At 69.0% G+C, this 191,311-nt stretch carries 162 protein-coding genes, 5 pseudogenes and 1 riboswitch; of the genes and pseudogenes, 95 read left to right on the forward strand and 72 right to left on the reverse strand.

Translation table 11 applies throughout. The annotated features are described in order from the left end of the window. From AC3EO7_RS18495 to AC3EO7_RS18520, 6 genes are all read left to right on the forward strand, one after another. Window positions 1–941 (forward strand): sodium:solute symporter family transporter (locus AC3EO7_RS18495; RefSeq protein WP_435591891.1); only part of this gene is annotated, 941 nt, incomplete at its 5' end. 158 nt (window positions 942–1,099) lie between these two features. Continuing rightward, a complete protein-coding gene (locus AC3EO7_RS18500; RefSeq protein WP_435591892.1) occupies window positions 1,100–1,456 on the forward strand; it encodes a DUF485 domain-containing protein in 357 nt (118 codons plus the stop codon). Beyond that, window positions 1,453–3,087 (forward strand): solute symporter family protein, encoded by a 1,635-nt coding sequence (locus AC3EO7_RS18505; protein WP_435591893.1) that lies wholly within the window; start codon window positions 1,453–1,455, stop codon window positions 3,085–3,087. Before AC3EO7_RS18500 ends, AC3EO7_RS18505 begins: the two co-directional genes overlap by 4 nt. A gap of 136 nt (window positions 3,088–3,223) precedes the next feature. Then, window positions 3,224–5,167 (forward strand): acetate--CoA ligase, encoded by a 1,944-nt coding sequence (acs, locus tag AC3EO7_RS18510; protein ID WP_435591894.1) that lies wholly within the window; start codon window positions 3,224–3,226, stop codon window positions 5,165–5,167. Between the two features lie 151 nt (window positions 5,168–5,318). Continuing rightward, complete coding sequence (locus AC3EO7_RS18515) at window positions 5,319–6,206, forward strand: alpha/beta fold hydrolase (RefSeq protein ID WP_431972202.1); 888 nt, start codon at window positions 5,319–5,321, stop codon at window positions 6,204–6,206. A gap of 211 nt (window positions 6,207–6,417) precedes the next feature. Next, on the forward strand, window positions 6,418–6,852 hold the full coding sequence (locus AC3EO7_RS18520) for a Rieske (2Fe-2S) protein (RefSeq protein ID WP_431972201.1): 435 nt from the start codon (window positions 6,418–6,420) through the stop codon (window positions 6,850–6,852). Window positions 6,853–6,854: 2 nt separating this feature from the next. Here the strand turns inward: AC3EO7_RS18520 and AC3EO7_RS18525 are convergent, their stop codons facing one another. The 3 genes from AC3EO7_RS18525 to AC3EO7_RS18535 form a co-directional block, all read right to left on the reverse strand. Then, the gene (locus tag AC3EO7_RS18525; RefSeq protein ID WP_431972200.1) at window positions 6,855–7,322 is read right to left on the reverse strand and encodes a VOC family protein; all 468 of its coding nucleotides are present in this window, start codon (window positions 7,320–7,322) and stop codon (window positions 6,855–6,857) included. 91 nt (window positions 7,323–7,413) lie between these two features. After that, entirely contained in the window at window positions 7,414–8,130 is a 717-nt protein-coding gene (locus AC3EO7_RS18530; RefSeq protein ID WP_431972199.1) for a hypothetical protein, read from the reverse strand. Continuing rightward, window positions 8,127–9,068, reverse strand: a complete 942-nt coding sequence (locus tag AC3EO7_RS18535; RefSeq protein WP_431972234.1) for a hypothetical protein — start codon at window positions 9,066–9,068, stop codon at window positions 8,127–8,129. The genes AC3EO7_RS18530 and AC3EO7_RS18535 overlap by 4 nt, the downstream gene beginning before the upstream one ends. A gap of 124 nt (window positions 9,069–9,192) precedes the next feature. Between AC3EO7_RS18535 and lspA the strand changes: the two genes are divergently transcribed. Genes lspA through AC3EO7_RS18550 form a run of 3 tightly spaced genes read left to right on the forward strand, consistent with a single transcriptional unit; the run spans window position 9,193 to window position 11,673 of the window. Next, on the forward strand, window positions 9,193–9,867 hold the full coding sequence (gene lspA / locus AC3EO7_RS18540; RefSeq protein ID WP_431972198.1) for a signal peptidase II: 675 nt from the start codon (window positions 9,193–9,195) through the stop codon (window positions 9,865–9,867). Then, on the forward strand, window positions 9,864–10,790 hold the full coding sequence (locus AC3EO7_RS18545; protein ID WP_431972197.1) for an RluA family pseudouridine synthase: 927 nt from the start codon (window positions 9,864–9,866) through the stop codon (window positions 10,788–10,790). The genes lspA and AC3EO7_RS18545 overlap by 4 nt, the downstream gene beginning before the upstream one ends. After that, the gene (locus AC3EO7_RS18550; protein ID WP_435591895.1) at window positions 10,783–11,673 is read left to right on the forward strand and encodes a hypothetical protein; all 891 of its coding nucleotides are present in this window, start codon (window positions 10,783–10,785) and stop codon (window positions 11,671–11,673) included. Before AC3EO7_RS18545 ends, AC3EO7_RS18550 begins: the two co-directional genes overlap by 8 nt. 65 nt (window positions 11,674–11,738) lie before the next feature. On the opposite strand, the gene AC3EO7_RS18555 is transcribed toward AC3EO7_RS18550, so the two are convergent. Together AC3EO7_RS18555 and AC3EO7_RS18560 are read right to left on the reverse strand one after the other, a co-directional pair. Then, window positions 11,739–12,557: a PhzF family phenazine biosynthesis protein gene (locus AC3EO7_RS18555; protein ID WP_431972194.1), complete on the reverse strand. Its 819-nt coding sequence runs from the start codon at window positions 12,555–12,557 to the stop codon at window positions 11,739–11,741. Window positions 12,558–12,635: 78 nt separating this feature from the next. Further along, the gene (locus AC3EO7_RS18560; protein ID WP_435591896.1) at window positions 12,636–15,059 is read right to left on the reverse strand and encodes a cation-translocating P-type ATPase; all 2,424 of its coding nucleotides are present in this window, start codon (window positions 15,057–15,059) and stop codon (window positions 12,636–12,638) included. Window positions 15,060–15,184: 125 nt separating this feature from the next. On the opposite strand from AC3EO7_RS18560, the gene rarD reads away from it, so the two are divergent. Together rarD and AC3EO7_RS18570 are read left to right on the forward strand one after the other, a co-directional pair. Then, the gene (gene rarD, locus AC3EO7_RS18565; protein WP_435591897.1) at window positions 15,185–16,105 is read left to right on the forward strand and encodes an EamA family transporter RarD; all 921 of its coding nucleotides are present in this window, start codon (window positions 15,185–15,187) and stop codon (window positions 16,103–16,105) included. A 205-nt stretch (window positions 16,106–16,310) separates the two neighbouring features. Then, the gene (locus AC3EO7_RS18570; RefSeq protein WP_435591898.1) at window positions 16,311–17,237 is read left to right on the forward strand and encodes an ADP-ribosylglycohydrolase family protein; all 927 of its coding nucleotides are present in this window, start codon (window positions 16,311–16,313) and stop codon (window positions 17,235–17,237) included. 50 nt (window positions 17,238–17,287) lie between these two features. Here AC3EO7_RS18570 and AC3EO7_RS18575 read toward each other — a convergent pair whose 3' ends face one another. The 3 genes from AC3EO7_RS18575 to AC3EO7_RS18585 all read right to left on the reverse strand — a co-directional run bounded on the left by AC3EO7_RS18575 (window position 17,288) and on the right by AC3EO7_RS18585 (window position 22,639). Continuing rightward, window positions 17,288–20,554 carry an arabinosyltransferase domain-containing protein gene (locus AC3EO7_RS18575; protein ID WP_435591899.1) on the reverse strand — a complete coding sequence of 1,089 codons (3,267 nt, stop codon included), beginning with the start codon at window positions 20,552–20,554 and terminating at the stop codon, window positions 17,288–17,290. Window positions 20,555–20,730: 176 nt separating this feature from the next. Next, window positions 20,731–21,228 carry a WKL family lipoprotein gene (locus AC3EO7_RS18580; protein ID WP_431972189.1) on the reverse strand — a complete coding sequence of 166 codons (498 nt, stop codon included), beginning with the start codon at window positions 21,226–21,228 and terminating at the stop codon, window positions 20,731–20,733. Between the two features lie 94 nt (window positions 21,229–21,322). Continuing rightward, window positions 21,323–22,639, reverse strand: coding sequence for a DNA polymerase IV (locus tag AC3EO7_RS18585; RefSeq protein ID WP_431972233.1), 1,317 nt, complete (start codon window positions 22,637–22,639; stop codon window positions 21,323–21,325). Window positions 22,640–22,943: 304 nt separating this feature from the next. On the opposite strand from AC3EO7_RS18585, the gene AC3EO7_RS18590 reads away from it, so the two are divergent. Then, window positions 22,944–23,831 (forward strand): UTP--glucose-1-phosphate uridylyltransferase, encoded by an 888-nt coding sequence (locus tag AC3EO7_RS18590; protein WP_357453579.1) that lies wholly within the window; start codon window positions 22,944–22,946, stop codon window positions 23,829–23,831. Between the two features lie 21 nt (window positions 23,832–23,852). On the opposite strand, the gene AC3EO7_RS18595 is transcribed toward AC3EO7_RS18590, so the two are convergent. The 23 genes from AC3EO7_RS18595 to AC3EO7_RS18705 all read right to left on the reverse strand — a co-directional run bounded on the left by AC3EO7_RS18595 (window position 23,853) and on the right by AC3EO7_RS18705 (window position 51,464). Further along, on the reverse strand, window positions 23,853–24,374 hold the full coding sequence (locus AC3EO7_RS18595) for an NlpC/P60 family protein (protein WP_431972188.1): 522 nt from the start codon (window positions 24,372–24,374) through the stop codon (window positions 23,853–23,855). Window positions 24,375–24,853: 479 nt separating this feature from the next. Beyond that, on the reverse strand, window positions 24,854–28,015 hold the full coding sequence (gene ileS, locus AC3EO7_RS18600) for an isoleucine--tRNA ligase (RefSeq protein WP_435591900.1): 3,162 nt from the start codon (window positions 28,013–28,015) through the stop codon (window positions 24,854–24,856). A 312-nt stretch (window positions 28,016–28,327) separates the two neighbouring features. Further along, on the reverse strand, window positions 28,328–28,528 hold the full coding sequence (locus AC3EO7_RS18605; RefSeq protein WP_068067639.1) for a hypothetical protein: 201 nt from the start codon (window positions 28,526–28,528) through the stop codon (window positions 28,328–28,330). Between the two features lie 167 nt (window positions 28,529–28,695). Beyond that, window positions 28,696–29,547 (reverse strand): DivIVA-like cell division protein Wag31, encoded by an 852-nt coding sequence (wag31, locus tag AC3EO7_RS18610; RefSeq protein WP_431972186.1) that lies wholly within the window; start codon window positions 29,545–29,547, stop codon window positions 28,696–28,698. A gap of 66 nt (window positions 29,548–29,613) precedes the next feature. After that, entirely contained in the window at window positions 29,614–29,916 is a 303-nt protein-coding gene (locus AC3EO7_RS18615; RefSeq protein WP_067785731.1) for a YggT family protein, read from the reverse strand. Between the two features lie 89 nt (window positions 29,917–30,005). After that, window positions 30,006–30,788 carry a cell division protein SepF gene (locus AC3EO7_RS18620; protein WP_435591901.1) on the reverse strand — a complete coding sequence of 261 codons (783 nt, stop codon included), beginning with the start codon at window positions 30,786–30,788 and terminating at the stop codon, window positions 30,006–30,008. Window positions 30,789–30,975: 187 nt separating this feature from the next. Continuing rightward, window positions 30,976–31,725, reverse strand: a complete 750-nt coding sequence (locus tag AC3EO7_RS18625) for a YggS family pyridoxal phosphate-dependent enzyme (protein WP_435591902.1) — start codon at window positions 31,723–31,725, stop codon at window positions 30,976–30,978. A gap of 43 nt (window positions 31,726–31,768) precedes the next feature. Continuing rightward, window positions 31,769–32,497 carry a peptidoglycan editing factor PgeF gene (pgeF, locus tag AC3EO7_RS18630; RefSeq protein ID WP_435591903.1) on the reverse strand — a complete coding sequence of 243 codons (729 nt, stop codon included), beginning with the start codon at window positions 32,495–32,497 and terminating at the stop codon, window positions 31,769–31,771. A 207-nt stretch (window positions 32,498–32,704) separates the two neighbouring features. After that, window positions 32,705–33,952 carry a cell division protein FtsZ gene (ftsZ, locus tag AC3EO7_RS18635; protein ID WP_435591904.1) on the reverse strand — a complete coding sequence of 416 codons (1,248 nt, stop codon included), beginning with the start codon at window positions 33,950–33,952 and terminating at the stop codon, window positions 32,705–32,707. A 366-nt stretch (window positions 33,953–34,318) separates the two neighbouring features. Further along, a complete protein-coding gene (locus AC3EO7_RS18640; RefSeq protein WP_431972182.1) occupies window positions 34,319–35,065 on the reverse strand; it encodes a cell division protein FtsQ/DivIB in 747 nt (248 codons plus the stop codon). A gap of 6 nt (window positions 35,066–35,071) precedes the next feature. Next, window positions 35,072–36,559 carry a UDP-N-acetylmuramate--L-alanine ligase gene (gene murC, locus AC3EO7_RS18645; RefSeq protein WP_431972181.1) on the reverse strand — a complete coding sequence of 496 codons (1,488 nt, stop codon included), beginning with the start codon at window positions 36,557–36,559 and terminating at the stop codon, window positions 35,072–35,074. Further along, complete coding sequence (gene murG, locus AC3EO7_RS18650) at window positions 36,556–37,719, reverse strand: undecaprenyldiphospho-muramoylpentapeptide beta-N-acetylglucosaminyltransferase (RefSeq protein ID WP_431972180.1); 1,164 nt, start codon at window positions 37,717–37,719, stop codon at window positions 36,556–36,558. The genes murC and murG overlap by 4 nt, the downstream gene beginning before the upstream one ends. Before the next feature lie 44 nt (window positions 37,720–37,763). Next, on the reverse strand, window positions 37,764–39,272 hold the full coding sequence (ftsW, locus tag AC3EO7_RS18655) for a putative lipid II flippase FtsW (RefSeq protein ID WP_431972179.1): 1,509 nt from the start codon (window positions 39,270–39,272) through the stop codon (window positions 37,764–37,766). Beyond that, window positions 39,269–40,711 (reverse strand): UDP-N-acetylmuramoyl-L-alanine--D-glutamate ligase, encoded by a 1,443-nt coding sequence (murD, locus tag AC3EO7_RS18660; protein ID WP_431972178.1) that lies wholly within the window; start codon window positions 40,709–40,711, stop codon window positions 39,269–39,271. The genes ftsW and murD overlap by 4 nt, the downstream gene beginning before the upstream one ends. Window positions 40,712–40,760: 49 nt before the next feature. Continuing rightward, entirely contained in the window at window positions 40,761–41,837 is a 1,077-nt protein-coding gene (gene mraY / locus AC3EO7_RS18665; RefSeq protein ID WP_357453617.1) for a phospho-N-acetylmuramoyl-pentapeptide-transferase, read from the reverse strand. 236 nt (window positions 41,838–42,073) lie between these two features. Continuing rightward, window positions 42,074–43,666, reverse strand: a complete 1,593-nt coding sequence (locus AC3EO7_RS18670; RefSeq protein ID WP_435591905.1) for a UDP-N-acetylmuramoyl-tripeptide--D-alanyl-D-alanine ligase — start codon at window positions 43,664–43,666, stop codon at window positions 42,074–42,076. 76 nt (window positions 43,667–43,742) lie between these two features. After that, the gene (locus AC3EO7_RS18675; RefSeq protein WP_431972176.1) at window positions 43,743–45,317 is read right to left on the reverse strand and encodes a UDP-N-acetylmuramoyl-L-alanyl-D-glutamate--2,6-diaminopimelate ligase; all 1,575 of its coding nucleotides are present in this window, start codon (window positions 45,315–45,317) and stop codon (window positions 43,743–43,745) included. 142 nt (window positions 45,318–45,459) lie between these two features. Next, the gene (locus AC3EO7_RS18680) at window positions 45,460–47,346 is read right to left on the reverse strand and encodes a peptidoglycan D,D-transpeptidase FtsI family protein (RefSeq protein WP_435591906.1); all 1,887 of its coding nucleotides are present in this window, start codon (window positions 47,344–47,346) and stop codon (window positions 45,460–45,462) included. Then, window positions 47,343–48,275: a cell division protein FtsL gene (gene ftsL / locus AC3EO7_RS18685; RefSeq protein WP_435591907.1), complete on the reverse strand. Its 933-nt coding sequence runs from the start codon at window positions 48,273–48,275 to the stop codon at window positions 47,343–47,345. Before ftsL ends, AC3EO7_RS18680 begins: the two co-directional genes overlap by 4 nt. A 151-nt stretch (window positions 48,276–48,426) precedes the next feature. Continuing rightward, a complete protein-coding gene (gene rsmH / locus AC3EO7_RS18690; RefSeq protein WP_431963526.1) occupies window positions 48,427–49,401 on the reverse strand; it encodes a 16S rRNA (cytosine(1402)-N(4))-methyltransferase RsmH in 975 nt (324 codons plus the stop codon). Window positions 49,402–49,635: 234 nt separating this feature from the next. Further along, entirely contained in the window at window positions 49,636–50,067 is a 432-nt protein-coding gene (mraZ, locus tag AC3EO7_RS18695; protein ID WP_067785767.1) for a division/cell wall cluster transcriptional repressor MraZ, read from the reverse strand. Window positions 50,068–50,474: 407 nt separating this feature from the next. Beyond that, the gene (locus AC3EO7_RS18700) at window positions 50,475–50,900 is read right to left on the reverse strand and encodes a DUF3040 domain-containing protein (RefSeq protein ID WP_431963523.1); all 426 of its coding nucleotides are present in this window, start codon (window positions 50,898–50,900) and stop codon (window positions 50,475–50,477) included. A 126-nt stretch (window positions 50,901–51,026) separates the two neighbouring features. Beyond that, window positions 51,027–51,464: an SAV_6107 family HEPN domain-containing protein gene (locus tag AC3EO7_RS18705; RefSeq protein WP_431963521.1), complete on the reverse strand. Its 438-nt coding sequence runs from the start codon at window positions 51,462–51,464 to the stop codon at window positions 51,027–51,029. A 139-nt stretch (window positions 51,465–51,603) separates the two neighbouring features. On the opposite strand from AC3EO7_RS18705, the gene AC3EO7_RS18710 reads away from it, so the two are divergent. The 3 genes from AC3EO7_RS18710 to AC3EO7_RS18720 all read left to right on the forward strand — a co-directional run bounded on the left by AC3EO7_RS18710 (window position 51,604) and on the right by AC3EO7_RS18720 (window position 54,714). After that, window positions 51,604–52,221: a GNAT family N-acetyltransferase gene (locus tag AC3EO7_RS18710; protein WP_431963519.1), complete on the forward strand. Its 618-nt coding sequence runs from the start codon at window positions 51,604–51,606 to the stop codon at window positions 52,219–52,221. Window positions 52,222–52,279: 58 nt separating this feature from the next. After that, window positions 52,280–53,848 carry a phytoene desaturase family protein gene (locus tag AC3EO7_RS18715; protein ID WP_435591908.1) on the forward strand — a complete coding sequence of 523 codons (1,569 nt, stop codon included), beginning with the start codon at window positions 52,280–52,282 and terminating at the stop codon, window positions 53,846–53,848. A 68-nt stretch (window positions 53,849–53,916) separates the two neighbouring features. Next, entirely contained in the window at window positions 53,917–54,714 is a 798-nt protein-coding gene (locus AC3EO7_RS18720) for a carotenoid biosynthesis protein (protein ID WP_435591909.1), read from the forward strand. A 65-nt stretch (window positions 54,715–54,779) separates the two neighbouring features. On the opposite strand, the gene AC3EO7_RS18725 is transcribed toward AC3EO7_RS18720, so the two are convergent. After that, a complete protein-coding gene (locus AC3EO7_RS18725; protein ID WP_435591910.1) occupies window positions 54,780–55,373 on the reverse strand; it encodes a TetR/AcrR family transcriptional regulator in 594 nt (197 codons plus the stop codon). A 248-nt stretch (window positions 55,374–55,621) separates the two neighbouring features. Here AC3EO7_RS18725 and AC3EO7_RS18730 point away from each other — a divergent pair, with 248 nt between their 5' ends. Both AC3EO7_RS18730 and AC3EO7_RS18735 read left to right on the forward strand, forming a co-directional pair. Further along, window positions 55,622–56,371 (forward strand): LppM family (lipo)protein, encoded by a 750-nt coding sequence (locus AC3EO7_RS18730; protein ID WP_431963612.1) that lies wholly within the window; start codon window positions 55,622–55,624, stop codon window positions 56,369–56,371. Window positions 56,372–56,436: 65 nt separating this feature from the next. Continuing rightward, window positions 56,437–57,498, forward strand: a complete 1,062-nt coding sequence (locus tag AC3EO7_RS18735; RefSeq protein ID WP_435591971.1) for a glycosyltransferase family 2 protein — start codon at window positions 56,437–56,439, stop codon at window positions 57,496–57,498. Window positions 57,499–57,563: 65 nt separating this feature from the next. Here AC3EO7_RS18735 and AC3EO7_RS18740 read toward each other — a convergent pair whose 3' ends face one another. After that, entirely contained in the window at window positions 57,564–58,301 is a 738-nt protein-coding gene (locus AC3EO7_RS18740) for a hypothetical protein (RefSeq protein WP_431963511.1), read from the reverse strand. A gap of 317 nt (window positions 58,302–58,618) precedes the next feature. Continuing rightward, window positions 58,619–58,712, forward strand: a riboswitch (SAM riboswitch). Between the two features lie 513 nt (window positions 58,713–59,225). On the opposite strand from AC3EO7_RS18740, the gene AC3EO7_RS18745 reads away from it, so the two are divergent. The 13 genes from AC3EO7_RS18745 to AC3EO7_RS18805 all read left to right on the forward strand — a co-directional run bounded on the left by AC3EO7_RS18745 (window position 59,226) and on the right by AC3EO7_RS18805 (window position 73,574). Further along, window positions 59,226–60,230 (forward strand): amino acid ABC transporter permease, encoded by a 1,005-nt coding sequence (locus AC3EO7_RS18745; RefSeq protein WP_435591972.1) that lies wholly within the window; start codon window positions 59,226–59,228, stop codon window positions 60,228–60,230. Further along, on the forward strand, window positions 60,227–61,000 hold the full coding sequence (locus tag AC3EO7_RS18750; protein WP_435591911.1) for an amino acid ABC transporter ATP-binding protein: 774 nt from the start codon (window positions 60,227–60,229) through the stop codon (window positions 60,998–61,000). Before AC3EO7_RS18745 ends, AC3EO7_RS18750 begins: the two co-directional genes overlap by 4 nt. 83 nt (window positions 61,001–61,083) lie before the next feature. Then, the gene (locus AC3EO7_RS18755) at window positions 61,084–62,043 is read left to right on the forward strand and encodes an ABC transporter substrate-binding protein (RefSeq protein ID WP_435591912.1); all 960 of its coding nucleotides are present in this window, start codon (window positions 61,084–61,086) and stop codon (window positions 62,041–62,043) included. 4 nt (window positions 62,044–62,047) lie between these two features. Continuing rightward, entirely contained in the window at window positions 62,048–62,566 is a 519-nt protein-coding gene (locus AC3EO7_RS18760) for a GNAT family N-acetyltransferase (RefSeq protein WP_435591913.1), read from the forward strand. Continuing rightward, window positions 62,563–63,642 carry an LLM class flavin-dependent oxidoreductase gene (locus AC3EO7_RS18765; RefSeq protein WP_435591914.1) on the forward strand — a complete coding sequence of 360 codons (1,080 nt, stop codon included), beginning with the start codon at window positions 62,563–62,565 and terminating at the stop codon, window positions 63,640–63,642. Before AC3EO7_RS18760 ends, AC3EO7_RS18765 begins: the two co-directional genes overlap by 4 nt. Beyond that, entirely contained in the window at window positions 63,639–65,258 is a 1,620-nt protein-coding gene (locus AC3EO7_RS18770; protein ID WP_435591915.1) for an ABC transporter substrate-binding protein, read from the forward strand. The genes AC3EO7_RS18765 and AC3EO7_RS18770 overlap by 4 nt, the downstream gene beginning before the upstream one ends. A gap of 1 nt (window position 65,259) precedes the next feature. Continuing rightward, window positions 65,260–66,261 (forward strand): ABC transporter permease, encoded by a 1,002-nt coding sequence (locus AC3EO7_RS18775; protein WP_431963498.1) that lies wholly within the window; start codon window positions 65,260–65,262, stop codon window positions 66,259–66,261. Between the two features lie 26 nt (window positions 66,262–66,287). Continuing rightward, on the forward strand, window positions 66,288–67,166 hold the full coding sequence (locus tag AC3EO7_RS18780; RefSeq protein WP_431963496.1) for an ABC transporter permease: 879 nt from the start codon (window positions 66,288–66,290) through the stop codon (window positions 67,164–67,166). A gap of 293 nt (window positions 67,167–67,459) precedes the next feature. Continuing rightward, window positions 67,460–69,052 (forward strand): dipeptide ABC transporter ATP-binding protein, encoded by a 1,593-nt coding sequence (locus AC3EO7_RS18785; RefSeq protein WP_435591973.1) that lies wholly within the window; start codon window positions 67,460–67,462, stop codon window positions 69,050–69,052. A gap of 28 nt (window positions 69,053–69,080) precedes the next feature. Then, the gene (locus AC3EO7_RS18790) at window positions 69,081–70,250 is read left to right on the forward strand and encodes an LLM class flavin-dependent oxidoreductase (protein ID WP_435591916.1); all 1,170 of its coding nucleotides are present in this window, start codon (window positions 69,081–69,083) and stop codon (window positions 70,248–70,250) included. Beyond that, window positions 70,247–71,620 carry an NtaA/DmoA family FMN-dependent monooxygenase gene (locus tag AC3EO7_RS18795; protein WP_431963492.1) on the forward strand — a complete coding sequence of 458 codons (1,374 nt, stop codon included), beginning with the start codon at window positions 70,247–70,249 and terminating at the stop codon, window positions 71,618–71,620. Before AC3EO7_RS18790 ends, AC3EO7_RS18795 begins: the two co-directional genes overlap by 4 nt. After that, complete coding sequence (locus tag AC3EO7_RS18800) at window positions 71,617–72,426, forward strand: DUF1684 domain-containing protein (protein ID WP_435591917.1); 810 nt, start codon at window positions 71,617–71,619, stop codon at window positions 72,424–72,426. Before AC3EO7_RS18795 ends, AC3EO7_RS18800 begins: the two co-directional genes overlap by 4 nt. Then, on the forward strand, window positions 72,423–73,574 hold the full coding sequence (locus AC3EO7_RS18805) for an LLM class flavin-dependent oxidoreductase (protein ID WP_431963488.1): 1,152 nt from the start codon (window positions 72,423–72,425) through the stop codon (window positions 73,572–73,574). The genes AC3EO7_RS18800 and AC3EO7_RS18805 overlap by 4 nt, the downstream gene beginning before the upstream one ends. Window positions 73,575–74,064: 490 nt before the next feature. On the opposite strand, the gene AC3EO7_RS18810 is transcribed toward AC3EO7_RS18805, so the two are convergent. Next, window positions 74,065–75,066, reverse strand: a complete 1,002-nt coding sequence (locus AC3EO7_RS18810; protein WP_431963486.1) for a methylenetetrahydrofolate reductase — start codon at window positions 75,064–75,066, stop codon at window positions 74,065–74,067. A 365-nt stretch (window positions 75,067–75,431) separates the two neighbouring features. Between AC3EO7_RS18810 and AC3EO7_RS18815 the strand changes: the two genes are divergently transcribed. From AC3EO7_RS18815 to AC3EO7_RS18835, 5 genes are all read left to right on the forward strand, one after another. Continuing rightward, window positions 75,432–76,586: a polyprenyl synthetase family protein gene (locus tag AC3EO7_RS18815; RefSeq protein ID WP_431963604.1), complete on the forward strand. Its 1,155-nt coding sequence runs from the start codon at window positions 75,432–75,434 to the stop codon at window positions 76,584–76,586. Then, a complete protein-coding gene (locus tag AC3EO7_RS18820; RefSeq protein ID WP_431963485.1) occupies window positions 76,583–76,789 on the forward strand; it encodes a hypothetical protein in 207 nt (68 codons plus the stop codon). Before AC3EO7_RS18815 ends, AC3EO7_RS18820 begins: the two co-directional genes overlap by 4 nt. Window positions 76,790–77,013: 224 nt before the next feature. Then, window positions 77,014–78,597 carry a phytoene desaturase family protein gene (gene crtI, locus AC3EO7_RS18825; RefSeq protein ID WP_435591918.1) on the forward strand — a complete coding sequence of 528 codons (1,584 nt, stop codon included), beginning with the start codon at window positions 77,014–77,016 and terminating at the stop codon, window positions 78,595–78,597. Between the two features lie 219 nt (window positions 78,598–78,816). Then, window positions 78,817–80,433, forward strand: a complete 1,617-nt coding sequence (locus AC3EO7_RS18830; protein WP_431963602.1) for an alpha-(1->6)-mannopyranosyltransferase A — start codon at window positions 78,817–78,819, stop codon at window positions 80,431–80,433. Next, the gene (locus AC3EO7_RS18835; protein WP_435591919.1) at window positions 80,430–81,527 is read left to right on the forward strand and encodes a phytoene/squalene synthase family protein; all 1,098 of its coding nucleotides are present in this window, start codon (window positions 80,430–80,432) and stop codon (window positions 81,525–81,527) included. Before AC3EO7_RS18830 ends, AC3EO7_RS18835 begins: the two co-directional genes overlap by 4 nt. An 89-nt stretch (window positions 81,528–81,616) precedes the next feature. Here the strand turns inward: AC3EO7_RS18835 and AC3EO7_RS18840 are convergent, their stop codons facing one another. Further along, window positions 81,617–81,985 (reverse strand): Rv2175c family DNA-binding protein, encoded by a 369-nt coding sequence (locus AC3EO7_RS18840; RefSeq protein WP_068063623.1) that lies wholly within the window; start codon window positions 81,983–81,985, stop codon window positions 81,617–81,619. Between the two features lie 166 nt (window positions 81,986–82,151). Between AC3EO7_RS18840 and pknB the strand changes: the two genes are divergently transcribed. Further along, window positions 82,152–84,146, forward strand: coding sequence for a Stk1 family PASTA domain-containing Ser/Thr kinase (gene pknB / locus AC3EO7_RS18845; protein WP_435591920.1), 1,995 nt, complete (start codon window positions 82,152–82,154; stop codon window positions 84,144–84,146). Between the two features lie 7 nt (window positions 84,147–84,153). Here pknB and AC3EO7_RS18850 read toward each other — a convergent pair whose 3' ends face one another. Together AC3EO7_RS18850 and AC3EO7_RS18855 are read right to left on the reverse strand one after the other, a co-directional pair. Continuing rightward, window positions 84,154–84,852: an enoyl-CoA hydratase/isomerase family protein gene (locus tag AC3EO7_RS18850; RefSeq protein WP_435591921.1), complete on the reverse strand. Its 699-nt coding sequence runs from the start codon at window positions 84,850–84,852 to the stop codon at window positions 84,154–84,156. A 30-nt stretch (window positions 84,853–84,882) separates the two neighbouring features. Then, entirely contained in the window at window positions 84,883–85,716 is an 834-nt protein-coding gene (locus tag AC3EO7_RS18855) for an SDR family oxidoreductase (RefSeq protein ID WP_435591922.1), read from the reverse strand. 159 nt (window positions 85,717–85,875) lie between these two features. Here AC3EO7_RS18855 and AC3EO7_RS18860 point away from each other — a divergent pair, with 159 nt between their 5' ends. Further along, window positions 85,876–86,352 (forward strand): MarR family winged helix-turn-helix transcriptional regulator, encoded by a 477-nt coding sequence (locus AC3EO7_RS18860; RefSeq protein ID WP_431963472.1) that lies wholly within the window; start codon window positions 85,876–85,878, stop codon window positions 86,350–86,352. Window positions 86,353–86,936: 584 nt separating this feature from the next. Here the strand turns inward: AC3EO7_RS18860 and AC3EO7_RS18865 are convergent. After that, window positions 86,937–88,325: a class II 3-deoxy-7-phosphoheptulonate synthase gene (locus AC3EO7_RS18865; RefSeq protein WP_431963470.1), complete on the reverse strand. Its 1,389-nt coding sequence runs from the start codon at window positions 88,323–88,325 to the stop codon at window positions 86,937–86,939. A gap of 182 nt (window positions 88,326–88,507) precedes the next feature. On the opposite strand from AC3EO7_RS18865, the gene AC3EO7_RS18870 reads away from it, so the two are divergent. Next, the gene (locus AC3EO7_RS18870) at window positions 88,508–88,996 is read left to right on the forward strand and encodes a polyadenylate-specific 3'-exoribonuclease AS (protein ID WP_431963600.1); all 489 of its coding nucleotides are present in this window, start codon (window positions 88,508–88,510) and stop codon (window positions 88,994–88,996) included. 176 nt (window positions 88,997–89,172) lie between these two features. Here AC3EO7_RS18870 and qcrB read toward each other — a convergent pair whose 3' ends face one another. The 4 genes from qcrB to ctaE form a co-directional block, all read right to left on the reverse strand. Continuing rightward, the gene (gene qcrB / locus AC3EO7_RS18875) at window positions 89,173–90,795 is read right to left on the reverse strand and encodes a cytochrome bc1 complex cytochrome b subunit (protein WP_435591923.1); all 1,623 of its coding nucleotides are present in this window, start codon (window positions 90,793–90,795) and stop codon (window positions 89,173–89,175) included. Continuing rightward, entirely contained in the window at window positions 90,792–91,979 is a 1,188-nt protein-coding gene (gene qcrA, locus AC3EO7_RS18880) for a cytochrome bc1 complex Rieske iron-sulfur subunit (protein WP_431963466.1), read from the reverse strand. The genes qcrB and qcrA overlap by 4 nt, the downstream gene beginning before the upstream one ends. A gap of 72 nt (window positions 91,980–92,051) precedes the next feature. Then, window positions 92,052–92,915 (reverse strand): cytochrome bc1 complex diheme cytochrome c subunit, encoded by an 864-nt coding sequence (gene qcrC / locus AC3EO7_RS18885; protein WP_431963464.1) that lies wholly within the window; start codon window positions 92,913–92,915, stop codon window positions 92,052–92,054. A 61-nt stretch (window positions 92,916–92,976) separates the two neighbouring features. After that, complete coding sequence (gene ctaE, locus AC3EO7_RS18890) at window positions 92,977–93,588, reverse strand: aa3-type cytochrome oxidase subunit III (RefSeq protein WP_431963462.1); 612 nt, start codon at window positions 93,586–93,588, stop codon at window positions 92,977–92,979. 216 nt (window positions 93,589–93,804) lie between these two features. On the opposite strand from ctaE, the gene AC3EO7_RS18895 reads away from it, so the two are divergent. The 3 genes from AC3EO7_RS18895 to AC3EO7_RS18905 all read left to right on the forward strand — a co-directional run bounded on the left by AC3EO7_RS18895 (window position 93,805) and on the right by AC3EO7_RS18905 (window position 95,962). After that, the gene (locus AC3EO7_RS18895; protein WP_431963460.1) at window positions 93,805–94,215 is read left to right on the forward strand and encodes a hypothetical protein; all 411 of its coding nucleotides are present in this window, start codon (window positions 93,805–93,807) and stop codon (window positions 94,213–94,215) included. Window positions 94,216–94,392: 177 nt separating this feature from the next. Beyond that, window positions 94,393–95,454 carry an anthranilate phosphoribosyltransferase gene (trpD, locus tag AC3EO7_RS18900; RefSeq protein ID WP_431963458.1) on the forward strand — a complete coding sequence of 354 codons (1,062 nt, stop codon included), beginning with the start codon at window positions 94,393–94,395 and terminating at the stop codon, window positions 95,452–95,454. Between the two features lie 229 nt (window positions 95,455–95,683). Beyond that, complete coding sequence (locus AC3EO7_RS18905) at window positions 95,684–95,962, forward strand: hypothetical protein (protein WP_431963456.1); 279 nt, start codon at window positions 95,684–95,686, stop codon at window positions 95,960–95,962. 4 nt (window positions 95,963–95,966) lie between these two features. On the opposite strand, the gene AC3EO7_RS18910 is transcribed toward AC3EO7_RS18905, so the two are convergent. Together AC3EO7_RS18910 and AC3EO7_RS18915 are read right to left on the reverse strand one after the other, a co-directional pair. Next, a complete protein-coding gene (locus AC3EO7_RS18910) occupies window positions 95,967–96,242 on the reverse strand; it encodes an Lrp/AsnC family transcriptional regulator (protein ID WP_431963455.1) in 276 nt (91 codons plus the stop codon). A 4-nt stretch (window positions 96,243–96,246) separates the two neighbouring features. Continuing rightward, window positions 96,247–98,049, reverse strand: coding sequence for a DEDD exonuclease domain-containing protein (locus AC3EO7_RS18915; RefSeq protein ID WP_435591924.1), 1,803 nt, complete (start codon window positions 98,047–98,049; stop codon window positions 96,247–96,249). 594 nt (window positions 98,050–98,643) lie between these two features. Here AC3EO7_RS18915 and AC3EO7_RS18920 point away from each other — a divergent pair. From AC3EO7_RS18920 to AC3EO7_RS18995, 16 genes are all read left to right on the forward strand, one after another. Beyond that, window positions 98,644–99,222, forward strand: coding sequence for a C40 family peptidase (locus AC3EO7_RS18920; RefSeq protein ID WP_435591925.1), 579 nt, complete (start codon window positions 98,644–98,646; stop codon window positions 99,220–99,222). Between the two features lie 258 nt (window positions 99,223–99,480). Further along, a complete protein-coding gene (locus AC3EO7_RS18925) occupies window positions 99,481–100,506 on the forward strand; it encodes an NlpC/P60 family protein (RefSeq protein ID WP_435591926.1) in 1,026 nt (341 codons plus the stop codon). A gap of 117 nt (window positions 100,507–100,623) precedes the next feature. Then, the gene (locus tag AC3EO7_RS18930) at window positions 100,624–101,514 is read left to right on the forward strand and encodes a hypothetical protein (RefSeq protein WP_431963448.1); all 891 of its coding nucleotides are present in this window, start codon (window positions 100,624–100,626) and stop codon (window positions 101,512–101,514) included. Between the two features lie 63 nt (window positions 101,515–101,577). Beyond that, window positions 101,578–102,705 (forward strand): glycosyltransferase family 4 protein, encoded by a 1,128-nt coding sequence (locus AC3EO7_RS18935; RefSeq protein WP_431963446.1) that lies wholly within the window; start codon window positions 101,578–101,580, stop codon window positions 102,703–102,705. Window positions 102,706–102,734: 29 nt separating this feature from the next. Beyond that, a complete protein-coding gene (locus tag AC3EO7_RS18940; protein WP_431963444.1) occupies window positions 102,735–103,130 on the forward strand; it encodes a polyketide cyclase / dehydrase and lipid transport in 396 nt (131 codons plus the stop codon). A 63-nt stretch (window positions 103,131–103,193) separates the two neighbouring features. Further along, on the forward strand, window positions 103,194–103,631 hold the full coding sequence (locus AC3EO7_RS18945) for an SRPBCC family protein (RefSeq protein WP_431963442.1): 438 nt from the start codon (window positions 103,194–103,196) through the stop codon (window positions 103,629–103,631). Between the two features lie 44 nt (window positions 103,632–103,675). After that, window positions 103,676–104,953 (forward strand): ArsA family ATPase, encoded by a 1,278-nt coding sequence (locus tag AC3EO7_RS18950; protein ID WP_435591974.1) that lies wholly within the window; start codon window positions 103,676–103,678, stop codon window positions 104,951–104,953. Between the two features lies 1 nt (window position 104,954). Continuing rightward, complete coding sequence (locus AC3EO7_RS18955; RefSeq protein ID WP_488186277.1) at window positions 104,955–105,851, forward strand: hypothetical protein; 897 nt, start codon at window positions 104,955–104,957, stop codon at window positions 105,849–105,851. Further along, a complete protein-coding gene (locus tag AC3EO7_RS18960) occupies window positions 105,848–106,861 on the forward strand; it encodes an ROK family protein (protein WP_431963438.1) in 1,014 nt (337 codons plus the stop codon). The genes AC3EO7_RS18955 and AC3EO7_RS18960 overlap by 4 nt, the downstream gene beginning before the upstream one ends. A 182-nt stretch (window positions 106,862–107,043) precedes the next feature. Then, window positions 107,044–107,766: a lysophospholipid acyltransferase family protein gene (locus AC3EO7_RS18965; protein ID WP_431963436.1), complete on the forward strand. Its 723-nt coding sequence runs from the start codon at window positions 107,044–107,046 to the stop codon at window positions 107,764–107,766. A 75-nt stretch (window positions 107,767–107,841) separates the two neighbouring features. Further along, entirely contained in the window at window positions 107,842–108,495 is a 654-nt protein-coding gene (locus tag AC3EO7_RS18970) for a phosphoribosylanthranilate isomerase (RefSeq protein WP_435591928.1), read from the forward strand. A 121-nt stretch (window positions 108,496–108,616) separates the two neighbouring features. Continuing rightward, window positions 108,617–109,381 carry a sporulation protein gene (locus AC3EO7_RS18975; protein ID WP_435591929.1) on the forward strand — a complete coding sequence of 255 codons (765 nt, stop codon included), beginning with the start codon at window positions 108,617–108,619 and terminating at the stop codon, window positions 109,379–109,381. 85 nt (window positions 109,382–109,466) lie between these two features. Next, window positions 109,467–111,047 carry an ABC1 kinase family protein gene (locus AC3EO7_RS18980; RefSeq protein ID WP_431963430.1) on the forward strand — a complete coding sequence of 527 codons (1,581 nt, stop codon included), beginning with the start codon at window positions 109,467–109,469 and terminating at the stop codon, window positions 111,045–111,047. A gap of 346 nt (window positions 111,048–111,393) precedes the next feature. Continuing rightward, window positions 111,394–112,959: an alkaline phosphatase D family protein gene (locus tag AC3EO7_RS18985; RefSeq protein WP_435591930.1), complete on the forward strand. Its 1,566-nt coding sequence runs from the start codon at window positions 111,394–111,396 to the stop codon at window positions 112,957–112,959. A gap of 184 nt (window positions 112,960–113,143) precedes the next feature. After that, entirely contained in the window at window positions 113,144–114,421 is a 1,278-nt protein-coding gene (locus tag AC3EO7_RS18990) for an FAD-binding oxidoreductase (protein WP_431963426.1), read from the forward strand. A 121-nt stretch (window positions 114,422–114,542) separates the two neighbouring features. Beyond that, window positions 114,543–115,373, forward strand: coding sequence for an SDR family NAD(P)-dependent oxidoreductase (locus tag AC3EO7_RS18995; protein WP_431963424.1), 831 nt, complete (start codon window positions 114,543–114,545; stop codon window positions 115,371–115,373). A gap of 60 nt (window positions 115,374–115,433) precedes the next feature. Here AC3EO7_RS18995 and AC3EO7_RS19000 read toward each other — a convergent pair whose 3' ends face one another. Beyond that, complete coding sequence (locus AC3EO7_RS19000) at window positions 115,434–115,850, reverse strand: cytochrome c oxidase subunit 4 (RefSeq protein WP_431963422.1); 417 nt, start codon at window positions 115,848–115,850, stop codon at window positions 115,434–115,436. A gap of 13 nt (window positions 115,851–115,863) precedes the next feature. Further along, window positions 115,864–116,916, reverse strand: a complete 1,053-nt coding sequence (ctaC, locus tag AC3EO7_RS19005) for an aa3-type cytochrome oxidase subunit II (protein ID WP_435591975.1) — start codon at window positions 116,914–116,916, stop codon at window positions 115,864–115,866. A gap of 437 nt (window positions 116,917–117,353) precedes the next feature. Between ctaC and asnB the strand changes: the two genes are divergently transcribed. Next, window positions 117,354–119,297: an asparagine synthase (glutamine-hydrolyzing) gene (asnB, locus tag AC3EO7_RS19010; protein WP_431963420.1), complete on the forward strand. Its 1,944-nt coding sequence runs from the start codon at window positions 117,354–117,356 to the stop codon at window positions 119,295–119,297. 143 nt (window positions 119,298–119,440) lie between these two features. Further along, a complete protein-coding gene (locus AC3EO7_RS19015; RefSeq protein ID WP_431963418.1) occupies window positions 119,441–119,860 on the forward strand; it encodes a CBS domain-containing protein in 420 nt (139 codons plus the stop codon). Window positions 119,861–119,974: 114 nt separating this feature from the next. On the opposite strand, the gene AC3EO7_RS19020 is transcribed toward AC3EO7_RS19015, so the two are convergent. Further along, window positions 119,975–120,943, reverse strand: coding sequence for a carbohydrate kinase family protein (locus AC3EO7_RS19020; RefSeq protein WP_435591931.1), 969 nt, complete (start codon window positions 120,941–120,943; stop codon window positions 119,975–119,977). 806 nt (window positions 120,944–121,749) lie between these two features. Beyond that, window positions 121,750–122,100, reverse strand: a complete 351-nt coding sequence (locus AC3EO7_RS19025) for a HesB/IscA family protein (RefSeq protein WP_067785873.1) — start codon at window positions 122,098–122,100, stop codon at window positions 121,750–121,752. Between the two features lie 189 nt (window positions 122,101–122,289). Here AC3EO7_RS19025 and AC3EO7_RS19030 point away from each other — a divergent pair, with 189 nt between their 5' ends. Next, the gene (locus AC3EO7_RS19030) at window positions 122,290–122,961 is read left to right on the forward strand and encodes a DUF3043 domain-containing protein (RefSeq protein ID WP_431963414.1); all 672 of its coding nucleotides are present in this window, start codon (window positions 122,290–122,292) and stop codon (window positions 122,959–122,961) included. An 85-nt stretch (window positions 122,962–123,046) separates the two neighbouring features. On the opposite strand, the gene AC3EO7_RS19035 is transcribed toward AC3EO7_RS19030, so the two are convergent. Further along, a complete protein-coding gene (locus tag AC3EO7_RS19035; RefSeq protein WP_431963412.1) occupies window positions 123,047–123,202 on the reverse strand; it encodes a hypothetical protein in 156 nt (51 codons plus the stop codon). Between the two features lie 86 nt (window positions 123,203–123,288). On the opposite strand from AC3EO7_RS19035, the gene AC3EO7_RS19040 reads away from it, so the two are divergent. The 5 genes from AC3EO7_RS19040 to AC3EO7_RS19060 all read left to right on the forward strand — a co-directional run bounded on the left by AC3EO7_RS19040 (window position 123,289) and on the right by AC3EO7_RS19060 (window position 128,058). After that, window positions 123,289–124,263, forward strand: coding sequence for a helix-turn-helix domain-containing protein (locus AC3EO7_RS19040; RefSeq protein ID WP_431963410.1), 975 nt, complete (start codon window positions 123,289–123,291; stop codon window positions 124,261–124,263). Between the two features lie 65 nt (window positions 124,264–124,328). After that, on the forward strand, window positions 124,329–124,880 hold the full coding sequence (gene cobU, locus AC3EO7_RS19045) for a bifunctional adenosylcobinamide kinase/adenosylcobinamide-phosphate guanylyltransferase (RefSeq protein WP_435591932.1): 552 nt from the start codon (window positions 124,329–124,331) through the stop codon (window positions 124,878–124,880). Between the two features lie 223 nt (window positions 124,881–125,103). After that, window positions 125,104–126,180 carry a nicotinate-nucleotide--dimethylbenzimidazole phosphoribosyltransferase gene (cobT, locus tag AC3EO7_RS19050; protein WP_435591933.1) on the forward strand — a complete coding sequence of 359 codons (1,077 nt, stop codon included), beginning with the start codon at window positions 125,104–125,106 and terminating at the stop codon, window positions 126,178–126,180. After that, a complete protein-coding gene (locus AC3EO7_RS19055; protein ID WP_431963404.1) occupies window positions 126,177–126,935 on the forward strand; it encodes an adenosylcobinamide-GDP ribazoletransferase in 759 nt (252 codons plus the stop codon). The genes cobT and AC3EO7_RS19055 overlap by 4 nt, the downstream gene beginning before the upstream one ends. Window positions 126,936–127,344: 409 nt before the next feature. Further along, window positions 127,345–128,058 (forward strand): MBL fold metallo-hydrolase, encoded by a 714-nt coding sequence (locus AC3EO7_RS19060; protein WP_431963402.1) that lies wholly within the window; start codon window positions 127,345–127,347, stop codon window positions 128,056–128,058. Window positions 128,059–128,240: 182 nt separating this feature from the next. Here AC3EO7_RS19060 and AC3EO7_RS19065 read toward each other — a convergent pair whose 3' ends face one another. The 4 genes from AC3EO7_RS19065 to AC3EO7_RS19080 form a co-directional block, all read right to left on the reverse strand. After that, window positions 128,241–129,539: an outer membrane protein assembly factor BamB family protein gene (locus AC3EO7_RS19065; protein WP_435591934.1), complete on the reverse strand. Its 1,299-nt coding sequence runs from the start codon at window positions 129,537–129,539 to the stop codon at window positions 128,241–128,243. A gap of 145 nt (window positions 129,540–129,684) precedes the next feature. Then, window positions 129,685–130,785 (reverse strand): branched-chain amino acid aminotransferase, encoded by a 1,101-nt coding sequence (locus AC3EO7_RS19070; RefSeq protein ID WP_431963398.1) that lies wholly within the window; start codon window positions 130,783–130,785, stop codon window positions 129,685–129,687. A 145-nt stretch (window positions 130,786–130,930) separates the two neighbouring features. Then, window positions 130,931–132,031, reverse strand: coding sequence for a glycine cleavage system aminomethyltransferase GcvT (gcvT, locus tag AC3EO7_RS19075; protein WP_435591935.1), 1,101 nt, complete (start codon window positions 132,029–132,031; stop codon window positions 130,931–130,933). A gap of 739 nt (window positions 132,032–132,770) precedes the next feature. Beyond that, window positions 132,771–133,382 (reverse strand): GNAT family N-acetyltransferase, encoded by a 612-nt coding sequence (locus AC3EO7_RS19080; RefSeq protein ID WP_435591936.1) that lies wholly within the window; start codon window positions 133,380–133,382, stop codon window positions 132,771–132,773. Window positions 133,383–133,471: 89 nt separating this feature from the next. Here AC3EO7_RS19080 and AC3EO7_RS19085 point away from each other — a divergent pair, with 89 nt between their 5' ends. Both AC3EO7_RS19085 and AC3EO7_RS19090 read left to right on the forward strand, forming a co-directional pair. Further along, window positions 133,472–134,278 (forward strand): TetR/AcrR family transcriptional regulator, encoded by an 807-nt coding sequence (locus tag AC3EO7_RS19085; protein WP_435591937.1) that lies wholly within the window; start codon window positions 133,472–133,474, stop codon window positions 134,276–134,278. Window positions 134,279–134,287: 9 nt separating this feature from the next. Continuing rightward, window positions 134,288–135,799, forward strand: a complete 1,512-nt coding sequence (locus AC3EO7_RS19090) for a leucyl aminopeptidase (protein WP_435591938.1) — start codon at window positions 134,288–134,290, stop codon at window positions 135,797–135,799. Between the two features lie 358 nt (window positions 135,800–136,157). Here the strand turns inward: AC3EO7_RS19090 and AC3EO7_RS19095 are convergent, their stop codons facing one another. Both AC3EO7_RS19095 and AC3EO7_RS19100 read right to left on the reverse strand, forming a co-directional pair. Continuing rightward, window positions 136,158–136,742, reverse strand: a complete 585-nt coding sequence (locus AC3EO7_RS19095) for a hypothetical protein (protein WP_435591939.1) — start codon at window positions 136,740–136,742, stop codon at window positions 136,158–136,160. 1,099 nt (window positions 136,743–137,841) lie between these two features. Beyond that, a complete protein-coding gene (locus AC3EO7_RS19100; RefSeq protein ID WP_435591940.1) occupies window positions 137,842–138,204 on the reverse strand; it encodes an oxidoreductase in 363 nt (120 codons plus the stop codon). A 258-nt stretch (window positions 138,205–138,462) separates the two neighbouring features. Here AC3EO7_RS19100 and sucB point away from each other — a divergent pair, with 258 nt between their 5' ends. The 6 genes and pseudogenes from sucB to lipA all read left to right on the forward strand — a co-directional run bounded on the left by sucB (window position 138,463) and on the right by lipA (window position 144,853). Then, window positions 138,463–140,235: a 2-oxoglutarate dehydrogenase, E2 component, dihydrolipoamide succinyltransferase gene (gene sucB / locus AC3EO7_RS19105; RefSeq protein ID WP_435591941.1), complete on the forward strand. Its 1,773-nt coding sequence runs from the start codon at window positions 138,463–138,465 to the stop codon at window positions 140,233–140,235. A 21-nt stretch (window positions 140,236–140,256) separates the two neighbouring features. Then, window positions 140,257–141,165: a TIGR01777 family oxidoreductase gene (locus tag AC3EO7_RS19110; RefSeq protein WP_431963377.1), complete on the forward strand. Its 909-nt coding sequence runs from the start codon at window positions 140,257–140,259 to the stop codon at window positions 141,163–141,165. Window positions 141,166–141,435: 270 nt separating this feature from the next. Continuing rightward, on the forward strand, window positions 141,436–142,029 hold the full coding sequence (locus AC3EO7_RS19115) for a DUF4291 domain-containing protein (protein WP_435591942.1): 594 nt from the start codon (window positions 141,436–141,438) through the stop codon (window positions 142,027–142,029). 306 nt (window positions 142,030–142,335) lie between these two features. Beyond that, window positions 142,336–142,857: a GNAT family N-acetyltransferase gene (locus AC3EO7_RS19120; RefSeq protein ID WP_431963594.1), complete on the forward strand. Its 522-nt coding sequence runs from the start codon at window positions 142,336–142,338 to the stop codon at window positions 142,855–142,857. Between the two features lie 116 nt (window positions 142,858–142,973). Next, window positions 142,974–143,729 (forward strand): annotated as a pseudogene (gene lipB, locus AC3EO7_RS19125) (lipoyl(octanoyl) transferase LipB); the annotation flags it as partial. Between the two features lie 83 nt (window positions 143,730–143,812). Further along, window positions 143,813–144,853: a lipoyl synthase gene (gene lipA, locus AC3EO7_RS19130; protein ID WP_435591943.1), complete on the forward strand. Its 1,041-nt coding sequence runs from the start codon at window positions 143,813–143,815 to the stop codon at window positions 144,851–144,853. A 533-nt stretch (window positions 144,854–145,386) separates the two neighbouring features. Here lipA and AC3EO7_RS19135 read toward each other — a convergent pair. Then, window positions 145,387–148,179: an ATP-binding protein gene (locus tag AC3EO7_RS19135; RefSeq protein ID WP_435591944.1), complete on the reverse strand. Its 2,793-nt coding sequence runs from the start codon at window positions 148,177–148,179 to the stop codon at window positions 145,387–145,389. A gap of 322 nt (window positions 148,180–148,501) precedes the next feature. Here AC3EO7_RS19135 and AC3EO7_RS19140 point away from each other — a divergent pair, with 322 nt between their 5' ends. The 7 genes and pseudogenes from AC3EO7_RS19140 (at window position 148,502) to AC3EO7_RS19170 (ending at window position 155,111) form a co-directional block, all read left to right on the forward strand. Then, window positions 148,502–148,858 carry a VOC family protein gene (locus AC3EO7_RS19140; protein WP_431963369.1) on the forward strand — a complete coding sequence of 119 codons (357 nt, stop codon included), beginning with the start codon at window positions 148,502–148,504 and terminating at the stop codon, window positions 148,856–148,858. Between the two features lie 92 nt (window positions 148,859–148,950). Beyond that, window positions 148,951–149,556 (forward strand): glyoxalase, encoded by a 606-nt coding sequence (locus tag AC3EO7_RS19145; RefSeq protein ID WP_435591945.1) that lies wholly within the window; start codon window positions 148,951–148,953, stop codon window positions 149,554–149,556. An 83-nt stretch (window positions 149,557–149,639) separates the two neighbouring features. Further along, on the forward strand, window positions 149,640–150,089 hold the full coding sequence (locus AC3EO7_RS19150) for an iron chaperone (RefSeq protein ID WP_435591946.1): 450 nt from the start codon (window positions 149,640–149,642) through the stop codon (window positions 150,087–150,089). 136 nt (window positions 150,090–150,225) lie between these two features. Further along, a pseudogene (locus tag AC3EO7_RS19155) lies at window positions 150,226–150,516 on the forward strand (UvrD-helicase domain-containing protein); the annotation flags it as partial. 32 nt (window positions 150,517–150,548) lie between these two features. Then, window positions 150,549–150,866, forward strand: a pseudogene (locus AC3EO7_RS19160) (radical SAM protein); the annotation flags it as partial. A 370-nt stretch (window positions 150,867–151,236) separates the two neighbouring features. After that, the gene (locus tag AC3EO7_RS19165) at window positions 151,237–154,719 is read left to right on the forward strand and encodes a WXG100-like domain-containing protein (RefSeq protein WP_435591947.1); all 3,483 of its coding nucleotides are present in this window, start codon (window positions 151,237–151,239) and stop codon (window positions 154,717–154,719) included. 14 nt (window positions 154,720–154,733) lie between these two features. Continuing rightward, the gene (locus AC3EO7_RS19170) at window positions 154,734–155,111 is read left to right on the forward strand and encodes a hypothetical protein (RefSeq protein WP_431963616.1); all 378 of its coding nucleotides are present in this window, start codon (window positions 154,734–154,736) and stop codon (window positions 155,109–155,111) included. Between the two features lie 250 nt (window positions 155,112–155,361). Here AC3EO7_RS19170 and AC3EO7_RS19175 read toward each other — a convergent pair. Beyond that, window positions 155,362–155,967: pseudogene (locus AC3EO7_RS19175) on the reverse strand (IS630 family transposase); the annotation flags it as partial. Continuing rightward, window positions 155,952–156,440 (reverse strand): annotated as a pseudogene (locus AC3EO7_RS19180) (helix-turn-helix domain-containing protein); the annotation flags it as partial. The pseudogenes AC3EO7_RS19180 and AC3EO7_RS19175, both read right to left, overlap by 16 nt. On the opposite strand from AC3EO7_RS19180, the gene AC3EO7_RS19185 reads away from it, so the two are divergent. The 4 genes from AC3EO7_RS19185 to AC3EO7_RS19200 are packed head-to-tail and all read left to right on the forward strand — an operon-like array spanning window position 156,362 to window position 164,477. After that, window positions 156,362–157,576 (forward strand): TIGR02679 family protein, encoded by a 1,215-nt coding sequence (locus AC3EO7_RS19185; RefSeq protein ID WP_435591948.1) that lies wholly within the window; start codon window positions 156,362–156,364, stop codon window positions 157,574–157,576. The pseudogene AC3EO7_RS19180 and the gene AC3EO7_RS19185 sit on opposite strands and share 79 nt — an antisense overlap. 55 nt (window positions 157,577–157,631) lie before the next feature. Beyond that, entirely contained in the window at window positions 157,632–159,158 is a 1,527-nt protein-coding gene (locus tag AC3EO7_RS19190) for a TIGR02677 family protein (RefSeq protein WP_435591949.1), read from the forward strand. Between the two features lie 37 nt (window positions 159,159–159,195). Next, complete coding sequence (locus tag AC3EO7_RS19195) at window positions 159,196–160,449, forward strand: TIGR02678 family protein (protein WP_435591950.1); 1,254 nt, start codon at window positions 159,196–159,198, stop codon at window positions 160,447–160,449. Beyond that, a complete protein-coding gene (locus AC3EO7_RS19200) occupies window positions 160,446–164,477 on the forward strand; it encodes a TIGR02680 family protein (protein WP_435591951.1) in 4,032 nt (1,343 codons plus the stop codon). Before AC3EO7_RS19195 ends, AC3EO7_RS19200 begins: the two co-directional genes overlap by 4 nt. 313 nt (window positions 164,478–164,790) lie before the next feature. Here AC3EO7_RS19200 and AC3EO7_RS19205 read toward each other — a convergent pair whose 3' ends face one another. From AC3EO7_RS19205 to AC3EO7_RS19220, 4 genes are all read right to left on the reverse strand, one after another. Beyond that, on the reverse strand, window positions 164,791–165,759 hold the full coding sequence (locus tag AC3EO7_RS19205; protein WP_435591952.1) for a hypothetical protein: 969 nt from the start codon (window positions 165,757–165,759) through the stop codon (window positions 164,791–164,793). 17 nt (window positions 165,760–165,776) lie between these two features. Next, window positions 165,777–166,877, reverse strand: a complete 1,101-nt coding sequence (locus AC3EO7_RS19210) for a hypothetical protein (RefSeq protein WP_435591953.1) — start codon at window positions 166,875–166,877, stop codon at window positions 165,777–165,779. A gap of 228 nt (window positions 166,878–167,105) precedes the next feature. Further along, window positions 167,106–167,234, reverse strand: a complete 129-nt coding sequence (locus AC3EO7_RS19215) for a hypothetical protein (RefSeq protein ID WP_435591954.1) — start codon at window positions 167,232–167,234, stop codon at window positions 167,106–167,108. 11 nt (window positions 167,235–167,245) lie between these two features. After that, window positions 167,246–167,653 (reverse strand): hypothetical protein, encoded by a 408-nt coding sequence (locus AC3EO7_RS19220; RefSeq protein ID WP_431963353.1) that lies wholly within the window; start codon window positions 167,651–167,653, stop codon window positions 167,246–167,248. A 330-nt stretch (window positions 167,654–167,983) separates the two neighbouring features. On the opposite strand from AC3EO7_RS19220, the gene AC3EO7_RS19225 reads away from it, so the two are divergent. The 7 genes from AC3EO7_RS19225 (at window position 167,984) to AC3EO7_RS19255 (ending at window position 174,561) form a co-directional block, all read left to right on the forward strand. Beyond that, window positions 167,984–168,232 carry a hypothetical protein gene (locus tag AC3EO7_RS19225; protein WP_431963351.1) on the forward strand — a complete coding sequence of 83 codons (249 nt, stop codon included), beginning with the start codon at window positions 167,984–167,986 and terminating at the stop codon, window positions 168,230–168,232. 193 nt (window positions 168,233–168,425) lie between these two features. Further along, the gene (locus tag AC3EO7_RS19230; RefSeq protein WP_431963349.1) at window positions 168,426–169,223 is read left to right on the forward strand and encodes a hypothetical protein; all 798 of its coding nucleotides are present in this window, start codon (window positions 168,426–168,428) and stop codon (window positions 169,221–169,223) included. Continuing rightward, complete coding sequence (locus tag AC3EO7_RS19235; protein ID WP_435591955.1) at window positions 169,220–170,305, forward strand: hypothetical protein; 1,086 nt, start codon at window positions 169,220–169,222, stop codon at window positions 170,303–170,305. Before AC3EO7_RS19230 ends, AC3EO7_RS19235 begins: the two co-directional genes overlap by 4 nt. Before the next feature lie 162 nt (window positions 170,306–170,467). Continuing rightward, on the forward strand, window positions 170,468–171,952 hold the full coding sequence (locus tag AC3EO7_RS19240) for a hypothetical protein (protein ID WP_435591956.1): 1,485 nt from the start codon (window positions 170,468–170,470) through the stop codon (window positions 171,950–171,952). After that, on the forward strand, window positions 171,952–173,250 hold the full coding sequence (locus AC3EO7_RS19245; RefSeq protein ID WP_435591957.1) for an AAA domain-containing protein: 1,299 nt from the start codon (window positions 171,952–171,954) through the stop codon (window positions 173,248–173,250). The genes AC3EO7_RS19240 and AC3EO7_RS19245 overlap by 1 nt, the downstream gene beginning before the upstream one ends. Before the next feature lie 295 nt (window positions 173,251–173,545). Next, a complete protein-coding gene (locus AC3EO7_RS19250; RefSeq protein WP_435591958.1) occupies window positions 173,546–173,944 on the forward strand; it encodes a hypothetical protein in 399 nt (132 codons plus the stop codon). Continuing rightward, window positions 173,941–174,561, forward strand: coding sequence for a DUF3558 domain-containing protein (locus AC3EO7_RS19255; RefSeq protein WP_435591959.1), 621 nt, complete (start codon window positions 173,941–173,943; stop codon window positions 174,559–174,561). Before AC3EO7_RS19250 ends, AC3EO7_RS19255 begins: the two co-directional genes overlap by 4 nt. An 8-nt stretch (window positions 174,562–174,569) precedes the next feature. Here the strand turns inward: AC3EO7_RS19255 and AC3EO7_RS19260 are convergent, their stop codons facing one another. The 5 genes from AC3EO7_RS19260 to AC3EO7_RS19280 all read right to left on the reverse strand — a co-directional run bounded on the left by AC3EO7_RS19260 (window position 174,570) and on the right by AC3EO7_RS19280 (window position 180,523). Next, window positions 174,570–175,271: a hypothetical protein gene (locus AC3EO7_RS19260; protein ID WP_435591960.1), complete on the reverse strand. Its 702-nt coding sequence runs from the start codon at window positions 175,269–175,271 to the stop codon at window positions 174,570–174,572. After that, complete coding sequence (locus AC3EO7_RS19265; protein WP_435591961.1) at window positions 175,268–177,595, reverse strand: TPR repeat domain-containing protein; 2,328 nt, start codon at window positions 177,593–177,595, stop codon at window positions 175,268–175,270. Before AC3EO7_RS19265 ends, AC3EO7_RS19260 begins: the two co-directional genes overlap by 4 nt. Beyond that, a complete protein-coding gene (locus tag AC3EO7_RS19270; protein ID WP_431963333.1) occupies window positions 177,595–177,903 on the reverse strand; it encodes a hypothetical protein in 309 nt (102 codons plus the stop codon). The genes AC3EO7_RS19265 and AC3EO7_RS19270 overlap by 1 nt, the downstream gene beginning before the upstream one ends. A gap of 101 nt (window positions 177,904–178,004) precedes the next feature. Continuing rightward, window positions 178,005–178,763 (reverse strand): ESX secretion-associated protein EspG, encoded by a 759-nt coding sequence (locus tag AC3EO7_RS19275; RefSeq protein ID WP_431963331.1) that lies wholly within the window; start codon window positions 178,761–178,763, stop codon window positions 178,005–178,007. Next, complete coding sequence (locus tag AC3EO7_RS19280; RefSeq protein WP_431963329.1) at window positions 178,760–180,523, reverse strand: hypothetical protein; 1,764 nt, start codon at window positions 180,521–180,523, stop codon at window positions 178,760–178,762. The genes AC3EO7_RS19275 and AC3EO7_RS19280 overlap by 4 nt, the downstream gene beginning before the upstream one ends. A gap of 169 nt (window positions 180,524–180,692) precedes the next feature. Here AC3EO7_RS19280 and AC3EO7_RS19285 point away from each other — a divergent pair, with 169 nt between their 5' ends. Continuing rightward, window positions 180,693–181,013 carry a hypothetical protein gene (locus tag AC3EO7_RS19285; RefSeq protein ID WP_435591964.1) on the forward strand — a complete coding sequence of 107 codons (321 nt, stop codon included), beginning with the start codon at window positions 180,693–180,695 and terminating at the stop codon, window positions 181,011–181,013. 315 nt (window positions 181,014–181,328) lie between these two features. On the opposite strand, the gene AC3EO7_RS19290 is transcribed toward AC3EO7_RS19285, so the two are convergent. Further along, window positions 181,329–182,873, reverse strand: coding sequence for a nuclease-related domain-containing protein (locus AC3EO7_RS19290; RefSeq protein ID WP_435591965.1), 1,545 nt, complete (start codon window positions 182,871–182,873; stop codon window positions 181,329–181,331). A gap of 237 nt (window positions 182,874–183,110) precedes the next feature. On the opposite strand from AC3EO7_RS19290, the gene AC3EO7_RS19295 reads away from it, so the two are divergent. The 3 genes from AC3EO7_RS19295 to AC3EO7_RS19305 all read left to right on the forward strand — a co-directional run bounded on the left by AC3EO7_RS19295 (window position 183,111) and on the right by AC3EO7_RS19305 (window position 185,342). Beyond that, window positions 183,111–183,560 carry a hypothetical protein gene (locus tag AC3EO7_RS19295; protein ID WP_435591966.1) on the forward strand — a complete coding sequence of 150 codons (450 nt, stop codon included), beginning with the start codon at window positions 183,111–183,113 and terminating at the stop codon, window positions 183,558–183,560. 346 nt (window positions 183,561–183,906) lie between these two features. Further along, window positions 183,907–184,482 (forward strand): TetR/AcrR family transcriptional regulator, encoded by a 576-nt coding sequence (locus tag AC3EO7_RS19300; protein ID WP_435591967.1) that lies wholly within the window; start codon window positions 183,907–183,909, stop codon window positions 184,480–184,482. A gap of 71 nt (window positions 184,483–184,553) precedes the next feature. Beyond that, complete coding sequence (locus AC3EO7_RS19305; RefSeq protein WP_435591968.1) at window positions 184,554–185,342, forward strand: oxidoreductase; 789 nt, start codon at window positions 184,554–184,556, stop codon at window positions 185,340–185,342. Between the two features lie 60 nt (window positions 185,343–185,402). Here AC3EO7_RS19305 and AC3EO7_RS19310 read toward each other — a convergent pair whose 3' ends face one another. The 4 genes from AC3EO7_RS19310 to AC3EO7_RS19325 all read right to left on the reverse strand — a co-directional run bounded on the left by AC3EO7_RS19310 (window position 185,403) and on the right by AC3EO7_RS19325 (window position 191,205). After that, window positions 185,403–185,744 (reverse strand): hypothetical protein, encoded by a 342-nt coding sequence (locus AC3EO7_RS19310; RefSeq protein ID WP_431963317.1) that lies wholly within the window; start codon window positions 185,742–185,744, stop codon window positions 185,403–185,405. Next, window positions 185,668–185,910, reverse strand: coding sequence for a hypothetical protein (locus tag AC3EO7_RS19315; RefSeq protein ID WP_431963614.1), 243 nt, complete (start codon window positions 185,908–185,910; stop codon window positions 185,668–185,670). Before AC3EO7_RS19315 ends, AC3EO7_RS19310 begins: the two co-directional genes overlap by 77 nt. 144 nt (window positions 185,911–186,054) lie before the next feature. Further along, complete coding sequence (locus AC3EO7_RS19320) at window positions 186,055–189,504, reverse strand: phosphotransferase (protein WP_435591969.1); 3,450 nt, start codon at window positions 189,502–189,504, stop codon at window positions 186,055–186,057. A gap of 378 nt (window positions 189,505–189,882) precedes the next feature. Continuing rightward, window positions 189,883–191,205 carry an MFS transporter gene (locus tag AC3EO7_RS19325; RefSeq protein WP_435591970.1) on the reverse strand — a complete coding sequence of 441 codons (1,323 nt, stop codon included), beginning with the start codon at window positions 191,203–191,205 and terminating at the stop codon, window positions 189,883–189,885. Window positions 191,206–191,311 lie beyond the last annotated feature (106 nt).

The raw sequence follows: 191,311 nt of genomic DNA on the forward strand, positions 1-191,311 counted from the left end.
TGGTGTTCGAATCCGTTTCCGCGGTCTCGGTGGTGGCGGGCGCCCCCGCCGACGGCGTCAGCTGGTTGTCACCGGGCGGCGGGTTCGGCGGCTCGCACCCGACCTACCAGGTGTATTCGCTGATCATCGCCACCTTCCTCGGCACGATGGGACTGCCGCACGTGCTGGTGCGGTTCTACACCAATCCCGACGGCCGGGCCGCGCGGGCGACCGCGCTCGCCGTCATCGGCTTGGTCGGCATGTTCTACCTGTTCCCGATCCTGCTCGGGGTGTTCGCCCGGCTCTACGTGCCGCAGTTGCTGATCACCGGAACGTCCGACGCCGCGGTGCTGCTGCTGCCCGGCTCGGTGCTCGGCGGGTTACCCGGCAAACTGCTGGCGGCGCTGGTCGCGGCGGGCGCGATCGCCGCGTTCCTGTCCACGTCCTCCGGGTTGCTGGTCAGCATCGCCGGCGTGCTCAGCACGGACATGCTGCGCGGCCGGATCAGGGACTTCCGTATGGCGGCGCTGGCGGCGGGCGTCGTCCCGCTGGCGCTTTCGCTCACCGTGGCCTCGCTGGACCTCTCGCGTACCGTCGCGCTGGCGTTCTCGGTGGCCGCCTCGACGCTGTGCCCGCTGCTGGTGCTCGGCATCTGGTGGCGCGGGCTCACCGCGAAGGGCGCGGGGGCGGGTTTGATCGTCGGCGGCCTCGTCGCGGGCGGGGCGACGGCGGTGTCCGTGCTCGGCGGGGCGTCCGAGGCGGTCGCCGACGGCTGGCTCGCGGCGATCCTCGGTTACCCGGCGGCGATCAGCGTGCCGCTCGCCTTCCTCACGATGGTGCTGGTGAGCACCGTGACGCGCGGTCAGGGCCCGCGCGCGGTGCGGCGGATCTTCGTGCGCATGCACGCCCCCGAACGGCTCGGCATGGGCGCCGATCGCGAGCGCGTGCTGCGCGCAGGCTGACGAGATCGCCGCCGGACCGCGACCGTTCGTCGCGCGGAGCCGACCGCTCACCGCACAGATCCCCACCTTCACAGAGTGACCTGCACCACAACGCATATCGGCGCTTCGATCGGTCTACCTTCACCGCAGTAATCCACGTCACAAGCTAGGACGCTCCGATGACCCGTACCGACCTCGACGGCACCAAGCCACCGCGCACGCCGAGCGCAGAGGACTTCGCGGCCGTACAGGCCAGCCCGCAATTCCAGGAGCTGCGAAACCGTCTGCGCCGTTTCGTGTTCCCCATGACGGCACTGTTCCTGACCTGGTACCTCGGCTACGTGCTGCTCGGCGCGTACGCGCACGACTTCATGGCGACCGAGGTCGTCGGCAACGTCAACGTCGGGCTGCTGCTCGGCCTCGGCCAATTCCTGTCCACCTTCGTGATCACCGCGTGCTACGTCCGCTTCGCCAACAAGGAACTCGATCCGCGCGCCGCGGCCATCCGCAACTACCTGGAGGGCGAGCGGGCATGACCACGCAATTCCTCGCGGCCGGAACGGTCGGCAATCCCGTCGCGAACATCGCCATCTTCGGCCTGTTCGTCGCCGTCACGATGGTGGTGGTGATCAGGGCCAGCCGCAACAACGCCAGCGCCGCGGACTACTTCACCGGCGGCCGCGGCTTCTCCGGCCCGCAGAACGGCATCGCCATCGCGGGCGACTACCTCTCGGCGGCCAGCTTTCTCGGCATCGCGGGCGCCATCGCGGTGTACGGCTACGACGGCTTCCTCTACTCCATCGGCTTCCTGGTGGCCTGGCTGGTCGCGCTGCTGATGGTCGCCGAAATGCTCAGGAACACCGGCAAATTCACCATGGCCGACGTGCTGAGCTTCCGGCTGCGGGAACGCCCCGTGCGCACCGCCGCGGCGCTGTCCACGCTCACCGTCTCGCTGTTCTACCTGCTGGCGCAGATGGCGGGCGCGGGCGGCCTGGTCGCGCTGCTGCTCGACATCGAGGACCGGGCCGGGCAGTCGGTGGTGATCGCGGTGGTCGGCGTGCTGATGATCGTCTACGTGCTGGTCGGCGGCATGAAGGGCACCACGTGGGTGCAGATCATCAAGGCGGTGCTGCTCATCACCGGCGCCGCGCTGATGACGGTGATGGTGCTGGCCAAGTTCGGGTTCAACTTCTCCGACATTCTCGGCTCGGCGCAGCAGATGGTCTCCGACTCCACCAACAAGGCCGTCGCCTCGCGTGACGTGCTCGCCCCCGGCGCGCAGTACGGCGCGACCGAGACCTCGAAGCTGAACTTCGTCTCCCTCGGCCTGGCGCTGGTGCTCGGCACCGCGGGTCTGCCGCACGTGCTGATGCGCTTCTACACCGTGCCGACCGCCAAAGAAGCTCGCCGCTCGGTGGTCTGGGCGATCGCCCTGATCGGCGCGTTCTACCTGTTCACGCTGGTGCTCGGCTACGGAGCGGCCGCCATCGTCGGCCCGGATCGCATCCTCGCCTCGGCGGGCGGCCAGAATTCGGCGGCGCCGCTGCTGGCCTTCGAACTCGGCGGTGTGCTGCTGCTCGGCATCATCTCCGCGGTCGCGTTCGCCACCATCCTCGCGGTGGTCGCCGGCCTCACCATCACCGCGGCGGCCTCGTTCGCGCACGACATCTACGGCAGCGTGCTGAAGCACGGCAACGCGGACGAGGCGGCGCAGGTGCGGGTTTCGCGGATCACCGCGGTGGTGATCGGCGCGCTCGCCATCGGCCTCGGCATCCTGGCCAACGGGCAGAACATCGCGTTCCTGGTCGCGCTGGCCTTCGCGGTCGCGGCGGCGGCGAACCTGCCGACCATCGTGTACTCGCTGTTCTGGCGGCGCTTCAACACCACCGGCGCGCTGTGGAGCATGTACGGCGGCCTGATCTCCACCATCGTGCTCATCGTGTTCTCGCCCGCGGTGTCGGGCAGCAAGAGCGCGATGCTCCCCGGCTCGGACTTCGACCTGTTCCCGCTGTCGAATCCCGGAATCGTCTCCATCCCCTTGGCTTTCGCGCTCGGCGTGATCGGCACCTTCGTCGGCGGCCGCACACCCGAGAACCCGGCCAAGGCCGCCGAGATGGAGGTTCGCTCGCTCACCGGAGTGGGCGCGGAGAAGGCGGTCGTGCACTGACCTTCCCGGTCCCGGCGCGCGCCGGGGCCACCGCAGGACTCGCCGCAACGGCGCGGCGCCCGTCGGGTCCCGGCACACGCCGGGGCCCGACCCCTGTTCCCGTTGCCGCTGAGGCTCTTTCGATTGGAGATGTGACTTGACCAGCGCCACGACCGGACCCGACACCACGGTCCCCGTGACCTACCCGCCCAGCTCGGAATTCGCCGCCGCCGCGAATGCCGATGCGGCGCTCTACGATCGGGCCGCCGCCGACCGGCTCGCCTTCTGGGCCGAGCAGGCCGAGCGGCTGCACTGGCACCAGAAGTGGAACCAGGTGCTGGACTGGAGCGACGCGCCCGTCGCCAAGTGGTTCGTCGAGGGCAAGCTCAACGTCACCTACAACTGCGTGGACCGCCACGTCCTCGACGGGCACGGCGACCAGGTCGCCATCCACTGGGAAGGCGAACCCGGCGACTCGCGCGACATCACCTACGCCGAACTGCTCGCGGACGTCTGCCGCGCGGCCAACTATCTCACCGAACTCGGTCTGCGCGCGGGTGACCGGGTGGCGATCTACATGCCGATGGTGCCCGAGGCCATCGTCTCCATGCTCGCCTGCGCGCGGCTCGGACTCACCCACTCGGTGGTGTTCGCGGGCTTCTCCCCCACCGCCTTGCGCCAGCGCGTGGACGACGCGGAGGCGCGATTGGTGATCACGACCGACGGTCAGTGGCGGCGCGGCGCCGCTGCCCCGCTCAAGGCCGCCGTCGATGAGGCGCTCGGCGACGGAAATTCCAGCGCGGAGCACGTTCTTGTGGTGCGGCGAACGGGAATCGACACGCCGTGGACCGAAGGTCGTGACCTGTGGTGGCACGAGACCGTCGAGGCCGCTTCCCCCGAGCACGAGGCGCAGCCCTTCGACGCCGAGCACCCCCTGTTCATCCTCTACACCTCCGGCACCACCGGAAAACCCAAAGGCATCCTGCACACCTCCGGCGGCTACCTCACCCAAGCCTCCTACACCCACCACAACGTCTTCGACCACAAACCCGGACAAGACGTCTACTGGTGCACCGCCGACATCGGCTGGGTCACCGGCCACAGCTACATCGTCTACGGACCCCTGTCCAACCGCACCACCCAGGTCGTCTACGAAGGCACCCCCAACTCGCCCACCGAACACCGGCACTTCGAGATCATCGAAAAGTGCGGCGTCACCATCTATTACACCGCGCCCACACTCGTGCGTACCTTCATGAAATGGGGCCGGGAGATCCCGGACGCGCACGATCTGTCGTCGCTGCGGCTGCTCGGCAGCGTCGGCGAGCCGATCAATCCCGAGGCGTGGCGGTGGTATCGCGAGGTCATCGGCGGCAACCGGACGCCCCTCGTGGACACCTGGTGGCAGACCGAGACCGGCGCGATCATGATCTCCCCGCTGCCCGGCGTGACGGCGGCCACACCGGGCGCCGCCATGGCACCGCTGCCCGGCGTCTCGGCGGCAGTCGTCGACGACGACGGCGCCGTCCTCGAACACGGCGTCTCCGGGCTGCTGGTGCTCGACCAGCCGTGGCCGTCGATGCTGCGCGGCATCTGGGGCGATATGGAACGCTTCCGCGAAACCTATTGGGCGCGTTTCGCCGCCGACGGGTGGTACTTCGCCGGTGACGGCGCGAAGGTAGACGAGGACGGAGCGCTCTGGGTGCTCGGCCGGGTCGACGACGTCATGAACGTCTCCGGCCACCGCATCTCCACCGCCGAAGTCGAATCCGCCCTCGTCGGACACTCCGGCGTCGCCGAAGCCGCCGTCGTCGGCGCCAGCGACACCACCACCGGCCAAGGCATCGTCGCCTTCGTCATCCTCACCGCCGAAACCGAGGACACAGGCGAAGCCCTCATCGATGAACTGAAGGCCGAAGTCGCCCGCGAAATCAGCCCCATCGCCAAACCACGCGAAATCCACGTCGTCCCCGAACTCCCCAAAACCCGCAGCGGCAAAATCATGCGCCGCCTGCTCCGCGACGTCGCCGAAGGCCGCGAACTCGGCGACACCTCCACCCTCGTCGACCCCAAGGTCTTCGAGGCCATCGCGCGCGGCTGAACCCGGCGCTGGGCGGCGTACCCGATCACATGAGGGGGTTCGGGTCCGCCGCCCGCCGAATTCGGGTTCGGCGCTGCCCCGACGCTTTTGCGGTATGCACATACCAAATACATGGTATTTTGATATCATCAAAGCGGACGAAGGGGAGGTCATGGGCAAGGTCGGAGGGTTCAGGAACGACGAGGCGCGCGAGAACTACCTGCGCGCGTACGACGCGATAGAGGCGCTGTGGCCCCTCCCCGCGACGCAGGTCGATATCCCGACGTCGTTCGGGCCAACGCACGTGCGCCGGTCCGGTTCCGGGGCAGGGACGCCGATCGTGCTGTTGCACCAGTTCGGCGGCAACGGATTGGTGTGGCACAGCGTCGTCGAGGATCTCGCCGGAGACCGCGTCGTGTACGCACCGGACACGATCGGGACCGCGGGACGCAGCGTGCAGACCGCGCCGTTGACAGGCGAGGCCGACTTCGCGGCCTGGTTCGAGGAGGTGCTGAACGGGCTCGGCCTCGATCGCGTCCATCTGGTCGGTTATTCGCACGGCGCGTGGCATGCCGTGCTGGCCGCGTTGCACGCCTCCGGGCGGCTGGCCAGCTCGACGCTCATCGAGCCGGGCGGTGTATTCACCAAACCGAAGCTGGGCGTGCTGGTGAAGATGATCTGGTTCGGGATGCGCGGCAAGTCCGACGAGAACATGCGCAAGACGATGGCGTGGCTGTCGCCGGGCGCTGTCGTCGGCGACCTCGAATTCGCCTGCGGCAAAGCCGCATTACACGGCTACCGCATGCGCATCGGCTGGGCGCGGGTGCTGAAGGACGCCGAGTTGCGATCCCTCACCGTGCCCACGCTGGTGATCTTCGGTGGCGACACGCTGGTCGCCGACACCGAACTGGCCGCCGAGCGCATCGCGGCCAACGTCCCGCGTGGCACGACCGAGATCTATCCCGGAACGGCGCACGGCATCCTGTACCAGATCCCCGGCCGGATCAGCCAGCGCATCAGGACCTTCGTGCAGCAGCACGACCGATCGGAGGTCCGATAGCGCCGCGCCCCGCACCGTTCGCGCCCCAGCGATTGAACCATCTGCCCGGTCGATGACGTGATCAGTGCGCAACGATGTCGGGCGGCTCGAAGCCCGGCATCGCTGCGACACCACCGAATTCGCCGCCGTCGACCGGAAGCGCGCAGCCCGCGGGGACTTGCCCGCATCCGCTTCGTCGGCCGACTGCGGCATCGTCCGAACGGAGCGCCACATGGCCAACGACGACCCGACACTAGACCGCCGCACCGTGATGGCGGGCGCCGGAGCACTGGCCGCGGCCGCCACCGCACTCGCGGCGTGCGGCGCCCGAGGCGAGAACGAATCCGCGGCGGCGCCCGCTCCCACGCCCGCCGCGCAATCCGGCGGGACGACCGTTCTCGCCAAGACCGCCGACGTGCCGGTGGGCGGCGGCGTGATCGCCGGGGACACGGTGGTCACCCAGCCGAGCGCGGGCGTCTTCGTCGGCCTGGACAGCACCTGCACGCACGCGGGCTGCCGGATCGCCGAGGTCGCGGGCGGCACCGTCAACTGCCGCTGCCACGGCAGCAAGTTCGGTCTCGACGGTTCCGTCGTCGCCGGGCCTGCCCAACGCCCGCTCACATCCAGAACGGTTCGCGTGGAGGGTGATTCGGTCGTCGCCGGATGATCTCAGGCGTCGCCGAACATCTCCGCCATCCGCCGGTCCATCTCCTCAGGCGAGATGTCCTCCACGTGGGTGGCCACCGTCCAGCGGTGTCCCCACGGGTCTTCGAACGCACCGCTGCGGTCGCCGTAGAACTGGGTGGTCATCGGGGTGAGTTCCTTGGCTCCGCCCGCGAGTGCGGCCGTGAAGGCCGCGTCGGCGTCCTCGACGTAGACGTAGATGTTGACGGGCGTGCCGCCGACCGTCTTGGGATCGAGGAAGTCCATGTCCGGCGCCGGATCGCCGAGCATGATGACCGAATCGCCGAGCGTCAGCTCGCAGTGCGCGATCTTGCCGTCGGGGCGCGGCATGCGCATCCGCTCCGTGGCGCCGAACACCTGCTTGTAGAAATCGATCGCGGCCGCGGCGCCGTCGATCGCCAGGCCGGGCGACACCGCCGGATATCCGTCTGGGATAGGTTTCACATCGGACATGGGAGACCTCCGGTCGAGGCTTTTCGTCGGACAGGGCGAGCCTATTCCCGCAAAGCCCCCGAAATCGCCCGATCGGCCGAAAGATCTTGGGTCACGGCCCGGCGACGCCGCGCAGCCTGGCCACCTGATCCGCCGTCAGATCGGTCAGCGCGGCGGGCTCGACGGATTCCGGCGCGGTAATGGTGACCTGTGCCAATACCGGACCGACCTGAACGATCGAGACGAGCGAGACCAAGGTGAACCCCGCACTGGCGGTGCGCAGTTGGAACGCCGTCGAGGCGTCGCCGACGGGTGGTTGATCCAGCGCGCCGAGCCGGTATTCGATCGCCGTTCCGTCCGCGTCGTTGCCGGAATATTCGGTGCATTCGCGCAATGTCTGCTGCACCGCGGAAAAGGCCGTCGGCAATTTCTCCGGCGAATAACTCGCGGCATCGATATCGATGCTGGAGAAGTTCGGACCGTTGTAGGCGACGGTATTCCACGTCAACGGTTCGGTGCCTTGCTCGGCCAGCGGCAGCAGCACGCGCGCGCACTGGGCGGGCCGCGTCTCGGCGGTCGGTCCGGCCTGCTCCGGCTGCCCCGGGCCGCGGGTGTCGAACACCGGCGTCATGCCGGGCAGATCGGCGGGACCGAGCAGGCGCCTGGCCAGCTCCTCCGGATCGGTTGTCGGCGAACCGGTCACCGGCGCGGCGGCCACGGCGGGACCGAGCGGTGCCAACGCGGGAAGGGACGGCTGCTCCTCTTCCGCATCGCAGCCCGCGACGACGGCCACGCTCGCCACCGCCGACAGCAGCAGCGCGCGTCTCACTCCGCCCACGAGACCTGCGTCGTGATGGTCTGCTGCAACATGCTCGCGCTGCGCGGATCCCGGTAGGCCTGATGCCCGCCGACGGTGATGGACCCGGCCACCGGCAACGGCAGACCGAGGTCGACAGTGATGGTCCCGGTGCCTTGCATCACATAGTCCTCGATGTCGAGGGTGCCCGCGTTGTTCGGTAGCGACCATTGCGCGGATTTCGGGGTCTGCGTCACGTTCAGCTGGATGGTGAGCCGGTCGCCGTCGCGCTCGGTCAGCGTCGCGGTGGTGACCTGGTCGAGCGTCACGCCGCCGGTTACCTCCTGGTGCACGGTCCACACCGCGCCCTCGCCGATCGGTTCGTCGGGGAACATGATCGAGCGGTACACGGCCTGGTAGAACGCTTGCTCCAGCGCGGCCCGAGCGGCGTTGGAGGTGTCCGGCGACGGCGCGAGCCGCAGCGCGGTGATGGCGCCGTCGTCGCTGAAGTCGAGGCCCGCGTGCGAGCCGTCGGCGGCGGTGAGTGCCTTGCTCAGCAGCGGGTCGGGGGTGGACACCGCGCCGATGACGAGGTCGACTCCCTCGGCGCTGGTCTCGGCGGTCATCGGAATGGTCAGCGCGGGCGTCGAGAAGTCGCGCTTGGGCTGGTCGTTGATCTGCTGTTCGATGCGGTGATCGGTGCGCAGGGTCACCCGCTGATCGGTACCGACGACGAAATGCGGCCGCAGCACTTCGCGCGGCTCGGCGCCGGGCTCGAGGAGCGTGGCGGCCGAGGCCGTGATGGGCACGGTCACTTCCTTGCCGATGCCGAGCGGCTCGGTGCCCTCGCCGGCAGCGGGCGCCTCGGCGTCGTCGCTGCACCCGACACCGAAGGCGGAAAGCCCCACCGCGAGCACGACGAGCAACACGCTCGAGCGCGCGAACCGGGGCAGGTGAGAAGAAGACAACACCGTCACGAGCAACAGGGTACGACCGCTTCCTGAGTGTCAGCTGGGACATTCGCCTCGCGTGCCGCCGGGCGCGTTTCGAACACGCCGCGAGGAGGCGCGGCGCGGCGCGCCAGGCGCTCGAGAGATGATGATCGGCGTGAGTGACGACCGGCCGCCCGAGGACAACACCGCCGACCCGGCGCAGCAGACGACCCAGCCGCTACGGCTGCGGACCCTGCTGATCATCGCCGCAGTGCTGTTCTGCCTCGACCTGCTCACCAAGACGATCGCGGTCGCCACCCTCGAGCCGGGCGATCCGGTGTACCTGGTCGGCGACTTCGCCCGCTTCACCCTGGTGCGCAATCCGGGCGCGGCCTTCTCCATGGCCACCGGCATGACCTGGCTGCTGACGCTGGTCGCGGCGGCCGTGGTGATCGGCGTCATCCGCATCGGCCGCACGCTGCGCTCGCTGTGGTGGGCGATCGGCCTCGGCATGGTGCTCGGCGGCGCGCTCGGCAACCTGATCGACCGGCTGTTCCGCGCGCCGGGACCGTTGCAGGGGCACGTCGTCGACTTCGTCGCGATCGGCTGGTGGCCGGTGTTCAACGTGGCGGACTCGGCGATCGTCTGCGGCGCGATCCTGCTCGTGGTGCTGACGGTCTTCGGCTTCGAGCCCGACGGCACCCGGACCGGGCGCGGCGCGGCGGACGAGGAGCGGGCCGCGACGGCGCAGGCCGATCCGCCCGCCGGGACCGAACCGAAGAACGACAAGCCGAAGAAGGACACGCCGGGCGGCGCCGAAGAGGAGAACGCGGCATGAGAGAGACCAGGACCATGCCCGTACCCGACGGGCTCGACGGCATGCGGGTCGACGCGGGCCTGTCGCGACTGCTCGGACTCTCGCGCACCGCGGTGGCGGCGCTCACCGCCGAGGGCTCGGTGCAACTGGACGGCATTCCCGCGGGCAAGTCCGACCGGCTGGTCGGTGGCGCGTGGCTGGAGGTCGAATTCCCCGAGCCCAAGCGCGAACTCACCATCGAGGCCGAGCCGGTGGAGGGCATGAAGATCCTCTACGCCGACGACGACATCGTCGCGGTGGACAAGCCGGTCGGCGTCGCCGCGCACACCGGCGTCGGCTGGACCGGCCCGACCGTGGTCGGCGGACTGGCCGCCGCGGGGTACCGGATCTCGACCTCCGGCGCGCACGAACGCCAGGGCATCGTGCACCGGCTCGACGTCGGAACGTCCGGGGTGATGGTGGTCGCCCAGTCCGAGCACGCGTACACCGTGCTCAAGCGGGCCTTCAAGCAGCGCACCGTCGACAAGCGCTATCACGCGCTGGTGCAGGGACATCCGGATCCGAGCAGCGGCACCATCGACGCCCCGATCGGCCGCGCCCGCGGCAACGACTGGAAGTTCGCGGTCACCGCCGACGGACGGCCCAGTGTCACCCACTACGACACCGTCGAGGCGTTCCAGGCCGCCAGTCTGCTAGACATCCACCTGGAAACCGGCCGCACCCACCAGATTCGCGTGCACTTCTCGGCGATCCGGCATCCCTGCTGCGGTGACCTCACCTACGGCGCCGACCCGCGCCTCGCCGAACGCCTCGGCCTGGCGCGGCAGTGGCTGCACGCCCGCTCCCTCGGCTTCGCCCATCCCGCCGATGGACGCTGGGTGGAGATCACCAGCGAGTACCCGGACGATCTGAAGAACGCGCTGGACGTCCTGCGCAATGCCTGATCGGCCCGAGTCCGGTGCGGAACGTCGCGAGGGCGACGCCGCCGACGACGGACCCGAGAACTTCGCTGCCGGGGAACACCCAGAGCGAGACACGGCCCGCGGCGGCGATGCCGACGACGGGCGACCGGAAAACCCCGGCCCGGAGAAGCATCCGGGACGCGCGGCACCAGGTCACGCGCACGACGACGTGGAGGACGGCGGACGCGGCCGGCGAGCGCGGATCGCCCGCGCGGTGCTGGCTGGTGTGCTGGCGGCCGGTGTCCTCGCATTCCTGGCCGTGCTCGGCGCACTGAACCCGCCGCGCGAACTCGGGGTCGGCACCGATCGGCTCGGTCCGGATCACGCCGAGCCCGTCGCCGAGTACCTTGTCCGAGCCCGTGATTCGCTCTCCGGCGCCGACGCGGATCAGCACTGGGCGCTGGTGTCGTTCACCGAACCGGTGACTCCCCAGTCGATTCCCGCGCACAGCGGCGGGCTGCGCATCGGGCAGGTGCTGCACCGCGTTCCGATTCCCGGCGTGCAGACGCCGCTCGTCGCGGTGCCGGTGCCCGCGGGCGACGCGGTGGCGGTGGCCTCGGCCGACGCGGCCGCGTGGCAGATACAGGACCAGCTGGAGTCCACCGTCACGAGCGACGAGCGCTACACCCGGATCATGACGGTCGCCATGTCCCGCCTGCGGGAGGGCTGCGCCTGCACCGTCGGCCTGGTCGTCCGCGGCACCCTGCCGGAACTCCGCAACCTGGCCTCGGTCGACGGCATCCGCGCGGTCGAAGCCTTACCCGCCGACGCCGTGGCGGGCCACTTCGCGGTGAGCCCGCTGCTGCCGGAGCACACCGAGACCGTTGCCCCCGGGGCGGACGACGCCCCTGTCCCCGGCAACTGACCGGCAGTCGTCAGCCCGCGCATGGCCGGAGCGAAGGCGGAGGTACGCCCCCGCGGCACGTCCGGTCAGTCGGGCAGGGTCACCACGCCGTCGAGATAGCGGCGGCAGCGCCCGAGCAGCAGGACACGATCGTCGACCAGCGCGCAGCGCAGGGAGCCGCCGCGGCGCGACAGCTGACGGGCCAGCAGCTCGGTGCGACCCAGCTCGGCGGCCCACAGCGGAACCAATTGGGCGTGCGCCGATCCGGTGACCGGGTCCTCCGGCACGCCGATGCCGGGGGCGAAAACCCGTGAGACGAAATCGACTTCCGCGCCGCGGGCCGTGAGGACGGCCGCCCTGGGCAGCGGCGGAAAGGCGCTCAGCAGCGGACGGGCGCGGCGGACTTCGTCTTCGGAAGCCACCACGACGACCTCGTCGGTGCCGGAGAAGGCGCGCACCGGCGCCACCCCGAGCGCCGCCACCAGCGCCGGGTCCGGCTCGACCTCGACGGAGGCCACCGTCGGCAGGTCGAGCACGTACTCGTCGTCGTCGGTGCGATCCACGTGCAGCCAACCGCTCCTGGTGAAGAAGCTCACCCGGTCGGCGCCGGGATGCATGTCCTCGAGGACCTGGGCCGCGGCGGCGAGGGTGGCGTGCCCGCACAGGTCGACCTCCGCCGCGGGGGTGAACCAGCGCAGGTGGAATGCCGGATGATCCCCGGGCGGCCCGACCGCCTCCGGGGGTAATTGCGAGGTGTAGAAGGCGGTTTCGGCGAGGTTGTTCTCCTCGGCCAGGTTTTGCAGCAGCTCGTCCGGCAACCACGACGTCAGCGGCATCACGGCCGCCGGATTACCCGAGAACGGTGCGTCGGCGAACGCGTCGATCTGGTGCAGCAGTACCTCCATAATCGGAGAAGGTACTCCAACCCCGAATGATCGCTTCGCACAAGGCATCTCGGATCACCGCCGGGCAGGTGACGCGGGTCACGCGCTGCCGCCGGGCGAAGCGGGGATGAGCCTGCGCTGCTCGCCGTGCAGTGCGGCGCTGATCCACCAGATCGCCTCGACCAGCACGATGCCGACCGCGCCGCAGACGAACGCCGCCGTGGTCAGCGCCTCGTTGGACGGGTCGAGCTTGAAGAACTCACGGGTGAACGGCACGGTGAACAGCACGACGTAGGCCGCCATGGACGCCACGATCAACACCACCTTCCACCACACGTACGGCCGGGCCACGATGGCCAGCACCCACATCGCGATCATGATCAGAGTGATGAGCGCGGTAGTGCCCGCCTGCTCCTTCTGCGTCTCGGTGGCATCCGGCCCCGCGTAGGCGATCAGGTACGCCACGAAGGTCGCGACGCCGATCACCACGCCGGACGGAATCGCCAGACGCATGACGCGCGAGACGAATCCGGTGCGGGCGCGTTCGTTGTTGGGGGCCAGCGACAGGATGAACGCCGGAATGCCGATGGTGAACCAGGCGGCGATGGTGACGTGGCGTGGCAGGAACGGATAGCCGATCGGCTCGTAGTCGAAGATCTGCGAACCGATACCGGCCACGCCGACCAGGAACGCCAGCAGCACCGAGTACACGGTCTTGGTGAGGAACAGATTCGAGACGCGCTCGATGTTGCCGATCACCCGGCGGCCCTCGCCGACGACGTACGGCAGCGTCGCGAATTTGTTGTCCAGCAAGACGATCTGCGCCACCGCCCTGGTCGCCGGGCTGCCCGCGCCCATGGCCACGCCGATATCGGAATCCTTCAGCGCCAGCACGTCGTTCACGCCGTCGCCGGTCATCGCGACGGTGTGCCCGCGCGACTGGAGCGCGCCGACCATGGCGCGCTTCTGATCCGGACGGACCCGGCCGAAGGTGGTCTCGTGCTCGAGCACGTCGGCGAGTTGCTCAGGGTCCTCGGGCAATAGGCGCGCGTCGACGGCGTGCTCGCCGCCGGGCAGGTCGAGCGAGGAGGCCACCGCGCCCACCGAGACGGCGTTGTCGCCGGAGATCACCTTGATCGAAACGTCCTGGTCGGCAAAGTAATCGAGCGTCGCCCGCGCGTCGGGGCGGATCTTCTGCTCCAGCACCACCAGCGCGGCGGGCCGCACTGTTCCCGGCGCGTCGGGCGCGTCCACCGGGCGGTCGCTCTGCGCGAGCAGCAGGACGCGCAGGCCGGAGGAGCCGAGTTCTTCGGCCATGCGCGCATCCTCGGACTCCGGGTCGAGCAGCACGTCCGGCGCGCCGAGCAGCCAGTCGCCGTGCTCGCCGTAGGAGAAGCCGCTCCACTTCTTGGCCGAGGAGAACGGCGCGACCGCGGTGTGCTGCCACTCGGGCCGGTCCGTCAGCTCTTCGGCGATGGCCTGCACGCTGGCATTGGGGCGCGGGTCGTCGCCCGCCATCGCCGCCAGTGCCCGGCGGACCGCGCCGTCGTCGAAGCCGTCCAGGATCTTGATGTCCGACAGCCGCATACCGTTCTCGGTCAGGGTGCCCGTCTTGTCCGCGCACACCACGTCGACGCGGGCCAGGCCCTCGATCGCGGGCAACTCCTGGACCAGGCACTGGCGGCGGCCGAGCCGCACCACACCCACCGCGAACGCGATGGAGGTCATCAGCACCAGCCCCTCGGGCACCATCGGCACCAGCGCGGCCACCATGCCCGTCACCGCGGGCCGCCAGCTCTCGCCGCTGGAGAACAGCTGGTTGTAGATGCTGAGCAGACCGGCGGGGATCAGCAGGTAGGTGATGAATTTCAGGATCTTGTCGATGCCGCTGCGCAGCTCGGAGTGCACCAGGGTGAATTTGCTGGCCTCCTCGGCCAGCTTCGCGGCGTAGGCGTCGCGGCCCACCTTGGTGGCCCGGTACGCACCGGAGCCGGACACCACGTAACTACCCGACATCACCTCCGCGCCGACGGCCTTGTCGATCGGGTCGGCCTCGCCGGTGAGCAGCGACTCGTCGATCTCCAGCAGGGCGGACTCCTCGACGACGCCGTCCACCACGATCTGGTCGCCCGGACCGAGCTCGATGAGGTCGTCGAGCACCACGTCCTTCGGCGCCACCTCCTGCGCGACGCCGTCGCGGCGCACCGTCGGCCTGGCCTGGCTGACGATGGCCAGCTGGTCCAGCGTCCGTTTGGCCCGGATCTCCTGGATGATGCCGACCGCGCTGTTGGCCACGATCAGCAGACCGAACATGCCGTCGATGATCGAACCGGTCGAAAGCACCAGGACGAACAGCACACCGAGGATCGCGTTGATCCTGGTGAAGACATTGGCGCGAACGATCTCGCGGACCGAGCGGCTGGCCCGGTCCGGCACGTCGTTGGTGAGCCCGTCGCGGCGACGTTGCTCGACCTCCGCCGCGGTGAGTCCGGTCGCGCCCGATGCCTGAACGGTTATCGACATGACCGCCAGCCTAATAGGGCGCTGCTGGGCGCAGTCCGTCCGCAAACCGCGGATGGCCGAAGCGAAGACGGAGGTTCGCCGGGCATTCATCCCATGAACAGCGGCCGCCCATTAGCCTGGCACGGGTGCGGCGAAACAGATCCATCCCCGGTGTTGCCTTCGGCACCAGTGCCTATCTGATCTGGGGGTTGTTTCCCGCGTTCTTCGGTCTGCTCGCCTTCGCCAGTGCGGTGGAGGTGCTCGCGCAGCGGATCCTGTGGACGCTGGCGGTGGTGCTCCTCGTGCTGGTGGTTACCGGACGCTTGCGCGAGATGGCCGGCATCGGCGCGCGGACCTGGCGGTTGGCCGCGCTGGCCTCGGTGGCGATCTCGATCAACTGGGGCGTCTACGTCTACGGCGTCACCTCGGGGCACGTGGTGGAGTGCGCGCTCGGGTACTTCGTCAACCCGCTGGTGACCGTCGGATTCGGCGTGGTCATCTTCCGCGAGCGTCTGCGGCCCGCGCAGTGGGCGGCGCTGGGGCTCGGCGCGGCCGCGGTCGCGGTGCTCACCGTCGACTACGGCAGGCCGCCGGTGATCGCGCTCGCGCTGGCCTGCTCGTTCGCGCTGTACGGACTGGTGAAGAAGGTCATCCCGCTCGACGCGCTGCGCGGCATCGCCGCCGAGGGCATCGTCGCCGCGCCGTTCGCGCTCGCCTTCGTCGTGGTGCTGCTCGCCACCGGTCGCAGCGCGTTCACCTCCGGCGCGGCACACGCCGGGCTGCTGATGTCGACCGGACCGGTCACGATGGTGCCGCTGCTGCTGTTCGCCGTTGCGGCGCAGCGGGTTCCGCTGTCCACCATGGGTCTGCTGCAATACCTCACCCCCGCGCTCCAGATGGCGTGGGGTGTCGCCGTGGTGCACGAGCCGATGCCCGCGTCCCGCTGGGCCGGCTTCGGGCTCATCTGGGCGGCGCTGGCGATCTTCACCACCGACGCCCTGCTGCGCGCCAGGCACGGTCGGCGCACCCGGACTCCGATCACGCCCAGTGACGTCTCCGCCCCCTGAGCACGTCTGCACCGCTGGGTCTTTCGTCGCGAATCGGCGTACGTCGCGACGGCTCCAGCTCCGTGTTCATAGGTCGACCCCGCCGGAGCGTTTTCGTCGCATCGGCACAGTGAACAGTGCCGACTGTTGTCCGGATCGACAGGGGGCCGAGGCGGGGCGCTCCGGTACATTGACCGCGATCGACGCTGGACCGGAGGGTTTCACGATGCTGGACGACGGGCGACTCGACAGGGCGGCCGGTGTGCTGCTCGGTACCGCGGCGGGCGACGCGCTCGGCGCCGGATACGAATTCACCCGGCCGGGTCCCGAGCGGGAGATCGATATGATCGGCGGCGGGGCGTTCGACTGGGCGCCCGGCGAATGGACCGACGACACCTCGATGGCGCTGGCGATCGCACAGGCAGCCGACGACGGCCCCGGACTCGAACTCGACGCGGTGGCAGCCGGATTCGTGCGGTGGTTCGACTCCGACCCTCCGGATATCGGCGTGCAGACCAACCGGGTGCTCGCCGCGCGACCGGCCTCGGCGCGAGCCATGCAGCAGCAGGCCATGTCCTTGGACGGGCTGACCGGCGGCAACGGTTCGCTGATGCGCACGGCCCCGGTCGCATTGGTCTATCTGGACGACGCCGCGGAATGCGTGCGGATGGCGGGCGCGATCGGCCTGCTCACCCACCACGACCAGCAAGCCGTCGAGGCGTGCAAGATCTGGACCTACGCCATCCGGCACGCGGTGCTGACCGGGAACTTCGACGGCGTGCGGGAGTACATCGCGAGCACCGACAGCGCCGACTACTGGAATCGCCTGCTCGATCAGGCCGAAACCGGTGCGCCCGCCCACTTCCCGAACAACGGCTGGGTCGTGCACGCGCTACAGACCGCATGGTGGGCCATCACGACCGCCGACGCCTCCGGCCCCCAGCATCTTCCGCTCGCACTGGAACTCTGCGTCCGCGCGGGCGGCGACACCGATACCACCGCCGCCATCGCGGGCGGCCTGCTCGGCGCCCGCTGGGGCGCCTCCGCCGTCCCCGCCCGCTGGCGTTCCATACTGCACGGCTACCCCGGCCTCACCGGCGACGACTTGGTCGCCCTGGCCGCGCGCATCGTCCGAGCGAACGCCACCGCTTGAGCGACAGGCCCGGCCGCGCGGGGCATCCGTGCGGCCGGGCCGAAGCCGAATCAGTACGCGGTGTTGATCGGGCCTGGGCTCCACAGCCCGGAGTGGTCACGCCGGGTGATCGCGGGCTCGGCGGGAACGGCGCTGCCATCGATGCGCGTGAACGCCTGGAGATCACCCCAGTCGCGGTCCCAGTCCTCGTTCAGGTAGGTGGCCAATGTCCTGGCGCGCAACAGCATTCCGGTCCAGCCGAGCGGCCCGCCGCCGTCGTGGCTCTGCCACAGATTGGTGACGGCGGCGCCGGGACGGTCCGGCAGGATGCGGTAGCCGGGGATCTCCGCGATGCCGTCCCGGTGATCGAACGGGCGCTGGTTCGGGAATTGCAGGCTGACCATCCAGTCCACCAGGGCGGGCGTAGCGCCCACCACCTCGTTCAGCGTCCTGGTCTGCGGCACCCGCGGCGGCGTCACGGCCAGCCACTGCTTCGGGTTGCGGTCACGATCGACCGCGACCACTCGGATCACGTCGGCCTGCGCGGGAATCTCGGCGAACGGCACCCGCAGGTTGCGCCACGACGGCGCCGGACCGATGTCGATCGGCACGACCCGGCCCATCGGCTGCGCGGTGGACGCGGAATCCGTCGCGCCGTACTCGATCTGCACCGACTGACCGGGCGTCACGACACCGTCGGCGTCCACCGACCAGATCCGGCCCGCGGCGCTGAGCGCGATGATCCCGGCCCGGTCGCGCGGGTCGGGCAGCCGGTACCAGCCGGTGGTCAGCTCGGCGGGGCCCGCGTCGCCGGAGCGGTAGCTGCCCAGCACCGGCACCCGGGCCGGGTCGAGACCGAACGGCAGTGCGGCGGTGGCGGTTCCGGCCTCGTCCTCCGAGGAGGACTTGGCGCTCAGCGCGTCGGCGATGCTGCCGGTCGAGTTGCTGCCATCGTCGTCCGGTCGCAAGTCCTCGGCCACACCGGCGGGCGTGAAGCCCTTCGCGTCCGCCGAGAACGTGCTGTGCGCGTCCCCGGTGAGCGGCGCGAGCATGCCCTCGTTCGGATCGGTCTCGACCAGGACGTGACCGGCCAGTCCGTACGGCTTGCCCGTCACCGCTTCGATGTTCGAGCGCGCCAGCGAGAACGACTCGCCCTGCGCCACCGCGGCCTTGGCGAAGGACCCGATGTCCCACACCACCAGCAGCGCCAGCGCGATGGTCAACGGCGGCAGCAGCGACACCCGCCACCCGAAGCGCGAAACACGATGCGGAGTACCGGGTTTCGGCGCGCGTACATGCCACCAGGCGGCGACCGCCAACAGCGCGAAGGCGACGAACCGGAACACTTGGTTCAGCATCACCCCGGCGATCGTCGGCGCCTTGTCCCACCAGGGCATGCCCCAGGCGGAGACGTACCACCACCCGTTGGGCCCGGAGAACACCAGCGCCAACAGGAACGCGATCACCGCGGCGAACAGCGCGCGATTGCGCGGCGACCGCAGCACCGTGGGGCCGACCGCCATCGCGGTCAGCACCGCGACGCACCCCGCGACGCCGGCGTACACACCGAAGTGGTGGGTCCACTTGGTCGGCGTGACCATGATCATCAGCAGCGCGCCGATCGTGGTGCCGAGGATGCGCCGGGACGGACCCGTGGCGGTCAGCGGGATGCGGCCGCCCTTGCGCAGCAGCACGGTCACGCACACCAGGATGCCGACCAGCATCGCGAAGATGCCGATCCGGCGGCCGACCGAGCCGTCGATCTCACCCTGGAACAGGTACTGGTAGCGCAGGTACTCCTGGAACCACGGCACATCGGGGCCGATGGCGTGGTGCACCCGCTGCATCTCGAAGGCGGCGGTGAGCGGCTGGTCGGCGAACGCGATCGCCAGCACGACCACACCGGCCGCGCCGAGCGGGGCCAGCAGCGTCGCGTAGCCGAGCAGGCGCTGCCGCACGCTCCGCGGCGCGCCCACCTTGTCCATCACGATGTGGGCCACCGGGCGCAGGCCGGACAGCAGCGCGGCGACGCAGATGAGGCCGGACGGACCCGCCGTCACGGTGAACGCCGCGATCAGAATCGCCAGCGCGGCGGGCAGCAGCCGCCGGGTGGCGATCGCCCGTTCCACCGAACACCAGGTGAGCAGCAGTCCCAGCGCGACAGGAGGTTCGGGTCGCAGGCCGTTGTCGTACGGCAGCCACACCGCGAGGAAGCCGAGCGCGCCGGTCCACAGCGCGACCTTGTTGTGTCGCACCGCGACCCCGAGCCGCGGCACCACCTCGCGGCTGAGCAGCAGCCACAGCAGCACGCCCGCCGCCAACGCGGGCAGCCGCACCCACGGGCTGGCGGTCGTCACCTCGGCCATGATCCGGATCAGGTCGTAATACGGTGTGCCGATGGGGTTTTCGGGCACCCCGAAATAGGCGAAGTAGTTGGCCATGTACCCCGCCGTGCCGGACGCGCGCGCCATGCCGAACTGATAACCGTCGTCGGAGGTGGTGGCGCCGATGAAATGCCAGAGCGCCAGCACGCCGAGCACCACGCCGTCCAGCACTGAGAACGTCCACCAGCGTTGCGGCAACAGACGCCGGGTGCGCCTACCGTCCTCGCGGTCGATCCGGTAGAGGGCGACGAGGCCGACGAGGGTGGCCAGCACCGCGAGCCAGATGGCGGCCCGCTTGACGGGGGTCGGGCTGGAGGAGAAGCGGGTGTCCAGCTCCGCCGTGACCGTCGCGCCGTCGGCGGCGGCCAGGTCGCTGTAGATGCCGACCAGCTGCGGGCGGTAGTCACCGTCGAGCGTGGCGGGGAAGCCGGGCGCCTCGAATCCGACCATCGTCGCCGTGGCCTTCGCGGTGTCGGCGTGCACGGTTAGCTCGCAGCCCGGCGGCAGCTGGTCGACCGGCGTGCTGAGCAGCGCCTGGTTGCGCAGGATGACGTCGAGCCGGGCGGGCGCATCGGCGGTGGGCGTGGTCACCCGGGCGAGAAAGCCGTAGCGCTCACGATCCGGAGCGCCGTTGGGCGCGGTGGCGGCGAGGGTGCCGCCCTTGACGGCGAGCTGGCCGATGGCCGCGCACGGCAGGGTCGCGTCGAAGGTCAACGGCGCGTAGGCCACCAGCGGCGCCTCCACGCTGCGCGCCGAGCCCGCCTGCGGCCACGAGAGTGTCGCCGCGTCCACCCGAACCGGGAGCAGGGGCACCGCAACCGCGCACAGGGCGCCGATCAACGCCGCGATCAACGCGACGGGTCGCGCCCATCGTCCATTCGTATTCCGTTGTGCCGTCCCGGGTCTGGAATCCTCGACGGACGGCTGCCCCGCCCACACCATCGTGTCAGCCACGACGCCAGATAGTAACGATCGAATCTGAGAACGAAACCCATTGCCCGGGCGGCGGTACCGGAATCACCTCGAAAAACACCGCCGACCTGGGGATTCTCGCCTGCGGAACGGCACGCCGGGCCGGGAGGCACCTGGTGGTCGCGGCCCGGATCCGGCCCGGGCCGCGACGGCGCGCATCAGGCGCAGGCGGGCGACTGCTGGCCCAGCGCGGTCAGCATCTGGCAGGCCCACGCCTTCTGGACCTTCCACTTGCCGTTCTCGGCGACGAACGGCACGTCCGCGATGTTCTCCTGGTTGTTCAGCACGATCGTGGCTTTGGCGTTGATGGTGTCGCCGAAGGCGGTCACCTCGGTCACCGTGACGCTGGCGCCGGTCTGCTTGTACGCCTCGGCCAGCCGGCTCGGCAGCTCGGGGTCGGCCTCGGCGCCCTGAATCATCTCCAGCTTCTCCGAGTTCGGCACCGCCGGGTCGAGCGCCTTCTGCAGCTGTGCGTTCAGCTCCGCCACGGTCGGGACCGCGGGCTGGTCCGCCGCGGCGGTGGCCTTGGCGCTGGTCGTCGTCTTGGTCGTCTTGGCGGGTTCGTTCGAGTCGTCGCCACCGCAGGCGGTCATGCCCAGGCTGGCGACGATGGCGAGGCCAGCGATCGCGATGCGTCCAGTCGTACGAAGCTTCAACTGCTCGTCCTTTGCGTTCGAGGAGGGTCCGTGTCGTCACCGCGGCAGCGTCCACCGAGCGCCGGCGGCACTGCCCGAGGCATCAGGCTACCGGTCAGTGCAGACTGCCGAGCGGATCAGCCCGGGACAGACTGATGTCGTCGGCGCTGAAGGTACGCGCCGGGCCCGGCCCTGTCGAGCTGGTCTCGAACCGCACGGTGACCACGCCGTGGCCCGCCCCTTGCACCCATCCGTGCCCGTAATCCGGGTGTGAGACATCCATTCCCGGATACCAGAGGCGCGCCGACGGGCTCGGGTCGGCGGCGGTCGCAGCGGGTGCGACAGGCTCGCTCGATTCCCACTCGGTTTCGAGCGTGTCGTCGGCCGGACTCCGATCCAGCTCGGGGAACAGCGACTCCTGACGCACCGTCGACAGCCCGCCGAAGCCCACCCCCACCAAGCGGATCGGGCCGAGTTCTTCCGGATCGATCGCGGACCGCTGAGCGGCCGTGGTGAGCGTGGCCAGGTCGGTCGTCGCGTAGGGCAGGGTGAACGAGCGGGTCACCACGCTCATATCCGACTTCTTGAGTTTGAGCACCACGGTGCGCGCGGCCCTGCCGTCCTTGCCGAGCCTGGCGTGCGCGGCCGCCGCCATGGTCTCGATCGCGGGCCGCAGCTGGGCCAGGGTGACGATGTCGGTCTCGTAGGTGTTCTCGGCGCTGATCTGCTTGGCCTCGGCGCGCTCGGCGACCGGCCGGTCATCGATGCCACGGGCCAGCCGGTGCAGCGCGGCCCCGACGCTGCCGCCGAGCAGCGAGACGGCCTCCGATTCGGGCAGCGCGGCGAAAGCGCCGACGGTCTCGATGCCGACCGAGCGCAGCCTGCCCTCGGCCACCGGCCCGATCCCCCACAGCTTGCGGACCGGAAGAGCGGCGAGCAGGCTCTGCTGTTCGCCCGGCGAGACGACACGGATGCCGTCGGGTTTGGCCAGGCCGGAGGCGATCTTGGCGAGCTGTTTGCCGCTGCCCGCGCCGACCGAGGCGACCAAGCCGGTGCGTTCGCGCACCAGCGCGCGCAGCTCGGCGCAGAATTCGTAGACCTGATCGGCGTCGGCACCGGCCAGTTCCTCCGGTTCGCCGAACGCCTCGTCGAAGGAGAGCGTCTCCAGCACCGGGATGCGGCTGCGCAGCGCCTCGAACACCCGCCCGCTGACCACCGCGTAGACCGCGCCGCGCGGCGGCACCACCACGGCCGTCACCCCGACCAGGCGTTTGGCCTGGTGCATCGGCATCGCCGAGCGCGCGCCGAAGACCCTGGCCTCGTAACTCGCGCCCGCGACCACGCCGCGCCCGCCGGTGCCGCCGACGAGCACCGGACGGCCGCGCAGGGTCGGACGGGTCAACTGCTCGACCGAGGCGAAGAACGCGTCCATATCAATGTGCAGCACCCAGCGCCGGGAGGTGCGGCCGATCGCCGCCTGCTCCGTTGCTCGATCGGTTCGCACGACCAGGAATCTACGGCACCCCTCCGACAGGTCCGCCGCGGCGGCAACCGTGCGGTGGCTCCCGGATTGCTGTCGATCTGCTGTGTGACCGCACCGCTGGGCAGGCCGGGCGATCGAACCGCTTCAGCGGCCGTGACCAGGGCCGATACCTAGCGCACCAGCTATTTCCGACACGATGCCGAAGAGCGGGGATGGCGCGTTGCCCGCCGGTTCGTATGTGATGATCGGACACATGAAGATCCGCAAGGCAGTCATCCCGGCGGCCGGTATCGGCTCCCGGTTGCTCCCGCTGACCAAGGCCATCCCGAAGGAGATGCTGCCGGTCGGCGACAAGCCGGTCATCGAGCACACAGTCCGTGAGCTGGTCGCCTCGGGCATCACCGACATCACCATCGTCGTCAGCGGCGGAAAGTCGTTGATCCAGGACCACTTCCGGCCCAACCCCGCGCTTGTCGCGCAGTTGCGCGCAGACGGAAAGACCGCCTACGCCGACGCCGTCGCCGAGGTCGGGGAGCTGTCCCGCCTCGGCCACATCACCTACCTCGATCAGCACGGCCCCTACGGCAACGGCACCCCGGTCCTCAACGCCGCCCGCAACGCGGGTGACGAGCCGATGCTCGTGCTCTGGCCCGACGACGTGTTCGTCGCCGAGGTGCCGCGCGCCCAGCAGCTCATCGACGCCTACGAGGCCACCGCCGCGCCGGTGCTCGCGCTGATGCCGATGAACCCGGCCGAGTCCAAGCGCTACGGCGTCCCGGTCGTCGCCGACGACCAGGGCAACGGCCTGCTGCGCATCACTGGGCTCATGGAGAAGCCCAAACCCGAGGACGCGCCGTCGGCCTACGCCGCCATCGGCGGCTACGTCGTGACCCCGGGGATCATCGACGAACTGCGCCGCCAGACCGCGGCCTGGTACGAGCACCGCACCGGCGAGGTCTACCTGACCGACGCCATCAACGTGCACGCGTCGGACAATCCGGTGTTCGGCCAGGTGATCCGCGGCCGCTGGTACGACACCGGCAACCCGGGCGACTACCTGGTCGCGCAGTTCGCCTCGGCGTTGGCGCATCCGGAGTACGGTCCGCTGCTTCGCGGGCTGGCCACCGACCATCTCGCCTGACCCGCACCGGTTTTCACGCCGTCAGAAGCGCCGGACGGCGTAGATCGCGAACTGCCGGATCGGCGAGAGGCCGACCGGCACCCCGCGTCCGTAGGCGTTGAAGACGTTCCCGAATCCGGCGTAGATGCCGACGTGCGAGCCGTCCTTGTTCAGCACGACGACGTCGCCCGGCGCCATCTGACTGACCGGCACCGGAGCGCCTGCGGTCGCCTGCTGCCAGGTCGTCCTCGGCATGTTCACGCCGACCATCCGGAACGCCCACTGCACAAGCCCGGAGCAGTCCCAGCTGTTCGGACCGGTGCCGCCCCATTCGTAGGGCTTGCCGGTCTGGGTCATGGCGATGGCGAGCGCGGCGAGGCCGCGCGGACTCGGCACGCCGAGCGCCACCGAGCCACTGGCGCTGCCCGTTCCCGAGCCGGACGCCGAACCCGAACTCCCCACGAAGTTGCGGTCGTCGGACCAGGCAGGCCCGGCGAGCAGCAAGGTGGCGAAGGTAGCGACGACGAACCCGACGACTGTCCGGCATAACGGTTTTCTGTTCATGAACGCACCCCTCCTGTCGGTCCGGCAAACAGGCCGCATCGAGCGGCCCTGCTAAGCCGCGGCGCCGGCCTCGTCATCGGGGGTGGAGCCGCAGACCACCGCGCATGCCCGGCCACGCAACGGGGCCGACCAGCGCGCATCAGGTAGAACATGCCTCACGGAAAATTACTGCTGCACCAATGCTCAATCAGCGCACCAACAGCAACAGGCCTCGATTCTGCCCCGCCGTCCTCGAAGCAGGACAGGTTTCCAGCAAATTCTCAGCGTGTGATCTATGTCACTCTTGCGGAATACCGGCAGCATGCGTCGGACGATCGCGAAACAGAGGACACCGAGAAAGTCGAGGCACCGGGCCCCGCGCGGAAAATGCAGGCCACCCGGCATCGAAAATCGAGGACCGAAAGGGGCGCCGCGAATATCGGCGTCGATAAGGGGAGCAGGCGTCGGGGCGGGCGGTGCCGCCCACCCCGACGATGTGCTCAGGCCTTCGTCACCGTGGCTCTCACGCCGCCGACGAGCTCGGCGGCGTCGGCGCTCGCGGCGCCGAAATCGAGTGCGGTGGCGAGGATCTCGCCCGCGATCAGATCGCGGTGGGTCTGCGCCCACGCCAGCCGCTCGATGGGGACATCGAGGACCACGGTGATCCGATCGGAGACGTCCAAGCCCAGCGACTTGCGGGTCTCCTGGAGGTCGCGGATCAGGTCGCGAGCCCAGCCCTCGGCCTCCAGCTCCTCGGTGACCACCGAGTTCAGCACCACCAGACCCGCGTTACCCGGCAGCGCCGCGGTGGACTCGGGCTCGGCGGCGACCAGCCGCTGCGTGTATTCCTCAGGGAGCAAGGCGATTCCGGCGGCGCTGACGACACCGTCGGCGCCCTCGGACCACTCCCCCGCCTTGACCGCCTTGATCACCGTCTGCACGTCCTTGCCGAGGCGCGGGCCCGCGGCACGGGCGTTCACGGCCAGCTCGAAGCGCCCGTGCACGGCGACGTCGGTGGTCAGATCGACCTTCTTGACGTTGACCTCGTCGGCGATGATGTCGGCGTACGGACGCAGCCGCTCGGCATCGCCCGCCGCGATGGTGACCTCGGCCAGCGGCAGCCGCACCCGCAGGTTCTTGGCCTTGCGCAGGCTCAGCACCGTCGAGCAGACCATGCGCACCTCGTCCATGGCGGCGACCAGCTCCGGATCCTCCGGCAGCTCGCCCTCCTTCGGCCAGTCGGCCAGGTGAACCGAGCGGTCGCCGGTGAGCCCGCGCCAGATCACCTCGGCGATCAGCGGCAGCAGCGGCGCCGCCAGCCTGGTGACCACCTCGAGCACGGTGTGCAGGGTGTCCACCGCGTCGCGTTCCTCCGACCAGAAGCGCGAACGCGACCGGCGCACATACCAATTCGTCAACGCGTCGGCGAACGAACGCAACTCCTCGCAAGCGCCCGCGATGTCGTAGACCTCCAGCGCCTCGGTCATCACGTCGCGGGTTTGCGCCAGCTTCGCCAGGATGTAGCGGTCGAGCACGTTCGACGAATCGGTGCGCCACTCGCCGGGCTTCGAGGCGTACAGCTGCAGGAAGGTCCACGCGTTCCACAGCGGACGCAGCGCGTGGCTGACGCCCTCCCTGATGCCGCGCTCGGTGACGATGAGATTGCCGCCGCGCAGGATCGGCGAGCTCATCAGGAACCAGCGCATCGCGTCGGAGCCGTCCCGGTGGAACACCTCGTTCACGTCCGGGTAGTTGCCCTTCGACTTGCTCATCTTCAGCCCGTCGTCACCGAGCACGATGCCGTGCGCGGCAACGGTTTTGAAGGCCGGGCTGTCGAACAGCGCGGTCGACAGGACGTGCAGGGTGTAGAACCAGCCGCGGGTCTGCCCGTTGTACTCGACGATGAAGTCGCCGGGGAAGTGCCCTTCGGTCGCTCCGCCGGCTCCGCTCCTGTGACCGTCGAACCAGTCCTTGTTCTCGAACGGGTAATGCACCTGCGCGTACGGCATCGAGCCGGACTCGAACCAGCAGTCCAGCACCTCCGGCACCCGGCGCATGGTCGACCTTCCGGTCGGATCGTCCGGATTCGGCCTGGTCAGCTCGTCGATCATCGGCCGGTGCAGATCGGTCGGGCGCACGCCGAAGTCGCGCTCCAGCTCGTCCAGCGAGCCGTAGATGTCGACGCGCGGGTAGGCGGGATCGTCGGACACCCACACCGGGATCGGGCTGCCCCAGTAGCGGTTGCGGCTGATGTTCCAGTCGCGCGCGCCCTCCAGCCACTTGCCGAACTGGCCGTCGCGGATGTGCTCGGGCACCCAGGTGATCTGCTTGTTCAGCTCCACCATCCGGTCGCGGAACTTGGTCACGGCGACGAACCAGGACGGCACCGCCATGTAGATCAGCGGCTGCCCGGAGCGCCAGCTGTGCGGGTAGGAGTGCTCGATCGTCTCGTGCCGCAACAGCTTTCCCGCGGCCTTGAGGTCTTTGATGATCACCGGGTTGGCGTCGAAGACCATCAGGCCCTCGTACGGCGGCACCATCGAGGTGAACTTGCCGCCCGGATCCAGCGGCTGCACGATCTCGATGCCGTTGGCCGCGGCGACCTCCATGTCCTCCTCACCGAAGGCGGGGGCCAGGTGCACGATGCCGGTACCGGAATCGGTGGTCACGTAGTCGGCGTTGAGCACCCGGTGCGCGTTCGGGTGGCCGACGAAGAAGTCGAACGGCGGCGCGTAGGACAGACCGGCCAGCGCAGCGCCGTCGAACTCGCCGAGCACGGTCGGCTCCTCGCCGAACTCCCGGGCGTAGTGCGAAACCCGCTCGGCGGCAAGCAGATAGCGTTTGCCGTCGGCGGCGCTCAGGTGCACGTAACGCACGTTGGGGTGCACGGCGATGGCCAGGTTGGACGGTAGGGTCCACGGCGTGGTGGTCCAGATGAGGGCGTTGGCGCCGTCGAGGTCGCGCAGCGGGTGATCGGCGGGCACGCGCAGCGCCATGTCGACGGTGACGGCCGGGTCCTGGCGCATCTTGTAGGCGTCGTCCAGGCGGGTCTCCTGGTTCGACAGCGGCGTCTGCTCGTACCAGCTGTAGGGCAGCACCCGGAAGCCCTGGTAGATCAGGCCCTTGTCGTAGAGCGACTTGAACGCCCACATCACCGACTCCATGAAGTCGAGATCGAGGGTCTTGTAGTCGTTGTCGAAGTCGACCCAGCGGGCCTGGCGGGTGACGTAGTCGCGCCATTCCCCGGTGTAGCGGAGCACCGAGGATTTGCAGGCGGCATTGAATTCCGCCAACCCCATGGCGTCGATCTGTGATTTGTCCGTGATACCGAGCTGCTTTTCCGCTTCGATTTCCGCGGGCAGTCCGTGACAGTCCCATCCGAAACGACGATCGACACGATTGCCGCGCATCGTCTGGAAACGTGGGATCAAATCCTTCACATAGCCGGTCAGCAAATGACCATAATGCGGCAGACCGTTGGCAAAGGGCGGACCGTCGTAGAAGACGAACTCGGCTGCACCGGAGCGGTTCTCGATGCTGGCGCGGAAGGTGTCGTCGGCCGCCCATGCGTCGAGCACGCGTTCTTCCAGCTCGGGGAAGCTCGCCCCGGAGCCTGCGCCCAGATCCACGCGGGGGTATGCGCTCTTGCTGTCGTCCGCCATCGCGGATGCGTCTCCTCGTGCCACCGCGCCGCAGGCGCGTATCAGTGGTTGGCACGGGGACGACCTCGGCGCCCGGTGCGCCGAAACCGCGGTACCACCCCGTTTGTCCTGGCCAGCCCCATCGGGACCGCCGGACCGCTCGTTGCGAGCTGTGACGGGCTCACCCGTTCGGTTCTACTGAGCGCCGCGCGCTCCCTCCGCGGGGAGGCGGGGCGACGCCGTTCTTCCGAAGGCTCCCCGGTGATGGCCGGATCGGCGCCGTTCTGTCTCGATTCTAACCAGTCCGGGCAAACGATATTCCCGCGCCCGGCCTCAGCGTTTGGCGTGCCGCCCTGGCGGCGGCGGTGCGTCGTTGTCGGGCCTGCGCATGGAAAGAGCGCTCACCAGCAGCAACACCGCGCCGATGACGCACACGACGATGCATCCCCACGCCCACAGCACCGACCCGGTGGTCAGCGCGGTGACGAGCAGGGCAAAGCCGATCGCGGCGAGAACGAGCGTCAGGACGAGCATGATGACCCCCTCGGCGTCCCTCAGCCTTCGGCCCGGCCACGCGCGGACTGTCGCTCGACTCCGTCCGGCTCGGTCCGTCAGGCATGCCAGGCGATTCGACTGTACCTCTGGCTACTCGAACAACGACTTCGGCGACCGGCCGCGGCCGGGGGCCGCGCAGGGCGGAATTACTTGCCGCCCTTGGCGAACGACGCGGGCGCGAGGTTGTTCGCGGTGTTCACGTCGGCGAAGGCCTCGCCGCCGTCCACCGGGACCGCCGAGCCGCGGTTCTCGAGCTCCTCGAGCTGCGACTCCAGGTACGACTTCAGCCGCACGCGGTACTCGCGCTCGAAGGTCTTGAGCTGCTCGATCCGGCTCTCCAGCACGCTGCGCTGCTGGGTGATGGTCGCCATGATCTCGGTGTGCTTGCGCTCGGCGTCGGCCTGCAGCGCGTCGGCCTTCTCCTTGGCCTGGCGCAGCTGGCTGTCCGAGCGGGTCTGCGCGTCCGACAGCATCGCGTCGGACTTCTGGCGCGCGTCCGTGATCATCGCCTCGGAACGGGTCCTGGCATCGCCGACCAGTCGCTCGGAGTTCGCCCGCGCGTTGGAGAGCAGGTTCTCCGCCTCGGTCTTCGCGTCGCTGGTCAGCCGGTCCGCCATCTCCTGGGCGAGGCTGAGCACCTTCGCTGCCTGCAGGTTCGCGTCGGCGCCGGGGGCGTCCTTCGGTGCGGGCGCGGGCGCGGGCATCGGCGCGGGCGGGGGTGCAGGCACCGGGGGTTTGATCGGTTCCGGCGGGGGAGCCTGCTGTACCGGGGCCTTGACGGTCGCGGGGGCGGCCTGCCGGTTCTTCTTGGCGTCGGCCAGTTCCGCATCGAGTTCGCCGACCCGCTGGCGCAGATCCGCGTTCTCCTCGATCAGACGCGAGAGCTCTTGCTCCACGAGATCCAGGAAGGCATCTACTTCATCCTCGTTGTAGCCGCGCTTCCCGATCGGCGGTTTGCTGAACGCGACGTTGTGCACATCAGCTGGGGTCAGCGGCATGGAAGGATCCCTTCACGCGTCTTTTGGAGATCTAGCAGATCTAGCAAGGTATCTTGGCCCATTCTGTCATACCGGAGCTACCGGTTGACCGAGCCTGCTCACGATCGACATCAGGATGAAGACGATGAATAGCAGGACCATAATCGACAGGTCCAGGCGAATTCCCCCCAGAGACACCGGTGGTATCAACCGCCTCAGCAGTTTCACCGGAGGGTCGGTGATCGTGAAGATCACCTCCAGGATGACGACAACGACACCGGTCGGTCGCCAGTCACGGGCGAAGCTACGAACGAACTCGACGATCACCCGGCTGATCAGCAACAGCCAGAAGATGAACAGTACGAAGTACAGCACCGCGAACAAGGCCACGACTTCACTCTGCCCGAAAATCGGCGTTGCGCAAAATGACCACACCGCCCCGCGCGCGACAAGACCGACGAACCCCCCGGATCAGACCGCTATTTCTGGTTGTAGAAGCCGGTTTCGGCGATCCTGCGTCGTTCCTCGGCCGATACGTCGACATCCGCCGGTGAGAGCAGGAACACTTTGGTCGCGACCTTGTCGAACGAACCACGCAGGGCGAAGGCTAGGCCGGCCGCGAAGTCGACCAGACGCTTGGCATCGGCATTGCTCAGATCGACCAGGTCCATGATCACCGGATTGCCCTCACGGAAGCGCTCGCCGATGATGCGGGCCTCGCTGTAATCGCGCGGACGCAGCGTCGTGATCTTGGACAAGGGACCTCCGTCCTCGAAGATCCCTGGCCGGCGAGCGGACGCGGGCTCGGGGCGCACGCGCTCCTCCAGCCGCCGCTCCTCGGCGTCGGGATCGACGGCGAGCGCACCCCTGGTGGCTCCCCGCAACATGCCTGCGCCGCCGCCCGTACGGAACCGGCCCGTCGACGGGGCCGCATCGATACGGGTAGGCCGCCGCGACGACTCGTAGCGATCGTCGCCGTAGGGCTCGTCGGCGTACTCGTCGCGGCGCGCCGCCGGGTAGCCTGCCTGGTACGGCGACTTGTAGGCGGGCTCGGGGTAGTCCACGTCCTCGTCGAAACGGTCTGCGCCGTAACGATCTTCGGCATACCGATCGGCGCCGTAGCCCGGCCGGTCGGCATAGGAACGCGCCCGTGCGCCACCGCGCTCGTTCCCGCGCGGGGCGCGATCGTCGACGTAGTCGTCTTCGTAATCCTCGAGCGGAACCATGCCGAAGTACGCCTTGAACTTGTGCAGCGTGCTCATGATTGCACCCCGCTACCGCGCGGCACCGTCATGACCACGATGGTGGCTACGTCGAGTCCTCGCTCGCTGCGCTCGCTCATTCTGGTCGACCTTCCTTCGGCCCCGGTGGCGGCCGGGTGTTGAAGTCTTGCTCAGCCCTCTTCTGTCCCAATCTTATGTGTCAAATGTGACTGATGAGGTTTCTTTGCTAGCCCGAGGTTATCGGTCGAGTGCCCATCAGGGCGGTACCGACACGCACAACGGTCGAACCGTGTTCGATCGCTGATTCCAGATCACCCGACATTCCTGCAGAAAGCTCGGTTGCGCCGGGGTGTCTGGCGAGTAGCAGCGTGTGCAAAGTCGCAAGCCGTGCGAATGCGCTATCAGGGTCGGCATCGAGTGGCGGAATCGCCATCAAACCCCCGAGCTGCAGTCCTTCGGCGGCCGCGACCTGGTCCGCGAGCCGATCGAGATCGTCGCGGGCGACGCCGCCCCGTTCCGGGTCCTCGTCCAGGCTCACTTGGAGCAGCACGCGCACCGGTTCGGCGCGCTCACCAGCATCCAGCGCGGCCAGCGCGCCCTTGTCAAGAGCCGTTGCCAGCCGTTCGCTGTCCACCGAGTGCACGGTGTGCGCCCAGCGCGCGACCACCCTGGCCTTGTTGCGCTGCAGGCGACCGATCATGTGCCACCGGATGTCTTGACGTTCGTCCAGTTCCGCCACCTTCGCGGTGGCCTCCTGCTCGCGCGACTCGCCGAATTCCCGGCAGCCGAGGCCGTACAGGATCGCCACATCCGCGGCGGGAAAGAACTTCGTCACCGGCAGCAGCCGCACCGAGCCCGGCTCCCGGCCCGCCGCCAGGCAGGCGGCGTCGATCCGCCCGCGCAGCATGTCCAGATTGCCCGAAAGCTCCGCGATGCGCGCGTCGACTTGTGCCACAACGGTTTCCGAGTCGGTCATCGGCCACACCCCGAACCGGGCGACGCGCCCGAACCCGGCCGCGTCATTTCGGACCCTCGATCCAGATCACTCCCGCCATGCGTCCGGTCGGCGCGCCGCGGCGATGACTGAACAGCGTCTTGTCCTCGATGGTGCAGCGCGGGTCTTCCGCGATCGCCGCGACACCCGCCTCGGTGAGCTGCCTGCGAATGCCTGCGCGCAGATCCAGTCCCGGAGTGCCACGGACGGTGGTGGTCGCACTGCCGGGGAGGTGCTTGTCGACGTCGGCACGCATGGCGGCGGGGACCTCGTACTGCCTGCCCGAGGCGGCCGGACCGAGGAACGCACCGACGCGGTCGAGCCTGGCTCCGGCCGACACCATCGCGTCGAGCACGCGCGGAACGATGCCGATGCGCGCGCCGATCCGGCCCGCGTGCACGGCGGCGATGACGCCCGCCTCGTCGTCGGAGAGCAGGATCGGGACGCAGTCCGCGGTGAGCACGACGAGCGCCAGATTCGGCACGGTGGTGACGAGAGCGTCGGTGGCGGGCACCGGCTCGGTGCGCGGCCCGTCGACGATCTCGACGGCGCGCCCGTGGATCTGCTCCATCCACACCAGCCGGTCGGGGGTGAGGCCGATGCCCTCGGCGAGGCGGTCGCGGTTGCGGCGCACGGCCACCGGATCGTCGCCCACGTGGTCGCCGAGGTTGAACGAGTCGTAGGGCGGCGCGGAGAAGCCGCCCGCCCTGGTCGTCGTGACCCGTCGGACGGTGAGTGTGTGGGCAGCAGTCATGTCCCCGAGCCTAGTAGGCGAGCCGGGGCTCCGAAGGCCGCCGCCGCGGCTCGGACAACGAACCGCGAGCCGCACGTTCGGTGAATCATCCTGGAAGGTCGGCTGATTCGCGCCCGGGAGGACTCGCGGCACGGCACGCCGTGCGGCGAACCTCACCTCGGGCGACGGGGCTCGGCCCTCGTCCCGGCGCGATCCGGGACGATCGGGTCAGCGGCGCATGAAGGACGGCACGTCGACGTCGTCATCGTCGTCGCCGCCACCGTCCGGCGGCTGGATGTGCGAACGGCTGTTGTGCGAGACGGTCGGCTCGGCGAGGCGGGCGCGCTCGCTTTCCCGGTAGCTCGGCACGGCGCCGCGGGTCACGCTCGCGGAGGAGCCCGCCGTGGTGGACTCGGTGCTGCGCGTCGACCCGGTGATCTCGCTCGGCCTGCTCTGACTGAGTTCGCCCGCTCGCCCCGAGCCGATGGCGCCGCGCGTGGTCGCGGGGTCGAAGGTGCGCCGGGCGGGGCCGCCGCCGTCGAACCCGGCCGCGATGACGGTGACGCGCACTTCGTCACCGAGCGAATCGTCGATGACGGTACCGAAGATGATGTTGGCCTCGATGTGCGCGGCCTCCTGCACCAGCGAGGCGGCCTCGTTGATCTCGAACAGACCGAGGTCGGACCCGCCCGCGATGGAGAGCAGCACGCCGTGCGCGCCGTCCATCGACGCCTCGAGCAGCGGCGAGTTGATCGCCGCCTCGGCCGCCTTCACCGACCGGCCCTCGCCGCGCGCCGAGCCGATGCCCATGAGCGCGCTGCCCGCGCCGGACATGACGCTCTTGACGTCGGCGAAGTCGACGTTGATCAGGCCGGGGGTGGTGATCAGATCGGTGATGCCCTGGACACCGTTGAGCAGCACCTCGTCGGCGGAGCGGAAGGCGTCCATCAGGCTGACCGCCGCGTCGCCGAGCTGCAGCAGCCGGTCGTTCGGGATGACGATGAGGGTGTCGCAGGACTCGCGCAGCAGATTGATGCCCACCTCGGCCTGGTTGCCGCGGCGCTTGCCCTCGAACGAGAACGGCCGGGTGACCACGCCGATGGTCAGCGCGCCGAGCTTGCGCGCGATGCTCGCCACGACCGGCGCGCCGCCGGTGCCGGTGCCGCCGCCCTCGCCCGCCGTCACGAAGACCATGTCGGCGCCCTTGAGCACCTCTTCGATCTCGTCCTTGTGATCCTCGGCGGCCTTGCGGCCGACCTCGGGGTCAGCGCCCGCGCCGAGACCGCGGGTGAGCTCACGGCCGACGTCGAGCTTGACGTCGGCATCGCTCATCAGCAGCGCCTGCGCGTCGGTGTTGACCGCGATGAACTCGACTCCCTTGAGTCCCTGTTCGATCATCCGGTTGACGGCATTCACGCCGCCGCCGCCGATACCGACGACCTTGATCACCGCAAGGTAGTTGTGCGGGGGCGTCATGGGCTCTCGCCTTCCTTCGATCTAAAGCCTGTCATTTTCGGATTCAGGACATTTCGCTATGGGACACCCTCGGTCGTTTTGCCCGGGACCGTTTCACTCCACGATCCGCGGCCGGGCAAACCCTAAACCTCAACCACAGGGTTAGCGTTATGTCAAGTATCCGACTGGTGCGGAACGCTATTCGCAGCCGCCGCGATACGGGCGCAGGCGCGCCGACACGAGTAACAGAATCTTGTGTGATCCCTCTCGTTCGCCACTCCACACACCGTATGGTTGGACGGTTGCCCCCCGAGCCCCATCCCGGCGGCGGCCCTGCGCCTTCTGGCAGAGCGCCCCCGAAAATTCGCTGGGCACAATGGGTGTCGATCACTTTACCGTGACCAGATTCGGACTCGAAACGTCGAACACCGTTCCCTCCCGCGTCAACAGCGGCAACACCACGGCCGCCTTGCGTTCGGCATCGTTCGCACTGCCCCAGAGTACCGTGCGTCCGTCGTGCAGATTCAACGAGATATCCGAAATCGACCGTGCGACAACCTCGTCCACCTGGATATTGAGGGCGGGCGGCAACACGGTCAGCACCGCGACCGCGGCGCGGGTGACCGGATCGGCGCCGCCGGGCTGTTCGGTGATCAACTCGGCCACCCCGATGGGCGCGGCTTCGATGGCGAATTCGACGCTTTCGGCGTCCACCAGATGCGCGCCTTCCGGACTCTCGAAGTACAGCACCGGCGTCCGCTCCACCACGGTCACCCGGACGGTGGACGGATACACCCGCTGTACCCGCGCGGAGCGCACTTTCGGAATACTCGCCACCCGTCGTGCCATGGCGTCGGTATCGATGCGCAGCATCGAGCGGCCCGAGGGAATTTCGAGGCGCTCGCGCACCTGCTCTTCCTGCACCGCGGACAGACCATCGATATCGACGGTGCGCACCGAGAGCACAGGCGTGAACCAGAAGATCAACAGCGCGGCGGTGAACACGCACCCGCCGAGCAACCCCCACAGCCGCACCCGGCGCAGCCGGGCCGGACCGCCGGGCCGCCGCAGCAGATCGAGTCGATCGATCCAGCCCGCGGCCCGGCGCTCGCGCCGCTCACCCCCCGGCCGCATCGCGGCTCACCGCCCGTACTGGGGACGTGCTCGTAGCCCGTCGAGAATCTGGCTGCCGAGCATGGTGACGTCGCCCGCCCCCATGGTGATCACCACGTCGCCGGGCCGCGCGAGCCCGGCCACCTGACGGCCGACCCGCGACATATCCGGTTGGTAATGCACGGGTTTGGTGACGGACTGGGCCACCAGCGCGCCGTTCACGCCGGGCAGCGGCTTCTCGCGCGCGCCGTACACGTCGAGCACGACGACCTCGTCGGCCAGGCTCAGCGCCACGCCGAAGTCCTCCGCGAAGGTCGCGGTGCGGCTGTACAGGTGCGGCTGGAAGACCACGATCACCCGGCCCTGACGCGAGCGCGCTCCGTCGCGCGCCTCCTGCTGGACCAGTTCGGCCGCGGCGCCGAGCACCGCGCGCACCTCGGTGGGATGGTGCGCGTAGTCGTCGAAGACCCGCACGCCGTTCTCCCGGCCGACGAACTGGAACCGCCGGTGCACACCGCCGAAACCTTCCAGCCCCTGGACGATCTCGTCGACGTCGGCGCCCGCGGCCCGCGCGGCGAGCAGCGCGGCCAGCGCGTTGAGCGCCATATGCCTGCCCGGCACCGAGAGCCGCAGGGTGCGCGGCGCGGATTCGTCGGACAGCTGGAATTGAGCGAGCCCGCCCACGTCGCGCGGCTCCCAGCTGTGCAGCCGCACGCCGACCGGGACCAGCGCGTCGGCGAGTTCGCCGGAGCCGTAGCCGAGTACCCGGACGCCCTTGTCCGCCAAGCGGGGACCGACCCGCTCGGCCAGCGCTCGCGAGCCGGGATCGTCCAGGCACACCACCAGCAGTCCGCCCGCGCCGAGCCGGTCGGCGAAGTCGTCGAACACCTGCACGTAGGCGGCGTCGGAGCCGAAGAAGTCGAGGTGATCGGATTCGATGTTGGTGACCACCGCGACGTCGGGGTCGTATTGGAGCAGCGAGCCGTCGCTCTCGTCGGCCTCGGCCACGAAGGTGTCGCCGGTGCCGTGGTGGGCATTGGTGCCCGCCTCGTTCAGCTCACCGCCGACCGCGAAGGACGGATCGAGGCCGCAGTGCTGCAGCGAGACGATCAGCATCGAGGTCGTCGAGGTCTTGCCGTGGGTGCCCGACACGAGCAGGGTGCGGTGCCCCCGCATCAGCGAGGCCAGCACGGCGGGGCGGAGCAGCACCGGGATGTCGCGCCGATTCGCTTCCACCAGTTCGGGATTGGTCTTCGGGATGGCCGCGTAGGTGGTCACCACCGCGGTCGGGCCGCCGGGCAGCAGATCGAGCGCGCCCGCGTCGTGGCCGATGCGGACCTGCGCGCCGCGAGCCCGCAGCGCGAGCACGCCGCGGCTCTCCTTGGCGTCCGAACCCGACACCGCGCCGCCGCGGGAGAGCAGGATGCGGGCGATACCGGACATTCCGGCCCCGCCGATGCCGACCATGTGCACCCGCTCCAGTTCGGGCGGGAGCGCCGAACGCTCGTCGGTCATCGGCCGCGCCCCAATTCCACCACGATCCGCGCCACTTCGTCGGCGGCGTCGCGGTGACCGGCGCCAGACGCGGCGCGGCCCATCTCGGTCAGCCCTGCGGGGTCCATGAGCAGCGGTATCACCTCGTCGATCACGTACTTCGGGGACAGGTCGGCGTCGGGGACAATTCTGCCACCGCCCTGGGCTACCACGGGGCGGGCATTGAATTCCTGTTCGCCATTGCCGTGCGGCAGCGGCACGTAGAAGGCGGGCAGGCCGACGGCGGAGACTTCGGCGACCGTCATCGCGCCCGACCGGCACACCACCGCGTCGGCGGCGGCGTAGGCCAGATCCATCCTGGACAGATACGGCACCGCCACGTAGCGGGCCGCGCCGTCGCTCTCCGCGACCTCCACGGTGTTCTTCGGGCCGTGCGCGTGCAGCACCGAGATGCCCGCCGCCGCCAGCTGCGGCGCGGCGGCCGACACCGCCTCGTTCAGGCTGCGCGCGCCCTGCGAGCCGCCGAACACCAGCAGCACGGGTCCCTCGGCGGGCAGCCCGAAGTGCGCGCGGGCTTCGGCGCGCAGCGCGGCGCGGTCCAGCGTGGTGATGGCCGCGCGCACCGGAATGCCGACGACCTCCGCGTGCGGCAACCCGGAATCCGGCACCGCGGCGAGCACGCGCGCGGCGCGGCGGGCGCCCACCTTGTTCGCGATGCCTGCCTTGGCGTTGGCCTCGTGCACGACGACCGGCACCGCGCGCCTGCGCCGCAGCAACCCACGGCCCGCGGCCAAGTAGGCAGGCAACGCGACGTAGCCGCCGAAGCCGATGATCACGTCGGCCTGCACCGCGTCGACGACGGCCCGAGTCCTGGCCACCGCCGCGCGCACCCGGCCGGGCAGCCGCAGCAGATCCGCGGTCGGCTTGCGCGGCAACGGAACCGGCGGGATCAGCTCGAGCGGGTAACCGCGCTCGGGCACCAACCTGGTCTCCAGACCGCGTTCGGTGCCCAGCGCTGTCACCCGGATCGAATCGTCGAGGCGGCGCAGCGCATCGGCGACGGCCAGGGCCGGCTCGACGTGTCCTGCCGTGCCACCGCCCGCGACGATCACCGAGAGTCCGGATCCCTTCGCGGACCGCTGGGCTGGATTCGCAGCACGCTCGGGTCCCTCCGTGGTCACGCTGGGCTGTCTGCTCCGGGCCTGTTGCTCGCGCCGCGGTGCACTCACTTGGATCTTCCCCGTTCTCTGGCGTGTGGCATCGGATAGTTCGGCTCCCAGGCCCTGGTGGCACGCAGCGAACTGGTGCCCCTGCTCTCCGGCGAGCGGCGCCGAGCCGGTGCGCCGGATTGCCCGCGCCGCGGCTGCGCCTGGCGCGAGCGGTCGGATTGCCTGGGTCGTTCGGTTCGGGTCCGCTGCGCCGCGGCTTTGGCGGCGCTGCGCGCCCTGGCGGCCTCCGCCTTGGCGGGCGAGTAGACCTCGGGTTTGGGTAGTCGCAGCAGGCGGCTGAACCGCCCGTCCTGCCCGGCCTGCAACGCCGACACCGCCTCCGGCTCGTGCCGGGCGGCGTTGGCGATGACGCCGAACATCAACAGCGTGATGGCCAGCGAGGAGCCACCCGCCGAGACCAGCGGCAGCTGCAGACCGGTCACCGGGAGCAGGCCGACCACGTACCCGACGTTGATCAGCGCCTGCGCGGTGATCCAGGTGGTCGCCGTCGCGGTCAGCAGCCGCAGGAACGGGTCCACCGAACGGCTGGCGATGCGCAGGCCGGTGTAGACGAACAGCGCGAAAAGCCCGAGCACCAGCGCGCAACCGAGGAACCCGAGTTCCTCGCCGATGATGGCGAAGATGAAGTCGTTGTGCGAGTTCGGCAGATAGCTCCACTTGGCTCGGCTCTGCCCGAGCCCGCGGCCCCAGATGCCGCCGTCGGCCAGCGAGTACTGCGCCTGGCGCGCCTGGTAGCCGATGCCCTGCGGGTCCTCGCCGGGATTGAAGAAGGCGCGCATGCGATCCGAGCGGTAGCCCGCGGAGAGCGCGAGCACCCCCGCGGCGACGACGCCGGACACCGCGATGGTGACGAACAGCCGCACCGGCAGCCCGCCGAACCACAGCAGCGCGGCCAGCACGATGCCGAGCGCGATGGTGGTGGACAGGTTGGGCTCTAGCACCACGAGCAGACACACCAGCATGCCCGCCGGAACCAGCGGCACCAGAAGGTCTTTCAGCGTGGCCTTCTCCGAGCGGCGCGAGGCCAGCAGGTGCGCGCCCCACACCACGAACGTCACCTTGACGATCTCGGAGGGCTGCACCGACACCGGACCGAGGTCGAACCAGCGCCGCGAGCCCTGGACCTCGCTGCCGATGCCGGGAATGAGCACCAGCACCAGCGCGAGCACCGACGTCGCGAACATCGGGAACGACCACTGCCGCAGCCTGCGTATCGGAATGCGCAGCGCGAGATAGAACAGCACGCAGCCGAGCGCGGCGAACATGGCCTGCTGGACGAACAGCGAGTACGCCGAACCGCGCTCGGCATAGGCCTCGACGCTGGAGGCCGAGAGCACCATCACCAGCCCCAGCACGGTGAGCAGCGTCGCGATGGTGACGATCAGATGGAACGACGCGAGCGGGCGCGCCAGCCAGGCCACGAACCGGGCCGCGGGCGCCTGCGCGCCACGCGAGCCCTTCGGCTCGGTCTTGGCACCGCGCAGCCGCCGCGTCGTCTCCGTCATAGCTGCCGCCCGATGTCACCGTCTTCCAGCGTGTGCACCGCGGTGGCGAAACTGCGTCCGCGGTGGGTGTAGTCGGCGAACATGTCGAGGGATGCGGCCGCGGGAGCCAGCAGCACGGTGTCTCCCGCGCGGGCGAATCCGGCGGCGACGCGCACGGCCTGCGCCATGACCGCGTCGGCCTTGTCGGATCTGGACGGGTCGTCAGCCATCACAGCATCGTCCCCCGCGCGCACCTCGACGACGGGGACCTCGGGCGCGTGTCGCGCCAACGCGGCCGCGATCACCGGCGCGTCGGACCCGATCAGCACCGCCGCGACGAGCCGGTCGGCGACCTCCTCGACCAGGTCCTCCACACCCGCGCCCTTGAGCTGGCCGCCCGCGATCCAGATGACCTGCGAGTGCGCCAGGATCGAGGAGCGCGCGGCGTGCGGATTGGTGGCCTTGGAGTCGTCGACGAATTCGACGCCTGCCAGCTCGCGCACGAAGGCCGCCCGGTGCGGGCCGACCTTGTGGTCCTGCAGTCCCTCCTTGACGAACTGCGGCGCCACATCGATGGCCCTGGTCAGCGCGGCCGCGGCGAGCGCGTCGGCGATACCGGCGGGCCCCTGCGGGCTGATGTCGCCGACCTCGGCCAGGATCGCCGCCTTGGTGAACGCGCGGTCGAGCAGTTTGCCGTCCACCACGCCGAGCTCGCCGTCGGCGGGCACGCCGATGCGGAAGCCGACGGTGCGGCGGGCCTTGGAGCGACGGGCGAGCGAGGCAGCCACCGGATCGTCCAGACCGACCACGCCGACCCGGCCGACCAGCGCCCGAGCCTTGGCGGCCGCGTAGGCGTCGAGGCCGCCGTGCCAATCCAGGTGATCCTCGGCGACATTCAGCACCACACCCGCCTCCGGCCGGACCGAGGGCGCCCAATGCAGCTGGAACGAGGACAGTTCCACGGCGAGCACCTGCGGGCCGGGATTGCGGCGCAGCGCGTCCAGGATCGGGGTGCCGATATTGCCGCAGGCGACGCTGGCGATGCCCGCGGCGCGCAGGATCGAGTGGGTCATCTGGGTGGTGGTGGTCTTGCCGTTGGTGCCGGTCACCACCAGCCACTTGCGCACCGGGCCGTAGATCCTGGCCTGGTCGACCCACCAGGCGAATTCGACGTCGCCCCACACCGGGATGCCCTCGGTGACCGCGGAGACCAGCACCGGCGAGTCCGGCCGCCAGCCCGGGCTGGTGATGACCAGCGCGAAGCGGCTCAGGTCGGCGGATTCCAGATCCACGCAGGTGGCCACTTCCAGGCCGAGTTCGGCGGCCTCGGCGAGCGCCTTGGCACCCGCGTCGGTGACCACCGGATGCGCGCCGATATCGCGCAGCGGTTCCACCAGCGAGCGACCGGAGACGCCCCAGCCCGCGACGAGCACGTCACGGCCACGCAGGAATTCGAGCATGGGCCCCGGAGATCGAAGGGCCCGCGGAGAATGTTCGACCATCGCTAGTTCACCCGACCGCGGAGAGGTATTCGCTGTAGAACAGACCGAGGCCGACTGCCGAGGCCATGGCGGCCAAGAGCCAGAACCGAATGATCACAGTCGTCTCGGCCCATTTGCTGAGCTCGAAGTGGTGATGGAACGGCGCCATCTTGAACAATCGATTGCGGGTGGTGCGGAAGACCGCCACCTGCAACACCACGGACACGCCCTCGGCCACGAACAGGGCGCCCATCACGATCATGAGCAACTCGGTCCTGGTGGTGATGGAGATGCCTGCGAGCAGACCGCCGAGCGCCAGCGATCCGGTGTCGCCCATGAAGATCTTGGCGGGCGCGGCGTTCCACCACAGGAAGCCGATGCACGCCGCGGCGCCTGCCGCGCAGACCAGCGCCAGGTCCAGCGGGTCGCGCACGTTGTAGCAACCGGTCTCGGGCTTGGTCGCGCACGCGTGGTAGTACTGCCAGAACGTGATGATCACGTAGCCGCCGAGCACCAGGCTCATCGATCCCGCGGCCAGTCCGTCCAGGCCGTCGGTGAGGTTCACGACGTTGGACCACGCCACGACCACGAAGCAGACGAACGCCAGAAAGATGATCACCCCGGCCGACACCGTGTTGATGTCGCGCACATAGGACAGGTGGCGGCTGGCGGGCGTCAGGCCGTTCTCGCCGCGGAACTGGAGCGCGAGCACACCGAAGATCACCGCCGAGGTGAGCTGCCCGATGTACTTGCCCGCGGCGGTGAGGCCGAGATTGCGCTGCTTGCGCAGCTTGATGAAGTCGTCGGTGAAGCCGACCGCGCCCAGCGCCGTGGCCAATCCGAGGACGAGCATGCCCGACGCGGTCGGCCCCTCGGCGTCGTAGCCGATGCCGATCAGGTGCGAGCCGAGGTAACCGGCCCACATACCGATCAGGATGGCGACCCCGCCCATGGTCGGCGTGCCGCGCTTGGCTTGGTGGCTGGCCGGGCCGTCGACCCGGATCTCCTGACCGAAGCCCTGCTTGGCGAAGAACTGGATCAGCAGCGGAGTCAACAGAATCGACACCGCGAGGGCGATCGCCGCCGCGAACAGAATCTGCCTCACGCCAGCACCTCGCTGACGCTCGCCGCCGCCGTTCGGCCGATGGCCGCTGTGCCCATGGCTCGCTCGCTCCGCTCGCTCACGCCAGCACCTCGCTGACGCTCGCCGCCGCCGTTCGGCCGATGGCCGCTGTGCCCATGGCTCGCTCGCTCCGCTCGCTCACGCCAGCACCTCGCTGACGCTCGGCACCGTCGTACGGCCGATGGCCGTTGTCCCCATGGCTCGCTCGCTCCGCTCGCTCACTGCCCTGCCTCCGCGCTGCCGTCGCGCCCCGCGGCACGTTCCGCGCCGGTCAAGTGTTCGGCGACCGCCCAGAGGCCGACCGACTTCGACGCCTTGACCAGCACCACATCGCCCGCCTCGACCTCGTCGTCGAGCAGCGCGATGGCCGCGCCGATATCGGGCACGAGGACCGACTCCTCGCCCCATGAGCCTTCCATCACCGCTCCCTGGTGCATCGCGCGGGAGGGCCTTCCGGTGCCGACGACGATGAGGCGATCCACGTCGAGGCGCACCGCGAGCCTGCCGATGCCGTCGTGCTCGAGCACGGATTCCTCGCCGAGCTCGGCCATTTCGCCCAGCACGGCCCAGCTGCGCCGCGGCGTCTCGCCGGCGCGCGACATCGTCACCAGCGCCTTGAGCGCGGCGCGCACCGAGTCGGGGTTGGCGTTGTAGGAGTCGTTGACGACGGTGACGCCGTCGGCGGTGGTGCGCACGTCCATCCGGCGCTCCGAGACCCGCTGGGCGCCCGAGAGCGCCTGCGCGATCGTGGCCAGATCGGCGCCGCAGGCCAGTGCGACCGCGGCGGCGGAGAGCGCGTTGCCCACGTGGTGCTCGCCGTGCACGGCCAGCTGGATCGGCGTGCTGCCCGCCGGGGTGTGCAGCGTGAAGTGGGCGCGCGCCTCGGCGTCGAGGCGCACGTCGGTGGCCCTGATGTCGGCATTGCCCGCCTGGCCGACCAGCACCACCTTGGCGCGCGTGCGTGCGGCCATCGCCGCCACCTGCGGGTCGTCGGCGTTGAGCACGGCGAGACCGGTCGCGGGCAGCGCCTCGACGAGTTCGCCCTTGGTCTGCGCGATGGCCTCGCGGCTGCCGAACTCGCCGAGATGTGCCGTGCCGACATTGAGCACGACGCCGATGCTCGGCGGCGCCACCGCGGCGAGCGCCGCGATGTGGCCGGGCCCGCGCGCGGAGAGCTCCAGCACCAGGAAGCGCGTCTTCTCGTCGGCGCGCAGCGCGGTCCATGGATGACCGAGTTCGTTGTTGAACGATCCGGGCGGCGCGACGACCGGGCCGAGCGGCTCGAGCACCGCGGCCAGCAGATCCTTGGTCGAGGTCTTGCCGGAGGACCCGGTGACCCCGACGACAGTCAGGCCACCGGCCGCGGTGTCCGATTGGCGGCGCTCGCGGGCCCCTCCGTGGTCACGCTCCGCTACCGCCTCCGGGGCCGTCGCTCCCGCCGCGGTGAGCCGTTCGACGCTGGCGCGGGCCAGTGCGGCCAACGCGGCCAGCACCGCGGCGCCGGAGCCGTCCGAATCATGGATCAGCGCAACGGAAGTCGCGGGCACCGTGCCCGGGCTCGGGGTCACCACGATGGCGGGCACACCGACCGGGCGCGCGGCGAGCACCGCCGCCGCGCCCGCGGCCACCGCGGCCGCCGCGTATTCGTGTCCGTCGGCCCGCTCGCCCGGCAGGGCGAGGAACAGATCACCGGAACCGATTCGGCGCGAATCGAATTCCACCGAACCGGTCACTCGCACCTCCGGGTCGGGGACGTCGTGCAGCGTGCCGCCGACGACGTCCGCGATCTCCCGCAGTGTCATCTCGATCATGAAACCGTCAAGTCCTCCGCGTCCGTCCCGTACGGACTTCGCTGTGCTCGCTGAACATGCTGTGCCGCCTGAAAGTTCATGCCCGCGCCTCCGCGGCCACCTTGCGCGACAAGGCGTCCGCCACGACATCGCGGTCGTCGAATGGATGTTTCACGCCCTGGATCTCCTGGCCCGCTTCGTGGCCCTTGCCCGCGATCAGCACCGCGTCGCCGGGCCTGGCCCAGTCCACCGCGGCGGCGATGGCCGCGGCGCGGTCGCCTATCTCGCGGACCTCGCCGCGCTCGTCGGCGGGCACGGCCAGCGCGCCCCCGGCGATCGCCGCCCGGATCTCGGCGGGCGCCTCGGAGCGCGGGTTGTCGTCGGTGATGATCAGCAGGTCCGCTCCCCTGGCCGCGACCTCGCCCATCAACGGTCGCTTGCCCGCGTCGCGGTCGCCGCCCGCACCGACCACCACGGCCAACCGACCGGGCGCGACCGGATTGTCGGCGGCCAGGTGGACGCGCAGCGTGGCGATCACCGATTCCAGCGCGGCCGGCTTGTGGGCGTAGTCCACCACCGCGAGGAAGTCCTGACCGCGCTCGACGCGCTGCATCCGGCCCGGCACGTCGACGGAGCCCAGCGCGGGCGCGGCCACGGCGGGATCGACGCCCGCCGCGGCGCACACGGCCACCGCGAGCAGCGCGTTGGCGACGTTGTAGCGGCCGGGAAGACGCAGCCGCACATCGACATTCGCGTCCGGCCCGGCGGCGGTGAACCGCTGCTCGCCGCCGTGCGCGGCGACCGCGCCCGCCACGTGCCAGTCCGCGGGCCCGGTGGTCGCGACGGTGGTCGGCGCGGCCAAGCTCGCGGCGAGGCGGCGGCCCCAGTCGTCGTCGACGCAGATCACCGAGGTACGGGCGGAGACGGCCGACGCCGGGTCGAAAAGCCTGCGCTTGGCGCCGAAGTAGTCCTCGAAATCGGCGTGGAAGTCGAGGTGATCCTGAGACAGGTTGGTGAACGCGCCCACCGCGAAGCGCACGCCGTCGACCCGGCCGAGCGCCAGCGCGTGGCTGGACACCTCCATCACCACCGCGTCCACGCCCTGCTCGACCATGAGCGCGAACATCGCGTGCAGCTGCGGCGCCTCGGGGGTGGTCAGCGCGCTCGGCACCCGGCGGCCGCCGATCCTGGTCTCGATGGTGCCGATCAGCGCCGTCGACAGGCCGCCCGCGGCCAGCCCGGCCTCCACCAGATACGAGGTCGTGGTCTTGCCCGAGGTGCCGGTGATGCCGACGATGCGCAGCCGCTCCGACGGGTTGCCGTACAGCGCCGCGGAGAGCTCGCCGAGCACCTCGCGCGGCCGCTCGCGCACCAGTACCGGCACGCCGAGCTCCCCGGCCAGCCGCGCGCCCTCGGCGTCGGTGAACACGGCCACCGCGCCGCGGGCGACGGCATCGCCTGCGAAGCGCGCGCCGTGCGACTGCGAGCCGGGCAGCGCGGCGAACAGATCGCCGGGACGCACCGCGTTCGAACGTTGCTCGATCCCGGTGACCACCAGATCGCCGGGCACCGTCGCCGACGGGCGGGCGCCGGTCAGCTCCAGCACGGTGGTCAGCGGTGTCGACGGCGGGTCGACCGGCCGCAACACGGGCTGGCTGGACTGCGCGGGCACCTCGCTCCTCTCGGACAGGGCATGTGTGGACAGCACGGACTATGGTGACGAGTCAGGTTACCGACGCGGACTCATCGGCGAACAACGCGCCTCGGTGTTGCCGCGCCGGAGCGCGGAAATACGACGATTCGACAAGCCGGAATCACACACCAGCCTGCAGGACGAACTTCTGCGCCGGTGCGGTCGTCGGCGGTATTCGATCACGCTGCAGCGCCCACGACGCGATGTTGTGGAACAGCGGCGCGGCCGACTGGCCGCCGGTGCCGTCGGAGCTGCGCACCGGGTTGTCGAGCATCATGCCGATCACGTACCGCGGGTTGTCGGCGGGCGCCATGCCCGCGAAGGTGATCCAGTAGCTGTCGCTGGAGTAGCACTTGCAGTCCGGATCGATCTTCTGCGCGGTGCCCGTCTTGCCTGCGATCCGGTAGCCCTCGATCGCGGCGGGCCAGCCGGTGCCGTTCTGTTCGGCGTTCATCGGATCGCGCTGCACCACCGCCTGGAACATGTGGCGCAACGTCTGCGCGGTCTGCGGGCTCACCACCCGGATGCCGTCCGGCTGCGGCTCCTCGGTGCGGGTGCCGTCCGGTGCGATCTTGGCCTTCACGATGCGCGGCGGGACACGCAGGCCATCGTTGGCGATGGCCTGGTACATTCCCGTCATCTGCAAGGTGGACATCGAAAGACCCTGTCCGATGGGCAGATTGGCGAAAGTGCCGCCGGACCACTGGTCGCGCGACGGCACCTGCCCCGCGGACTCGCCCGGCAGTCCGACACCGGTGCGCTGGCCGAGACCGAAGCGGTGCAGCATGTCCGCGTAGCGGTCCTCGCCGACGCGCTGGGCGAGCATCAGGGTGCCGACGTTGGACGACTTCGCGAAGATGCCGGTGGTCGTGTAGGGCGCGACATCGTGGTTCCACGCGTCGCCGACCGTGACGCCCGCCATCCGGATCGAGCCGGGCACCTGGTGCACCTCGTCGGGAGTGGTGAGCCCGTATTCGATGGCCGCGGCCGCGGTGACGATCTTGTTCACCGAGCCGGGTTCGAACGGGTCGCTCACCGACGGGTTGCTGGTCTTGGCCGAGCCCCAGTTCTGCGGGCCCAGCGTCGGATTGAAGGTGCTGTCGTTGGCCATGGCGAGCACTTGGCCTGTCCTGGCGTCCAGCACCACGGCCGAGGCGCCCTGCGCGCCGGACTGCTGCCTGGCCTGCTGCACCTGCTGCTGCACGTAATACTGCAGGTCGGAGTCGAGGGTGAGTTCCACGCCGTTGCCGTTCACGGCGGGCTGCTTGTCGCGCCAGCTGCCGGGAATGACGGCGCCGTCCGAACCGCGGTCGTAGGTGTGCGAGCCGTCGGTACCCGCGAGCACCGAGTCCAGCGAGGATTCCAGGCCGATCAGGCCGTGCCCGTCCCATCCGGTCGCGCCGATCATATTGGCTGCCAGCGATCCGCCCGGGTATTCGCGCACGTCCTGGCGCTCGGCGCCGACCTCGGGGAACTCCACGGTGATCTCGGCGGCGATCCGCGAGTCCACATTGCGCGCCAGATAGACGAAGGTCTCTTCGCTGCGCAGCTTGGCGAGCAGTTCCGCCTCGGTGGGCGCCTTGTTGCCGAGCTTGTCGTGGATCTTCTTCGCGATCGCCCGCAGCCGCTCGTCCGGATCGGGCGCCTTGGTGCTCTCGGCGCGGGCGGCCTCGAGAGTCTTGCGCACCTGGACGGGTTGGAAGTGCAGCGATTTGGCGGACACCGTGAAGGCCAGCGATTTGCCGTTGCGGTCGGTGATCGGGCCGCGGGTGGCCTCGTCGGTCAGCCGGACGATGCGCTGGCTGGCCGCCTGCGCGGACAGGCCCGGCGCCGAAATGCTCTGGATCCACAGCAATTGGAGCGCGACGACGGCCAGCGCGACCAGCATGACGATCCGGCCGACCCCCAGCCGCAACCGCACCGGGCGCTCGGCGGCCGTGCGCGATCTCGCGGTCCCTGATGCCACCGGCCCGCGCCGCTTGCGCTGCGCGGGCCTGGTCTGGGTCATCGGATGCCTCCCTGCTGATCGCGCGGCTCGGGTGGCGGCGGCGCCACCTGCTCCCCGGGTGGCGCGGTCTGCTGGTCGGCGGGAATTTGCGCCACCGGCTGCGGTGCGGCGGGGTTCTGTGCTGCTTCGGGTCCCGGTGCCTGCCCAGCTGGTCCTTGCGCTTGTGCCGCGGAATCAGTTGCCTCCACCGGATTCTGGGCGGCGGGTCGCGGCGTCTCGGCGGGCGACGGGACCGGGGAAGGCGGCGCGGCGGGCATCGGGCTCGCCTGCGTGCTGTTGGCCTGCGTTCCATTGGACTGAGCGCCATTTGCCGGAGCGCCATTGGCCTGCTCGGCGGCAGACCTGCCCGCAGGCGGCGTGATCGAGACCGGCACGACGTGCTCGCCCTGCGCCTGCGCGTGCCCTGGCCGCGTGGTCGAGGGCTTGGGCGGCACGTTCAACGGCGGCGCAGGCGCGCCCCGCGCGGGAGCCTCCGTGCCGATCACCGTCACCGTGCCGTCCGGCTCGATCACCAGCCGGGCCGGGTCCTTCGCCGGGATCATGCCCAGTTCGCGGGCGCGCGCCGCGAGTTCGGGCGCCGAATCGGCGGCCTCGACCTCGCGCTGCAGCCCGGCGCGCTCCTCGGAGAGCTTCCTGTTGAGCTCCCTGGCGTCGCTGAGCTGGTAACTGTCCTCGGCCGCCCGGGTGGTGAGCAGCAGGGTGAGCGCGAGACCGCAGCCGAGCATCGCGATGATCGCCGCGACGAACGGGATCCGCGCGGCCATCACCGACCTGCGAGTCGGCAACAGCGCGGTGTCGGTCCGCTGTTCGGCGCGCGTCTTGCGCTTCGCGTAAGCGCGCTGCGCCGCACCGGATTTCACCCGGTCGGCAGCTTGCACCCGACGAGCGACCCGACCTGGCGACTCGACCGTACGCGTTCGGATACTCATGGTGTCGTCGCCTCCTCTGTTCCGCAAGAACACCCCCACCCCGTCGACGTCGTGCGATCCGCGACGATCGGGCCGCGCGCGGCGGCTCCGGTCGTGGACCGACGTCCGATGAGCACGACGGCAGCCGAGCTGCTGCTCGATGTCGTCACACTCATCCCTTCTCCTGAATCCGTTCGGCCGCCCGCATGCGCACCGGCGCGGCCCGCGGGTTCTCTTCCACTTCCCGCTCGGTCGCCTTCTCGGCGCCGCGGGTGAGCATCCGGAATTCCGGTCCCATGCCCGGCAGTTCGACCGGTAGGTCCACCGGGGTGCGAGAGGCGATCCGCGGCGCCAGCTCCTGCTTGACGACCCGGTCCTCCAGCGACTGGTAGGACATGATCACGATCCGGCCGCCCAGCCGCAGCGCGTCGAACGCGGCGGGCAGCGCGGCGCGCAGCGAGTCGAGCTCGCCGTTGACCTCCACCCGCAGCGCCTGGAAGGTGCGCTTGGCGGGATGCCCGCCGGTCCGCCTGGTGGCGGCCGGGATGGTGGCGTAGAGCAGTTCGACGAGCTCGGCGCTCGTGGTGAACGGCCGCTGCTGACGACGGCGCACCACCTCCGAGGCGATCTTGCCCGCGAAGCGCTCCTCCCCGTAGGTCTTCAGCACCCTGGCGAGCTCGCCGTGGCTGTAGGTGTTGAGCACGTCGGCGGCGGTGATCCCGGTCGTCGGATCCATCCGCATGTCCAGCGGGGCGTCGACGGAGTAGGCGAAGCCGCGCTCGGCCTCGTCCAGCTGCATCGACGAAACGCCGAGATCCATCAGGATGCCGCTCACCGAACCCACCGGATCCAGCCCCGCCTGTGTCAGCGCGTCGGCGATGCCGTCATAGGTGGTGTGCACCAACGTGATTCGGTCGGCGAAGGGACGCAGCCGCTCTCCGGCCAAGCGGAGCGCGTTCGTGTCCCTGTCGAGCCCGACCAGTCGCAGCTCCGGATAGGTGCGCAGGAAATGCTCGGCGTGGCCGCCGAGACCGAGAGTGGCGTCGACGTAGACGGCGCCCGGCTCGGTGAGCGCCGGGCCGAGCAGTTCGTCGGCGCGGCCGAGCAGAACCGGAACATGCCGGGGGCCGTGCTGTTCACGGTTCACCCTCGACCTCCCGGATTCTCGCGTCGTCGCTTGCACCGGACGGGCGATCGCCTCGGTGGCCGAACGTTCGACCATCGCACACGGGTCGCCTTGTTCCACAGTGCTTTTGGTAAAAGAAGCTGCTGTCGAAGACGAATGCCCCGTGGTCTCTGACCGAACTACGGCACCTGGCGTCGGGGAAGTACGCCAGGGTCCGCGTCCGGGCAGAGGCCGCGTGGCACTCGTCCGCTCGGGCTAGAAGATTCCGCCCAGCGACTCGTCTCTCGCTTGCGCGTAATCCTCCTCGTGCTCGGCGAGGTAGGACTCCCACGCCTGCTTGTCCCATATCTCGAGGAAGTCGACCGAGCCGATCACCACGCAATCCCGGTCCAGGTTCGCGTAGCGCCGATGATCGGCCGACAACGTGATGCGGCCCTGTGCGTCCGGACGCTGTTCATCGGTTCCGGCCGCGAGTGCCCTGACGAATGCGCGGGCCTGCGGATTGCTGCGAGACGCGGCCGCGGCTCGCCGAGCGAGCGCGGTGAACTCTTCCTTGGGGTACACGGCAAGGCTGTGGTCCTGACCCTTCGTGACCATCAACCCTCCCGCCAGATCGTCTCGAAACTTCGCAGGCAACGTGAGTCGCCCTTTGTCATCCAGCCGAGGTGTGTAGGTACCGAGAAACAACTCGATACCTCCCTACCGGATCACCTCTCTGGATGGCCTCTCCTGTAGTGCGCGCTCCACATTACCCCACTTTCCCCCACTTTCAATCGAAAGTGGAGGTGATCTCGCTCCCCGCCGAGACGATTTCGCAGGTCATCCCAGCTATCACCGGGTGGGGAACTTTTTGCGTGTTCTGCCGACACGCGGGCATCGGCGCGTCGAGGCCCGAAAACATCCAGCAAACCGCCCTGGTAGCCAAGGCCCTCGAGGTGGAAGGGGGTGGTTCTGGGGGAAGGTGGGGAACGCCGTGGGGAGACGTGGGGACCGACCCATCGGGGTGAAAGCCCCGGAAACGCGAGCAGGCGACGCCGGACCAGTAAGTGGTGCGGCGTCGCCTGCCGTGATGAAGATTTCGGGTTACAGCCGAGCTACTCCTGCTCGAACCGTCTCCGGAAGCGATCCTCCATGCGTTCGGAGAAACCACCGGACTTGCGCTGACGCCCAGGTCCGCTCGATCCGCCACCGCCCGGCCCGCTGGTGGACGCCTCGCCGGAACGCGCGCCACGGGCGGCGCTCTTGGAGGTGCCGATCAGCAGAAGCACGCCGGCGCCGAACATGACGATGAATCCGATCAGGCTGATGATCGGAAAGCCACCAGGCTTCACCGGAGCGGCGATACCGGCGACCAGTAGAAACAGACCGAGGACGAACAAGGCCGCGGCCTGGAGTCTGCGACGACTCGAGGTCGAGCGAAGGCGTCCGCCGCGGACGGACGAGGCGAACTTCGGATCCTCAGCATAGAGCGCGCTCTCGATCTGTTCGAGCATGCGCTGCTCGTGCTCGGAGAGTGGCACGGTACCTCCCCCGGCACTAGGACGTGGCTTGTCGCCTCCGGGTAGGCGACAGATAGCCGACCTTGGCGGCTATCTGTCACCAATGATACGAGTTCGATCAGGGCCGTACCACCTTCTCGGTGATAACTAAGCGGTCATGCCTCCGCTCCATCCCGGCGCGGGCCGCAACCGCGCGGCCGAATTGACCAGATCTTCCACGTCGTGCAGGAATGCTCCCACCCGCGAAGAGAACTCGTCGGCCTGCTGCTCGTCGACTTCGCGGTCCAATCCGGCCTCCAGCGCGGCGCGCAATTCGGAGCGGGCGCTGAAGTAGTCGGCCCACATGACGAACTCGGGCGCGGCGCGCTGCAGCAGCACCCAGGCGTTGCGCGAGCGGGCGCGCGGCGCCGCGTCGGCGCCGGTGAACGCGAGCACCGCGCCCGCGCCGCGCAGCGCCGCCAGATACGCGGTGCGAAAGCGCTCCCTCGGGTCGGTCTCCCCCGCCGCCTGCAGCAGCAGTCCGTCGGCCTTCTTCAGCAGTTTCCCCGCCTTGCCGGGCTGCCCCGGCTGCTCGATCCGACTCATCGGCACGTCCCTCCGCACTCGTACACCCACCGGTCCCGTGCACCGCGCGGACCGAACAGGTATTCGAACGTTTGAATTGAGCTTGAATATAAAGACGCCCACCGACAACTTTCCGCGTCCGCGCGGTCCGACGAGAGCCATGACAGCCGTCAAGCCACACCACTCCCCCGCACCCGCACCCGTCGTCGTCGACCTCTCGGTCGCGGACCTGCGCTACCGGCTGCACGACGCGCTAGCGGTCTATGTCGCCGCGATGGACTATCCGCGCGGCACCGAGAATCACCGCGCTCCGATGTGGACCGAGCACACCACCCGTGCGGGCTGGCAGGCGGTCGCGGCGCTGCTGCCCGACGAGGACGGCCGCGTCGACCTGCGCACCTCGCCCATCGTCGCCATCGCCTACGGCTATCACGGCGCGCCGCACCAGTGGTGGCACCAACAGGTGCACAGCGGGATGCGCCGCTCCGGCTGGCCGGAACACTCTACGCGCGAACTGCTTTCGGACTACTTCGAGCTGACCGAGCTGCACGTGCACCCGAGCGCGCAAGGTCGGGGCATCGGCGCGATCCTGCTGCGCAGGCTGCTCCAGAACCGGACGGAGAGCGCGGTGCTGCTCTCCACACCCGAGGTGGCGGGTGAGGGGAACCGCGCGTGGCGGCTCTATCGCCGCGAGGGATTCGCCGACGTCATCCGGCATTTCGTGTTCGCGGGCGACAACCGGCCGTTCGCGATCCTCGGCAGGCGGCTGCCGCTGTGAGCGGACACGACCTCGGCGCGGCGAGCGCGACGCATGCGGACGGCGGCGGAGCGCGACCGTGCACGTCGTAGTCGTCGGTTCCGGGCACAATGCGCTGGTGGCGGCCTGCTACCTGGCGCGCGACGGACACCGGGTCGAGGTGCTGGAACGGGACGAGGTGCTCGGCGGCGCGGTGTCGACGGTCGAGCGGTTCCCCGGACACCTGGTGGACCGAGGCTCCTCGGCGCACATCATGATCCGGCACACGGGGATCGTCGAAGAGCTCGAGCTGGAGCGTTTCGGACTCCGTTATATCGATTGCGATCCCTGGGGCTTCACCCCCGCCGATGCCGAAGGTCGCGCGCCGCTCGTGTTCCATCGCGATCTCGACGCGACCTGCGCGTCCATCGCCGAGGCGTGCGGTACGGCCGACGCCGAGGCGTACCGGCGGTTCGTGGCGGTGTGGGGTCCGCGCAGCGCACGGGTGATGCGCGCGTTCGGCGGCGCGCCGGGGCCCGGGCATCTGCTGCGCTCGTTCTGGGGATTGGATGCCGCGGACGGCGGCAGCGCGCTGTCCAGGGAGTTCCTCCAGTCCGGGGACGCATTGCTCGACGCCTGGTTTCGCGACGAACGGCTCAAAGCGTCGCTGGCCTGGTTCGGCGCGCAGTCCGGTCCGCCGATGTCGGAACCGGGAACGGCCCCGATGGTCGGCTTCGCGGCGCTGATGCACACGCTGCCGCCGGGGCGGGCGGTCGGCGGCAGCGGCGCGTTGAGCGCGGCGCTGGTCGCGCGGCTGCGCGCCGACGGCGGGACGGTGACCGCCGGTGACGCGGTCACCTCGATCGCGCGCGCCGGCGAGGGCTGGCTGGTGCGCACCGCGTCCGGGCGCGGTCTGCGCGCCGACGCGGTGATCGCGGGCGCGCACGTGCTCACCACGCTCGACCTGCTGCGCGCGGGCGGCTTCGACGGCGCCGCACTGGACGACTGGCAGCGGCGCATCCGGGTCGGGCCCGGCATCGGCATGGTGGTGCGGGTCGCGACGAGCGCGTTGCCCGGCTACCACGGGGCCTCGGCGAAGGAATCCGCGCGCGGCCTGCAATTCCTGGTCTCCGACCGCGCCCAGCTGCGGCGCGCGCACGGCGCCGCGCTGGCAGGCGACCTGCCGCCGCGGCCGGTGGTACTGGCGATGAGTTTCAGCGCGCTCGATCCGAGCATCGCCCCGCCCGGCGAGCACCAGCTGTCGCTGTGGGCGCAGTGGCATCCCTATCGGCTGGCCGACGGCAGCGACTGGGCGGAGCACGCCGAGCGCGAGGGCGACCGGATCATCGCCGAAGTCGAGTCCTACGCACCGGGTTTCGCGTCCAGTGTGCGTCAGCGGTTCGTGCAGACGCCGGTCGACCTGGAGCGGGAGATGGGGCTGCGCGGCGGCAATGTCATGCACGTCGAGATGTCGCTGGACCAGATGATGCTGTGGCGGCCGCTGCCCGAGCTCTCGGGTCAGCGGGTGCCCGGTGCGCCCGGCCTGTATCTGACGGGCGCGTCCACCCATCCCGGCGGCGGCGTCGCCGGCGCGAGCGGGCGCACCGCGGCACGGCTCGCCCTCCGCGACGCCAGGCGCAGGCGATTCCCCTTCCCGCGCAGACGATGACGGCCTCCGGGATGCGGACGCGGGAACACCGAACGCGCGCGCGGCGGGCGTGGTCGCGGGTGCGGTCGGTGCGCCACCCCGCGCCGGTGCTGCTCGCGGTCTTGCTCGTGCTCGCCCAGATCGGTTATCCGCTCACCGACGGCGCGGCGCGGGACCGGATCACCCTGGTGATCGTGCTGCTCTCCGCGGGCACGGCGCTCGCGCACGCCGCCGCCACCCGCGGCACCCGTTACGCGATGGGCTTTCTGGTGATCGTCTCCGGCGTCGGCCTGCTCGCGGAGATGCTCGGCGTGGCGACCGGTATCCCGTTCGGCTGCTACGAGTACGCCGAGGACCGGATCGGGCCCGCCCTCGCGGGCGTGCCCCTGCTGGTGCCGTTGGCCTGGACCGGCGGGATGTATCCGGTGTGGATCGTGGCGGGCATCGTGACCAGGCGGACCTCGGTGCGGGTCGCACTGACCACGATCGGCGCCGTGGGCTGGGACCTGTACCTCGATCCGCAGATGGTCGCCGACGGCCAATGGACCTGGTGCGACACCGATTCCGGGCTGCCAGGCCTGGCCGACATCCCGCTCACCAACTACCTCGGCTGGTGCTGCGTCGGCCTGCTGATGGCGCTGCTGCTCGCGGTCTGGGATCGCGCCGCTCCTGCGCCGACCCGGGCGCGTTCCGCCGCCTCCCTGGCCGTTCCCGTCGCGGTGTTCCTCTGGACCTGGCTCGGTTCCCTCGTCGCCCACGCGGTCTTCCTCGATCTGCCGTCCTCGGCCTGGTACGGCGCCCTCGGGATGAGTCCCCTGGGGGTGCCGCTGCTGATCCACCTGGCCCGGCATCGGTCCCGGCACGAGCAATTAGGCCCGCACGAGTAACAACCTGCACGAGCAATGAGCCGGCGCCGTTCGGGATTCGTGGGCGCGGCGACGGCCGGAGCAGGTCAGGCGAGCGCGGCGAGCAGGCGGCGGGTGCGCGCGGTCATCGCCTCCGCGGTCTCGCCAGGGTTCCGCAACCACCAGCCGACCAGCGCCGTCACGGTTCCCATCCACACGGCCGCGAACGCGGACAGATCGTCGGGATCGGTGATCCCGCGACCGGCCAGGAAGGCGGCGACCCCGCGATTGGCCTGCTCGGCGATGCGGCGCCGGGCGGCGCGGGCCGCGTCGGCGGCGGGCCCCTCGTCCGGGTGCGATCGGTCGAAGACGACGTGCCAATCGTGCGGGCGCGGCTCGAGCGCACCGAAGATGCCCGCCAGCGTGCGTTCGGCCAGCTCCAGCGTGGCGGGGCCGTCGATCGCGGCATCGATCGCGTCGCCGAGCGTCGTCGCCGCCCGTCGCACGCACGCCACGTACAGGCCGTCCTTCGTGTCGAAGTAGGCGTACACCAGCGGCTTGGAGACTCCCGCCTTGGCGGCCACCACCGCGGGCGACAGACCCGCGTAGCCGACCCGGCTGATCTCGGCGGCCGCGACGTCGAGGATCTGCGCCTCACGCTCGGCGCGTGGCACTCCCTTGGTTCCAGCGGATCCCGCCACGACCGTTCCCACCTTCCCCGAGCGCTGTCGACGCCCACTCGCAGAGCAAAATTTACCAAACAGTCAATTGTTCGAGCTCGGCTCGGCGGCGAGCGGCCGGATACGGAGCGAGCACGTATGACCGGGCGGGGCGCGCTGCGGCGCCGCGCCGGAAGGTGCGGCGTGCCGTCGTGTCGCGGCTGCCGCGTGGCGATTCGGGCGTTCGGCCTGGCACGATGTGAGCCGTGCAACCGAGTCCCGCCATCCCGATGCCCGATGTCCCGGATCGACCGACCCGGCGCGCGCCACGCACCCGGGTGCGGGTAGCCGCGGCCGTGCTGCTCGCGGCGCTGTTGGCTCCGGCGCTGGCCGGGTGCCTGCGGGTGCAGGCATCGATGGGCGTGTCGTCCAACGATCGGGTGTCCGGGCGGATCGTGGCCGCCGTGGTGCCCGCGGGGCCCGACGACAAGGGACCGCAGCTCAAAGCGCCCGAGACGCTGGCGGCGAAGATCCGCGTCGAGCCTTACAGCCAGGACGGGTACGTGGGCAGCAAGGTCTTCTTCGAGGACCTCTCCTTCGGCGAGGTGCAGCAGCTCGGCATGCTGTCCGAGCAGACGCAGGGCATGTTCCAGCTGCAATTCCAGCGCAGCGGCGACCTGGTCAGCCTGAACGGGCGCGTCGACCTGAAATCCGTTCCGCCGCACGGCTCCGACGTGCAGTTCACCGTCGCCTTCCCGGCCAGGGTGGCCAAGACCAACGGCAACCGCGAAGGCGATTCCACCGTCTCGTGGAAGCTGCCGCCGGGCGATGTGTCCACGGTGCGCGCCGAGGTGAGCTATGCCGACCCGAACACCCGCTCCTTCGCGGGCTGGGCGGGCATCGTCGGCGGCATCACCCTCGCGGTCGCGGCGATCGTCGCCGCCATGGCGTACATGGACCGCAACCCGGCCGCGCCCGAGGTGCCCGAGCACCAGTTCTCCTGGCGGCGTTGGTGGCAGTCGGTCAAGCAGTTGCGCTGAGCGGACGGGTGGGTGCGGCCGTCGCGCTCGCGGGATGCGGAATCGCGGCGGTCAATCGGTTCTCGATGCCGCGCCTGGACGCCGAAGCCGCAGCGGCCGAACCGGTCACCGTCTGCGTGCCCGCTCGTGACGAGGCGCAGCGGCTGCCCGCGCTGATCGCCGACCTGCGCGCCCAGACCGGGGTGCCGGACCTGCGGGTGCTGATCCTCGACGACGGCTCCACCGACGACACGGCGGCCGTCGCCAGCGCAGCGATCGCGGGCGATCCCCGATTCGAGGTGATCCGCTCGGAATCCGATCCGCCGCCGGGCTGGACCGGCAAGGCCGCGGCGTGCGCCCGCCTCGCCGAACTCGCCGACGCGCCGATCCTGGTCTTCCTCGACGCCGATGTGCGGCTGGCCCCGCGAGCCGTCGCGGCGGCGGCGCGCGCGGTCCGCGATCGGCGCGCGGCCTTGATCTCCCCGTGGCCCGCCCAGCGGGCCGAGACCGTCGCCGAGGCGCTCGTGCAGCCGCTGCTCTGCTGGTCCTGGGCGTCGACGCTGCCGATCGTGCTGGGCAACCGCGGCCACCGCCCCTCGACGGCCGTCGCCTGCGGCCAGTTCCTCGCCTTCGACACCGACGCCTACCGCGCCGTCGGCGGTCACGCCGCGGTAGCGGGCAGCCCCACCGAGGATCTCGACATCGCCCGCGCCCTGCGCCGCGCGGGTCGCACCACCCATCTCGTCGCCGCGGGACCGCTCGCGCGCACCCGCATGTATCGCGGCGCGGACGAGGTCGAGGCGGGCTACACACGCTGGCTCTGGTCCGCCTACGGCGGTTCCGGCTCGGCCGCCGCGGCCGTGGGAACGGTACTGGCCCTTGGCTATTGGTTTCCCCCGCTGGCTGCACTTCTCGGCAGCGGAGCGACGCGCCGGGCCGGAGCGCTCGGCTACGCCGCCGCCGTCACCGGCCGCCTGCTGGCCCGCTCGCTCGAATCCGGTGGCCCCCTCCGTCTTTCCGACGTATGCGCGGCGGCGGCGCACCCCTTCTCCATCGCCGCGTACCAGCGCCTCGTCCTGCGATCGCATCGCGCCCGACGCCGGGGCGCGCTGCGCTGGAAGGGCCGCGCGCTGGTCGACGCGGGCTGAACACACGACACCGGCCCGGTCCGAGGACCGAGCCGGTGTCCGGTGAACAGGTGTGCCGCCAGGCTTTACGGCACCGAGGTGATGCCGACCGTCGGCAGGAAGAAGCAGGTGCGATCGCCGTTGTCGACGCTGCCGAAGACCGCGGCGAGGACGGTGCCCTTGCCGGTGTCGACGGGGACCGCGCGGATACCGCCGACGGGAAGGGCGGCGAAGAAGAAGTCCTGGATGGCGCGTTCGGTCTGCGCGCGCAGCTCGACGGGGACCGCGGCGGGGACCATGGTGCGGAAGATGTCGGCGAGCGGGCCCATCTGGGTGATGCCGCTGCGTCCGTTGCTCACGTTCAGCCAGGCCACCTGCATGCCCGCGGTGTTGCGGCTCTCCGCGCCGAGGCCGTAGGGCACGAAGGTGAACATGGTCTGACCGGACTTCACCGCCGTGAGATCCAGGCCGGGAATGGAGACGGTGGTCTTGGGCCAGGGGCCCGGCATCGCACCGGCAACGGCGGGCACCATACCGAAAGTGCTGCCGTTGCCGCAGAAGGCGGCGGCGGTCGGATACAGGAACGGCTCCATGCCGAAGCCGCGCAGCGCCTCGACGGTGGACTGATAGGCGCCGAGCAGATCGCCGGGCGCGGCTGCCTGCTGTTTGCCGGGCAGTTCGGCCGAGGCCGCAGGGGCGGCGGGCGCGGGGGCGGGCGCCGCCACGGCGGGGGCGCAAACGCCGAAGGCCAGCGCGACCGAGCCGGTCGCGGCGGCGGTGAGAGTGGTGAAGCGGCGCAACAAAGTCACAGCGGTGCTCCTCATCGTCGGCACGGTGAGGACACCGTACTCCGGCAAACTCGCTCAGCAGCCGTTTCACGAATTGGCAAGCTTTCGGCGCGTCGGCTTGCGCTGGGGTGTCGGCTTGCGCTGGAGCGTTGGCTTGCGCTGGAGGCGTCGCGACGACAAGCGCTTCGCGGTATCCGGTGCGGGAACCGCCGACCGCGCAAATGATCACACTCCGCGATGCGCGGCGAAAGGGCTGTGCTCACCCTGATTTCTAACCTTGTCCGGCTCCGGCCCTGATCCGCATGATGATTCGGCTCGACCCCTGCTGCACCCGGAGCGGACCGGGGTCCGCAACACCATCCAGAGCGACTGAGAGACCTGGCTCGCCGACGTCGCAGCAACCCCCCGGCCACCGGGTGCGGGTGCTTCCGCCAGGAACGATGGAGGACCGAATGATCTGCCCCCGCAGTGGCGCCCGCCGGACGCGACACCCCGACACGACCTGCCGTCCCACCCCAGCCAGCTGTTCGCGCTGACGCGCCAGACCTTGCACCCGTCGCTGGCCGGGTGACGACCCGACCAGCGCCAGGCGCGGTCGTCTGAGATCTTCCGAAGGGCCCGAACATGAGTGCGTCTCTCGCACCCGACGCCGCCGCGGCGTCCGACGCCGAACCACCCGGCTCCACACCCGGGGACGCCACCGCACAGCGCAGCGTCACGGCACAGCCAGACGTCATCGCACAGCGCGACGCGACCGCACAGCCAAACGTCACCGCACAGCGCGACGCCACCGCGAAACTCGATGACGCACAGCTCGACGCCACAGCACAGCTCGACGCCACCGCACAGCCAGACGTCACCGCACAGCTCGACGCGACAGCACAGCACGACGCCACCGCGAAACTCGATGCCACACAACTCGACGACGCAGAGCTCACCGACGCACAGCTCGCCGACGCGGTGGCCGACGCCGCCACGGCGACACCCGACACCGCGGCGTCGACCGGTGACCGCGTCGCGCAACTCAGCGCCGATTCCGACCGCGCACAGACCGCTCCCACAGTCGCGCGCACCCGCCATCCGTGGCGCTGGGTGGTCAGCGCGGTCGCTCTGGTCCTGCTCGCCCAGTTCGTGCACGGCTTGGTCACCAACCCCGGCTGGGACTGGCCGACGTTCGCGAAATACTTCACCGCGCAGTCGGTTCTGACCGCACTGCGGGTGACCCTGGAACTGACCCTGTGGGGCACCGCGCTCGGCTTCCTGATCGGCACCCTGCTCGCGGTGGCGCGGCTGTCGAACAATCCGGTGCTGCAGGTGATCGCGTGGGTCTACATCTGGGCATTCCGCTCGATCCCGATGATCGTGCAGCTGCTGTTCTGGTTCAACATCGCCTACCTGTATCAGACTCTCTCGCTGGGCATCCCGTTCGGACCGTCGTTCCTCACCTTCGAAGTCAACGGCGTGATCAGCGGATTCACCGCCGCCGTGATCGGTCTCGCGCTGCACCAGGCCGCGTACTCGGCCGAGATCATCCGCGCCGGGCTCATCTCGGTCGATCCCGGCCAGCTGGAAGCGGCGGCGGCGCTGGGCATTCCGCGCCTGCGACAGTTCCGCACCATCGTGGCGCCGCAGGCGATGCGCTCGATCCTGCCGAACGCGACCAACGAGGTGATCAGCCTGTTCAAGGGCACCTCGATCGTCTCGGTGATGGCGATCGCGGAGCTGTTCTACCAGGTCCAGGTGATCTACGGCCGCAACGGCCGGGTGGTGCCGCTGCTCATGGTCGCCACGGTCTGGTACATCGTGCTGACCACGATTCTCACGGTGGCGCAGTACTACATCGAGCGCCACTACGCCAAGGGCGCGCAGCGCACCCCGCCGCCGACGCCATGGCAGAAGCTGCGTCAGCGAGTCCGCGAGATCGCCGAGTCCGGTTCCGCCGCGCCGCGGGGAGCGACCCGATGACCGCGCTGGAGACGCCCGCCGTGCAGGTCAACGGCGTGCGGAAGTCGTTCGGGCGCACCGAGATCCTGCACGGCATCGACCTGACGGTGCGCGCGGGCGAGGTGGTGGCCGTGATCGGGCCGTCCGGATCGGGCAAGTCGACCCTGCTGCGGGTGCTCAACCACCTGGAGCCGGTCGACGCGGGCACCGTGCACATCGACGGCGAGCTGATCGGTTACCGCCTGCGGCGCAACGTCTTGCATCCGCTCTCGGACCGCGACGTCCGCAAGCAGCGTTCCCGCATCGGTTTCGTCTTCCAGCAGTTCAACCTCTTTCCGCATCTCACGGTGCTGGAGAACGTCACCCTCGCGCCGCTCACCGCCCAGCGCAGGGACCGCGCCGAGGTCGAGCGCGAGGCGGAGGCGCTGCTGGAGCGGGTCGGCATCGACGAACTGGCCGACGCCTATCCGCGCAGGCTGTCCGGCGGGCAGCAGCAGCGGGTGGCGATCGCCAGGGCGCTGGCCGTGCGGCCCAGGGTGATCCTGTTCGACGAGCCGACCTCGGCGCTGGACCCCGAGCTGGTCGGCGAGGTGCTCGACGTGATCCGCGATCTGGCCGACGACGGCACCGCGCTGGTGATCGTCACGCACGAGATCGGTTTCGCCCGTGAGGTCGCCGACACGGTCGTGTTCCTCGACGCGGGCGTGATCGTCGAACAGGGCCCGCCCGGCGAGGTCCTGGACAACCCCCGGCATCCGCGCACCCGCGCTTTTCTTTCCCGAGTCCGTTGAGCGTCTTCGCGCTCGGTCCGGCCGGCGCTCCCGCGCCGGGTCCGCCGAGCGCCCCGACGCTCCCAGTCACGAACAGGTTCCCGATGAAGCTCTCCGCCCTGGTCGGCGCACTCGCCGCGGCCGCACTGCTGGTCACCGCGTGCGGCACCGACCCCGACGAAGACCTGCAGGTCTCCTCCGACGGCACGGTCGCGTTCGACCTGTCGCCCGAGCAGTCCGGGCGCATCCGCGCGGACAAGGTCGACGCCATCGCCGCCGAGGTCCCGCAGGCCATCCGCGACCGCGGCACCCTCGTGGTGACCGGCGCGTCCGGCACCGCGCCGCCGCTGCGCTTCTACGCCACCGACGACAGGACGGTGGTCGGCTCCGAGGTCGACTTCGCCTCGCTGGTCGCCGACATCCTCGGATTGAAACTGGTGGCCGGCGTGGCCGACTGGTCGCAGAACTTCGTGCGCGTCGATTCGGGCGAGGTGGACGCGTTCATCTCGAACGTGACCGTCACCGAGGAGCGTAAGGAGAAGTACGACTTCGCCACCTACCGCCACGACAACGTCGCGCTGGAAGTGCCCGCGAAAAGCGATCTGCGATACCAGGACCGCAAGAGCCTGGCGGGCAAGCGAATCGGCGTCGGCACCGGAACCAACCAGGAACAGCTGGTGGTGAAGTGGAACGAGCAGAACCGCGCCGAGGGACTGCCCGCGATCGAGATCGCCTACTACGACAAGACCAGCGATTACTACCTGGCGCTCGCCTCGCAGCGGCTCGACGGCTATCTCGGCCCGAATCCGACGGCGATCTACCACGTGAGCACGGCGAACCAGACCAAGATCGTGGCGACCTTCTCCGGCGCGGGCGAGGCGCTGCAGGGCGAGATCGGGGTACTGACCAAGAAGAACAACGGGCTGATCGGCGCGGTGCAGAAGGCGCTGCGGCACGCCATCGAGTCCGGGCTCTATCAGCGGGTCATCGACCGCTGGGGACTCCAGACCGAGGCCGTCACCGAATCGCGGATCAATCCGCCCGGCCTGCCGAAGCAGCGGTGATCCGATGCCGTACGGAGTATCGACGATCCGCAGGGCGCACTGGATCGCCCAGGACGACCCGCTGGCCGCGCCGCTGCTCGCCGAGCTGGCGCTCGAGTACAGCAGCCGCTACGGCCGCACCCCGGGTGAGGTGCACTCCGATCTGCGCGGGTATCCGGCCGCGCACTTCGCGCCGCCCGAGGGCGGGCTGCTCGTGGTGACCCAGGACGGAGAACCGGTGGCGGGCGGCGCTTTCCAGCAGCTGGACGCGACCACCGCTGAGCTCAAACGGATCTGGACCGCCCGCGAGCACCGCAGGCAGGGTCTCGGCCGGTTCGTGCTGGAGCGGTTGGAGACCGAGATCGCCGACCGCGGTTACCGGCGTATCCACCTGACCACCGGACCGCGCCAGCCGGAGGCGGTCGGCCTGTACCTGGCGGCCGGGTACACCGCGCTCTACGATCCCGCGCTGCCCGCGGAAGAGGTCGGGCCGCACTCGTTCGAGAAGTTCCTCGACCTCGGCGCATGGGAGGCGACGGCATGAAGTTCCTGTTGTTCACGCTGGTGACGCGGGTGCCGGATCCGCGGACGGGCGTGGTGCCGGAGACCAGGGAGCGCTTGCGGTCTGTGGTCGAACAGGCCAGGCTCGCCGAGGATCTCGGGTACGACGGTTTCGCCGTCGGCGAGCGTCACGAGGATCCGTTCCTGTCCGCGGCGCCGCCGGTGCTCCTGTCCCACATCGCGGCCGTGACCTCGCGCATCACGCTGTTCACCGCGGTGACGACGCTGAGCCTGCTGGATCCGGTGCGCGCCTTCGAGGACTACTCGACGCTGGACAACCTGGCGGCCGGACGCCTCGAACTGATCATCGGCAAGGGCAACGGCGCGGCGCAGGCACAGTTGTTCCACGTCACCACCGACGATCAGTGGGAGCGCAATCGCGAAGGCTACGAGCTGTTTCGGCAGCTGTGGGCCAGCGACAGCGTCACCTGGTCGGGACAATTCCGTCCGCCGCTGGAGCGCGCCAAGGCGCTGCCGCGCCCGCTGCAGCCCCGCATCCGGATCTGGCACGGCAGCGCGACCAGCCGCGATTCGGTGGAACTCGCCGCGCGCCACGGTGACCCGCTGTTCTCGGCCAATGTCACCAACCCCATCGAGCCCTACGCCGAACTGGTCCGCCACTACCGCGAGCGGTGGGAGCACTACGGACACGACCCGGCCGACGCCCTGGTCGGGGCGGGCACCGCGGGCTTCCACGTGGCGCGCACCTCGCAGGAGGCGCTGACCACCTACCGTCCGATCTTCGAGGCACGGCTGGCGCTGAGCCGAAAGCTCGGTCTACCCATCGTGTTCGAGACCCTCGATGATTTCGTCGACCGCAGCTCCGCGCTGATCGGCAGCCCGGAACAGGTCATCGACAAGGTCGGCCGCCAATACGAGCGATTCGGTCACGAGGTGATCCACCTGTCCGCCGAGCGCGACGGGCGCACCGTGGCCGAGCACCGCGACAGCCTCGAACTCTTCCAATCCGAGGTGGCGCCAGAGCTGCGCCGCCGAATTCCCAGCAGGCCGTTGGCCGCAAACACCGCAAGTAGCGAACTCATTGGAGTGACACCGTGATCCGAACCCGCCATCGAATTTTCGCGCTGGTCGGCGCGCTCGCCGCGACGAGCGCCCTGGCCGCCTGCGGCAGCGATTCGAGCGCGCCGGGGGGCGACGCGGGTCCGCCGCGCCCGGGCGGCACCCTGCGCTACGGGCTGTCCCAGGCGCCGACCTGCTCGGATCCGGCGCAGGCAGGCACCAACCAGACCATCTACGTCGCGCGGCAGATCGTCGATTCGCTCACCGACCAGGATCCGCAGACCGGTGAGCTGAAGCCCTGGCTGGCGCGCAGCTGGGAGATCAGCCCGGACGCGAAGGTGTTCACCTTCCACCTCGCCGACGGCGTCACCTTCAGCGACGGCACCCCGCTCACCGCGGAATCGGTGCGCAACACCTTCGATTCGGTGCTGCGGCTGGGCGGGGCGAAGGCGCCGCTCGGCGCCAGCTACCTCACCAACTACGTGAGCACCACCGCCGTGGACCGGCTCACCGCGCGCGTGGAGTTCAGCCAGCCCAATGCCCAGTTCCTCCAGGCTTCGTCGACTGTGCAGCTCGGTATTCTCGCCGACGCGACGACGGCCAAGTCGGCCGAGCAGCGCTGCCTGGGCGACAACATCGGCAGCGGGCCGTTCACCTACGCGGGCTGGCGCCAGGATCAGTCGGCGACGCTGGCCAAGCGCGCCGGATACGGCTGGGGCTCCGCGGTGTTCGCGCACCAGGGCGAGGCCTACCTGGACCGCATCGAATTCACGGTGGTACCGGAATCCGGCGTGCGCACCGGCAGTCTCGTCTCCGGTCAGCTCGACGCGATCAGCGACGCGCTGCCGCAGGACGTGCCGCAGCTGGAGGCCGCGGGCGCGCGTCTGCTCAGCACGGCCAATCCCGGTGTGCCGTTCGGCCTCCAGCCCAACGTGACCCGCGGTCCGCTGCGTGACCCCGCGGTGCGCCAGGCGCTGCTGCCCGCCATCGACCGCAAGCAACTGGTCGACACTGTGCTCGGCCCGCAGTTCAAGCCGGCCAGCGGCCCGCTGGCCAGCGCCACGCCGGGCTACCAGGACTTCTCGGCGCGGGTGAGCTACGACCCTGCCACAGCGAAGAGCATCCTGGACCAGGCGGGCTGGACGCCGGGCGGCGACGGCATCCGCGCGAAGAACGGTGAGCGACTGTCGTTCTCGGTGCTGTTCAGCCAGGCGTTCGCGGGCAACCAGGCCATCCTCGAGCTGGTGCAGCAGCAGCTGCGGCAGGTCGGCGTGGAACTGAAGCTGGACCTGGTGTCCGGACCGGAGAACACCGCGCGGCAGAACGCCAAGGATTTCGACGCCACCTACTACAACTCCACCCGTGCCGACGGCGACATCCTGCGCACGGCGTTCAGTGTGGACGGCCGCAACTTCAATGCTCGCGAACGCATTCCCGCACTGGACGACGCCCTCCGCAACCAGCTCAGCACGGCCGACCCCGCCGCGCGCACCGCGCTCATCCGCACCGCGCAGGAGCAGGTGCTCGAGGCGGGGCTGTGGATCCCGACCATCGAGCTCTCCCAGGCGATCGGCGCCGCCGGGCACACCAGGGACCTGAAGTTCGAGGCCTCGGCCCGGCTGCAGTTCTTCGACACCTGGCTGAGCGGACACTGAGATGGCCCGCTATCTGGCGCTGCGCGTCCTGCAGGCGATCTGGGTGCTCTGGGCGGCGTTCAGCATCTCGTTCGTGGTGCTCTACCTGCTGCCCGCCGACCCGGTCTCCATCGCGGCCGACGGCGGCGGCGCGGGAACGCCGATCGACAAGGCCGCGATCGCGGAGCTGCAGGCCCGCTACGGGCTGGATCGTCCGCTGTGGGACCAGTATTGGACCGCGCTCGGCAATGCGGTCCGCGGCGATCTCGGACTCTCCATCGCGACCGGGCAGCCGGTGACCGAGGCGATCGGTGACGCCGTGCCCTCGACCCTCGGATTGGCCTCGCTCGCCCTGCTCTTCGCCACCGTGGGCGGGGTGGCGGTGGCCTTCGCCGCGACTTACACGCGCAGGCCCTGGCTGCGCAACCTGCTCGCCGCGGTGCCACCGCTCGGCGTCTCGGTGCCGACGTTCTGGACGGGACTGCTGCTGCTCCAGCTGTTCTCGTTCCGATGGCACCTGGCGCCCGCGTTCGGCGGACAGGGACTGCGTGGCACGGTGCTTCCCGCGCTGACCCTGGCCATCCCGATCGGCGCGGTGATCGCGCAGGTGCTCGCTGCCGGGCTGGAGTCCACATGGCGGCAGCCGTTCACCGAAGTCGCGCTGGCCAAAGGCGCTTCGCGCTGGTGGGTGCAGCGCAGGCATGTGGCCCGGCTGGCCAGCGTGCCCGCGTTCACCATCGCGGGGGTGCTGGTGGGCAACCTGCTGGCCGGTTCGGTCGTCGTGGAGACGGTGTTCGCGCGCACCGGCGTCGGCAGGCTCACGCAGATCTCGGTGCTGGCCCAGGACATTCCGGTGGTCCAGGGCATCGTGCTGCTGACCTCGCTGGTGTTCGTGGCCGTGAATCTGGCTGTGGACCTGCTGTATCCGCTTCTCGATCCGCGGATCGCGGTGCGCGGCGGTCGTTCCGGCGGCGACGCGACGGAGGCCGAGGACATCGCGGAGGAGGTGCTCGTCCGTGTGTGACGAAAACGCCGCGGATCGAGAGAGGAATGCCCGTGGTTGACGTGGTCGACAAGACCCGCCGGATCGCGCTGCCCGGCTTGGGCCGACCGGCGCCGAGCCTGCGGGCGCTCCCGCGCAACGCCGGGCTGATCCTCTCGGCGGCGGTGACGCTGCTGGCGCTCGGGTGGGCGCTGGCGCCGTCGCTGTTCGCCGGCGGTGACCCGCTCACCGGCGTCCCCGCCGAGAAGTTCCAGCCGCCGAGCGCCCAGCACTGGTTCGGCACGGACAACCTCGGGCGCGATCTGTACACGCGGATGGTGCACGGCGCCGGGCTCTCGCTCACCGCCACGCTGTCCGCCGTCGCACTGGCCTTGGTGGCCGGGGCGCTGCTCGGGCTGCTGGCTGGAGCAATCGGCGGTGTCGTCGACGCGATCGCGATGCGCGTAGTGGACGTGCTGCTCTCCATTCCGGCGCTGCTGCTGTCGCTGGCGCTGGTCACCGCGCTCGGGTTCGGAACCCGCAATGTCGCCATCGCCGTCGGTGTTTCGCTGATCGCCAACTTCGCGCGGGTGATGCGCTCGGAGGTGCTTCGGCTGCGGCGTGCGGTCTACGTCGAGGCGGCGCACGCTTCCGGGGTGCGCTGGTACACGGTGCTCGCCCGGCACGTCCTGCCCAACTCCTACCAACCCGTGCTCGCGCTGGCCGCGGTCGAGTTCGGCATGGCGGTGCTCTCGGTCTCGGCGCTCAGCTTCCTCGGCTACGGCACCAAACCGCCCACCCCCGAATGGGGCTCGCTCATCTCCGAGGGCCGCAACTACCTCGCCACCGCTTGGTGGCTCACCACCCTCCCCGGGCTGGTGATCATCGCCGTCGTGCTGGCCGCACAGCGCCTCGGCCGCGCCGCAGGAAGGACCGATCAGCCGTGAGCAACCCGACCACCGCCCACGCCGACCGGCAGCCCGCCGAAGACAGCGCCGCCGCGCCACCCGACGCATCGCGCTCGGAACCCCGCTCCGCGCAGCCAGGCGACGCCGAAACCCGATCGCAGGGCGAGGGGTCACCGCCTGGCGGCAGCGAGATCTCGGATGCGAGTCGCGCTACGCGAGTCGCCCGACACGAGCCGACCGAACGACCGGCGGACGGCTCGACCCCGTCGAGCACCGAGAACGACACCGCGCGTCCGGCTCGGCGCGAGGACGAGCGCACCGCGGAAGGTGCACTGCTGCACGTGGATCGACTGCGCGTCGACTACCGCTCTTCCGCGGGGCCGGTCACCGCGCTGGCAGGCGCCTCGCTGCGCGTCGCTCGCGGCGAGGTGGTGGCACTGGTCGGCGAGTCCGGTTCCGGGAAGTCGACGCTGGCGCACGCCGTGATCGGGTTGCTCGGCGCGACCGCGGAGATCGGCTCGGGGACCATCACTTTCGACGGCGAACGGGTCGACTCCGGCTCGGAACGAGCGCTGCGCAAGTTGCGCGGGGCGCGGATCGGGTTCGTACCGCAGGACCCGGGGCTCTCGCTGAATCCCGTGCGCCGAGTGGGCGATCAGGTGGCCGAGGCGCTGCTCGTGCATCGGCGCGTCGATCGCCGCAGTGCGCAAGTGCGAGTGCTGGAGCTGCTCACCGAGGTCGGATTGGACCGCCCGGAGGTGCGGGCGGAGCAGTACCCGCACGAACTGTCGGGTGGGCAGCGCCAGCGGGTGCTGATCGCCATCGCCTTGGCCTGTGGTCCGGAGCTGATCATCGCCGACGAGCCGACCAGCGCGCTGGACGCCACCGTGGCGCGGCGGGTGCTCGACCGGCTCGCCGAGCGCACCACGGCGCGCGGCACAGCGGTGTTGCTCATCACCCACGACCTGGCGATGGCCGCCGAACGCGCCGACCGGCTGGTGGTGCTCAACGGCGGCGAGGTCGTCGAGTCCGGGCCGACGGCGGAGATCCTCACCGCGCCGCGGCATCCGTACACCAAACGGCTGCTGAGCTCCGCGCCGAGCCTGGCCCCCGGCCCGCCGCGACCGGAACGGCCGCGCAACGGGGAACCGCTGCTCGTGCTGCGTGAGGTGCGCAAGCGCTTCCACGCCCGCTCCGGCGACGCCATCACGGCGGTCGACGGCGTCGGCTTCGAGCTGGGCCGCGGTGAAACCCTCTCCCTGGTAGGCGAATCCGGCTCCGGCAAGTCGACCACCGCGCGGATCGCGCTGCGGCTCACCGACGCCGACCACGGCAGCGTCGTCTTCGACGGCGAGAATCTCACCGCAGCCCGTCGCGGCAGGCTGCGGACGCTGCGGCGCCGGTTCCAGGTGGTGTACCAGAACCCGTACTCCTCACTGGATCCGCGCTGGCGCGTCGGCGCGATCATCGAGGAACCGTTGCGCGCGTATGGGATCGGCGACCGCGTCGGCCGCCGCGATCGGGTGCGGGAACTGCTCGGCCAGGTCGCGCTGCCGGAGCGTTTCGCCGAACGCCGGCCCGCGGAACTGTCCGGCGGCCAGCGCCAGCGGGTGGCCATCGCGCGTGCGCTGGCACTGCACCCCGACCTGTTGGTACTGGACGAGCCGGTCTCCGCGCTGGACGCCTCGGTGCAGGCGCAGATCCTCGAACTGCTCGACCGCCTGCAATCCGAACTCGACCTGAGCTACCTGTTCATCTCGCACGACCTGGCCGTGGTGCGGCGGATCAGCGACCACGTGGCCGTCATGCGCCGCGGCCGCATCGTCGAAACCGGCCGTACCGCGGAGATCTTCGAGAATCCGCGCCACGACTACACCAGGGAATTGCTCTCCGCGATCCCCTCCCCAGCACGAGGAGCCGCCTGATGGATTTCGCAACGGAAAGGACCGCATGATGCCGGATTCGGATTTCTTCCTCGCGGTGGAACTCACCGGGACCGGCGCGCACCCGGCGTCGTGGCGACGCCAGGACTCGCGCGCCGAGGACCTGTTCACCGCCGATTACTGGGTCGACGCGATCACCGCCGCCGAAAAGGCCGGAGCCGACGCCGTTTTCCTGCCTGATTCCTTCGGATTGCCGCCCGGCGGCGCCGAGATCGCCAAGGGCAGGCTCGACGCGGTGGCGATCGCGGCCCGCGCCGCGGCCGCCACGCGGCGCATCGGCCTGCTGCCGCAGGCGCCGGTCACCCATACCGAGCCGTTCCACCTGTCCAAGGCGATCGCCAGCCTCGACTTCGCCACCCTCGGGCGCGCGGGCTGGGAGGTCACCGTGTCCGAGGGCGCCGAGCAGGCGAAGGCGTTCGGCCGCAAGGGCGCTCAGGACACGGCGGCGCTGTGGCACGAGGCGGACGAAGCCGTCGAGGTGGTCACGCGGCTGTGGGATTCCTGGGAGGACGACGCGGAGATCCGCGACCTGCCGACCGGGCGTTTCATCGACAGGGACAAGCTGCACTACATCGACTACGCGGGCGACAACTTCTCGGTGAAGGGGCCGTCGATCACGCCGCGCTCACCGCAGGGGCAGCCGATCGTCGCGGTCCGCGCCGACGAAGGGCCGAGCATCCAGGTCGCGGTGCGCCGCGCCGACCTGATTCGCATCGCCCCACCGGATCTCGACGCCGCGCACGCCAGGCGCGCCGCGCTGCGCAGCGCACTGCTCGGCGCGGAGCGCGACCCGGACGCCGCGCGCGTGCTCCTCGACATCGACGTCCACCTCGCCGATACCGCCGAGCGCGCGCACGAGGAACTGGCCGAGCTGGACCGCTGGTCGGCGTCCGCGACGGCGGCGGTGTCCGGTGCGCTCGCCGCGCCGCAGGTCGGTACCAGGGCCGCCGGCGCGGCGCTGCGACACGTCGGCACCGGCGACTCGCTGACCGAATTGCTCGCCGCCGTGGCCGAATCGGGCGCTGCCGACGGCGTGGTGCTGCGGCCGCTCGCGGTGCACGCCACCCTGAGCAGGCTGCCCACCGTGCCGCCCGCACCCGCCACCACCTTGCGCGAGCGGCTGGATCTGCCGCGCCCGGTGAGCCGCTACGCCACGATTCAGGAAGGGACACCGTCATGAGTTCCGCCAAGCCGCGCAAGACCGTGCATCTGGCCGCGCACTTCCCCGGGGTGAACAACACCACGGTCTGGAGCGATCCGGCGTCCAAGAGCCAGATCGACTTCGAATCCTTCGTCCACCTGGCCCGCACCGCCGAACGCGGCCTGTTCGACTTCTTCTTCCTCGCCGAGGGCCTGCGGCTGCGCGAACACCTCGGGCGCATCCACGATCTGGACGTGGTCGGCAGGCCCGACACCTTCACGGTACTCAACGCGCTGGCCGGAGTCACCGAGAAGCTGGGGCTGGCAGGCACCATCAATTCCACCTACAACGAACCGTTCGAGCTGGCCAAGCAGTTCGCGTCGCTGGATCACCTGTCGGGCGGGCGCGCGGCGTGGAACGTCGTCACCTCCTCCGACGCGTTCACCGGCGAGAACTTCCGCCGCGGCGGATATCTGGAGCACGCGGATCGTTACCGCCGCGCGGCCGAGACGGTCGAGGTGGCGCGCGCCCTGTGGGACAGCTGGCCCGCCGACACGCTGGTCGTCGATCGCGAGGCGGGCGTCTTCGCCAGAGAGATTCCCGAAACCCGCCACCGCGGTGCGCAATTCGACATCGCCGCGCGCTTCGTGCTGCCGCCGAGCCCGCAGGGTCACCCGGTGTTGTTGCAGGCGGGCGATTCCGACGACGGCCGCGAATTCGGCGCCGCCACCGCCGACGCCATCTTCACCGGGCACGGCACGCTGGAGGCGGGACAGGCGTTCTACACCGACATGAAGGGCCGCCTCGCCAAATACGGTCGCGCGCACGACGAGCTGAAGATCCTGCCCGCCGCCACCTTCGTGCTCGGCGACACCGCCACCGAGGCCGAGGACCGGGCCAGGCACATCCGCCGCCAGCAGGTGGGCCCGCAGACCGCCATCGCGTTCCTCGAACAGGTCTGGGGCCGTGACCTTTCCGGCTACGACCCGGACGGCCCGCTGCCCGAGGTCGACCCCTCCGGCGACGTGAACATCACCAGGGGCCGGGTGCGCCACGCGAAGGATCCGCGTGCGGTCGCCGAGGCATGGCGCGCCAAGGCCGAGGCCGAGAAGCTGAGCATCCGCGAACTGATCATCGAGGTCACCGCGCGCCAGCAGTTCGTCGGCACGCCCGCCGAAGTGGCCGAACGCATCGACGAATACGTGCAGACCGACGCCGCCGACGGTTTCATCCTCGTCCCCCACCTCACACCGGCCGGACTCGACGAGTTCGTCGACCGCGTCGTCCCGGAACTCCAGGAGCGCGGCAGCTTCCGCACCGAGTACACCGGCGACACCCTGCGCGACCATCTCGGCCTGCGCCACCCCCACCACCGCACATCCGTCCACGAAGGAGCCAGAGCGTCATGACCGCAACCACCGCAACCAGTTTCGACACCGAGTGGGCCGCCTGGCACGCCGCGCGAGAGGACCAGCTGCGCGACCGGCTCGGCTTTCTCAGCCTGACCGGACTGCACTGGCTCACCGACCAGCCCGAGCGCCTGCCCGACGTACCCGGCACCTGGTGGGTCACCGACAACAAGGTGTTCATCACCGCGCAACCGGCCGACCGCCTGACGTTCGACGGCACCGACATCGCGGGCGTGCAGATCCTCACCCCGGTCGAAGGCGCGCCGGGTCTCGAGGTCCGCCACGAGCAGCGCCTGCTCGAGGTGATCCGGCGTACCGGACGTTACGCCGTGCGGATTCACGATCCCGCCGCCCCGACCCTGGCCGCGTTCACGGGCATCCCCGCCTACGAGCCGGATTCGCGCTGGATCGTACCCGGCCGCTTCGAACCGTTCGCCGAGCCGCGGACCGTCGTCACCGCGGCGGTGGTCGACGGGCTCGAGCACCACCGCACCGCCGCGGGCACCCTCGAATTCACCCTCGGCGCTGTCACCGAACGCGTCGTCGCGTTCCAGGCCGGAGACGGGCTGCGCATCCTGTTCACCGATGCCACCAGCGGCGTCACCACGTATCCCGCGGCCAGGTCGCTGAGCGTCGCCGCGCCGGACGCCGACGGCTCGGTGCTGCTCGACTTCAACCGGGCGGCCAATCTGCCCTGCGCCTTCACCGATTTCGCGACCTGCCCGGTGGCGCCGGAGCAGAACCGGCTGCGGGTGGCCATCGAGGCGGGCGAGCAGGATCCCCGGCTCGCGAGGAGGCAGGCGTGACGGTCCCGCTCTCCATCCTCGACCTGTCCCCCATCAGCGCCGGGTCCACCGCGCAGCAGGCGCTGCGCAACACCGTCGACCTGGCCCAGCACGCCGAACAGTGGGGCTATCACCGGTATTGGCTGGCCGAACACCATTTCGTCGCGGTGGCCAGTTCCAGCTCGATCACCCTGATCGGACTGGTCGCGGCCAACACCTCCCGGATTCGGGTGGGTTCGGCGGCGGTGCAGGTGGGCCACCACACCTCGGCCTCGATCGTGGAGGCGTTCGGCACCATCGACGCGCTGTACCCGGGCAGGCTGGACCTCGGGCTCGGGCGTTCCGGCCACCGGCGGGCCCAATTCGGCGCGGAGCCAGAGCATCCCAAGGGCGGGAGGCCGGTGGTCGACACCGCGACCGGACGCACCGAGATCCGCGACGGCGTGGTGGTCCCGCCGCCCTTCGATGCGGGCCGCTTCATCGACCGGTCCCGTTTCGTGGCCTCGCTGCGCGCACTGCAACAGCCTGGCGCGCAGGCGCCGGATTTCGCCGACCAGATCGCCGAGGTGCGGGCCCTGCTCGCGGGCACCTACGTCAGCGAGGACGGCATTCCGCTGCACGCGGTCCCCGGTGAGAACGCGCAGGTGCAGCTGTGGCTGTTCGGCAGCTCCGGCGGCGAGAGCGCCGAGCTGGCGGGCAGGCTCGGACTGCCGTTCGCGGCGGCCTATCACGTGGCGCCCGGCTCCGCGCTCGACGCCGTCGCCGCCTACCGCGCGGCGTTCCGCCCTTCCCAGTACCTGTCCGAGCCGTACGTGGTGGTGTCGGCCGACGTGGTGGTCGGCGCCGACGACGCGAAGGCCAGAGAGCTCGCCTCGGGCTACGGGCACTGGGTGTACAGCATCCGCAGCGGCGCGGGCGCGGCCGAGTTCCTCGCGCCGGACGCCGCGGGCCCGCTGACCCCCGATCAGCGGCGGCTGGTGGACGACCGGCTGGCCACCCAGTTCGTCGGGTCGCCGAGCACGGTGGTGGAACGGCTCGCCGCCTTGCAGCAGGTCACGGGCGCGAACGAGTTGCTGATCACCAGCGTCGCCCACGAGCACGCCGACCGGCTCGAATCCCATCGGCTGCTGGCCGAGGCGTGGGGGCTGCGAGCGGCCCGCGCCGCCTGATGTGCGAATGCCCCGCCGGTCGTCGACCGGCGGGGCATCGGCGTGCGGTCGTCGAGCGATCAGAGGCGCGCGCTCGCCACGCTGTCATCGACGTGGTGCCATCGAGCGCACCCCGGCGCCGCGGCCTCGCAGCGCACCGGCGTTGTGCCTCGAGCGCGCTCGACACGCTGTCGTCGACGCTGTGCCTCGAGCGCACCCGGCGCTGTGCCATCGAGCACATCCGGGGCTGCGGCCCATCGAGCACACCGGCACTGAGCCTCGAGCACGCTCGACACGCTGTCGTCGACGCTGTGCCTCGAGCGCACCCGGCGCTGTGCCATCGAGCACATCCGGGGCTGCGACTCATCGAGCACACCGGCACTGAGCCTCGGGCACGCTCGACACGCTGCGCCATCGCTCGCATCCGGCGCGGTGGCCATCAAGCGCACCAGCGCTGTGCGTCGAGCGCACCCGGTGCGGTGCGCCATCGAGCGCACCGGCGCGGTGTCGTCTAGGCGCTGACGGGCGCCGCGGTGACGCCGTAGCCGAGGTTGGTCAGCACCTCGCTGGTCGCCTTGGCGAAATTCAGGGTGATGAAGTGCAGGCAGGGCGCGCCCTCGTCGATCAGCCGCTGCGCCATCTCCGTGGCGATCTCGATGCCCACCTCGCGCACCGCGGCGCGGTCCTCCTCGGGGCCGTCGCCCGCGGCCTTGCGCAGCCGCGCCAGCACCGCGTCGGGCAGCGGACGGCCGCACAGTTCCTCGGCCCGCGCCACGGTGCGCAGCGAGGTGATCGGCATCAGCTCCGGGATGATCGGCTTGGCGGCCTCGATCGGATCCAAGGCCGCGACCCGGTCGCGCAGGCGCAGGTAGTGCTCGACCTCGAAGAACATCTGGGTGATCGAATATTCCGCCCCGGCACGCAGTTTCGCGGCCAGGAAGGCGGTGTCGGAGTCCAGGTCCGGGGAGCGGTGATGACCCTGTGGGAAGGAGGCGACACCGACGTGGAAATCGCCGAGATCGCGGACGATGCGGACCAGTTCCTCGGCGTACTCCACACCCTCCGGGTGCTTGTGCCACTCGCCGAGCGGGTCGCCGGGCGGGTCGCCGCGCAGCACCAGGATGTTGCGGATGCCGGAGTCGGCGTACGCGCCGACCAGCGAGCGCAGCTCGGCCACGCTGTGCCCGACGGCGGTCAGGTGCGCCACCGGCAGCAGGGTGGTCTCCTGCGCCAGCTGACCGGTCACCCGCACGGTGCGGTCCTTGGTGGAACCGCCCGCCCCGTAGGTCATCGACACGAACGCCGGATGCATGCGCTCGAACTCGCGCACGGCGCGCCAGAGCCTGGCCTCGCCCGCGGCATCGCGCGGCGGGTTGAACTCGACGGAGAACGGTACGTTCCGGCCCGAATGGACCTGCAAGCTCTGCACAACCGAAGGCGTTCCCGAGACGATCGGTGGCGTCGGGGACGGGCGCCCTGGGGTCGAACGTCCCCGCACGGAATCGAAAGTCACCGGTTCAGTGTAGTGGGACGGCCGTCCTGACATGCGCGCTCACTCCGGCTCCGGCGGATATCCGCTGCCGTCGCGGCCGTGCGCGGGGCCCGTCGGCGGGCTTCGTCCGGTCGCACTCGTTCCGCGTAACTCCGGCCGCGCGCCGGGCGCGAGACGTCCTATGTCCGACCACCCCATCAGTGGTTGTTTCGAGGCGGAGGTTGGTCGCCGACAGGATGGGATGGCCGCGTATTCTCTGATACGGCACCACTATCGCTGCGGCCGGACCGGACGTGCGCCGCGATCGCGCCGACCCGGGCGGCGGTGACACACGCTCGCTCACAGACCACTCGTCGCGCTCGACCGGCGCGACCACACCCGTGACCCTGGAGGTTCCTCTGTCCGCCGGACCCGGTACTCCGACACGAACCCCGGCAACGCCCGCCGACGCGCAGCGGACGCCGATCCCCGGTACGCCCGATTTCGTCGCGGCGGTGCAGGACCGCCTCACCGACTTCTTCGCCACCCGGCGGCCCCTCGTGGAGCCGCTCGGCCCGGTCTTCGTCGACGCCGCCGACGCCCTGGAGCTGTTCGTGCTCCGTGGCGGCAAGCGCACCAGGCCCGCGTTCGCCTGGACCGGCTGGCTCGGGGCGGGCGGCGACCCGGACAGCGACGAAGCGGGCGCGGTGCTCGCCGCCTGCTCCGCGCTCGAACTGGTGCAGGCGTGCGCGCTCATCCACGACGACATCATCGATTCCTCCCGCACCCGCCGCGGCTTCGCCACCGTGCACGTCGATTTCGAGCAGCGCCATCGCGAGCGCGACTGGTCGGGCGACGCCGCCCACTTCGGCGCCAGCGTCGCGATCCTGATCGGTGATCTCGCCCTGGCCTGGGCCGACGACCTGGTGCACGCCGCGGGGCTCGCCCCGGCCGCGCTGGCGCGATTCGCGCCGGTCTGGGCGCAGATGCGCACCGAGGTGCTCGGCGGTCAGCTGCTCGACATCAACGGCGAGGCGGTCGGCGACGAGTCGGTGGACGCCGCGCTGCGCATCAACCGCTACAAGACGGCCGCCTACACTGTGGAGCGCCCGCTGCACCTCGGCGCCGCTATCGCCGCCGCCGACCGCGATCTGATCGCGGCCTACCGCACCTTCGGCACCGACATCGGGATCGCTTTCCAGCTGCGCGACGACCTGCTCGGCGTGTTCGGCGATCCCGAGGTCACCGGCAAACCCTCCGGCGACGACCTGCGCGAGGGCAAACGCACCGTGCTGCTCGCCGAGGCGCTGCGCCGCGCCGACGCCACCGACCCGTCCGCCGCGCACCTGCTGCGCACCAGCATCGGCACCGATCTCGGCGCCGAGGATGTCACGCGCCTGCGCGCCGTGCTCACCGAGCTCGGCGCCGTCGACGAAGTGGAACGCCGCATCGCCGACCTCACCGACCGCGGCCTAGCCGCCATAGATTCCAGCTCGGCCACCCCCGCCGCCAAAGAGCAACTGCGCGGTATGGCACTGGCCGCAACCAGGAGGACCGCATGAAAGCCGTTGTGGGACCAGCCGATCGCGTGATCGCCGTCGGCGCAGGCCCGGCCCCGCGCAGCACGGGCAAGCGCCGAGGGAAGTCCCCGGCCGCGCTGACCGAACGTCGGCTGATCCTGGGCGCCGCCCTGCCCACCCGGCGCGGCGTCCGTGTCCCGCGCGCGTGTTCGGCGCCGCGGGACCCTCGGTCGGCCGAGGACTGAGTCCCCCGTCTTTCGAGCGTCGGCCGACGAGTCGACCGGCGCCGCACGCCGCGTAGCGATCCACCTACCGACCGGCAGGCATGGGATTGCGGCGGAATACCGCACAGGCAGGGACCGGCCCCCGCGGTGTGAAAACGGCCGCGTCGTCCGGTGATCGACGCGGCGCCGGCCGACGCAGAGTTTCACGGGTAGCCCGCCGTGCCCGGCGGTCGAGGAGAAGTCGAATGAAAACCGTTGCGGGACCGACCGATCGGGTGGTCGTCGTGGGCGCGGGCCTGTCCGGTCTTGCCGCCGCGCTGTATCTCACCGGCGCGGGACGGTCGGTCACGCTGCTGGAGCGGGCCGATCATCCGGGCGGGCGGGTCGGCCGGTATCGCGGGCCGGACTACGAGATCGACAACGGCGCCACGGTGCTCACGCTGCCGGAACTGATCACCGACGCGCTGGCCGCCGTCGGCCGGACACCCGAATCCGGCCCGGCCCCGCTGCGCATCCACCGGCTCGCGCCGAGCTACCACGCGCGCTTCGCCGACGACTCCACCATCCGGGTGTTCGCCGACCCGGACGCCATGGCCGACGAGGTCGCCCGCACCTGCGGCCCCGGCGAGGCGAACCGCTACCGACGGCTCCGCGACTGGCTGGCGCGCGTCTACCGCGCCGAGTTCACCGAGTTCATGGACACCAACTTCGACTCGCCGCTGGACATGGTGCGGTCGCCGCGCAAACGCGCCGCGCTGGCGGAGCTGGTTCGGCTCGGCGGGTTCGGCAGACTCGGACCGCGCGTCGGCCGGATCCTGACCGACACGCGGCTGGCGAGGCTGTTCACCTTCCAAGCGCTCTACGCGGGCATGGCTCCCTCCGACGCGCTGGCCGTCTACGGCGCGATCCCGCACATGGACACCTCCCTGGGCGTCTATTTCCCCGAGGGCGGCATGCGCGCCATCGCCGCCACCATGGCCGAGGCGTTCACCGCCGCGGGCGGGGTGCTGCGGCTGAACACCGAGGTCACCGGGATCGAGTACGAGGGAAGGCGGGCCCGCCGGGTGCGCACCGCCGACGGACGCGCACTGGACTGCGACGCGGTGATACTCACCGCCGACTTCGGCTCGATGGAACGCTTCGGCGTCCGGCCGAGGCGCGGGCTGCGGGCCGCGCCGTCGGCGGTGGTCGCGCACGGCACCATCCCGGCCGAGATCGCCGCGACCTGGCCGGTGCAGGCGCACCACACCATCGACTTCGGCGCGGCATGGGACACCACCTTCGACGAGATCGCCGCCGCACCGCGCCGCGGCGGCCGGCTCACCGCGCGCGGACGGCTGATGCGCGACCCCTCACTGCTGCTGACCCGCCCCGCGCTGACCGATCCCGGGCTCTACATCGATCGGCCCGACGGACGCCACGAGCCGTTCTCGCTGCTCGCTCCGTGCCCCAACCTGACGAGCGCTCCCCTCGACTGGGACCGGCTGGCCCGCCCCTACCTGCGCGAGCTGCTCGCGGTGCTGGAGGCGCGCGGCTACCGGGGGATCGCCGAGCACTTCACTGTCGATCACCTGGACACCCCGCGCACCTGGCAGGCACAGGGCATGATCGCGGGCACGCCGTTCTCCGTCGCGCATCTCTTCCGGCAGACCGGACCTTTTCGACCACGCAATTTCCCGAAGTTCAGCGACAACGTGGTTATCGCCGGTTGCGGCACCACGCCGGGCGTCGGCGTGCCGACGGCGCTGCTCTCGGGGAAACTGGCGGCAAACCGAATTACCGGCGCCACGGGCGTTACTCGGGATGAACCGCACGTACCAGCGGGATAGTGTTCTCGGCGAACCATTAAACTGATCGCCGACCTATTCGCTCGCGGTTGCGGCCGCCGACCTTGCCGGGGGGACCGACACCACATGCATCCCCCCGATACGAGCGCCGCAGCCGCGCAGGCGACCGACACCGCGCCCCGCCTATCCGGTCACGCCGGCGCCTCGAGCAGCCCGCGATCCCCCGGCGACGGCGCCGAAGGACCCGGCTTCTTGGATCGGATGCAGACCTACGCCGACTTCGCGCGCAGCCCCGAGGGTCACGCCGCGCTGCTCGGCTTCTTCGGTGCGATGATGATCACCTTCGGCGGGTTCGGCGCGGGCAGCGTGCGCCAGCGCGATCCGCTGCTCGAGGCGATGAACCTGTCCTGGCTGCGGTTCGGGCACGGCTACGCGCTCTCGACCATGCTCATCTGGATCGGCGTGCTGCTGATGATCACCGCGTGGGTTCGCCTCGGCCGCACCACACTCGGGCTGGGCAACCGGGCGGGCGCCGGGGTGACGCTCAACGAGCTGCGCGCGATCGTCGGAATCTGGATCTTCCCTTTGCTCTTCGCGGTGCCGATGTTCAGCCGCGACGCCTACTCCTATCTGGCCCAGGGCGCGCTGCTGCGCGACGGCTTCGACCCCTACCTGGTCGGTCCCGTCGCGAATCCCGGTGTGCTGCTGGACAATGTGAGCCCGGTCTGGACCACCACCACCGCGCCGTACGGCCCCGTGTTCCTGCTGCTCGGCCGCGCCATCACCGCGATCACCGGTGACAACGTGGTCGCGGGCACCATCGCGCTGCGCCTGGTGATGCTGCCCGGCCTCGCGCTGATGATGTGGGCGGTCCCGTACCTGACCAAGCACCTGGGTGGCAAACCGACGGTCGCGCTGTGGCTCGCGGTGCTCAACCCGTTGGTGCTCATCCACCTCATCGGCGGCGTGCACAACGAGATGCTGATGGTCGGCCTGATGTGCGCGGGCATCGCGCTGGTGCTGGAGCGCCACCACGTGGCGGGCATCGTGGTCGTCGCCATCGGCGTGGCGATCAAGGCCACTGCGGGCATCGCGCTGCCGTTCCTGGTGTGGATCTGGATGTTGCACGAGCGGGAACGCCGCGCCGCCGAACGCGCGGCCGCGGACCCGAACGCGCCGGCGGATCCGAGCTCCACTCCCGCGAACGGCGCCCCGGACGCCGCGAAAGCCGGACCGGATATGCCGCACCCGGCCATGACGTTCGCCAAGATCGCCGGGCTCGGACTGAGCGTGTTCGCGGTGGTCTTCGTCGCGGCCTCGGCCATCGCCGGCGTCGGCATCGGCTGGCTGACCGCGCTGTCGGGCTCGAAGAAGATCATCAACTGGCTCTCGCTGCCGACCATCATGGCGCACGCCACCACCTGGATCACCCCGCTGCGCATGGAATCGGTGCTCACCGTCACCCGCGCGCTGTGCGCCTTGGCACTGGTGGCGGTGCTGGTGTGGACCTGGTGGCGGTTCCGGCACAGCGAGCGGGAGGCGGTGTTCGGGATCCTCATCGCGTTCGTCGGCATCGTGATCCTCTCCCCCGCCGCGCTGCCCTGGTACTACTCGTGGCCGCTGGCGCTGGCCGCCGCGTTCGCGCTGTCGACCACGACGCTCATGGTGCTCGTCGGCCTGTGTACCTGGCTGATGCTGGTGTTCCAGCCGGACGGCTCGATCGGCCTGTACAACTTCTGGCACGTGGCGGCCGCGACCTTCGCCGCCGTCGTCGCCGCGCTCTCGTTGCGCACGGTGGACCCGCTGCGACTGCGCTCGACGCCACCGCAACAGGTAACCCCGGGCGCCGAGGTCGCGGCCACCGCTTCGCGTCCATGAACGCCGCGAGACCCGACGGCGACGACCCGGACCTAGCGCGGGTCCACACAACGGGCGCAGCCGGACGCAGTCCGTCGACAGACCCGCGCACGACCGGAGCGGAGGCGCAGGTACACCTCGAGTCCGCCTATCGCGCGTGCCGGGCGATCGCCGCGGAGCACGGGCGCACGTATTTCCTGGCGACCAGGCTGTTGTCGACGCCCCGAAGACCGGCGGTGCACGCGCTCTACGCGTTCGCGCGGATGGTGGACGACATCGTCGACCACGCGGACCCGAGCCTCGGGCGCACAGGGCTCCCCGACTCGGCGTCGCCGGAGTCGCTGCTGACCCTCGAACACAGCCCCGCCAACGAACTCGACCTGATCGAGAAACAGCTACGCACGGCTTTCGAACAGGGCGGATTCGCGCCGTGGGACGCACCCGGCGCACCGGTTCCCCTGCTTCGCGCCCAGGTGCTCTCCGCGCTCGCCGACACCGTCGACCGCTACGCGATCGATCCGGAACACTTCTGGACCTTCCTGGACTCCATGCGCATGGACGTCCCCGGCACGCCCCAATTCCGCGACCGCTACGCCACGATGGCCGAGCTGCGCGAATACATGCGCGGATCGGCCGCGGCCATCGGACTGCAACTGCTTCCCGTGCTCGGCACCGTCGGGCCGCGGGCCGAAGCCGAACCCGCGGCCGCCGCGCTGGGGGAGGCCTTCCAGCTCACCAACTTCCTGCGCGATGTCGCCGAGGATCTGGACCGCGGGCGCGTGTATCTGCCCGCCGACCACCTGGCGGCCTTCGGCGTGGACGCGGACCTCCTCGCCGACTGCCGCCGCACCGGCCACACCGACCCGCGGGTCCGCCGGGCCCTCGCCCACCTGATCGCGATCAACCGCGACGTCTACCGAACCGCCGATCCCGGCATCGAGCTGCTGCACCCCAGGGTCCGCCCCGCCATCCGCGCGGCCAGCGCCCTCTACGCCGAAATCCTCGACCGCATAGAGCAATCCGGCTACGCGATCTTCCAAAACCGGGCTACGGTGCCACGGGGCCGACGCCTGCTGGTCGCCACTACCCAGCTCCTCGCAGGCACCCGCCCCTGAACCCCGCCGAGTCGCACAGCCTCGCACACCTGCCACACGCCTCGCACAGGTAACAAGGGGCTAGGAGGCGTGCGGACGGTCTGCGAGATTCAGAACGGGTCGGCGGCGGCGCGGCGCAGCACCTCGCGAGCGAGGGGGCCGTGCAGGGCGTCGATCGGTTTGCCGGGCAGGCTGGCGTCGTCGGTGAAGATCCATTCCAGGATCTCCTCGTCGGTGTACTTGGCGTCCTTCATGACGGTGATCAGTCCGGGCAGGTGCTTGGTCACCGCGCCGGTGTCGTCGAAGAAGACCTCGGGAACGCTCGCCACTCCATTGCGGCGCACGGCGAGGAGTTGGTGGTCGCGCAGCATCTGATGCACCCGCGTCACCACGATCCCGAGCCGGTCGGCGACCTCGGGCAGCGGCAGCATGGCCACGGACTCCGGAAGGACATCCTCGCTGCAGGGAAATGCACTCACCCGCACAACGGTAGACGGTGTGGCGCCGCGCGTCGTGTGACACCCGGGCGACAGACCGGTTCGGCCGCCTGGCACGGTTACCATCGTGGGGGCCGCACGGGGCGGTCTGTCGCTGTTCGCGCACTAGCGAGGGGTGCACAGTTTTGTGAAAGCCGGAGGACATCACTTGATCGGGCAGATGCTGGAGGGGCGCTACCGGATTGACGCGCCGATCGCTCGGGGCGGGATGTCGATGGTCTTCCGCGGTGAGGACACCCGCCTGGACCGCCCGGTCGCGATCAAGGTGATGGACCCGAAGTTCGCCGCCGATCCGCAGTTCCTCTCCCGGTTCGAGTTCGAGGCCCGCGCCGTCGCCAAGCTCAAGCACCCCGCGCTGGTCGCCGTGTACGACCAGGGCGTGGACGGCGACCACCCGTTCCTGATCATGGAGCTGGTCGAGGGCGGCACGCTGCGCGAGTTGCTGCGCGAACGCGGGCCGATGCCCCCGCACGCCGTGCGGGCGGTGGCCGAACCGGTGCTCGCCGCCATCGGGGTGGCGCACTCCGCGGGCCTGGTGCACCGCGACGTCAAGCCGGAGAACGTGCTCATCTCCGATTCCGGCGAGGTGAAGATCGCCGACTTCGGCCTGGTGCGCGCGGTGGCGGCCGCGACGACCACCTCGGCGAGCGTCATCCTCGGCACCGCGGCCTATCTCTCCCCCGAGCAGGTGACCAGCGGCACCGCCGACTCACGCAGCGACGTGTACGCGTTCGGCGTGCTGATCTTCGAAATGCTCACCGGCCGTGTCCCTTTCATCGGCGACACCTCGCTGTCGGTGGCGTACCAGCGCATCGAGAACGACGTGCCGAGCCCGAGTCAGTTCATCTCGGGCGTGCCGCCGGAGTTCGACGAGCTGGTCGCGCGCGCGACCAACAGGGAGCCCGCGCACCGTTTCGCCGACGCCAACGAGATGGCCGCGGAGCTGCGTTCGATCGCCGCCGGGCTGAGCCTGCCGCCCTACCGGGTGCCCGCGCCGCGGGAATCGGCCGAGCATCTGAGCGCCGGGTTCCGCGCCGACCCCGGAGGCAGGGCGGCGACCCCGCGGCCGGGACCCGCACCGGATCAGCACACGCCACAGCCGACGCAGCACACCAAGGTGGTGACCGCGCAGCGACCCCGGGTGCCGGACTACGGCCCCTCCGGGGACTACGGCCGGCCCGGGGAGTACGGACCGCCTACCGACCACGATCCGCGAACGACCAACCTGCATCAGCCGCCGTTCCAGCCTTACGACGCCGACCGCCGCAGATCGCGCAGGACGACCCTGGTGTGGATCGCGATCGTCGCCGTCCTCACCCTGATCGTCGGCGTCGGCGGCTGGTGGTTGGGCGTCGGGCGGTACGAGGCGGTGCCCCCGATCGCCGGGCTGAGCAGCGAGCAGGCGACCGCGACATTGCGCGACGCGGGCTTCGAGACCGAGATCAGACAGAAGGCCTCGGACACCATCCCGGTGGGCGGCGTGGTCGGCAGCGACCCGTCGGCGGGCTCCAAGGTGACCAAAGGCTCGACGGTGTCGGTGCTCGTCTCCAGCGGCAAGCCCCGGGTGCCCGACATCAAGCCCGGCGACGACGTGCGCAAGGTGAATCAGCTCATCAAGGACGCCGGACTCCAGCCGATCGACGCGGGCGAGGTCGGCAGCCAGGCGCCGAAGGGCTCGCTCGCGAAGGTCGAGCCCGCGCCGGGGACCGTGCTGCCGATGGGCGGACAGGTCAAGGTCTTCCGCAGCAACGGCGCGCAGCCGGTGAAGGTCCCCGACGTGCGCGGCAAGACGACCGAGGAGGCCGTGCAGGCGCTCACCGCCGCGGGCATCAAGGTCCGCGAGACGCGCACCGAGTACGACAAGGCCTTCGAGGCCGACCAGGTGATCGGCACCGACCCGGCGGCGGGCAGCACGGTGAACTCCGGTGAGGGCGTAGTGCTGATCGTCTCCAACGCCGTCAAACTGCCCTTCCTGGTCGGTGACAGCGTCGGCGAGGCCCGCCAGAAGCTGGAGAGGCTCGGCCTGCGCGTCCAGGTCCAGCAGCTGACCCCGTCGGACGGTTCCGTGGTCATCGGCCAGAGCCCCGGCGCGGCGGCGAAGGTCCAGCCGGGCAGCACGGTCACCCTCACCGCGCTGCCCTGACCGGCGCTCAGAGCGTCAGCGTGACCTTGCCGAGCCCCGCGACGACATCGCGGTACATCCACCGCTTCATCGCCCCGAGCTTCGGACCCGCGGTACCGGCCAGCGCGCCCGCTCTGGCCAGCGCGACCGGCAACAGCCGCTCGTGCTCCTCGAGCACGTCGACGATGCCCGCGGCCAGCGCATCGTGCCCGCCGTAGCGGCGTCCGGTCAGCATCGCCTCGTGCGCGGCGGGTCCGGGGAGCCGGGCCGTCAGCAGGTCGGCCATGCCGCCGGGGATGACGAGGCCGTCATCGGACTGCGTCAACGGCAGGGTGATCTCGGGCAGGCAGAAATAGCCGCGGTCGCCGCGCATGACCCGCCCGTCGTGGGCCATGGCGAGGATCGCGCCCGCGCCGAACGCGTGCCCCTGGATCGCCGCGATGGTCGGCGCCGGGAACGTCAGCACCCGTTCGAACACCCGCTGTCCGGCGAGGAGATAGTCGTCGACGCCCGGTCGCAGGAACCGCTCCGGCTCGAAACCGTTCGAGAAGAACTTGCCGGAGCCGGTGGTGACCAGCGCCTTCGGCCCGTCGGCCGCCTGCACTTCGTCCAGGCAGGCGTGGACGGCGTCCATCCACTCGGGGGTGAAGCGGTTCTCGGTGTCGAGCTGATCCGGCTCGCCGAGATCGAGCACGAAAACGGCGTCTTCGCGACGTAGGTGCGGCATGAATACTCCCTGGGTGCGGTCTGTTTCGGATCAGGCGGGCGGGTCGACGAAGATGTCGTAGCCGATCTCGCCCTCGGGGCCGTAGCCGGACAGATCGGTGATGCCGTGCGCGGCAAGGACTTCCACGTCCAGGTAGGTGTTGCCGGTGGTGGTCGCGGCCGGGCTCTCCAGGATCAGCACGGCGGCGTCGGCGACGATCTCCGGGGTGCGCGCGGTGGCGGCGACCTCCTCACCGCCGAGCAGATTGCGCACCGCGGCGGTGGCGATGAGCGTCTCCGGCCACAGGCAGTTCGCGGCGATGCCCGACTCGCGGTGTTCGGCGGCGACGCCGAGGGTCAGCAGGGTCATGCCGTACTTGGCCAGCATGTAGGGCGGATGCATGCCGAGCCACTTCGGATCCAGGTTCAGCGGCGGCGACAGCGACAGCACGTGCGGGTTCTCCGACTTGCGCAGGTGCGGCAGCGCGGTGCGGGTGAGCAGGAACGTGCCGCGCAGCTGGATCTGCTGCATCAGGTCGAACTTCTTCGCGGGCAGCGTCTCGGTGCCCTGGAGATCGATGGCGCTGGCGTTGTTGACCACGATGTCGATGCCGCCGAAGCGCTCGACGGCCTGATCGACGGCAGACTGCACCGACTCCTCGTCGCGCACGTCGCCGACCACCGCGAGGGCCGATCCGCCCGCCGCCTCGATCTCGGCGGCCGCCGTGTGCACGGTGCCCTCCAGCTTCGGGTGCGGGACATCGGTCTTGGCGAGCAGGACGACGTTGGCGCCGCGGCGGGCGGCCGCGAGGGCGATGGCCAGGCCGATGCCCCGGCTACCGCCGGACATCAACAGAGTGCGGCCGGACAGTGTCTGTGTGGTCACGAGGGAGCCTCCCGGTTACGAAGCCGCAGCATTCCCGGCCGAACCAAGAAGTGCCACATATAATTGGCTTCACAAATCGTTTGCACTACTACTGTTTTATAGACGCAACGGTTTGTCAAGCGAGCGGGCCCCTGGGCATGATGTGACGGGAGGTGAACGATGTCCGACAACGCACCGCTGGTTCCGGGGACCATCGGCAACCACACCGTGTGCCTGATACAGAAGATGGGACAGGTCGCCTTCCGACTGGCCGAGGAACGCCTGCTCGGCATCGGCCTGCGGGTGCGGCACTACAGCGTGCTCCAGGCACTCGCCGACCGCGGCGGCATGGCGCAGGCCGAACTCGGCGGCTACCTGCGCATCGACGCGGCGACCATGGTCTCGACGCTCGACGACCTGGAACGGCACGGCTACGCCGAGCGGCAACGCGATCCCGGCGACCGCAGGCGCTACCTGGTCATCCTCACCGACAAGGGCAGCGAGACGCTCGCCGACATCGTGGCCATCCTGCGCGAGGTGCACGAGGAGATGTTCGCCGACCTGTCCCCGGAACGACGCGACGTGCTCGCGGAGATTCTCGGCGAGCTCAACGACTCGGCGGCGTTGCGCACGCGCTTCGACGCGACCCGCGGCTGAGAGTTCCCGCGCGTCAGCGCGATCGGGTGGGGACGTGCCGAAACGAGCCCACACACAACGAGATCCGCACCGGCAGGATTCCGGTGCGGATCTCGGCGTTCTCGGATTCGATGCCCATGCGCCGCGAGTTCGGGCTCACCGCAGCGGTACCGCGCGCTGCGGTTCGAGCTCGACGCGGCAGCTTCGAGCCCACCACAGCGCCCTTCGAAGGCAGCAACGGGCGCGATTCCAGCGCACCGGCTTTCGATGACAGCGCAGGCCGTCGGGCCCAGCACAGGGGCTTCGACGGCAACGCGGCGGGGCTCGAACCCCGCGCAGCGAGCCTTTCGATGGCGACGCCCGCAAGCTCGAACCCGCGCAGTAACGCCCTTCGACGGCAGCGCAGCGGGATCGAGCCCAGCGCAGCGACCTTCGAACTTCAGCGCAGCGGGATCGACCACCGCGCAGCGGCTTTCACACCGCGCAGCAGCTTTCACACCGCGCAGCAGCTTTCACACCGCGCAGCGGCTTTCCGCCCAGCGCAGCGTCTTTCAGGACCTCAGCGCAGCGTCTTTCAAGACCTCAGCGCAGCGGCTTTCAAGACCTCAGCGCAGCATTTCGGCGACCAGGAACGCCAGCTCCAGCGACTGCTGGGTGTTCAGGCGCGGGTCGCAGGCGGTCTCGTAGCGGCCGGACAGGTCCAGATCGGAGATGTCCTGCGCTCCGCCGAGGCATTCGGTGACGTCCTCACCGGTCAGCTCGATGTGCAGGCCGCCGGGGTGGGTGCCCAGCGCGCGGTGCACCTCGAAGAAGCCCTGCACCTCGTCGACGATGCGGTCGAAGTGGCGGGTCTTGAAACCGGTGGAGGCCTCGTGCGTGTTGCCGTGCATGGGGTCGCACTGCCAGATCACCTGGTGCCCGGTCGCCTGCACCTTCTCGATGATGGGCGGCAGCACGTCGCGCACCTTGTTGTTGCCCATCCGGGAGACGATGGTGAGCCTGCCCGGCTCGTTGTTGGGATCGAGCCGCTCGACGTACTCCACGGCCTGGTCCGGGGTGGTGGTCGGGCCGATCTTGAGGCCGATCGGGTTGGCGAGCAGCTCCGCGAGCGCGATGTGCGCGCCGTCGAGCTGACGGGTGCGCTCCCCGATCCAGAGGAAGTGCGCCGACAGGTCGTACAGCACCGGTTCACCCGACACCGGGTGCTCGCTCAAGCGCAGCATCGCGCGCTCGTAGTCGAGCACCAGCGCCTCGTGGCTGGCGTAGATGCGGGCCGACTGCAGGCTGGGGTCGGTCACCCGGCAGGCGGTCATGAACGCGAGGCCGCGGTCGATCTCCTCGGCCAGCGCCTCGTAGCGCGCGCCCGCCGGGGACTGCGCGACGAAGTCGCGGTTCCAGTCGTGCACCTTGTGCAGGTCGGCCATGCCCGCGCTGGTCAGCGCGCGGACCAGGTTCATCGCGGCGCTGGCGTTGGCGTAGGCGCGCACCAGCCGCGACGGGTCGTGCTCGCGCTGGCCCGCGTCGGCGACCAGCGAGTTCACCATGTCACCGCGGTAGGACCTCAGGCCGAGCGAGTCGACGTCGGAGGAGCGCGGCTTCGCGTACTGGCCCGCGATGCGCGCGACCTTCACCACCGGAAGGCTCGCACCGTAGGTCAGCACGACGGCCATCTGCAACAACGTGCGGATGTTGCCGCGGATATGCGGTTCGGTGTTGTCGGCGAAGGTCTCCGCGCAATCACCGCCCTGCATCAAGAACGCCTCGCCGCGCGCCACCTCGGCGAGCTGTCCGCGCAGCTCCTCCACTTCGGCGGGCACGCAGATCGGCGGCACGCTCTCCAGCACGGTGCGCATCATCGCCGCCTGCTCGGGATCCCACGACGGCTGCTGCAACGCCGGGCGGGCCAACGCTTCGTCCAGCCTGCGGCGCAGCTCGGCGGGCAGCGGCGGCAGTTCCGGCAGGCGATCGATGGGTACGTCGACGGTCCAGTTCACGAGTTCAGGATACGGACCGGGCAATCGTGCAGACAGGCGGAGGTGGGGTGGAGTGTGCATCCCGAAGGTGTGAGCGATCCCCACTCGGAGTAACCCCTCGCGTCCGCCGCCCACATCGCCGCATAGGGTGACATCGACCGGCACATGCCACTACCCGCCCGACCGAGGAGAGGTCGATCTCGCTGAGATACTTCTACGATTGCGAGTTCATCGAGGACGGGGTCGTCATCGACCTGGTGTCCATCGGCGTCGTCTGCGAGGACGGCCGCGAATACTACGCGGTGTCCACCGAATTCGACCCCGAGCGCGCGGGTCCGTGGGTACGCAAGTACGTGCTGCCGCAGCTGCCTCCACCCAGCTCCCCGCGGTGGCGCAGCCGCGAGCAGATCCGCGACGATCTCTACAAGTTCCTGATCCCGCGCGCCTCCGTGCAGCCCGAACTGTGGGCCTGGGTCGGCGCGTACGACCACGTGGCGCTGTGCCAGCTGTGGGGTTCGATGGTCGATCTGCCCACCGCGCTCCCCCGCTACACCAACGAACTGCGCCAGCACTGGGAGGCGCACGGCCGTCCCGCGCTGCCGCCGGTACCGCCGGACGCCCACGACGCGCTCGCCGACGCCCGCCACAACTACGCCAAGTTCGAGGCCATCGAGGCGGCCCGCAGGCGCTGAGCTGCGGCACCGAGCTGCGACCCATGGCAAAGGCCCCGAGTCCACCGGACTCGGGGCCTTTGCGTTCGAAGCCGCCAGGGGTTTCTCGTCGAGCCGACAAGAACCGCTAGGCGGGCATGAACAAAGGCGAAGGCCCCGAGTCGAACTCGACTCGGGGCCTTCGCGCCGACCGTGGGTCAGTGGCTGTGATTGCCGTTGCCGTTGGCCTTGTCCTGTGCCTTCTGCAGGACCGCGAGCTGCCTGTGCTCTTCGGCGTGGTCGAGCTCGAAGTTCTTCTCCGACTCCTCGCGAGGGTCGGGTCGCAGGAAGCTACCGGTGCCCGGCTTGCCCGCCGAACCCAGCTTGTTCATCTTCTTCGGCACCGGGGCGCCCTGGTACTCGAGCGGGATCGGGTGACCGTGGCCGTCGACCGGGCCGAGCGGCTGGTGCACCTCGATGTACTCACCGTGCGGCAGGCGCTTGATCACACCCGTCTCGATGCCGTGCTCCAGCACCGCCCGGTCGCTGCGCTGCAGGCCGATGCAGAACCGGTAGGCGACGAAGTAGGCCACCGGCGGGGCGACGAGCAGGCCGATACGACCGATCCAGGTGGTGGCGTTCAGCGAGATGTCGAACTTCAGCGCGATGATGTCGTTGACGCAGGACAGCGTCAGCACCACGTAGAAGGCGATCGCCATGGCGCCGATCGCGGTGCGCACCGGCACATCGCGCGGACGCTGCAACAGGTTGTGGTGCGCATCGTCGCCGGTGAGACGCTTCTCGATCCACGGGTAGGCGATCAGCAGCGTGAACACCAGACCCATGATCAGCGCCACCCAGAACACGGCCGGAACCGTGTAGCGGCCCAGATACAGCTCCCACGGCGGCATCAGGCGCGCCATACCGTCGGTCCACATCATGTAGAAGTCCGGCTGCGAGCCCGCCGAGACCTGGGACGGGTTGTAGGGGCCGAGGTTCCAGATCGGGTTGATCTGGAGCACGCCGCCCATGATGCCGACGATGCCCAGGGTGAAGGCGAAGAACGCGCCCTGATCCGCGGCGAACACCGGCACGATGCGCGCGCCCACCACGTTGTTCTCCGTACGGCCGGGGCCGGGGAACTGGGTGTGCTTCTGGTACCAGACCAGCGCGACGTGCGCCGCGATCAGAGCCAGGATGATGCCCGGGAAGAGCAGCACGTGCGCGATGTACAGACGCGGGATGATGATGTCGCCGGGGAAGTCGCCGCCGAACATCAGCCAGTGCATCCAGGTGCCGATCACCGGGATCGAGATGGTGATACCGGAGAACGCGGCCCGCAGACCGGTGCCGGAGAGCAGGTCGTCGGGCAGCGAGTAGCCGAAGAAGCCCTCGAACATCGCCAGGATCAGCAGCAACGATCCGATCACCCAGTTCGCCTCACGCGGCTTGCGGAACGCGCCGGTGAAGAAGATACGGAACAGGTGCACGATGATCGACGCCGCGAACAACAGCGCCGCCCAGTGATGGATCTGCCGCACGAACAGACCGCCGCGCACCTCGAAGGAGATGTTCAGCGCGGTCTCGTACGCCCGGGACATCGTGACGCCACGCAGCGGCTGGTAGGCGCCGTCGTAGACCACGTGCGACATCGACGGGTCGAAGTACAAGGTCAGGTACACACCCGACAGCAACAGGATGATGAAGCTGTAGAGCGCGATCTCACCGAGCAGGAACGACCAATGGGTCGGGAAGACCTTGTTGATCGACCGCTTCATGAACGCCGCGGCGCGATACCGCTCGTCCATTTCGTTGGCTTGGGCTGCGACTGAAGGGCTCATGAACGACGCTCCCAGTAGGCCGGTCCGAGCGGCTCGATGAAGTCGCCGTTGGCGACGAGGAAGCCTTCGGAGTTGACGGTGATCGGCAGCTGCGGCAGTGCGCGAGCGGCAGGACCGAAGATCGGCTTACCCCATTCGGTCGCCGAGAACTGCGACTGGTGGCAGGGGCACAGGATCCGGTTGGTCTGCTGCTCGAACAGCGAGGTCGGGCAGCCGAGGTGGGTGCAGATCTTCGAGTAGGCGAAGTAGTCGCCGAAGTTGAAGCTCTCCTGGCCCTTGCGCTTGATGGCCTTCTCGGCGTCCTCGGTGCGCAGACGGATCAGCATGACCGCGTTGCGGATGCCACGCAGCGACTGCAGCATCTCGTGCTCGTCACCGCGCCACTTCTCCTTCCACGGGAACACCGTCTCCATGGCGCCCGCGTCCAGGTCCTCCGGACGCACCAGCACGACGTCATCCGGACGGCCGGTGTCGCGGCGCAGGTAGATGGTCTCGCCCGCGAAGTCCGGCGTCCAGCCGGAGACCCACAGCGGCGACTTGTCGCCCTTGGCCCACGGGTTCTTGATCATGCCGCCGACGAAGAGGAACAGCGAGCCGAGGCCGAGGATGCCGACGCCGGCGCCCGCGGTGCGGGTGAGCATCTTGCGACGACCGAGGGTGGAGGTGTCGAGCGCGTCCGACAGCTCGGCCACCAGGGTGCGCCGTTCCACCTCGGGCGAGCGACCGTCGTGGCGGTCCTGGATGGAGATCTCGGCCGGGATGAACTTCTTGCGGATCAGCACCACGGCGACGCCGATGACCAGCACCGAGATACCGAAGGTCAGGCCGACCAGCGGCGTGAACAGCGAATAGGCGTCGTGGCCTTCCTCGTTCGCGCCCTTGAACTGCCAGGGCCAGAACAGGAAGACACCGATCAGCGCGGCCGCGGCGAGACCGGAGATGGCGAACCAGAAGGTCACCTCGCGCTCGGCGCGCTTCTCGGCCCTGGTCCCCGGAATCGGGAAGCGCTCGCGCCGGTAGGCGACGTCGACGCCGTCGCGCTCGGTGCCGAGCTTGACCAGCTCGTCGCGCGACATCGCGTCCAGTTCATCTTCGGTCGGGTCGGCCGGGGGGTTCACCGGCCCCTTCGACAGCTCGGGCCCCTCATCCGGGCGACTCACGTCGTCACGCTCCTGTTCACTCATGACTGTGTCCTTTCGGCCATGTCCGGACGCCCTCCGTGGCCACGCAAGCTACCGCCTCCGGGCGCTGACCGGTCATGACCGGGATCCGATCCACATAGCCGCACCAACGGTGAGCACGATGCCGACCACCCAGATCGCCAGACCCTCGGTCGCGGGGCCGAAGCCGCCGAGGCCGTAGCCACCCGGGGTCTTCTCTTCGGTGGCGTTCTTGATGTAGGCGATGATGTCGCGCTTCTCTTCCGGCGTGAGCTGGCGGTCGGAGAACTTGGGCATGTTCTCCGGGCCGGTCAGCATGGCCGCGTAGATCTGCTGCTCGCTGGCGGGCTCCAGCGGCGGCGCGTACTTGCCGGAGGACAGCGCGCCGCCCTTGCCGGTGAAGTTGTGGCAGGACGCGCAGTTCATGCGGAACAGCTCCGAGCCGCGGGCGATGTCGTCGCCGCGCAGCGACTCCTGGGCGATCTCGCCGTTGGCGTCGCGCACCACGGTCGGGCCACCGCCGTTGGCGGCGACGTACGCGCCGAGCGCGTCGATCTGCTGGGCGTCGAACTTCGCGGGCTTGCGGGTGGCCTGGGCCTGGTTGGCGGCCAGCGGCATGCGCCCGGAGGACACCTGGAAGTAGACGGCGGCCTCGCCGACGCCGATCAGGCTGGGGCCGCGGTCCGGCACGCCCTGGAGGTTCGCGCCGTGGCAGGTGATGCAGGACGTTTCGTAGAGCTGCTTGCCCTCACGGATCAGTGCGGACTCATCCTGGTGGGCGGTCGCCACCTGGGGCTCGGGCGTGAGAGCCGTCGCGAGGAAGCCGGCTCCGACCAGACCCACCAGGAGCGCGAGACCGCCCGCGATGCGCCTGCGAAGGCGACGCTGCTTGCGGGTCTTGCTGGCCTCGCCGTTCCCGGGGCTGGCGGGCTCTGGCGCTGACGGGGGAGATGAACTCATCTGTGTCCCTTTGGAGTAGACGGAACCGACTTGTGCAAAAGATTCGGGGCTGACCCGCTGGCTATCGGACGAAGTAGATCGTGGCGAACAGCCCGATCCACACGATGTCGACGAAGTGCCAGTAGTACGAGACGACGATCGCGGCGGTGGCCTGCGCGGGGGTGAACTTACTGATCTTGGTGCGGACCAGCAGGAACACGAAGGCGATCAGGCCGCCGATGACGTGCAGACCGTGGAAGCCGGTGGTGATGTAGAACACCGAGCCGTAGGCGCTGCTCGAGATCGAGGTGCCCTCGTGGACCAGGTGGTAGTACTCGTAGCCCTGGCCGCCGACGAAGAACGCGCCCATCAGGAACGTGAGGACGTACCAGCGACGCAGGCCGAACACGTCGCCCTTCTCCGCGGCGAACACGCCCATCTGGCAGGTGAACGACGACGCGACCAGCACGGCCGTGACCGGCACGGCGAGCTTCATGTTCAGCTCGGTCGGTTCCGGCGGCCAGTTGCCGTGGGCCTGGGCTCGCGCGACGAAGTACATGGCGAAGAGGCCGGCGAAGAACATCAGCTCGCTCGACAGCCAGATGATGGTACCGACGCTGACCATGTTGGGCCGGTTCAGCGAGTGCACACGCTGGGTAATGGCCGATCCTGGGGTCCCTACTGCGGTCGTCACGGGGCTAAGTATGACTCGTCGTAGTACGACAGCAGTAGCCGGGTACGAAACTTGGCCGTCTGTGTCGGAAAACGCACGGACGGACCGGGTCCCGACGGCATCGGCGCCGCTGTGCCCGACCTCGCGGGGACGCCGCCGCACCGGACGCGCCGACCTGCGCGGAGGCGGCCATGATGACAGGCGAGAGTAAGTAGAAGCTGAGACGAGGAGGCGGATGTGGCACCGCGAATCTGGCGACGGCTGTTCGGGCGCGGCGCCCCGGCGCCGCTGGACCCGGCGCGTGCCGATCTGGTGGTGGTCGCGGCCGGTTTCGAGGACGCCGAGTCCTGCTCGGCGGTGCTGGAGAGGGCCGAGGGACTGATCGAGGACGCGCCCGCGGTGCTGCGCCATCACCTGCGGATTCCGGCGGCTCAGGTCCAGCGGGTGTGCGAGATCGCGGCGCAGGACGGGTACGCGCCCGCGCCGCCCACCGCCATGGCATCGGGCGAACTGGAGGCGCTGATCCTCCAGCGCGTGCAGCTGGTCGACGCGCTGCACTGCGCGCAGGAGAAGTCGCGGATGGCCGGGCTGGCCCAGCGCCACGACGGAGTCGCCGACGGCTGGGACGTCCTGCAACCGGGCTCGTAGGGGGCTTCCACCCACGCTGCGGCCGTACGCGGGCTGGACTTCGTCCGGCCGCGCCGACCAGCCGTACCTCCGCCTACGCTCCGGTCATGCGCGGCTATAGACGGGCTTCGCGCGACCGCGCCCACTAGGCTGCTTCACACAGAACTGGTGGAGGACCAGTGTGACGGGAGAGATGGAATGAGCGTGCGCAGCTGGCCCCAGGTGCTCGGAACCCTCGCCGACGGTGGCGACCTGGCCGCGGACGACACGGCGTGGGTCATCAACGAGATCTTCACCGACAACGCGACGCAGGCGCAGATCGCGGCCTTCGGCGTCGCGATGAAGATCAAGGGACCGACGCCGGCCGAGCTCTCCGGCATGGCGTCCGGCATGCTCTCGCACGCCCGCCTCGTGCACATCGACGGCGACGCGGTCGACATCGTCGGCACCGGCGGCGACCGGTCCGGCTCGGTGAACATCTCCACCATGTCCTCGGTCGTGGTGGCCGCGTCGGGCGTTCCTGTGGTCAAGCACGGCAATCGGGCGGCCTCGTCCAAGAGCGGCGGCGCCGACGTGCTGGAGGCGCTCGGCGTGCGGCTCACCCTCGGCCCCGAGTCGGTGGCGCAGTGCGTCCGCGAGGTCGGGATCGGATTCTGCTTCGCGCCGCTGTTCCACCCGGCCCTGCGCTTCGCCGGCCCGGCGCGCAAGGAAATCGGCATCCCGACCGTCTTCAACGTGCTCGGCCCGCTGACCAACCCCGCGCAGCCACGGGCCGGGCTGGTGGGTTGCGCCTTCCCCGAACTGCTTCCGGTGATCGCGGGCGTGTTCGCCGAGCGCGGGGCCAGCGCCCTCGTGGTGCGCGGCAACGACGGTCTCGACGAGATCACCACCTCCGATACCACCGACGCCTGGGTGGTATCGGGCGGCCGTCAGCGCCGGATCACCATCGATCCGACCCGCCTCGGCATCCCGCGCGTCGAGCTGGACGCGCTGCGCGGTGGTGACGCGGAGGTCAACGCCGGTGTCGCGCGGTCGGTGTTCGCGGGCGCGGCGGGTCCGGTGCGCGACGCGGTGCTGGTGAACTCGGCCGCCGCGATCGTCGCCTACGACCTGTCGCGCGGGGTCGGCGATCCCGAGGCCGACGTGCACGACGCGCTGGCCGCGGGCATCGAGCGCGCGGCGGCGGCGATCGACGGTGGTCAGGCGGCGGCGCTGCTGGACAGCTGGGCCAAGCTTTCGCACACGCTCGGCGATCGGTGAACTTTCGGCGAACGATTGATCGAGCGTCGCCGAATCGCTTCCACACAGGTAACGGATCATTAGACTGGCTCGGCGCGGGATGGATCGGCCGCAGCGATTCGCCCGCCGCAACTGGTCAGCATGTCGCGATTCCCGGCGGCCGCTCGACCGCCGCCGCTGCGCGGCATTCATCCGGCGCGGCACCCTGACACGGGTCGGCGCGCCATTTCCGACACGTGAGGAGCTCACCATGAAGCACGCACTATTCGGAATCGTTGCCGCCTGCACACTGCTCGCCGCGCCGCTCGCGCACGCGGCGGAGGGCGACTTGGTCGTGAACGGGACGGCGATCCAGAACCCGACGGGTTGCGTCCAGATCACCGCGGGCACCGACGAGGTCTCGGTGCAGAACAACACCGACGCCACCGTCATGGTGCACACCGAAGTGGACTGCCAGGGCGAGGTGACGGCCGTGGTCGCGCAGGGCGAATCGGTCACGATCAACGGCGCGTCCATCGCGGTCTCCTGACCGGTCACTCCCCCAGCGAGAAACCGGCTTCCACGTCGGCGCGCGAGTAGGACTTGAACGCGATGTGGGTGGTGGTGCGCAGCACGCCGGGCGTCTTGTCGATCCGGTGCGTCACCACCTCGGCGACCTGCTCGTGATCGCGCACCCGCACGATCGCGATCAGGTCGACATCGCCCGCGCACGAGTACACCTCGGTAACGCCTTCGGTATCGGCGACCGCCTGCGCGGTCTCCGGGATACGGGCATTGTCGGCGTGGATCAGCACGATCGCGTTAATCATGCCGTCAGCCTAGGCGGTCGGCGTAGTCCGCCTCGGCCGATCGGGTCCGCGCTGCCGCGTCGGCCACCTCGGCCCAGCCGAGCCACCGGCCTGCGCCGTGGCGCGGCTCCCGATAGCCCTCCGTGCTGCGCACGATTCGCACGCCCGGCCGCGCCAGCCAGCGGGCGATCAGCCCCGCTTCCTCCGGTGAAGCGCCCCGCAGCGGCGGTGCGTCGACGAGATCGGGGCAGCCGCCGTCGGCGAGGGACGGTGCGTCGGCGATCCCGTCCGGGACGACCGTCTCCGCCGCCGCGACGATCTGTTCCACGATCACCATCGGCGGCGTGCCGCGGCGCGCCACCCCGGATCCCGCGAGGCGGCCGTACCGGATGACGGCGAACTCCCACCCGCCCGCGCCGTCCGGATGCGCGGCGATCAGTTCGGCGATGCGAGCGACGGCCGCGAGCCGCTGGGTGCGTCGCACCGCCCTGATCACCGTGACGGTGCGGTCACGCAATCGCGCGGCGGCCTCGAAATGCTCGGCGCGGGAGTGGCTTTCGATGCGGTCGAGCATGGCGCGCAGGGTGGCGTCGGAATCGCCGTGAAACAGTGCGCGCACCGCGGCGGGAGCCGAGGCGTATTCCTTTGTATCTATAGGGATTCCGGAGGGGGTGGCCGCGGGGCAGCCGCCGACCACCGCGGGCGGGCAGTCGTGGCGGGCGCCGCGCGGCAATCGCGCCGTACAGGTGCGGAGTCCGGCGTGCTCGGCGACGGTGGCCGCGACATCGGCGGCATCCAGTCGAGAGGTGAATGGCCCCAACGCATCCCGAGTCGGTGTGCGGACGATGGCGAAGCGCGGGAACGGCTCGTCGGTCAATGTGAGCCACCATCCGCGCTTGGGGAATTTCGAGCGCCGGTTGTAGGGCGGGGCGTGCGCGACGAGCAACCGCAGTTCGCGCACCCCGGCCTCCAGCGCGTGCGCGCACACCACGTGGTCGACGCGGGTGGCCAGCGCGACCATCTCCTTCATCCGGCCCCTGGTCTCCGAGCCGGTGAAGTAATTGCGCACGCGGCGGCGCAGATTCACCGCTGTGCCGATATAGAGGACCTCGTCGGTGGGGCCGCGGAAGAGGTAGACGCCGGGGGCGGCGGGCAGGTCGGTGGCCAGCACCCGTTTGGCGCGCTGCCCGGAACTCACGCCGGGCAGGTAGTCCATCAGCTCGGTGAGACTGTGCACGCCTTGGTTTCCCACTCTGGCGATGAGCGCGTGCAGCACGTCGACGGTGGCGCGCGCGTCGTCGAGGGCGCGGTGCGTCGGCTGGGTGCTCGCGCCGAACAGCCGGGCCAGCGACGCGAGCCGCACCGAGGGCGCCTCGTCCCTGCCGAGCACCCGCCGGGCCAGTTTCACCGTGCACAGCACCGGCGCCTTGGGCCACTCGGTTTCGCAGCGCGCCGCGGCGGCCCGCAGGAAGGCCATGTCGAAGCGGGCGTTGTGGGCGACGAGCACCGCACCCGCGGCGAACTCGAGGAACCCGGGCAGCACGGACTCGATGCGCGGGGCCGCGTAGACCATGGCGGTGGTGATCCCGGTGACGTGCACGACCGCGGGCGGTATCGCCCTGCCGGGGTTCACCAGCGTCGCGAACTCGCCGAGCACCTCGCCGCCGCGCACCTTGACCGCGCCGATCTCGGTGATGGCGTCGCCGTCCGCGCTGGTGCCGGTGGTCTCCAGGTCGACGACCACGAAGGTGGTGTCGTAGAGCGGCGTATCGAGTTCGTCGAAGGCCAGCTGCTTGGCGGCGGCCTGGCGCGGCGCGGGGTCGGGCACGGCGAGCAGCGTAGGGGCCCGGTACGACAACCTCCGGGGCACGCGAAACCGTGCGCCATTCGTCCGATTTGTCGCGCGAGGTTTTCGTTGCGATACCCCCGAAATGATCTAGAACACCCAAAAGCGATCCAGATCACATTTCCGCCGCGAATGAATCAGCGCCCGGGCGTGTCCGGTACAGCCGACCTGCCGTGCCAGGCATGCTGCCCCGCTGCCGGACGCACTCTGGTCGCGCGTCCGGTTCGAGGACGCGTCAAGCACCGGCTCGGGTATCTCCACCTGCGCAAATGCCGGTTATGCAGACCTGACATGGACCACATCGCCACCTGGGACAGTTGGGGGTAACGAGGCGGACGCCGACGGGTAACCGGCCGCCGTTATCGTTTCGTGATTGCTGTGAGATACCTCGCAGATATGCGTGGCGAAAATTGTTGAGCGTCGCCATTTCGGATGCCTTGGGCTTTACAAAACACCGTGATGTGTTCGTAATCTTTTCGAGACCTCACGGAGTCCGCCGCACCGAACGGAGCGGCAGCACGCAGTCCGCTGCACCACCGGGTGTGGCGTCGTGGGGCAGATTGGAAGTACCGCATCATGGCGACCAACACCGTCAAGCGACAGGCGCAGCGTGCCGTTGCCGCCGGAGCCGTCGGCGCTGCCACCATCGGCGCCTTCCTCCTTCCCGCCGCCCCCGCGTCGGCTCAGCCGGTGACCATCCCCGGCGTGGGAACGTTCGAGGTTCCGAACGAGATCCCGATCCCGGCCGACGTCCCCGGCGTGCAGCTCGGCACCGTGCCCGGCGCTCCGCTGCCGTTCGTCGCGCCGCAGAAGACCCTCGGCGAGGTCGCGCTCGACGCCGCCATGAGCAAGCTCGGCGCCCCGTACGTGTACGGCGCCGCGGGCCCGAACTCCTTCGACTGCTCCGGCCTCGTGCAGTGGTCCTACCGCCAGGCGGGCATGGAGCTGCCCCGCACCAGCGGCGCCCAGCTGGGCGCAGGCACCGCGGTCTCGATCGACAACCTACAGCTCGGCGACCTGGTGTCGTTCTACGGCGGCGGCCACTCGGGCCTGTACGCGGGCGACGGCAACGTCATACACGCCTCCACCTCCGGCAGCCCGGTGATGATCGCCTCGATGTCATCGATGCCGGTCGCGGGCGCGCGCCGCTTCTGATCGGCCGAATCGAGCCGGGTCGCCGCGCGCGGCCCGGCTCGATTCTTCTCACCGGCCGTGATCAGTTCGTTCTCCACTGGACACCGACAGCCGCCGTTTCGTAACCTAAATGAGACCTACCGGGTTGCAGAGTCGCCTAACCCGTCTCCGTGAGCCGCGTGGGCGACTGCGTCGCTTTCGATTTCACGAGTCGGCATTACGAGAGAACGGGGCACGCCAGTGACAGCTGGTCACCGAAGACTTCGCGCGCATCGTCTGGTGAGCGGGGTGCTGGCGGCCGGAGTACTGGCCGCGGCCCTCCACGCGAGCGGTCCCGCGGGCGCCGACCCCGCGGCGCTGCCGACCACCGCGACCGAAGCGGTGCAGCGGATGGTCGACCTCTCCCGGCAGACCGAGCAGCTGAATCAGCAGTCGCTGACCGTCCAGGCCGAACTCGACGCCAAGCTCGCCGTGCAGCAGGAGGCCGACGCGAAGCTGGCCGCGACCACCGAGGTCGCCGACGCCGCGCGCGCCGAGGTGCGGAAATTCCAGCCGGTCATCGACCGCACGGCGATCGCCGCCTATCAGGGCGCGCGCACCAACCGCATATACGCCGTGCTGGTCAGCGATTCCCCGCAGAAGCTGCTCGATCAGATGTCCACGCTGGACGTGCTCAGCGCGCAGACCACCGATCAGCTGCGCCAGTTCAAGAAGGCCACCGACGCGGCCGAGTCCGCCGAGTCCGCCGCCCGCGCCGCCGCCGACACGGCTCGTAGCGCCGCCCAGAAGGCCGACCAAGCGCGCGCCGATCTGGAACGCAAGCGCAGTGAGCTGGGCGGCGCGGTCGCCCAAGTGGTCGAGGCGTGGGGCGCGCTGTCGAGCAAGGACAAGTCCGCGCTGGCCGGGTCGCCGTTCCCGCCCGGCTTCGATCGCGACACGCTGCTGCAGGGCCTGGTGCCCGGCAGCGGAACCAGCGCGATGGCCGCCGGACTCACCCGCGTCGGCGATCCGTACGTCTGGGGCGCGACCGGACCGAGCCAGTTCGACTGCTCGGGCCTGGTGCAGTGGGCGTTCAAACAGGTCGGCAAGAACGTGCCGCGCACCAGTTCGGCGCAGGCGTCCTACGGCACACCCGTGGACAAGGACGATCTGCAACCCGGTGACGTGGTGTTCTTCTATTCCGACATCTCCCACGTCGGCATCTACGCGGGCAACGGACTCATGTTGCACGCCTCCACTTTCGGCGTGCCGGTGGCCGTAGCGCCCATGGGGTCGACGCCTTATCACTCCGCTAGGCGATACTGATCCGCTATGGAGGGTTGGCGACGGGCACGCGGCTGGTGCATGGCCAAAGGGCGGTGTCAGTTCGTACTCACCGTCGGAATGGTCACCCTGTTGACAGGCTTGTGCTGCGCATTGGTCATGGCGCCCAAGTGGGCGCTGCCGAAAATCCTCGCCGCCCAAGACACCTCGACCGAGAGCCTGGGCCAAATGCCCGGCGACGACCCGCGACTGGCCGCCGTGCGCCGCACCATCGAACCGTTCGGCCCGATCGAGTCGATCCGCGCCCCCGGCGGTGACGGCGCGGAATCCCTCGTGGTCGGCCATCCCGGCCACCGCGCCGAACTCGAGGTGCTCGCGCGCGAACTGCCCGCCGCCACGGCCGCGATCACCGAGCTGTGGGGTCCGAACTGGGCGCAGTCGGCGCTCGTCGTGGTCGCGGCGAATCCGTCGGAGTTCGCCGCGCTGGTGCGGGCGGGCGGCGAGATGCCCACCGAGGTCGCCGCGGCCTCGGTGGCCGATCCGTTCGTGCGCGGCAGCAAGCCGACCGGTCAGCGGGTGGTCTTCAGCCCCGACGCGGGCCGTCGCCTCTCGCCCGCCGGATTGCGCACGCTGCTGCGCCACGAACTGACCCATATCGCGGCGCGCGCCGAGACCGCCGACGGCGCCCCGCAGTGGATGCTGGAGGGCTTCGCCGAGTACGCCGCGCACCGCGGCCAGGGTCATCCGTTCGCCGACATCGCGCCGACCGTGCACGCGGCGCTGAACGACGGAGCGCTCCCCGACGACCTGCCGCCGGACACCGCGTTCGCGGGCGGCAGTGCCGTCGCGGCCTACGAGCAGGCGTGGTCGGCCTGCGCTTTCGTAGCCGAGAAGTACGACGAATCCCGACTCGTCGAGCTCTATCGACGCCTCGCCGCGCAACGGCAGGACGCCGCGAGCGAGGATCGCGTCCTGCGCGAGGTGCTCGGCATCGGGCGCGCCGATTTCGTCGCGGACTGGCGCAGCTGGCTCTCGGCCAAGGCCGTGTGATCCGTCCCCACGGAGCCCGACCGGAGCGGCGCCGCGCCGATCCCACCAAGTAGGTTGTCCCCCATGGCCCGAACTCTGCTGGTTACCAATGATTTCCCGCCGCGGCCGGGCGGTATCCAGTCGTATCTCCAGGCGCTCGCCGGACAGCTACCGCCCGACGATCTGGTGGTCTACGCGCCGCGCTGGCGCGGTGACTCGCACCTGAAGTTCGATGCCAAGCAGAAGTTCCAGGTGGTTCGCCATCCCACCACCCTGATGCTGCCGACGCCGCTGGTCCTGCGCCGGGCCGCGCGGCTGCTGCGCGACGAGAAGTGCGACACCGTCTGGTTCGGCGCGGCGGCGCCGCTGGCCCTGCTCTCGCCGCGGCTGCGCAGAGCGGGCGCCGGGCGCATTCTGGCCAGCACGCACGGGCACGAGGTCGGCTGGTCGATGCTGCCCGGCGCGCGACAGGCGCTGAGCGCGATCGGCACGCACACCGACGTCGTCACCTACGTCAGCAAGTACACCCGCGGCCGGTTCGCCTCGGCCTTCGGCGCGGACGCGGCGCTGGAATACCTGCCGCCCGGCGTCGACACCGACATGTTCCGTCCCGACCCCGAGGCGCGCGCCGAGCTACGCAGGCGCTACGAGCTCGGCGACCGCCCGACCATCCTGTGCCTGTCCCGGCTGGTTCCACGTAAGGGCCAGGACGTGCTGATCGCGGCGATGCGCGAGATCCGCGACCGGGTCGACGGCGCGGTGCTGGTGATCGCAGGCGGCGGGCCCTACGAGGACAAGCTGCGCGGTCTCGCCGCCGCGCTCGGTGTCACCGACAGCGTGGTCTTCACCGGCCGGGTGCCCTCGGCCGAGCTCGCCGCGCACCACACCATCGCCGACGTGTTCGCCATGCCGTGCCGCACCCGCGGCGCCGGTCTCGACGTCGAGGGCCTCGGCATCGTGTACCTGGAAGCCTCGGCCAGCGGCGTTCCCGTGGTCGCGGGCCGTTCCGGCGGCGCGCCGGAAACCGTGCTGGAGGGCAAGACCGGCCGGGTGGTGGACGGACGCAAGGTCACCGAGGTCGCCGACGCGCTGGTGGACATCCTCGCCGACCGTGACGCCGCCGCGGCCATGGGCGCCGCGGGCCGCGCCTGGGTGGAGGAGAACTGGCGCTGGGACGCCCTCGGCGCGCGCCTGCGCCACCTCCTCCGCTGAGGGAACCCCGATCAACTACGCTCAGCGGTGTGAGCAGTATTCAGGTCGCGGACCAGACGTTCGTCGCCGCCTCGGGCGCGGCGGTCGCGCAGGTGCTCGAGGGTACCGACAAATGGCGCCAGTGGTGGCCCGACCTCACCCTCGACGTGCGGGAGGACCGCGGCGACAAGGGAATTCGCTGGTCGGTGTCCGGCGCGCTGACGGGGACCATGGAGGTGTGGCTGGAGCCCGCGCTCGACGGGGTCATCCTGCATTACTTCCTGCACTGCGAGCCGCGGGGCGCCGAAGGGATGTCACCGCGCGAGTTGTCGGCCGCCAACCGGGCACGCCGGGTCGCGGGCAAGAACATGTCGTTCGAGATCAAGGCGCGGCTCGAGGCGGGCCGTCCGGCCGGGGTGACGCCCGCCGCGACGACGGCAGGCTGAGCACCGAGGCGGCGCCGCCGCGCCCGCGCGGCCATTCGACACCGAAAGGAATCGTTGACCACCATGGCCGACCGGACCCAGAGGTCGATCCTCATCGAGGCCCCCTCGCAGCGAGTGATGTCCGTCATCGCCGATCTGGAGTCCTACCCGGAGTGGGTCTCGGCGGCGAAGTCCGTCGAGGTGCTGGAGAAGGGCCCCGACGGCCGGGCTCGCACGGCCCGCTTCGTGCTCGACGCGGGCGTCGTCAAGGACACCTACGTGCTGACCTACACCTGGCGCGCCGACGACAAGGCGGTCAGCTGGAAGCTGATCAGCGGTGAGCTGCAGAAGGCGCAGGACGGCACCTACGAACTCATCGAGCAGCCCGACGGCAGCACGCAGGTGATCTACGAGCTCACCGTGGATCTCAACATCCCGATGATCGGCATGTTCAAGCGCAAGGCCGAGAAGGTCATCACCGATACCGCACTGAAGGAACTGAAGAAGCGGGTCGAAGGCTGACCGGGCAGCAGAAGCCCGGCCGGCGCGAGCCGACCAGGCTCGAGCTGTACGTCGGCAAGGGCGGCGTCGGCAAGACCACGCTGGCCTGCGCGACCGCTATGTCCTATGCCCGCGCCGGGCACACCGTCCTGCTGGCCTCCCTCGACCAGGCGCATTCGCTCGGCGACGCGCTCGGTTTCCGTTTCCCGCACGATCCGGGGACGGTGACCGGAATCGCCAGGGTGCTGCCGGGACTCGACGTCATCGAGGTGGATTCGCTGGCGCTGCTGGAGGATCGGTTCCGTGAGGTGACGCGAATGCTGTCCGTGGGCGGCGCGCACACCCACGACCACGGCATCGACCTGGCCGCGCTCGACCCCGCCGAGCTGACCGGCCTGCCCGGCGTGCAGGAACTGCTGATGCTGGTGGAGATCGCGCAGTTCGCCGACGAGAACGACTGGAATGTCATCGTCGTGGACTGCCCGCCCTCGGCGGACATGCTGCGCATCGTCACCGCCCCCGACACCCTGCTCGGTTATCTGGAACGGATCTGGCCTCCGCACGCGCGAGCGATGAGCACCATCGGCACCGATCTGCGGCGGGCGGTGCTCGCGGCGACGGTGGATCGGATCGTCGGCGCCGTCGGCGAGGTGCGCGATCTGCTCGCCGACCACCGCCGCACCGGCACGCGGCTGGTCACCGTCGCCGAACGGGTCGCGCTCGCGGAGTCCGAGCGGGTGCGCTCGGCCGCCGCGCTGCTGGGGCTGCGGCTGGACGCGGTGATCGTCAACAAGGTGCTGCCGCCGATGCCGGAACCGTCCGGTCCGCCCGAGGCCGTCCATCCCGCCGTGCACTGGTATCACAACCGGCGCGCGGAGCAGTTCGACGTGATCGAGGGGCTTCGAAAGGCCATGCGCGACATCCCGGTGCTGATCGCCCAGCACACGGGCACGGAGCCGGTGGGTCTCGGTTCGCTCCAAGCGCTTTCCTACGCGGTCGATTCCGGCGCGTCAGACGCGGGAACGGCATTTATGCTGGGCGACAATCCAGCGGAGGTTCACGCACGTTCCGGTGAACCGGTGGTTCGATTGGAATCGGGCACGGGTCTGCATTCGGTGTACGCGATGCGGATGCACCTGCCCGTCGTCGATCCGGCGACGTTGCGACTGGGACGAGTGGAGGACGATTTGATCGTGGGTGCGGACGGGGTGCGGCGCCGGGTGCGCTTGGCGCCGGTGTTGCGGCGGTGTGCGGTCGACGACGCCGAACTCGACAGCGGCTACCTGGTCGTGCGTTTCCGCCCGGATCCGGACGTATGGCCGCTGACGCCAGAGGGTCGCTGAGATGGAGCACGGGATGTCGGCCTCGCCCGGCGACGGGATCGGCGAATTCGCCGAGGAACTGAAGCTGCTCGCGGAGGCGGTGCTCGAACGCGTCGAACCGGTGCTGCGGCGCAGCGCGGCGCAGGGTCAGCCGGACTGGCCTGCGTGCAGCTGGTGCCCGGTGTGCGCGGCCGCCGCGCTGGTGCGCGGCGAGCACCACGACGTGGTCGCGGCGATCGCGGATCACGGCACCGCGATCGTCACGGTGCTGCGCGAGGCGCTGGCCGGGGTGCCGGTCGATCCGCTGCTGCCCACCGACGATCTGGAAACCGATGTGCGGCACCGGCATCCGGGGTCCGGTGGCGCGCAGCATCGGACCGCCGATGCGGCGAGGTCGCGTGACGGACACGGCGGCTCGCGCACGGCCGACCGGCACGATGCCGGGGCTGGGCCGGGTGGTCGTGGTGCGTCCCGCTCCGATGACCGGCACGGCAATCCGGCCCGTTCGACCGATCGGCACACCGCCGCTCGCTCGGGTGTCCGGAGCCAGGACGAGGACCACGCCGGTCACCAGCGCGGAGACGGCTCCCGCTCCGACCACAGGTCGCGGCGCACCGACGCCGGACGCCCGGCCGATGAGCGCACCGGCGCCGCGCCCTCAGCCGACAAGCGCGCCGACGCCACACGCCCAGCCAACCAGCGCACCGGCTCTGCGCGCTCGAACGACCAGCGCACCGGCTCTGCACGCCCGGCCGACCAGCGCACCGACGCCGCACGCCCGGCCGACCAGTACACCGGCACCGCACGCCCGGAGGATCAGCACACCGCGGCGTCCGACGCGCCGGAGCAGCCCAGGCACTCCCGCTTCATGGGCAAGCGGCCCGGGTACGTCGGTATCCCCGTGACGATCAAGGCATGACACACCCGGTGGCAGATGCGCTCCCGCTGACCGTCGGTATCGACGTCGGCGGCACCAACATTCGCGCCTCGGTGGTGGACGGCGACGGCGAGGTGCTCGACACCGTGCAGTCGCCGACACCGCACAGCGAGCGCGCCCTGGAGGACGCCCTCGACCGTGCCGTGCGGGAACTGCGCCGCCGCCACCCGATCGGCGCCGTCGGTCTCGCCGTCGCGGGCTTCATCAGCGGCGACCGGTCCACCGTGCGGTTCGCCCCGCACCTGCCGTGGAAAGACGCGCCCGTCGCGGCGCGGCTCACCGAGCGTCTCGACCTCCCGGTGATCCTCGAGCACGACGCCAACGCCGCCGTGTGGGCCGAGTACCGGTTCGGCGCGGCGGCGGGCGGGCACAACGTGGTGCTCGTCGCGATCGGCACCGGCGTCGGCGCGGCGCTGCTCATCGAGGGCACGCTCTACCGGGGCACGCACGGCGTCGCACCGGAACTCGGCCATCTGCAAGTGGTCCCGCACGGCCGGGTCTGCCCGTGCGGCAAACACGGCTGCTGGGAAAGGTATTGCAGCGGAACCGCGCTCGCCGAGACCGCGATCGAGCTGCTGGCCACCGACCCCGGCCGCTCGACGGTGCTGGCCAGAGAGGTGTCCCGCGATCCCGGTTCGCTCACCGGCAGGCGGGTGGCGGGCGCCGCCCAGGACGGCGACCCCGTCGCGCTCGCCGCGATGGCCGACTTCGCGCGCTGGCTCGGGCTCGGGCTGGCGTTCGTCAGCGACATCTTCGACCCCGATCTCGTCGTCATCGCGGGCGGCGTGAGCAGTTCGGCTCCGCTGTTCCTCGACGACGCGCGCGAGGAGTACGCCCGCGCCGTCACGGGCGCAGGACACCGGCCGCTGGCCCGCATCCGCACCACCCAGCTCGGTGAGGCGGCGGGCATGATCGGCGCCGCCGAACTGGCGCGCGCCGTGCTCGCGGAGCCGGGGCGGCGCTCGTCGCGGGTCGCGCGCAGCGGGCGCTGACGCGTCCGCGCGCACGGGCACATCCGTTCGAATAAGGCCGTCGCGGAGGGGCCTTCGGGACCTGCGACGATCCGATTGTGGTGAGATACACCGCTGCAATTGGATGTGATCTAGAACCAGCGGTAAAGTCGGCAACTGACGCAGGTTGCCCGCTACTATCCCGGTCCCGGGGGAAGGACGTCATGTTCTACTGGCTGCTGAAGTTCGTGCTGCTGGGACCGTTCATTCATCTCTACAATCGGCCCACGGTCGAAGGCGTGGAGAACATCCCGGCGGACGGGCCGGCCATCATGGCGGGTAATCACCTCTCCTTCGCCGACTGGCTGTTCGCCCCGCTGACCAGCCCGCGGCGCATCAACTACCTGGCCAAGGCCGAATACTTCAACACCCCCGGTCTCAAGGGGCGTCTGCAGAAGTTCTTCTTCAGCGGCACCGGCCAGTACCCGATCGACCGCAGCGGCGCCGACGCCGCCGAGGACGCGCTGAACGCCGCGCGCAAGCTGCTCGACGAGAACCGCCTGGTCGGCCTCTACCCCGAGGGCACCCGCTCCCCCGACGGCCGCCTCTACAAGGGCAAGACCGGCCTGGCCCGCCTCGCGCTCGAGACCGGCGTGCCCGTCATCCCCGTCGCGGTCATCGGCACCAACGAGGTCTCCCCGCCCGGCCCCTTCAAGTGGCGCCGCCGCAAGGTCACCATCAAGTTCGGCGCGCCGATCGACTTCTCCCGCTACGAGGGCATGGGCGGCAACCGCTTCGTCGAACGCGCCGTCACCGACGAGGTCATGTACGAGCTCATGCGACTGGGCGGCCAGGAATACGTCGACGTCTACGCCCACAGCCTCAAGGGCGTCCCCTCCGGCTCGAAGCCCGACGCCGCCCGCATCCCCGACACCGCGGCCAGCTGATTCTTCCCAGAACGGCCCCGGGACCACCAAAGGTCCCGGGGCCGTTCTCGTTTCCGCGACGGTATCGTTGCCCCGGTGCCGGTGCGTGCGAAGCTGTGCGGAATCAGGTCCGAGAGCGATCTGCGGATCGCGATCGCGGCGGGCGCCGACGCGGTCGGATTCATCGCGGGCGTCACCCACGTCAGCGAGGACGCGCTCGACGCCGACCGGGCCGCCTGGCTCGCCGGGCAGACGCCGCCGTTCGTCACCAGGGTTCTGGTCACCCATCTCGAGAGCGCCGCGGCAATCCTCGAGCTCGCCGAACGCGTCGGCGTGGACGCCGTTCAGATCCACGGCCTAGTGACCGCCGAGACCGTTCGGCAGGTCCGCTCGGCCTCGGTCCACCGGATCATCCGGGCCGTGCACGTCACCGGTCCCGAGGCCGTGGACGCCGCCCGCGCGGCCGCGGCGGATTGCGATGCGGTCCTGCTCGATTCACGCACCGACGACCGCCTGGGCGGCACCGGCCGCACCCACGACTGGTCCGTGAGCGCCGCCATCGTCGACGACCTGCGCCTGCTCGGCCGCCCCGTCATCCTCGCGGGCGGCCTGAACGCGGCCAATGTCGCCGACGCCATCCGCACGGTCCGCCCCTTCGCCGTCGACGTCAACAGCGGAGTCGAACACCCCTCCGGCGACAAATCCCCCGAAGCCTGCGCCGAGTTCGTCACCACCGCCCACCGCGCCTGACCCGCACAGGGTCGCAGCGGCGTCGGGCCCTGCGAGACCTCCTACGAGACCGCCGATGACGTTGGTCACACGGTAAGCGAACGCCAAGGTGTCGACAGGGCTGGGCGGGGAGACTGCGGGCATGTTCAAGAAGTTGTTGGCGGCGGCGGGGGTCGGCGGGGCCGAGGTCGAGACCGAGTTGTTCACTCCGGGGGTGCAGCCCGGCGGGACGGTCGAGGGCGTCGTGCGGCTGCGCGGCGGGAAGGTCGGGCAGGACATCGCGCACATCGCGGTGGAATTCGTGACCAGGGCCGAGCAGGAGTACGAGGACCACGAAGCCGTGCGCGACATCGCGTTCGGGCGCACCGGGGTGCACGGTCCGCTGCACCTGCCGCCCGGCGCCGTGCTGGATTTTCGCTTCGCGGCGCGCGCGCCGATGGAAACGCCGATCACGTTCTACAACGACAGGCACCTGCCGGGCACGGTGGTCTCGCTGCGCACGATCGTCGAGATCCACGGCGCGGTCGACGCCGCCGACACCGACCCGATCGGGGTCGGCGCGCTGCCCGCCCAGCACGTGCTGCTGGAGGCTGTGGAGCGCTTGGGTTTTCACTTGCGCAGCGCCGACGTGGAGGCGGGCCGGGTGCACAACACGCCCCAGACGTTGCCGTTCTATCAGGAGATCGAGTTCGCGGGCTCACCGCACTACCCGCGGCTGAACCAGCTGGAGGTCACCTTCGTCGCCACCGAGACTGGCATGAGCGTGGTGCTGGAGGCGGACAAGCGCGGCGGCTGGATCTCCGAGGGCCGCGACGTCTTCGACGCGCTGTGGGTCGACTACCAGCGCCTCGGCGGCGTCGACTGGGCGGGCGAACTGCATCATCGCCTGGCGCGGCTCGCGCACTGAGCCCGCGTTGGTAGCCTTGTCACGCACAACGTCGACGCGGGACCACGGGTAGGGGTGGTCTGCTCGGCGTGCGAGTGAGGTGAGCATGGTCCGCCGCGACACCGGTGGTCGAATTCTGAAGCTGCCCAGGCGTGTCGACGCCGAGCCCGCCGGCGATCCGCCGACGGGCCGGCTCGCCCGCACCACGAAGCTGGCCGGACTACCGGTGGCGTTCGCGGGCAGGCGGGTCGCGGGCGCGGGCAAACGCATGCTCGGCCGTCCCGCGGACGAGGTGAACCGCGAGATCCAAGCCCGGACCGCCCAGCACCTGTTCGACGTGCTCGGCGAGCTCAAGGGCTGCGTGGCCAAGCTCGGGCAGCTGATGTCGCTGTACGAGCTCGCGCTGCCCGCGGATTTCGCCACGCCGTACCGCGACGCGCTCAACCAGTTGCAGGATTCGGCGCCCGCCATGCTGCCCCCGATGGTGCATTCGGCGCTGGCTGCCCAGCTCGGCCCGCACTGGCGGACGTTGTTTCTGGAGTTCGAGGACCGGCACGCGGCGGCGGCCTCCGTCGGCCAGGTGCACCGCGCGGTATGGCGCGACGGCCGCCGGGTGGCCGTGAAGGTCATGTATCCCGGCGCGCGCGAGGCTGTGCTCAGCGATTTGCAGGCGCTGCGCCAGATCGCTCCCCTGTTCACCGCGCTGCTGCCCGGCGCGGATTCCCGCGCGGTGATCGAGGCGCTGTGTGCCTACATCGGCGAGGAACTCGACTACGAGATCGAGGCCGCGCATCAGCGCAGCTTCGCCGCCGCCTACGCCGACGACCCCGATTTCGTGGTGCCCGGAGTGGTGGCGCAGCAGGGCGACGTGCTGATCACCGAATGGCTGGACGGCGTCTCGCTGTCGCGGATGCTCGTGCAGGGCGCGCCGTTCGATCGCGACCGGATCGGGTTGCTCGTCCTGCGCTTCCTGCTGTCCGGCCCGACGAAAGCCGGTTTGCTGTACGGCGATCCGCATCCGGGCAATTTCCGCATCATGCCCGACGGCAGGCTCGGGATCGTCGATTTCGGCGCGTGCGCGCCGTTCCCGCCCGGCTACCTCGACGCGCTGACCGATATCGCCCAGGCGATCCTGACCGACGACCCGACCGATCTGGAGGCGGCGATCCGTCGGCGCGGCTACGTCGGGCCCGATCGCGCGCTGGACAGTCACACGGTGCTCGAGCAGCTGGCGCCGATGCGTGATGCCATGCTCGACCCGACCTTCCGCCTGACCACCGAGTGGTTGCGCAAACGCGTCTCGGCGACAGTGGATCTGAGCCTGTCCAACGTGATCCGGCAGCTGACCATGCCCGCCGAGCACACCCCGATGCTGCGGACGTTCCTTGCGGGTGTGAGCGTGATGTCGCAGCTCCAGCCGGAACTGCCGCTGCGCACCGAATGCACCCGCTGGTTCCCCGACGTGATCGCCGCGCTCGGACTCGACGACGCGGGTTCGCCATGGCCGCCGGACAATCCGACCGAACCGCTGCGCCGCCTGAACCCCGCCCAACCGAGCGCCCGGCTCACACTCGCGCCGAAGGCCGCCGACTCCCTGGCGCGCGACCACGCAACCGAACCCAATGCGCAACGGGCCATCACCAGCGATGCGCCGACGACGAACCGACCGGCCGAACCCGGCCACTGAACCCCACCACGTAGCCGAGCGCACGACCCGGATACCAGCACGAGCCCAATCGACCGCAAAGCCGAGACGCGCAGCCGAATCCGGCACGTGACGGCCGCGCGGCAGCCCGGTCCTGAAGCGACCGTCGGCCGCGCGGGCCGGTTGCGGCCATCGGCGCGCTCGCAAGTCGTGCGCCCAGGTTCGGCGGCGGAGGTTCCACGTGCGGCTCCAGAGCTGGATCGCCATCCCGGTGAGCGCATCGCCGCGAGGACCGTCTCACCGGGATGCCGCGGGCGGTCCGGTCAATTGGTCGGACCGACAGCGGCCGTTCACGCGGCGTTGACGTGACTGAGTGAGGGTGGCGACCATGGCACACAGCGGTCCGGCACTCGGTGTCTCCCGGCGCACCCTGCTGCGCACGTCCGCGCTCGGTCTGGTGGCCGGGCCCGCGCTTGCCGCCTGCGGCGGCGCCGACGACGGACCCGTCCTGGTCCGGCAGCGGCCGAACCTGACGCACGGCGTCGCGGTCGGCGACCCGCGCTCCGACGGCGCGCTGATCTGGGCTCGCTCGGACCGGCCCGCGACGCTGATCGTGGAGACCGCCGCCACCGAATCCTTCACCGACGCACGCCGTTTCACCGGTCCGCTGCTCACGCCCGACGCGGACGGCACGGGACGGGTCCGCGTCGCCGGACTGCCCTCGGGCTCGCTGGTGCACTACCGCGTCACCCTCGAAGCCGAGGACGGCGCCACCTCCGAGCCGCTGACCGGCGTGTTCCGCACCGCGCCGACCGGTCCGACCGACATCAAGCTCCAGTGGTCGGGCGACGTCGCGGGGCAGGGTTACGGGATCAACCCCGATCTGGGCGGGATGCGGATCTTCTCGACCATGGCCGCCCGCGACCCGCACCTATTCCTGCACTCCGGCGACGTCGTCTACGCCGACGGCCCGCTCCAGGAGTCGGTCGCCCTGCCTGACGGCCGGATCTGGCGCAACACCGTCACCGAGGCCAAGAGCGCGGTCGCCCAGACGCTCGACCAGTTCCGCGGCCAGTACGCCTACAACCTGTCCGACCGGAACTATCGCGGGTTCAATGCCGTGGTGGCGCAACTGGTTCAGTGGGACGACCACGAGACGGTCAACAACTGGTACCCCGGCGGCACCGTCGCCGCGGACAAGGGCTACACCGAGCGCAGCATGGACACCCTCGCCACTCGCGCATGGCAGGCGTTCCACGAGTGGATGCCCCTCGACCCGAAGGAGGCCGTCGACGGCAGGCTGTGCCGCAAGGTCTCGTACGGCCCGCTGCTGGACGTGTTCGTCCTCGACATGCGCACCTACAAGGACGCCAACGGCGCCAACACCGCGCCCGAGGGCAGGATCTTCGGTGCGGCACAGACGAAATGGCTGATCGACGGCCTGCGCGAGTCACGGGCCACCTGGAAGATCGTCGCCAACGACCTGCCGCTCGGCGTGGTGGTCCCGGACGGCAAGACCGCCTTCGAGGGTCCGGCCAACGGCGCGCCCGGTGCGCCCTCGGGCCGCGAATCCGAGATCGCGCAGGTGCTTTCGGCGATCAAAGCGAACCGGGTCACCGGCGTGCTGTGGCTGACCGCCGACGTGCACTACACCGCGGCGCACCGCTACTCCCCCGAGCGCGCGGCGTTCACCGATTTCGACGAGTTCTGGGAGTTCGTCTCCGGACCGCTCAACGCAGGCGCCTTCGGCCCCAACCAGCTCGACCCCACGTTCGGTCCCGAGGCGGTCTTCGTGCACGCGCCGCCCGCGCCGAACACCTCGCCGCTGGACGGCGCCTATCAGCATTTCGGCGAGGTCCGCATCGATGGCCGCACCGCGGAACTCACGGTGGATCTGTGCGACGCGACGGGCGCGGTGTTGTTCAGTCAGCGCCTGCCCGCGCCGGGCCGTTGAGCGGGAATCGAGAGCCGGTGCGCGGCGTGCTCGCCGAGGCGGCCCGCCGCGCGTCCACGCCCCTGGTCACGGGGGCGGGCGACATCGGCATCGTCGCAGGTCACAAGGGGTTGTCCGGGTGCGGGTAAAGAGCCTCCGACTTCGGGTACGCACCGAGCGCCAGACTGTGGTTAGCTACCGTGCCATGAGCACGCCGCAGACTGTCTCCGCCGAAGAATATCTACCCCGTGACACCGCGGATGTCGTTCGCACCGTGCGGAATTCACGGGGTCGCGCGGAGCGCCTCACGGTCCGCGGCGGCGAGCCGATCGAAGACAGCCTGACACTGCCCGATCAGCGCACCGTGGTCTCGCTGCGCCGGATGAACTCGGTGCTCGACATCAACCTCGGCCGTCGCACCGTCCGCGTGCAGGCAGGCGCCAAGCTCTCCGACATCGATCGCCGCCTCGGCGCGCACGGACTCGGCCTGCCCGTCGTCGGCGACCACCGTGACATCACCGCCGGCGGCTTCGCCTCGGTCGGCGGCGTGAGCAGCGCCTCGCACCGGTACGGCCTGTTCATCGATCAGATCGTGGATCTGGAATACGTCGACCCGGACGGGCGCATCGGCACCTGCGGGCGCAACCACCACACGGAGCGGTTCCACCGCATCCTCGGCGCGGGCGGGCGCGCGGGCATCATCACCGCGCTCACCCTGGACGCCGTCGACATCGACAAGGACCACACCTGGCTCACCACCGACGCCGACCGGTTCCTCGATTTCGACTCCTTCGTCGAGCACGCGCACACGGAGATCGCGAACCCCGGTAACGCGGCGTTGCAGGTCGGCCGCTGGGTCGACACCGCGCCGCTGAAGGTGGCGCGACCGGTCGGCACCGGCCACGTGCAGCTCGGCACCGTGCGATTCGGTCAGTGGTCCAGCCTCTACCCCACCACGCCGACCCGTTCGCTGCGGGCCCGCCGCGAGGTCGGCACCCGCACCCGGAAGTCGTTGGGCGCCATCGCCTCGCACGCGGGCGGCAAGGCGGGCATGCCGGTGCGCAACGCCGCGGCGGGCGCGCTGATGTTCGCTCCCAAGGTGCTCACGCTGCGCGACGCGGAATACCTCGCCGACACGGTGATCAGCTCCTCGGAGCGTGGACCCGCCTACCGCGTGGGCATTTTCGCGCCGCTGTCGACCTACGCCTCGGTGTTCTACCGGCTACACGACCTGTTCTCCGGACACCGGGAGCGCACCGGCTGCTTCACCGTCATCTCCGCGATGACCTACGGCGTGCGCTCCAGCTACCTGCGTGACGAGGCCGCCGCGCGCAGCCTGCCCGCCGAGGACCACGGCCTGATCACCTTCACCTGCCGGTTGCGTCCGTCCGCGCTGCCCTCGGAGCTGCTGCGCGACATCGTCGCCGGAATCGATGAGATCTGCGCGTCCGAACACGCCATGCGCTACGAGTCGGCCGATTAAACTGTGTCGCGCCGCGGTCACTGGGTGATAGCTGTCACCCGGCGGCCGTGGCCGATTCGGCACTGTCGGCGGGGTGTCGATGGGTCAGTTCAGCATGTCATCCGATGCGAAGGCTGTATCGATGCTCGAATTCCGCCCTGCCCCGGCCCGTTTCGTCGAACGCAAGCTGCGCGCACCGCGCGCCGACCTGCCCGACGCCCAATCCCTCGCTGACCAACGGATTCTCGTCACCGACGCCTGCTCCGACGTCGGCCGCGCCACCGCCGCGCTGCTCGCGGAGCACGGCGCCGAGTTGCTCCTGGTCGCCCGGCGCGGTGATCAGCTCATCGCCGCCTGCGAGGCGATCGTCGCCGCGGGAGGCCGGGCGCACTGGTTCCGCTGCGATCTGTCCGCGCTCGGCGACGTCGACCAGCTGGTCACCTGGGTGCTCGCGGAGTTCGGCGCCGTCGACGTCCTGATCAACAACGCGGGCCGCCCGGTACGCCGCCCCGTCGCGCAATCGCTCGACCGTTTCCGCGACTACCAGCGCATGATGGCCGCCAACTACTTCGGGCCGCTGCGACTGACCCTCGGACTGCTCCCGGCGATGATCCGCTCCGGCTCCGGCCACGTCGTGAATGTCGGCCCCGCGCACCACAACACCGCCGCGGCCGCCCGTTTCGCCTCCTACGCGAGCTCTCAGGCGGCGTGGACCACCTTCGCCGAGTGCGCCGAGGCCGAGCTGGGACCGAGCGGCGTCCACGTCACCGCGATCGACTATCCGGCACTGCACACCGACGACCCGGACTTCGCCGACGAATACGAGCGAGATCCGGCCGAGGCCGCCCGCGCCGTGGCAGCCGCCCTCACCGACCGAGACGACGCGCACCCGCGGTTCGCCCGCAGGCTGCGCGAACTGGCGGGCGCCGCGCCGCGCTCCACCACGCGCCTGCGCCACGCGTTCGGATTCTGACGCACCCCGGAAACGGCGAAGCGCCCCACCGGTTTCCGGCGGGGCGCTTCGTGTGTGGTCTCAGTGCTTCTCGGGGCCGAGGTGGTACTCGAACACCAGGCCCGCCGCCGCGGCGAGCACGCACAGCACGCCGACGCCGATCAGCCACGGCTCGAAGAAGGCCAGGCCCAGCGCGGTGACCGAACCAGCGGCCGCCAGGGTGATGGGCCAGAAGCTACCCGGCGAGAAGAAGCCGAGGTCACCGGTGCCGTCCACGATCTCGGCGTCCTCGAAGTCCTCCGGACGCAGGTCGAGACGACGAGCGACGAACCGGAAGTAGGTACCGATGATCAGCGACAGGCCCGCGGTCAGCACGATCGCGGTGGTGCCCGCCCACTCGACGCCGGTGCGCGACTGGGCGGTGAAGAACCCGTACACGATGCCGACGATGATGAAGAACACCGTCAGCAGTTCGAAAATGCGCGCTTCGATCTTCATGTCAGATCAGTCCTCACTTGGTCTCGGGCGCGGCCGCGCTCTTGACCGTGCGGTCGGTGTTGAACGGCCGGGTGGAGGTGGCGACGGGGGACTCACCGATCGCCTCGAGTGCCTCGGCGTTGGTCTTGCCCGCCCGACGCGCGTCGAGGTACTGGGTGAACTTCTCCGGCGAGACGGCGCGGACCTCGAAGTTCATCATCGAGTGGAAGGTACCGCACATCTCGGCACAGCGGCCGACGAACGCGCCTTCCTTCTCGATCTTGGTGATCTGGAAGACGTTGTCCGAGTGGTTTTCCTTCGGGTTCGGCATCACGTCGCGCTTGAACAGGAACTCCGGCACCCAGAAGGCGTGGATCACGTCGGCGGCGGCGAGCTGGAACTCGATGACCTTGCCGGTCGGCAGCACCAGGACCGGGATCTCGTTGCTGGATCCGACGGTCTCGACCGTGTCGTAGTGCAGGTAGGAGAGGATGTCGTTCTCCGGCTTGCCGTGCACCGGGCCAGGCTGCGGGTGACCGTCCTTGGTCCGCTCCTCGTACTCCTCCAGCTGGGCCTGCGCGGCCTCCTCGCGGGCGGAGTCGATGCCGCTGAACTGGTAGCCGTTCTTGAAGTCGACCTCGCGGTAGCCGAACTTCCAGTTCCACTGGAAGGCGGTCACGTCGACCGTCACGTCCGGGTTGTCCACCTTCTCGTGGACGTAGTTCTGCACCACCACGGTGAAGTAGAACAGCACCGCGATGATGACGAACGGGATCGCCGTGTAGGTCAGCTCCAGCGGCACGTTGTAACCGGTCTGCCGCGGGAATTCCGGGGAGTCCTTCTTCTTGCGGTGGAACGCGACGGTCCAGAAGGTCAGACCCCAGACCAGCACACCCATCACCAGCGCGGCGATGACCGACCAGGTCCACAGCTCCCGCATCCGGGTGGCCTGCGGCGTGATACCCGAGGGCCAGCCGAACCGCAGCCAAACATTGTCGATCGAGCAGCCCGAGACGAGCACCGCGGTGATCCCCAAGGACACCGCCAGCCCGGCCCGCCGAAGGACGCGGCCCTGCCGACCCTTCACGGGTCGTGCCCCGATCTCTTCGCTCGCCTTGTGCGCCACGCTCACGCCTTCCTGGTCGCCACACATTCCGACAGTGCGCCGCCGGGCCGCGATCCGCCCTGACGACACTTTTCAAGCTCATGTCAGGCCGTCCCGGCGGGCATCCGACTCCGCGCACGCGCCGCCTGAGAATGGCCTGAGTACTACGCAGCGTAGACCAAACCGGCGTCCTCATTGACGTCGGGTCGCATTCGACACTCCACAGGCGCGGGAGCGGGGGCGGCCACCGGCGCATCCGCGCAGGACAGGACGCGCGCGGCGCGCGGATCCCCCGCGTGCGGCATACTCGGACACAACATTTCGGCCGGCGGTGTGCGTGGCGCGCGCCGCAGCACCCCCAGCCATCCGGACGCCCGCCAGCCGGCGTCCCCCACCGGAGAAACGAGGTTGCCGACACCGTGTGCGGACTGCTCGGATTCCTGACATCTGACGCGGCGACATCCGACGTGGTCGACCAGGTCTACAACGCGCTGCACTGTATGCGCCACCGCGGCCCCGACGAGCGCGGCACCTGGCACGACGACCACCTGGTTCTGGGCTTCAACCGCCTCTCGATCATCGATATCGAGCACTCGCACCAGCCGCTGCGCTGGGGTCCCGCCGACAACCCCGAGCGCTACGCGCTGACCTTCAACGGCGAGATCTACAACTACATCGAGCTGCGCGAGGAACTGGCGGCGGCGCACGGCGCCGAGTTCCCGGACGGGAAGATGTTCGCCACCGAGGGCGACAGCGAGGCCATCGTGGCGGCCTTCCACTACTGGGGCGCCGAGGCGGTCCAGCGGCTGCGCGGCATGTTCGCCTTCGCGATCTGGGACACCGAGACCAGCGAGCTGTTCCTGGCCCGCGATCCGTTCGGCATCAAGCCGCTGTTCCTGGCCACCGGCCCCGGCGGCACCGCCTTCGGCAGCGAGAAGAAGAGCCTGCTCGACCTGCTGCCCGCGCTGCGGTCCTCCGACGAGCTGGACCCGCGCGCGCTGGAGCACTACACGGTGCTGCAATACGTGCCGGAGCCCGAGACGCTGCACAAGGGCATTCGGCGGCTGGAGTCGGGCACCTACGCGACGGTCCGCGCCGGCGAAGAGCCGAAGCTCACCCGCTACTTCCGGCCGGGCTTCCGGGTGCGCCCGTTCACGCCGGGTTCGGAATCCGCCCGCTACCGCGAGATCGCGGCGGCGCTCGAGGACTCGGTCGCCAAACACATGCGCGCCGACGTCACCGTCGGGTCGTTCCTGTCGGGCGGCATCGACTCCACCGCGGTCGCGGCGCTCGCCATGCGGCACAACCCGAAGCTCATCACCTTCACCACCGGCTTCGAGCGCGAGGGCTACTCCGAGGTCGACGTGGCCGCCGAGAGCGCCGAGGCGATCGGCGCCCGCCACATCGTCAAGGTGGTCTCGCCCGCGGAATTCGCCGCCGCCATCCCCGAGATCGTCTGGTACCTGGACGACCCGGTGGCCGACCCGGCGCTGGTTCCGCTGTACTTCGTGGCCAAGGAGGCGCGCAAGCACGTCAAGGTCGTCCTCTCCGGCGAGGGCGCCGACGAGCTGTTCGGCGGATACACCATCTACCGGGAACCGTTGTCGCTCGAGCCTTTCGAGTACCTGCCGAAGGGGCTGCGCAAGCTGGCGGGCAAGCTCTCCGACCGCATTCCGGACGGCACCCGCGGGAAGAGCCTGCTGCACCGCGGCTCGCTCACGCTGGAGGAGCGCTACTACGGCAACGCCCGCAGCTTCAACGACGCCCAGCTGCGCGCCGTGCTGCGCGAGTTCCGCCCGGAGTGGACCCATCAGGACGTCACCGCCCCGATCTACGCCCAGTCCCGCGGCTGGGACCCGGTGGCCCGCATGCAGCACCTGGACCTGTTCACCTGGCTGCGCGGCGACATCCTGGTCAAGGCCGACAAGATGACAATGGCCAACTCGCTCGAGCTGCGGGTGCCGTTCCTGGACTCCGAGGTGCTGAAGGTCGCCGAGCAGCTGCCCTTCGAGCAGAAGATCACCAAGGAGACCACCAAGTACGCGCTGCGCCAGGCACTGGAGGGCATCGTGCCCCCGCACGTGCTGCACCGCGCCAAGCTCGGCTTCCCGGTCCCGCTGCGGCACTGGCTGCGCGGCACCGAGCTCTACGACTGGGCGCAGGTGCAGATCGCCGACTCGCAGACCGACCACCTGCTGGACAAGGCCGCCATCAAGACCATGCTCGACGACCATCGCGCCGGTCGGTCCGACCACAGCAGGCGGCTGTGGACGCTACTGGTCTTCATGGTCTGGCACGGCATCTTCGTCGAGGATCGGATCAAGCCGGAGATCCAGGAGCCGGTCTACCCGGTCTCGTTGTAAAGACCCGAATACGACTCGCCACCCCCGGCCGATCGGCCGGGGGTGGCGAGTCGTATTCGGTCGATCGATGCGGCGCTATCGGGCCTGAGCAGCGCGACAATGGGTGACGACCGATCCAGCTGATCAGCGAGGAGGTACGGGTCGTGACCATCGCGAAGGACGTCATGCGGCGAGGGGGTCAGTGGATCTCCGCGGAACAAACCGTGCAGAACGCGGCGTGGATGATGGCGGCACACGGCGTCGACGTCCTCGTCGTCGGCGACGACGAGAACGACCGCCTGTCCGGAGTCCTCACCTACCGCGCCATCGCGTTGAAGTGCGTGGCGGCGGGTCTGCCGCCGGATCGCACCACCGTGGGCGCCTTGTTCTCGGGCACGCCACGCTGGGTGGACTCGCGCGCCGACCTGCGCGAGGTCCTCGACGAGATGAACAGCCATCACCTGCGCCACATTCCGGTCGTCGAGGACCGCAGGCTGGTCGGGACGATCAGCGAGAACGACCTGGTCGATCACCTCGACTCCGCGCAGCTGGGCGAGTTCGTCCGCGCCCACGCCGCGGCCTGACGAGCCCGCGCGCGTCCTGTGCGGGCCGATCGAGGTTCCGCGCGCTTCGCCGACGCCATGGAGCCTCCGGTCAGATGGACCGAGGGCTCCGGTGACTACCGCGTCGCAACCGGCTCAGAGCAGCGGCTTGATCTCGGCCGCGGCCTCCGCGCCGTAGGCCTCGGTGAGGCGCTCGAGCGCCTCGTCCTTGTGGAGCGCCCACTCCTGGGTGCCCATGGTCTCCAGCACCAGCACCGCGACGAGCGATCCGAGCTGGGCGGAGCGCTCCAGGCTCAGTCCGGCGGTGTGGCCGGTCAGGAAGCCCGCGCGGAAGGCGTCGCCGACACCGGTCGGCTCGACCTTGGTGCGCTCGGGGACCACGCCGACGTGGACCTCGGTGCCGTCCTTGTCGACGATCTGCACGCCGTCGGCGCTCAGGGTGGTGACCCGGATGCCGACCCGCTTGGCGATCTCGTCTTCGCTCAGGCCGGTCTTCTGCAGTAGGAGCGCCCACTCGTACTTGTTGGTGAAAAGGTATGCGGCGCCGTCGATCAGGCGCACCGCCTGGTCGCCGTCCAGACGGGCGAGCTGCTGGGAGGGGTCGGCGGCGAACGGGATGCCGAGCTCGCGGCATTCCTCGGTGTGGCGCAGCATCGCCTCGGGGTCGTTGGCGCCGACGAGCACCAGATCCAGCTGCCTGGTCTCGGCCAGTTCGGCGACGGAGATGTCGCGGGCCTCGCTCATCGCGCCGGGGTAGAAGGACGCGATCTGGGCCATGTCGTCGTCGGTGGTGCAGACGAAGCGTGCGGTGTGCGCGCGATCGGAGACGTGGACCGTGGAGCAATCGACGCCGTGCCGCTCCAGCCAGGCGCGGTAGTCGGCGAAATCGGCGCCGACCGCGCCGACCAGCAGCGGCGTGCGATTCAGCACGCCCATGGCGTAGGCGATATTGCCCGCCACACCGCCGCGGCGGATCTGGAGATCGTCGACGAGGAAGCTCAGCGAAACATGATCGAGTTGATCGGCCAGGAGCACATCGGCGAACCGTCCAGGGAAACGCATGAGGTGGTCGGTCGCGATGGACGCGGACACGGCGATAGACACGAGGCTGGGCCCCTTCAACGGTAGGCGGCAGGCGGTGAGGGGAGATCGAAATCCCCGTTCCCACCGTAGCCGATCCACCGGGTGCTCCAGAGGCATCGACGCAATCGGCGCAGACCATCGACGGTCCGCGGTTGGACACAGCGGAGACGAAGAGGAGCCTTGTCAGCGCAGCTTGACATAGACCGTCGACAGACTTCACACGACCAAAGGACGCAGCGAAGGCGGCGGTCCGCCTGGTCGGCTCAGCCGAATACGGTCTGTCGACGGTCCGTGCGACCGGCGCAGGTACGCGAAGTCTGCGTGGCCGGGAGCAGGTCCATCGACGGATCGCGCACGTCCAGCCGAGGCGCCAGATATGTCCAGTCAGCCAGTCGCAGCGGGCCGACAATCGGTGTACGGCCGCGGAGGCGTAAATACGCCCGGTGGGCGCGGCCGTCCGTCGACAGCCGCGCATGGCCGGAGCGGAGCCGCAGGCCCGTATGTGCCAACGCAGCCGGACGGCAGGCTGCTAACCAGACCACGCACGGCGGAAGCACAGGTACGCCTGATCGGGTTCAGCCGAATGCGGTCCGTCGACAGTCCGTGCGGGCGACGGTGCGGTCCGTGCGGCCGGGATGCCGTCCGTCAACAGATCGCGCACGGCCGGAGCCGAGGCGCGAGGTCATCCAGACAGCGCAGCCGCAGCTAGCCGACACTCCGTGTACGGCCGCAGAGGCGCAGATACACCCGGTCGGCGCGGCCCGACACAGTCGTCGACAGCCGCGCACGGCCCCTCAGCGGAGGTGGAGGTTACGCCTTGTGGCGGGTCAGTTGAAGGAGTCGCCGCAGGCGCACGAACCCGTGGCGTTCGGGTTGTCGATGGTGAAACCCTGCTTCTCGATGGTGTCGACGAAGTCGATCGAGGCGCCCTGGACGTAGGGAGCGCTCATCCGGTCGACGGCCAGGGTGACGCCGCCGAAGTCGACGGTCAGGTCACCGTCGAGCGAGCGGTCGTCGAAGAAGAGCTGGTAGCGCAGGCCCGCACAACCACCGGGCTGCACCGCGATGCGCAGCGCCAGGTCGTCGCGGCCCTCCTGATCCAGCAGCGCCTTGGCCTTCGAGGCGGCGGCATCGGTCAGAGTCACACCGTGGGTGGTCGTCTCGTTCGGCACAGTCATGAACTCTCCTAAGGACAGCTGTGGTCAACCCGTGAACAGCGCACGGCTCGTGGAGTCAACACCACTCAGCGGGCTGCTATTCCCCATCTTGCCACTCGGCCCCTCGCGCGTTGACACAACCTCGGTGTTGCGCAGCCCTCCTTACGACCGCATTTCCGGCTGGCTGGCGCATCGAATAGCCTGGTTGCTGTGAAATTGTTCCGTCGCGGCGAGTCCAGCACCACCGACGCGACCGCCGACACCACGGCGGACGCGAACGGCGGCTCGACCGCCATCACCACCAAGACGACTCCCCCGGTCACCCCGGGCAAGGGCCGTCCCACCCCGAAACGTCGTGACGCGGAAGGCAAACGGCGCGGACCGGTCGCGCCCGCACCGCTGACCGCGAAGGAAGCGCGGGCGCGCCGCAAGGCCACCCGCGGCACCAAGGAGGAGCGCAAGGCCGCCAGTGCCGAGCGCAAGCTCGCCGTCCAGGATCGCAGGGCCCGGATGCTGGCGGGTGAGGACAAGTACCTCCTGCCGCGCGATCAGGGCCCGGTCCGCGCCTACGTGCGCGATCTCGTCGACGCCAGGCGCAACCTGGTCGGCCTGTTCATGCCGATGGCGCTGGTGCTGATCATGTCCATGTTCGCCGCACCCGGCCTGCAGACCATCGTGACGTTGGCCATGCTGGTGATGATGCTGTTCATGATCATCGAGGGCGTCATCCTCGGCCGGATCGTGAACAACCGGGTCCGTGAGCGGTTCCCCGACACCACCGACACCGGCTTCCGGCTCGGCTGGTACGCCTTCGTCCGCGCCTCGCAGATCCGCAAGATGCGGGCGCCGAAGCCGCGGGTCAGCGCAGGCGACGCGGTGTAGAAGTTCATCGGTCGCGAGCAGCGATCGATCCGAGAGTCCGAGTTCGGCCGTTCGTGGCACTTGCCACGGACGGCCGTTTCGCGTTTCAGCGGTGGTGCGAGAAGCGCATGGCGTTCAACTCGGCCCGCAGGCGCTGCGCGTCCCGGTCGGTCACGTGGGTGGATCCGGCGAGTCCGCGACCGCGAGCGAAGAAGAGGGATACGGCGACGATGACTGTCGCGAGGAGAAGGAGAGTCAGCATGGCAGAAATTTTGCGCTGACTTATTTTCCGCCGAAAGTGGCAGCGAAGACATTGTTCGCAAAAATCCGGCCAGGTACCCTCGGGGCATGCTGTCGAAGGTCGCCGTCGTGCTGTTCGAAAAGCTCGCCATGTTCGAGTTCGGCGTAGTCTGCGAGGTTTTCGGGCTCGACCGCACCGCCGATGGCCTGCCCGGCTTCGACTTCAAGGTCTGCGGGGCGGAACCGGGCAAGCCGCTACGTGCCACCACGCCCGGCGTGACGATCACCCCCGAGTTCGGACTGGAAGAACTCCTCGAGGCCGACCTGGTGGCGGTCCCCGCCGCCCCGGCCACCGCACTCTCGGATGGGCTGGACCCGCGGATCGTCGACGCCGTGCGCGGCGCTTCGGACGCCGGGGCGATCGTGCTCACCGTCTGCTCCGGCGCGTTCGTCGCGGGCGCGGCGGGCCTGCTCGACGGACGCAAATGCACCACGCACTGGCGCTACGTCGATCAGCTCGCCGAGCGCTACCCGTCCGCCACCGTCGACCCCGACGTGCTCTTCGTCGACGAGGGCAACCTCATCACCAGCGCGGGCACCGCCGCGGGCATCGACGCCTGCCTGCACCTGGTGCGCAGGGAGATCGGCAGCGCCGCGGCCAACGGCATCGCCCGCCGCATGGTCGTGCCGCCGCAGCGCGACGGCGGGCAACGGCAGTTCATCGAACGCCCGGTCCCCGCCTGCACCTCCGACAGCCTCTCGACGACCCTCCAGTGGATGGGCGAGAACCTCGACCTGCCGCACACCATCGACGAGCTGGCCGCGCGCTCGACGATGTCCACGCGCACCTTCGCCCGCCGCTTTGCCGCGGAGACCGGAACGACCCCGGTGAAATGGCTCACCAACCAGCGCGTCCTCTACGCCAAGCACCTGCTCGAAGAGACCGAACAGGGCCTCGAACAGATCGCCGCCCGCGCGGGCTTCGGCTCCGGCGCGCTGCTGCGCCACCACTTCCAGCGCCTGGTCGGCATCTCCCCTACCGAATACCGCCGACGCTTCGGTGCCGCCTCACCGACAGGCTGAGGAGCCCACCGGCCGGGGCTTCGGGCGAGAGACCGAGCAACACGGTTGGTTGGTAGCGTGCTGGCGTGTCGCAGGATTCCGGAACCGCGCGTCCGCCGCGGACGCTTGTGCTCGGCGGGGCTCGCTCGGGGAAGTCGGCGTTCGCGGAGAACCTCGCCGCGGCGACGGGGGAGGTTCGGTACGTGGCGACCTCGGTCCCCGATCCGGACGACCACGACTTCGCCGAACGCATCGCCCGGCATCGGGAGCGCCGCCCCGCCGACTGGAGCGTGGTCGAAAGTGCCGACGCCGCAGCGGTTCTCGCCGATCCCGCACCCGAGGCCGCGACCTTGGTCGATGACATCGGCACCTGGCTGACCGCGCGTATCGACGCGCTCGACGCCTGGGATTCTCCGCGCGGCACCGTCGCCCCCGACACCGAAGCCCTGGTCTCCGCCGTCGCGGCATATCCGCACCGGCTGATCATCGTCAGCCCGGAGGTCGGCATGGGCGTCATCCCCGCGACCCGCTCTGGCCGCCTGTTCCGCGACGAGATCGGCGCCCTCAACCAGCGCCTCGCGCAGGCCTGCGACGAAGCGTTCCTCGTCGTCGCGGGTCTTCCCGTTCGGCTCAAGTAGCGGTACGCCCCGGAGAGGAATGGCGGCGAGCGCGTGTCGAACCGCCATGTCACTCCCGTCGAATCCATCCGACTCCGCCCGATAGGGAAACAGCGGTGGCGCGGGTCACGGCGGAGGCGGACGCCGAGGATCCGGGTGGGTGCGATACGGGCGACGCGTTCCGGGCAAGATTGGGCGTCGGAAGCACGTGCGGCGGACGCCGCCCGACCGGAGAGGCTCGACAGTGACACACGGATTCGGACCGGTTGCGCCCCCCGACCCGCGGATCCGCGCGGCCGCCGAACAGCGGCAGACGCAGCTGACCAAACCCGCTGGGGCGCTGGGCCGCCTGGAAACGCTGGGCAACTGGGTGGCCGCCTGCCAGGGTGTGTGTCCGCCGAAGCAGTTCGAGCGCGCCAGGGTCGTCGTCTTCGCCGGTGATCACGGCGTCGCGCGCTACGGTGTGTCGGCGTACCCGAGCGAGGTCACCGCGCAGATGGTCGCCAACTTCCTCGGCGGCGGCGCGGCGGTGAACGCGCTGGCCGCGGTCGCGGGCGCGAGCGTGCGGGTCGCCGACATCTCCGTCGACGCCGAGACCGATCCCGTCGTGAGCAAGCACAAGGTGCGCCGGTCGAGCGGTTCCATCGACCGCGAGGACGCGCTGAGCGAAGCCGAGGTGCAGGCCGCCCTCGCCGCGGGCCGCGCCATCGCCGACGAAGAGATCGACGGCGGCGCCGACCTGCTCGTCGCGGGCGATATGGGCATCGGCAACACCACGCCCGCCACCGTGCTCATCGCCACGCTCACCGACACCGAGCCGGTCGTCGCGGTCGGGCGCGGCACCGGCGTGGACGACGCGGGCTGGTCTCGCAAGGTCGCGGCCATTCGCGACGCCATGCGCAGGGCCCGGCCGGTCGTCAAGGATCCGGTGGATCTGCTGCGCGTCGCCGCGGGCGCCGACATCGCCGCCATGACAGGGTTTCTCGCGCAGGCCGCGACCCGGCGCACGCCGGTGATCCTGGACGGCGTGGTGGTCACCGCGGCCGCGCTGGTCGCCGAGGATCTGGCCGCGGGCGCGAGCGCCTGGTGGCTGGCCGGACACCGCTCCACCGAACCCTCGCACAATCTGGCACTGAAGCAGCTGCGCCTGGAACCACTCGTCGATATGGGCATGCGTCTCGGCGAAGGCTCCGGCGCGCTCACCGCCCTGCCCATCCTGCGCGCCGCCGTCGCCGCGCTCGCCGAGATGGCCACCTTCGGTGAGGCGGGCGTCAGCACCGCCGACGACGCGGCCCCGGCCGCCCCGAACCTGACCAAATGACACCGGGCGCCGGGATCCGGCTGGCCGTCTCCTGGCTGACCGTGCTTCCGGTGCGCGGCCCGGACGAGGTCGATCGAGCCGCGGCGCGCCGCGCGATCGCGCTGGCGCCCGTCGTCGGCGTGCTGCTCGGTGCCGCCGCGGCCGCGTTGTTGTGGGCGCTGACCGGCGCGGGCGCGAGCGCACCGCTGGCCGGGCTGGTGACCGTGGCGGCGCTGGCGCTGCTCACCCGCGGCATGCACCTGGACGGCCTGTCCGACGCGATGGACGGGCTCGGCAGCTACGGGCCGCCCGAGCGCGCGCGGCAGATCATGAAGAGCGGCGGGGTCGGGCCGTTCGGCGTGGCCGCGCTGGTCTTCGCTATCGGCGCGCAATCGTTCGCCTTCGGCGCGCTGGCCGGCGCGGGACGGTGGTTCGCGGTGGCGCTGGCAGTCGCGACCGGGCGGGTTGTGGTCGTCCTCGCTTGTCGCCGCGGGGTGCCCGCCGCGCCGGGCGCCGCCTTCGGCGCGCTCGTGTCCGATACCCAGTCTCCGGTGACCGGTGTGGTGTGGGTGGTCGTCGCGCTGTGCTGCGGCGTCCTGGCGGTGCCGGATCACCCCTGGCTCGGGCCGGTCGCCGTCGCGGTGTCCGTGGCCGTCGCGATGGTGGCGGTCCGGCACATGGTGCGCAGGTTCGGGGGTCTGTCGGGCGACGTGCTCGGCGCGGCGATAGAGATTTCGATCACGTTTGCCGCGGCCGGACTCTCGCTCACCGGATAAATCGGAATATTGCCGTAACCCTCGGTATCACGTGGCGATATATATCGGGTTTCGACAGTGTATGAACTTCGTCTCCCTACTCTGCACCGAGAATGGGCGCACAAGGTTGCGGTGCGGTTCGCCCAGCACCGATTTCGCGCGGACCACGCCGAATCCCGGGCACGCGGCGATGCCGGGTCGCGTTCGCGCGCCATCTCCTCGTGCCGGGAAAATCGTTGGCGGACAATCGAAGTCGACGAACCGGCGAACTCGCCCTGCGCAAATCGTGACGAACGCAACACTCGGCGCCCCACCGAAGGCGGCGACCGTACCCACTCGCCACCGGTTTGCGCACACCGTGATCCGACCCAACGGAATCTTTTCCGCACTGGCACACCAACCGTCTGGGTCAGGATCTAATGTGGGCGGTATGTCTTCCGAGCGCCTCTATTTTCGACAACTGCTGTCCGGGCAGGACTACGCCGTCGGTGATCCGATCGCGACGCAGATGCGAAATTTCGCCTACTTGATCGGTGATCGGGAGACGGGCGAATGCGTTGTGGTCGATCCGGCCTACGCCGCGGGCGATCTGGTGGACATCGCCGAGGCCGATGGGCTGCGCCTCACCGGAGTCCTCGCCACCCACCACCACCCCGACCACGTCGGCGGCACCATGCTCGGTTTCACCCTGCGCGGCGTGCGCGAACTGCTGGAGAAGACCAGTGTCCCCGTGCACGTGAACGATCAGGAACTGTCCTGGGTCGCCAACGTCACCGGCATCGCGCCCAGCGAACTCACCGGCCACGAGCACGGCGACAAGGTCGCGGTCGGCGCCTTCGAGATCGAGTTATTACACACCCCGGGGCACACCCCGGGCAGCCAGTGCTTCCTGTTCGACAATCGCCTCATCGCGGGCGACACCCTGTTCGTCGACGGCTGCGGTCGCACCGACTTCCCCGGCGGCGACTCCGACGAAATGTTCCGCAGCCTGCGCTATCTCGCCGGACTTCAGGGCGACCCGGTCGTCTACCCGGGCCACTGGTACTCGCACGAACCCAGCGCGGCGCTGTCGTCGATCCGCGACAACAACTACGTCATGCGGCCGCAGACGCTCGAGCAGTGGCAGATGCTGATGCCGGGCTGAGCATCCGCCCAGCGATCGATCGGGCGTCCTCGGCTGCCCGCGCCGACCGGTACCGCCTGTCGAACACGGGACGACGACCGAGACCGGACCCGGCGAGCAAGGCGGTCGGCTTCGTCGCACCGGCGCCCGTCGAACACGAGACGCCGATAGTCGATCCGGCGGAGCAGGCGGTCCGCTTCGTCTCAGCGATGGAACTCCAGCGCAGGCCGACCGTCCCGTTCGGCCTGGACGGCCACCCAATCCGTCCCGGCGCCGCACAGATAACCGCGGTACCGCTGGAGCTCCCGGCCGGATTCCCGGTCGAAGACGACGGTGACGTACCCACCCTCCGCCGTGAGGAAGCCGCCGACCACAACCCGGTCACCCGCGATGATCGTGCGCCGCTGCCTCATCGCCGTCGACTCGAAGTCCGGATCCGGAACAGTCCACTTCATCGCGCCGGTCTCGATGTCGAACAACGACAGCGCACCCTGATCGGCGAACTCGCTGAACAGCAATGATCGGCCGTCGCCGTCCAGCGGGCTGCCCGTGCCCGAGCCGGTCCACACCGTCGTTCCGGTGGCGAGGTCGAACAGTTGCGGCGCACCGGAATCGGTGACCGCCGCGATGCGGGTGCCCGCGCCGACGAACTGGGTCCCGAAGTCCGGGCCGAGCATGTTCTGACACTCGCCGTTCTTGCGGCGGCCACTGTAGACCGCGCCGCTGTAGCGTTCGGCGCCGCCGCGCGCGTCGGTCGCGGTGATCGCGACGCGGCACTCATCGCTGCCGGACGAGGCGTGATGATCGGTGATCACCAGGAGGTCGCCCGCAGCGAGGTTGTACCAGGCGTGGTGCTCGGCCCGGCCCGGGAGGACGGTTCCCTTCGCCGCCTCGACAAGCGCCCACGGGCGCTCCGCTGCGGAGGCTGGGTCCTCCACGGCGATGGCCACCAGCGCCGGTTCGGCGGGGGCACGACGGTGCCAGACGCCGACGGTGTCGCCGTCGACCGATCCCCGAGCCGGCGCGGGCCACGTCGGCGCTCCGGATCGGATGTCGAGCCGCAGGGAGGTGCAGTCGTCGCGGCCGCGCGCGCACTCGACCATGTAGATCGCTTTGTCGAAGACCACCACGTCATCGGCGCTCGCCTGCCACAGCGTCCGGCCATCGGCGGCCTCGATGACCTCCACCAGCGCCGGTTCGCTGGGTTTGCCCTCGTTCTCCAGGAAAACGACGGTGTCACCGCTCACCGCGTAGGAGTAGTCGCTCGGTTTCGTCTTCGGCACTCTTCGCCACAGCTCACGACCGGTGGCGCGGTCCACAGCGACCAGCGCTTCTTCGCTCGAAACCAGGACAGCACTGCCCGCCACCGAGATCCACGAGTCCGCCGAATGGTCGAAGTCCAGACCGGCTTTCGACCACGTCGGCTCGGGGTTGGCGGGATGCCCGGTAGTCGTCGCCGGAGTAGCGGCGGACGTGGTGGTGCGAACTACGTTGTCCGGCACCGAAGTTCCACCACTACAGGCCGAAACACCCAGGGCTGCCGACAAGATTCCGGCCGCGATCGATGTACGCACTGCGTCCCCCCAACTTTCCCGGCTGTCCGACAGCCGAGGCTACGGCCCGCCCACGCCCAAGGGCGGGCCAGTCTCACATACCGCGCATCCAACCGTGCTTGTCTTCGAAGGTGCCGCGCTGGATACCGGTGAGCGTGTCGCGCAGCGCCATGGTGACCGCGCCGGGTTCGCCGCCGCCGATGGTGAATTCGCCCTCGGTGGAGCGCACCCAGCCGACGGGGGTGATCACGGCGGCGGTGCCGCAGGCGAAAACCTCGCTGATCTCACCGCTTTCGGCGCCCTTGCGCCACTCCTCCACCGAAACCTTGCGCTCCTCCACGGGGTAACCCGAGTCGGCGGCGAGGGTGAGCAGCGAATCGCGGGTGATGCCCGGCAGCAGCGAGCCCGACAGTTCGGGAGTCACCAGCCGCGCCTCGGAACCGGAGCCGAAGACGAAGAACAGGTTGTTGGTGCCCATCTCCTCGACGTAGCGGCGCTCGCAGGCGTCCAGCCACACCACCTGGTCGCAGCCCTTTTCGGAGGCCTGCGCCTGGGCGAGCAGCGAGGCGGCGTAGTTGCCCGCCACCTTGGCCTCGCCGGTACCGCCGGGCGCGGCCCGCACGTACTCGGTGGACAGCCACACCCGCACCGGCTTCACGCCGCGCGGGAAGTACGCGCCCGCGGGCGAACCCAGCAGCAGGTACTTGTAGGAGGCGGCGGGCTTCACACCCAGGCCCGCCTCGGTGGCGAACATGAAGGGCCGCAGGTAGAGCGAGTCCTCGCCGCCCGCGGCGGGCACCCAGCGCTCGTCCACTTCGAGCAACTGGCGCACCGACTCGATGAACAGTTCCTCCGGCAGCTCGGCCATCGCCATGCGCCGCGCCGACTTACGGAAACGGGTCGCGTTCGCGTCGATCCGGAAACAGGAGACGCTGCCGTCGCTCTGCCGGTACGCCTTGAGACCCTCGAAGATGGCCTGGCCGTAGTGGAAGACCATGGTGGCCGGGTCCAGCGCCAGCGGGCCGTACGGCTCGACTCGCGCGTTGCTCCAGCCTTCGCCCGCGGTGTAGTCGATCGACACCATGTGATCGGTGAAGAACCGGCCGAACCCCGGCGCCGCCAGAATCTCCTGTACCCGCTGCGCCGGCGCGGGCGCAGGATGCGGAACATGGGCGAACTGTGCGGCAACGGTCATGCACGTGATCCTATCGGTGCCGGATTTCCTTCCGTCCACCTGTCGGGAAACGACTCGGCGACCGCGCGGCGCCGCCGCCGAGTGACCACGTTCCGATCCAGCGCGCCGGACTCGACAGCCCGCGGCGGACGCGATGCCCCACGGCTCAGGCGGTGCGCGCCTGGACGAACGGCGGCTTGACGATCTCGCAGCGCAACCGTCGGCCGCGCACGTCCACCTCGACCTCGTTGCCAGGCTCGAGGTCGGCGTCGGTGTCGAGCAGGGCGAGCGCGATGCCGACCTTGAGCGTCGGCGAGAAGGTGCCCGAGGTGGTCTCGCCGACGGGTTCGCCGTCGCGCAGCACCAACTGGCCCTGACGCAGCACGCCGCGGTCGAGCGCCTTGAGCCCCAACAGGGTTCGCCGCGGTCCCGCCGACTTCTCCTTCTCCAGTGCGGCTTTGCCCCAGAACTCCGGCTTCTTCCAGCCGATCGCCCAGCCTGCCCGCGCCTGCACCGGCGAGATCTCCGGCGACAGTTCGTGCCCGTGCAGCGGGTAACCCATCTCGGTGCGCAGGGTGTCGCGCGCGCCGAGACCGGCGGGCTGGCCGCCCGCGGCCTTGACCTGCTCGGCGAGCGCGCGGAACACCGCCGCGGCGTCGGCCCAGCGCGGCAGCAGCTCGTAGCCGTGCTCACCGGTGTAGCCGGTGCGGCAGACCCGGACCGGACGCCCGTCCCATTCGGCGTCGGCGTAGGCCATGTACTCCATCTCGGTGGGCAAGCCCAGCGCGGTGAGCACCTCGGTCGAGCGCGGGCCCTGCACCGCGAACACCGCGTACTCCCGGTGCTCGTCGGTGATTGTGATGCCCTCGGGAGCCGCCGCGCGCAGAGCCGCGACCACCGCCGCGGTATTCGCCGCGTTCGGCACGAGGAAGATCTCGTCGTCACTGACGTAATAGGCGATCAGGTCGTCGATCACGCCGCCCTCGGGCGTACAGCAGAGCGTGTACTGCGCCTTGCCGGGACGGATCCGGCCGAGATCGTTGGTGAGCGCGGAATTCACGAACGCCACCGCGCCCGGCCCGGCGACCGTCGCTTTGCCGAGATGACTCACGTCGAACAGACCGACGGCGGTGCGCACCGCCTGGTGCTCCCCGACCGTGCCCGCGTACGAGACCGGCATCTCCCACCCGCCGAACGGCGCGAACGTCGCGCCCAGTTCGACATGGACATCGTGGATCGGGCCTTGCAGCAGGTTCGTCTCGGTCACCCGGCGAGCTTAACCGCTGCACGGGGCGGTAGGGCCGCGGTACGGGCGCCCGCACGACGACGTCGTTGCGCGGCGGCCCGGCGCAGCACCGCTTGTCCGGATCGATCCGATCCGAGGCGTCAGCCGCAGAACCACAGCCGAAGTGGGCCCGTTGTCGGGCAACGTGTGTCGCGCGGCCTCCCTGCGCACCGCAGCTCGGCCGGACCGGTCCACCAGTCACATCAGCCGCGGAACCACAGCCGAATGAGGGGCAGGCGAATCGTCAGGCACCGCGCGCCGTGCGACGTCCCGGCGCACTGCCGCTCGTCCAGACCGGTCGTCCGGCGCGTCAGCAGCGGAACAACATCCGAATGAGAGTGGGCCCGTCGTCGGGCAACGCGTGCTGCGCGGGCTCCCGGCGCACCGCCACTCGAGCGGACCGGTCGTCCGGCGCGTCAGCAGCGGAACAACATCCGAATGAGAGTGGGCCCGTCGTCGGGCAACGCGTGCTGCGCGGGCTCCCGGCGCACCGCCACTCGAGCGGACCGGTCTAACCGTTACGTCAGCCGCGAAACCACAGCCGAAAGGGCAGACGCATCGTTGGGCACCGCGCGCCGCGCGGCCTCCCGGCGCACCGCCACTCGACCGGACTGGCCAGTTCCGAGGCGTCAGCCGCAGCACCGCAGCCAGATGGGCCCGTCGTCGGGCAACGCGCGACGTCCCGGCGACTGCCGCTCGCCTGGGCCCGGTTGCCCGCGCCTCAGCGGCGGAACCACATCGGGATGAGGGTAGGCCCGTCGTCGGGCAACGTGTGCGTGACGCCGGTGCGGACGAACCCGTTGCGGGCGTAGAGGCGGGAGGAGCGTTCGGTGCTGGCCTCGAGAAACGCGGTCTCGGACGCGTCGGAGAACGCCTTCAGCCGGTCGGCGAGGATGGCGCCGCCCGCACCCTTGCCGCGGTGTTCCGGCACGGTGACGATCGCCTGGAGATAGCGGTGCGGGAACTCGCGCGGATGGTGCTCGGCGAGCAGCGCGGTGACCGCGACCAGCCTGGCCAGCGGACGCAGGCGCGGCGCGGCGTCGGCCATGGCGCGGGCCTCGGCCGCCTCGGCGACGACCCGATCTGCCGAGGTCACCGTCTGCCAGAGCGAGACCGCCCAGATCTCGTCGCCCGCGCCCGCGAGCCACACCTCATCGTCGCGGATGGCGCGTTCGACCAAACGCGGCGCGTGTTCGGTGCGAAAGGCCTCCGCGATCTCGGGGTGATCGGCGACCACCCAGGTCGACACCGCCTCGTCGACGGACCCGCGCGCGAACGCTGCCGCGATGGCGTCGATCTCATCGATATTGGCCCGCCGAACGGTTGTCTGCATGGTGAACCTCTCGATAGTGAACGGGGTAAACAGCCGACAATTTATGCAGCACAGCGCGCCGCGACCACCATTTCGTCACACTTGTTGGTGTGTCGAAATCACCGCCGTGCGCCACCTGCGGACGCGCGCTGATCCAGCCGAGCCGCGGACGTCGCCGACGCTACTGCTCGCGCTCCTGTCAGGCCCGCGCCTACCGGGCCCGCCGCGACCGGCGCGTTCCCGCCGCCCGTCCACGACCGGCCCGGCTCACCGCGGTCGGAATCACCCGCACCGCCGTCGAGATGACCGACCGCGAGAGCATCGACGGACTCACCATGCGCCGCCTCGCCAGCGAACTCGGCGTCGCAACCGCCGCACTCTATCGGCACTTCCCCGATCGAGAGGCGCTGCTCACCGCCATGACCGAGCTCGTCCTCGCCGAGAGCCCGCCGCCTGCGGAGCCCCTCGACTGGCACGCCGCCTTGACCCATGAGGCCGAACAGGAATGGCGGCTCTACCAGCGCCACCCCTGGCTGCTGCCGGTGCTGGCCCGCACCAGGCCGCCGGTCGGGCCCGCCCTGTTCGACATCCTGGAACGCTCGTTCACCGCGTTGGACGAACTAGGTCTGTCCCGCGACGACGCGCTCGCCGTCTACCTCGCCTGCTCCGGCCTCGTGCAAGGCCTGGCGCTGCTGTGGAGCGCCGACCGCGGCGGACGGACGGCGAGCGCGGAACCGCAGGATTCCGAGATCGTGCGCGCCGAACTGGTCGAACTCGTCGTCGCCCGGCCGGTCCTGCGGAAACTCTTCGCCTCAGGCCCGCCTGGCCCGGAACTGGACTTCGACAAGCTGGTGAGCGAGGGAGTCGGCCTGCTGCTGGACGGCGTCGCCATGCGCCGCCTGAAGAAGACCGAATAGCCTATGCCAATGACCGCTGTTGCAGATCGCTCACTCGGACCGGAATTGGCGCGCACCGTAACCATCGGGCCGGACACCGACGTGCTGGTGATCGGATTGACGTCCTCGGAGAACGGTCCGTCGATCGCGCCCGACGACCTGTTCGGCGATGTGCTCACCGCCGACGTCCGCGCGGAGCTGCTCGACCAGCTGGGCGCGGTCGGCGCCAAGGGCAAGGCCGAAGAACTGACCCGGGTGCCCGCGCCCGCCGGGCTGGACAACGTCACCAGCATCCTCGCCGTCGGGCTCGGCGCCGCCGACAAGGTGGACGCGGAGCAGATCCGCCGCTCCGCCGGTGTCGCGGGCCGCGCGCTCGACGGCACCGAGCTGGTGGCGACCACGCTGTCGGGCCTGGATCTGGGCGCGGCGGTCGAAGGCTTCTACCTCGGCGCCTATTCGTTCACGCCGTTCCGGTCGGAGAAGTCCGCGCCCAAGGCGGACGAGCAGCCGGTCGCCCGGATCGAATTCCTCGTCCCCGAGGCGGACTTCGGCGAAGAGGCGCTCTTCCGCGCGCAACTGGTGGCCGAGGCCGTCGCCACCGCGCGCGATTTCGTGAACACCCCGCCCAGCCACCTGTTCCCCGCCGAATTCGCCACGCGCGCCCAGGTATTGGCCGAGGCCGCGGGCCTCGAGGTCGAGGTGCTCGACGAAAAGGCTTTGGAGGCGGGCGGTTACGGCGGAGTACTCGGCGTCGGCAAGGGCTCCTCGCGCCCGCCGCGGCTGGTGCGGCTCACCTACTCCGGCGGACCCAAGAAGATCGCGCTGGTCGGCAAGGGCATCACCTTCGACACCGGCGGCATCTCCATCAAGCCCGCGCAGAACATGGAGAACATGACCTCGGACATGGCTGGCGCCGCCGCGGTCATCGCCACCACCCTGCTCGCGGCCCGGCTGAGCCTGCCCGTCACGGTGAGCGCCACCGTCCCGATGGCCGAGAACATGCCTTCGGCCACCGCGCAGCGCCCCGGCGACGTGCTCACCCAGTACGGCGGCACCACCGTCGAGGTGCTCAATACCGACGCCGAAGGCCGCCTGATCCTCGCCGACGCCATCGTCCGCGCCGCTGAGGAGTCCCCCGACTACCTGATCGACGTCGCCACCCTCACCGGCGCCCAGATGGTCGCCCTCGGCACCCGCACCCCCGGCGTGATGGGCACCGACGAATTCCGCGACCGCGTCGCCCGCCTCTCCCGCGAAGTCGGCGAAAACGGCTGGGCCATGCCCCTTCCCGCCGAACTCCGCGCCGACCTCAACTCCAAGATCGCCGACCTCGCCAACGTCGCCCAGCACCGCTGGGGCGGAATGCTCTCGGCCGCACTGTTCCTGAAGGAATTCGTGCCGGAAGGTGTGCAGTGGGCCCACCTGGACGTCGCGGGCCCGGCGTACAACACGGGCGGGCCGTTCGGGTACATCGGGAAGGGCGGGACCGGTGTTCCGGTTCGGACGCTGATCGCGGTGATCGAGGACATCGCCGGGGAGTGAGTTCGCGGGTGCGCCGTCCTGTTCGGGGGCGGCGCGCCGTTGTTCTGATGAAGCCAGCCGACTACAGGGCAACCTCGGCGTCCTCCTGGACCCCGGAACCATCGATCGCGTAGCCAGGCGATGTCGGCATACGATCCGCAAATAGACGATGCTCCGCTCAACGCGAACCGAGTGTTCATGTTGAGTTCGACCTCGCCATGGGAGCACTTGCGACCAGAAGAGCGGGATCAGGCCGCGTTCATCCTCGGCGGTGAGCACCCCGTCTCAGTCCGGGTCGGCCAACACGTCTCGGATCACGCGCGCTGACCGAAGCGAAGCGAATCCCCACTCGGTGACAGGCATTCGTTCGCCCAACGAATTAGATGAACCAGCCTGGCTCAACCAGCTTGAACGTGACCCGGTAGCGGCCGGCGGCGCCGCTGAATTCGAGGACTGGCGTGGCCTGCGCGTTGGGAAAGGTCAGGCGTTGAGGCCGGCCGATGGGGTCGTCATTCCCTTTGGGAAATTCCATGTAGATGGTGTGGAGGCCCCGCAAGGTGTCCGACACAGTGTCGGCGAGAACGGCTGCGCGCTCGTTTGCGGGCTGCCCTGCGGTGCGGGTGAGGGCCGCGCTCCACGCACCGTTCAATGCGGTTCGGTACGCGGCGATCACATCGTCGTCAACGTCTCGACCGTTGTCCTTTTCGACCAGCTGCACTACGTACAGCGAACGGGGATCGTAGTCAGCGACCGGAACATCACGACTGCGTCTGTCTCCATCGTCCATCTCGTCCCAGAATCCTCCTGGTCCAGTGACGGTGAACTCGGTCTGCGAGGCAAGACCGATACCTGTCGGGATACTGCCTCGGAACAGCAACATGTAGATGTCGTCGGAGCCCCACTCATCCAATCCGCTACCGGTCTCATCGACGCACTTCATCACATCGACGGTTACATTCGCCATGACTTCGCCTCCTGTCGGTGAAGGAGAACGAGGTGTGCTCGGTCTCCTGGCTGAACTCCACTGCACGCCTACGGACCAGCGCGGAAAGCCCCCCGGCGCCCTGCTCTGGTCGTCGCGCCGCCCGCGGCCACCCTCCGGGCGATCTCGATCGTCGACTCGTTGACAACGATGCGCTGGTCGGCGGGCACCTCGCCGATCTCGATTGCTAGGGGTTCCCGGTTTCGGTACCGCCCAAGAACAGTGAACAAAGCTCGGACCCCGTCTGGCCGCCGAGGAAGGTAGGGCCGATCGCAAAGCAGCCGTTCAAGAGGAACAGCCGCACAGGCTCCAGAACGGGGATGGAGAAGACACCCGGGGGTTCCAACCCAGGCCCGTTCCAGAGTGAATGCGCAGGCAACACATCCGGATTCGCTGACGCAGTGGCAGGCACAGCAAGTACTACGGTCGCCGCGGCCATGGCCGCGGCGACCGCCGTGCTCTTGAACGTGAACATTGCATGATTCCTTCCGTGCTCGACGATGCGATCCCGAGCGTTACGAGTGATCCCGCCCAGCGCCGAGCGCCGTGCTGGCTCGTTCGGTGCTGTCAGTGCGCCGGGATTCCCGGCAGGACATGACTTTCGTGGACGCAGCACTGGATGGCTGGACAGTCGACGAACGCACCGATCCCGGCGCGCGCACTTCTCCTGGTGTAGACGATGAACACTTGCACTTGCAGCATTCGCCCACGTCCGACCCAACGCGCGAGTAGTGCCCTACTCGAATGCGCATGTCGAGAGTCTGCTGCGCTCGATAGACCGCAACCACAGCCGGTCGACCGGGCTGGAAGCCCGCATCGCGCCTGACTGCGGGAGGTAAGCCGGGTCCGGCAAACAACGCGCCCAGCACCGCTCAGCGGAAGCCCGGGTGGGTACCGAAGACGGACAGGTAGTCCGAGCGCACATCACCGAAACCAGACCGCCAGTCGAACTCACCGGCTCGCCCTGCCCGAAATCCTGGACAGCAACCGGCACACAGCCCAAAGACTCGTCACCGAACCGGATCACCGACCAAAGCGACCGCCCTCACCGTGTTGCGAGGCGTGCCAGGCCGAGAATCCCCTACAGATCCCGCAACTCCGCCTCGAACGCCCGCTGACGCTCAATCTTCTTCCTGGCGTCGTAATCCCGCATCCGCTGCGGATACCCCGTCTTGCGGACCTCGTACACCGGAATGCTCAGATCGCCTGCCAACCTTCGAGCCCCGCGCTCCCCGACGATCCGCCGCGTCCACTCACCGTCCGCGGCGACCAACACCACCGTGACATCCGTCATAGTGGTCTTCGGCTCCAGGTACCCCTCGACGCCGATGTGGGTGCGCACCCAGTCGGCGAGGTAGCGGGCGTCCTCGTTGTTCGAGGTCGACGCACGTGCGACGGACCCTCCCCGGTTCAGCGCGCCACGGAAACGATCGAGCAAACCCATTGACGCCGACCTCCTTCGTACACCGGATAAATGCTCACACCCGGTCCTCCCATACTGCCAGCTTCCCGGTAGAGACATGCCCTGTGCTACGCGCCACGCGGACGAGTGCAAGGATGGACCGCGGTACAAGAACCGCACAGATCTCCGGTGCCCACCAGAATGTTGGTGGCTTCCGGGTTTTCACCGCGACCAGCGGCGAGGACCCGCCAGAGATCAACTGTTGTAGAACCCGTCGAGCAGTCAGAGGAGTCAACGGACATGGCCTTCTCCGTCCAGATGCCGGCTCTTGGTGAGAGCGTCACCGAGGGAACGGTGACCAGGTGGCTGAAGCAGGAAGGAGACACGGTCGAGGTCGACGAGCCGCTGCTCGAGGTCTCCACCGACAAGGTCGACACCGAGATCCCGTCCCCGACGGCGGGTGTGCTGTCGAAGATCGTCGCCCAGGAAGATGATGTGGTCGAGGTCGGTGGCGAGCTCGGCGTGATCAGCGAAGCCGGTGAGGCGCCCGCCGCCGCACCCGCGCCCGCACCGGAGGCCGCGGCTCCCGCGCCCGCCGTGGAAGAGCCCGCCCCGGCTCCCGAACCCGAACCCGCCGCGCAGGCCCCGGCCCCGCAGCCCGCCGCCGCGTCGGCAGGCCCCGCCGAGGGCACCTCGGTGAAGATGCCCGAGCTGGGCGAGTCGGTCACCGAGGGCACCGTCACCCGCTGGCTGAAGTCGGTCGGCGACACGGTCGAGGTCGACGAGCCGCTGCTCGAGGTCTCCACCGACAAGGTCGACACCGAGATCCCCTCGCCCGTCGCGGGCACCCTGCTGGAGATCTCCGCGCCGGAAGACGAGGTGGTCTCCGTCGGCGGACAGCTCGGCGTGATCGGCAGCGGCGCCCCCGCGGCCGCCGCTCCGGCCCCCGCGCCCGCACCGGCCCCGGCTCCCGCCCCGGCCCCTGCTCCGGCGCCCGCGCCCAAGCCCGCCCCGGCCCCCGCGGCCGCCGCTCCGGCTCCCGCGCCCGCACCGGCCCCGGCTCCCGCCCCGGCCCCCAAGCCGGCTCCGGCCAAGGCTCCCGCCCCGGCCGCTGCCGACGGCAACGGCGCGACCCCGTACGTCACCCCGCTGGTGCGCAAGCTCGCCGAGGAGAACAACGTCGACCTGGCCACCGTGCAGGGTTCCGGCGTCGGCGGCCGCATCCGCAAGCAGGACGTGCTCGCCGCGGCCGAGGCCAAGAAGGCGCCCGCCCCCGCGGCCGCGCCCGCTCCGGCTGCCGCCGCGCCCACCAAGGCTCCGTCGGCTCCGGCCGCCGCGCAGCTGGCGCACCTGCGCGGAACCGTCCAGAAGGCCAACCGGATCCGGCAGATCACCGCCACGAAGACCCGCGAATCGCTGCAGACCACCGCGCAGCTGACCCAGGTTCACGAGGCCGACGTCACCAAGATCGCGGCGCTGCGTGCGCAGGCCAAGCGTGCCTTCAAGGAGCGCGAGGGCGTCAACCTGACGTTCCTGCCGTTCTTCGCCAAGGCGGTCGTCGAGGCGCTCGGCGTGCACCCGAACGTCAACGCCTCCTACGACGAGGGCACCAAGGAGATCACCTACCACGCCTCGGTGCACCTCGGCATCGCCGTCGACACCGAGCAGGGCCTGCTCTCCCCGGTCATCCACAACGCCAGCGACCTGTCGCTCGCCGGTCTGGCCCGCGCCATCGCCGACATCGCCGACCGGGCTCGCCACGGCGGCCTGAAGCCGGACGAACTGGCAGGCGGCACCTTCACCATCACCAACATCGGCAGCCAGGGCGCGCTGTTCGACACCCCGATCCTTGTTCCGCCGCAGGCGGGCATGCTCGGCACCGGCGCGATCGTCAAGCGCCCGGTGGTGGTGACCGACGAGACCGGCAACGAGTCGATCGGCGTGCGCTCCATGTGCTACCTGCCGCTCACCTACGATCACCGGCTCATCGACGGCGCGGACGCAGGTCGCTTCCTGACCACGATCCGTCACCGCCTCGAAGAGGCCGCGTTCGAGGCCGATCTGGGTCTGTAACCCGGGAAGGTTCGTCCCGCAATGAAGGTCGTGATCGCCGGTTCGTCCGGGCTGATCGGGACGGCGCTCGTCGCGGCCCTGCGCCGCGACGGGCACGAGGTGGCGCGGCTGGTGCGCCGTCCCGCCGCCGCACCGGACGAGTTCGTCTGGAATCCCGCTCGCGCCGAGCTCGACGAGCGGGCGCTGCGCGGGGCCGACGCGGTGGTCAACCTCTGCGGGGCGAGCCTCGGCAGGCGTCGCTGGAACGGCAGCTTCAAGCAGGAGCTGCGCGACAGCCGCATCACCCCGACCGACGTCCTCGCCAACAAGGTGGCCGCCGCGGGCGTGCCGGTGCTGGTCAACGCCAGCGGCGTGCACTACTACGGCGGCACCACCGGCGACCGCGTGGTGGACGAATCCTCCCCCGCCGGTTCGGGTTTCCTCGCCACGCTGTGCCGTGACTGGGAAGCCGCGACCGGTCCGGCCAGCGCCGCGGGCGTGCGCACCGTGCTCGTGCGCAGCGCCGTCGTGCTGTCCAAGCACGGCGGGATGCTCGGCATGCTGCACCCGCTGTACTCCCTCGGGCTCGGCGGGCGACTCGGCACCGGCCGCCAATACACGCCGTGGATCTCGATGGACGACGAGATCGGCGCGATCGTCTTCGCGCTCACCAACGACACCGTGTCCGGGCCGATCAACGCAGTCGGCCCGGCCCCGGTCACCAACGCCGAATTCAACCGCGCCCTCGGGCGCGCACTGCACCGCCCCACCCCGCTGGTGCTGCCCGCGTTCGCCCTGCGCGCGCTCGTCGGAGAGTTCGCCGACGAGGCCATCCTGCGTGGGCCCCGAGCCATCCCCACGGCGCTGGAGGAGGCGGGCTATCCCTTCCGCCATCCAACGATCGGCTCCGCCCTGGCCGCGACCATCGGCCGCGACTCGGACGACCGGTGATCCGCGTCCGCAGTGCCGCACCTGGCATTCCCACGGCCTGAGAAAGGCCGCTCCCCGCCGCCGGGCCGCGCTCGCCGCCGCCTGGACGAATGATTCCACGAGGCCGAACATTGGCTGCGGCCGTTGAGGTCGGTTGAGGGCCTGCTGCTGATGTGGCGGAGGATACGTTCGAGCCGACCGGCCTGCCTGGGGCGAGGTCGGAGCTATGCGGACGGCTACTCGGGCGAAATTCGATCGCCAACCGAGTCGATCGGCGGCACGCTCTTCGGCATGGAAGAACCACAACACAGGATTCGCGCGCTCCACACGGAATCCACCGTCACCGTCTACCAGGCGTACTCCCCGGTCATCGGCGGGCCCGCCCTCCGCGACGGCCGCTTCCCGGCGGCATGGAAACGCGACCGGATGACGTGGATCAAGCCGTCATTTCTGTGGATGATGTACCGCTGCGGCTGGGGTACGAAGCCGGATCAAGAGACCGTCCTCGCCGTGGAGATCTCACGTGACGGCTTCGACTGGGCATTGCGGCATGCATGCCTGTCCAGCTATAAGCCCGGGCTGCATGCCGACCGCAGCACCTGGCAACGCCAGCTGAAGGGCTCGCCCGCCCGAGTCCAGTGGGATCCCGAGCGCGATCTGCACCTGCGGCCCCTCCCGTACCGCTCTCTGCAACTCGGGCTCTGCGGCGAAGCCGTGCGACGTTACGCGGACGAGTGGACAGTCGACATCAGCGACGTGACTCCACTCGCCCGCGAGATTCACGCGCTGGTCAACGACGGCGACCTCGACTCTGCCGCCAAGCTCCTGCCCCAGGAGCGCCCCTACCCCGCCGCGGACGAACTGCTGGCACATCTTCGTCCGTGACCGTGGTCTTCCGCAGGCGGTCCCACCTCCAGGCCAGGAGCGCTTTGGGGAACTGCGGCTGCACCTGCTCGCCTTGGCGGGCTGCCAGTCCCGCGCGGCCACGGGACCGCACAAGCGCTCACGGCGATAGCCGTCGCCGGACCAACTGCGGACAGCAGGTGACCGAACCCGCATTGCCGGGCGTTCCGGCACGCGCGATGATCGGATTCGAACACCAACCGGAAGGCCACGCCGGCAAACACCTCGCACACTGCGCGGGGAATGCCGACCTCCTTCACCGAACCACGGAGAACCTCGTTGACCGCCATGGACACCCGCCACGCCACCGTCATCCGCGACGCGCACGAGGGTGACCTGCCCGCGGTCCTCGACATCCACAACGCCAACATCGCCACCTCCACCGCCATCTGGGACATCGACGAAGTCGGCATCGACGAGCGCAAGACCTGGTTCCGCACCCGCACCGCCGCGGGCATGCCCGTCCTCGTCGCGGAAGTCAAGGGCGAAGTCGCCGGCTACGCCAGCTACGGCCAGTGGCGGCCGAAGGTGGGATACCGCTACTCCGTGGAGAACTCGGTCTACATCGCCGACCGCTTCCAGCGCCGCGGCCTGGCCAGCGCCCTGCTCACCGAATTGATCGACCGCGCCGCCCGATCCGGTCGCGTGCACGCCATGATCGCCGCCATCGAATCCAGCAACACCGGTTCGATCGCGCTGCACGAGCGATTCGGATTCGTCGTCGTGGGTGAATTGCCGGAAGTCGGCCACAAATTCGGCCGATGGATGGACCTGACATTGATGCAGCTGACGCTGCCGGTCGAAGTCTGAAGCCGCCATTCCAGCGGACCACTATCTCTCTACCGACGGCTCGCCCCGCAAGCGTGTGGCATACCGCACACCGAGTCCCTGACGAGCTCGCAATCGCAGGGCGTACCGTCAACGACGTGAACGACACGCGCACCACCCGGTCCGCCCGCTTCGATCGCACCCCGATCGTCGTCGAGGATCTCGGTCTCATCGACTACCACTCCGCCTGGGACGTGCAGCGAACCATCGCCGCCGAACGCGCTGAGGGCATGGGATCCGACCGCCTGCTGCTCCTCGAACACCCCTCCGTATACACCGCGGGCCGCCGCACCGAGGAGGAAGATCTGCCCATCGACGGCAGCCCGGTGGTGCAGGTCGATCGCGGCGGGAAGATCACCTGGCACGGCCCCGGCCAACTCGTCGGCTACCCGATCATCCGGCTGGCCGAGCCCGTCGACGTCGTCCAGTACGTGCGCCGCCTCGAGGAGGCGCTGATCTCGGTGTGCACCGACCTCGGCCTCGTGTGCGGCCGGGTCGAGGGCCGCTCCGGTGTCTGGCTGCCCGCTGACGACTGGAACCCCGAACGCAAGATCGCCGCCATCGGCGTGCGCGTGCAGCGTGGCGTTGCCCTGCACGGTATCTCGTTGAACTGCAACTCCATGGACGGCTTCGGGGCCATCATCCCGTGCGGCATCCGCGACGCGGGCGTCACCACCCTCACCCGCGAACTCGGGCGCGAAGTCACCGTCGCGGAGATCAAGCCGCTGGTCGCCGACGCGATCGTCCGCGCACTCGACGGCGAGCTTTCCGTCAGCGATCGCAACCTCCCCCGCGCCGCGCTGAGCCCCGCCGACGCCAAAGCCGCCGACGGAACCACCGGCGCAGGCGATACCAAAGCCGCGGGCGTCGAGGCGGTCGGCAGCACGGCCACCGCCACCCCGGAAGCGGGCGATACCCGAGGCGTAAGGTCGATGCAGTGACCTCAGTCGACACCCCGACACCGCACAGCGCGTCCGCACCCAACGGCCGCAAACTCCTGCGCATCGAAGCCCGCAACGCGGAAACCCCCATCGAGCGCAAACCCAAGTGGATCCGCACCCGCGCCACCATGGGCCCCGAGTACACCGAACTCAAGGGCCTGGTGAAGCGCGAGGGTCTGCACACCGTGTGCGAAGAAGCGGGCTGCCCCAACATCTTCGAATGCTGGGAAGACCGCGAGGCCACCTTCCTCATCGGCGGCGAACAGTGCACCCGCCGCTGCGACTTCTGCCAAATCGACACCGGCAAACCCGCCGCCCTCGACCGCGACGAACCCCGCCGCGTCGCCGAAAGCGTCCAGGCCATGGGCCTGCGCTACTCCACCATCACCGGCGTCGCCCGCGACGACCTCGAAGACGGCGGCGCCTGGCTCTACGCCGAAACCGTCCGCGCCATCAAGACTTCGAACCCCAACACCGGCGTCGAACTCCTCATCCCCGACTTCAACGCCGACCCCGACCAACTCGCCGAGGTCTTCTCCGCCCGTCCGGAAGTCCTGGCCCACAACCTCGAGACGGTCCCCCGCATCTTCAAGCGCATCCGCCCGGCCTTCCGCTACGAGCGCTCCCTTGCGGTGCTCACCGCCGCCCGCGAAGCAGGGTTGGTCACCAAGTCCAACCTCATCCTCGGTATGGGCGAAACGCCGGAGGAAGTCACCCAAGCCATGCGCGATCTGCACGAGGCGGGTTGCGACATCCTCACCATCACCCAGTACCTCCGTCCCTCCCCGCGGCACCATCCCGTGGACCGCTGGGTCAAGCCGGAGGAATTCGTCGAGCACTCCAAGGTCGCCGAAGAAATCGGCTTCGCCGGAGTCATGGCGGGTCCGCTGGTCCGCTCGTCCTACCGGGCGGGACGCCTCTACGCCCAGGCCATGACCCACCACGGTCGCGAAATCCCCTCGGCGATGGCCCATCTCGCCGAGGAAGGCACGGCTTCCCAGGAAGCCTCCTCCGTCCTCGCCCGCTTCGGGAGTTGATCTGGTCGTCCGCAGCGTACGCGTACCGCGGGGTATTCCCGACCGTCGCGGTGACGCATAGCCCGGATGTGCAGACAGCACGCCACCCAGAACATCACACAGTTCCTCATTAGCCGCGGAAGGCGTCGGCGCCGTGGGAGCTCTCGCCAGGCGGATGGTCAGAGCGGCCGAACTTGGTTGTCGACAACACCGACCCAGATGTAGTCGCGTGCTCTGGTCAGCGCGACCATCGTCTGTCGGGCAGCCAGTTCGGCTCTATCGCGTTCCGCCCCCGTCAGCTCGGCGACCGGTAGGCCGGAGCGAGTGATGATGTGGAAGACCCGGATCCGGGTTCAGCGCGATCAGCATCTCCACAGGATCAGCTTCTGCGCTGTCCACTCGACGGACATCGAACGGAGTGGTCGTCCGCCGGAGGGACCACCATCCCGACATTCATCGGGATTGGTTCAGCTCACACATGGCGGTCCGAGCCCGAGCGTCCGGGACCAGCCCGACTATTTGCTCGACCGTGAAAGGAACCGGGCGACAAGGGCCTACCACGCGAGCGGCGCCATCGGGGCGAGGCCGAGATCGGCGAGCGCTTCCGCGCCGGATGCGGCATGATCACCGCCGGCGAGCAACCGGGTCCGCGCCGACTGGTAGCGGCAACCGGCGGCGTCGAACGCATCCGCTGTGGCGAGGAGTCGCCGCCGGTCGCGAGCGAGCAGCGCGTCGGCTCGGTCCACGATGGCGACGGCGACGGGGTTCCCGGCCACGATGGTCCTGGCCTCGATCACGCGGTCGCCTGCGTCAGGACTCCCAGCGAGTACGGCGGCTTCGGCCCGAAGTGCCACATACCAGTGCAGCCAGATCCACGTGACCCATCTCCACACCTCCCCTGGCTCCGGCGACATCCGGTGGAGCGCCTCCTGCGCCTGCCCGCGATGGAGTATGGCCAGCGTGTCGAAGACCGCGCCGTAGCCATGGGTGTGCCACGGTGAGGCGCCGATTCGACGCAGGACCGCTTTCCATTCGTTGCGGGCGTCGTGGTCGTCACGCAGGTCGTGGATCATCACCACACCGGCCACCGCCGGACCGAGAATCTCCTTGGCGGGGCTGCCTGCCCGCTGCCACGCTTCGAGGAACCGAACACTATGGGTGAGTATCTCGCCGACATTGCCCACCAACGCCTCGGCCACCAGCAGCCAGCTGGTGGCACGATGGCCGACCTCGGCCAGCAACGGGTGCTCCGCAAGTTGCCGCGCCCACCGGCGGGCGCCCGGCAGGTCGCCCACGCCGAGGCTGGCCTCGGCGGCTTCGCCGAGCGCTTCGATCAGCTCGTGGGTGGCGGCCGGAGTGGGTGATGCGGACTCCAGCAGCGTGATTCGCTGCCGCGCCGTGGCCGCGGCACCGAAGGTGTCACCGGCCCAGCTCTGAGCGCCGGCGAGCGTGTCTAGTGCGGCGGACTCGGCGAGTGGGTCGCCAGTGCGGCGCGCCAGCTCGACCGCGCGTTCGGCGCACGCGATCGCCGGTACGGCATCAGCGGCGGGAAGCTGGGCGGTGAGAGCCTCGGTAAGCACCCGCCCCGCCTCGGCCAGCGCCACCGCCGCCAGCGCGGCGGGGTCGTCGCCCGCCAGCTGCCTCGCCTCCGTGATGAGTGCGCTCGCCTCCTCCGGTGGCAGGGTGCGGACGAACTTGCTGGAGAACCGGTACGCGTTGGCGGCGGCGGTCGCCAGGTCGCGGGCGGCCCCGGCGGTGTCGCCGGACCGGTGGGCGGCGTCGGCGGCCGCACGATTCAGGCGATACATATCGTCGCCGCGCATCTGGCATCCGGCCGCGGCGGCGGCGTGACGCAGCATCGAGGCGGCGGCCGTGTCGTCCGAGAGGGCGGCCGCCTGCTCGTAGCGCATCTGGGATTCGACGATCAGGTTACGGCTGAAAAGCAGATCTGCCAGGTGCCGGGCGAGCCGGTGCGCGTCCGTGCGCTGCTCCGGCCGCTCGGCCGCCCAGCTCATCGCGGCGCGGAAGTCGTCGGCCACCGCGTCGAACCGTGCGCGCCTTCCCTCTCCCACCTCCGCCAGGTTCGCGGCCTCGACCAGGCACCAGCGCACGTGCCGAGACCGGGTGTCGACCAGCTCACCGGCCTCGGCGAGTTGCTCCATCCCGTACTGCCGGATGGTTTCCAGCGCCCGGTATCCGGTCCCGCTCGCCGAAGCTGTCACCACCAGCAGGCTCTGCTCGGCGAGCCGCGCCAATCCGTCGGCCACCACGCCTTTCTCGGACTCGACCACCTGCGCCGCCGCCCCGATGCCGAACGACTTCATGAACACCGACACTCGGCGCAGCAGCATTCGATCGTCCGGATCCAGCAAAGCATGACTCCAGTCCAGCGCCGCCCGCACCGAACGGTGCCGGTCTTCGGCGCGGGAGCCGCCCGCGAGCATCCGCAGTTGGTCGGACAGCCCGGCTTCGAGGCCGTCCAGCCCCAATGTGGTCCAGCGGGCGGCGGCCAGCTCGATCGCCAGCGCCACCCCATCCAGCCGCTCGCAGAACACCGCGACCTGTTCGCGCAGTGCGTGATTCGGCGGCCAGCCGCTCGCCGCGGCGCGGTCCATGAACAACGCGACCGCATCCGAATCGCCCGCGCCCGCCAGCGACATCGGCGCGACCGGGTACACCCTTTCGAACGGCACCATCAGCCGGGCCCGGCTGGTCGCCAGCACCGTCACCCCGGGACAGGCCGCGAGCAGCCGTTCGACGAACAGCGCGACCCCATCGCGCACATGCTCGCAGTTGTCCAGCACCAGCAAGGCGCGCCGGTCGGCCAGTGCCGCAAGCACCGACTCGTCCATGCCACGACCCGGCTGCTCCCCGAGTCCGAGCGCCAGCGCAACCGTACCGGCGACCACGCACATGTCCTGGTTGGTGACTGGTACCAGATCGACGAACCACACCCCATCGGGATACGCACCAGCCGCCTCCGCGACAACCGCCAACGCGAGCCGGGTCTTGCCCACTCCGCCTGGGCCGACCGCGGTCACCTGGCGATGCTGCTCGAGCATCGCCAGCAACTCGGCGCGCTCGCGCGTCCGTCCGATGAACGACGTCAGCGGCGTCGGCAGCACCGGAGCCGTCCGCGACCGTCCGGCACCGGCCGACTTCGAGGCGTGCTGGGCGAGCGCCCGCCGATCCGGAACCTCCAGCTTGCGCAACAGCGAGGACACATGGCTCTCCACGGTGCGCACCGAGATGAACAGCCGAGCACCGATCTCGGCGTTGCTCAGATGCTCCCCCACCAGCGCCAGCACCTCGGCTTCCCGCGCCGAGATCTCCACCGTTACCGTCATGACCCTCAATCTTCCATCGCTGCGTCGTGATCCTAGGCCCTGCCTAGAAATTCGGCCGGATGCATCCGTGGCTCACATCGCGGCTGGGCGCCCGAGACCGGGGTTGCGTCGGCGAGATGGCAACGCGATCTGGGCCGCGGAGGCGCCGGATAGGACTTCGAGACAGGGCCTGGTCCGCGGTCGGTCCGTGGTGGCTGTCCGTGATCCGTGGGCAATCCGTGGACGGTTCCGTGGTCGCCACGGATGTGGGCAGGGGCCGCCGGAAGAGAAGCTGTGAATACGTCCGGTTCACCAATCGGGACCCACGCATTCAGGAGTGATCATGACCAGCTCTTCCACCCAGGGAATCAAGACCGTGCTGCATCCGGTGTCCGACCTGGCGGCGGCAAAGACGGTGTACACCGCACTGCTCGGCGTCGCGCCGCAGACCGACTCGCCCTACTACGTCGGCTTCGAGGCCGGGGGCCAGCACATCGGACTGGTCCCGGGCGGCGGACCGCAGAGCATGACCATCTCGGTGGCCTACTGGCACGTGCCGGACATCGACGCCAAGCTGGCCGACCTGACCGCCGCGGGCGCCACCGTGAAAGAGGCCGCGCGCGAGGTCGGCGGCGGCCGCCGGGTCGCCACCGTCACCGACGCCGACGGCAACGTCCTCGGCCTCATCCAGGACCGATGAGCACGGACCACCGAACCACCATCAGCAACACCTCACCGCCCCGGGCATCCAGGGCACCCACCCCAGACACCTACAAACCTAAGGGAACTGCCATGACCTCCATCGATTACATCACCCTCGAAACACCGGAGCCCGGGGCCGCCGAGATCTACGACGCCGCCTTCGGTTTGGGCGACAAGGTGCGAGTCCGCGCCGCGACGGCGCCGACGACCGGCTTCCGTGGATTCATCGTGTCGCTGGTGGTGTCCCAACCCAGCACCGTCGACAGCCTCGTCGGCACCGCGCTCGACGCCGGCTTCACGACGGTGAAGCCGGCGAAGAAGAGCTTCTGGGGATACGGCGGCGTCGTCCAGGCCCCCGACGGGGCGATCTGGAAGATCGCCACCTCGCAGAAGAAGAACACCCTCCCCGCCACCCGCGCAGTCGACGACGTCGTGCTGCTGCTGGGCGTCGACGATGTCAAGGCCAGCAAGCAGTTCTACATCGACCACGGCCTGACCGTCGAGAAGAGCTTCGGCAGCAAGTACGTCGAGTTCACCGCCTCGGGGTCGCCGGTCAAACTGGCCCTCTACGGACGCCGTGCCGCTGCCAAAGACGCCGGCGTCTCACCGGACGGCACCGGATCGCACCGAATCGTCATCGGCACCAAGGCCGAGACGTTCACCGACCCCGACGGGTTCGCCTGGGAGACCGTCTGACGTCCCGGGTCGACGGCCCCGACTACACCGGTCCCCCATCGAGACCATCGCTATCAACCACTGACACAGAAGGATTCCGGCTGATGACCACCACGAAGACCAAGTCCGCGGTCGCGTTCACCGACGAAGAACGCACCGCGATGAAAGAGCACGCCCAAGAGCTGAAGACAGCCGCCCGCCGCGGTTCCCGCGCCACCAAGGCCGACGGCGAGCAGGACGTGCTCGCGAAGATCGCCGAAATGACCGAATCCGATCGCGTCCTCGCCGAACGAATCCACGCCGTCATCACCGCGAGCGCACCGGAGCTGACGCCGAAACTCTGGTACGGCATGCCCTCCTACGCCAAGAACGGCAAGGTCGTCTGCTTCTTCCGCAGCGCGGAGAAATTCAAGTCGCGCTACGCCACACTCGGTTTCGAGGACAAGGCGAACCTCGACGACGGCACCCTGTGGGCGACGTCGTTCGCGCTGACGGCGTTGACCGCCGACGACGAAGCGATGATCGGCGAGCTGGTGAAGAAAGCAGCCCGCTGAGCGCCATCGGCCTGCCACCGTCTCCGGTGGCAGGCCGGCCCGCGCTTCCACCAACGGCCCAGCCGTTTCGGGCAACGATCGAGCTTCCCTCGCAGTACCCTCGTCGGTTGCGAGCAGATCGACCAAGCTCGATGTCAACTATCGGACCACCGCGGAGATCCTGAGCTGGTGCCTCGGTCTGATGCTCGGCGAAACCATCGATGCCATGGACGAGAGCCTCGATTCGATCGCAGGCTGCCGGTCCGAGGTCGATGGTCCCTCACCCGTCCTGCACGAATGCACCACGCAGAGCGACGAACACACGCGGATCGTCGCCACCGTCGAGGAATCGATCGCCCGCGGAGTCGAACCCGGCGACATCGGCGTCGCCACCCGCTTCAACAACTTTGCCGACCGAATCCGCGAGCAGCTGGGCACCGCGGGGATCCCGGTGTCGAGTCTGGCGAAAACGACCTCCGCGTCCAGGCCATGGGCCTGCGCTACTCCACCATCACCGGCGTCGCCCGCGACGACCTCGAAGACGGCGGCGCCTGGCTCTACGCCGAAACCGTCCGCGCCATCAAGGCTTCGAACCCCAACACCGGCGTCGAACTCCTCATCCCCGACTTCACCGCCGATCCCGACCAACTCGCCGAGGTCTCCTCCTCGCGCCCGGAGGTCCTGGCGCACAACCTCGAAACGGTCCCCCGCATCTTCAAGCGCATCCGCCCGGCGTTCCGCTACGAGCGCTCCCTCGCGGTCCTCACCGCGGCCCGCGAAGCAGGGCTGGTGACGAAGTGTGCGGACCGCAATCCCGGCCCGGACTGACCGCGAACAGTCAGCGGCCTGCTGCAACCAGGTCGGGTGGACAGAGGTCGTCCAGTCGCCGACATCGCCACCGATCCTTACATCTGCGTTCCCGGGCGACGACGATCGAATCGGATTCCGTGGCGGCGGACAAGCTTCGGGCGCCTGATCAAGCGTGGCCCGCGATCGCTGCCTGCCGATCTGGACACGGCTCTGCGGGGCAGTTCGGCGGGGATCGGACTCGACCGTTTCTCACCGAGCTCACCGTACGGTGGAACCGTATCCGGTTTCGGCGCGTCTAGTGGGTTGTCGGTAATTTTTGGCCCAGCACGGTTCGAGCGGTTGCGGGAGGGGTTTTCGGGTGGGTATCGAGATTCCGGAACCGTTGCAGTGGGCAGCGAAATACGTTGTGGGCGCGGGTGATTGGCCCGAGGGTGATGAGACGGCGATGCGTCGGGTGGAGACGGCGTGGACGGGGCTGGCGACCACGCTGCGCGATCTCGACGACGAAGCCACCGGGGTGGTTCAGCAGGCCATCCAATCCCTCGACGGTGAGACCGGCAAAGCCCTGACACAACATTGGGACAAGCTCGGGGGCGGGCAGGGCGCCTTCGAAGGCCTGATCGAACACATCGAGACCCTGGCCGATCAGATCGGTGACGGCGCTGCCGATATCGAGCACACCAAGCTGGTGATCATCGCCTCACTGGTGATCTTCGCGATCGAAATGGCTGCGGCCTTGGCCGAGATGGCCACCGGGGTGGGCGCGCCCGCGGGTGCGGCGACCGCGGCCGCCGCACAGACGGCGACTCGGATCACGTTGCGGATCCTGATGAAGAAGCTGCTGCAGAAGATCATCTCCAAGGCAGCGTTGAAAGCCGCCGGGCGTGCGGCGTTGCGTGGAGCGTGGGAAGCGGTCCTCGAGGAAGCCGTCCTCGACATCGGGTTGAAACTGGCGCAGGTCGCGGCGGATCGGCGGGATCCGTTGTCGAAGCAGGAGTGGATCGACTCCGGTAAGAACCTGATCACCGCCGGAGTCGGCGGCGCCACCGAAGGCCTGCTCGGCGGCGGGAGCGGTGACGGCAACGGCGGCAACCCGATCACCAACGCCCTGAAAGATGGTGCGAAAGAGGTCGGGGCCAGCCTGGTCGGCGAAGTCGCCAGCGCGGCGACCGATGCCGCACTCAACGACAAACCGTTCGATCTTTCCGAGGTGTTGACCACCGAGACGTTGACCTCGTCGCTGGCCGGTGCCGGTCAGAGCGGGTTGGAGAACGCCGGTAACCGCGGCGGCGGCAACGACACCGGCGGCAACGACAACCAGAACGACGGCAACGGCAACGAGCAGAACAACAGCAGCCAGAACCAGAGCAGCCAGCAGAACCAGAACCAGCAGGATTCGGAGAACCAGAACCAGCAAAGCCAGCAGCAGAACCAGTCGAGTCAGCCGAATCAGAGTCAGGGCAACCAGACCAATCCTGCCGGTACCACCGACGACGACTCGCAAACCCAGCCCTCCGGCACCAATCAACAATCCCAGCAGTCGCCGTCTCAGCAGTCCCAGCACCAGGACACCCCGCAGCAGTCTCAGCCCCAACAGTCGTCACAGATGCCGCAGTCGCAACAACCTCCGGATACCGGGTCGACCGGGTCGAACCAGAACCCCGACCAGGCCACCGACACCTCCTCGAGTCGGCCCGACCACACCGACGATCCCTCCAACCGCCAGGACACGCAACCGTCCCAGCAATCCCAGCAACAGGATTCGCAGCCGTCCAGCCAGCAGCCAGAGCAGCCGTCGAATCAGCAAGATTCGCACCCCTCCAACCAGCCGCCCCAACAGCCGACCCATCAGCAAGACTCGCAGCCCTCCCCCCAGCAGAACACCCCCACCGATCAGAATCAGAACCAAGCCCGCCCGGATACCCCGTCGAACCCGACGAGCACCGATACCACCAACCCGCCCTCCGGGACCACATCTTCCCCCGGCACGCCCACAACTCCGTCCGCCCCGGCGTCTCCATCAATGCCGGTCACCCCGGCAAACCCCGCCTCGCCCGCGATGCCGTCCAATCAGGACGGCATCAGCCAACCGTCCAGCAGCACACCCACGTCGAGCACTCCGTCGACGCCGAACACGCCATCGTCTCCGTCGACACCCGGCTCCTTGTCGACACCCGGCTCCTTGTCGACACCCGGCTCCTTGTCGACACCGTCAAGCCTCAGCCAACCGACCGGCACCACTCCGACGGCAGGCACCCAGAACTCGACAACCAACCCGGCGTTCATCGACACCACCACCGCCTCCACCGCTACCTCCACCCCCGCCACAACCAGCCCGCCAACGTCCTTCCCGACCAACACCCCTACAGACGCCGCCACCCGCACCCCGCAGCAATTTCCCATCACCGGCGACCCGGGCGCATCCGCGGGATCCCCCACCACCAACGCACCCCAACGCACCCAACCCAGCCCCCAGAACATTCCCCAAACCCACCGCCCCGACACACCTCCGTCTCGCCCGGACAACGCCTCACCCGCCAACATTCCCGCCAAACCCACCTTCCCGGGTACGGCCAACCCCCAGAACACCGCCATCGGCCCGGACACCCCGACGCGCCCGAATCCCGGCTCTCCTGCACAACCCGGCCTTCCTACGAAACCGGGTTTCCCCTCGAATCCGACCGACAACTCGAACCACCCTGGTAAAGCCGCCCACCCCGCACCCCAACACCAGCAAACCTTTCTCACCAGCTTGCCGGGCAACCGCACACCAGAGTCCACCCCGACACCGAACCGCTCACCTTTCGCCAATCTCCCCGACAACCGCGCACCCCTCTCGAACGCCCCCTCTCACCCCAACCGCATCAACCCGAATCACTCAGCGCCTGAACCCCATTCAGGCGAACCCACCAAGAAGAACCCCTACCAGCGCACCTACCAGGAATGGCAGGACCGCTTCGAACAAGCCGAGTACAACCCCAATTCCAACCCTTGGAACACCGAGACCACCCCAACCAGCTCGCGCCCCGAGTCTCCAACTCAGCCCTCGACCGCCGACACGAAGAACCCTGCGCAACCACAACAACCGAACAACTTCACCCGCACCGACATACCCACGACACCGAGTAAAAACTCGCCGAGAAACTTCGACACCGGAAAACCGGACCAGCACCCGGCCGCCCCAGATCCACGCACCGGCCGGACTTCCGAACCTCCAACCGGCCAGGGCAATCCGTCAGGGAGTCCAGCGAGTCGGGTCGGACGGACGCAACCGGGCCCGCACGGCCTGCCTCCTGATGGAACCAACCAGACAGGTTCAGGCCAACCCGTCCACGATTATCCGACTCAGCCGCTACCGGTGACCCCAGCCGCGCCATTGAGTCCACGGCTGCAAGAATATTTCGATCTTGGACAAAACACGCCGGCCGGGCGATCCTATTATGAGGAATCAGACACGGAAATGCGGGAGTATGCCCATTGGGTGATACCCGCCAAAGGATTCTATACGGTGGACATGCACGGAGACCCGAGCGCTGTAGGGATCGGTGACGACGAGCTCTCACCCGCCGACCTTGCCGCACTGATCCGAGCCGACCCGCAATGGAAAGGCCAGCCCATCCGTTTGCTGTCCTGCGAAACCGGACAGGGTGCGGACCCCTTCGCCCAGCACCTTGCCAACGAGCTGGGCGTACAAGTATGGGCCCCCAACGAGATCGCATGGACAGGCGAGGACGGACATATCGTGGTCGCGACCGAAGTATGGGATCCGGTTCTCGGCGAGAACCAGGCGAAGGACCCACCGGACGGCAACTGGGTACTGTTCGAACCCAAGGGCAAGTAGAGAAGGAGAATATCGTGGCCAGAATTGCACGCCTATTCGATGATGTGGATTCATCAGGCACACCCGTGATCTCCTCCCGGCGGAAAATAACAGACCCGGCGACCAAGGAGAGAATACTCGGCTTCCTCCACGGCGGAGCCGTCATCCGGGCTGCGAACGGAAAATCCATCGATATGATCGACCCGACCAAGGGAAAAGTGGTTCCGCGCATATACAAGACCGATGGCGAATGGATATGGACTGCAGCCACCCGCTACTACCTGGAGAAGTACGGCATTGCGCCGGAGGATGACTTCTTGTCGCACATCGAATCGAGTGGATACTTCGCCGCCGACCCCGGTCCGGATGCACGCCAGAGAGCGTATTCGCAATTGACGAACAGACCACACTGAGCTTGCACCCGACAGGAGGCGTTGGGACACAACGTATTGAATCGAAAATTCTTGGTTGCCTTGGTCGAGGACCGCGGGATGTAACGGACGGAACTGTGGCTAGTGCCGTGTCAGGCAGCCTTCGTAGGTAATCGGGGTGTCGGATCTTGGATCCGACGGCGAAGTCGCGGATGGGTTCGGCGTGTTGGTTACGCCAGCGGATGTAGGCGCCGATCGCGTCGTCCTGCTCGCCGTGGCTGCGGTGGTCGGTGCCGCCGAGTGCGAAGTACCGCAACGCGGAGAACTCGCACTCGATGCGGTTCAACCAGGACGAGTAGGTCGGCAAGAACACCAATTCCACGTCGTTGCCGACGCACCATTCCCGCACCTCGCGGCGTTTGTGGACCGAATAGTTGTCTGCGACCGGATACAACCTCTGACCTGGCCACCGTCGGCGCAGGGACTCGAGGAAGGCCAGGAACTCTGTCCAGCGTTTGCGGTCGCGGATGCGGTAGTAAAGCTGCCCGGTACGAAGATCCAGCGCACCGAGCATGTGCCGCACGCCCTGGATGCGGTTGTAGGTCGCACACAGCCGTTTCGGTGTTCGCCGACCAAACCAGCCGCGCCCGGCGCGGGGTTGCAGGTTCAGCGGCCCGAACTCGTCCACGCAGACCACGCGCCCGTCGGCAGGCGGATTGTCGTACAAGTCGAGCACCCGCTCCAGCTTCTCGCTGAACTCGGGTTCGTTGCTGGCTTTCCAGGTCTTGGTGGCCTGCCACGACACCCCCACGGCGCGCAGGATCTGCCGCAGTGTTCCCTGCTGATGTCGGCGATATCGTTGTGCCGCAATACCTCGACCAGTTTCGACAAGCTCCATGTGGAGAACTGCCAGCCCAGATCACGCGGGCAGCACCGGGCGATGGAACAGATCCGATCACGCGTCGCCTGATCGGTCTTCGCCGGCCTGCCCGCGCTCCATTTTGGGTCCAGCGCAGCGAAACCCCTCTCGTTGAAGTCGTGGATCACCTGCCGCACATACGATTCCGACACCTGCATCAGCTTCGCGATCATCGGCACCGGCTGATGCTGAGCCGAGGCCATCACCACGATCGCACGCCGCATCCGCACCGGCTGCTGACTACGCCGCGCGATCCGGGCGGGTTCGCGGCCCTCTTCCGGAAAGGGCCAGGTGCCGACGGGATCGCGACCGGCGGACCACAATTGCTCACCATGACCCATACAACCGGAGCCGATTGCACCGGGCCCACGCGATGAGCGCCGAGCGTGCGATAGCTCGCCTATCTCCGGACTTGGCGCCGCTGTGGGACGCGCTGTACCAACGCTTCTCATCGGGTCGTGTGGTTCAGCGAGTGCGCGTGGGCCCCCTGACCGCCATGCAGCAGGCGGCGGTGGCCGACCTGCTCGGGCTCGCTCGCCTGCCCGGTGAGTACGCGACCGTGCATCTCGCGACCGTCGACAGCGCATTGCGCGAGATCGCCGGCTGTGACACCAGAACCGCGCTCGAGTATCGAAACGGCCCGATCCCGGACCGGTCCGCGGAGCGGGCAGCCGCGATGGCGGAGCGAAATCTGTTGTGGGAGTGGCTCACGGATCATGATGTGGTACGCGCCCAGCCCGCCCTGGCGACATGGGCAGAGGCGATGCGGCGCAACGGTCTGATCGCGGGATCGGTGTCGCGCACGAAGACCGAGCTCGACCGTGCGTTGCGAGTCCTACACGAGCTGCCCGGCACCGGAGTACAGCTACCCGTGTTCGCGGCGAATGTGCTCGGAAACCCGCACGCGCTCGATGACGGCTCCCGCCTGCACACCATCGTGGTTCGCGCGCTGACCGCCCTCTACGACGCGCAACCTCCCGCCGACGCGATCGGCCTGCGGCAACTGTGGGCGCAGGCGGGTATCTCCGACGACGAACTGTCCTCGACGGTGCTGACCGCTGGACTGCCGATCACCGATGGTGACTCCGTCGTCGGCCGCATCCTGCGGACTTGCGCCGACTCCGGCCTCGCCGCAGTACTGAGTCTGCAGCAACTCCGCGCCATCTGCCGAGTACCCGAGGTCGCCGAGACCGTCTGGGTCGTAGAGAATCCCAGCATTCTCGCGACGGCCCTTACCCGATTCGGTCCGCACTGCCCGCCGATGGTGTGTACATCCGGCTGGCCGAGCAGCGCCGCCGTCGTCATGCTGGAACTGTTGTCGAACGCGGGCGCGAAACTGCACTACCACGGCGATTTCGATGGTGAAGGCTTGCGCATCGCAGCCAACCTCGTCGCGAGATTCGATGCCATCCCATGGCGTATGACCAGCGAAGACTACCTGTCCGCGGTCGGCAGCGAAGGCCCGCCGGCGGGCCGGATGACGCCTGTGCCGTGGGATGCCGAGCTGTCCGACCACATCAGCCGATCCGGGATAGCGTTGCCCCAGGAGCGCATCATCGATCGACTTCTGGCCGACATAGCACCGTGAGATGTCCGTCCCCGCGCTTATGGTTGCTGCTGACCGTCAGTCGAGGGGAGGTTCCATGGATCCGATTCGGGTGCCACCCGAGATGTTCCGGTTCACCACCGGAGATCGCGCCGGCCTGTATGTGTCGATCCTCCATGCCTTCGGCGAGGCCAACGAGCGGATGGAAACTACCCTCGGGATCGACGACGTCCGGTCCCGCCTGCGCACGGTCGGTTGGCTCGAAGCCGTCGAGGACGACGACCTGACCCATGCCCTGGGGCAGCTGCGCGACTGGAATCTCGTAGACATCGTCCAGAACCACACCGAGAACTACCGCACCGCCGCCGAATACGAACGCCGCAACCTGCAGTATTCACTGACCAAACAAGGCGAAGCGGCCTTCGCCGGAGTCGTGCATGCGATGACCGTCCTGGCTTCGACCGGCGCGTTGCAGACCGCGGTCCTCGACGCGATTGCCGACCGCTTGGCCGATCTGCTGCGAGAGCTGGAATCGGGTTCGGATCGCCGCGTGTTCACCACACTCACCGAACTAGAGGCCCACCTCGAGGCGTTGCGCGGCAACACCAAACAGTTCAACGGCGAACTGCAGCGCCTGCTCCGCGACGAGGGCGTCGACCTCACGGTCTTCCACGAGGTCAAGGCCGCCACCGTGGCCTACCTGCGCGAATTCCTGACCGATATCGAGCACCGCACGCAGACCATCGCCTCGCGAATCCAGGCGGTGGACGACCACGGAGTCACCCGCGTCCATCAGTGTGCTCTGCTCGGCGCCGATCTGCCCCGGCTCACGGGAGCCGATCCGGCGGCGGCGTGGCTCGAGCAGCGTCGCGCACGCTGGGACGGACTGCGCGCGTGGTTCCTCCCGACGGACGGGGCGGCGCCGCGCATCGACCAGCTCCGCGTCGTCGGACGCAAGGCCATCGTCTCCCTGTTGCAGGTGCTCGACCGGATCACCGAGTCGCGTCGTCGTTCCAGCAGCGCCGTATCGGACTTCCGCGAGCTGGCGCGCTGGTTCTCGATACTGCCCGACCAGGACGATCTGCACCGCCTGTGGTCGACGGTGTTCGGCCTCGGATCGGCGCGACACGCGCACCTGGCGCACGAAGACCCCGAGCTGGTCGGCTACACGGAATCGTGGACGTCGGCGCCTGCCGTCGAAGTCTCCCCATTGCTCCGCGCCTCCGGCCGCACCGAACGCTACGGCCGCACGGGAGGGATTCCCGACGTCGCCGCGATCAGAGCCGAGCGTAAGGCCCGCGCCGCGATCGAACGCGCGGAACTGGAGGCGGCGTGGGACATGCTGGACACCGGTGGCGCCGTGCGGCTTTCGTCGTTCGGGAAGCTCGAGCACGGCGTGTTCGAGCGGCTGCTCGAGCTCCTCGGCCGGGCTTTGGCCTGCGCCCCCGGTTCGGGCGGCGTGCGTCGCGGCAGTACGTCCGACGGTCGTGTCGAGATCGCGCTCCGCCCACCGTCGGATGGCGCGATCGCGGAGTTGACGACCCCGCGCGGCGTCTTCCGCGGACCCGACTACATCGTCGAGATCGTCCGCGGCGGCGGCAGGCACTCCGAGGCGTCCGCGTGAACGCCCGACCGAGAGATCGGACCCCGGAGGGCCGCCGATGAGTGACCTCACCAATCAGATGGTCATCGCCGAACGCACGGAGGTCGCCCGCGGCGTGCGGCAACTGCTCGCCGCCCCGCTGATCGTGGAGCGCGACGCACCGGAGCTGTTCGACATCGTCCGGCGGCGGCGCGATCCGATCGCGAAGTGGTTCGACTACTACTGCGGATGGACGCTCATTGTGGAGCCGCGCCTGGGATACGCCCGCCTCGTGAAGGTGCGCGCGGCACTCGACCCGACCCGACCGGCTCGCAGGATGCGATCCGGCAGAGCCGAATTCGACAGGCTGCGTTACGTCCTGCTGTGTGTCACCGCCGCCGAGCTCTTCGCCGCACCGGTGACGACGATCGGCTTGCTGGCAGGCCGCGTGCGGGCCGCCACCGCCGAGGACCCGCCGCTCGCCGGCTTCGACTCCGCCGCACGCACCCACCGCATGGCGTTCGTGGATGTCCTGCGGCTGCTGGAGTCGTTCGGCGTCCTCCAGGTGATCGACGGCGTCACCGACTCCTATGTGGATTCCGATTCCGCGAAAGTCCTCTTCCGTGTCGACACGACACTGTTGTTGCGGCTGCTCGCCGCGCCAACCGGACCATCCCAGCTCGGCATCCCGGCGTCGGAAGTACCTCTGCGCGTGGACGAACTACTGGCCGAACTGGTCCGGGAGCGCCGGTACGGGCCCGCGAGCGACCCCGGCAAACACACCGACACCTCCGGCATCTCCGAAACTCAGCGCAATCTGTGGTTGCGGCACAGTGTGTTCCGCCGATTGGTCGACGACCCGGTCGTGTATTTCGACGATCTCACCGCCGACGAACGCGCCTATCTGGCGTCCCCGACCGGCAGGCAACTCCTGCGCAGAGCCGCCGACCAGGGTGGTTTCGTGCTCGAAGAACGTGCGGAGGGTGTGCTGTTCGTCGATCCGGAAGGCATCGCCACCGACTCCCGCTTCCCCGACGATGCCGCGACAGCGAAGGTCGCCGCCCTGCTCCTGCTGGACACGATGTCCGGTCCTGTCACCGACGAGCAGCTGCGTCGCGCCGCTACCGACCTGCTGACGAAATTCCAACGTTGGGCACGGACCTATCAGGGAGAGGAAGGCGCTCGGCAATTGGTGGCCGACGCACTGGTGGTACTGAGATCGTTCGGACTCGTCCGCACCCACGCATCGGGCCTCGTCGTGCCTCTCCCCGCCGCCGCCCGCTACCGCGTCACCGGTATTCGCACGTCCACAGCTTCCGAGGACCCCTCATGACCGTCACCGCATTGCCGAACCTCGTTCCCACCACCGAACGGGAACCGCGATGGGCACCCACCAGGGCGGGCATCGTGAACGTCTGGCGTTACTACGACGAGATCTTCGAATTCCACGACGGCCGTCTGCTGCTGCGCGGACCGAACGGCAGCGGCAAGTCCAAGGCGCTCGAGTTGCTGTTGCCCTTCCTGTTCGATGCGAACTTGCGGGCGAACCGGCTGTCCACCTTCGGCACCAATGAGCGAACCATGCACTGGAATCTCATGGGGGAAGGCGCTTCCGGAGCCACCCGAGTCGGGTACGTGTGGCTGGAGTTCCGGTTCCCCGGCGAACCGGGCCGGTGGTTCACCTGCGGGGCGCGCCTGCAAGCGACCTCACGGACGACGACCGTGCACGCCGACTACTTCACCACCGCGCTGCGCGTCTCGGACCCGGACGCACCTGATTCCCTCGCACTGACCGACGCGAACCGCCCGCTGACCAAGGCGGCCCTCGCCGAGCGGCTCGGTGAGCAGGGGACGGTGCACGAGAACGCCGCGGACTACCGGGCGGCGGTGCGCTCGACCCTGTTCCCGTCCATGGGAGCCGACCGCTACGACGCGCTGATCACCGCGTTGCTGCAACTGCGCACACCCAAACTGTCGCAGCGGCTGGACCCGGCCCTGCTGTCGTCGCTGCTGTCCAGCGCGCTGCCCCCGCTCGATCGAGACGAGATCGCCGACCTGGCCGAGGGATTCGAGCGTCTCGACGCCCAGCGCGAACGACTCGCCCGCCTAGGCGAGGAGGTGGCGGCCACCCGAAAGCTGGCCCGCCAGCAACAAACCTACGCGCAGCGGGTATTGCGTTCCGCGGCCGCGACCCTCAGCGCCGCGACCACCGAGATGGACAAACTCGCCGAGGCCGCGAAGTCATCGGCGGCCGAGTACGAGCGGATCGCGGCGCTCGAATTGGAAACCCTTGAGCGCGTGGGGAACTCGGAAGCCGATCTGTCGGTCGCCGAAGGCGAGCGCGAGGGATTGATCAAGTCGCCCGCCTACCAGAAGGGCCTCGAACTGGACGACCGCCGCCGCGAGACCGCGAAAGCGCGGCGATGGGCCACCGACGCCGAGGCAAAGTCGGCCGAGCTGCTCAGCCGGGCCGAGCGGGATGGGGCGAAGCACGCCACAGCACTCCAGGCCGTCGAGCAATGGGAACGCACGGTGGCCACCGCCGGAATCGAGGCCGGGCAGTCGGCTCGCCGCGCGGGCATGACCGGTATCCACGACGAGCTCGCCGCCGACCCGGGTTCCCGGCAGAGCCGGATACTGCTCAGCGCCGCCGTCCGCGCCAAGCGCGGCCAGGTCGACGACATGCTCACGGTACTCACGCGCCACGACAACGCCGTCACACGCCGCACCGACGCCGAAACCGACCTCGACAAGGCTCGCGCCGCACTGCTCGCGGCCGAACACGAACACGCGGAGTCCGAGCGCGCCTTCGAAACCGAGCTCGAAACACTGCGCGAGGCCGTGCGTTCCTGGGCGGCCTCGTGCGAGGCACTGTCGTTCGACGACCCGGACGCGATAGCCGAGCTGGCGGAGGACCGGCCCGCGCTGGTCGAAGCGGCCAATCGCGCCGCGACCCTGCGGCTGCAGGAGCTGACCCGGCGAGAGACTGTGCACCAGAACGAGATCGACGCCGTGACCGTGCTGCGCGACACCTGCGCGGACGAACGCGATCGGTTGGCCCGCGAACACGACATCCCACCCGAGCCACCGCACTGGCGCACCGCGGACCGCACGGGACGTCCCGGCGCACCGCTGTGGCAGTTGATCGATTTCGCCGACGGTCTCGCGCCGCGCACCGCGGCGGGCGTGGAAGCCGCGCTGGAGTCCTGCGGGCTGCTCGACGCGTGGGTCGGTGCACGCGGCGAGGTGACCGGCCACGATCTGTTCGCCGATCCTGCAGCGGTCGAACCGGTTCCCGGCCGCTCGCTCGCCGAGGTGCTGGTCCCGGTGCCCTGCGCGGACGTCGCGCCCGAGCAAGTGCGCCGGTTACTGTCGAGCATCGCGTTCGGTGAATGTCTGCCCGGCGACGCGGTCGCCGCCGTCGGCGCCGACGGCGCCTGGCGCTTGGCCACCGTGACCGGCTCGTGGTCGAAGGACCACCCCACCTTCATCGGAGCATCGACCCGAGCCAAGGCCCGCGAGGCCCGCATCCAGCGCTTGCTCACCGAGATCGCCGCACACGACCGCCGCCTCGACGAACTGCGCGAACAACTCGACCACTGCGCCGCCCACCGCGCACTCATCGAGTCCGAGCGAGCGAACCTGCCGGGGTTCACCGCAGTGGACGCGGCCGAGAAACAGCTCACCAGAACGGAATCGGCGCTGTCGACCGCCGACGCGCAGGTACGCGACCGCGCGACCACACTCACCACCCGCGAGGGCGAGGTGCGCAAAACCCAACACGCCTTGGCAGTCGCCGCCGCCGAGACCGGGCTGCCCACCGACCGTCCCGCGCTGGGACTCGTCGTCGAGGCCATCGAGAATTTCGCCGGTCAGGCCGGTGCGTGGCTGGACTCCCACGCCGACCTGCGCGCTGCCCGCGGCACCGCGGACACGGCCACCGCCACCGCCGAACAGTCCGCGGCCGACGCCACCACCGCCGCCGAGACCGCCGCCGCAGCCGCGGACGAATACCGCCGCGCCGCAGCCGAACTCGCGGCGATCGAGGAATCCGCCGGGCAGGACTACCAGGAGACGCTAACCCGGATCGATCAAGTGCGCGTACGAGTCCGCGCACTCAACGATTCGATCAAAACCGACCGCGCCACCCTGACCGATCTCGCGCACCGGCTGGGCAAGCTCGATTCCCAGCGCACCACCGACCTGGCGGCCCGCGACACCGCGACCGCGACCCGTGACGAATTCGCGCTGCGGTTTCGGCACCTGGCCAGCGGCACCTTCCCCGAGGACGGCCGATTCTCCGATCTGCCAAAATTCCGCGCGACCCTCGCCGCATCCGAGGGCGTGCGGGCCACGCTCGACGCCGCCCGGATGATCTCGGCGGCCTGGCCGACCATCCCCCATTCACCGACGAACATCAGCGAGGCGATGCGCAGACTCGCCGACTCGGTCCACGAATGCCGCACCGCTCTGAGCACCCGCGCCGACCTCGATCTCGAATCCGATGGCGAGGTCCAGGTATTCGCCGCGATCATCGACGGCGTGCGCGTGGGCTGCGCCGAACTACTGCGCATCATCGAAGACGAAGCCAAACAGGCCGAGAACGAGATCACCGAACACGAACGCCGCCTGTTCGACCACACCCTCACCGGCGACACCCGCCGCCACCTGGCCGCCCGCATCCGGCAGGCCAACGAGCTCGTGGACGGCATGAACGCCCGGCTCAGTATGGTGCGCACCGCGTCCAACGTCGCGGTCGAACTCGTATGGCAAGTCGGCAAGGACCTGCCGCCCGGCACCAAGGCCGCGCGCGACCTATTGCTCAAAGACCCCGCGCGACTGACCGAGACCGACCGAGAATCCCTGCACCGATTCCTGCGTGAGCGCATCGAAGCCGCCAAGGCCGCCGACACCGCCACCAGCTGGGAGCAACAGCTCACCCAGGTCTTCGACTACACCAAATGGCACCAATTCATCGTCAAGGTCGACCGCGGCTCCGGTGACGGCTTCCAAGAGCTGACCAAGAAACTCCACGGCGCCCTGTCCGGCGGCGAGAAGGCGATAGCCTTGCACCTCCCCCTGTTCGCCGCGGTCGCCGCCCACTACCAATCCACACCCAGCGCACCCCGCGTGATCATGCTCGATGAAGTCTTCGTGGGCGTGGACACCGCTAACCGCGGCCAGATCTTCGCGCTGCTTTCGGCTTTGGACCTGGACTTGGTGCTGACGTCGGACCACGAATGGTGCACATACTCGGAGCTGAGCGGTATCGGAATCCACCAGATCATCACCGGGGATGGGCAGGACGCAGTGACTACGGCGAGGTTCACGTGGAATGGGGACGAGCTACTGCCAGCGTGAGCACGGCGCTGCCGTCGGCGCAGCCGTAAGCGGTGCTCGATGTGTGGGGCTCGGGATCGAAGCCGAGCCCGCGCGGATTCGCCAGTCAGTGATGGTGACGATGTCCCGCAAGGATGCGGGCAGGTTCGATCCAGTCGCCGCTGCGGCGGTGGTCACCCATTTGGATCGGCGGCATCCCTTCTCGGTAAAGGCGTTCACTCGGCTGCCCGTGAGGAGGCGGCAGACGACTGCGGCGAACCATGCTGAGCGGCGAAGCGCAGCGGAGTCAATCGAGCAACGTCGCTCGCCGTCTGGGCGTCAGGCCGGCGCTGCCTCAGCCCTTCTGATAGTTCTTGACGACTTCGGCGGCGAGGCGGCGGACATTGTCGCAGCCTGTGCCGGTGACCTCCACCGCCTCGACCAGTGGTTCGGGCTTGCCGTAGTAGTCGGTGGTGGGAAATGGGTTGTTCGCGCCGACGAAGGCGGTGATCTTGCAGTAGTCCTTTTCCCCGCTGTGTTCCCTGGCATCGACGCCAACGATCCGCAGGCGGCGGTCCGCGGGCGCCATGAAGGTGACCTGGGACTGGTGGATGTGGGAGTAGGTGATCTTGTGCCTGTTGACATCTCCGGGTTCAGCTCGGTTACCGAGCCAGAAATCGCACTCGAATGGATTACTGGGCAGGCCGGTCATGTAGAAGCGTTGCTCGGCCGGAAAGGTCGTGGACAGGGCCGCGCACGGGTCCAATGTCCAGGCTTTGGTTTTCGGCATTTTCGCAGATTCGGCGCGCGGGGGGTTGATGTCGAGCAGCGGGGCCGAGGCGGTGACGATCGCCCGCAGTTCCTCGCACGGTGAGCCGTCCTCGCTGTCGAGGGTGTAGTGGAAGGCCCGTTCTCCCTGATAGTCCAGTGCGATGCTGCACATCCCGTCGAGGCTGGTTTCGGACGCGCTGCGCCCGGCGAAGCTCGTGGCCTGTCCGGACCCGTCCTGGATCACCGTGATGGTCATCCTCAGTGCCCATATCCGTTTGGGCGTGGTCAAGCGGTCGAACCGCACTTCGCAACCGTCCTGGTCGAGCCCAGGCCCGAAGTAGGCGACACGCCCGATCGAGGTAGCCGATGCCTCGTCGATGAACCCGCACGGGTCCACTCGTCGCATGCGGTCGTGCTCGCTCAACCTCTCCCGCGCGACCTCGGTGGTGATGTTGGCGCGATATCCGCGGTCGACGGGCACACCGGCGCCGTCGACGGTGCTCGCGCATCCAGAGGCCAGCAGCGCAGCCAGTACGACATTCAGTGCAGTCATGATTGCCGCCGAGCGGGTCATCGGTTGGCTCCGAAGGTCGTGGCGGCGATGGGCGCCAGCCGGTCAAGAACTGGGCAGGCGGCGGACACTCGCACGATGACCTGTTTGCGGGAGCCGTCGATCTCGGACTGGCTGGCGCGCGTGCCGGGAAGGTAGGAATCCACGACCGGACCGACGGGGAACTCGAGGCTGCAGGAGTTCGTCATGACGTCTTGTTCCCGCAGCGCGGGGTGACCGCCGACATCGATGAGTCGTTGATCGCGGATCGGAAGCAGCGCGTTGTCGGCATCGTCCAACTGGAAGCTGACGCTGACAGTTTTGCCGCTCGGCCCCGCTTCAGCACCCTTAACCGTGAAATAGCATTCGTAGGGTTCGATCTCGGCGTCGAACTTCGACACCGAAAATCCGGTCGGCAGCTCGGACATCAATTCACAGGGGCTTCGCTCGGCCAGCGGCAGCCGCACCGTCGCCTGGTCACGGCGCGGCAGCCGGTTCTCCTTGACCGCGCCCAGCAGCGAGGCTGTCACCTCGTCGGCGATCCCGCAATTGCGGTCGGGGCTGAACATGAACGCTGTGACCCGCGCATACTGCACCGCAGGCACCTCGATGACATCGGGTACGGCGGCCCCGGCCGCCGGTGGTGAGGCGGGAAAGTACAACGGCACCAGATACACGCACTGGAGGTGGTCGTTGCGGATGCCGTCGACAAGCACTGTCTCCCCGGCGATCTGGCGGGTTTCGGTGTCTTTCGAGCCCGGTTCGCCGACCGACAAGTCGATGCTCACACGGGCCAGCAGCCGCGCCCGCTCGGGCAGCGCCACACCCACCGCGCAGTCACCGAACGCGAAATCCGGCCCCACCGTTGCGATCTGACCACGGGCGGCGAGGCGTTCACGGTCGATCAGCCCACAGGGATCCACGGCACGAACTTGATCGGCGACCTGCAGTTTCTGGAAGTCGCCGGAAGGGACCATCACGCCATAGGCGGCCTGTGGCCTGTTCGGCGGCGCCGGCTTACGCAGCGGTTCGTCCGGAGGAGGCGGCGCACACGCCGCCAGCGCCGCCATACCCAGTACCAGCGCTGTCACCGTCCGCCGAGTTGCCCAGCCGCCGCTCATGTCGAGATCCCCCCTGCTATGTCAATTTCGATGACAGAGCATACCGGCGGGCCCGTTCGCTGCTTCCGCCGTGCGTTGCAGCACTTGAAGGTTCGCAGTCTCAACTCGCGACCGGCGAACTCCTTGTCGCACGTCCGGGACAATTTGCGGATCAAAGAAAGTTCGCCTCATTCCGACCTGGGCGCCGGTGGATCATCTGCCACAGCGAGCCCGGCCACCCGACCACGCCTAGCTCATCGGTGATCGAGAGCCTGAGTTGCCGAATTCTCCGAGGACATTCGAACCGTCGTCGGCACCGTCCGCCGCGAGTTCGGTATCGTCCACAGCGAGTTCGGTATCGACGATCTCATCGACCAACGGCACCTCGGTCAGGTCCGCAGTTGCTTAAAGGTAGATACAGCCGAAAAAGGATAATGGTTGCCCGACGCGGCCAGGAGCTTCTGCAGGTCGAATACCAGCAACTGACTGTATCCGCCGACGCTCGCCAGATTATCGAAGATCGAGCGGGCAGCTGATTCTTCTCGCTGCTTATCTCCCTCGAGGTCGCGAATCGTTATAGCGATCGGATATTCCGAGAATGGGATTCCGAAGTCGTCCTCGTAACCATGCGAAGTTTCTACCTCGACAACCCAGTATTCGACAATAGCCCGGCGAATCATTGCATCGTCCGAAGAAGCATCGAGATTCAGCTTGGCGCCAGCTGCTAGTCCGATATCCCGAATTGCTTCTGCGTCACTCTTTTCAGCTCGCAAGAATATCTCATGGAATGCGCTCATGATCCGCCCTCTCTATGGCCACACAATTTCCCATCCATCTCCGACTATCACTTACGACAAGCTAGGTCGACTGCCTCTTCGAAGGGCTGTACATAGACCCGCCGACAGAGCGAGGCAGCTCTCACACTCCATAACCACTAACCGCCGCGGTAGCCCCCGCTACAGACAAATTTCAGACAACCCATACGCCTCCGTCGCCGACGAGCCCTCGATACGAAAGAAGCACACCGATTTCCTCGGTGATCGCAAGTGAATTGCCGTCTGGTACTGCGCAATTCGCGTTCAGGTCCGTGGCAGACTGTCGTCCGCAATACAACTGGATGGAGCACAATGAAGTACATCGTCACCCTCACCTCCGCCGCGATCGCCGCCTTCGGCTTCGCTCTCGCAACCCCACAGACGGCCACCGCCGCCCCCTCCAACTGCCACGCCTCCTACATCCCGTGCCTACCCATCGTCAGCGACGTGGACTGCGAGGGCGGTAGCGGGAACGGCCCCGTCTACACCGGGCGCGTCCAGGTCATCGGACCCGACGAGTACGGACTCGATCGCGACGGCAACGGCATCGGCTGCGAGTGAACGAAAGAGGTGCCCGCCCCGGCGCGGGCACCCCGCACACCCGATACGGCGATCTCCTCGCACACCGGAGGAATCAAGTTGTCGGCCCCGGCGGATACGGTGCGGGCGGCACTGCCGCCGACACCGCCCGCCACCTGCGGGCAAATACTGGAAAATACTGGACTTCACTGGAATGTATGGATACGCTCGCGCCGTGACCGACACCGCGGAGCAACTCGAAGCGCGTATCGCCGAGCTGCGCGCCGAGGTTCGGCGTGCGGTGACCGCCGGGGATCGCGTGAGCGCCCGGCAACTTCGGGCCGAGTTGCGGCGCACCGAGGACGCTTGGGATTCGGCCGTCCTCGGCGCTGAAGCGCCGCAGGCGGAGGCGCCCGCGGAGCGAACGGAATCGGACGCAATGCCGATCCGCGAGCACGTCCATCGCGCACTTACGCTGATCGGTGCGCCTGCGTCGCCGAAACTGGTTCTGGCGGTCCATGAATCGTTCTTTTCCGGCGGGATCGCTCCCATGCGTCTGACCAGCCTGCGCCGCGACGAGGAGCGGTCGTTCCGCGCTTCGCCGTTCACGCGCCCGTACTACATCTGCGCGGCCCTCACCGCCGATCACCTCGCCCCGGCGCGCGGGCTGATGGCGGTGAGTTCCTGGCCGTTGGCGCAGCGGATGATCGGGCCGCTCAGTCCGCGCGTGGATCTGCTCACGGCGACCATCCGGCTCGCCGAACACATCGCCGCTCAGCCCGACAGCGGACCGGGTGCACGACGAGTGTTGTGGAAGCTCTCGGTTTCCGTTCCCGGCGTGCAGGGTTCGCCTGACACCATCGACCCTGGCGCAGTGATCGACGCCGCCACCAGGGAGCTCGCGGTCCACCGCGAGGAGGACGCCCGCCGCCGCGCCGAGGCCGCGCGACGCGCGGATCAGCAGCTCGACGAGGCCTCCCGGTTATTCGGTGTCCGGCTCGGTGTGGCTGGCAGACGAAACGAGGTGGGATGAACACACTTTCGGCACGGCTGGATGAGCTGCGAGGTGCAGCGCCGGCGTGCCGCCACAATGCCCGCACCATCGCGGCGTTGACGGCGAACCCTGGCTGCGCGCGGCGCGCGCTGCTGGACGCGGCGGCGGCCGACAAGGCCGCCATCGCCAGGGAGCTGGGTTTTCCACCCCGATTCGGTCAGTCGCAGTTCGCGATCACGCGCGGTAACGCGTTCGAGGCGATGGTGAAGGAGAACGGCTGTGCCGAGCTGCTCGCGTTGTTGCGCGACAAGCTGAGCCTCCCCCTTCCCGAGGCCGGATATCACGACCTGAATTCGGTCGGTGACAACGCGGGTAATGCCGTGCGCTACAAGCGGACCCGTCAGCTGCTCGCGCACGCGATCAGCTCCGGCGAGGGCACCCTGTTCGACCATCCGATGCTGCGGCTCGACATCGCGGGCGCCACCGCCTATCTGGAGCCGGACGTGGTCGCGTTGCAGATCGGCGGTCGCTTCCACGTGGTGGAGATCAAGTCGTTCCCCGTGGTCGACGGGCAGGCCGATCCGGTGCAGGTCGCCGCCGCGGCGCGGCAGTCCGCCGTCTACGTCATCGCGATGCGTGAACTCATGATCGAGATCGGCGAATCACCGGACCTGGTGTCGCACAATGTGATCCTGGTCTGTACCAGTAATTTCACCAACCGGCCCACCGCCGAGCTGGTCGACCTGCGCAAGCAGATCGCGGTCATCTCACGGCAGCTGTCGCGGCTGACGGCTATCAGCGACCTGATCGAAACCCTGCCGGAGGGCGCGTCGTTCGCGCCCGGCGAGCACCTGGCAAAGACGATCGCCGATATCCCCGCCCGCTACGCCCCCGAATGCATGTCGTCGTGCGAGCTCGCTTTCGCCTGCCGCGACGCCGCGCGGGCGAACGGCTCGGTAGACGCACTCGGCCGCGGTGTCTGCGACGACCTCGGCGGCCTCGACGACCTCGACACCGTGCTCGCCGTCGCCGACGGTTCGCGCGACCTCGGGCCCGAGTTCGCCGACATCACCCGAATGCTGCGGGAAGCAGACCGGCTTCGGCTGGAGATCGCGGGATGAGCGAACGTAGTGAGCCAATCGTGTCCCAGCGCGCTTCGCGCATGAAGGAGCCGAGCGACGGCGAGGTTCAAGCATGAGCGAACCAATCAAGAAGCGGAGCAAGTGCATCGCTCGCCGGTGTGCGACACGCGTGCCGACACTGAGCGACGGCGAGCCTCGAACATGAGTGCCCTGACCGCCCTCGCCCGCCTGCACGCCGTGCGCGCGGGCCGCGCCCAACCGATCGCCGACGTCCGCCACACGCACCTGTCGGACAATCCGCTGGTACTGGTACCGCTCAAGCTGGCAGGCGAGGCCGCCGCACCGCTGGCGGTCATGGTGGGAACCGACCCCGCCGCACCGACACTGCTGACCGTGCCGCAGCCACGAGACCGGGTGCTACGCCTGCGTTTCCTCGCCGAACTCGCCGAACTCGTTCTCCCCTACCTCGCGGCCTACGCCGAGAACACCGAGGAGCTGACCACCAAGTCGGGCGAGACCTACGAGCGGTGCCTCGACGCACCTCAGCTGTGGGTGCCGAACTCGGGCGGGGTGGGGTTCCTGAAACTACTCGGCCGCTCGGTGCGTTTTCACCGAACCGAGGGCGACAACCCTGTCCCCGAATCGATCCCGCTGCTCGGCCGTTGGCTCACCTGGTTCTGCGATCGCGCCGAGCATCCCGGTTCCAGCACCCTGGTCCCCCTCACCTCGGTGCTCTCGGCGCACTGGGCTACCGGCCAATCCGCGCTCGAGGATGCCAACCTCGCCGCGCTGCTCGGGTGGATCGCTCCCCCACCCGGCAGCACCGGCGCCGAGGCCGCCGCGCGGGCCGAAGACCCGCTGTCGGTGCCGCCCGCCGGTCCCGCCACCGACCCCGGCTTCGACAACGAAGAGCTCGCCCCGCTCATCGCCGCCTACGACACCGCCGAGGACGACGAGGCGAAATCCCTTGCCGCACGACGCATCGAGCGCGCGCTGCACGCCCAGGTCGAGCCGACCTGGCAGCTCATGTGGCAGGGGCTCGCGCTGCTGCGTGAACTCACGGCCGGTGCTCGAGTCGACCGGCGGTGGAACGAGGACGTCGGGTCGTTCTCCTACTTCGCCGGATCAGTGGCCGAAGGTGTGCCGCAAGCGCGGCGGGATTCGGCGGTGTCGGCCGTGCGGAAGTTGCTCGATCGCGAGCGAGCGCTCGAAAAGTACGAGGCGGAAAAGGCGTTCGACGATCCTCGGGCCATGCTCGAACATCGGCTGGCCGGAACGGCCTTCGTGGGCACCGTGATCGGTGTCGATCCGGCCCGGGTGGTGATGAGTGAGAAGAACCGTCCCCTGCTGCGACCGATTCTGCAGGTGCGCACCGCCGATCCGATCGTCGCGACCGAGAGCGACGAGTTCTGCAATGTCGACAATCCCACCCAGACGGCAACGGTGTTGCCGGTGGAGGGCGATCACGACTACATCGTGCTGGAGCTGTCCGGCGGGATGGGCACCGGGAAGGCCGCCCGTCCGGGGTCCGTCCCCGACCTCGGCGCCACCGTCTGCTTCGCCGGTTTCAAGATCGGGAGTGGCGGGCCGCCCGCGAAGCTTCCTGCTCGCGAAGACACTCCGTGGACACACGGCGGTCCGCCGCCGGAGTGGACACCGGAATCCGAACCCATCGAGGAACTGTGATGCGAACAGCGGACGCGGCCGTCGACGGCATCCTCACCGACCTCGCCGACACCTCGCACCGCGCGGTCGTGGTCGATTCGCCGCCCGGGGCGGGCAAATCCACGCTCGTGGTGCGTGCGGCGCGACAGCTCGCCGAATCCGGTGGGCAGCACATCGTCGTCGCCCAGACCAACGAGCAGGTCGACGATCTCATCGACCGCCTCGCCACCGCCGATCCCGCGCTGCGTATCGGAAGGCTCTCCCGCACCGGGTACCTCAAGCCGGATCGCATCGACCGGCCGAACGTGACCGTCGGCCAGAAGATCGCGGACCTCACCGAGAGCACCATTCTCATCGGCACCGCCGCCAAATGGGCGACGATCGACGATGGGCGCTGGCCGCACGCGATCGTCGACGAGGCGTATCAGATGCGATCGGATATGTTGCTGCGCATCGCGAATCGCTTCGACCACGGGCTGTTCGTCGGTGACCCCGGTCAGCTCGATCCGTTCGCGACCGTCGAGGTCGGTCGGTGGGCAGGCCTGGACTGGGATCCCACGATGAGCGCGGTCAGCGTGATGCTCGCGAACAACGACGACATCCCCGTGCACAGCCTGCCCGTGTCCTGGCGGCTGTCCGCTACGGCGGCGCCGGTGATCTCGAAAGCGTTCTACCCCTTCAACGAATTTCGAGCAGGTACCGGAATTCACGATCGCCGAATGGAATTCGCCGCTTCCGGGCTGCGCAGTCCGATCGACGACGTGCTCGACGAAGCGGCAGAACACGGTTGGGGCTGGTACGAACTGCCCGCCCGCCACACCCTCCGTACCGACAGCGAAGCCGTCCGCGCGATCGCCGAGATCACCTGCCGTGTACTCGAACGCAGCGCGACAGCCCATTCCGAACAAGGCTCCCGCCCCGTGACGGCCGAACGAGTCGCCGTCGGCACCGCCCACCGCGACCAGGCCGATGCCGTGCGCACCGCGCTGCGCGGCACCCCGGCCGAATCGGTCACCGTGGACACCGCCAACCGCCTGCAAGGCCGCGAATACGATGTCACCGTGGTCCTGCACCCACTGTCCGGCCGCCGGGACGCCAGTGCATTCCACCTCGAAGCGGGACGTCTCTGTGTCCTCGCCTCCCGTCACCGTCACGCCTGCATCCTCGTCGGCCGCGCCGGCATTCCAGAACTCCTCGACGCCCACCCCTCCGCCGAACCCGTGCACTTGGGCGTTCCCGTGAAGTTTCCGGACGGCTGGGAAGCCAACCAGGCCATTCTCACCCACCTGTCCCACCACCGCGTCCCGGCGAACGTCTGACGCCCCTCCCTCCTCAGCGAGGTCACATGACCACCGGTCTCCGGACCGCCATTGGCGAGTTCGATCGTTCCACTGTCGCCACGCGGGTCACCGCCGCTGCCGACCAACGCAACAAGCGTCGAACGTTCCCCTTGGCCGAGTGGCCCACGCTGCCCGTGGAGCAGTATGTGATCGGACTCGGAGGCTATCTGCGAGGGTGCGACACTATGGATTTGGAGTCGCGGCCAGCAGTGGCGAAACGTCCCGCCGTGTTCGGGCTGGTAGCCTCTGGCATAAGCACTCCGAAGGGGGAAACGTGGCAAAGACTGCGTTCGATTACGGACAGGCCGACATCGCAGCCTTCAAACAAGGCGCTCAGAACGGCTCCATCAAGTTCGATCCCCAGGCCGTCACCGACGTCGTAAGAGTTTACGACACTTTGATCAAAGGTTTGACGGATGAGCTGAACCGCATTAAGCGCGTGACCAATCAAACTGGGTTCGGAGGTTTTCCGTCGACACAGCAGCTTGCAGCAGGATTCGCAGGCAAGGCCGAACAATTTGTCGCAGTGCTCGGACTTTTCATAGAGGGTGCTATTCGCCTCCAGGAGGCATACCTGATCGCCGGCAATCGAATCCAGGAAGCGGACGCGAAGAACACGCAAGCCCTGCAATTTGCCGCACAGAACCTCGGTACGGAAGGCGCGAAACAGTGAAGCTCGCACGGTTGATGCCGTTACCTATGTTGACCGCGCTGCTGGTGACTGGTTGTGCCGACCCGACCGAATCCGAAGCCGGACCGGATGTCAACAGTGCCACAACCGCGGCCCGGCCAAGTGTCGCAGTTTCGGTACAGCCCGCGCCAGAGCAGCGGAATCAAACTGACCGACCGGCGGTTACCTTCGACCCCTGCTACGACGTCGGCGACTCCACGATCCATGCAACCGGATTCGACCCGAAGACCCGCGAACGAGGCGATAGCAATCTGGCTGCCGACACTTATACATTCCTCGGATGCGAATTCGAGCAAAAAGGCAGTGATGGTCTGACCACCTGGTCGATGAGTCTTATGGCGACCAACATCACGATGCCCGAGATTCGAAAGCGCTACGCCGACACGATCATCAAAGAATACAAGATCGAAAACCGCGACGCGGTTACATACCGCCTGCCCGGTGATTCGTATATTTCGAACTGCTTCCTGGCCATGGATTCCCCTGCGGGAGTGATCAATATGCACCTGGACATCTACGCCGGTCGCGCATCGGGCGATGCATGCGAGCGGACGCGTAGCGTCGCGGAGATCATTCAGAAGGATCTTCCCAGGTCGTAACGCTCTGTCTAGCGTGTTGGCGTCGCGGCAGGCGGTGTCGGGTCCGGCATCTTCTGCTCGAACGGTTCCGGCTTGAACGGCTCGCACACCTGCTGAGCAAGGTTGCGCGGCTTGTTCGGACTCAGGTCGATACCGTCGTCGACCCATAGCCAGCGTGGACCAGAGGGGGCCGAGCCATCGGCGGCCGGTCGACTCGTCCATTGCACCCGTGGGTGGGCCAACCCATACAGGCCGACAGTGGGGTCGGGCGATTCGATACGTCCATCGTTCTTCAAAATGTATATCCCGGGCACATTATACGAGCAAATAGTAACCTCGATAACATCATCGCCCAACTCTTTTGCACCGATCGCCCGCAGTGTCTCGCCGCCCGTATCGTCGACAAAGTCCGGCGGATTGGTCCATTCGGAGGGAAGTAATGCATCTGACGCTATTCGACTACGGAACGTCTGTAGCAGTTTCTCGCGGTATCGCTCATCGAGTAACTTCCAGTCCATCACCGTTGTTTCGAGGGCGAATTCGATTGCTGTTCGCAGCTGGCCGTCGATTGGAATCGCAATATCCGTGAGGAATTGCACCGGCGGATACGGGAACGGTGCAGCGGTTGTTGTCGTGCTTCCGACCTGGTTGCCCGCACCCGGGTCGCCGCACGCGGTTAGCGTCAAGACTGTGAGGAAAACGCGGGCGGAGAGCTTCGTGACGCGCATCATGACTCACCCTCACTTCGATTGAGGGTATAGGACTGACTGTAGTCCGTGATGAATTGACTAAGGCCTCGACTTCTCAGGAAATCATCTAATATATTCTTCGTACTCTTGTCCTGATTAATAGCATCAATGCTGTACGGTTGACCGCCGTTGTGCAACTCCGACGGGAGCTGGTTCGCCTGAAACGCTGCCTGCAGAATCGCTTGCTGCGCATTCTGGTTGGCCTCTGCAGCCAGAATCGCAGCGCTTGGGCGTTCGATGTAGTCATAGTCGGGCTTGATCCAGTCTTCCAACTTCTCTGTCAGCGCGCCGCCTGGCTCCACACCCATCATGCCAGTAGCGGTGTTGACGCCGGGAATCTTGCCGAGCCCTTCATCGACAAGGCCACCTGCAAGTCCGGCGGCCAACTTCTTCGCCGTGTACATCGCGTCGGTGGGGTTCGTGACCTGGTCGCCGTTGAGCTTATCCTGGTAGATCAGCGCATCCCACATTGCCGAGTCCATCCGCCCGGTGAGTGCGCCTACATCACTGCTGGACAGCATATTTGTAAGCTGGCTGGGATCTCCGCTCAGAGCGTTCGTGAGTTGTGCGACGCGGTACTCTTCCACCGCCGTTTGTAGATTGAGGCGGGATTCGTTGGTGAAACTTCCCAGCTGCATGAACTTGTCCGCGGTGTCAGCATCCCAGAACACGCGCCCGTCTGGGGTGACGTCGGTCTGCTTGTAACCAGGCAGTTGATTCGGCGAGCTGACTGCCTCGAGGTTGTTCGCAACAGCTCTGCTCATCGCGTTCGAAAGCTCGTCGTTTCCGGCGAAGCTTTGCTTCATCTGTTCGAAGACCTTGCTGTCGTTATGCTGATCGAGCATCCAATCCATGTCCGACAATGCCTTTCGGCCCCGGTCGCCTCGTGGGTCGTCGGCCGGCAGCTGGGATTCTTCGGTGATTCGGTCGATCAGGGTCGAGGCACCTTTGCCTTCGTCGGGCCAGTTTTCATAGCCGAGCAGGGCGCGTACGGTCTCCTCCCGGTCGTATTTGTCGCCCATTCCCTCGCCGGACCAGATCTGGTGTGCGGAGTCGTCGTTGCGTCCACCGAGGTTCGCGAACGCTGCGGCTGCTTCGTCGCGGTCGTTCCAGGTGTACTGGTCCTGCACCATGTCGGCGGCTTTTTCATACATCTTGGTGCCGAGCTGGGTACCTGGCTCGTATCCGGGATTGGACTCACTGAGTAGTGCAGCGAGCGCACTGGTGTCCTCATGTTGTTGCTGGAGCAGCACGGTCGGCGACTGGGCCTTGCTGGGGTCGGTGCCGATGGGGTTGATATCAGTGCGTTTGGCTTCGAGGAGTTCGCGGAACTCTTTGGGCACGTTCTCGTAGCTGCCTGTGCCGGTGAGTTTCCCGTCGTCGCCGCGTCCGGTGCCGATGTCTTCGTTGCTGATGACCATGAGGCCGTTGGCGAGGGAATCGAGTTGTGTTGCGGCCTCGGGGTTTCCGGCCTCTTCCTGCTCTTGGAGGTATTCGCTGAGGCCGAGGATGCCCTCCTTGCCGCCAGTCTTGTAGAGCTCCTTGTAGTACTCCTGCACCGACGCCGGGAGTGTGTCGACCTCGCCGCCTTCGGACAGGATCTTCAGCTGTTCATCTGTCAGCGCGTGCGTGGGGAGCTGGTTGGCGACCTCGGCGAGCAATGCCGGGTTGCGCTGGTGCTCAGGGGTGTTGGCCCACTCCGCCAGCTTCGATCCGTCCTGGTTGCCGAGTTTGCCAGCGTCGGAGGGAGCGACTTCGGCGTCGAGACCGCTGCCGATGAGGTCGCCGCGGACGCGGACCTCCTGGGCGGCAGCGGAAATGGCTGCGGAGGCTTCGCTCGCCGCGTTCTGCATGGCGTAGTAGGCGGCGTTGATCAAGCCCTGGTGGTGTAGCACCCGGTCTTTGACCTTCTGCTGGTCCTCACCGGAGAGGTGGAACCCGCTGGCGTTGGCGGAAACCACCCACTTCTCCGTGACGACAAGGGGCAGCGGACATTCTGCATCGTTTTCGGCGTCGGTGACGCGGCCGAGGAGAGTGGCGCGTTCATCGGACAGCCGTGTATCGGCCGCGCGCAGGGCGTTGGCGATGTCTTTGATCTCCTGGACGAGCCGCAAGCCTTGAGTGCGTTCTTCGGTGAATCGGTCTGCGGCAGCATCGTGTGCTTTGCCGGACCAGGTGGTGCCGGTGAAGTGGGTGATCATCCGAGCCAGCTGAGTCTCGTACCCCTGGGTATCGGTCTCCATCTCGGCGGCCCATTCGGAGAGCTTGAAGGGTTTCCAGTCGGTGACTTGTGGTCGTGTCGGCATCAGCGATCCCCCCGCACAGTGAAGTCCATAGTGTCGAGCTTCTTCTTGAACTCGTCATCGGTGGTCGTCAACGTCTCCGCGCTCTGCCGGACAATTCCGGACAGCTTCTGGATACGCTGCGCCACGCGCAGCCACGCGCCCTCGGTCAACTCACCCGCTTGCGCACACACGCCGCCGACCGAGCATCCGGGCAGGGCGGCAGCGATCTGGTCGCCGGTCGTTCGGACATCGATCTTGTCGACCTCGGCTGCGACACCATCGAGCGTGGTCGCCAGGTTCTTCAGTTCCTGGATGTCGGCTTCGAGCACGGCGTGCTGCCCCCTTCAACAAACGGCCCGGCTGCGCGAGACGGCACCGGCAAATAGGCCAAAACCTCTGTGGCGAACGATAGTAGAAGTGCATGCCTGACCTACAGGTGGTCGAGCTGAGCCTTGCGGTACAGCTGGTCAGCGATAACGTCCTCGCTGGCAGGGATAACCGAGGTGTCGTTGTCGTCTACCGAGATCAGATAGCGGCCAGCGGCCGGGTGGTCGTCTCGAACGTCGATCCAGTTCAGGTAGATCCGAGGATGCGGGTGCCGAGCCTGGAGGTGCTGTTCGATACATAGATGTCCATCGGCCGTGCGTGGCGCACGAAGGAGAGCTCGAATACGTTCCTCGACGGGCTGTTGGCCATCGACCGTGATTCCCCACGAGGCCGGTGGTTGCTCGCCACGGACACGTGGTGTGTAGCCGAGCATCGGAGCGATCGCACCGGGCTGGGCGGGGGGCATGGTCGCGGCAAGATGGCGGCCGAGCAGGTGCCGTTGCGTGACAACTAGTTTGATGGTGCCGCCGAACTCGGCGGTGCTGCCCGATTTTTGGAACAGGATCACGCCGAGGTTGGCGCTGGCAGCGGCGAGGGTACGAACCCGCTTATGGGAGCCGTGCGACTTGCCAGTACAAATCAGACGCAGGTCTGGGTCGGCCAGAGCGCGTAGCGGGCCGGTGAGGTCCGGGTCGGCGCGATGCGGGAACCGGGCGCTGATCTCGGCGCGGCGATTCGCGTATTCGTCTGGAGTGGTGGGGCTTTCGATGATGCTGATGGGGTACGGATAGTCGTGCCCGGTCTCGGCCCAGATCCATACGAACTCATCGGGAGTGAAATCCCATACGGTACGAGTCTTCACCGACCAGCACCCGGGAGGTCGGTGGGCTCGTCGTCGTCCATGATCGGACCTTCCCCGGAGAAGCTGAAGTCCTCCGGTTCGGGCGTGGCCTCCACACCATCGCTTGGCTGGCCGTCCGTCCCGGCCCCCGCCCCGGCATCTTCGGCGATGGGGGCAGTGGCGGCAAGCGGTGTGGGCAACGGAGCGGCCATGCTGGGCGGCGGTGGTGGTGCCGCTGCCCGTGGTGCTACCGGCGCGGTAGCGGACGACGCGGGGGTCGACAAGGGTGCGGCTGGGAGCTCGTCACCGTCGGAGTATCGGACTGGAAGTGCCGGTGCACGGCGCTGCGCGCTCGGCGATTCACCCTCGCTCGCGGCGCTCGGCGTCGTCGGTGCGGCGCTCGCGGAGGCCGGGTGATAGGGCGCGGCGGATGTGGTTACGGACGCACTCGGGGTGGCCGCACCACCGGGGCTGGTCCAGGCGTCGTAGTCGCTACCGATCGCACCCGATGGCGCTGGCGGCAGATCAGCCAGCTCCGACTGGACGCCCTTCAGATAGTCGGGAACGCCGCGAGTCTGAGCGTCATCATCCTTACGCCGTGCCGCTGCTCCTGGCGCCATCGGTCCCATCGTCCCTGGCCTACCTGAAGCGGCACGCGAGGCTGCGGAATTGCCCGCGGCACCGGATCCAGGTGTGCTCGAGTTCGGGTTCCCCGGCACTGACGTTCCTGGCATGCCCGGCCGGGGTGCCGGAGCGGTGGTGCTCGAGCCTGGGCGACCGGGGGTGCTGCCGATTGGACTCTGATTGGGAGTCCCGGGTGTGGTTCCTGGATTCGATAGAGCGCCCGGCTGATTCGATGTCGGCGAGGAAGGGTTGCCCTGGTTCACCGACGCCGGCGAGGTCGATTGAGGCTGGGTGGTGCCCGCCGGGTTCGTGCTCGCCTGGTCGGTGGCGTTGGCGGGCTTCGTGCTGCCAGGCTCGCTCGGGTTCTGCACAGGCTGCTCTCGAGACGGAGCAGTCGGGTTGCCGTTATTCGGGTTCGGGGTATTCGCCGACGGCTGGTTGTTCGGGACGCCGGAGTTCGGTGTCCCTGGGTCGTCGTTTCCGATCGACGGCGGGGCGATCAAGGTCGGGACGTTCTCACCAGCAGGTGGGAAGATCGGCAGGTAGATCCGGTTGACCGCCGAGATCGCCTCATTTCGGGCGTTGGTCGCCGCCTCGGTGTCCGAACGGTCCTTCTCCCCGCCGGTAAGGCCAGGCAGCACCGACTCGTTCGGATTGTCAGGGTTCGGCGCCGCGCTGGTCGGTACCGGAGGCACTGCGGCAGCCAGCGCGACGGCGGCGTTGTACATCGAGTCCAAACGCAGGCCGACCGATTGCGCGATCTCCCCGGCCTGTTCACCAGCCTTCGCGAAGCGTTCCGATGCCTGGCGTGCGGCATCCGCGCCCGCGCTTTCCCACTTGTCCTGCATCGCACGCGTCAGTGCCATGCGGTGCATCTGGAATAGCATCGTCGCGGTAGTGGACGCATTCGACCAGGCGGTCACCAGTTTCCACATCGCCTCTTTGTCGATGCTGTTCACCGCATCCCAGATCTCCTGGTGTGTCATCGTCTCAGGAGGATTTTCCTGATTCGTCACATAAGGTGCGTCGACCTGGCCGACCCCGATTTCCTGGTCCTGCTTCAGCGCGTTCTGCTGAGAGGTCGTGGCCTTCTGCTGAAGGGCCGCCACCGGATTGCCGAGGATGTCCGTCACGAAAGACGTACCAGGGTTGGTCATCGCTGGACTCCGCTGCCGCACAGACTAATTCGGCCCGCGAATCTGAGATCAACGACCATGGCATCCCCCTAAACCCATTGGTGGGCGGAGCCTAGCACACCTCGGATGCCCGAGCCGGTCCGCTGAACTGTCCTCAGCCGCGTGATCCGCGTCCAGGACGACCGCCGTTATGAGGACCCCGCCTGGTCTGCGTCGAGAGGCAAGCATCAATATCGACGACCTGAAAGACGCTGTCCCGAAACACCAGGAGTCCCGCCTCGAACGCTCCGACCTCACCTTCGGCAGCTACGCCTTCTCCTGCGAGACCCCGTCCGCTGGAACAAAACTTGGGTGGCGACTCGACCGCGAGCAGGTTGTCGACTTTCTCGAACAGGTCCGCGATGTCCGCAACTACCTCATGCACCTCGCCACCGATCCCCTGTCGGAGGAGAAGTACGCCGTGGTCAACGGCCTCCTTCAACTTCTGAGTACGGCCGAGCCGCGTCCGTGAGTCAGCAGCAGACGGCGTTCAGATACTAGGCCTCGGAGAGCGAGATCAGATCTCGACATGATCGGTGGACGGTGCGAACCGATCTCGAACCGAAGGGAACCCGATCGCAGGTCGTCACGTCCAACCTTGCTATGGGAAACGTCAACGGAAAGAAGAGCAAAGAACCAGGTACGAGCGACCCGCAGCGTCGTGTCAGACGCGAGAACCATCGGTGCGCCGGTTGTCGCGTGCGAGTCAACCCCAGAAAAGAGCCGATGTGATGGCATGCCATCTTTCGCGGCGTTCCCTACCGGCAAGTCTCGACTCGACCGCCCGTCAGCATTCCGGCGGAAACGGGAAGCACACGGGCGGCACGGCCATCGGCCCCGCGTCGGACTGCTCGGCGACCTGCGCCGGCGGCGGGACGACTTCCGATTGCGAAACGGGTCGGGGCGGTTCGTTCGCGCTCTCGGGCCTCGCCGAGCAGGTGGACGCCATGAGCCAGATCGCACAGAGGGTCAGGGCGACTACGGCGCAGGCAGCCAGTTGCTGGACGCGATGGTTGTCGCGCAATATCGAAACCCCGGTGCCCTCCAACGTTTGCGGAAGAGAAATCGTCCGCCCGAGGACCTCGACGCTGGGCCGAGTTTCCGGGACGGGTACAGATCGGAGGCGACGCAGCGGTTGCGGCTCGACCTCCGGTGTCAACCAAACTGGTTCGCGAATGGCGGCCGAAGCGGCGCGCGGGCGAGGAGTTTCGGTCTCCGGCAGTATCCAGGAGGACCACCGATCGGTGAACTGCGATTCCGTGGCACTGTCCGGGAGCGTGGACGCCGGATACTCGGAGCGTACGGGGCGGGGGTCGTCCTTGATCAGCACCACGTGTCCCGACGACGACTGCGTCTCGGCCTGCTCGGACGGGTTGGTGTCGTCCTCGACCAGAACCGAGCCCTCCGGCGATGCCTGTGTGTCGGCCTCGTCCGAGTGCGAGGACCGCTGGGTTTCCAGGGCCACCGCGGAGTGTGTGGTTTCCGCGCCGTCCTCCGGAGTAGGAGCGGGCGCTTCTGCCGATAGCGGGAAAGCGGATTCCGCCGTCTCCGCATCCTCCGGTTCGATCAAGGGTGCGTGTCCGCCGCCCTCGGACCTGCGTGGTGTCGGGATCGGTTCGACGTCGGGGTCGGGTTCGATCCAGGGCGGCTGCTGTTCACGTGGCCGTCGGTCGGGCACCTTGTCGAGAAGTGGCTTGCGCTCTCGCGGAAACCCCTCCGCCACAAGCTCTTCGATCGTCACCCGCTCGCCGAAGTTCAGATCCTCCAGCAGCGCGTGGACGTCCTCGGCGGTCCACACGAACCGCCGGCCCGCGGTGCGGTGGAACCAAGCACGCAGTTCGCCCGGCGTGGAGCCGAGCACGACGCCGCATCCGTGCCTGCGCGATTCGACGTTCAACGTCACGGTCGATTCCCGTGGCGGCACGACGACGACCAAGCCGTCGACGAACGCTTCGGGATGGCGTTTGCCCACCAGCGCCTTCAGATTGAAGACGTTGTTCGTGACCTGGTCGAACGGGCTCGTGTCTTGCTCTCGGACGTGGATCGGATCGCCCTCGAACCCCGACAGCCGCCAGCGGCCGTTGGCCTGGACGGTGAGGGTTCCTGCATTCGCGTCCGGAGCCATGCCCTTGACCTCGAGAACCACGACCGCTCGGGGTGTGATCACCACCAAGTCCGCTTCCTGCGCTCGACCTTTGTGATCGCGCTCGGGGATGTAGCAGCCTGAAATGGCCAGGCCCACAATGACGTACTGGCCCGTCCAGGTCCGCATCCACTCGAGCACTCGCTGCTCGGATCTCGGTATCGCCGTTCGTTCGTTGATGACCAGCATCGACGGCCACCTCCATCGCGTCCACGCCAATCGACGGCTCAACGTTATTCGCCGCCGGGGCACCTCGCGAATCGAAAGGCACTGTAAGAACAGGGGATTGGCCACACAAGGGCTGGCGTGTCCGGCGTGGCGGCGGGCACGGCGGCCCGATCCGAAGCTACCGAACCGAAACGAATACCTTCCCGAGTTCGACAGACCCAATGACCTGTTCGGCCACATCGAGTCCGAGGAGTACGTATGAAACGCATCGTGGGGAAGATCGCCGGGGTGGCGGCGGCGGCCGCGCTGGCGCCGGTGATGCTGGCCGCGACCGCGCAGGCCGAATCGGGGCCGGTGTTCTTCAGCGCGGGCAGCACCAACTGCGCGATCTACGACGACGGCACCGTCGGTTGTGATCTCGGATCACCGACGCGCTTGCAGTACAGCTTCCTGCCCTTCCTGCTGACGGTGAACGAGATCGTCATCGATCAGCCGTTCCTGCCCGCGCACCCGACCTTCGATCCAGGAACGCCGTACACACGGCCCGGCGGCAACCCGCTGCTCAGGGATGTGAAGACCGGGGACGGGCAGTGGGGCTCCTACATCGAGCACGCGGGGGCGCGCTGCGAGTCCGGCTTCCACGGCAGCTTCAGCTGTCGGTCGAAGGGGCGGTCGTTCACGTCCTGGAGCGGGACGATCTCGGCCTGACCGAAAGTGTTGGACCGCAACAGCGGAGTGAGATACCACGATCCCGCTCCGTTGTTGCGTCTCTTAGCCGTCGTGTCCGCGCGCCCTCTCCAGCGACGCACAACCCGTCGCCGGCCTTTCCTAGTGCGTTGACAACGAACTACCGCCGGGTTCGGTGATGCGCCGCCGGGTCCAGGCGGCGGGCCGGGAGTCCGGACACTTTCGACGACGGCAGTTGCTGTCGAGAGTGTGGGGTGGTGTGTGCCGGAACCGGTTCGAGCCTGTCGGCTGAGCGACGCGGACGGTCGAACGGACGCAACCGCCAGTTTTCTTGACCTGTGGGTCAAGAACATTTAGAGTTCTTCGCATGGGCAGGCCGCGGAACTTCGAAACCGATACCGTGGTCGAGCGCGCGATGGAGGAGTTCTGGACCCGCGGGTACGGCGGCACCTCTCCCGCACAACTCGCCGAGGCCACCGGCGTCGGCAAGGGCAGCCTGTACCACACATTCGGCAGCAAACGGCAACTGTTCGACCGGGCATTGGCCCACTACGGACGGATGGGCGTGGAGCACGCCGAGGAGGTGCTGTTCCAACCGGGAACCACCCGTGAACGCATCGGCGCGTACCTGCGTGAGACCGTGGATTCCGATGTCGCACAGCCGGTTCGGCGTGGCTGTATGGTCGTGAACACGGCCGCCGAGCTCGGTGGCCACGACGAGGAGATCACCCGAGCCCTGCGTGGCATCGAGGAGCGCATCGTCGCGGTGCTGGCCGCCCGGATCGAACAGGGCCGACGCGACGGCGATATCGGTCCCGACGTCGATGCGCAGGCCACGGCCGAGTTCCTGCTCAATACCAGCGTCGGCCTGCGCATGATGGCCAAGACCCGCGACGCCGAAACGCTGTATCGCATCATCGACGTCGCCCTGACCTCCCTCTGACCGATACGCCACGTTGTGGTGGCTTTCGTATACCCCCATTTTTGACCTGTAGTTCAAGAAAGGAAATCTCCATGGATCTCGAATTGACCGGCAAGACCGCCGTCGTCACCGGAGCGAGCCGCGGCATCGGCCTGGCCGTCGCCGAGACCTTGTCCGCCGCGGGCGCACGCGTGGTCGGCGCTGCCCGCACCATCACACCCGAACTCGAAAAGGCCACCGTGGCCACCGTTTCGGCGGACTTGAGCTCGCAAGACGGTGCCACTGTGCTCGTGGATACCGCGCTGGAGGAGCTCGGCGGAATCGACATCCTGATCAACAACGTCGGTGGCGGCGCCCCCGACCGACTGACGCTGGGCGGGTTCCTCGACAGTACCGACGAGCAGTGGCGGCACTTCCTGGATGTCAACCTGTTCAGCGCCGTCTGGGCGACCCGCGCCGCCCTGCCGAGCCTGCTCGACCGTCGCGGCGCGATCGTGAACGTCTCCTCGATCAACGCGCGAATGCCATCCGCCGGGCCGGTCGGCTACAGCGAGGCCAAGGCCGCGCTCACCGCCTTCGGCAAGCGCCTTAGCGAGGAGTTCGGTCCGCAGGGAGTCCGCGTCAACACGGTCTCACCCGGCGTGGTCGGTACCCGGATCTGGCGCGGTTCCGAATGGGTGGGTGCGAAACTCGCCGCCGCACAGGGCATCTCACAGGAACAGTTGCTGGCGGCGCTGCCGGAGCAGTTCGGCATCGCCTCGCGTCGAATCTCCGAACCCGAAGAGGTCGCGGCCCTCGTGACGTTCCTGGTCTCGGGCAAGGCTGCCAACATCGTCGGAGCCGACCTCGTCATCGACGGTGGGACCATCAAGACGAGCTGATCCGATACCCTGCATCAGGACATCGGCCCCGGCCCGCGCGTCGACCACGACCTTCACCGGTCAGGCTGCGGTGGCGTGGGTTCGGGGCCGGCCCCAGCGCCGCTGGCGTTCGCCGCGGATGCGGGTTCTCGACGTTGGGCGGCCAGCACATCGGGGTGTCGGACGTTGGCGTTGCGCCAGCGCAGGTATTCCTACAGGCGGCCGACGAGCACCGGATGGTTGGGGTGGTTGGAGTCGCCCATGACGAAGGTGAGCCGCGGGCCCGAACTGCGCCTCGATCGGGTTCGCCCACGAGGCGCTGGTCGGGGTGAAGCATAGTTCGACACTATTTTCCGTTGCCCGGGAACGGATTCGAGGTGTCTTGTTCGCCGAGAGGTTGTCCAGGATTACATAGATCGGCACCGTCGGGTCGTGCGCCGAGGATCGACTTCAGCACGGCCAGGCTGTGGTCGCCGCCTTTGCGGTGGCGGGTGACGCCCCACAACTGGTCGTCGCCGAGGGAGTAGCAGCCATGGAAGTACCGGATGTGCCGGATTCCCAGCGGCGTGCCACCCGACCCGGCGGACATTCGTGGTCAACGCACTAGCGATCCCCACCCGAGCCTGTCACTCGCTGGCCCGACACCTCACCAACCAACAAGCCCTGCGGCTTACAACTGAGCGCTACCACGCACTCCGCCGCGATATGAGCGACCTCCTCAGCCTTGCCCACCTCAATACCGGTCGCGCAAAGCCGCTTCTACGACGGTGCCGTCGACCGGCTCGCTCTGCCTCCACACCTCTCGCGCCAACCGGAGCTTCCCGATCAAGCTGGCGACCAGCGCCGACTCCCGCTCCGCGCTCGCGTGCCCCTGCGCGAGAACCTTGTGGTAACGAATCGAGTCGACAATGGCGGACTTCACCCGTTCATGGTCGAGGTAGACCTGCAGGTCACGCCGCCACTCTCCACTCGTGGCGTAGGGCTCGGCAGCAACCCACGCGGCGAGAAACGACTCCCTTTCCCGCGGGAAGTAGCCCATCTTGTGCAGATGTGTCGCCACGTCGTACAGCGGGTCGCCATACAGCGCGAGCTCCCAGTCGATGAATACGACCTGCCCGTTCCGCACGATCATGTTCTTGCGGTGTACGTCGGCGTGCACCATCCGAAACGGCCTCGGTTCGAGCGCATTCCACGAATTGAGGACACGGTCGAGGGGGTGATCGGGGACGCCAAGCCTGCGGTACAACTCGCCGAACACGACGCTGCTTTCACCATGCACACGTTCGGTGACTGCCGACAGTCGCCGAGCGAAGGCTGCGGGCTCCTCGCTCCACCCGTCTTCGACCGGTGGCAGCAACTCGCGCGGGATATTCCGCAGGTTTGCGAAAAGCTGCGCCACATTCCCCGGCACGTGAGTTGGGACCGAAATCCCTCGCGGCGCAATATCGTCCAACAGATCGCCGTCGATATGGTCATGGATCTGATAGGCGGGCTGCGCCGATTCCCAGCGCAATCTCGGCGCCGAAGCGACGAACGGCTCGATCGCCATCAGTACCGCAGGCTCAGGCCACTGGCGCAGGTCCATCACGTCAGCACCTTCGACGGCGATCCGCACATTCACCGCACCCATCGGGCCGTCGACTCGGACATTGTGGTTGTAGTACCCGGCGGCGGCTTGCGAAAGTGAAAGAGCTTGGGCGTACACCGCATTCGCGTTCACACCGAGTGCCCGCGAGATCAGTCGCGCCGCGTCACGGTCCATGCTCGGTCCGGGCGTCGGCGGTTGGATACGCAATCGGGCGGCTGCGGCTGCTCGTGAGACGTCGGGTTCGATCCAGCCGAACAGCGCCAGCACAGCCCGTGCGACGAGAACCAGCCCCGGATAGACGTTCGCGCCTTCGAATTCGGATATCGCCCAGCGCACACTACGTACCGCATCGTCGCGCTGCCCGCGGCGTGCGAAGACCCCAGCGCGGAACAGTTCGGCCCTGGCACGACCCGACCGATACCCGACACTGTCGAGAATCTCGCACGCTTCGGCAAGCGCACGCTCCGCGGCGTCGAGTTCACCGAGCGACAGTCGAGCCAAACCTAAGGCGGTGTAAGCCTTTCCGAGCTCGTGCATGGCACCGAGTTCGCGCTGCCGTGTGATAGCGGTTCCGGCGGCCTCGATCGCCTGGACCGGGTCGGTGAGAGCCTGGAGTTCGGCCACGTTCGTCGCGATATTGGCCTGACCGACGACGCTGCCCGCCGCTCGATAGTGGGTGTCGGCCTCGGCCAGATACTGTGCGGCGCGCTCGGTATCGAACGCCAGCCGATAGGCGAGATGACGCAAGCGCGCCACATCCCCGAGAAACGCATGATCGTCGTCGTCGGCCATGGTGACGAGTTCCTCGCACAGTGCCAGCGCCTGACCGAATCGGCCTTGGCACATGTGCAGGTCCGCCGCCCATAGCCCGGCTTCGAGCCGAGCCCGCCCCGACCCCCGTGACCACACGTCCTGATAGATCGCCAAGGCATCGTCGGTATCACCGAGTATGCGGCGTGCATTCGCCGCGGCGACTGCAAGGCGCTCGGCGATCGGCCCGGTCCTTTCCAGCGGCGTATCACGGGTGAGCCGATCGGCCTGCTTGGCGTCGCCGAGTAGTAGGGCGGCTTCCGCTTCCAGGCACTTCTTCAGTTCCGAGAGTTCCGCCATACCTGCCAGATTCTCATGCGATTCGGTCAGGTAGCGGTCGAGATCGCTGATCACTCCGCCGATTCCCTGGCTCCCGCCAGCTGCTTCGATCCGATCGACATAGGCAAGCAGTGCCACGGCGGACAGAATCCCCGCCCGTACACCGTGGTATCCGGCTTCGCGCAACGCCGAGACTCGACCGGCCGGCCCCTCTGCGCGCGCGAACCATACGTCATGCAGCAGCTCGTGCAATGTTCGCTGGACATCAGGGTCCAGGCGGCGCTGCAATGCGGCGACCATCAGTTGGTGCAGCTGGTAGTACTCGGCACCGTCACTCTCGTCCGCGGAGTAGACGAACGAATATGCGATCAAGGACTTCCATGCCGCGATGTGACCGGGCAGCTCGAATTGCCGAGTCAGCGCGGTGAAGATGTCCCGATCGAAGGTGCGTGGTAGCCCGAGCAGTTCCAGCATCCGCACTTCGTCGGGGCGTACGTGCTGGAGGAAGCGTTCGAGAATTGTCTCCGGGGAGACCAGTTCCGTGGGCGCAACCCAGCCCGCGCGAGTGCGGGCGTCGATCGCCAGGTGCAGGTAGAACGGCACGCCCGCACTCGACCTCGAGATCGCCGCGCGTTCGGCGGCATCCTCGATCCCCGACGAATCGAGCAGTTCGAATCGGGCGTCCTCTGGAAGGTCGTCGACTCGCACGGTCCGCAACCGCGAGGCCCATTCGGGATCATGCCGCTCCCAACCCAGCGGCTCACGGCTGGCGATCACGACCAGCCCGGTGTCCATCTGCGCGACCACATCCCGCAACCAAGCATCGGAAGCCGCGGCACGGCCCTCGCGGTCCGTACCACCCATCAGCGCCTCATAGGCGTCGAGGAAGACCACGTAAGGCTCTTTCCCCTCCGTGCCGTTCTTCAAGTCCTGTGCGAACAGGTAGGAAACAGCTGTCTCCAGGCTCGCGAGGCTCAACTGGTCGAGCTCTTGGAGGATCGGATCGTGGCGTATCCGGTGGGTGCGCACGGCTCGACGCGCACCCAGATCGAGCAGACGGGTCGCGGTACCGAACACCGGAATCCCGGTGGCGTCGTTGAGGATTTCGGTCAGGATCTCGCTGTGCTCGGCAAGCGTCAGCGATTCGGAGGTGAGGCGTAGATGCGGATGCATGCGCTGCCACAGCACCGCGCAGGCGATGTCGAAGCGGTGGAATTTGATCTTCCGGGCACCGAACTGAACGCGCAGCACGGCCAGCCCGTCCGCGGCCTGACGGTGACTCGGCACCTGCAGATCGAGCACCCCCGCCGGATGCTTCTTCTCGACGCGCGCCCGCAACTCGGTGACCAGACGTGACTTGCCGATTCCGCCGACACCGCTGAGCAGCATGACCAGCGGACGTTCGGCGGCTTCGACCAGCAGTTCGTCGAACCGAGTCAGCACGTGCTCACGGTCGACGAACGGGCGGCTCGCCGCCCCCGGCTGAAATCGCGCGGTCAACACCACGATGTCTTCCCCCTCCTGACAAGAACGGATCAATTCTGGCAGAAGCCAACAACATTCGAGCCTGGACGGAAAACCGCACTCGCCGATACGACCGGCGGTGATCTCACGCAACGTCCTGCGTCGAGCAGGAAGCGACAGAGTAACCCGGAGCCGAGAACGGCACGAAGCCCGCCTCGGCACAGACCCGGACGCGACAGTGGCCATGCTCCGACATGGAGTGGAGCTGGAGCATGGCCGCGCGATGACCACATGTAGGGGCCGTCGAATGCGCCGTGGGAGACACTGGCAGTGAAGTCGTCCCACTCACAGGCGGTGAAGATCAAGGACGGGCGGGTTCTTTGAATCACGGAGTGTCTCGGCACCCATCCGTGTCTGGCCCTACACCGGCTGCACCTCACCTCGTCGACCGCCCCGACCGCGCAGCGCCAGCACGCCCAAGGCCGATGCCACCATGCACCCGCCGACCACCCACAATCCGGCACGCTGCGTTCCCGTCCAATCTTTCAGCCAGCCAGTCACATACGGCGCGGCGAACCCGCTGACGTTTCCGATGGAATTGATCAACGCGATCCCGCCTGCCGCCGCAGCACCGGAGAGGAACTCGCTGGGCAGCGCCCAAAAGGTCGGTAGTGCGGCGAGTACCCCTATAGCGCAGATGGTTACCGCCGTCATGGCCGCGAAGGGGTTGCCGAGATACAGCGCGACAGGAATGGCGAGGCCGCCGACAAGTGCGGGTAGCGCCACGTGCCAAGCACGTTCGCCGGTGCGATCTCCGTGCCTGCTCCACCAGACCATCACGACGGCCCCGATGAGGTAGGGCACCGCGTTGATCAGTCCGCGCTGCACGATCGAATAGCTGACGCCGTACTGCTCCTCGAACCCTTTGATGATGGTCGGCAGGAAGAAGCCGAGCGCGTACAACCCGTATACGACGCCGCCGTAGATCAGCGCCAGGCCGAAGACGCGGGGATGGGTGAGCGCTTTGCGCACCGTCCAGTGCTCGGCTTGTTCTACCGCTTCGTGTTCGGAGGCGAGCTCAGTACTGAGCCAGCGGCGTTCGTCGGGTGTGAGCCATCGTGCCAACGCGGGACTGTCGGTGAGATAGAACCACGTCACGACCGCGAGCAGGATCGCGGGAATGCCCTCCACGAGGAACATGAACCGCCACCCGCTGAGGCCGAGAATGCCCTCACCGTATTGGATTATCAGGCTGGAAACCGTCGCGCCCAGTGCCGTGGACACCGGGACGGCGACCATGAACAACGCCACGATCTTCGCCCGCTGCGACTGCGGGAACCAATACGTGAGGTACAGCAGGATGCCGGGAAAGAATCCGGCCTCGGCGATGCCGAGCGCGAAACGCAAGACGTAGAGCACGGTTTCGTTGGGCACGAACGCCATCGCGGTGGCGACCGCACCCCAGCTGAGGAGGATGCGGGCGATCCAGCGCCGCGCCCCGAACCGGTGCAGGGCGAGGTTGCTCGGCACCTCCAGCAGCAGGTAGCCGAGGAAGAAGATGCCGGAAGCTAATCCGAACGCCGTCTCGGTCAGCCCTAGATCGGCCTTCATGCCGCTCGGGCCCGCGAATCCGATATTGACGCGGTCCAGGTAGTTGACGAAATACAGCAGGCCTAGGAAGGGCACCAGCCGAAGGGTGACCTTGCGCAACGTAGTTCGGGACACATCGGTCGTGACAGCCACCCGCGCACTCTTGCTGTGAAGACCGGGCGCGTCAAGTTGCGATTCACGCCGCCACCGACTCACGCCGCCACCGACTCACGCCGCCACCGACTCACGCCGCCACCGA

The sequence above is a fragment of the Nocardia sp. bgisy118 genome, assembly GCF_057708605.1.

Bases quoted from the DNA above. Each gene is read 5' to 3' on its own strand.
- AC3EO7_RS18500 (WP_435591892.1), top strand. From the start codon at position 1,100: ATGACCCGTACCGACCTCGACGGCACCAAGCCACCGCGCACGCCGAGC.
- AC3EO7_RS18505 (WP_435591893.1), top strand. From the start codon at position 1,453: ATGACCACGCAATTCCTCGCGGCCGGAACGGTCGGCAATCCCGTCGCG.
- AC3EO7_RS18515 (WP_431972202.1), top strand. From the start codon at position 5,319: ATGGGCAAGGTCGGAGGGTTCAGGAACGACGAGGCGCGCGAGAACTAC.
- AC3EO7_RS18520 (WP_431972201.1), top strand. From the start codon at position 6,418: ATGGCCAACGACGACCCGACACTAGACCGCCGCACCGTGATGGCGGGC.
- AC3EO7_RS18525 (WP_431972200.1), bottom strand. From the start codon at position 7,322: ATGTCCGATGTGAAACCTATCCCAGACGGATATCCGGCGGTGTCGCCC.
- lspA (WP_431972198.1), top strand. From the start codon at position 9,193: ATGATGATCGGCGTGAGTGACGACCGGCCGCCCGAGGACAACACCGCC.
- AC3EO7_RS18545 (WP_431972197.1), top strand. From the start codon at position 9,864: ATGAGAGAGACCAGGACCATGCCCGTACCCGACGGGCTCGACGGCATG.
- AC3EO7_RS18550 (WP_435591895.1), top strand. From the start codon at position 10,783: ATGCCTGATCGGCCCGAGTCCGGTGCGGAACGTCGCGAGGGCGACGCC.
- AC3EO7_RS18555 (WP_431972194.1), bottom strand. From the start codon at position 12,557: ATGGAGGTACTGCTGCACCAGATCGACGCGTTCGCCGACGCACCGTTC.
- AC3EO7_RS18560 (WP_435591896.1), bottom strand. From the start codon at position 15,059: ATGTCGATAACCGTTCAGGCATCGGGCGCGACCGGACTCACCGCGGCG.
- AC3EO7_RS18570 (WP_435591898.1), top strand. From the start codon at position 16,311: ATGCTGGACGACGGGCGACTCGACAGGGCGGCCGGTGTGCTGCTCGGT.
- AC3EO7_RS18585 (WP_431972233.1), bottom strand. From the start codon at position 22,639: ATGGACGCGTTCTTCGCCTCGGTCGAGCAGTTGACCCGTCCGACCCTG.
- AC3EO7_RS18590 (WP_357453579.1), top strand. From the start codon at position 22,944: ATGAAGATCCGCAAGGCAGTCATCCCGGCGGCCGGTATCGGCTCCCGG.
- AC3EO7_RS18595 (WP_431972188.1), bottom strand. From the start codon at position 24,374: ATGAACAGAAAACCGTTATGCCGGACAGTCGTCGGGTTCGTCGTCGCT.
- ileS (WP_435591900.1), bottom strand. From the start codon at position 28,015: ATGGCGGACGACAGCAAGAGCGCATACCCCCGCGTGGATCTGGGCGCA.
- AC3EO7_RS18605 (WP_068067639.1), bottom strand. From the start codon at position 28,528: ATGCTCGTCCTGACGCTCGTTCTCGCCGCGATCGGCTTTGCCCTGCTC.
- wag31 (WP_431972186.1), bottom strand. From the start codon at position 29,547: ATGCCGCTGACCCCAGCTGATGTGCACAACGTCGCGTTCAGCAAACCG.
- AC3EO7_RS18620 (WP_435591901.1), bottom strand. From the start codon at position 30,788: ATGAGCACGCTGCACAAGTTCAAGGCGTACTTCGGCATGGTTCCGCTC.
- AC3EO7_RS18625 (WP_435591902.1), bottom strand. From the start codon at position 31,725: ATGACCGACTCGGAAACCGTTGTGGCACAAGTCGACGCGCGCATCGCG.
- pgeF (WP_435591903.1), bottom strand. From the start codon at position 32,497: ATGACTGCTGCCCACACACTCACCGTCCGACGGGTCACGACGACCAGG.
- ftsZ (WP_435591904.1), bottom strand. From the start codon at position 33,952: ATGACGCCCCCGCACAACTACCTTGCGGTGATCAAGGTCGTCGGTATC.
- AC3EO7_RS18640 (WP_431972182.1), bottom strand. From the start codon at position 35,065: ATGCGGCCGGGGGGTGAGCGGCGCGAGCGCCGGGCCGCGGGCTGGATC.
- murC (WP_431972181.1), bottom strand. From the start codon at position 36,559: ATGACCGACGAGCGTTCGGCGCTCCCGCCCGAACTGGAGCGGGTGCAC.
- ftsW (WP_431972179.1), bottom strand. From the start codon at position 39,272: ATGACGGAGACGACGCGGCGGCTGCGCGGTGCCAAGACCGAGCCGAAG.
- murD (WP_431972178.1), bottom strand. From the start codon at position 40,711: ATGCTCGAATTCCTGCGTGGCCGTGACGTGCTCGTCGCGGGCTGGGGC.
- AC3EO7_RS18670 (WP_435591905.1), bottom strand. From the start codon at position 43,666: ATGATCGAGATGACACTGCGGGAGATCGCGGACGTCGTCGGCGGCACG.
- AC3EO7_RS18680 (WP_435591906.1), bottom strand. From the start codon at position 47,346: ATGACCCAGACCAGGCCCGCGCAGCGCAAGCGGCGCGGGCCGGTGGCA.
- ftsL (WP_435591907.1), bottom strand. From the start codon at position 48,275: ATGAGTATCCGAACGCGTACGGTCGAGTCGCCAGGTCGGGTCGCTCGT.
- AC3EO7_RS18705 (WP_431963521.1), bottom strand. From the start codon at position 51,464: ATGAGTCGGATCGAGCAGCCGGGGCAGCCCGGCAAGGCGGGGAAACTG.
- AC3EO7_RS18710 (WP_431963519.1), top strand. From the start codon at position 51,604: ATGACAGCCGTCAAGCCACACCACTCCCCCGCACCCGCACCCGTCGTC.
- AC3EO7_RS18730 (WP_431963612.1), top strand. From the start codon at position 55,622: ATGCCCGATGTCCCGGATCGACCGACCCGGCGCGCGCCACGCACCCGG.
- AC3EO7_RS18735 (WP_435591971.1), top strand. From the start codon at position 56,437: ATGCCGCGCCTGGACGCCGAAGCCGCAGCGGCCGAACCGGTCACCGTC.
- AC3EO7_RS18740 (WP_431963511.1), bottom strand. From the start codon at position 58,301: ATGAGGAGCACCGCTGTGACTTTGTTGCGCCGCTTCACCACTCTCACC.
- AC3EO7_RS18750 (WP_435591911.1), top strand. From the start codon at position 60,227: ATGACCGCGCTGGAGACGCCCGCCGTGCAGGTCAACGGCGTGCGGAAG.
- AC3EO7_RS18755 (WP_435591912.1), top strand. From the start codon at position 61,084: ATGAAGCTCTCCGCCCTGGTCGGCGCACTCGCCGCGGCCGCACTGCTG.
- AC3EO7_RS18760 (WP_435591913.1), top strand. From the start codon at position 62,048: ATGCCGTACGGAGTATCGACGATCCGCAGGGCGCACTGGATCGCCCAG.
- AC3EO7_RS18765 (WP_435591914.1), top strand. From the start codon at position 62,563: ATGAAGTTCCTGTTGTTCACGCTGGTGACGCGGGTGCCGGATCCGCGG.
- AC3EO7_RS18775 (WP_431963498.1), top strand. From the start codon at position 65,260: ATGGCCCGCTATCTGGCGCTGCGCGTCCTGCAGGCGATCTGGGTGCTC.
- AC3EO7_RS18780 (WP_431963496.1), top strand. From the start codon at position 66,288: ATGCCCGTGGTTGACGTGGTCGACAAGACCCGCCGGATCGCGCTGCCC.
- AC3EO7_RS18790 (WP_435591916.1), top strand. From the start codon at position 69,081: ATGCCGGATTCGGATTTCTTCCTCGCGGTGGAACTCACCGGGACCGGC.
- AC3EO7_RS18795 (WP_431963492.1), top strand. From the start codon at position 70,247: ATGAGTTCCGCCAAGCCGCGCAAGACCGTGCATCTGGCCGCGCACTTC.
- AC3EO7_RS18800 (WP_435591917.1), top strand. From the start codon at position 71,617: ATGACCGCAACCACCGCAACCAGTTTCGACACCGAGTGGGCCGCCTGG.
- AC3EO7_RS18820 (WP_431963485.1), top strand. From the start codon at position 76,583: ATGAAAGCCGTTGTGGGACCAGCCGATCGCGTGATCGCCGTCGGCGCA.
- crtI (WP_435591918.1), top strand. From the start codon at position 77,014: ATGAAAACCGTTGCGGGACCGACCGATCGGGTGGTCGTCGTGGGCGCG.
- AC3EO7_RS18830 (WP_431963602.1), top strand. From the start codon at position 78,817: ATGCAGACCTACGCCGACTTCGCGCGCAGCCCCGAGGGTCACGCCGCG.
- AC3EO7_RS18835 (WP_435591919.1), top strand. From the start codon at position 80,430: ATGAACGCCGCGAGACCCGACGGCGACGACCCGGACCTAGCGCGGGTC.
- AC3EO7_RS18850 (WP_435591921.1), bottom strand. From the start codon at position 84,852: ATGCCGCACCTACGTCGCGAAGACGCCGTTTTCGTGCTCGATCTCGGC.
- AC3EO7_RS18860 (WP_431963472.1), top strand. From the start codon at position 85,876: ATGTCCGACAACGCACCGCTGGTTCCGGGGACCATCGGCAACCACACC.
- qcrB (WP_435591923.1), bottom strand. From the start codon at position 90,795: ATGAGCCCTTCAGTCGCAGCCCAAGCCAACGAAATGGACGAGCGGTAT.
- qcrA (WP_431963466.1), bottom strand. From the start codon at position 91,979: ATGAGTGAACAGGAGCGTGACGACGTGAGTCGCCCGGATGAGGGGCCC.
- qcrC (WP_431963464.1), bottom strand. From the start codon at position 92,915: ATGAGTTCATCTCCCCCGTCAGCGCCAGAGCCCGCCAGCCCCGGGAAC.
- trpD (WP_431963458.1), top strand. From the start codon at position 94,393: ATGAGCGTGCGCAGCTGGCCCCAGGTGCTCGGAACCCTCGCCGACGGT.
- AC3EO7_RS18905 (WP_431963456.1), top strand. From the start codon at position 95,684: ATGAAGCACGCACTATTCGGAATCGTTGCCGCCTGCACACTGCTCGCC.
- AC3EO7_RS18910 (WP_431963455.1), bottom strand. From the start codon at position 96,242: ATGATTAACGCGATCGTGCTGATCCACGCCGACAATGCCCGTATCCCG.
- AC3EO7_RS18920 (WP_435591925.1), top strand. From the start codon at position 98,644: ATGGCGACCAACACCGTCAAGCGACAGGCGCAGCGTGCCGTTGCCGCC.
- AC3EO7_RS18930 (WP_431963448.1), top strand. From the start codon at position 100,624: ATGGCGCCCAAGTGGGCGCTGCCGAAAATCCTCGCCGCCCAAGACACC.
- AC3EO7_RS18935 (WP_431963446.1), top strand. From the start codon at position 101,578: ATGGCCCGAACTCTGCTGGTTACCAATGATTTCCCGCCGCGGCCGGGC.
- AC3EO7_RS18945 (WP_431963442.1), top strand. From the start codon at position 103,194: ATGGCCGACCGGACCCAGAGGTCGATCCTCATCGAGGCCCCCTCGCAG.
- AC3EO7_RS18955 (WP_488186277.1), top strand. From the start codon at position 104,955: ATGGAGCACGGGATGTCGGCCTCGCCCGGCGACGGGATCGGCGAATTC.
- AC3EO7_RS18960 (WP_431963438.1), top strand. From the start codon at position 105,848: ATGACACACCCGGTGGCAGATGCGCTCCCGCTGACCGTCGGTATCGAC.
- AC3EO7_RS18965 (WP_431963436.1), top strand. From the start codon at position 107,044: ATGTTCTACTGGCTGCTGAAGTTCGTGCTGCTGGGACCGTTCATTCAT.
- AC3EO7_RS18975 (WP_435591929.1), top strand. From the start codon at position 108,617: ATGTTCAAGAAGTTGTTGGCGGCGGCGGGGGTCGGCGGGGCCGAGGTC.
- AC3EO7_RS18980 (WP_431963430.1), top strand. From the start codon at position 109,467: ATGGTCCGCCGCGACACCGGTGGTCGAATTCTGAAGCTGCCCAGGCGT.
- AC3EO7_RS18985 (WP_435591930.1), top strand. From the start codon at position 111,394: ATGGCACACAGCGGTCCGGCACTCGGTGTCTCCCGGCGCACCCTGCTG.
- AC3EO7_RS18990 (WP_431963426.1), top strand. From the start codon at position 113,144: ATGAGCACGCCGCAGACTGTCTCCGCCGAAGAATATCTACCCCGTGAC.
- AC3EO7_RS18995 (WP_431963424.1), top strand. From the start codon at position 114,543: ATGCTCGAATTCCGCCCTGCCCCGGCCCGTTTCGTCGAACGCAAGCTG.
- AC3EO7_RS19000 (WP_431963422.1), bottom strand. From the start codon at position 115,850: ATGAAGATCGAAGCGCGCATTTTCGAACTGCTGACGGTGTTCTTCATC.
- AC3EO7_RS19025 (WP_067785873.1), bottom strand. From the start codon at position 122,100: ATGACTGTGCCGAACGAGACGACCACCCACGGTGTGACTCTGACCGAT.
- AC3EO7_RS19035 (WP_431963412.1), bottom strand. From the start codon at position 123,202: ATGCTGACTCTCCTTCTCCTCGCGACAGTCATCGTCGCCGTATCCCTC.
- AC3EO7_RS19040 (WP_431963410.1), top strand. From the start codon at position 123,289: ATGCTGTCGAAGGTCGCCGTCGTGCTGTTCGAAAAGCTCGCCATGTTC.
- AC3EO7_RS19055 (WP_431963404.1), top strand. From the start codon at position 126,177: ATGACACCGGGCGCCGGGATCCGGCTGGCCGTCTCCTGGCTGACCGTG.
- AC3EO7_RS19060 (WP_431963402.1), top strand. From the start codon at position 127,345: ATGTCTTCCGAGCGCCTCTATTTTCGACAACTGCTGTCCGGGCAGGAC.
- AC3EO7_RS19070 (WP_431963398.1), bottom strand. From the start codon at position 130,785: ATGACCGTTGCCGCACAGTTCGCCCATGTTCCGCATCCTGCGCCCGCG.
- AC3EO7_RS19080 (WP_435591936.1), bottom strand. From the start codon at position 133,382: ATGCAGACAACCGTTCGGCGGGCCAATATCGATGAGATCGACGCCATC.
- AC3EO7_RS19090 (WP_435591938.1), top strand. From the start codon at position 134,288: ATGACCGCTGTTGCAGATCGCTCACTCGGACCGGAATTGGCGCGCACC.
- AC3EO7_RS19095 (WP_435591939.1), bottom strand. From the start codon at position 136,742: ATGGCGAATGTAACCGTCGATGTGATGAAGTGCGTCGATGAGACCGGT.
- AC3EO7_RS19100 (WP_435591940.1), bottom strand. From the start codon at position 138,204: ATGGGTTTGCTCGATCGTTTCCGTGGCGCGCTGAACCGGGGAGGGTCC.
- sucB (WP_435591941.1), top strand. From the start codon at position 138,463: ATGGCCTTCTCCGTCCAGATGCCGGCTCTTGGTGAGAGCGTCACCGAG.
- AC3EO7_RS19110 (WP_431963377.1), top strand. From the start codon at position 140,257: ATGAAGGTCGTGATCGCCGGTTCGTCCGGGCTGATCGGGACGGCGCTC.
- AC3EO7_RS19115 (WP_435591942.1), top strand. From the start codon at position 141,436: ATGGAAGAACCACAACACAGGATTCGCGCGCTCCACACGGAATCCACC.
- AC3EO7_RS19120 (WP_431963594.1), top strand. From the start codon at position 142,336: ATGGACACCCGCCACGCCACCGTCATCCGCGACGCGCACGAGGGTGAC.
- AC3EO7_RS19135 (WP_435591944.1), bottom strand. From the start codon at position 148,179: ATGACGGTAACGGTGGAGATCTCGGCGCGGGAAGCCGAGGTGCTGGCG.
- AC3EO7_RS19140 (WP_431963369.1), top strand. From the start codon at position 148,502: ATGACCAGCTCTTCCACCCAGGGAATCAAGACCGTGCTGCATCCGGTG.
- AC3EO7_RS19145 (WP_435591945.1), top strand. From the start codon at position 148,951: ATGACCTCCATCGATTACATCACCCTCGAAACACCGGAGCCCGGGGCC.
- AC3EO7_RS19150 (WP_435591946.1), top strand. From the start codon at position 149,640: ATGACCACCACGAAGACCAAGTCCGCGGTCGCGTTCACCGACGAAGAA.
- AC3EO7_RS19185 (WP_435591948.1), top strand. From the start codon at position 156,362: ATGAGCGCCGAGCGTGCGATAGCTCGCCTATCTCCGGACTTGGCGCCG.
- AC3EO7_RS19190 (WP_435591949.1), top strand. From the start codon at position 157,632: ATGGATCCGATTCGGGTGCCACCCGAGATGTTCCGGTTCACCACCGGA.
- AC3EO7_RS19195 (WP_435591950.1), top strand. From the start codon at position 159,196: ATGAGTGACCTCACCAATCAGATGGTCATCGCCGAACGCACGGAGGTC.
- AC3EO7_RS19200 (WP_435591951.1), top strand. From the start codon at position 160,446: ATGACCGTCACCGCATTGCCGAACCTCGTTCCCACCACCGAACGGGAA.
- AC3EO7_RS19205 (WP_435591952.1), bottom strand. From the start codon at position 165,759: ATGACTGCACTGAATGTCGTACTGGCTGCGCTGCTGGCCTCTGGATGC.
- AC3EO7_RS19210 (WP_435591953.1), bottom strand. From the start codon at position 166,877: ATGAGCGGCGGCTGGGCAACTCGGCGGACGGTGACAGCGCTGGTACTG.
- AC3EO7_RS19220 (WP_431963353.1), bottom strand. From the start codon at position 167,653: ATGAGCGCATTCCATGAGATATTCTTGCGAGCTGAAAAGAGTGACGCA.
- AC3EO7_RS19225 (WP_431963351.1), top strand. From the start codon at position 167,984: ATGAAGTACATCGTCACCCTCACCTCCGCCGCGATCGCCGCCTTCGGC.
- AC3EO7_RS19235 (WP_435591955.1), top strand. From the start codon at position 169,220: ATGAACACACTTTCGGCACGGCTGGATGAGCTGCGAGGTGCAGCGCCG.
- AC3EO7_RS19240 (WP_435591956.1), top strand. From the start codon at position 170,468: ATGAGTGCCCTGACCGCCCTCGCCCGCCTGCACGCCGTGCGCGCGGGC.
- AC3EO7_RS19245 (WP_435591957.1), top strand. From the start codon at position 171,952: ATGCGAACAGCGGACGCGGCCGTCGACGGCATCCTCACCGACCTCGCC.
- AC3EO7_RS19260 (WP_435591960.1), bottom strand. From the start codon at position 175,271: ATGATGCGCGTCACGAAGCTCTCCGCCCGCGTTTTCCTCACAGTCTTG.
- AC3EO7_RS19265 (WP_435591961.1), bottom strand. From the start codon at position 177,595: ATGCCGACACGACCACAAGTCACCGACTGGAAACCCTTCAAGCTCTCC.
- AC3EO7_RS19280 (WP_431963329.1), bottom strand. From the start codon at position 180,523: ATGACCAACCCTGGTACGTCTTTCGTGACGGACATCCTCGGCAATCCG.
- AC3EO7_RS19285 (WP_435591964.1), top strand. From the start codon at position 180,693: ATGAGGACCCCGCCTGGTCTGCGTCGAGAGGCAAGCATCAATATCGAC.
- AC3EO7_RS19290 (WP_435591965.1), bottom strand. From the start codon at position 182,873: ATGCTGGTCATCAACGAACGAACGGCGATACCGAGATCCGAGCAGCGA.
- AC3EO7_RS19295 (WP_435591966.1), top strand. From the start codon at position 183,111: ATGAAACGCATCGTGGGGAAGATCGCCGGGGTGGCGGCGGCGGCCGCG.
- AC3EO7_RS19300 (WP_435591967.1), top strand. From the start codon at position 183,907: ATGGGCAGGCCGCGGAACTTCGAAACCGATACCGTGGTCGAGCGCGCG.
- AC3EO7_RS19305 (WP_435591968.1), top strand. From the start codon at position 184,554: ATGGATCTCGAATTGACCGGCAAGACCGCCGTCGTCACCGGAGCGAGC.
- AC3EO7_RS19315 (WP_431963614.1), bottom strand. From the start codon at position 185,910: ATGTCCGCCGGGTCGGGTGGCACGCCGCTGGGAATCCGGCACATCCGG.